Genomic DNA, 230,686 nt, shown 5'->3' on the forward strand with positions numbered 1-230,686 from the left:
AATGGCAACAAGTTCTTTATTGACTGGGAAAGTGGCCAGAAAACAGGCTTCTTTATAGACCAGCGTGAGAACCGCGAATTGCTGGCCCGTTACTCCAAAGGCAAGTCTGTCCTCAACACATTCTGCTATACAGGTGGCTTCTCGGTTTATGCGTTAAATGCCAACGCGCAGCTGGTACATTCGGTGGATGTTTCTAAGAAGGCAATTGAGCTGACTATAAAAAACGGTGATCTGAGCAGCGCTCCTGAACGCCATGAAGCCTATGCCGTTGATACCTTCGATTTTCTGAAAGGCAAGGAAGACTTGTATGAGGTGATCGTGCTGGACCCTCCGGCGTTTGCCAAGAGCCAGAAAGTGCGCCACAATGCCGTGATGGGCTACAAGCGCCTGAACGCTGAGGCCATGAAAAAGATAAAACCAGGCGGCATTCTGTTCACTTTTTCGTGCTCACAGGTAGTAGATAAATACCTGTTCAACAATACGGTAATGGCAGCAGCTATTGAAGCGGGGCGTAACATAAAAGTCATGCACCACCTCTCCCAGCCTGCCGACCACCCCATCTCCATCTTCCACCCGGAAGGCGAGTACCTGAAAGGACTGGTGCTGTTTGTAGAATAAGCAGCCATAGTTAGAAAGTTGGGAAGTTAATAAGTTAGAAAGTTAACTAACTATAAAAAATAAGAAGCCGGTGCAAATTATAGTTGCACCGGCTTTCTCTTTTTTGTCATTTCGAATATGCCTGAGACGAGAGTCGAAAGGGACCAGCGTAGCTGTAGAAATCTATTACGGATTCTGAATAGATTTCTCCTTTTGTCGAGATGACAAACAAATATGTGCTGGATCAAGCTATAGTTTACTCCAACACAGATTTTTCTGGCAACTCATTTGGCAGGTCCATGCGGATGCGCCATTCTTTTGGGTAGTAGTTGTTAATACGGTTGCCTATTTGTTTTGCCCAGCCAAGCGGGTGGCCTTTGTATTGAAGCAGTACCCAATCGGTGCCGTGGGTTCCTAAATTGATGTCTTCTTTGCGCAAATAACGGATCGCCTGTTCAAAGTTCAGTTCAATGGCATTAAATGCATCTTTGTTCAGGTGTTGCGACAAGGCCAGTGGTTGCAGTGGTTTTACTTTTTTGCCAGCTACTTCCGCTACCTGTGTGCCGCCATAGATCACGTATAGTTTCTGGTACAATTCGTCGGCCGCTTCGAACAGGTTTTCGGGTAAAGTAAAGATCGTTTCGTTGTGCTGTATCCAGGCTAAATCATCCGGATGCTGAAGCCAGTCCTGCACCAGTGCTTTTTCTTTCTTCCCAGCTTCCTGTAGTTTGTACTTCTTCTTTTTGCCTGAACTATAGTTTTCTTCTTCTGGCGCGCCATTTTTACGCATCACAGCTAAAAAGAAACCCTCGCCCTGCACGGCATGCGGGTAAAAACGGTAGCCTTCCACTCCGTTCAATTCGGAACGTACAATACCCAGGCAATCCTCAAAATTAAGCTTAATACTTTCTGCGTTTTCCTGTTCGGCCAGCCAGGCCATGTTTTCTTCGTTCTCGGCTTCGTTCCAGGTACAAGTGCTGTAAATCAGGATGCCGCCGGGCTTCAGAGCCTGCCAGGTATCGGCCAAAATGCGTTGCTGCCGACGGGCGCAAAGGATCACGTTTTCTTCCGACCACTCTTCTACTGCCTGCGGGTCTTTCCGGAACATACCTTCTCCGCTGCAGGGTGCATCGATCACCATCACATCAAAAAACTCAGGTAAACGGGCAAAATCGCGCGGGTCATTGTTGGTGACCAGTACATTGCCGGAACCCCATTTGGCTATGTTCTCGGCCAGTATAGTGGCACGGCTTTTTATTACTTCATTGGATACCAATAAACTGTCTTTAGAAATAAGGCTGGCCAGGTGGGTAGATTTTCCGCCGGGTGCACCGCAAAGGTCCAGCACATGCAGCGGTTGGTCGAGGTTTATAGTTTGACGGAGTACCTGCTCCAGGAACATAGAGCTGGCTTCCTGCACATAATAGGCACCTGCGTGTAAAAGTGGGTCTAAGGTAAAAGAAGGGCGTTCGGCTAAATAATAACCGGAGTTGGTCCAGGGGACGTGGGGGAAATGTATATTATTCTGAAACTTATGCCGGTTAACCCGGATGCTTACTGGGGGGGCTTGCTGCAGTGACTGTTGGAAGCTGGAGTAATTTTCACCTAACAATCGCTGCATGCGCGTCTCGAAGGTGAGCGGAAGTTTTATCATGGTGCAAATTTACTGATTCCCTGAAAAGCACTTCTATAGTTGCTTTATTTTCAGGTGCAAATATTCTTCTACAATGGGAACATCTGCAGGACACCAACTATAGTTTAACAACTCCTCTATAGTTGCCCAACTATAGGCCTGGTGCTCGGCCAGCAAAATATTCCCGCTTTGCAAACTGCAGGTATACGGAATCAGTTCAATTGTTTTGGAACTATAGCTATGCACTACAGGTGTCAGGCGTTTAAGAGGAACTATAAGCAGATTCAGTTCTTCCTGTATTTCGCGTACCAGAGCAGCTGTTTCGGTTTCACCAATCTCTACCTTTCCACCCGGAAACTCCCACAACAGCGGTTGCGCCATGTAGTTGCTACGCTGTGTTAGCAGCATTTTGTCATCCTGTTCAATAAGGGCACAAACAACACGAATTGCAGGGGTTTCCGGGTGAGGCATCGTCGTTAGTTCCGGCGTGGTAGCACACCGCTTATAGTTAAGCCAATGGCGTTTGCCGAGTAGGTATAATTCTCCTTGTCCTTATAGTTCATGATGGTATAGGAAAGCCCGAAACCACTATAGGCCACTTCGAAGATAGCGCCGGTGCTTGCATCGTAAGAAGCATTACCGCCAAGGCCATCGGTGTTTAATTTCACCGCCAGATGCTTTACCACTCCTGCTCCCAGCCTTATCTTCTCGGTTGCCATCCAGTTGGCTGTAAAATGAAGCGGTACGCGCGTTAAACGGATATGAGCATTGTCGGCGGCGGTCGTAACATATTTGTACCCTACGGTTGCCCGTAAGCGCAGTTGCTCTACTTTCGGGAACTGCAACTCAGCTCCCACTGCCACCAATACACCCTGCCCTGCCTTAATAGATTGCTTATCGCCGGTCGTAAATGTAACGGTTCCCACTTCGTCGCCGCCAAACTCAAAAGCCCCACCCAGTAACAACCGCACAGGTCTGTATTCTGAAGTATTTTCTACGGCAGGCGGTGCCGTTTGGGTTGTATCTGTGGTTTGTGCATTTGCCTGGTAAAAGCAGCCAAGGCCAAAGAGAGAAAGAAGTAAATGTTTCTTCATAGAAGCATAAAAAGGTTAAGTTGAAATTGCCCGGAAAGTAGATAAAATTTTAATTAGTGGTAACCGCTATGAGAAAAATATAAAGCCGTTATAACATTGATTTGGGAGAAAAAAAGCATCTACGGGATCGTGGATGCTACGAGTTTATTTATAACGGATTGGGCTTTGCGGTGGCGTAGCTACCGTAAAGGTTGTGTTGTGGCTTGTTTTTATATTTCTGTAATTAAGATAGTCTGCAAAATAAGTCCCATAAAAGTAAATATGTAGTCGAGAGGATTTAAACTTCTATTGTCCTTTGGAGAAAACCAAGCTGCCATCATAAATTCTTGTCTCGTAATCAAAAGGCTTAAAATTCGAAAAACTGTAAAAATTACAATCATCGCCAATAGGTTTAAGTCATAGTCAGCATACGTACCAATTACAGAATCAAAATCATGATTACTTTTAAGTTTGTCTACTAAATACCATTGAGCTAATCCAATTACTAACCAAATAATTGAAACTGTCGGAATACGCAATCTTTGATAATACATTAAGAACAAGGAGATTGGGCCCGCAAAAGTCAACCAGAGCAAGACCATATTTATGTTCTCTTGTCTCAAAAGGGAGAATTTATATGAAAACCATATAGAAGCTCCGATAATTAGATATAGAGAAATAACAAAATAGTCTACTCTATCAATTCTCGTTTCTTTCATTTTTCAAATTAACCCCAACTACTGTATAGCAGGATTACCTACTCCCGTTATCTGCACTATGTACGTAGTCCCCTACTTCAGCTTCTCTTTCAAAATCTCAAACTCCACCCCCGGCGAAATGCGCTCGTACAGGATCAGGTACACGGCATTGGTGATCGGCATATCTACTTTCAGGGTTTTGTTGAGCTCGTAAATGCTTTTCACAGCGTAGTAACCTTCGGCTACCATATTCATCTCTACCTGCGCCGATTTAACAGAATACCCGCGGCCGATCATGTTACCGAACGTGCGGTTACGGCTGAACTGCGAATAAGCGGTTACAAGCAGATCTCCTAAATACGCGGAGCCGCTCAGGGCACGGTGCTGCGGCATAATAGCATCCAGGAAACGCTCTATCTCGAACATGGCATTGGATACAAGCACCGCTTGGAAGTTGTCGCCATAGTTCAGCCCGCGGGCAATACCGCAGGCAAGCGCTATGATGTTCTTCATTACGGCGCAGTACTCTACGCCGTCCAGGTCGTCTAATGGGTTGGCTTTTACATAGCGGTTGCGCAGCAGCTCACAGAACCGCTCGGCCTTGCTGATATCATGGGAGCCTATGGTTAAGTACGACTGTTTTTCGAGGGCAACTTCTTCGGCATGGCATGGCCCGGCAATAACCAGGTGGTGCGAGCTTGGCACCCCAAACTGTTGCTCCACGTAGTCCGTTATCAGCACGTTCTGGTCTGGTATCATGCCTTTTATCGCCGATATCACTACTTTACCCTGCAGGGCATCGGTTGGCAGGTCGGCCAGGGCTTCCTGCACAAAGGCGGCCGGAACCGCCAGCACCACCCAATCGGCAGCGGCTACCACTGCCTGCAGCTCGGCACTTGGTTTTACATAGTTCAGGTCGAACTGCACACCACTCAGGTAGCGCGGGTTATGCTTATAGTTTATCAGGTGCTGCACATCGTTTCTGTTGCGCATCCACCAGTGTACCTGCGATCTGTTTTCGGAAAGGATCTTAACTATAGCTGTGGCCCAGCTTCCCCCTCCTATAACGGCTATCTTTTCCAAACTTACTTTATTTCGTTACTCTTCGTCTTCCTCAGTTTCCTGCTCTGTTTTACTTAATGATTTGGCATCTTTTACTGTCACCTTGCTGCCATCTTTCAGTGTTTTAGATACCGCTCTGAACGGACCTGACACTACTTTCTGGCCAGCCTTGATACCGCTTACGATCTCGATGTTGTCGAAATCTGAAATGCCGGTCTTTACTTTCTGCGCTTTTACGGTGTTGGTAGCAGCATCATACAGAAACACGATCTCATCTAACTTTACAGCCGGGCGCTTTTCATCTTCTGCTGCATTGGCGTTTGAGGTTTCAGGTTTCTTAGTCGCTTCGTCTTTCTTCTCCTCGGCGCGGGTAGTTACCGCCGACAACGGAACCGACAGGACATTGCTCTTACGCTCGGTTATAATGTCTACAGAAGCTGTCATGCCCGGGCGGAACGGACGCGGGTTCTTTTCTGCCAGGTGGTTGTAAGAGTCGTTGAGTAAGCGGATGCGTACTTCAAATTCGGTAACGGCTTCCAGGGTGGCTGCATCTTTGGCGGTGTTGGCAATAGCAGTTACAATACCCTTGAACTTTTCATCGCGGGTAGCATACGAGTCTACTTCTACCTGCACCGAGTCGCCAAGCGATACCCGGATAATGTCGTTCTCGTTCACGTTAACGCGCACTTCCATGTTGTTGAGGTTGGCAATACGCATAATTTCGGTACCGGCCATCTGAGAAGTACCCACCACGCGCTCGCCACGTTCCACGTTCAATTTCGATACGGTTCCGCTTACCGGAGCGTAAATAGTGGTCTTGTTCAGGTTTTCGCGGGCGTCTTTCAACGATGCCTGGGCATTCTGCACACCAAACTCGGCTGCACGCACACTCTGCTTCAGCGATTCAATTTCCTGCATGCCGGCATTGTAGCTGGAGCGGCTCTGCTCAAATTCAGCTTCCGAGATCACTTTCTGCTCGAACAGCTTTTTGTTACGCTCATAGGCATTTCGTACCTGCACCTGGTTGGCCTGCGCCTGCGCCAGTCTGGCTTTCGCCTGCGATAGGTTAGCACGCGACGAGTTTACAGATGCTTCCTGCGCATCTACAAACGACTGGTAGTTATCCGGACGAATGCGCAGCAGTAACTGGCCTTTCACCACCGAGTCGCCTTCCTCCACGTTAAGCTCTATGATCTCCCCCGATACATCCGGGCTTATCTTCACTTCGGTTTCCGGCTGAATTTTACCGGAAGCACTTACTTTTTCTACGACCTCTGTCTTTTTAGCTTCAGACAGCACCACTTCTACTCCCTCATCTTTCCCTATCCATCCGGCTTTCTTAGCGATAACTATAAAAATGATCAGTAACAATAAAACCCCAATTACAATGGGAAGGAGTCGTTTCGATTTTTTGGCTGCCATAGTTCTATAAGGTAATTTCTTTGCCCTGGTAAAAATCCAGTACTTTCAGTTTAAAGGTGTATTCGTATTTAGCTTGAATTAAATTAGACTGTGCGGTGCGGTAATTGGTCGTGATCACATAAAAATCCACAGTATTGATGACGCCGCTGTTCAGGCGTAGCTCGGCATTTTTATAGTTCTTCTCCAGTGCCTGCACCTGTACTTTGGCGGCTGCATACTTGCGCTGGGCGGCCAGTGCATCCACATACGCCTGCTCTATTGTCTGGCGAAGCTGGTTGCGTTCGGCATCGGCATTTAATTTGGCATTCAGTTGACCCAGTTTAGCACGTTGCACATTGTTTCGGGCAGCAAGGCCATTAAAAATAGGAATAGAAGCCGAGATATAGGCGTTTTTGTTGATGTTGTCCTGGTACTGCTCGATCAGGTTTCGGTCTTCGTAAATGGTCTGTTCCCTTGAAAAAGGAATGAAGAATGTCTGTGTCTGGGTTCCATTCTCGTCCAGGTAAAAGGTTTGTTGCTGTACGCCGGTTATCGTTTCTCTACCGATGCCCCGCTGGCCACCTTTTAAATACCTTGTGTTCAGTCCGGCTCCCAGGCTAATCCGTGGGTAATATGCGCCACGGGCAAAAGCCAGCGCTTTGTCTGCACTTCTGATGCGCAGGTCAGCTGCCTGAATGCCGGGTTGTGTTTTCAGGGCCACATCATACACGGTATTAGGGTCTACCAAAGCAGGCGCTTCATCCGGTTCCGGCACATCTGGTATTACAATGTTAAAGTTTTGTGCCTGCTCATTTTCCAGGTTCAGGATCTGAATAAGCGAAAGGCGCGCTATGTCCCGCTGGTTCTGGGCTGTGATAATGTCCAGGTCATCGGTAGCTAACTGCGATTCCAGGTCAAGTACGGCTACTTCGGCCACACTACCCGCTTTGAAAAGCAGCCGGGTTCTGTCTAACTGCTGCTGGGTTGTGGTGCGCTGTAGTTCCGCTGTTTTAATAAGCTCTTCTGCAAACAGTACATTCAGGTATGAGGTAATGAGCTGCAGTGTAATATCGTTCTGAATAGCCTGTACATCAAACTCGCTGGCCTGCAGGTCGTATTCGTACTGCTTTATCAGGTTCTTCTGCTGGAAGCCCATGAAAAGCGGCATGACCGTGTTGGCCTGAAAATTCGATGTCTGCGAGTTCTCGGTAATAAGGTCGAATGTAACAGGGTTCTGGTAAGAACCGGTGTTGAAACTATAGCTTCCGTTCGAGTTCAGCGTCGGCAACCTGTCCAGTTTCGCCTGCTTCAGGTCTATGGCATTCAGGTCGCGGTTTACGCGGGTTTGTTTTACCTGCAGGTTGTTTTTCTGCGCGTATTCAATAGCTTCCTGCAAAGTCCAGCCGCCCTGGCCCGGGTTGTCCTGGGCTATAGTTGGCGAGGCCAGTAGTACAGAACCCAGCGCAAGGGTCAGCAATAGGTTGGTAGATTTCTTCATAGTCAGGTATAAAAGGGTCGGTTATAGATCGATGTTAGGGATGTAGACCACGTGCTTCACCCAGCTCAGCTGCTTCAGGTATTCGAGGGTAATCGGTTTTATGCCAGAATCCATTTCGATGAACTGGCGGGCCATTTCGTTCTTGCCTTTGCGGGATACGCTCATGGTGGCAATGTTGCAGTCGTCGTGGGCAATCACTGAAGCGATAAAGGCAATGCTACCTTTCACGTCGTCGGCATCAATAATGAGTGTGTGCAGGTTGGCCGAGAAGCTGGCTGTAAAACCATCTACCTCCACGATCTGGATCACACCACCACCACGGCTCTGCCCTATTACTTCTACCTCACGGCCCTGCGCCTTTAAGTTAAGCTTTATGGTATTGGGGTGCATGGTTGAGGCATTGCCCACTGATTTAAAGGTATATTTCAAACCACGCTCTTTGGCATGGTCAAAGGCTTCTTTTATGCGCTTGTCGTCCGTCTTAAAATCCAGCAGGCCGGCAACTATAGCGCGGTCGCTGCCATGGCCTTCGTAGGTGCGGGCAAACGAGTTATAGAATGTAATAATGGCTTCCTCGGGAGCTGCACCCAGAATACGGATGGCGGCACGGGCAATACGTACCACACCGGCTGTATGCGAGCTCGACGGCCCGATCATAACGGGTCCGATCATATCAAAAACACTGCTTTTCTCGGCCATAAAGAAAAATACTTTGAAAGAAAATATCGTAAAAACCAAATTTATGAATAAACTCCCAGTATTTCAGCAACTATAGTATAAATATGGGTTATTTCTACCAACACGGCCTTTTGCACGATCAACCTGCCTTTTTCAGGTGCTGAGCGCAGTCCCATCGGCATGTCTGGTTCAGGAGGCTCCCGAACCGTAATAGACAGGGGCGCCGTATAATATTTCAGATTTCTGATGTTCCGATACATTGATTTTCTTACTTTGCAGGCTTATCGATCTACCCACACAAAAAACCAACCATGGAGCATACCTTTAAACCGGAAGTGCTGGAACAGCTGAAGCGACTGGAAGAAAAGTACGTACCACTTGGCCAGGACCTGGCAGCTTATCTGGAGGGTCTGTACCACACCGATTTCCTGAATTACTGGGATTACATTCACCTGGACACCCTGCTGAGCCTGCAGAACCCGCGCACAACCATTCCGGATGAGAAGATCTTTATCATGTACCACCAGATAACAGAGCTTTACTTTAAGATGTGTCTGGAAGAGTATCGGCAGATTGGTGAGGATAAGGAGATTACTGCTGCTGTGTTAATGAAACGGTTGAAGCGAATTAACCGGTACTTCGATAACCTGATCAACTCGTTTGATGTGATGGTGGATGGCATGGACCCGAAGCAGTTCCTCCAGTTCCGGATGGCCCTGATGCCTGCCAGCGGTTTCCAGTCGGCACAGTACCGCCTCATCGAGATCGCCTCTACGGACCTGCGCAACCTGGTGGCCAAAGACAAACGCGCTGTACTTGGTTTGCAGAGCACCCACGAAGAAATGATCGGCTGCATTTACTGGAAAGAAGGTGCCACCGAAGTAGCCTCGGGCGCCAAAACCCTTACCCTGATCCGGTTTGAAGAGAAATACACGCAGCAACTGATAAACTTTGCCAAAGAATACGAGCAGAAGAATGTGTGGGCCGTGTACAAGCGCCTGCCGGAAGAGGAACAACAGAACGAAAAACTGAAACAGCAGCTGCGCGACCTGGACAGCAACGTGAACGTGAACTGGCCATTGATGCACTATAAATCGGCGGTACGTTACCTGCAGCGCGACCCAGATGTGATTGCAGCTACCGGTGGTACCAACTGGATGAAATACCTGCCTCCAAAATTCCAGAAGCGTATTTTTTACCCCGAGCTTTTCAGTGAACAGGAAATTGACGAATGGGGAAAAGGCTGGGTAACAAAAGTACTGAACGGGGAGATTTAATTGCTGTTGTCGGTGGCTAAATTGTTGTGTTTCTGAATTGTCATTTCGAGCATGAGTGAGAAATCTATTTAAGCTTATAGTTGAGATAGAGCTCATATTACCGAGATAACAAAAAAATATAGTCGAAGACCTTACAGTGCATTTGTGCTGTAAGGTCTTTTTTTATGGTCTGTTGAATTTGCTTTACCTTTGCAGTGTTATTAGCAAACTATAGCTGAGTCAACAATCAGCCACTAACGATCAACAATTAATAATTTTAGCTGAATAAACCATTTAACAATTCAGCCATTTAACAATTAGAGTAAAAGTTTAAGGCTAACTACCTTACCTGTTATTTATGAGAAAAAAAGAACTGGAGCTTGTCCTGGCTCCCGAAGTGGCCTTTGATGCCGCACAGTTAGAGCACGAACTTTTAAAAAGTGCTAAACTCCGCCCTGAAGATGTTAAATTTCTGCACCGCATCAAGCGCTCCATCGACGCCCGCGGACGCCAGGTGTTGGTTCGTGTGAGAGCCGATCTGTATTTAGACACCCCTCCTGCCGATATTATTTCCCCGGTCTATAGTTACCAGGATGTTTCGAAAGAGAAGCAGGTAATTATAGTTGGGGCCGGCCCGGCAGGCTTGTTTGCCGCCCTACGCTGCATTGAGCTTGGCCTGAAACCGATTGTACTTGAACGCGGCAAAGATGTACAGAGTCGCCGCCGCGACCTGGCAGCCATCAACAAAGAGCATATTGTTAACCCGGATTCTAATTATTGCTTTGGCGAAGGTGGTGCCGGTACGTACTCCGATGGCAAACTATACACCCGTTCCAAAAAACGAGGTGACCTCCTCCGCATCCTGCAGATATTTGTGCAGCATGGTGCTACGCCGGACATTCTGTTCGATGCCCACCCGCACATTGGTACCAACAAACTACCCAAGATCATAGCAGCTATCCGGGAGACGGTGCGCGAAGCGGGCGGCGGAGTGCTGTTTGATAAGCGCGTGACCAGTTTTATAGTGGAGCAGGGCGAAATGAAAGGCGTAGTTACGCAGGACGGACAGGAATATACCGGCGAATCGGTGATTCTGGCTACCGGCCATAGTGCCCGCGATATTTTTGAAACACTGCATACTTCCGGCGTAACAATAGAGGCCAAACCTTTTGCGATGGGTGTGCGCGTAGAGCACCAGCAAAGCCTTATCGACAACATACAGTACAAGTGCGAGGACCGTGGAGCGTATTTGCCTGCTTCGTCGTATGCCCTGGTTCAGCAAACGGTTTATAACAACAGGCAGCGTGGTATATTCTCGTTCTGTATGTGCCCGGGCGGGTTTATAGTTCCATCGGCTACTGCTCCCGGCGAGGTGGTGGTAAATGGCATGTCGCCAAGCCGCCGCGACTCTAAGTTTGCCAATTCCGGTATAGTTGTGGCCATAGAGCTGGAAGATATGGAACTGGACAAGTATGGTCCGCTGGCAGGTTTGCACATGCAGCAGGCCCTTGAACAGAAAGCCTGCCAGATGGCTGGTGGAACGCAGGTCGCACCTGCACAGTTACTGCAGGATTTTACCCGTGGCAAAGTAAGCAGCTCATTGCTGGAAACGTCTTATCAACCTGGCCTGGCATCAGTAGACATGAACGAACTTTTCTCGGATGACATGGCCTACCGCCTGCGCGAAGGATTTAAAGGTTTCGGTAATAAAATGCGCGGCTACTTGACCAACAATGCCCAGATAGTAGGTGTTGAGAGCCGTACGTCATCACCGGTGCGCATTCCGCGCGACCGCGATACCCTGGAGCATGTAACAATAAAAAACCTGTACCCTTGCGGCGAAGGAGCCGGTTATGCCGGCGGCATTGTGTCGGCGGCCATGGATGGGGAACGCTGTGCCGAAATGGTGGCAGCCAACGTAAAGCGTGTGCTATAGTTTGTACCGGGTTTAGATAGAGTTGATTTAAAACTAAACTATAGAAGTAGCTGTAAGTAAATAGTATACTTTGTTTTACTTAAAGTAATCGTTATGAAAAAAACAGTGGTTTTGGGAGCGACCGATAATCCCGCCCGCTATGCTTATAAAGCTATACACCGCCTGAGAGAGCACGGCCACGAAGTGGTGCCTGTCGGGATAAAGAACACAACCGTGGAAGGGCTGAAGATCATTACAGACAAAACAGAGCCGGTGCCTGACGTGGATACGGTAACGCTGTATGTGGGGCCGCAGAACCAACCGGTATGGTACGACTATATCATTAACCTGAAACCGAAGCGCATCATCTTTAACCCGGGCACTGAAAACCCGGAACTGGAGCAGCTGGCTGAGGATAATGGCATAGAGGCACTGCACCATTGCACACTGGTAATGCTGGCGAGCAGTACGTATTAAAAATATTTTACCGAAACTATAACCTGCCTTAAAACAGGCCGTATAAATAAGTGTAGATTAAGCAGATGGCATTTGTTGTCTTATGCTTAACATGGAAAAGGGATCTTGAACAGATCCCTTTTTTGTTTTTAGGTATTACACTTCTCTTCGGAGCACTTCCAGCGGCGGCCGGCTCAGGATTCCGCGGCTATTTACAATTCCTATTACAACAGCTAGCAACGTAATGCCAGCAAATACCGGTAGCAACGGCCATAGTTCGGGTACAAAATTGACTTCAAAACTAAATACCGCCAATGCCCAGCTTGCAAATAAGGCCAGCACCACCCCTGTGCCCGATGCCAATGCCCCCAATAGCAAATACTCAAAAGCAGTTATCGTTAAGATCTGTTTCCGGCTGGCCCCCAACGTACGAAGCAAAACGCTCTCCTGCACCCGCTGAAATTTGCTGATGTTAACAGAACCGATCAATACCAGCAGGCCGGTGCTGATGCTGAACAAAGCCATAAACCGAATTACAAAAGAAATTTTGCCCAGTATATCGTCAAGCGTCTGCAAAATCAGGTCTAAATCTATAGCCGATACGTTCGGAAACCGTTGCACCAGGCTGCGCTGAAACTGTGCCGACTGCTCATCTGTTTGGGTACGCGTCATCAGGATATGGAATTGCGGGGCATCTTCTAAGACACCTTTCGGAAAGACGACCAGAAAATTGCTTTGCACGCGGTTCCATTCTATCTCGCGGAGGTGTGCCACGCGGGTTGGCATCAGGGCACCCTGCACGTTAAAGATCAGGGTGTCGCCAAGTTTTACTTTAAGCCGCTCGGCGTATCTGTCTTCCACTGAAATGGGAATGACTTCCGTATCCGGGCTTACTGTGCCCTGCCACTTACCAGCTGCATCCGATTCCGAATCGATCAGCGAATCGCGGTAGGTAACACGGTATTCGCGCGTATAGGCCCAGTCCGGAATGCCTAAAGTGGTATCTTTGCGCACATCTGAGGCTGTCAGGCCATTAATTTCTTCCAGACGCATGGTAACCACCGGCACCAGTTGTTGTACCGGTAAACCCGCCTCTTGGGTCATTTCTACTATGCCTTCTTTCTGCGCTGTCTGAATATCAAACAAAACGAGGTTAGGCTGGTGCTCGCTACTGGAGATGGCCACTTCCGATATCAGCAGGCGCTGCATAAGTACCAGCGTAGCGATCAGGGCCGTACCTAACCCGATGGATACTGTCAGTAAAAGCGTCTGATTGTTAGGCCGGTACAGATTGGCCAGGCTTTGCCGCCATACATAGCCCCAGTTTACCGGGAAAAAACGTTTTACCAGCCACATCATGCCACGCGCCAGCAGGGCCAGCACAATAAAGCCGACAACCACACCACCTGTAAAAGCAAGCGCACGCAGCCAAGTGCCCAGCTGAAAATAAGCAAAGACCAGCACAAAAAACAGGATCAAACTATAGACAGCCAGTCGCAATGGATCTTTCTGGTTAGTGAGGTGCTCTACGCTGGAGCGCAGCGTAATGATCGGGGAAACATTTCGGATACTAAGCAATGGCAACAAGGCAAATAATACCGACACCAGCAAGCCTATACCTATACCTTCTGCTATAGCCACCCAGGATACCGAAACAGTAACTTCTACCGGCAGGAAAGCTTTAAAGAGTTGCGGCAGATAAAGCTGTATCAGGCTTCCGAGTATGGCGCCTATAATAGCCCCGATCAGCCCCATGGCCATTACCTGGAACAAATAAATAAGGAAGGCCTGTTTGCCGCTAACGCCAATGCAGCGCAGCACACCTATAGTTGCCAGTTTTTCGCGGATGTACACATGCACGGCACTTGCCACCCCCACACAACCCAGCAACAGAGCAACAAACCCTACCAAAGCCAGGAAGCTTGCCAGGTCGCTGTAAGCTTTACCAGTACTTTCCTGGCGGCTTTTTACAGTATCAAAGGCTACACCTTCTTCCTCCAGGCGTGGCTCCAGTTTCTTTACCAGTTTGTCAGCGTCTGTGGTAGCAGGCAGTTTAAAGTAGTAGTAATAACTGATGCGGCTGCCTTTCTGCAACAGGCCGGTCTCTTCCAGGTACTCCCGCGGGATATAAACAGCCGGTGCTATAGTTGCCGTTACCGCCGACTGCCCCGGAATTTTGTGGAGTGCACCGGCTATCTCAAAGGTCAGGTTGCCGACACGGATGGAGTCGCCGGGTTTGGTATTGAACTGCAGCAGCAAGGTGTGATCTACCAGCGCGCGACGGCCCTTCCGGAAACTACGGCTGGCTTCTGCTGGTTGTGTTTCGATGGCGCCATAGTACGGAAAACCTCCTTCCAGAGCCCGTACCTGCACCAGCCGCGTACCCTGCGAGGCCTTAAAATATACCATCGACACAAAACGCACTTCGTCGGAGCGGTCACCGCCAATGGAATCTATCAGGGCTGCTATTTCACCTTCCGGTAATTTGTTACTGGCCATTACCAGGTCGGCACCTATAAGCGATTTGGCTTGGCGGTCAATATCCGTCTTCAGGTTATCGCTGAAAGAGTTGATGGCTACCAGTGCAGCTATCCCTAAAACTATAGAGGAGATAAATAATGCCAGCTTGCCACGGTTCCGGCGGCTGTCGCGCCAGGCCATCAGCAGCAGCCAGCGCAGGTTTAGTTTTGGCTTGTCCGGAAGATGTATATAGTTATCAGACACAGGATTATAATGATTGATTGTTAATGAGTAGTGAATAATATTTAATACAAAATGAATAATCAGTCATTCGTCATTAATAATTCTTCATTAGTGCCGTTGCTTCATCTGATACGATGTGCCCACCTTTGATGCGGATGATACGATTTGTTTTTTCGGCCAGCTCGAGGTCGTGGGTTACCAGCACCAGCGTCGTGCCGGCTTCGCGGTTCAGGTCGAAAAGCAGTTGCTCTACGCGGGTTCCGGTTTCTTCGTCCAGGTTGCCTGTAGGCTCATCAGCAAATAGGATGGTTGGTCTGTTAGAGAAAGCCCTGGCGATGCTTACACGCTGCTGCTCCCCGCCGGAAAGTTGTGTAGGGTAATGGTCGTGGCGCTCGGCAAGCCCTACGCGCCCGAGTAATTCCATGGCCTGGCGTTGTACATTTCGTTCGCCGCGCAGCTCCAAGGGCACCATCACATTCTCCAGGGCTGTAAGTGTCGGTATCAACTGAAAGTTCTGGAACACAAAACCGACGTACTTGTTACGCACCTGCGCCCGCTCGTCTTCGCTCATGTCGTCCAGTTTTACGCCGTTCAGTATAACAGAACCTGAGGAGGCTCTGTCGAGGCCCGCGCAAAGTCCCAGCAAAGTAGTTTTACCGCTGCCCGAGGGACCAACTATAGAACAGGTATCACCGGCCTGCAACGAAAAGTTAACTTCGTGCAGCACCGTCAGGTGCCGGTCGCCGGAGTCGTAGGTTTTGGTAAGGTTTTGTATAGCAAGTATAGTTGACACGTTTGTACGGTTTTAATGGATATCAAAGAAAAAAACGCAGGCAGGCAGCCCTATGTTTGGCTAACATCTGATAACTGCTTAAGTTCGTTTAATGTTTAGCGTAGTATAAACTATAAAAGTAAACTAAATAGATTAAAGCGTGAAGATAAATTGTAATTGGATATGGGCTTTGATGCTGAGCACCACCCTGCTTGGCTGCAGCCAGACCGAAACAGCCGACCAGACAGCAACAAAACAGGAAGCCGGTACAGAAAATGGAGCTACTGAGCAGCCATCGGCTAAAAAAGAAGAGATCAAGACCATCCTTTTCTTTGGGAACAGCCTCACCGCAGGTTATGGTCTGGAGCCATCCCAAGCATTTCCTGCCCTTATTCAGGAGCGCATTGATTCGCTGGGGCTGCCTTACAAAGTGGTAAATGCCGGCGTGAGCGGCGAAACATCGGCGGGCGGTAAAAGCCGCATCGACTGGCTGCTGAAAAAACCAGTTGATGTTTTTGTGCTGGAACTGGGTGCAAACGACGGCCTGCGCGGCATTGACACGGAAAGCACCTACAACAACCTGAAAACGATTATCGAAAAGGTGCGGGAGAAGAACCCGGAGGCGGCCATCATACTGGCAGGAATGCAGTTACCGCCAAGCATGGGCCAGAAATACACCCGCGAATTTGGAGAGGTTTTTACCCGATTGGCAAAAGATGAGAAAGTATACCTGATTCCTTTTCTGCTGGATGGCGTAGGCGGCAACCCGGAACTGAACCAGGCGGATGGCATACACCCGACCGTTGAAGGACAGAAGATACTGGCAGATAATGTCTGGGCCATAATGGAGCAGGTAATACTACCAGAAACAGCAGAATAAGAAACGTCAGAAAAAAATTGCATAAATTTTTCTGATTTCTGTAACCCTATCGTTTTGTTCCCGTTAGTATGTATGGCTAAAAGTTGAAAATTATATTTTCATAAACAGATAAAGGCTCCCCAGCAGGGGGAGCCTTTTCTGATTTTAGGGCCTTCCAATTCTCCCCGACAACTATAGTTCAGCACAATTCTAAAATTGGACCGGTCTGCTCTGCTCAGCTATAACTATATATTCTAAACTATAGGTCATGCTTCCTTAACTATAGCTAAGCAATACCAATTGGCTATAGTTTGTGCTAACAGAGTCATTCCCATAATTTTCGATTATCCTTCAAAGGCAAGTTAAAATAGAATTTTATTACCAACTTTTAATTAACTGTTCTGCTACCCCTCCTTTCGTTTCTATTTTTAAGAATCTATGCATAATTCATTAATTTTTATAGTTGACTGTCAGCTATTTATAGTTAGTGACGCTGCTAATTCTAAAAAAAAAGAAGAAATTTATAATTCCTCAGGCAACCTCCCGCCTGTTCCTTACATCTTAGGTTCAGAAGCGCAGCAAAAATGCTGAGACAACTACCAAAAACGAGAGCAGATTATAAGTTAAACTTTTACCCGGCGTGACAGAATCAGAATTGATAGCAGGTTGCCAGCGAGCAGAAAGTAAAGCGCAGAAGGTGCTTTACGAACGCTTTGCCGCCCAGATGTACGGCGTGTGCCTGCGCTACCTTAAAAATGACATGGATGCCGAAGAAGCCTTACTGAACGGGTTTATGAAAATTTACCAGAACATTGACAGGTTTGAGGCCAAAGGTAGTTTTGAAGGATGGGTACGCCGCATAATGGTAAACGAAGCACTTGGCTTTTTAAGGAAAAAAGAACCGCTGCACCTGGCCATAGAAGATGGCTACACGCAGATTGCCGATGCTGGTGGCGCAGACCACGACCTGAACGAAGGCGAACTGTTAGGGTTACTGCACACACTGCCAGCCGGCTACCGAGCTGTTTTTAACTTATATGCTATTGAAGGTTACTCGCATAAAGAAATTGCAGACATGCTGAACATAACTGAAGGAACATCTAAATCGCAGCTGAGCAAGGCCCGCGCCATGTTACAGAAAAGACTAACCGGACAAGAAGCCATTGCCAGCTAAGAAAGGAGAACATACTATGGAACCCGAAGAAATAGATAAATTATTTAATGAGCGCCTTGGCCGCATGGCTCCCACGCCACCCGCCGACCTCTGGAACCGACTGCAGGACCGCATCGAAACAGAAATGCCGCAGCCGAAGCACGAACAAAAGCATCGGTTTGGTTTCTTTTACTATAGCATTGCGGCCGCTATCACCTTGTTATTAGCTGTTGGCGTAGTGTTGAAGTTTAACCAGCCGCAAACGATAGCTAACCAGACTATAGCTCAAACGGAAGTAACAAAACAGCCGACTGATGGAACAATAGCGCAGGAAACTACAACTATACCTGAGCAAACTATAGCTGCCGTTACCCCGGAAGTAGAAACTACAACCGAACCTGAGCGCCCCGCTATAGTTGCAGAACAAGCTACCCCTGCTCCTGTAAAGCAAAGTGCCCCGGCAAAAGCACGTACCAAATCCGAAGAGCGTTGGGTGAAGGTGGAGCCTGCAGCAAATACATCGGCTTTGCTGGCCCAGCAAACTACAAAGCCTGTAACGCCGGAAGCCGAGCCTGAGCAGACAGTGGCCATGCACACGCCCGTTAGCTTTGCCGCTGCCAACAGCGCCGAACCGGTAGAGATCACCATCAAGCGTACGGTGGTAGCAGACGAAACGGCCCTTGCATCTGCCTCAGACAGAGATGACCAGGAATCAACTTCTTTCGAGCGCAAGCAGAAACTGGCCAAAAACATCTTTAAGCAGGTGAAAAATCTATCGAACGGCGAAAGAATTAACCTGGAAGAAGTAGGCATCAACGCCGACAGAATTGCCCTTGAAACCAAGATCGGAAAACAGAAAATCTCAAAAGTAATCAATCTCTAATCCCCTAAAACCATGAAACGAATAGTACTACTTGTCATGGCCATTTTCATGGCCGCAGCTACCGGTGTGTCTGCCAAAGGCGGCCCTACCGTTGCCAACAGACTCGGAACTCAGGATACAATTGTGATAAAAATGGCTAACGGCGCCAAAATGATCCTGCAGCTGAAGAACATGAAACAGCTGGAAGCCTTCCAGAACTATAGCCTCGACTCGCTGATGCGTGAACTGAATGTGTACGTAAAGCAGGTAGATAAAATGGAAGGTGCCACCGCCGCTGACGGCAACCCGAAGCAGATGACCGTGACCTTCAACACCCAGGAAGGTGATGATAAAAACCCGGAGAAAGTAACCGTAATCATCCAGGAGAAAGATGCCAAAGGCAAAGTAACCCAGGAGCAGCGCGAGATCCGCATCAATAAGAACATTAAAATTGATGTGGAAGTGGAAGAAGACGGCGACGATACCGTCGTGCGAATTGACCAGGAGGAAGAAGATACGACCAAATACAAGCTCGTGAACGAACACAAGGCTACCCGCTTCAATTTTGATATAGACCTGGGCCTGAATGCCTTTGTAGATAAAGAAGATGTAGCCTTTGTACCGGACCTGAAGCCAACCGGCTCTCGCTACATCAGCTTAAACTCACACCTGATCTCACAGGTAGGTGGCAGCAAAAGTCCTTTCTACATCGTGTCAGGTCTCGAATTCGCCTTCAACAACTATATGTTCGATAAGAACTACATTATTCAGGATACTGAGAATGATGTAACTGAATTTGTGAAAGTAACCGATGTGAGCTACGAGAAATCGAAACTGGCTACCTCAAGCGTGAACGTACCGCTTATGCCGATGCTAAAGTTTAAGCGCGCTAATGGTAAAGACGGTTTCCATGTAGGTGCGGGTGGTTTTGCAGGTTATCGCCTGGGCAGCCACAGCAAACTGAAATACGAAAACAACGGTGACACAACCAAAGACAAAGACCATGGCGGCTTTAACCTGAGCGACTTCCAGTACGGTGCTACCGGTGTAATCGGATACAACAACCTGAGCCTGTTCGTGAAATACAATATGAACGACCTGTTCAAAGAGAACCGTGGTCCGCAGGTAAATGTCATCAGCTTTGGCCTGCGCCTGCTGAACTAAGATACAACCAGTGAACGGATTGTGATAAAGGGGAGCGCTTTTTGGCGCTCTCTTTTTATTTATTGCTGGCGCCTGAAATTATCGATGATAATGGCAGTAGCGGTTGCCACATTCAACGACTCAGCCTGCCCAAAAGCAGGAATCTTGACAAGCTGGTTGATGTGCGCGGCTACTTCGGGACGTATGCCATTGGCTTCGTTGCCCATCACCACTATACCCTGTGGCTGTAGTTCCATACGGTGTATGTTTTCGCCATCCAGCGAGGCGCCATAAATTTGGTGCGTGGCTGCATGTTGCTGAAGCCAGTTTTCCAGGTTCAGGTAGTGTACCTGTAGGCGCGTAAACGAGCCCATAGTTGCGGCAATCACCTTCGGGTTATAAAAATCGGCACAGTTCTCTGAGCAGATGATCTTCTGAATGCCATACCAGTCGGCAATGCGGATGATAGTGCCCAGGTTTCCCGGATCGCGGATGTCGTCTAAAGCAATGACCAGTTCAGAACTATAGACCTGCAGTGCAGGAAGGCGGCGCATGTGGGCCACTGCCAAAGCAGCGTTATTAGTGGCATAGGTACCGGCTTTTACGAGGTCTGTTTCCGAAACTACCTCATAAGCTTTATCTTTAAGCAGCTTTTTGTGTTCCTGCTCAAATTGGTCTGTTACAAACAAATGCTGCAGTTCAAAGTCAGATTGTAGTAATTCGATAACACTTTTTGCCCCTTCCACCACAAAGGCTTGGTGTTGGTTGCGGTATTTTTTTACTTGCAACGAGTTTATATACTTTATAACTGCTTTCGATAACATAGGTCTACCGGTTTGAAGCTACGATTTTACATATTCGGCCTGTTAATTACAATTTTGTTTTCAGCGGGCTGTGTTCCTACCAAAGATCTGGGCGAGGACGAAAAGCTGCTGGTAAGCATAAAACCGGTTGGTTTAAAGCACATTGAGAAGGCCTCGATCGAGAATCTGTACCAGCAGGAACCCAACCGTATGTTTTTAGGCTCAACGCCTTATTTGTGGATCTACAATGTTGGCAAAAACTTTTACGACCCGCCTAAAATTGATGCACGCATACAGAAACAGATAAACCGCTGGCGCGAAAAAGTACAGGCAGCCGGCAGCGATACCGTTAAAGTGCGCAAGATCCGGAAGAAGTACAGCGACCGTGTTGCCCGCTTACGCGATAAAAAAGAGAACGGGAACTTCCTGATGCGTGTAGGGGAACCGCCTGCCATTTACGATTCTACGCTGATGCAGCAGACCCTTGATCAGATCGCGATCTTTCTGAATGCCCAGGGTTACTTTAACCATACCCTTTCCCTCGATAAAAAGGTAAAAGATAAACTTGTATATATTACACTGAATATTGCAGAACAGGAACCATACCGGTACTCCTCATTTACATATGCTATACCAGATACGGCAATTCTGTCGCTGGTAAAAACTACCGCCGGAAGGTCTTTGCTGAAGCTGAATGATATTTACAATGAAGATAAACTGACTGAAGAGCGGACGCGCTTGTATGAGTTGCTCCGAAATAACGGTTATTACGATTTTGCCCGCGCCTACATTGAATTTGAAATCGATACGCTGATTGGGAAACCTAACGCTGCCGATGTAACCACCATCATTCGTAACCCTGAAACCGGCGGGCGCCACCAGGTATATGAGGTAAATAAGGTTTATTTTAAAACGGATGTAGACCGCTTCGGGATCCCGCGCGACACGATAAAGTATAACGGCATAAACTATGTAGCCTATAATCAGCAGTACTCACCCAGAATACTTGACAAGAAAGTAGACATTTACCCGGGCCAGAAGTACAGCCAGTTGCAAACTGCTACCACACAGCGTAACCTCGCCGACCTGGATGTGTTCCAGTTCAACAACATTCTTTACAACAAAATTGGCAGCCCGACAGATAGTATTTACAAGCTCAATGCTTTTATCAATGCCATACCATCCAAACGCTTCCAGGAAACTACAGAACTGGGCTTAAACTATACCGAGCGTACACCCGGGCCATTCTCCAGTATCCGGCTGCGCATGCGCAACGTGTTTGGCGGTGCCGAAAACCTTGATCTGGGTGTTCGTGCCGGTTTTGAAGGACAGATCAGTTTAACGGAACAAAGCGAAACGGTAATGATAAAGGAATTTGGGGGCGACCTGGCCCTCACCTTCCCTACCATTATGGTTCCGGGTGGCGGTAACCTGCTGACCAAGTATAGTCCACGCACCCGTATTTATACTGGCTTTACCAACGTAGACCGCCAGGAATATAAGCGCTCCAACTACGAGCTTTCCCTGGATTATATCTGGCAGAAATCACGCACGCCATTACAGCCCCCTGTGTTGCAGTACATCTTTTCGCCGGTTAACTTAAACATTGTACAGGTCGATACTATTTCAGAGGATTTCAAGCGAAACCTGGAACGCTATAGTCAGGGCAGCCGCTCCCTTATCGAGAGTTTTAACAGTGCGTTTATCTCCTCCATGTCTTTTAATCTGATCTACAATACCAACGACTTTACGCAGTCGCGCAACGCCCGCTATTTCAGGGGCCTGGTAGAAGTTGGTGGCCTGTCGCAGGAATTGGGGCTGAATGTATCCATTAACAACCTGAATACCTACCAGTTCGTCCGCTTTAACCCCGACTACAGGCGCTACATACCGCTGGGCAACAAGCAGTTCTTTGTGTATAGGGTAAATACTGGTATTGCTGCTCCTATCTTTCAATCGCAGATCCTGCCTTACGATAAATACTTTTTTGCCGGTGGTGCATCCAGTGTGCGCGCCTGGCAATCGCGCCGCCTGGGGCCCGGTTCTTTTGCACAACTACAGGAAGTGACCGATGAGAACGGAGAAACCATACTGGTGCGTGATTTTGAAGCCGAACAGCCTGGTAGCGTGTTGCTGGAGCTAAGTACAGAATACAGGTTCAATATCTTCAGTTTCCTGAATGGGGCCTTTTTTGTAGATGCCGGTAACGTATGGACACTGGAACAGGATGCAGCCCGACCGGGTGCCTCGTTTGAGATGAATAATTTTTACAAGGAGTTGGCAGTAGGTACCGGCTTTGGCCTTCGCTTTGACCTGACGGTATTGGTACTGCGCTTCGATTTTGCTACCAAGGTGTATGATCCGGGTGGCATCAACGGCAAAAAGTTCGTCCTCGGCGATTTCCGTTTCTCCGAGTTCTTTACCGGCAGTAACCAGAATAACCTGAATATTGGGATCGGCTATCCATTCTAAGACCAGTGATTTCAGAGATTCTTCTGATTTTTATGATTTTCTTTGAATAGCGATTGAAGGCTTTTTTAGATTTCCAGGGCTTGGAGCGTTCTTGGCAGTTCAACTTAACCACAAAGGTCACTAAGGTTGCACAATGTTCGCAGAGGCGTAATCAATCTCAAATTTATAACACTACTCGCATTTCAGGGCATCATAAGAATCAGGGCCACAAATCATTGGTAGATATTGGGCCAAAGAAAAGCCCCGCTATAGTTAGCAGGGCTTTCGGTTTTATAGTTTGCAAACTGTTTTAGTAGTTCAACAGTTCTTTTATAGTTGCAGCTACTTTATCCGGGTTCGGCAACATCATTTTCTCAAGCTCCACATTCAGCGGTATGGCAGGCAGGTTGGCAGCACCTAAGGTATAAACCGGCGCATCCAGCTGTTGGAAACAAACTTTTGAGATACGACCCGCCAATGATTCGGCAAAGGAGTTCATCAGAGGCTCTTCTGTCAGCACCAATGCTTTGCCATGCCGTTTTACCGAAGCCACTACCGCATCAAAATCCAGCGGATTCAGTGTGCGCAGGTCTAAGATCTCTACGCTGCCCGGGAATTGCTTGGAAGCAGTTTTGGCCCAGTAAACGCCCATGCCGTAGGTAATAACGGTCATGCTGTTGCCCATGCTGATCTCTTCGTCCGATGCATGCTGCACCACATTAGCTTTGCCCAGCGGCAGGATATAGTTTTCGTCAGGCTCTATAGTTTTGGCATCTTCGGTACCGGCCACTTTAGACCAGTACAGGCCTTTGTGCTCCAGCATGATCACCGGGTTTGGGTCCAGGAAAGCTGCTTTCATCAAACCTTTCATGTCGGCTGCGTTGCTTGGATATACCACTTTTATGCCGCGTATCGTCAGCAGTGTAGACTCCACACTACCAGAATGGTACGGACCTCCGCCACCATAAGCGCCGATCGGCACGCGTATAACAGACTGTACCGGAAATTTGCCCATCGACAGGTAACAGCTTTTAGACAGTTCTTCCACCAGTTGGTTCATGCCGGGCCAGATATAGTCCGCAAACTGGATCTCAACTATAGCCTTCGCTCCTACTGCCGACATCCCTGCCGTAGAGCCAACAATGTAAGCTTCCTGAATCGGAGTATTGAACACACGGGCATCGCCATACTTTTTAGCCAGCAAAGCCGCTTCGCGGAACACGCCACCCAGTTCACCGCCCACATCCTGGCCATAGAACAAGGCTTCCGGATAGGTTTTCAGGATGTCATCTACCGCATGCAGGGCTGCATCCACCATAATGGCTTTCTCAGCGCCGGCTGGTGCACGTTCGCCTTTTTCTTCGGTTACCGGGGTTGGTGCAAACTCATGCTGATCGAATGTGCTTGGGTCAGGAACGGGGGCGTCTAACGCTTTCTGATAATCTGCAGCAACTATAGCCTGTGCTTCCTGCTCTAAACTATAGATTTCATCTTCCGTCACATCCAGACTTAGCAATGTCTGCTTCAATCTCGGGATCGGGTCGTTTACAGAATGCTCCTGCAGGTTATCACCACGATACCACTCGCGACGAACGCCCGAAGTATGGTGGCCCAGCAACGGCACTTTAGCGTGTACCAGTATCGGCTTACGCACTTCGCGGGCATATTCAAAGGCAATGCGCATGCCCTCAAACGACTCGGCAAAATCAGAACCGTTTACGCGCAGGCGCTCCATGCCTTTAAAACCGGCGGCATATTCATACGCATCCATGGCCCGCATTTCCTTACCCGTAGCCGAAATGCCCCAGTCATTATCCTGCACCAGGTAAACGATTGGTAAACCTTTCAGTACTGCCATCTGGAACGCTTCGGCTACTTCACCTTCCGTAACAGAACCATCGCCCAACGAGCAAAGCACAACCGGCCGTTCCTCGCTGTTCAAGAGCCCTTGCCCTTCCAGGTATGCAATGCCATGTGCCATGCCGGTTGCCGGAATTGCCTGCATACCTGTAGCTGAGCTTTGATGTGGTATAACCGGAAATCCTTCACGCTTTAGAGATGGGTGGCCATAGTAGGTACGACCGCCGGAGAACGGGTCATCCGCTTTCGCCATCAGTTGCAGCATCAGCTCATAAGGCTGCATGCCAATGCCCAGCAACATCGAATCATCGCGGTAATAGAGCGACGCGTAATCGTAAGGCTTTAACTGAAAAGCTGCTGCCAGTTGTATGGCTTCGTGCCCGCGGGAGGTACTATGCACATATTTACTGCAAATGGCTTTGTTCTCTTCGTAAGTATCTGCCATGGTTTTGGCAGTAAGCATTAATCGGTAGGCTTTCTTCAGGATAGCGACATCCACCCTGAAGTCTTCCAAAGTATCTTTAGACATAGTTTTAGCTTAGTTCTTGCCCGAAGATACTAAAATGAAACCTGTTTCTAAAATCTATAGTTTGGCTCGGCAGTACCGGCATATTTAAGTACTTTTGCACAACTTATTGAGACGCTAGATCATAGATTTTAGACAATAGACTTAAAATGATCAATTCATTGTTTAGGCTATACTTGTTTAGTTTCTATAATCTAACTTCTAATATCTAACTTCTATAAAATATGTTCAGAAACGAAGTAGAAGCCTTTATGCGCCAGTTTCAGCTGGATTTGGTACAGGCCCTGGAAGAATGTGATGGTGGTACCCAATTTCAGAAAGATGAATGGCAGCACGCCGAGCATGGCGGCGGTATTACGCGCATTATAGAACATGGTGCTGTGCTGGAAAAAGGCGGCGTAAACTTCTCGGCTGTTGGCGGCCAACTATCGCCTCAGTTTCTGAAAGCCCTGGAGATGCCGGACCCGAACTTTTTTGCAACAGGTGTGTCGGTGGTGATGCATCCTAAAAGCCCGATGGTTCCGATCTCACACATGAACGTGCGCTACTTCGAAGCCGGAGACGGCAAAGCCTGGTTTGGTGGTGGCATCGACCTGACGCCTATTTATTTGGATCTGAAACAGGCAAAGGAGTTTCATGAGCAGATGAAAGCCGTTTGCGACAAGCACCATCCCAGCTATTACCCGGAGTTTAAAAAGTGGGCCGATGACTATTTCTTTAATGTGCATCGCAACGAAACCCGCGGCGTAGGCGGTATTTTCTTCGACAGGTTAATGGCTACCGATGAATTTACGTTGCAGCAGCGTTTTGAATTTGTAAAGGATGTTGCCTATGCTTTTGCCCCTTTCTATACAAGCATCATCAACCAGAACCGCGATTTGCCTTACGGGGAAGAGCAGAAAAAATGGCAACTGATTCGTCGTGGCCGCTACGTGGAGTTTAACCTGGTGTACGACCGTGGTACCAAGTTTGGTTTGATGACAGGCGGCCGTATTGAATCTATTCTGATGAGTTTGCCGGAACTGGCCTCATGGGTATATAACCATAAACCGGAACCGGGCAGCCCTGAAGAGCAGACACTGAACTACCTTAAGAAAGACATCGACTGGCTAAACGTAGTATAAGCAATGCTCGAAAAACTTATTGCGCTGGACAGGGAACTCTTTACTTACCTGAACGACATGCAGTCGCCATTCTGGGACCCTATTATGGTGTTTGCATCGGATAAGTATGTGTGGGTGCCTTTTTACCTGGCCCTGATCGGTTATGTGATCTGGAAATATAAACGCCAGAGTATTCCTATGCTTTTACTGGCTGTCCTGACTATAGCCTTAGCGGATGGCATTACATCCGGCATTTTTAAACCATACTTTGCCCGCCTTCGCCCCTGCCACGATCCCGGATTATCTGAAACTATAAACATAGTAGCCGGCTGCGGTGGTAAGTTCGGATTTATGTCGTCGCATGCTGCCAATGCGTTTGGGTTTGCCGTGTTCTTAAACCTGGTCCTCTCCGATCGATACGCCATCTTCAAGTTTATACTGGTAGCCTGGGCGGTTATCGTTTCCTATAGTCGTATTTACCTGGGCGTGCATTTTCCGGGAGATATAGTTGGAGGCGCTATAGTTGGCAGTTTCGCCGCTTACCTGTGCGCGCTTGGGTATGAGATCATCATCCGGAAGTATAGCTGGTTTAAGACCAGTGATTAATGGGATTTTGCTGATCTATAGGATTTCTGAACAATACATTGATGTGCATTTTATTGATTAACGCTATTTAGAAAAGCGTTTTTACGATTCAATCCCATCAATCCTTAAATCCTGTAAATCCTTGGGGTAGGGGCTCTATTTAAAGATTCAGACAAACAAAAAGAGATGCTGTAATAGGCGTCTCTTTTTGTTTAAACTATAGTTTTGTTACCGCTTCAACAGCCTTGCCACATACTTCCCGATAATATCAAACTCTAAGTTTACTTTGTCGCCGGGCTTTACGCTGTGCAGGTTAGTATGCTCATACGTGAAAGGGATAATAGCCACAGAAAAACGATCTGCCTGCGAATTTACCACTGTCAGGCTGATACCATTTACGCAGATAGAGCCTTTCTCCACGGTTACATTCCCTGAAGCAGCATCATACGAAAAGGTAAAGAGCCAACTGCCGTTCTCGTCGGTCACGCTTTCGCAGGTGCCGGTCTGGTCAACATGGCCTTGTACTACGTGTCCGTCAAAACGGCCGTTAGCTACCATGCAGCGCTCCAGGTTTACCACATCGCCTACCTGCAGGTTGTTCAGGTTCGTTTTCTTCAGGGTTTCATCTATAGCAGTTACAGTATAGGTTTCTCCATCTATAGCTACCACGGTAAGGCACACGCCGTTATGCGCCACACTCTGGTCTATCTGCAGCTCATGGGTGAAGGCCGATGAAAGAATGAAATGCTTATTCGTTCCTTCGGTTCTGATGGCTTTTACGCTGCCTAACGTTTCTATAATTCCGGTAAACATGGTTTTCAGTTTTGGTATGCAAAGATACAGGTTTCTGGGCCTGCATAGAAAGTAAACCGCATTTTATACTTCAAAATAGGCTTTTGTTCGTTATTTTAGCGGAAATGAACCCCGGCGGTCTGCTGGCAGTAAACATAACTATAGCCAAACTATAAACCGAACATGGAAGCTGATCTCTATAAACATAAAGGAATGCGGCGTGCACTTGTACAGCACCTTCGGCAGAAAGGCATACGCGACGAGCGTGTGTTAGCTGCCATTGATGCCGTGCCCCGCCATTTCTTTTTTGAGAAAGCATTTGTAGAGCAGGCTTACCAGGATAAAGCATTCCCGATCGGAGAAGGACAGACCATTTCGCAGCCATACACGGTTGCTTTCCAGACAGAATTGCTTCGTTTGCGGCCCACCGATAAAGTGCTGGAGATTGGAACCGGATCGGGCTACCAGTGTTGTGTGCTGCTGCAGATAACGCCGCATGTTTATACCATCGAATATAATAAACCACTCTACGACAAGGCCCGCCGTTTTTTTGCAAAGTATGGCTTAAAGCCGCATACATTCCATGGTGATGGCTCCGAAGGCCTGCCACAGCATGCTCCTTTTAACAAAATTATAGTTACAGCCGGTGCGCCTATAGTGCCACGCAGTTTGCTGAAACAACTGGCTGTAGGTGGTATTCTGGTAATCCCTGTCGGTGATGAGAACAGCCAGAAAATGCTTCGGATCACGCGTGTGTCCGAAGATGAATTTGAGCGCGAAGAGTTTGACGACTTTAAATTTGTGCCGTTGCTGGGCCGCGAAGGCTGGGGCAGCGAACAATAAGCTGCATATCAATTTTTGGTTAATTGTCCGGTTCGCTTTTTAGTTTGGCGCATCCGGTCCTATCTTTGTACAAAGAATTAAAGAACCACTATGCGTAAACAGAAAAAAGTAAGCGAATCTTATGTGATCATGACCGAACTGGTGCTGCCCAATGACACCAATACCCTGAATAACCTGATGGGTGGTAAAATGATGCATTGGATGGACATTGTATCGGCTATTGCGGCGCAGAAACACTCCAACCGCATCGTGGTAACGGCATCAGTAGACAATGTATCGTTTAAGGAAAGCATAAAACTGGGCAATGTTGTTACCTTAGAAGCCAAAGTAACGCGTGCTTTCAGTTCCTCTATGGAGGTACACATTGTGGTATACGCCGAAGATATCCCAAGCGGAAAGAAATTCATGTCGAACCAGGCGTTCTTCACGTTTGTGGCGGTAGACCAGTCTGGCAAGGCCATTGATGTGCCCGAAGCGGTACCTGAAACTGAGGAAGAAATTAAACTATACGATGGTGCTCTGCGCCGCCGTCAGCTACGTTTGGTATTGGCAGGCCGTATGAAGCCAAGCGAAGCCAACGAGCTAAAATCTATTTTTGATATTAAGGAAAGCAGCGCTGAAGTAAAATAGGTATGACAGGATTACAGGCAGACGAGCTAAGCAACGAGTTTTTAAAGAACTTTTTACCGGAAACGATCTTTCTGGTAGATGGTGACGTGCCTGTAACTATAGCTCCGGAGGCTGCCCCTATAGTTAGCCCACAACCTGAAACTATAGTTGCTCCTGAACCCAGGCCTGCTGCTACACCTGCGTTGCCAAAATTACCTAAAACGGAAGCTCCGGCTGCTCAACCGGCCAAGTTTGAAGTGATTGGTGAGAACCGGAAAGGCGTGGCAGTACTGGTAACTATAGCGGATGCAGAATTCAGAAAACTGCCGCAACTGGAGTTCCTGAACAAGATATTACTGGCTATTGGATTGCAGCCAACGGATGTGGCCTATGTGAATAATGTATCAGGGGCAAATACGCTTTTCGAAGATCTGAAACAGGCGCTGCAGGTAAACTATATTCTGAGCTTTGCCAGCCGTGTAGAATCAAACCTTCCGCACGAGAAATTTACGCTGTACAATCCGGTGCTGCTGGGCAATGTGCCGATCGTTTTCTCGCATGCCCTGTCCGACCTGGAGCATGATCAGGAAAAGAAAAGACTGCTGTGGGCTGCCCTACAGAAAGTATTCAAGTGATTTTTGTAGAGGCCCAAAATTTTGGGTCTCTTTTCATTTTACAGAACTATAGAATTGAAAAGTCTGGAAGATCTGTGAGAATCTGGTTACGACGCACCTATGAAACTCACAGGAGCTGCGCACACTGTGAGGTCCGGGATCATAAATAAAAAAGCTTTTCTTAATTCGGAAAGGCTTTTTTATTGAACTATAGTTTCTGCTTACTTCAGTATTTCAGCCAGTTTATCTTCCAGCTCTTTGCCACGCAGGTTTTTCGCGATAATGCGGCCTTCTTTATCCAGCAGTATAGTTTGCGGGATGGCTGTGATGTTGTATATGCTGGCAGCTGCACTCTCCCATCCTTTCAGGTCTGATACATGTGGCCAGGTCAGTTTATCATCCGCAATTGCTTTCAGCCACTTTTCACGGTTCTGGTCCAGCGATACACCGAATATTTCGAAGCCTTTGTCTTTGTATTCGTTGTACATGCGCACCACATTCGGGTTCTCTTTGCGGCACGGTCCGCACCAGCTTGCCCAGAAATCAATCAGCACATATTTACCCCGCAGGTCAGATAAGGAAGCTGTTCCGCCATCCGGAGTTGGTAATGTAATTTCTGGTGCTACCTGGCCTACAGTTGTGCTGCGCATTCCTTTCAGGCGCTCCTCCAGTTCTTTGGTATACTTCGAGTTTGGAAGGTTCTTGCTCAACATCGTCGACATGCTGTCGGCAAAAGCAAAATCGGTGGCCGGGTCAATAAGGGTAAGTGTTCCGAAAGCAGATACCACAGAGGCCGGATGCTTGGCCAGGAAATCTTTTAAGTTCTGCTGCAACGCGTTATATTCTGCTCTGATTGCTTCGGCTTCTTCTGTCTTACCTTCCTCCGTAGCCTGAACAAAGCGCTGTTCCAGTCCCATTTTCTTCATTTGGGTCTCGTTCACCAGTTTGTTCAGTTCCTGGAACAGTTTGGAGTCTTCCGATCCTTCGATCCTGGAAGTACCGTTCAGGTCTTTTGCATCGGCTTCCAGTTTTATGTTGGCCGCTTTGTCCAGCACCAGGATCACGCCATCGCGCTGGTCAAGTGTTACACGGTACAGAGAGGGTTCTGCTACCTCGCCTTCAAAATTAAAGGTACCGTTGTCGGCTATAGTTGCTGTGTCGCGGGGCACAAACTGCTGCGCTTCCAGCTCAAACAGGTAGATATCACTGCCTGATGTAGCATTGTTCAGTTTACCCTGTATAGTGTAGCCATTCTCGCCGTTTGTAGCAGACTTATTGCCCTGGCAACCCGCCAGTAAAACAACCGCAGACGCTACAACCAGGTAATTCTTATAGTTCTTCATATCTCTTATTTCGACTCTTTGACAAAAGACTATTTGACATAAGCCTTTAAAACTATAGCTCTTTTGTCTCTTTTATCATAAAAATCATTTGTCTAAAAATACTATGCGTTCAACCGCTCTACGAGCAATTTGTTTGCTACTTTAGGGTCGGCTTTGCCTTTGGTTTTCTTCATTACTTCGCCCATAAACATACCCACCAGGCTTTGCTTACCGGCTTTGTATTCGGCCACTTTCTGCGGATTACCAGCTACCACTTCTGCTATAATTGCTTCCAGTGCGCCGGCATCCGAATCCTGCAACAGGTTTTGCTCTTCGGCTACCTGGTGTGCCGGTGTGCCCGGGTTCTCGAGCATGTAAGGGAAGATCTTTTTAGAAGCTACCGAGTGGCTCACTTTGTTCTCATCAACCAGGGCAATCAGTTCGGCAATACTATGCGGCTGCAGCGGAAAATCCTTCATGTGCAGCTGCAGTTCGTTCAGGTACGATTTAACCGGACCCATCACCCAGTTAGAGGCTGCCTTATAGTTGGTGGTATACTTGCAAAGTTCTGCAAAGTATAAAGCCACTTCCTTCGCATCAGTCAGTACGTTGGCATCGTATTCCGGCAGGCCATACTCTTCAGTAAAGCGCTTGTATAGTTCCTGCGGCAGGCTTGGCATGGTTTCCTTAATACGCTCCAGCCACTCCTGCTCAATAACTAATGGCGGGAGATCTGGCTCCGGGAAGTAACGGTAATCGTTCAGGGTTTCCTTTGAACGCATGGCCGTAGTTGTGCCAGTATTCGCGTCGAAGTTTCTGGTTTCACCATCTACGGTACCGCCATTTTCCAGCACCATTATCTGACGTTCGATCTCGTGCTCAATAGCGCGCTGCACGTTACGGAAGGAGTTCATGTTCTTTACCTCCACCTTCGTACCCCACAACGGAGAATCTTTCAGCATTACTGAAATGTTGGCATCGCAACGCAGCGAGCCTTCTTCCATGTTACCATCGCAAATGTCCAGGTACTTCACCAGGCGTTTGATTTCAGTCAGGTAGTTGTAAGCTTCTACAGAATCACGGATATCCGGCTCCGACACGATCTCGATCAGCGGAACACCGGCACGGTTAAAGTCAACCAGCGTTTCGGTCTCACCTGCCAAGTGCATCGACTTACCGGCATCTTCCTCCATGTGAATACGGGTAATACCGATCTGCTTGTCGTTGCCTTCGGCGTCCTTCACGATAACATGACCAGCCGTACAAACAGGCGTTTTATCCTGTGTGATCTGGTAGCCCTTCGGAAGATCGGGATAGAAGTAGTTTTTACGGGCGTAGATGTTGTAGCGCGTAATGTTACAGTTGGTAGCCAGCCCCATCTTCACGGCCATCTCAACCACTGTTTTATTGATGCGCGGCAATGTACCCGGGTGACCAAGCGTGATGGCACTCAGGTTAGTGTTTGGCAGCATACCGTACTCCGTAGAGTCAGAACTATAAGCCTTACTCTCTGTCAGCAACTGCGCGTGCACTTCCAAGCCGATGATCGCCTGGTATTTATTTCTGATTGATTCTTCCATTTTTATAATGATTAATGGATAATGAGTAATGACTAATTATAGTTAAGCCATTACTCATTACTCATTACTAATTATTCATTAAAGATTTTACAAGTTCTACTGCTTTGCCTGGCACAGCCTGTAAGCCTGAGGCATCTTTACCACCGGCAGTTGCATAGAACGGCTGGCCGCCGCCACCGCCTTTGATTTCTTTGGCAAGTTCGCGTACCATCTGACTGGCATTCAGGTTCTTTTCTGTAACTAGGTTATCAGAAAGCATCACCGCGATCTGTGGTTTGCCGTCTATTTCAGCAGCTAGTACCAGTATAAGGTTGTCTACAACCTGGCGCATATCAAATGCCAGCTTTTTTAGGTGGTCGGCGTTACTTACTTCTACTTGTTCGGCTACCAGGCTTACGCCGTTTAGTTGCTGTGCTTTCTGAGCCAAGGTATCTTTCAGGCCGCTTAATTGCTTCAGTTCGAATTGCTCCAGTTGCTTCTGCAGCGCTTTGTTGTCGTCCTGTAGTTTCTGCACCGCACCCGATACATTACTTTGCGTATTCAGCACTTCACGTACGGCATGTAACTCATCTAACTGGGCCTGTACAAAGTCTTCAGCAATTTTAGCTGTTACGGCTTCAATACGACGCACACCGGCTGCTACCGAGCTTTCAGATACGATCTTAAAATAACCGATCTCGCCGGTATTGTACACGTGTGTACCACCGCAAAGCTCTACCGAATGTTCACGGTCGAAAGCGATCACACGTACAAACTCGCCATACTTCTCACCGAACAGGGCGGTTGCTCCCATTTCCTTAGCTTCGGCGATTGGCACGTTACGCTGCTCTTCCAATGGTATACTCTGGCGCACGCGCTCGTTCACGATGTGCTCTATCTCTCTTAACTCAGCATCTTCTACTTTAGAGAAATGCGAGAAGTCGAAACGCAGTACTTTTTCATTTACCAGTGAGCCTTTCTGCTGCACATGCTCACCTAAAACTTTACGTAAAGCGGCATGCAGTAAGTGTGTAGCAGAGTGGTTCTTACGAATATAGTTACGGCGCTCAAAATCGATCTCGCTACGGAAAGCTGCTTCGATGTTTTGCGGCAACTTAGAAGTTATATGAAGTATAAGATCGTTCTCTTTTTTGGTGTCCAGTACTTCAATTTGCTCCGAATCAGAAACCAGATATCCGGTATCGCCCACTTGTCCACCACTCTCCGCATAGAAAGGAGTTCTGTCGAGCACGATGTGATATTCGCTCTTGTTCTTGGTCTTTACCTGGCGGTAACGCACGATGTGTGAGTCCGAAACATTGCAGTCGTAACCCACAAACTCGGTCGTTACGTCCGGCTGAACTATAACCCAGTCGCTTTGCTCCGAAGCTGATGCGTTACGCGAACGGTTCTTCTGCTGCTCCATCTCCACGCCAAAACCAGCTTCGTCCACTGTCAAACCTTTTTCACGGGCAATCAGTGCGGTCAGGTCCAGTGGGAAACCGAAGGTATCGTATAGTTCGAAGGCAGTTTTGCCGTCGATGGTATTATCGTTCTCTTTGAATTTAGACTCCAGCGCATCCAGTCTTTTCAGACCATTCTCTAATGTTCTTAAGAAAGCATTTTCTTCTTCTTCGATCACGCGTTGCACAAAGCTCAGCTGCTGCTTTAGTTCCGGGAAAACAGATTCCAGCTGGTCGGCTAGCACGGCTGCCAGTTTGTACAGGAACGGTTTTTTGAAATCAAGGAAAGTGAAACCATAACGCACTGCACGACGCAGGATACGACGGATTACATAACCAGCCTTGTTGTTAGAAGGAAGCTGTCCGTCGGCTATAGTAAAGGCAATAGCACGGATGTGATCAGAAATTACACGGATGGCAATATCTGTCTTCTCATTTTCGCCATAAACTACACCGGCTTCTTTGGCCACAAACTGGATCAGCGGCTGGAAAACATCGGTATCATAGTTGGAACGCTTGCCCTGGATAGCCATGCACAAACGCTCGAAGCCCATGCCGGTATCTACGTGCTGTGCAGGCAGTTTTACCAGCGAGCCATCGGCCAGGCGGTTAAACTCCATGAATACGTTGTTCCAGATTTCAACTACCTGCGGGTGATCGGCATTCACAAGAGTTTTGCCATCCACCTGCGCACGCTCTTCATCGGTACGTAAGTCCACGTGTATCTCAGAGCAAGGACCGCACGGACCGGTATCGCCCATCTCCCAGAAGTTGTCCTTTTTGTTACCCATCAGGATACGGTCTTCTGCGATCATGGTCTTCCAGATGTCGTAGGCATCCTGGTCCATAGGCAGATTCTCAGATGCATCACCCTGGAAAACGGAAACGTACAGCCTGTCTTTTGGCAATTTGTAAACTTCGGTAAGCAGTTCCCACGACCATTCCAGCGCTTCTTTTTTAAAGTAATCGCCAAACGACCAGTTGCCGAGCATTTCGAACATGGTGTGGTGGTAGGTGTCGTATCCTACCTCTTCCAGGTCGTTGTGTTTACCGCTCACGCGAAGGCATTTCTGGGTGTCGGCGATGCGCTTATAAGGCGCAGGCTTGTTGCCCAAAAAGTAGTCTTTAAAGGGAGCCATGCCCGAGTTAATAAACATCAGGGTTGGGTCATCTTTAACCACGATCGGAGCCGAAGGCACGATCTGGTGCTGCTTGGAAGCGAAGAAATCCAGGAACTTTTGTCTTATCTCAGCTGAGTTCATCTATGATTATTAAGCCTTTAGATACTATCTGCTATACTTGTTGTTTAAGAACAAAAAATATAGAATTTTTGCCTTTCAGAAGCACGAGCAATTTTCGCGTTCCGGTGAGCCAATTACTAGCAAAAGTAGCATATTTTAGCTGTAAACGGTAACATCCGGAGTAAAATTAACTGTGCCCAAACTATAGTTTAGCCGTAGCCTTATGCCTTATAAAGAAAAAGAAATAGAGAAACAGTACTACACCATTGGCGAAGTAGCCGCTATGTTTGATGTTGCCCCTTCGCTGATCCGTTTCTGGGAGACAGAATTTGAGCAGCTTCGCCCTAAAAAGAACAAGAAAGGCAACCGCCAGTTTGCCCAGAAAGACATTGAAACGCTTCGTACCGTTTACCACCTGGTAAAAGAGCGCGGCTATACCATACAAGGTGCTAAAGATGTACTGAAAAACAAGCCCGTGCAGACCAAGGACAAGATGGAAATCATAGACTCGCTGGAGAAAGTTCGTGAGTTTCTGGTAGGCATTAAAAGTCAATTGAACACCAAAGCGTAGTTGCTGCGTAATCTCTCTAACTATGGGAGATAACCAGAACCTCTACGAAGTTGCCATTACCCAGATTCCCGGTATCGGGCCACAGCTGACACGCCAACTGGTAAGTTACTGTGGCTCTCCGCATGGGGTGTTTCATGCACCTCCCGGGAAGCTGCAGAAAATTCCGGGTGTAGGTCCGGTGGCTTATAAAAATCTTACACAAGGTGCAAAACAGGCCTTGCTGCAGGCCGAAGAACTGCTTAAGAAAGCGGAAGAGCACGACGTGCATTTACTGTTCTATACTTCTCCCCAATACCCCGACCGGCTGAAACAAATTGCCGATGCTCCTACCCTTTTATACTTCCGGGGCAATGGCAACCTCAACCAGCGGCGCATTATTTCTATAGTTGGCACGCGGCAGGTCAGCAACTATGGGCAGGCCGTTACAGAGAAGATTGTAGCTGATCTGGCTCCGTATAATGTGCTTGTAGTTAGCGGACTGGCGTATGGGGTTGATATTATTGCACACAGGGCAGCATTGCAGGCAGGTTTGTCAACTATAGGCGTAATGGCCAGCGGCCCCGAAATAGTTTACCCGGCCGTGCACCGTAAATATGCTGAGCGCATGCTGACCCAGGGCGGCTTACTGACAGAGAACATCTTCGGCACCAAACCCGATGCCCCACGTTTCCCTGCACGAAACCGCATTATTGCCGGCATGAGCGACTGTACTATAGTTGTGGAAGCTACTATAAAAAGCGGCACACTCATCACTGCTGACCTGGCACATGGCTACGACAAAGAAGTAATGGCCGTACCCGGTAATGTGACATCCTCGGTCTCAGAGGGGCCAAATCATCTCATCAAAAACCATAAAGCCGCTATTTATACCTCGGTGCAGGATCTGGTGGAACTGTTGAACTGGGATTTAGAAGATGAAGCTGCGGCAAAGAAGCAAAAGTCACTCACTTTCTCCCCTGACGATTATTCACAAGAAGAACTGAAGGTGCTGAACCTGCTGGTACAAACCCAGGACGAACACATGGATAACATCAGCTGGAAAACCCAAATACCGGTGAGTTTGCTGGCATCGGTGCTGTTGACGCTGGAGTTTAAAGGCATGGTGAAAGCTATGCCGGGCAAGCGATTTGGATTGATTCGGTGATTGGTTATTAGTTGTTGGCAGATAAAATTATTGCTGTTTCGGACATCTGTGTCCGAAACCTCTCTGCTGCGGACGTCCGCGTCCGCGTAAACTATAACCGAGAACAAGGCTGCCCCTGGAACAGTGCTTCCGGACCTGGATGTCCGAAAAGCAAATTTGTGAATAGTATCTGAAGTATGAATTAAAGCGGCCAGAGTCCGCAAGTAACTCACACTCGCGGGACGCGAGCGAGGGCAAGGTTAGCAAAGCTTTTAGAAATACTTTCAAAACTCTTAACTTTCAACTCTAAACTTTTAACTAATCTAAATGCTGCTTTTCAACGGCCAGTTTATTCCGGAACAGAAACTACAGCTACCACTTACCAACCGGGCTTTCCAGTTTAATGATGGCTTTTTTGAGACGGCTATAGTTGCAAATGGAAAGTTACGTTTCTGGGATGACCATGTGGCAAGAATGCAGGCGGCCGCTAAAGTTCTAAAGCTGGAGTTACCCCCAACTATAATTTCGGGAGAGTTGGAAGAACAACTATTGCATCTGGCTGGACAGAGTAACGCTACAAACTATGGCCGGATCAAACTTAAACTATGGCGCAGCGGTACAGGGCTTTACACGCCCGAAACAAACCAGACCGACTGGCTGGCAACTATAGTCCAGACTACTGCCAGTCTAACTGCTCCCTTACAAATCGGTATTTGCCAAACTATAACTACCAACTATAGCCCTTTCTCCTTTTTTAAAGGACCGAACGCGCTGCTCTATGTGATGGCAGGTATCGAGAAAAAAGAGAAAGGCTTTGACGATATGCTCCTGCTTAATCGTCAGCAACAAGTTTCAGAGTTAATCTCGTCCAACATTTTCTGGCTTAAGAATGATGTGCTCTTTACACCGGCTATAGATACTGGCTGCGTGCAGGGCATCTTAAGGCAAAATGTAATGAAGTGGACAAATCAGGTAGGTATTAAAACGAAAGAAGTTTATTTTGATGTAGCCAGTTTACTGAAAGCTGATTCTGTTTTTAGCTGTAATGTAACCGGCATCAGAACTATAGCCAGTATCAACGGCACAGCTGTAAACTCAGATAAAGATTTTGTGCAAGGACTACGCCTGGATTTAGTTATTTAGAATTAACCATAAAATCAGAAGGCCCGGAGAATATATGCCGGGCCTTCTGATTTTATAGCTGTTACAACTTATAGTTCTATCTTCAAACCAACCGAAACTGTAGTTGGATAAGGATACTGGCCGTAATCGAAACCGCTTTGTACTTCGGGGTTCTGACCTTTGTATTTCGTAAATAGTAAGGCATTCTGCAAGGTAGCCGTCAGGCTCAGATTGGCCCGGTCTTTCCAGATGGTGCCTAACTGGTAGCCAAGTTGCAGGTATTCCAGTTTAACGAAATCAGCGACCTGCAGGTAGTAGCTCGAACTTGCCTGGCGTGTGCTGAAACCTGTTTCGTTATAGCTGCCCGAAATGTTTTCCAGGTAATCCGGTCCCCAGAGCCAACTCAGGTTACCGTAATTTGAATCTATACCGTTAAATACGTTATGGCCCGACGCAGCACGTACTAAAACAGAAGCCGAAAACTTTTTATACGACACATCAGAATGCAGACCAAGCTGTAACTTAGGACTTTTCTGTCCCATTACTTCAAGCTTTGGGTTACCATTCTTATCTACCTCATAAGAGCCCTCTATAGGCTGCCCCTGTTCGTTATACAATTGCTTATATAAATAAAAAGAATTTAATGGATGCCCGGGGCCCAGCACCATTTTATTATTGCCACCTGCGCTAACGATATACAACTGCTGCTCTCTCATTAACGATGTTACTTCAGAAGTGCCATGCCATACATTAGCTCCCAAGCTCCAAGTAAGGTTGTCGGTAGCCAACAATTTATAGTTCAGATCAGCTTCCAATCCATTAGTTATAAATTCGCCTACATTTACATATCGGGAATTATAGCCATTGCCATTCCACTGCTGGATCAGCAGGAACATATCTGATGTTGTGGTGCTATAGTAGTTTACGTTTCCTGACAAGCGCGAATTAAGCAGGGCAAAGTTTAAACCGGCATTCCATTTCTTTACCGACTCCAGTTTTACACCGGAAGGTTGCAGCAGGTTATTGTATTGCAGGGAACTATGCTCTGGGTTAAGGAAGCGGCTATAGTTGCTGTATAGTTTAAGCGAGTTAATGACCGGACTATTTGCCAAGAAGTTCTCCCGGCCTAACTCCCATGCTACTCCTGCTCCTAAAGATGTAGCTGCATTTTCCAGACCCGGCAAGCTGTATGTTTTCCAGTTGGAGATGCTGGCGTTTAGCGAGTACCTGTCTAAAACTGTAAGACCTAACTGCCCATAAACCGACTTTTTGCTGCTGCTGTTGGATGAGAAACTATAGCCAGTCAGTTGGGTACCCTCTGTGTTAAATGCCGGGTGGTTGTTAATCTCCTGGTCCAGGGTTTGCCAGTTTGCGCCAGCCACCAGCCACAGGGCGCTTTTCAGGCTGTTCAATTCCTGATCGTATGCCAGGTAAGCTTCCTTAAAGCTATAGTTTAACTTGCCGTCATCTTTCTGTTTCCAGCCTTTATACCAGCTTACGCTGGCCATTTCAGCAGGTCGCCACGACGAGTAATTGTTGTCCTGGTTGTGCAGCACGTAACGTGCATTAACCGATAGTTGTGGCAGAAAATGCAGCTTATAGTTTACATGTGCCTGCCCGTAAAGCGTATTTTTCTTGTCCTGGTCGTGGCGCTGCTCCAGTAAACTCAGCGGGTTAGGCGTAGCGTAATTGTGTGCTTCTCCGTTCTCGGTTAGGTAAGTAAAATAATTGCCATAGTTGTTATTCGCATGAACCGGCTGTGTAGGATCAAAAGTTAAAGCCGCCAAAATAGCCCTCTCGTCGGCTACACGGAGTTTCTGGTCTGCTTTGCGCAGGTTTAGCTTTATTTTCAGGTGCTCATCGATCAGGCTCGGCGCAACAGAAAGTGCTACTGAAGTGCGCTGATGCTGCGATGTTTTTAAGATGCCGTTATGGTTCAGGTAATTAGCTGATACGGCATAAGGCACAAAACCACCAACATTTCCCTTTACCTGCAAAGTATGGTCCTGACTGAAGGCTTTGCGGTAAATTTCATCCTGCCAGTCGGTGGTGTGGTTGCCAAGCAGATTCACTTTGTCCGGGTACTCCCGTTGCACTATCTCCCTGAATTGTCCGGCACTCAGTACATCATGTTTTTCAGGTAAGAACGAAACAGCCCCCGTTGTTGAGAAAGTTACTTTTGGCTTTGCGCTTCCTGTTCCTGATAGCGTAGTAATATACAGCACACCATTGGCAGCTGCGGCACCAAATACGGAATTAATCGCGGCATCCTTCAGCAGCACCACTGAAGTCATATCAGACGGATTGATGAAGCTAAGATAACCTGCATGATTAGAAGAAGTCGCATCTAAAAGTGGTACACCATCTATCACTATAAGCGGTGCATTTGACCCGTAGATAGTGGTACCATTCCGAAAAACCATTTGCTGTGCTGCACCGGGCTTACCACTGCCCTGTACAACCTGTAGCCCACTATACTTGCCTGTAAGCAGCTGTTCGGGTGTGGTAATAAAGCCTTTGTTTAAGGCCTTAGTTAATCTGGCATCTGTTATTTCAGATTCGTTTCTGGTACCATAAGGAGTACCTGTAACCTCATCTGTTTTAACGCCTTGTACCTGTTGGGTTGTCAGGCTGTCAGTAGTTTGGGCTATAGCTGTAAAAGTACACCCTAACAGAACCAGCAAGGTGCCCGCTGTGCGTAAAGTTTGTTTCAAGTGGTTGTAAATTAGGTTGAAAGATGAGTTGAAATTACAGAAATTAATACAAAGTACAGATATAAAAAAAGCACAGGCCGCTGACCTGTGCTCTCTTTGTAAACTATAGTTTGGATTTATTTCTTCTCTTGCTGCTGATTTGGATACCAGTTTCTGAGCCTTACATCAATGTTTTTATCTTTTTCGTTAACCATGCGCTTAAATGCTTCCACATCGGCCAGGCCTTCGGTGCCGCGGTAGTGGTAAGGATAAATTACTTTAGGTTTGAACTCAAGAACCGCACTAGCAGCCTGGTCAATGTCCATGGTATATGGCAGGTTCATGCTCACAAAAGCCACGTCAATATTCTTTAAAGCCCGCATCTCTGGTATGTCTTCTGTGTCGCCGGAAATATAGATGCGTTTGCCGCCCATCGTTAAAATGTAGCCATTGCCCCTGCCCTTCGGATGCCGCGAATCTGCTGTTTCTGGTAGGTTATACATCGGGATGGCTTCTATGGAAATGCCAGCCTGGTTGGTAGTTTCGCCGTTGCCGATAACGATAGCCTGCGCTTTGTACTTCTCCGGTAACTGGTCGGCTACGGCTTGTGGCACAACCATTTTCGCGCCTTTTAGGTCCAGGCCGTCCAGCGTTTTGGCATCCAGGTGGTCGCCGTGAATGTCAGTTATTAAAACAACATCGGCTTTGGGTATTGTTTTGTAGCCTTCGGCACCACCATACGGGTCTACGTAAATATTCTTACCGTTCCAGCTTAGCACCAGCGACCCGTGTGTAATGGGTTGTACCTTCAGCTGGCCCTGATCAGTTTTGATCATATCGGGTTTCTGCTGCTGGGCTTGTAGCTGTACGATAGCCAGCGCAAAAACAAAGGTTAACAAAGCTTTTAATTTCATAGTTTGGGTAAGTTAGTTTTGCTTATAAACTGGTATTTGGGAGGAATGTTTTATAAGGATTGAGCTAACGGATTTGGCCATAAGGCGGCGCAGCTGGCTTATGGCTGTGGTTAGGGAATAGTAATTTTACTCTACTTCGATTTCTGTAATGTTCCCGTTCTCCCACATTACTGAGATATAACCTAAAGCCTTATCGTCAAGTTGCTCAAATGTTAACTCAAACCTAGGGTGCCATATATCGGTCGGGTATATGGCTGATAGATATAATTCCTCTTTCCATTCTCCTTGAAGTACATCTTTGTAAGCTGACTTTTCTGGAAGTTTAGTCATTACATCACAAACTAAATTTTCTAAATTGTCAACTATAAAGTAGATCGCATTCAGCTGCTGCTTATGTGGTCCAACTGAATTTCCTTCAATGATGAAACAGGTTTCTTTCTTTTGGCTTGCGACTAACTTTGCACTTGTCCATGTATAGTTGATTGAAGGGTTATCCCGTTTTATCCTTGTCTTTAGTTCACCTATTTTTTTATCCTCAATTTTAATTGATTTACCAAAGAGCAGTTTCAGAAACATATTCATCAATTTTATTTACCCTAACTATGATATAACAGGAGTACTTACTCCTGTTATCTGCACTATAACTATAGCTACCTACACCGCCACAGGTGCTTTAATAGCCGGGTGCGGGTTATAGTTTACCAGTTCAAAGTCTTCAAACTTAAAGTCGAAAATATCTTTCACATCGGGGTTAATGACCATCGTTGGTAACTCACGTGGTTCGCGGGTAAGCTGTAGTTGCGCCTGCTCCAGGTGGTTGGTATATAAGTGCGTGTCGCCGCCTGTCCAGATAAACTCGCCGGGCTCCAGCCCTGTTACCTGCGCCATCATCAATACCAGTAAAGCGTAGGATGCAATGTTGAAGGGCACACCAAGGAACACATCGGCAGAGCGCTGGTATAGCTGGCAGCTCAGTTTGCCTTCAGCAACATAGAACTGGTAAAAGGCGTGGCATGGCGGCAGCTTCATGTTCTCGATCTCGGCTACGTTCCAGGCGCTCACTATAATCCGGCGCGAATCGGGGTTGTTTTTGAGTTGGTTTACTACCTGCGTGATCTGGTCGATGTGGCGGCCGTCGGGCGTTGGCCAGCTGCGCCACTGCGAGCCGTACACCGGGCCCAGGTTGCCGTTCTCGTCGGCCCACTCATCCCAGATGCTTACGCCATTTTCTTTCAGGTACGCAATATTGGTATCGCCTTTCAGGAACCACAGCAGTTCGTGTATAATAGACTTGAGATGCACTTTTTTAGTGGTAACCAGCGGGAAACCATCGGCCAGGCTAAAGCGCATCTGGTAGCCAAAAACGCTTAAGGTGCCGGTTCCGGTTCTGTCTTCTTTCTTCACACCGTTATCTAAGATGTGCTGCATCAGGTCTAAATATTGCTTCATGGTATAGGCTATAGTTGGTAGTTAAGAGTTGAAAGTTAAGAGTTAAAATCTGGGTATCAAACGCAAATTAAAACAAAAAAGCCTGCTGCTTGGGCAGTAGGCTTTTCAGGTTGGCTAAAAGTTGGGGTAAATTATTTTTGAGTCTTTGTTTCTTTGGCGTCTTTAGCTGCGTCTGCCTTGGCGGTGTCTTTTTTCATGCAGCAGGCTGGTTTTTCGGCCGGTTTACCATCGGCAGTTGGCTTAGCCATGTGGCAGCTCTCAGCTGTGGCATCAGCCTTTTTGCCTTTTTTGCTTTTCTTGTCTTTGTCGGAATGCTCCATTTTGCACTTACCGCCTTCGCAGGCAAACGCTGGGGCAGCACCTGCTCCCATAAAACCGGCCAGGGCCAGCACCATCACTAATTTCTTCATATCCTATAGTTTATTTTGTAGCTGATTATCTGTTGCAAATTTAGCCGCATTACGCAATTTGCAAAATGATGTTTATCAACTATAAAAGCACCGCCACAGCCATTTTTGACAAAATATTTCAGGCAACATCCAATATCATTTAGTTAATTGCGTGTATATAGCATAGCAAGTATAAAAAGATGAAGAAAAAGTTAGGAACGCTGTTGGTGCTGCTATGTACCATTTTTACAACTGTGCAGGCGCAGGATACGGCCGAAGCAAAGAAACAGGAGCAGCAGGAAAACAAGATTGCCCACCTGATGAGCGAGCGCGAGCAATTGGTGCTCGAATACCAGTACCTGAACCAGCAGAACAACAGTTTCTGGGGAAACAAGTCTAAAAAAGACCTCCTCAACATCATCGATACCCTGAAAGAGCTGATTAAAAAAGATTCGGAACTGATTGCAGCCGTAAAAGAGGCCAGTATAAAAACGATCGCGAAAAGCACTGTAGAAAACCAGCGGGCTGGCAAACAGATTGTAGTAGATCAGCGCCAGATAAACGAACGTATCAGAGGACTGCAGAGCCAGATAAATACCCTGCAAAGCCAGCTGAAAAAACGTGAGCGAACGATAGCCGACCTGCAACTACAGGTAAAGGAAGCGGACGAAAAACGCTATGGAAAAGACAAGGTAATTACGGTGCTGGCTGTGGCGGCGGCTATTTTATTGCTATACGCCATCATTTTACAGGTGAGCCTCAGCAAAACCAAGGCAAAGCTGAATGCCAAAGCCAAAACAACCCGCCGCAAAGCTGCCAACCAGTTATAACTTCAGCTTATAAAAACGGAATTAATACAGGCATTTTTTTTGTTATAGTTTCCTTGCCAGATGGCAGGAACACGTATACTATAGCTGATACAAGGCAAGGGCTGGCGTGAAGATTCCAGCCCTTATTTTTGATGTAAATGAGAGATATTTTTGAAGAACTGCTGCAGGTACAACACCTGCTGAAAATTGAACAGGAAGAAGACCGCGAACAGTATAAACTTAAGAGCCTGAAAAGCACCATACAGGAGCGCAAGGAAATGGGCTTTTGCTGGTATCCGGTAACTATAGTTAAAGAAGAGATCGGTTTCGGGAACAAGGTAGTTATAGAAGTGGAACGCACCTCGGGCCGCGACGACCTGCACCTGTTTCAGACGGGAAAGGCGGCAGCCCTATTCAGCAATTCCGGCGAACGACAAAATTTAAGTGGTGTTATAGTTGGCCTGAAGCGCAACAAAATACAGCTGGCTACCAACAAAGAGGACCTGCCGGAATGGGTGGATGGTGGTAAGCTGGGCATCGACCTGACCTTTGATGAGATGAGCTACCGCGAGATGGAGATCGCCATGAAGAAGGTGCTCGAAGCGTACAAATCAAGGTTAGCCGAGCTGCGCGATATTTTGCTGGGCATCAAAGAGCCCACCTTTACCGATGTGCAGGTAGACGAGATTCCGGTACTGAACGACTCCCAGAACGAAGCGGTACGCAAGGTAGCACAAGCCAGGGATGTCGCCATCATTCACGGCCCTCCCGGCACTGGTAAAACCACCACATTGGTGCAGGCTATACTACATACTTTAAAAACCCAGAAGCGCCTGCTGGTAACGGCTCCCTCCAACACTGCGGTAGACCTGCTTACCGAAAAGCTGGCCAACGAAGGTGTAAACGTAATCCGTATCGGTAATCCGTCGCGCGTGTCGGATGTATTGCTGGAGCATACCCTGGATGCGCAGATCATGGACCACAAGGCCTACAAAGACCTGAAAACGGTGCGAAAAACGGCAGAAGAATACAAGCGCATGGCCTTCCAGTACAAGCGTAAGTTTGGCCACGAAGAGCGTCTGCAGCGCCAGATGTACAAAGCCGAAAGCAACCGCCTGCTGGACGAAGCTGATAACATAGAACATTACATTACCGAAGACCTGCTGGAAAATGTGCAGGTAATTACGTGTACGCTGGTAGGCGCAGCCAACAAAGCCATCCGCCACCTCACCTACGACACTGTTTTTATAGACGAAGCTGCCCAGGCGCTGGAACCGGCTTGCTGGGTTCCTATTTCCAGAGCAAACAAAGTTGTGCTTGCCGGCGACCATTGTCAGTTGCCACCTACGGTTAAGTCCTTTTTTGCAGAGCAGAAAGGATTAGGTAAAACTTTGTTCGAGAAGTGCATCGAACGCCAGCCCAACGTATCGGTGATGTTGAAAACGCAGTACCGCATGCACCACCACATCATGCAATTCTCGAACGAGCAGTTCTACAACGGTGAATTAATGGCCCACGAAAGCGTACACAGCAGCGACCTGCATGGCTATGACACGTTCTTTAAACCCGGCTTGGCCGTAGAGTTTGTTGATACCGCCGGATGTGGCTATAACGAAGTAGTGAACCCCGAAGCGCAAAGCTCGGCCAACCCCGAAGAGGCGGACCTGTTGCTGAACCACCTGCAGGCGCTGCTAAAAGATTACGAACAGGACGAAGAAGTGGCGCCGCTGCGCATTGGGGTAATAGCGCCTTACCGTGCCCAGATCAATTACCTGCAGGACAAAGTAGAGCACATGCCACTCTTGCACGAACTATACCAGAAACGCGAGCTTTCGATTGGTACGGTGGATAGTTTCCAAGGCCAGGAGCGCGACATAATCTACATCAGTATGGTGCGCAGCAACGAGACCGGCGAAATAGGTTTTTTGAGCGATATACGCCGCATGAACGTGGGCATGACCCGCGCCAAAAAGAAACTGGTTATAGTTGGCGACAGCGCTACACTATCGCATCATCCGTTCTACGAGGCGTTTCTGAAGTATACCGAGCGTATAAACGCTTACCGCAGCGCCTGGGAACTGACCGAACTATAATTTGAACCGAAGTCTGCGATTGCAAGTATAAATACTTACCTTGCCGACCTCAAACACATGAACGATACATTATGAAAATTGAAAAAAACAAAGTGGTAACGCTCACTTATGAGTTAAGAATACAGAACGAAAACGGTGAGCAGAGCCTTGTAGAAGTAGCCAGCGAAGAGCAGCCAATGGCCTTTATCTTCGGCATGAGCGGCCTGCCCGACCAGTTTGAAGATAACCTGAATGGCCTGAGCGAAGGCGATAACTTCGAGTTTAAGCTGGATGCAGAAGAAGGCTACGGCGAGTTCGATGATAACGCTGTTGTAGAACTACCAATGAATGTGTTTGAAGTAGAAGGCGCTGTGCCCGACAACATGCTGGAAGTAGGTAATTTTATACCAATGACAGACAGCGAAGGAAACCAGTTACAGGGTCGTGTTGCCAAAGTAACAGATTTTACCGTAACGATGGATTTCAACCATCCGTTGTCTGGTAAAGAACTGTATTTTAAAGGTAAAGTTGCCCAGGTTCGTGAAGCTACCAAGGAAGAGTTAGAGCACGGTCACGTACACGGTCCAGGCGGTCATCACCATCATTAATAGGTACTTAATATTTCTTTAAAAAGCAGCACGGGTTAATTCTCATGCTGCTTTTTTGTTGCTATGACTTTTCATAAGGGTTGCAAGTTGAGGGTTTTATATGCGCTATAGTTCCGTCTTTGTCATGTCGGGCAAAACCGAGACATCTTATATATCCTATAGTTGTGGATCAAATCTTTACTGTCATTTCGAGTGTAGCGAGAAATCTATCTCAGCCTATAGGTTTAGTAAAGACCTAGCAGCGTGCGCAGCTCCTGCTAGCGTCTGGTGCTATAGTTTGCTTTGCCTACTGCTGGAAACAAGCCTTTTCTTTCATAGCTTCTTTTATTCCTGGGAGCTTTACTAACCCATTGTCTTATAGTTTGGTTGGCTCCCTCCGGGGCCGGAAGGCCCCGTCTTCGGGCATCGCGCTGCTGCCTTCTTGCTATCCTCGTACCTCGGATTGCCTCACGGCACCGCAACAAGTCAAAGGCGCTCAACCCAAAGACTGATAACACATTCGATAGCTGCTGCTTAAACTATAGTCTCTTTATTGTCTTTTCGTTAGAGTAGTTCAGTTTTTCTCCTGGTTGTAATTCCGTGGGGCAGGCTGCGCCTGCCTGCTCTCGGTCTGTAACTCTGGAACTAATAGTTGTCAACTTTAGCAAGGCAGAGATTGTCCCCTTTAGGGGACTACAGGGGTGTTTAAGCAGCAACTATAGAACTAAAGCCTAACTATAGCGACTAGAATAGTCTCCCTCTACTGTTTTTAGGAGAGGGCTGGGGTGAGGTAATCCTGAAAATCCTTATTCAGACAAACTGTTTTTAACAGGAAACTAAGGTAAAGTAACCACTACCGCTTAAACAACTCAGTCTTCACTCCCTCCACATAATTTACCAGTTCCGGAAAAAAGGATTCGAATTCCTGTTGGTACGAACTATAGTTTAAGGCCAGCTCCTCTCCTGCTGTTTCCATGTTAGATTCGAAACTGGTGCGGCGGCTGAGGCCGGTTAGGGCGCGGCTTATTCCTTCAATTTCGGCATAGCCCAGGAGCCAGTTCTGTTGCATCATATACGGGAAGAAATGCTGTACTTTAGCTGGTAGTGTTGGCAAATGGCTGTTGATCAAATGGTAGGTGCGTTGAGTATAACCGGCCAGGGATTCGGCTGCATAGTGCTCAAACTTAACTGCCAAGAAATGGTCATAAAAGAGGTCGGCTACTACCGGGGCGTATTTCTTATACCGCTCCCGCAGTCGGGCTTTGGTTTCTGCAACTATAGGGTGCGTGTCGGTATAGCTGTCGATGAAACGGTGAAGGTAAATACCCCGTGCTATACCGGTACTATAGTTTGCTGCCTGTTTGCCTTTTACAGCATCAGCTATAAAGTTGCCAAGCAGCAGTTCTTCATCGTTTCCGGACAGGTATAAATGGGCGAGATAGTTCAAATCAGTAACGTTAGGTACAGCGTTTTAAACAACTTATACTGTGCTTTGTTACAAAGGTATAAACTATGGCTTATAAACCCTTTGTAAGTAAGGCGCGTAAGCAAAACACACAAATCCAACAACATAAAACTATGAGCAACGACCAGAAAACCGACTTACAGAAACTGATAGATAAGATCAAAGATATAGACACCGCCATGATGACCACTGCCGATGACGACGGCAGTCTGCGAAGTCGCCCGATGCGCAACATGCAGATAAAAGAAGATGGCGTGATATGGTTCTTTACAGGTTATGAATCGGCTAAAACACACGAGCTGCAGAACGATGCGCATGTTAACTTAAGTTACGCCAGACCAGATGATCAGCTATATGTTTCGGTGTCGGGCAGGGCAACTATAAGCAGAGACAAAGCCAAGATTGACGAACTATGGAACCCGGCCATGAAAGCATGGTTTCCGGAAGGAAAGGATGACCCGAACATCGGCCTGATTAAAGTAACAATTGATAAAGCCGAATACTGGGACTCGCCGAGCAGTGCTATGGTACATTTATATGGCGTAGTAAAAGCTGCCATTACCGGTGAGCGTGCCGACCCGGGCGAAAACAAAAAGATCAACCTGTAAGTATAAAAGAGTACCTATAGCTTGAAAGCAACACCTGCCCTACTCCCGTTCGGCAGGTGTTTTTTTGCAGTTCATTTCACAATGATTACCTTACTTTCAATTAACAACCAGCAACCAACTACTCTAATCCATTGCAGCCAACTATAGCAATTGCCCCGCGCCTTACCACGCTCACCCTGTTTGGCATTAAAAAAGGCCACCTGCGTTGGGGACTGGCACAAATGGGAACCTCCGCACCAAAGCTGGCCACCGTTCCGGGCTTATTGTTCTATAAACTACTGGGAAGCGGACATGGCAGAGGCTTCAGCATTAAACCCAACTTTTACAGGTACGGCCTGCTTTGTACCTGGGAAAATGAAGCGGCGGCAGAGAATTTCTTTTGTAGTTCCGGGTTGATGCAGGAGTACCAACAGCACACCTTCGAAAGCTGGACCTGCTACCTGCAGACTTTGCAAAGCCACGGGCAATGGGACAAAAAAGAGCCCTTCACGCCTGCTGAAAGCCTCAACTATAGTTCGGGGCCAATTGCGGTGCTCACACGCGCAAGCATCAATCTGCAGGCTCTGCCTAATTTCTGGCGGTTTGTGCCGCAGTCGAGTAAGGCGCTGGATGATGCGCAAGGCCTGCTTTGTTCGATCGGCTTAGGCGAATTACCGCTTGTACGGCAGGCAACGTTCAGTATCTGGGAAAGTGCAGAGGCTATGAAAAACTATGCTTACCGCAACCCCAGGCACCAGGAAGTGATCAAACGCACCCGCTCCGAAAACTGGTATTCCGAAGAACTCTTTGCGCGGTTCATCCCTCTTAAAACAGTCGGTACCTGGAACGGCACTGACCCGGTCCGGAGCTACGTGGCCGGTTAATGTTTTTTGCTTTTTAAGCCCACCATAATGTCTTCCAGCAGGTCCACCTGAATTTGCTGGATCTCGATGAGGCGCTGGTTCTGGTTGATGATCAGGTGATCAATTTTTTCGTGCAGCAGGCGTATCTCCAGTTCCGCTTTCAGGTTTACCTGGTAATCATATTCTGAGCGCTGGCGGTCTTTTGCCTCTTTGCGGTTCTGGCTCATCATAATAATCGGCGCCTGTATGGCAGCGAGGCACGAAAGGATCAGGTTCAAAAGAATAAAAGGATAAGGATCAAAAGGACGGGTAGCTACAAAGTATACATTCACGGCCATCCAAAGGAAAAGGAATGAAAAGAAGAGCAGAATAAACGTCCAGCTGCCGCCAAATTCAGCAATTTTATCAGACACCCGCTCCCCTAATGTCAGGTTCTCGGACAGTTCTGTTTCTATGTTAGAAGAGAGCACCTCGTGTTCATTTATGCTCTGGATCACTTCTTTTTCCAGCTCCGACAATTCCCCCAGCTCACTTGTCAGCATATTTTCGAGGTACTTGTTGCGGTACTGGTTCAGCACGGCAACAGACACATACCCTTTCTCATCAAAGGTAGGGTAATCGGCCTTTAGCAGTTTCAGGATGTTCTTGCGTATATCAGCCCCGACTACCAATTGCTGCATGGGCAAATGTTTTCCGGTAACCTGGCAAAGGCCTGTGCTGTTTCGATGTGCTCTCATAAGGTATACTGCTTCACCTTATGTAGCCATACGCAGGACAGCTTTAATCGATAAACTATAGTTTACTTAAACTGCTGGTTGATCTGCTCCAATGCGTTCTCTATCAGTTTGCTCATGGCCTCATACGTGCGGTAGCCACGGCTCAGCAGATTTACCTCATGACCATTCAGGATATAGATGCTCGGGAAAGCTACGGCCTGCAGGTGACGCGCGATCACAAAATCCTGCTGCGTTTTGGCAAGCATATCTTCTGAGCTGAACTTCTCCAGAAAAGCATCTTCTTCAATACCAAAAGTACTCGCTATTTCAGCCAGCACCGCAGCGTTGGTTACATCATTGTTACCGGCATAAAAAGCAGTCTGTACTTTCTCGGCCATTTCCAGTTCAGCTTCCGGCTTCAGGTAACGCATTGTGATGACAGCACGGCAGGTGGGTTCGGTATTGTAAATAAAGTCGGTTCTGTCGAAGAAACTATAGTCGAATGGCTGGTTGGTAACCTGCTCTACATCCTGCCAGTGCTGTTTAGTTTTATCTACATTTTCTGCATCCATCGGCTCTGTATTCGCACGAAGTCCGCCCAGCACCAATTTAAAATTTAGTTTGCCTTTCTGCTCCTGTTTTATGCGGTGCAACACCGGCGCAAAACCATAGCACCACGAGCACATCGGGTCCATTACATAAATCAGGTGCGGCACATCCAGCAGATCGTATTTTTCCATTTCTAAAGTTCAATTGTAAAGCTGCAAAGTTACTATTGATTGTTGAATTGCTAAATTGTTTAATTGTTGTTTATAGTTAAGAGCACAAAAAGCAATTTAACCATCTAACAATTTAGCCATTTAGCCTTCCAACAATTAACTTAGCGGTTTAGGAAAGATTAAAGCGAATACACGATAAACTATGTCAGAGTATAATTTCAATCAGATTGAGAAAAAATGGCAGCGTTACTGGGAAGAGAACCAGACGTTTAAAGCCAACGAAAGCAACGATAAACCAAAGTATTACGCCCTGGATATGTTCCCGTATCCGTCTGGTGCCGGCCTGCACGTAGGTCACCCGCTTGGTTACATTGCTTCTGATATAGTGAGCCGTTACAAGCGCCTGAAAGGATTTAACGTGCTGCATCCGATGGGCTTTGACTCATTTGGTCTGCCAGCCGAGCAATATGCCATCCAGACTGGTCAGCACCCGGCCATTACCACAGAGCAGAACATTACCCGCTATGTAGAACAGCTCAAAAACATCGGTTTCTCTTTTGACTGGGAACGCGAAGTGCGCACCTCTGACCCGAACTACTACAAATGGACGCAGTGGATCTTTAAGCAACTGTTCAACAGCTACTATAACTATAGCACTGACAAAGCGGAAACGATAGACAAGCTGATTGCTGAGTTTGCAGCCAATGGTAACGCCAACGTAAACGCCGCCTGCGACGAAGACACGCCTGCCTTCACAGCCGAAGACTGGAAAGCCATGAACAAGCAGCAGCAGGCAGAAATGCTTCTAAAGTACAGACTGACCTATGTGGCTGAAGCGGTTGTAAACTGGTGTCCTGCACTGGGTACGGTACTGGCGAATGACGAAGTAGTGGGTGGAGTTTCGGAGCGTGGCGGTTACCCTGTTGAGCGCAAGAAAATGCGCCAGTGGATGATGCGCATCACGGCTTACGCCGAGCGTTTACTTCAGGGTTTAGAAACTATAGATTGGCCGGAGCCTGTAAAAGAAATGCAACGCAACTGGATCGGTAAATCGGTTGGTGCCGAGCTGGATTTTGCCATTGAAGGTGATGGTCATATTAAGGTATTTACAACGCGTATCGACACCATTTTCGGGGCATCGTTTGTAGTGCTGGCGCCGGAGCATGACCTGGTTGCCCAGATTACCACAGACGAGCAGCGCGCAGCTGTAGAAGCATATGTGCAGGTAGCCAAGAACCGCTCGGAGCGCGAGCGTATGACGGATGTAAAAACTGTGAGCGGTGTGTTTACAGGTGCTTACGCCATTAACCCGATCTCAGAAGAGCGCGTGCCGATCTGGATTGCCGATTATGTTTTGGCTGGTTACGGTACTGGTGCGGTAATGGCTGTACCAGGTCATGATAGCCGTGACTATGCGTTTGCTAAGCACTTTAACTTGCCTATAAAAGAAGTGGTTGCTGGTGGTAACTTAGCAGAAGAAGCTTATGCAGCCAAAGAAGGTAAGATCATCAACTCCGGTTTCCTGGATGGGCTGGATGTGAAAGATGCTATAAAAGCTGGTATTGCCAAGGCCGAAGAACTGGGCGTGGGCAAAGGCCGCGTGCAGTACCGTATGCGCGATGCCGTGTTCAGCCGCCAGCGTTATTGGGGCGAGCCGGTTCCGGTTTACTTTAAAGATGGCATTCCGCACTTGCTGACAGACGATGAATTGCCATTAGAATTGCCAAAGATTGATGCCTACCTGCCAACAGAAACCGGTGAGCCGCCACTTGGCCGCGCCGTGGACTGGAAGTATGAAAACCAGTATGAGTATGAACTGAGTACCATGCCGGGTTGGGCAGGCAGCAGCTGGTACTGGTACCGCTACATGGACCCACAGAACAACACCGAATTTGCAGCAAAAGACAAGATCGACTACTGGCGCAATGTAGACCTGTACATCGGTGGTTCAGAGCACGCAACCGGTCACCTGCTTTACTCCCGCTTCTGGAACAAGTTTATGTTTGACCTGGGCTTAGTGGTAGAAGAAGAGCCATTCAAAAAGCTGATCAACCAGGGCATGATCCAGGGCCGTTCAAATTTTGTGTACCGCATTAACGGCACTAACAAGTATGTTTCTTATGGTCTTAAAGATCAGTACGAAACAACGCAGCTGCACGTCGATGTAAATATAGTTGAGAACGATGTGCTGGACCTTGAAGCTTTCAAGGCATGGAGACCTGAAAATGCTGATGCGGAATTTATACTGGAAGACGGTAAGTATAACGTTGGCGTTGAAATTGAGAAGATGTCGAAGTCGAAGTACAACGTAGTGAACCCGGATGACCTGGTGGACAGAATGGGTGCCGATACGCTGCGTATGTACGAGATGTTCCTGGGTCCGCTGGAGCAATTCAAACCCTGGAATACCAATGGCATGGACGGCGTACACAAGTTCCTGAAAAAGTACTGGAAGCTCTTCCATGACAAGGATGGCAACTTTATAGTTAGCGACGAGACACCGACTGCCGCAGAAATGAAGTTGCTGCACAAAACCATCCAGAAGGTGGAAGAAGATATCGAGCGTTTCTCGTTCAATACATCGGTGCCGGCATTTATGATCTGTGTAAATGAGCTTAGCCAGCTGAAGACGAACAAACGTTCCATACTGGAGCCGTTAACTATACTTCTGTCGTCTTACGCCCCGCACATTACCGAAGAGATCTGGCAGAAACTGGGCCACTCTGAAAGTATTAGCTATGCCAGCTTCCCGGAATTTAACGCAGCGTACCTGGTTGAGAATACGTTTGAGTACCCGGTTTCAGTAAACGGCAAGACCCGTGCGAAGATGACTTTTGCATTGGACACGCCGCGCGAGGCCATGGAGAAAGCTGTACTGGCAGACGAACAGGTAACCAAGTTTTTTGAAGGAAAAGCACCAAAGAAAATCATTATAGTACCTAACAAAATCATCAATGTGGTAGTATAATAAAGCTCCATTTTACCAACTAACTTTCTAAAAGCCGTCAGCAACCCATCCTGGCGGCTTTTTCATTTCCGGGAGCTATAGTTATAGTTTGCAGCATCAAAAAAAGGTGACCTGTTGCCAGTGCCACCTTTATAAGATCTATAGTTCTTTCAGAACGGTTTAGTTCGTTTCTATGGGAGCTGCTGCCCGTATGCGCCGTGATGCAGTTTTAATGGATGCACGTACTTTGTTTAGCAGCTGACTTAACTGTACGGCTTCCTCTTCGCTAAGGCCTTGCATCAGGCTGTCGAGCAGGGTAAGCTCAGGGTCTATTGTTTCCATCAGGGTGTGCCCCTTCTCCGAAAGCACGATGTTCACCAGTCGCTTGTCATGCGGGTTCTGTTTTACTTCCACAAACCCTTTTCCGTTCAGTCTGCTAACCAGGCGCGAGGTATCCGACATCTTATCCAGCATTTTCTCACGAAGACCTGAGGTAGAGATCGGTCGTGGGTAATGGTCCCTTAGAATGCGCAGCGCATTGTACTGCTGTGTGGTAAGGCTGAAGCGTTTAAAAAAGCTCTCATAGCCATTAAAAAGGAATCCGGATGTATAAAGCAGGTTTAAACCCGCCTTCTGCCAGTCGTTCCGGATCTTAACCCCAACTTCATTTTCGAAATGCATAAATTAATCTAAGGTGTGGTGTCAATTATAATTAAAAAAACTGAATTTATAAGATAAGCGAACCAAAATTTAGTGCGAAATGCATGTTTTTCACTACGAACTACATCAGTGCGCTTTCCTTCAGGAACTGAGTAAGCAGTTTTTACGGTCCCGGACAACTTATGTTAAAGTCCGGTGCTGCAATCAGGAACCCAGTTGCATTTTCTGTGCTTTCGTCAGCTTGGCTACCACCAAGTTGTACGAGGCATCAATCATCTGCAACAGCAATTGTTCTGGTAAACCCGCTTCCGGTAAAACCGTGTTCCAGTGCTTTTTGCTCATGTGGTAGCCGGGCTTTACCTGCGGGTACTTTTCCCGCAACTCCACTGCTTCATCCGGGTTGCATTTCAGGGCGATGCCGTTCTCAAACTCTGATATGCTGCAAAGTGCAAACATCTTTCCGCACACTTTAAATACCAGCGTATCTTCGTCAAATGGCAGTTCTTCGGTGGTGCCAGGCTTGGCAAGACAATACTCTCTGAGGGCTTCAATGTGCATGGGTTTGGTGCTTCTTTTTTAAAGCGGGATACAATGTAATAAAAAAAGGAGAACCATAAGATTCTCCTTTCAACTATTTTATTTTTTGGATGTTAAAGATGCGTTATGATAAAGTAAATGATGGCAGCCAGAAACATCAGGATCGAAATCTTATTGATGGTATGCATGGCGCGCAGGTTAAAATTACTCTTACGCTTCGGGTCCTTTTTACGAAAAAAGTAAGTCGCTACTTCCGTGAAGTCAAATAGTCCCTTCATATAGATACAGGTTATAGTTTAAATACGGGTTTACTCTGGTTAAGAACATCAGTATCAGTAAGTAAATTTCCCTAAAGGCAACTTACCAAGCAAATAAGCCATAGCGCTTGCCATACAAAAGCAAAGTACCGCTGCTATGGGTATACCAATCACGGGCACTTCAAAATTCAGGGATATTCCCATTCTGGCTACCAGTATATGGTCTATTACCAGCGGGTGCATCAAAAATACAGCAAAAGTAAATTTACTCAATCTTGTAATGACTTTTATAACAGACGCTGAAAAATAGCGGATAACCCTGAAAGCAATGAACCAGATGCCAATAGATCTGAATATGATCTGCAGCCCGACACTCTCGTAGAACAGCTCGCCTTCGGTGCCGACCGTAACTGCATAACAATAAGCGCCGGCCAGCGTACCTATAAAACCAATTACAATAAACAGCAGGCTTACCGTTCTTTTGCCGAGCCAATCGTGCTCCTTAACTGTTGTGAGCAGATATCCCAGCACCACATACTCTACATAAATGATGTACCGCAGCACTGTTTCAGCGGCAGGTGCCAACAGCTGCACCCCATACCAGCCTATACTGGTCAGGCATATTAGTAATATTGCTCCGCTGGCTGTGAGGCCGCTTTTCTGCAGTATTATTCTGAGAAGGGGCATACAACTATAGATTCCGATGATCAGGTACACATACCAGAAGTAGCCGGTTGCTCCCTTAAGTAATCCTATACTATAGTCTGCGAAGGTGATGTCAGCCAGTTTGTGACGGGCAACTATAAAAACGAGCGTCCAGAATGCGAAAGGAAAGAAAACACGCAGTACCCTATTTTTGATGAAGGTAAGCCCCGTGGCCTTGGGCAATAATAACGCTCCGGAAAGCATCAGAAAAAGCGGTACACCGGACCTGAAAAGTGCTTCGTACACATTGCCCGACCACCATAGCAAAGTATCCGGGGCATTGCTTCTTACTACCGGAGTAGCTACATGTACTACTATAACAGAAAAAGCAGCAAATACACGAATGAGATCAAATGCGGCTACACGCTTAGTTGCAGCCGTATTTGCATCTATAGTTGTACCCAGCACCGGCTGCATAAAGCAGGCTTACGCTTCCAGGTTTACAGGTTCAATCCAGCGGTCGTCTTCGCGTATCAGTTCTATTAGTTCATCAACGGCGCGGTCGGCAGGCACTGATTTTTTGATGACTGTCTGACCGCGGTACAGGGCTATTTTGTCTTTTCCGACACCAACATAGCCATAGTCTGCATCAGCCATCTCGCCGGGCCCGTTTACAATGCAGCCCATAATGCCAATCTTTACGCCTTTCAGGTGGTCTGTGCGCTTACGGATCATGGCAGTGGTTTCCTGCAGGTCGAACAGGGTACGGCCGCAGCTCGGGCAGCTAATGTATTCTGTTTTGCTCATGCGCGTACGGGCCGCCTGCAGTATGCCGAAGCTCAGTTTATTCAGCGTATCTATCGTTTGCAGCTCAGCAGATTTTTCTTGTTCCGGCAGTAATTCTGTACTCAGAAGCACGCCGTCTCCTAAACCGTCGATCAGCAGGCCACCTATATCTGTTGAGGCGTATAGTTGAATCTGGTCTGCTGTGAGCTCGCCATAAGCACGTTTAATGATACACGGTACCTGAATCCCATTGTTCATCAGCCTGAAAAAGCACTTGCGCAGCTCCGGCATGGCGTGTTCGTTGGTAGTATGCAGCATTAGTACAGCAGCACCATCGGTCTTCACCTGTTCTATAAATTCTGCTGTGAGATCGTGAATGGTAGCAAGTATAAAGTTAAGTTTGGCGTCGCGCTCTGAATTAGCCAGGTACTCTGTAGCCGTTAGCAACGGGTGTCGGTGCTCGCTCCTCTCCGACTGCAGCCACGAACTATAGTTTACGATCTCTTTCAGGCCATTTGGCAACATGAACGAGATCGGATTATCGCCGGTATAGATATAGTCTGCACCCTGGTCGTTCATGTTAAACTTATCAAGCAACATGGAATACAGGTGTCCCACACATTTCAGATCGGCGTACTGCACATCGGTCAGACGGCTCAGGTCAGCTATAACACGGGGTACATTCTGCGCACCGATATTTTCAACTTCAATGGTTTCCCGGCGGTGGTACTGGAACGGATCTATCGGAACATTACAGATCGGCTTGATCGGGTCAGCTTTTTCGGCACGGTGCGTATAGCGGTCAATCAGGGCCTGCGCAACAGGGGCTTCGGCTTCCGGCGCTTCTGTCAACGACACACGTACCGTATCGCCCAGCCCGTCTTCCAGCAAGGTACCAATCCCGACTGCGGATTTGATACGTCCATCCTCAGCTTCGCCGGCTTCGGTTACGCCCAGGTGCAGCGGGTAAGGCTGTAGCCCTTCTTCATCGAGCTTCTGTACCAGCAAACGATACGCCTGTACCATTACCTGCGTGTTCGATGCCTTCATCGAGATGACGATGTCATAATATTCTTCGGCCTCGCAGATGCGGATAAACTCCAGTGCACTCTCCACCATACCCAGCGGCGTATCGCCATAACGGCTCAGAATACGGTCTGAAAGTGAACCGTGGTTGGTACCAATACGCATAGCAGTACCGTGTTCTTTGCAGATGCGCACCAGCGGTACAAATCGCTCGCGAATACGGTTCAGTTCAGCCTTGTAGGTTTCGTCGTTATACTCTATAACTTCAAATTTCTTCTTATCAGCATAGTTGCCCGGGTTCACACGTACTTTCTCTACAATACGCGCCGCCACTTCGGCAGCATTCGGGGTAAAATGGATGTCCGCAACAAGAGGTACATTGTAGCCGCGTCTGCGTAATTCCTCTTTGATGTTTTTCAGGTTTTCAGCTTCCTTAATACTTGGCGCCGTAATGCGTATGTACTCGCACCCCGCCTCAATCATCCGGATACACTGTTCTACAGAGCCAACTGTGTCCATGGTATCTACCGTGGTCATCGACTGCACCCTGATCGGGTAATCGCCGCCCATCGGTATGCCACCAATGTTGACTACACGTGTTTTCCGGCGCTTATATTCTGTCAGGCTCGGGCTATAGTTCTTGTTCATCTGATCGATCTGGCAATTCATCTCACTCATAACTAAAGTTATGTCTGCTTTGTTCAAAGGGTACTTCACGTAAAATTAGCTTTTATTCGGGACAAGTAAACGCGCCATAGTTTTAAAAATACGTATACCTGTATATATGGAGTAAAATCATGATACACATGGGCGCTTTTTTACCCGGCAATACCCAGCAGCAACTACGGGGGCTGTTACAATGGGAAAAGGTTCGGCACGACCAGCTCAGCCAGGCTATTCTGGTCACGAAAGATGCTGTGCTGGGTTACCTGAAACGCCAGCTCGAAAAAGGCAATTACAGTGCGGTGCTCGATGTGCTGGAAGGGAAACCCATGACCGTCTCCGGAAAGCTGCTCCTCCACGATCTCCAGGACCGAATCGCTACTAACCTGATTCTGCAACTACACATCCGTAAAGTACTGGCCATCAGCATGGCTATTATTATTCTCCCACTGATACTCGCTAAACTCAGCAACCTGGTGATAGATAAATTCAGGGATAATGGATAAGGTTGGTCGTTTGTTTAGTCACTTAGCTGTAGTTATGGAAAACACGCCCCTTCCCCTCTCAAGAGGGGATTTTCTGCTATAATTATAGTTGAAGCTATAGTTCTATAGTTGGTGGAATCAAACCACCCCTGCCCCTCCTTATCCAAGGAGGGGAACTCTGATACCACTATAGTTTGACTATAGTTTTATAGTTAAAGCCCACGTGCAGGCAGGCGCAGCCTGACACAAGGAATTACAACCACGAGAAAAACCGATCTGCTTCAACCAAGAGACATAAAGCAAACTATAGCTAAGGCATCAACTATCGAATGTGATTTCAGTCTTTGGGTTGAGCGCCTTTGACTTGTTGCGGTGCCGATAGGCAATCCGAGGTACGAGGATAGGAAGAAGGCAGCAGCGCGATGCCCGAAGACGGGGCCTCCCGGCCCGGGAGGGAGCCAAGCAAGCTATAGCACGGTAGGTAAGTAGAGCTCCCAGGAATGAAAGTGGCTATGAAAGAAACGGCTTGTTTCAAGTAGTAGGCAAAGTAAACTATAGAACGATAGACCTTGAGCTTCAACTAGAATCCGAGATAGATTTCTCACTTTGTTCGAAATGAAAAAAGTTGAAATGAACTTTAGGATAAAAGAGATCCCTCGCTACTATGCTGGCTCCTTTCAACTCGCATCTCAAGAATACTCTGAACGACAACAGCCAACTATAAAATAAAAAAAGGACGTTCTTACGAACGCCCCTTTCCAAGATAAAACTCAATATTTTTAGTTACGGAACATCAGTTCACGATATTTCACTAACGGCCAGTCTTCGTCATCCACCATGAGTTCCAGTTTATCAACGCTGGTGCGGATAGCATCAAAATAACTGAAGATCTGCTCGCGGTACATGATGGCTTTCTCACGCACATCATCCAGCTGATTTGCTACCTTACGCGCTTTGATCATATCTACCACATTGCGCTGTATTGTCGAAATATGGCGGGAAATACGCTTGATGCTTTCCAGGGTAGTTTCCATGTACTCGTCTTCCAGGCCAAGGTCTTTCAGGCCACGGATGTTCTGGATAAGCTTATTCTGATAAGCTACAGCCGTCGGGATAACGTGGTTCATGGCCAGGTCACCCATCACACGCGACTCGATCTGTATCTTTTTGATGTAGTCTTCCAGCAGGATCTCGTGGCGGGCTTCCACTTCTTTTTCAGTGAAAATGCCGTGTTTCGAGAACAGCTCTTTTACTTCATCGCGGTGGTAAACATCCAGAGCCAGCGGTGTCGATTTAATGTTAGACAGACCACGGCGTTCGGCTTCCTCTTCCCATTCTTTGGAGTAACCATTTCCTTCGAAACGGATCGCTTTAGAGGCTACCACGTACTCGCGTAGTACCTGAATAATCGCCAGCTCCTTTTTCATACCTTTCTGCTCGATCAGCTCATCCACCACTTTGCGGAACTCTATCAGTTGGTCGGCAACAATTGTATTCAGGACGGTAACTGCTGAAGAACTGTTAGCAGATGAACCAACAGCGCGGAACTCAAATTTATTACCGGTAAAGGCGAACGGAGATGTACGGTTGCGGTCAGTGTTATCGCGGAGTACTTCCGGAATGCGGTCGATGCGCAGTTTCAGGTACATGTTGTCTCCTTTTTCGATCGGCACTTTAGAGGTGCGCTCCAGTTCATCTAACACTGCAGACAGTTGCTGGCCCACAAAAACCGACATAATAGCCGGTGGTGCTTCGTTGGCACCCAGGCGGTGGTCGTTGCTGGCAGAGGCAATGCTGGCGCGCAGCAGATCGGCGTGCTTGTAAACAGCCATTACCGTGTTAATGAAAAAGGTAAGGAACTGCAGGTTTTCTTTTGGTTTCTTGCCCGGGCTCAGCAGGTTTACACCAGTATTGGTGCTCAGGGCCCAGTTGTTGTGTTTGCCGCTGCCGTTTACGCCTTTGTAAGGTTTTTCGTGCAGCAATACTTTAAAATTATGACGCTCTGCCACGCGGCCCATAATGTCCATCAGCAGTTGGTTGTGGTCTACGGCCAGGTTGGCATCTTCGTAGGTAGGGGCACACTCAAACTGGTTTGGCGCTACTTCGTTGTGACGGGTGCGCAGCGGTATACCCAGCTTCCAGGCCGACTTTTCGAAATCAACCATAAACGCATGCACACGGCTTGGGATAGAACCAAAATAATGATCTTCCAGCTGCTGGCCTTTGGCGGGGGCATGACCAAACAAGGTGCGGCCAGTCAGTACTAAGTCCGGGCGGGCTTCGTACAGGGCGCGGTCTACCAGAAAATACTCCTGTTCTATACCAAGTGTGGTGTTCACTTTGGCAACATCCTTATCAAAATACTGGCAAACAGGCAGCGCGGCATCCGCCAGCAGGTTCAGCGACTTCAGCAACGGCGTTTTATAGTCCAGGGCTTCGCCGGTGTATGACACAAATATAGTTGGGATACAAAGCGTTTTGGTGCCGGCATTTTCGATCAGGAAAGCCGGAGAAGACGGATCCCAGGCACTATAGCCACGGGCTTCGAAGGTATTACGGATACCGCCGCTTGGGAACGACGAAGCATCCGGTTCCTGCTGCACCAACGCACTGCCTTTAAAGCTTTCAATGGCTTCTCCATCAGAGGTCAGGTCAAAAAAGGAGTCGTGCTTTTCGGCGGTAGAGCCGGTCAGGGGCTGGAACCAGTGAGTATAGTGGGTAGCTCCCTTGCTCATGGCCCAGGTCTTCATGGCAGCAGCAACAGCATCAGCCAGGTTGCGGTCTACCTGTTCGCCGGCATCTATGGTGCGGAGCAGTCTTTTATAAAACTCCGACGACAACGTGGCGCGCATTGCCTGCAGGCCAAAAACATTCTCACCAAAGTAGTCTGAAATAATGTGCGACGGTAAATTTACTTCACCGGGTTTACGCTGACTCACAAGTTCGAGCGCTTTAAAACGAAGGATAGCCATGGGTGTGGGTTGAGATGTTTTAAATGATGACGCAAATTTATATAGAAAATCAAAATCACAACTATAGGGGTCTTATTTTTTACAGGCATTTTTGGAAAAAATATGTTTCATCCACAAACACCCCTGTAATTTTAAGGGGTAGCAAGAGAACACAACTATAGTTTTATGGAATACCCCTTGTTTTTAAAGGGGTGTTTGTTTTACCGGTGTCTGGAATTAACTTCTGCTTTGAGATGTTTTATCAGGCTGGTAAGTGATTATCTTTGCTCCGTGAAAAAGCCTTTATACTTTCAACCCTTCTATTTCCTGTTCTGGGTACTGTTTTTTATAGTTTCCCGGGCAGCTTTTCTGCTCTACCACCTCGACAATACCGCCCAGCTCAGCAGCAGCGACATTGCAGGCACCTTCTGGCATGGTTCCAAACTCGACCTGTCTTTTGCCTCTTACCTGAGCGCCATTCCGTTTATAGTAGCATTTGTGGGTTTGTTATGGAAGAAACTGCCGGCTGCGGCCATCATTCGCTGGTATACGTTTGTACTGCTGGGCATCCTTTCGGTTATACTGGCCGCCGACCTGGAACTATACACGCACTGGGGATTCCGGATGGATGCTACTCCCCTACAATACCTGAACACACCAGCCGAAATGGCGGCTTCGGCCGGCTCGGCTCCTATCCTGCTGCTGGCTTTTGTGGCGCTGGCTTTAACAGGAGTATTTATAGTTGTATACCGGCTGTATTTTGATCTGAAGACATTCAAACAAACGCGTGTTACCTGGCTTACAGCATTTGTCGCTTTGTTTATGGTTGCCCTACTGATTCTGCCGATGCGCGGCGGTGTACAGCAGATCCCGATAAACCAGAGCATCGCCTATTTTTCGGACAGACCGTTTACCAACCATGCCAGCCTGAATCTGCCCTGGAACATGATGCATTCGATGCTTAAGTATGGCGAGACCAGCGAAAACCCTTACCTCTATTTACCCGCTGATTCCGCCGAACTGAAAGTGAAGCAACTATACGCAGCCGCAGCGCCGGATTCTATGCAGCAACAGGTTGTGAAGCCGGGTAAGCCAAATGTGGTGTTCATTATACTGGAGAGCTACACGGCAAAACTGGTAGAGCATTTAGGAGGCGAAAAAGGCATTACATCAAACCTGGACAGATTGGCAAAAGAAGGCATTACGTTCACAAACTTTTATGCCAGCGGCGACCGCAGCCAGAAAGGCATGGTCTCTATCCTGAGCGGTTACCCGGTGCAGCCGGCCACCTCTATTGTGAAAGTACCTAAAAAATCGGAGAAGTTGCCGCAACTGAGCCGCACGTTTGAACAACAGAACTATAGCACCAGCTTTTATTATGGCGGTGAGCTGGAATTTGCCAACCTGAAATCTTACTTCGTAAATGGCGGTTACGATAAACTGATTGATAAATATGCTTTTCCGGAAGAGAGCTATAACAGCAAATGGGGTGCCCACGACCACGTACTTTTCGACCGCGTGCTGCAGGACCTGAACGCTGAAAAGCAGCCATTCTTTAGTACGGTGTATACCCTGAGCAGCCACGAGCCGTTTGAAATTCCGATCAAGCCGAAATTCACCGGAGATGATGTGCCAAACAAGTTCCGCAACAGTGTATACTATACCGACTGGGCCCTTGGCCGTTTTATAGATGCAGCCAAAAAGCAGCCCTGGTGGCAAAACACGCTGGTAGTTATAGTTGCTGACCACGGCCACCCGCTACCTGCCGAAGACCCGAACCACGTTCCAAGTAAATTTCATATTCCGTTTGTACTGACCGGTGGCGCTGTTTCGCAGCACGGACTAAGGATAGAGGCGCTTGGCTCGCAGACGGATATAGCTGCTACGCTACTGGCACAACTGAATATGCCGCACCAGGAATACAACTGGAGCCGCAACCTGCTGACACCAACAACTCAGCCATTTGCCTTTTATGCTTTTCAGGATGGCTTCGGCTACCTGACACCTAATGGCGAAGTGACCTTTGACAATACATCGAAAAAAGTGATCACAAGAGACAAAGCTGTTACAGACGAGCAGCTGGAAGCAGGAAAAGCGTATCTGCAGTACTCGTTCACTGATTTTCTGGAAAAATAGAATTAATGGCTACATTGTTTAATGGCTAAATTGTTGTTTTTCAGTATTAAACAATCAATAATTTAACAATGTAGCCATTAAACCATTTAGCCTTAATTTTTGTACCTTTGCAACCTATTATGAAAAAGGTAGCTTTTTATACATTGGGTTGTAAACTCAACTATTCCGAGACCAGTACTATTGGCCGTATTTTCCAGGAGCGTGGTTTTGAGAAAGTGGAGTTTACCGATACGCCCGATATTTATGTGATAAATACCTGCTCTGTAACCGATAATGCGGACAAAAAATGCAGGAAAATAGTGAAGGAAGCGCAGAAGTACTCACCAAATGCTTTCATTACTATTCTGGGTTGCTATGCGCAGCTGAAGCCGAAAGAAATTGCGGAAATACCTGGGGTTGATGCTGTTCTGGGGGCCGCCGAGAAGTTTCAGTTAGTAGATATACTGGAAGGCTTTACCAAAAAGGACAAGGCCGAAGTATATGCCAGCCCCATTTCGGAAGCCAATACGTTTCATAACTCCTACTCGTTCGGAGATCGTACCCGTACCTTCCTGAAAGTGCAGGATGGCTGCGATTATTCCTGCTCATTCTGTACTATTCCACTTGCCCGTGGCAACAGCCGTTCCGATACCATTGCAAATGTGGTGCGCGCTGCCAACGAGATAGCCGAATCCGGGGTGAAGGAAATTGTGCTGACAGGCGTGAACACCGGCGATTTTGGATTGCAGGATGGCAAGCGTGTAGAGACCTTTTTTGACCTGGTAAAAGAACTGGATAATGTAGAGGGCATCGAGCGTTTCCGAATATCCTCCATCGAACCAAACTTACTAAAAGACGAGATCATGGAGTTTGTGGCTGGCAGCAAGCGTTTTATGCCACATTTTCATATTCCGCTACAGTCGGGCTCCAATAAAATTCTGAAACTGATGCGCCGCCGCTACAAGCGCGAACTATATGCTGAGCGAGTTGCTAAAATAAAGGAGCTGATGCCGCATTGCTGTATTGGTGTGGATGTGATTGTTGGCTTCCCTGGCGAAACGGAAGAAGACTTTTTAGAGACCTATAACTTCATAAACGGCCTGGATGTAAGCTACCTGCACGTATTCCCTTATTCTGAGCGCGAAAATACACTGGCTCCTGAAATGCCGGGTAAGGTAAGCATTAAAGAGCGTAACCGCCGTGCCGATATGCTGCGCATCCTTTCAGAAAAAAAGAAGCGTTATTTTTATGAGCAGAACATTGGCCGCGAGTTTACCGTGCTGTTCGAGGATGATGTAAAAGATGGTGTAATGGAGGGCTGGACAGAGAACTATGTGCGTGTGGCAGCCAAATACGACCCGGTACTAGTTAATGAGCTGAAGCATGTACGCCTGACAGGTATAAACGCCGCCGGACTTATGGAAGCCGAAGAAACCTATGTTGAAGTTCTAAAACATTAACTATATTTACCCCACTAACAACCTTTTTAACTTTAATTGACCAACCTGTGAAATTAACAAAGCTTGCCCTTGGCGTAACGGTAGCCTCTCTCTCCCTGGCTGCCTGCAAGCAGGAAGCGGCCAAAAACAATGGCGCTGCTGCAACTACCACTACCACCGAAACGACGGATAAAATTGGAGAAGTGGTTTATGTAAATGCCGACACCCTGCTGGCCAACTATAACCTGTTTAAGGATGTAAAAACACGCCTCGAGACAAAAGCAAAGAAAGCTGAAGGCGACTTGAAATCTAAAGCCAGCGCATTCCAGAATGAGGTTGGCCAATACCAGCAGCGTGCAGCCAACATGAGCGAAGAGCAGCGCGCCGTAACAGAGCAGCGCCTGGCCCGCAAGCAGCAGGAACTTGCCAACCTGAACCAGTCTGAAAGCAACCGCTTGATGACAGAAGAGCAGGAAGAGCAGAAAAAGATCTACGACAAAGTGGAAGCTTTCCTGAAAGACTATAGCAAAGAGAAAGGCTATAAAATGGTGCTTTCTTACTCACGCGGCAACAGCGCCATCCTGTACAGCGATGAATCATTGGATATTACGCAGGACGTGTTGAAGGGCCTGAATGAAGCCTACGACAAAGAAGTAGCTGCTGAAAGCAAAACAGAGACTAAAACTGAAGCGAAGAAGAAATAATCTTCCCGGTTAAACTATAGTTAAAAGGCAGGCCACAAACCTGCCTTTTTTGTTTTCGCAAACTATAGAAGTTATTGAGTTTAAGAGTTTGTGTGTTTAGGAGTTAAAGAAATGTACAAATGCAGTACGTGATGACTTTGCTGTGAAACTATAATTCAGCTTAGTTTGACGCTCCTACTATAAAAAAGCAGTTGGTTATAAGAAAGATGAAGATGAAACTATAAGTTAGAACAAGCAGACCAAATCTCAAACTATGGACTTAAGATGATACCCAAACCGAGAAGGCCTTTTCGAAACTCACAAACTATAGTTACTCGTAGCGAAGAGCTTCTATTGGGTCTAATTTTGATGCGCGATAAGCTGGGTAAGAGCCGGAGATAACGCCAACTATAACACAGATCGATAAGCCGACAATTACCCAAAGCCAGGGAACTATAAAACCGCCACCGCCAATGAGCGCTGCAATGCCGTTTCCCATCAGGATGCCCAGGAAAACACCGGCCAGTCCGCCAAGCGCACAGATCACAATCGACTCGATCAAAAACTGCTGACGTATCTGAAAAGCAGTTGCACCCAGCGCTTTTCTCACACCAATCTCTCGGGTACGCTCGTTCACCGATACCATCATAATGTTCATCAGGCCCACCGATGCGCCCAACAGCGTAATAAAACCGATCACAAAGCCACCTATCTTTAAATATCCCGATATTTCATTCAGGCTCTCTAGTAAGGAGTCGCTACGCTCTATTTCAAAGGATTCTTCCTGGCCCAGGGCATCCTGGCGTACGGCACGCATAACACCGGTTGCTTCACCCATCGTATAGGTCAGCTCTTCGGCTCTCGGAATCATGGTTTTTATATCATAGGTCAGGGCCGAATTTCCGGCTCTCGGTATCTGGCGGCCTGTTTCCAGCGGAATAATTATGGTTCTGTCGCCGGCATTGCCTCCCATCGAGCTGCCTTTTTCTTCCAGCATGCCAACGATCTTAAACCTGCGCCCCAGAAAAGAAACGTACTCCCCGAGCGGGTCAGACTTCGGGAAAAGGTTTTTCCTGATCTCGCTGCCGATAATGGCCACATTTACCCCGTATTCCTGCTCAAAATTAGAGAAGTCGCGGCCCTGCGCCAGGTTCAGGTTGTGGCTCTGGATGTAGAACTCATCGCCGGCAACAATATTGATGTTTGGGTTTGTTTTATCGGTCTCGCTTTTAACTACCGTAGCCCCCGACACGTACGCCGATAAACTGACCGTAGCCTGCTCGCTCATCAGTTCTTTATATTGCTGCGCCTGATCGTAGGTAATTTCCGGGTAAACTTTCTGGGCACGACCGCCCCGGTTACCGCGGTTGTTCTGGCCTTTCCGTTCTATGTCAAAAGAGTTGGCGCCAAGGCTTGAGAAGGTCTGGTCCAGCGAATATTTTATACCGTCTACCGCCGTCAGGATTCCAACCAGCGACATGATACCAAACGCGATAATAAGGCCGGTAAGTACCGTACGAAGCAGGTTGCCCTGTATGGCCCGCAGGCCTTCGCGAATATTTTCGATCAGGTTCATAGTTCAGGTTGTGCGCTTTTGTGGTTTTTCTCGTTATAGCTAATAACAGGCTGGCTTCTAAGTTAGCTTCTTTTCTTCAAAAAGATTTGTAATTTATACTTTTGATAAGATTTTAACGGTAAACCCGATGATTTTAAGGACTATCCTGACTATAGTTGGTGCATTTATAGTTTGCAGTGCGGCGTTTGCCAGTACGGTGGTCATCCCGATGGACGAGACACAGAAAGACCACCTGAAATCGTATGGGGCGGCTTACTGGGTGCTTTCCAAAAATGTTTCTGTCGACTGGCTGCTGAATTACCGGGGTGGAAGCTTTGCCTTTACCCATGCTCCGCAACTTGAGAACGAACTTATTGTGCGGGGTATCTCCTACCAGGTTATCTCGGATGCACAATACAATAGCATCCTGAACCAGATCGCCGATCCGGAAGCAAACATGGATATCATGAAGCTGGAGAAAGTACCTAAAGTAGCTGTTTACTCCCCGAAATCGAAAATGCCCTGGGATGATGCCGTTACCCTGGTCCTGACCTATGCCGAAATACCATACGAAGTGGTGTACGACGACGAAATAATGAATGGTGACCTGCCTAAATACGATTGGCTGCACCTGCACCACGAAGACTTTACCGGCCAGTACGGTAAGTTTTATGCCAGCTACCGCCACTACCCCTGGTACCAGGAGCAGCAACGCGAAGCCGATGAAGCAGCAGCCCGCCATGGCTTTAAAAAAGTATCGCAGTTAAAAATGGCAGTCGTGAACAAGATAAAGGATTTTTGTGCCGGCGGTGGTTTCCTGTTTGCCATGTGTTCTGCTACCGACACTTACGACATTGCCCTGGCAGCCGAAGGCATAGATTTTATTGAAAGTATGTACGACGGCGACGGCGCCGACCCGAATGCGCAGCAGAAACTGAACTATAGCAACACCTTTGCCTTCCGTGATTTTACGCTGGTACGCAACCCGTTGGAGTACGAATACTCCAACATAGACATGCAGCCACAGGAACGCCCGGTAACCGAAGCCAACGATTACTTTCAGTTGTTCACCTTCTCTGCCAAATGGGACCCCATCCCGACCATGCTGACGCAGAACCACGCTAAAACTATAAAAGGCTTTATGGGACAGACCACGGCCTTCAGAAAAGGACTTGTAAAACCGGAAGTGGTTGTGATGGGCGAAAACAAAGAACTGGGTGAAATCAGGTACATGCACGGCACTTACGCCAAAGGCACCTGGACTTTTTACGGTGGCCACGACCCCGAAGACTATCAGCACCTGGTAGGCGAAGACCCGACCGACCTGGCCCTGCACCCAAACTCACCAGGGTACCGGCTGATCCTGAACAACATCCTGTTTCCGGCGGCTAAAAAGAAAAAGCAGAAAACGTGATGTGGTGTTATCGCTGATTTACTTCCGCTTGTTGATTCGCTCAAGGGCTGCTTTCAGGCCAGACCGGAAACGTTTAACCTGGCCGGAAATGCCCTCTGTGTTTACAAAAATGGTGTTATGCTCCGGCGCCTGCTCAGCCACCGGCCTTGTCAGGGTATAGTAGTAAGTCGCCAGCGATTTGCGGGTAACACCATCCGGTACGTTCAGTTTTTTAGGATGCCCGTGATACGATATTTCGTTTGTTTCGAAGATCACACAACGGTTAAAGGACGGGGCAATGCTGGTCATTAAACGGTTGTGTCCTTCTGTCAGAGCCCATAGTTCGAGGTAGCCGCCATAGTTCTCCTCCCAGTTTTTGTTCAGGTAAACCAGCACGTTCAGTCTGCGGTAATACTTTGTAGCCGGGTGTACATTATAGTCTACATGCACATTCAGGAAAGCCCCGTTTGTGGATTGGTGCAGCCCGCCGCCAAATAATGATTCATCGGCTATCAGTGGCTCTTCTATGCCCGTCAGTTGTTGCAGCCAATCCAGAAATGTTTCAGAGTTCAGTTCACCAAACACCTGGTCAAAAACATCTCCTTTCTCAAACCTGGTTTTCTGAAATTTATTTTGCTGATCAATATAGGTAGTGTTGTCCCAGACACCGTCGGTAGTTGCAGGATAAGCTTCCAGTAAAGTCGCAGCTGCATCAGGCTTCAGAAATCCATCTATTACCACAAACCGGAAAGGCTGCTGCGCCCTGTACTTCTCTGTCAGTGCACTGAGCTGTTGTTTCAGAAAATCCAGGTTGATGTAATGCATAGTAGATTGCTGAAATGAAGTTGCCTATAGTTTATAGTGTGCTATAGTTTGATTAGCCCGCCTGTACTTAAATTAACTTAAGCGTTGCTATAGTTGGCTTGCTATACCTGAACTATAGTTTGGAACAGAAATGCTACAGGTCTTAACTTTATTTCCTTCTCTTAATGCATTCTGTCCGGGCGGGGCTCCAGACTGCGAATGATGTTGGCCTCTATTTCGAGTAATTCGTTTAGGCGGGCATCTACTTCTGCGGCGGGCATGTACTCTTTGGCCAGTTTCACAAAGCTCACGTAATGCCCTGCCTCCGATACCATCAGCTCGTAATAAAATTTCTGTAGTTCCTCGTCCTGTATGTTTTTCCAGAGCAATTTAAAACGCTCGCAGCTACGGGCTTCGATCAGGGCGTTCACCAGCAGGTGGTCCATGAGTTGGCGCTCGCGTTTGTTTCCTTTCCGGATGTGTTTGGACAGCTCTACCACGTATTCGTCCGGCCGGTTTCTGCCCAGGCCGTAGCCACGCTTTTTCAACTGTTCCAGCACCCGTTCAAAGTGGCTCCACTCCTCGGCCACCAGGTCCGTCATTTCCTCTACCAGCCGTGTTTTGTCCGGGTACTTTACGATAAGCGAGATGGCTGATGTGGCCGCTTTCTGCTCGCAATAGGCATGGTCTACCAGTATATCTTCTATATTTTTCTCGGCAATGTTTACCCAACGCGGATCGGTTGGCAGGTGCAGGCGAAGTATAGTTTTAGTAGGCTGTTGCGTGGTAGACATAGAAATCAGAAAACAACAATTAAAAAAATAACACTTATAGTTTAATCAAAGAACATCCACTTCAGACCGAAGGTAAAGCTGCGGCGAAGTCCCGGATAACCAGGTGTTTCGAAATAACCCGGCTCCCAGATATTGAAATTAACATGGGCTACTTTTAGGAATACGTTCAGTGTTTTTATATCCGCATTGATAAACACATCAAACACCGGGTAATCTATAGTTGTCAGGTCGTTTTGCAGGTAAAACTGCTGCGTAACCGGCATGTAGGCATCCGGCTTGTAAGCCGATGGCATCGTCATTTCGACACCTACCTGCGTGAAAAGTGCCTTTTTGAACAGGAAACCCTGGTAGTATAGTTTGGAATTTACCAGCCACTCCGGAATACGGATAGCAGGTGCTTCATCGGTGTTGGTGTAATGCACAAAATTCTCGAAGTGGAAACTGCCGAACCGCAGATGATGCGCCAGTTCTGCTTCCAGCAATTGCTGATTGCCACTGAACTGCGTAGGCTCTGCATCAAAACCATAGGTTACGTACCGGCTGATGTGTGTATAGGCACCCATCAGGCGCAGGTGCAGCCGGTTGCCGAACTGATGGCGTAAGCTGGCCTGACTCCTGTCGGTTATGGTTGCATCCAGGTCGGTGTTCCAGTTAAAATGGTTGCTGATAATGCGCTGCTGCATGAGCGTAGGCGACTGGCGTACGCGGGCCTGCGAAAACTCAAGTCCTTTTAACCGGGCCGAGGCATACAATCTATAGTTGTCGGCCAGTTGGTACTCGCCTTCACCGTACAAAAGATACTTGTCCTGGTAATGCAGTTGAAATTCGCCGCCTAACAGTACCTGGTTCTCAGCTTCTACGCCCGTTACCAGGCCACGGATGGCAGTTGTGTCGGGGTTAAGTGGCTCTACAGCGCTATAGTTTACTTTGCTGTTACGCAGTTTTGCATACGCTTTAAAATACGAAATGCTGGATCTGCCCGTCAGGCCAAACTCATTCTCAAACTCACGGTATTGGGTCTCGTCGTCTGTAAACCGGTTGCTGTAAATAGTGCGTGGGTAAAAGACAAGCTCGTTGTTCTTGTTAAACGGAATTGCGTTATCCTGGTAATTGGTATTCTGGCTGCGCCAGTCCATGCGGTGGTACGCTTTCAGGTTATCACCTACCACCTTAAACATGTGCAGCAGGTGGTAGTTGTGGCGCATTTCCTGGGTGCTGGCCTGTGTCAGGTAAACCACTGCATTCTCGTACAGGAACAGGCTGTCCTGTCCGAAATTCTCGGTGGGGTTAATGCCGCCGCTTTCGATCTGCTCGTGGTTGAGGTGCGTATAGTTGGCAAACAGGGCATATTTCTGGTTCTTTGACTGAAAGTGTGTAAACACCTTCACCGCCTGGTTATCGATCAAGCCATCGCCAAGCAAACTTGTGGAACCGATCTGCTTGTTGGCCGAAATGATCCGGTAGGCTACCCCGAAGTTCATTTGTTTGGTAATGTTCCGGGCATAGATCCCTTCAAAAACGGTCTCACCGCGGGCACCCTGCACATAATATAAATGCGAGTAAGGCGAGCGGGTATCAAAGTAATTTATAGTTGCCGGGTCGTAGGCATACCTGTCGAAGGCATTTTTACCGAAGCGCACGCCAATACGGGTAGGTAACTGGTACAGGATGGGCTTAGATGCCGTACCTACATTGCCCAGTTGCTGGTAAAATGTAGTGTCCTGAAGCCAGTAGCGCTGGTTGTGCATGTTCTGGAGGGTGGTGTCAATGCGCTGCTCACGGTAGCGGCCTTCCAGTACATCGTTCTCGTATAGTTGCAGGGTTGTTTTAGGGCCGTACAGGTTGCGGGTCGTATCATCCAGTATGGCACCGGGACGGCCAAGCTTTACAGAATCCTGCAGGGTGGCATTATTGGGTTGCTGGCCCTGTTGCTGTTGCTGGGTATTGTTATTCTGTGGGCGCTGCTGTCCGGGCCGGGAGCCTGAACGCGTAGGTTGCCGCTGTCTTACCTGCCCGATGGCGTCGGTAACGAACAGTAACGAAAGCACAAACAGAAGTATGGATAGGCTTTTGAGTCTCACAGGAGCAAAATTAGTGTTTTTATCCAACATACAGCAGGCAAAGCCATACAGGTTTATAGTTTATAGTAACTTCTGACGTGTTGCAGGATCAGCTCGTTAAACGTATCGCCGCCTTCCAGAAAGTATACTTCTATCGGAACCGAAAAGACAGGCAGCGGGCTGACAAGTTCCTGCAGGCCGGCATCGAGCAGTTTTACAGCATCTTTTCGCGTGGTCAGCACCACTGTTTCAGGTGGGTATTCCTGTAGTTGCTGTTTCAGCGCGGCCAGGTCTGCGGGTTTGTAACTATAGTGGTCGGGGTATTGCAGATGCTTGTGTATCTTAAAGTTATGTTTCTGCAGATGAGCTTTGAGCGGAGCCGGGTTGGCAATGCCTGTGAGCAATACCACATGTGTCCCGATATGCGCCGGGCGCCCAACCTGTACAAACTGCCCGTACCGGAAACCTGTAAAGAAAACCGGAGCACTGCGGCGGCTATAGGTATGTATCATACGGGCAATGTGCTGCATTTCGCCTTCATGCAGCGAGGCAGGGCATTTAGTAACAAGAACAGCATCGGCACGCCGGGCTCCTTTCCGCGATTCGCGAAGCAGGCCGGCAGGCAGAATACGGTCTTTATAAAATAAGCGGTTATAGTCTGTCAGCAGCAGGTTTAAGGATGGCTGTATGGCCCGGTGCTGCATGGCATCATCCAGCACAATTACTTCAGGCGGCATCGGCAGTTGTAACAGCTGCTCAACGCCTGCCACTCTCTTCTCGCTTACGGCCACCTGCACATCCGGGAAGTCTTTGTGATACTGATACGGTTCGTCGCCTATAGTAGCAGCAGTGGCTGTTTCATCAGCTAAAATGTAGCCTTTGGTAGTGCGTTTGTACCCGCGGCTCAGGGCGGCCACCTTATAGTTACGAAGCAGGCGCAGCAGGTACTCTACGTGAGGAGTTTTGCCAGTTCCGCCAACGGTTAAATTACCTACGGCAATTATTGGCAGCTCAAACTTACGCGATGCGAACCAGCCTTTGTTGTACGCCGTATTCCGCAGCGCAGTAACCCCGCCATACAGGGCAGCAAAAGGCCAGAGCAACAGTTTCAGTTTATCCATGTAAGTTTGTATCAGAAGCAAATTTAAAATTAATTTTAACCTCCTTACGTAAGGCAGTAAAATTATACCCGATAAACGATGCCACAGATAAAAGATATTGTACAGGTGCTGGAGCAATACGCACCACCCGCTTACCAGGAAAGCTACGACAATGCCGGCCTGCAAACCGGAAACCCGACTGATGAGGTAACCGGCGTGCTGATAGCCCTGGACTGCACCGAAGCTGTATTAGACGAGGCCCTTGAGAAAGGCTGCAACATGGTGGTGGTCCATCACCCGGTCATTTTTAAAGGGGTCAAATCCCTGACGGGCAAAAGCTATGTGGAGCGCACTATTATAAAGGCCATTCAAAACAACATCGCCATTTATGCCTCGCATACCAACCTCGATAGTGTACACAACGGCGTAAATGCCAAAATTGCCGAGAAACTGGAACTGCAGCACGTAAAAATGCTCAGCAGCAAACCACATACGCTTATGCAGCTGGCTTTCTTTGTGCCAGTTGATAATACAACTGCAGTGCTGGATGCCATCCACAAGGCCGGTGCCGGTCAGATAGGCGAATACAGCAACTGCAGCTTCCAGGTAACAGGCACAGGCCGCTTCACTCCTTCCGAAAATGCCGACCCAACTATAGGCGAGCCCTGCAAACCCGAGCAGGTACAGGAAAACCGCGTGGAAGTGATCTTTCCGGCTTTTCTCAAAAATAAAATAATGACGGCGTTGCTGGCTGCACATCCATACGAAGAAGTAGCCCATTATTTAACCCTGCTCGAAAATCAGAACCAGGAAGTAGGCATTGGCATGATCGGCGAACTGAAAGAGGCGCTGTATGAGGACCAGTTTTTAGCGTATCTGAAAGATAAAATGAACCTGCAGGGACTTCGTTACACCTCTATTGGTGGGAAGCAGATAAAAAAAGTGGCGGTTTGTGGCGGAGCCGGTAGTTTTCTGACAAAAGATGCAATGCGCTCAGGGGCTGATGCTTTTGTGACCGGCGACGTAAAATACCACGAGTTTTTTGATGCAGAAGGTCAGCTGATGATTGCCGATATAGGCCACTACGAGAGCGAAGTCTATACAAAGGAGATTTTTTATGATACTATATCAAAAAACTTTCCTAATTTTGCAGTCTATTTATCAAATGTAAACACAAACCCTATCAGATACACTTTTTAATACATGGAAAGTACGGTAGCCAGTAAATTAGAAGCACTGCTAAAGCTTCAGAGCATCGATTCGCAGCTTGATGAAATTAGACGCGTGAGAGGAGACTTACCTGAAGAGGTTCGTGACCTGGAAGATGAGATAGAAGGCTATGAGGTACGTGTTCGTAAGTTTGATGATGAAGTTGCAGCCCTGAACGATTCTATCGCGCAGCGCAAGCAGTCAATCAAAGACTCCGAGTCGCTGATCCGCAAATACGAAGACCAGCAGCAGAACGTACGCAACAACCGCGAGTACGACGCTATCACAAAAGAGATAGAACTGCAGAAACTGGACATCCAGGTTGCAGAGAAAAAGATCAGAGAAGCACACTACCAGATCGAGCAGAAGATCGCTGAGATCGAAGGCACAAAGAACCGCCTGGAAGAGCGCAGAAAAGACCTTGACAACAAAAAGCACGAACTGGATCAGATCGTTTCGGAGAGCGAAGAAGAAGAAAACAAGTTAACGCAGGAAAGAGAAACCGCTTCTCATGACATTGAAGAGCGCCTGCTTTCTGCTTACAACCGTATCCGCAAAAACGTACGTAACGGCCTTGCTGTTGTGCAGGTGAAGCGTGATGCCTGCGGTGGTTGCTTCAACACGGTTCCTCCTCAGCGTCAGGCTGATATTGCAGCTCAGAAAAAAGTTATCGTTTGCGAACATTGCGGCCGTATTCTGGCTGGTGTTGAGCAGCGTGTATTCTAATTCAGAAAGTTGCGCGTAGATCGCTTACATATTATCTTAAAAAGGATGGCTCAACCCCATCCTTTTTTTTTATGGCTGGCCCTCCTCTGCCTGTCCCTGCCCTCTTTTGCCAGCCCGCACCTGAACAAGCAGCTAACTATAGCCTATACCGAAGCGCTTAAACTAAGGCTCAGCAAGGCTAAATCTATAGTTGAAGCCCAAAGCCAGCAGAATGCAGTAACTATCCTGTTAAGCAACTATACTGATTTTCTGACCATCTGCACCGAACAAAACCAGGGGGAGATTCCGGCGTTGCTGAAGCGACAGGAAAAAAGACTGGAGAAGCTGGATGATGTAGCCGAAAAATCAGCTTGGGTGGCTTACGCGAAGGCCGAGATCAGAGCCCAGTTAGCCATGAGTGAGTTACTGTTCGGCAACCGTGTGGCTGCTGCCTGGCATTTCCGGAAAGCCTACCACCAGTTTCAGGACAACACTGAAAAATACCCGGACTTTATCCCAAACTATAAGACGCTGGGTGTATTGCAGGTGCTGTTAGGCTCGGTGCCAGATCAGTATAAATGGTTTCTGAATATCATGGGCATGGGCGGCAACACCGAAACCGGTCTGAAAAATCTGCGGCTGGCAGCTAACTCGCCTAACCTTTTCCAGAACGAAGCCAAAGTCTTGCACGCCCTGCTCCTTCAGCTGCTCGACGAAGACAATGCCCAATCGACTTTAAAAGAAATAACTACGCTTACCAAAGCCCAACCCGATAACCTGCTGTTCAGTTTTGTGGCGGTGTTGCTGCACAAAAAAGCCAAGCAAGGCGACATGGCCCTGCAACTTTACCAGGTCCGGCCGACCGGCCCTACTTATAGTTCGTTTCCCTACCTGCATCACCTGGCCGCCGACCTGTACCTGTTCCGCGGCGACTATGAAGCATCGGTTAAAGAGAACCGCCTTTTCCTGCAGCAGCACAAGGGGATACATTATGTGAAGGCCGCCAATTTTAAACTATACCTCGCTTACCTTTTAGGCGATCATAGCCCACAGGCAAAATGGCATTACCAGCAGGTGCGCCAGGTTGGCAAAGCCCTGACCGAAGAAGATAAATATGCTGAGAGCTTTGTGAGCCGAAACGAGCAACCCAACCGGCAACTGCTGCTCGCACGGCTCCATTCTGATGGGGGCTATTTTGAAAAAGCCCTAAAAGAAGTATCGAAGCTGGAAATTACCCGCGATACGCCAGTGCCGGTACAAGCTGAATATTATTACCGCAAAGCGCGCATTTACCATGGTACCAACCAACCAGAGCAGGCGCTGAAGTACTATGAGTCCACAATAACCGCCAGCGGCGATGCACCTTTATACTTTGCGCCAAATGCCGCACTGCAAAGTGGTTACCTTTACCAGCAGCAAAAGCAATACAATAAAGCCCGTGCCTGTTACCAGCAAGCCCTGAACTATAGCGGATATGTCTACAGCAACAGCATACAAGCCAAAGCAAAATTAGCACTTACCACACTCCCGTAACTTATGCCAACTATAGACATAAACTATAGCGACCTGCCTGTTTCCCCGGAAGCGTTACGCCTGAAAGTTCTGGCCTGGGCTGATACATTTCCATTAGTGGCTTATTATTACGATCATCAGTTACCTTACCCGCACCAGGGTTTCCGGCACATGCTTGCCGTTTCAGCTGGAAAGCCGCTGACTATAGATCATAACAACCCTTTCGAAAGCCTGCGCGCCCAACTACAGCAAAAGCAACTGCTCTGTGGCTACCTGGGCTACGACCTGAAGAACAGCATCGAAAAACTACACAGCTCCCACCCTGATGGACTTGGCTTTCCAGAACTGTTTTTCTTTGTTCCTGATGTTATCCTGCACTTTAATGAGAGTGGTGTAACTATAGAATACACAGATGCTTATAGTGAAAGTGTTCTGCAAACTATAGTTGCTACCCCTGTACCTGAACCTGTTAAGCCGGAAGGCATTATCATACAGCAAAGGGTTGCCCGGCAGGACTATATCCGGAACGTGGAGAAGGTGAAGCAGCACATTCTGGAAGGCGATGTGTATGAGCTGAATTATTGCATGGAGTTCTTTGCAGAACAAGCCGATGTTGCACCGCTTCCCCTGTACCTGGCATTGTCCGAAGCATCTCCCACCCCTTTTTCCGGTTACCTGAAATGCAACGATAAGTACCTGCTGTGCGCCTCACCGGAGCGTTTTCTGAAAAAAGAAGGCACAACTATAGTTTCGCAACCTATAAAAGGAACTATAAAACGCGGCAAAACCGAAGAGGAAGATGAGCAGCTGCGCCACCAATTGCGCCACGACGAAAAGGAACTGGCTGAGAACATGATGATCGTGGACCTGGTGCGCAATGATCTGAGTCGTTCCTGTGCTACCGGCTCTGTTAACGTAGAAGAAATGTTCGGGATCTATGGTTTCAGGCAGGTGTGGCAGATGATCTCTACAATAACCGGAAGCATAAAACCCGCTAACGACCTTGTGGATGTGTTATTGGGTGCCTTCCCGATGGGCAGCATGACCGGCGCACCCAAGATCAGTACAATGCAACTCATCGAAGAACTGGAAGTGACAAAACGTGGCCTCTACTCCGGCGCCTTCGGCTATATCACCCCTGTCCAGGACTGCGATTTTAATGTTGTTATCCGGAGCATACAATATAATGCCAGCAAAAAATACCTGTCCTTCATGGTTGGCAGCGCCATCACCTACGACTCCGTACCTGAAAAAGAGTATGAAGAATGTTTGTTGAAAGCACAGGGAATTTTAAAAGTGTTGCAGATATAGTTTATTGTCTATATATTTTACGATTATTCCAACCTTTTTTAATTTAATATGAAAACCTTTACAAAATTAGGTTTTGGTGTTTTAGCCATAGCCTCCCTGTCGCTGAGTAGCTGCGCCTCTACCTACAAACCGTTAGATCCGCCAACTGCGCCTTACACCTTTTCTGAAAAAACAGACGGCCTGGTATATTCTTACCAATATGATCTTCTGCAGAATAAAAGAAATAAGAAGTACGCCAAGCGGGAGACCAAGCATTTAATGCGGGTAGTTGCTGTTAAAATTACCAACACCACCGATTCTACTATTTCAATAGCCAATGACTATAAGTTTATGCTCGGAAATGCTGATGTGGTACCTGTTCCTCCTGCTATTGCAGCCAATAAGCTAAAGCAAGGGGTGCCTATTTACCTGCTGTATTTATTACTTAACGTAAGGATTACTACTGAAGAAAACGGTAAAGAAACAAGCAGTACTTTTATTCCTACAGGCCCTCCTATTGCAGGTTTGAACATGATAATTGCCGCCAACGCCAACAGAAAGTTTAAAGAGGAACTTATCGCCTTCGACATTTCAAATAAGACTGTGGCACCGGGCGAGACAGTATATGGCCTTTTGACACTGCAAACTATAGCTCCCGCCCCGATACGCATTGCAAGACGTAATCCGGTGGGCAATGCACAGCTTAGCACGCAATAAGCAGATTGATTTACAGCCTCTTCATAGAAAACCCCGGTGCCTGCTGCATCGGGGTTTTTAATTTCCTCTGCCATTCTGTCACTTTATTAAACCGGAATGTAGTATATTTGTAGCTCTTAAGCGTTTTAATACCCATGAAGCCAATACTTGATCTTGATTTTATAGATAACCGCACGCCTGAACAGGCTGCTGCCACGCCATCCTGCGACACCCATATTACCAAAGACTCTAACACGGGCCGCGCCCGCAAACTATACATCGAAAGCTACGGCTGCGCCATGAACTTCTCGGATAGCGAGATCGTGTCTTCGATCATGTTTGAGCAGGGTTTTGATACGACAGCAGACATTGCGCAGGCAGACCTGGTGTTTCTGAACACCTGCTCTATCCGCGAAAAGGCGGAACAGACCGTGCGTAACCGTTTAGGTCAGATCAATTATCATAAAAAGCGCAAGCCGGGCATGGTGATCGGTATTCTTGGCTGCATGGCTGAGCGCCTGAAGAAATCGTTGCTGGAAGAAGAAAAGATCGTTGACCTGGTGGTGGGCCCGGATGCATACCGCGACCTGCCGAACCTGATCAGTGAAGTAGACGGCGGCCAGAAAGCCGTGAACGTGCTGCTCTCCCGCGAAGAAACCTATGCCGACATCAACCCGATCCGTCTGAACAGTAACGGTGTGAGTGCCTTTATCTCGATCATGCGTGGTTGCGATAATATGTGCTCTTTCTGCGTGGTGCCGTTTACCCGCGGCCGTGAGCGCTCCAGAGATGCCCATTCCATAGTTAGGGAAGCAAAGGCTTTGGTGGAGCAGGGCTATAAAGAAGTAACACTGCTTGGCCAGAACGTAGACTCTTACAAGTGGGCCTCCGAAGATGGAACAGAAAGCGTGAATTTTGCACAGTTGCTGGAAATGGTGGCTTTGCTGTCACCGGACCTGCGTGTGCGCTTCTCCACCTCGCATCCGAAAGACATTACAGATGAAGTGCTTTATACCATGAAAAAGTACGACAACATCTGCAAATACATACACCTGCCTGCCCAGAGCGGTAACTCGCGCGTGCTGGAACTGATGAACCGCACCTATGACCGTGAGTGGTACATTAACCGCGTAGATGCCATTCGTGCTATATTGGGCGAAGATTGCGGTATTTCTTCTGATATGATCGCCGGTTTCTGCACCGAAACCGAAGAAGAGCACCAGGATACGCTAAGCCTGATGGATTATGTGCAGTACGACTACTCCTATATGTTCTTTTACTCCGAGCGCCCTGGTACGCTGGCAGCCCGCAAACTGGAAGATGACATCCCGCTGGAAGTGAAGAAACGTCGCCTGGACGAGATCATTAACAAGCAGCGCGAAACATCCCTGGCCCGCAACAAACGCGACATCGGCAAAGTGCACAAAGTACTGGTAGAAGGTCCTTCCAAGAAATCAGAAGAGCAGCTGAGCGGCCGCAACGACCAGAACAAAGTGGTGATCTTCGACAAAAAACACTACAAAAAAGGCGATTACGTGAACGTGCTGGTAACAGACTGCAGCGTAGGCACCCTGTTCGGCGAAGCGGTGGATTAGATTTGGAAATTTGAAGATGAGAAAATTTGAAAATTATCTTTTAAAGCATCTTCAAATCTCCACATTTCCAAATCTTCAAATTTAAAACATGCGCAACATCGATATTCAAAGTATAAAACAGCGGTTTGGCATTATCGGCAACTCGCCGCAGCTAAACTATGCCATACAGGTAGCGGTGCAGGTTGCCCCTACCGACATGACCGTGCTCATAACCGGTGAAAGCGGTAGTGGTAAAGAATCCTTTTCCAAGATCATTCATCAGCTGAGCCCGCGCAAACATGGCCAGTTTATAGCTATTAACTGCGGTGCAATACCCGAAGGAACGATAGATTCTGAGCTATTTGGTCACGAAAAAGGCTCGTTTACCGGCGCCCACGACACCCGAAAAGGTTATTTTGAAGTAACCGATGGCGGTACTATTTTCCTGGATGAGATCGGTGAAATGCCGCTGGGTACGCAAGCCCGCCTGCTGCGCGTGCTTGAGAACGGTGAGTTTATTAAAGTAGGTTCGTCAAAGGTACAGAAAACCGATGTGCGCGTGGTAGCTGCTACCAACGTAAACCTGCTGAATGCGGTAGAGAAAGGCCGCTTTAGAGAAGACTTATACTATAGATTAAATACCGTTCCGATCACGGTTCCGCCTCTGCGTGAGCGTGGCGATGATGTATATTTGCTGTTCCGTAAATTTGCCAGCGATTTTGCCGAAAAATACCGCGTTAAATCTATTACCCTAATGCCGGATGCCATTCCGGTGCTGCTGGATTTCCGCTGGCCGGGCAACATCCGTCAGTTAAAGAATATTGTGGAGCAGATATCTGTGCTGGAATATGAGCGGGAAATAGATGCCGAGACCTTGAAGCGCTACCTGCCACGCGAGCAGGCCAGCCATGTACCGGCGCTCCTTAACGCTGAAAAGTCATCAGATCAAAGCTTCTCGGAACGCGACATCCTGTATAAGGTATTGTTTGATATGCGCCGCGACGTGTCGGATCTGAAGAAGCTGGTTTTTGAGATGCTGACACACCAGCCCGCTGAAACAGACCTGCTGAAAGAACATGGCCATTTGTTTGAGAATATCGGGCACTACGATACGCCACATTTCGGTAACCGTCCGTTTCAGACGCAGGAGCAGCACGATGCGTTTTACCTGCCCATGAAACAGGCTCAGCCACACGAGTACGACGATCAAAAAATAGAAGACATTCAGCACGAAAATGCCGAAGAAAGTCTATCTTTAGAAGATAAGGAAAAAGAACTGATCGTGAAAGCGCTGAAGAAACATAACAACAAGCGCAAATACGCCGCCCAGGACCTCGGAATCTCGGAACGAACGCTGTACAGAAAACTGAAACAGTATGAAATTGAAGAATAAGCCGCTTAAAATCTATAGTTTACCCCTGTTCCTGCTGACGCTGCTCTGCAGTGGCTGTGGCGTTTATTCGTTTACCGGTACCACCATTTCCCCGGATATCAAAACTATTTCGATCCAGAACTTTGAGAACCCGACCGGTGAGGGCCCGGCCAACCTGACACAGCTTGTTACCAATAACTTTAAGAACTACTACCGCCGCAATACCAACCTTACCCTGCAACAGCAGGAAGGCGACCTGCAGATTGAAGGCCAGATCGTGAGCTTTACGGTTACACCGGCTGCCATACAGCGCGATGGCGAAATAGACCGTGCCACCCTGAACAGATTGACCTTAGGCGTGCAGGTGCGTTTTACCAACACCGTGAACCCGGATGAAAGCTTCGACCAGCTATTTTCTATCTCGCAGGATTTTGCAGAAGACCGCGACGTAACGCAATTGACCCCTGCCGAAATAGAAAACATGACAGAGCAACTGGTAACGCAGGTATTTAACAGAACAGTAGCCAACTGGTAACCATACATAACAAAGTACAGCATACCCTAATGAACAGATCAGCTTTTCTTGAACTGATACAGAAGGCTTCGGGCATTACAGACCAGCAGACAGCAGAGTTGGAAAAGGTAGCAAGTGCCTTTCCCTACTGCCAGACCGCGCACCTGCTGCTCGCCAAATCTGCCTATGATAAGGGAAGTATGCTCTCTACGCAGCGCCTGCGCCGTGCGGCCTCCTATGCCACCGATCGGCAGTTACTAAAGCGCATTATTTACACATCGCCGGTTACAGCCCCTGCTTTTGATGAAACAGCTGTAGCCACGCAGCCAACTATAGTTACAGAGACTACAGCACCGCTTACCACACAGCCAACTATAGCTGAACCTGAAACTATAGAAAGTGAAGCGCAACCTATAGTTGCAGACACTGATGAAACTATAGTTGAACAAACACAGGCTATAGTTGGAGATGCAGAAGAAACTATAGTTGAGGAAAGTGTTGAGGAGCAAACTATAGTTGCTCCGGCTGACACTATAGAGGAAACTATAGTTGCGGAAGAAGAGATAGAAACACTGGCAGAGGAAGTATATGCTGGTTTTGAAACAGAACAGTCTTTCTCAGAACCGGAAGCTACCCTGCCATCGACTGACATGGTGGAACTGGCCGACCTGCTGAGCATCAGTAGCCTAAGCACCACTTTTACTGACCTGCTGGCGCAACAGCCCGACCTCGAAGCAGCCGATGAAAACTATAGCATTGAGCACAACCAGCACCTGCAAGACACAGAAGAAGCCCTTTATGAGCTGAATACTGATCCAGAGGAGGAATCTATAGTTGAACAAGAGACCATTACTGCAGAGGTTCCGGTCGCTATAGTTGAAGAAGAACCCGCAACTATAGTTACCGATATGCACCCTGAGGACGCAGAAGTAACTTACAATTTCAGTGAGATAGACCGGATGTATGCGGAAGATGCACTGGGTTACTGGATGGGCTCCAGCCGTATGGGCGAAGTGCTGCAGCTGAAAAATGACTATACACGGCCAAAACCTTTCGCGTTCCACCCGGAAATGATCCTGGAGTATAACAAGACACACGAACTGGAAAAAGCCATTCAGCCTGCAACCAACATCCTGAGTGAGCAGCTGGACATTATAGACCAGTTCCTGAAACTGAACCCGCGCCTGAAAACCATGGCCAACCTGAAGCTGAAAGCGGAACCGCAGGAAGACCTTTCACTTAAAAGCTCCAAGATCAAGAAAGGAATGGCCTCCGAAAATCTGGCAAATATCTTTTTAAAACAGGGCAAAGTTAAAAAGGCCATTAAAATATATGAGCTGCTCATTTTGAAAAATCCGGAAAAAAAGAGTTACTTTGCCGAACAGATAGAAAAATTACAAAACCTAAACTAAGATGTACATCGCCCTTATCAGTATTATCGTTTTCATTTGCGTGTTGCTAATCCTGGTTGTGCTTGCACAAAACCCTAAAGGAGGCGGACTTTCCAGCCAGTTCGGAGGCAGCACCAGCCAGCTAATGGGTGTAAAACGTACTGGTGACCTTCTGGAGAAATTGACCTGGGGTTTTGCCATTGCATTAGTTGTTCTGACGCTTGGTACACACATGATGCTGAACTCAGCCAACAACTCATCAACAGGTACAAGCATTAACGAAGAGCGTGCACGCCAGTCGGCATTGCCGGGTGCTCCTGCCGCCGCGCCAGCTGCTGCTGATACAATTACTGCTATCCCTGATGCTGGTGATATTCCGGCTATGATCGATACAGCTAACAACCAATAAGCAAAACACAAACATACTATAACAAGAAGCCAGCCTGTAACAGGTTGGCTTTTTTGTTTGCTACCTCTGCCATTCCTGTCCTGCTGTTCACCACAAAAGTTCCCTTATCTGGCAGAAAATGACAAAATTGTCAGGCTTGGCAGTGGCCGAGGCTGCAAAATTGGCTTAAACTATCGCTAAAACCGGCTTGGCACAGGAAATGATAAGTACTTGTCGGTTCAAATTTCATTTTTAACCATAAAACCTAATAACAATAACAAACTATGTCAATCAGCATTAAACCATTAGCAGACAGAGTAATTGTAGCTCCTGCTGCAGCAGAAGAAAAAACGAAGTCTGGTATCATCATTCCGGACACTGCTAAAGAAAAACCACAGCGTGGCGAGGTAGTAGCCGTTGGCGAAGGCAAAGTGTCTGAGCAAGGTACCTTAATGCAGCCACAGGTTAAAGTTGGCGACCAGGTGTTGTATGGCAAGTATGCCGGTACTGAGATCTCGATTGATGGCGGTGATTACCTGATCATGCGCGAGTCAGATATTCTGGCAGTTCTTTAATCTTATCCAATCTTTAAACTAAAACAGATCATATAAACTATGGCGAAGAATATCACATTTGATGCCGATGCACGTGGCAAAATCAAGGCCGGTGTAGACAAACTGGCGAATGCTGTAAAAGTTACCTTAGGTCCTAAAGGCCGTAACGTAATCATTGACAAGAAATTTGGTGCCCCTACTATTACAAAAGACGGTGTTTCAGTTGCAAAAGAGATCGAGCTGAAGGATGCTATCGAGAACATGGGTGCTCAGCTGGTTAAAGAAGTTGCTTCTAAAACTGCTGACCAGGCTGGTGATGGTACTACAACTGCAACTGTTCTGGCACAGGCTATTTATACTGCCGGTATCAAGAACGTAGCAGCTGGTGCTAACCCAATGGACCTGAAGCGTGGTATCGACAAAGCCGTTAATGCTGTAGTAGAGAACCTGCGTTCACAGTCTAAAAAGATCGAAAACTCTTCTGAAATTGCTCAGGTAGGTACTATCTCTGCCAACAACGATTCTGAGATCGGTAAAATGATCGCTGATGCGATGGATAAAGTTGGTAAAGATGGCGTTATCACGGTTGAGGAAGCAAAAGGTACTGAAACGGAGGTGAAAACTGTAGAAGGTATGCAGTTTGACCGCGGTTACCTGTCTCCATATTTCGTGACCAACGCAGAGAAAATGGAAGCCGACTTCGACAATCCGTTCATCCTGATCTACGACAAGAAAGTTTCTACTATGAAGGAACTGCTGCCAGTATTAGAGCAGGTTGTTCAGACTGGTAAGGGCTTAGTTATAGTTGCTGAAGATGTAGATGGCGAAGCGCTTGCTACCCTGGTAGTAAACAAACTGCGTGGCTCGCTTAAGATTGCTGCTGTTAAAGCTCCTGGCTTCGGCGACAGAAGAAAAGCAATGCTGGAAGATATCGCTATCCTGACTGGCGGTACTGTGATCTCTGAAGAGCGTGGCTACAAGTTAGAGAACGCTACACTGGAGTATCTTGGTAAAGCTGAGAAAGTGATCATCGACAAAGACAACACAACTATCGTGAATGGTGGTGGTTCTAAAGATGATATCGTAGCGCGCGTTAACCAGATCAAGTCTCAGATGGAGTCTACTACATCTGATTACGACAGAGAAAAACTACAGGAGCGTTTAGCAAAACTTTCTGGTGGTGTGGCCATCCTTTACATCGGTGCTTCTACTGAAGTAGAGATGAAAGAGAAGAAAGACCGCGTAGATGATGCCCTGCATGCAACAAGAGCTGCTGTGGAAGAAGGTATTGTAGCGGGTGGTGGCGTTGCCCTGATCCGTGCGCTGGATGCCCTGAATAACATAGACGTGTATAACGCTGATGAGCAGACTGGTGTAAGCATCATTAAAACTGCACTGGAGGCTCCGCTTAGAACTATAGTTGCCAACGCTGGCGGCGAAGGTTCTGTAGTGGTACAGGCTGTTCGTGAAGGCAAAGCTGACTTCGGTTACAATGCCCGCGACGACAAATATGAGAACATGTTCGCAGCCGGTATCATCGACCCAACTAAAGTGACTCGTCTTGCTTTAGAGAACGCAGCTTCGATTGCTGGTCTTCTGTTAACTACAGAGTGTGTGGTTTCTGAAGAGCCTGCTGAAGAAGGTGCTCCTATGGGCGGCGGCATGCCAGGTGGCATGGGCGGTATGGGCGGCATGATGTAATCCGAACATTCCCATAGTTAAACTATAGAAAAGGCCTTGTAGCAATAGCTGCAAGGCCTTTTTGTTTTAAGTGAGAGTTAAGAAATTTAAGAGTTAGTGAAGTAAGAAGTAAGATTTAGGCATACACTGTAAGGTCATTAAAACTTTCCAACATATAATTTTTTAACTTTCTAACTTCTCACCTCTCTAACTCTTACTTCTCTAACTCGTCCTTCTTAAACTTTCTAACTTTCTAACTTTCTAACTCCCTGATGGCTATAGTTATATCGTGTGGGGCAACTTCATCACCTCCAAAATATGGGTATAGTTGGTAGCCTTCGGCTGGGCCGGTACAATGGCGGGGCAGTTCTATAGTTGCGTTGTTTAACCGGAAAATGTATTTGTTGTCCTGCAACACAATTTCGTAAATATAAGCTTTGTTAAGCTCCACCACTCCTACCAGTTCCGACTGCCTTGTTTTGTTCAGGTAACTATAGGCGTGTATTTCTAGGCGGTTATTATACCAGCGCCAACCGAAGCGGGCACTATTACTGTGGTGCTCGGTGCGGCAATCGGCCAGGCCGTATAGTTTGTTAATGTCGCCTTGGTTGGCTTTGTCTGTAGTCTGGTAAATAGCGCTGGCATCAAATGTGGCTTCAAATTTTAACGAGGAAGCCGTGCGCAAAACAAAAGGCGAAGCTGAACTGTGCTCTCCCTTTTTTATCGTGTAAACTATAGTTTGGGCACCTTTAGGCAAATCTAGTGCAGGAGCAACGGCAACCGTCTGGCAGGCGGCAAATGATAAGAGTGAAAGCACAGCACAAAGCTGCCACTTCCGGGTAAAAGAAAACATGAACTGAAATGTAAAAATGTGGCTATAAGTTGAGTTTTAAATATTACAGATAAACTATGTAATAAACTGATCTATAGTTTGTAACATGCCATAGCGCAGCAATTGCAAAAGTATAAAAATTATGAAATAAAAAAGGTCCTGCTAACTAATAGCAGGACCTTTTTACAAACTTATTTTATTGAATGCTTAGCCGCGGCCGTGCATCATATACATCAGCTTTTTGGTAAGCGCGATCAGGATCAGACCTGCTAAGATAACAAAGGCACCGATTGCAGAGAAAATGGTCAAGGCACCAAGCTCTTCTACATAAGACGCAATGTAACCACCTGCGATCTGAGCCACGAACGGCGCCAGGAACCAAACACCCATCAGCATCGATACCAGCGTAACAGGTGCCAGACGTGTTACCATCGACAGACCGATTGGAGAAAGGCAAAGTTCACCAATGGTGTGGAAGAAGTAAGTTGCCAGCAACCACATAATGCTTGCTTTTACTGTTTCGTCTTCAACGCCGCCGCGCTGCATAACAGCACCCACCATAAAGAAGAAACCAACACCCAACAGGATCATACCCAGACCCATTTTGGTAGGTATGCTCAGGTCTTTACCGCGTTTAGCCAGGTATAACCAAACCTGCGCTGTAAGCGGAGCAAACATAACTATAAACAGTGGGTTAACAGACTGGAACCATGATGTAGGGATCAGATAACCGAATACTTCACGGTCGATGTATTTGTCGGTGTAAACCGTTAACGAGCTACCGGCCTGCTCAAAACCAGCCCAGAAGAAGATAACAAAGATCGAAATGATGAAGATAACCGAAACACGGTCGATCTCCTCTTTTGTAAGCTTGTCTTTTTTAACCGGCTGGCCAGAGGCATCGTTCTCTGCTTTTACAGGTTTTAAGCCCAGGTCGCCAAGCAGTTTAGGCGCTAATGCGTTGAATACAATCTGTCCGATTACCATACCGATACCGGCAGCAAGGAAACCGTACTGGAAACCATAGTTAGTTACCGTCTCCACGCCATTAACTACAGCCTTTGTTGCGAAGTAGTCTTCAGCTAAGAAACCGCACACCAGCGGCGCGAAAAAAGCACCGATGTTGATACCCATGTAAAAGATGGTGAACGCTGAATCGCGGCGCGGGTCGCCCTGCGCATACAGGTTACCAACTATAGACGAAATATTTGGCTTAAAGAAACCGTTACCAATAATAAGAAGCAACAGGCCCAGGTACGTCATCTCTACTTTGCCAACGTAAGGCGTAGAGAACAAGCTGAACTGGCCAAGTGCCATCAGCACACCCCCTATCAGAATGGCTTTGCGGTGCCCCAGGTATTTATCGGCCAACCAACCACCTATGATAGGCGTAAAATATACGAAACCGGTAAAGTACCCGTAAATTAATGCTGCGTCGGCTACACTGTACCCCAAACCGCCTTCCATGGCAGTTTTTGTCAGATATAGCATCAAAAGGCCGCGCATACCGTAGTAGCTGAAGCGTTCCCATAGCTCTGTAAAGAACAACAGGTACAGCCCTTTAGGATGTTTTAGATTCTCTTTATCCACCGCAGCATCGGTGGGTTGAAGGTTAACAGACATAGAGTTAGATTAGTTGATTGTTTAGTTAACAATAGATAAGCTTACTTACAAAGAAGGTAAATATATTAGATTAGCGACAAACAGCAAAATATTTTCGTTTTATAGTGTGTCGGGCGCACCGTGCAGATATAAATATCGTAACAGTTACTTAGATATATTATTTTTAATATTTTTGTACCATTATATAAGAACACCACCTTATTTCAATTAACCCAAAAAATTTCAAATGAAAGAATCTGGACATAAATCTAATGCAGTAGGTTTAGACAGCTTAGGTATTAAAGAGGCGAAAGAAGTGCTTTGGAACCTGAGTCCGGCTGAACTGGTGGAAGAAGCCATTAAGAACGGCGAAGGTTACCTGACCGACACCGGCGCTTTAATGTGCGACACCGGAAAATTTACAGGCCGCTCTCCTAAAGACCGCTTTGTAGTAAAGGATGCCAAAACAGAAAATTCTGTTTGGTGGGGAGACATTAACATTGCTTTTGATCCGGAGAAATTTGACCAGCTACAAGCTAAAATGGTTGATTTCCTGAAAGACAAAAAACTGTATGTACGTGACGCTTACGCAGGTGCTCACCCGGAATACCGTTTGAATCTGCGCATCGTTAACACACAGGCGTGGCAGAACTTATTCTGTAACAACATGTTCCTGCGCCTGACCGAAGAAGAGTTGGCAAATCACAACCCTGAGTTTACGATTATCTGTGCCCCTGAGTTTCAGGCAGATCCGGAAGTGGACGGCACCCGCCAGGCTAACTTCGCCATCATCAACTTCACCAAGAACATGATCCTGATCGGTGGTACAGGCTATGCCGGCGAAATGAAGAAAGGCATTTTTGGTGTGCTGAACTATATCCTGCCACACGAAAAGAACACCCTGTCGATGCACTGCTCTGCCAACGTAGGCAAAGACGGTGACACTGCTATTTTCTTCGGACTGTCCGGTACCGGTAAAACAACCCTTTCTGCTGACCCTAACCGCGGCCTGATTGGTGATGACGAGCACGGCTGGGCTGCTGACTCGGTATTCAACTTCGAAGGTGGCTGCTACGCTAAAGTGATCGACCTGACCCGTGAAAAAGAACCGCAGATCTGGGATGCGATTAAATTCGGAGCTATAGTTGAGAACACCCGTTTTGTAGAAGGAACGCGTACCGTAGACTATACAAACAGCTCTGTAACAGAGAATACACGTACCGCCTACCCTATTTACCACATCGATAACGCCGTTGAGCCATCAAGAGCAGATATCCCTAAAAATATCTTCTTCCTGACAGCTGATGCGTTTGGTGTGCTGCCTCCGATCTCAAGACTGAACGCAAGCCAGGCCATGTACCACTTTATTTCTGGTTATACCGCGAAGGTTGCCGGTACAGAGGTTGGTATCACAGAGCCACAGACTACTTTCTCAGCTTGCTTCGGCGCTGCTTTCCTGCCATTGCACCCAACCAAATATGCCGAAATGCTGGGCAAGAAGATGGAAGAGAACAACGTAAACGTATGGCTGGTTAACACAGGCTGGACAGGTGGTCCTTACGGTATTGGTTCGCGCATGAAGCTACCTTATACGCGTGCCATGATCACGGCTGCCCTTAACGGCGAACTGAACGATGTAAGCTACACCAAGCACCCGATATTTGGTATCGAGATGCCGGATAGCTGCCCTAATGTACCTGCTGAGATCCTGAACCCACGTAACACCTGGGCTAACAAGGAAGAGTACGATACCAAAGCGGCAGACCTGGCTTCTAAATTCGTGAAGAACTTCGGTAAGTATGCGGAGTATGCCAACGATGATATTTTAGCTGGTGCCCCACAGGTAGAAGTAGCTACCAACTAAGCCCAAACTATAGTTAGTAAAAGCCCCGTTGCCAATAGTAGCGGGGCTTTTATATTTTTAAGAGACAGTATCAGCATAAATTTTATAGTTTCGTAACTATAGTTAGATTGATGTGAGCTGACTTATCTGAAATTTATAATTATTAATTCCTAATTCTTAATTTAACAAACGTGCACCTGTTCTATACACCGGATATTACCACAGAATTTTACACGCTGAGCGAAGAAGAATCGAAACACTGCACACGTGTATTACGATTGCATCAGGGCGATACCGTTTACCTGGTAGATGGTGTAGGTGGATTGTATACGGCTATCATACAGGATGCGAACCCTAAAAAGTGCCAGCTGCAGATCATCGATAAACAGATCGAGTATGGCAAATTGCCTTACATTTCGCATATAGCGGTGGCACCTACCAAAAATATAGACCGCATGGAATGGTTTGTAGAGAAGGCCGTAGAGATTGGGGTAAGCGAAATTACGTTCCTGTTGTGCGAGCATTCGGAGCGCCGGCAGCTGCGCCTTGACAGGCTGGAAAAAATAGCCGTGAGCGCCATGAAGCAATCTCAGAAAGGTTATTTGCCCCTGCTGCACGACATGACACCTTTCCATAAGTTCATCACGCAGGCTTTGCCAGAAAGTACTTTTATCGCTCACTTAGAAGAAGATGCCACCAAACCTATAAAGCATTACTTTCAGGTAAACCAGCCGCATTGCATCATGATCGGACCGGAAGGCGACTTCTCTGAAGCAGAGATTCAGGCAGCCTATGCAGCGGGTATACGTCCTGTAACGCTGGGCGAAAGCCGATTACGTACCGAAACCGCAGCCCTTGTTGCCTGCCATACGTTACAGGTACTACACGAGATCTATACCGCGTTAGACTGACAGACCATAACTATAGTTTATGAAACGAACCCTGCTCCTGCTGCTTATAGTTTTACTTACCATGCCAGCCATGGCGCAGCGCTATAGTTTAAAAATAGCCAAACTTAAGTACAACGGTGGCGGCGACTGGTACGCCAACAAAACATCCCTGCCCAACCTGATCAAATTCTGCAACCAGAACCTGAACATGAACATCAAACCCGACGAAGATGTAGTGGAAGTTGGCAGCCCGGAGCTTTTTACTTACCCCTTCGTACACATGACGGGCCATGGCAACGTGGTTTTTTCAGACGCAGAAACACAGAACCTGCGCAACTACCTGATCAGCGGCGGCTTCCTGCACATCGACGACAACTATGGCCTGGATAAGTACATCCGGAAAGAAATGAAGAAAGTATTTCCGGAGTATGAGTTTGTGGAGCTCCCTTTCAACCACCCGATCTATAAACAGAAATACACTTTCAAGAACGGCCTACCAAAGATACACGAGCACGACAACAAGCCACCACAAGGCTTTGGCATCATTCACGAAGGGAGGCTGGTTTGCTTTTATAGTTACGAAACCGATTTAGGCAACGGCTGGGAAGACGCAGAAGTTTACAACGATCCGGAAAACAAACGCCGGGAAGCTCTGCAAATGGGCGCCAACATCCTGACATTCGCTCTTACCCAAGGCAGCGGACTACAATAGGACCAGTGATTAACACGATTATTCGAGATTTAACATGATAGAAAATCTTATATAATCAGTTAAATCCATTAAATCACTGGTCTAATATCTCCTGTTAAAAATTTCTGATAAAATAAACGCGTCGCGGGCTGTTTGCGGGTTGCGGAGTATCGATGGGTCGAAGCGGTTAAGCGTGGTTGTGGGCTTTAAACTATAGGCCTTAAACGCATCGTGGTTGGCTATTTCGGCCCGCTTTCTTATAGTTCTTTCTAAGGATACAGCTTCGGGTTGTGTATGCTCAAACCGGCTCACATTATAAGCAGGTTCATGTACTGGTTGCTTTGGCTCAACTATAGTTTTGGCAGTTGTTCTGGCTTGCTCTACCTTAGGCTGCAGTTCACGCAGAATATCCTCAAACGACGTAACCGGAACCGGTGGCCGTTGCTGCGGGCGCTGTACAGGCGGTGCATTCTCGTCCCTGAATTTCTTTGGCTGGCTGTTATCTTCTTTAAAATTCTTCCGGAAGAAGTTGAAAATAAAATACCCGATTGCCAGCAGTATGTAGAATATGACCTTAAAATCTTCCATTAGCTCGTCGTATTACCAAATATAGTGATTTTGAACTATAAATCCTTGCAGGTTATGGCTTCTCCTTCACAAACTATAGAATAAATAAAAACTATAGTTTAAACCGGGCGCACACTTTCTTAGATACGGGAAATAGTCTTATTTTTGAGATTGGAATACAGAATTTCGGCTTTTAGCGCATGCAAGTATCAAGATTAGAGATCAAAGGCTTCAAGAGTTTCGGCGACCGTGTGGTCATTAACTTCGACGAAGGCATAACAGGGATTGTAGGGCCGAACGGCTGCGGTAAATCTAACGTGGTGGATGCCATCCGTTGGGTGTTGGGCGAGCAGAAAACCCGCAACCTGCGCTCCGACAAAATGGAGAACGTGATTTTTAACGGCTCCAAAACCCGAAAGCCGGTGCAGATGGCCGAAGTATCCATCACCTTCGACAACAACCGGGGAGTTCTGCCAACCGAATATTCGCAGGTGACCGTTACCCGCCGCTACCACCGCTCCGGCGACAGCGAGTATTTACTGAACGGGGTGCCCTGCCGACTAAAAGACATCAACGAACTCTTCCTGGACACTGGTATCGGCTCGGACAGCTATGCGATCATCGAACTGAAGATGGTGGATGAGATCCTGAACGATAAGGAAAACTCGCGCCGCCTGTTGTTTGAAGAAGCTGCCGGTATCTCCAAGTTCAGGGTTCGTAAAAAGCAGACCCTTAAAAAGCTGGAAGAAACAGATGCCGACCTGGAGCGCGTGGAAGACGTGTTGTTCGAGATCGGCAAGAATATGAAAACCCTGGAACGGCAAGCCAAACAGGCTATTAAATATTTCCAATTAAAGGAAGACTATAAGAAGCACAGCCTGGAGTTTGCCCGCCGCAACATAAGCCAGTACCAGCAAACTATGGAGCGCCTGGAGCAGGACGTACAGCGCGAGACGGCTCTGAAAGAAGACTACGTCGGTGCAGTAACCGAAGCAGAAGACGCGATTGCCGACCAGAAAGAAGAACTGAACCGCACCCAGGAACAGCTCAGCGAAATGCAGAAAACCATGCAGGTTCAGACTGCCAAACTGCGCCAGCTGGAGAATGATATAAAACTAAAAGCCGAGCGCAGTACTTACCTGAAAGAACGTATCACGCAACTGCGTCAGCAAATCAGCCAGGATTCGTCGAATGTGGAGCATATACAGGAAAGTATAGGGCAGCTGCGCGATGAACTGGAAGCGGTACAGGAACAATTTGGCACTGCTGAAGAGCAGGTACAGGCGCTAAAAGAGCAATTGCAGGAAGCTAATGAGCAAAAACAGACACTGCAGGATTCCTTCCAGGATCTGAGCCTGCAGCATCGTGACAAGCAGAACGCTGTTTTCCAGCACCACAAACAACTGGAAATAAGCAATGTGCAGATCCAATCTATAGTTGCTGACCTTGACCGCATGGAACAGCAGCAGCTTACAGCTGATGAAGATGCGCAGCTATTGGCTGAACAGCTTCAGGAAGCGCAGGAGTTGCTCGAAAATACCACCTCAGAACTTGTAAGCCTGCAAGCCAAAGAAGAAACCCTGCTGCAGAACATCGAGAAAACAGAGCTGGATATTGAAGCGCTGAAAGTGCAGCTGGTTGACCTGAACCGTACCCGTGACTCCAAACAAAATCAGTATAACCTCACCAAATCGCTGGTCGAGAACATGGAAGGCTTTCCGGAAGCCATTAAGTTTCTGGCGCAGTCCGGCGACTGGCAAAAGCCTGCTCCGCTCCTTTCGGATATCATCGTTTGCGAGCCTGCCTACAAAGGCCTTATAGAAAGCTACCTGGAGCCCTACATGAACTTCTTTGTAGTGGATGACCTGCAGGATGCCCTGGATGCCGTGGAGCTGCTGAAGAGCCAGAATAAGGGCCGTGCGAACTTTATTATACTTTCGGAGATAGAAGAACTGGAACCAACCGGGACTTACTCGGAAGGCGACCTGAAAGCGGCCTACGAAGTGGTGAAAGCTGATAAAAAGTATAGCGAGCTGCTGAAGTATATGCTCAACAATGTCTACATCAGCGATGACGTGGATCTGTATGATACAGACTATAAAACGATACTTCTGAAAGATGGCTCAGCTATTAAAAAGCCGTTGAGTTTATCGGGTGGATCTGTAGGCGTGCTGGATGGAAACCGTCTGGGCCGCAAACAGAACCTGGAAACACTGGCAAAAGAAGTGGAAGAACTGATCAGGCAGACAGATATTTTGCAGAGCCGTGTAAATGCGCAGCAGCAGATCCTGCTGAACTATAAAGGCGAGTCGCAGAAAGAGCGTATTAAGGAACTGGAGCGCGAGACGGCCAAACAGCAACAGGAACTGCTCACAATACGCATTAAACATGAGCAGCACCAGCAAAACCGCCACAACTATACCCAGAAAAAAGAAGAGCTCCTTCAGCGTAAAGATGAACTGAGCAGACTGTTCCTGGAAATGTCGCCGGTTGCGGAAACCGACCAGCAGGAATTGAAGCGCCTCGAAGAAGAACTGGCTGTCTATACATCGCAGCTGAATCGTCAGCAGGAACAGATCGCTGTGATAAACGGCATGTACAACCAGCAGAACATCCAGTTCCACCAACTGAAGAACCGCTTCGCCAGCTTGCAGCAGGAAATAAGCTATAAGCAGAAAACGGTTGAGACGAACCAGGAGCGCATTGAGAACCTGAAGCAGGAAATGGCCAAAGCTGAAGAAGAAATAACTATAGCCAACACCTTTATAGAGGAAAACGAAGCTATAGTAGAGCAGATGATGGAGGCCCGCCGCGAGTTTGGCTACGAGCTGGAAGAAATTGAAAAGAAGTACTTCAGTTTGCGTGGTGAATTGGATGAAAAGGACAAAATGATCCGTGAACTCCAGCGCAAGCGCCAAAACGCTGATGAATTGTTGATGCGTATGCAGCAGGCTCTGAACGACACCAAGATCAAACTGGTTTCGGTGCAGGAACGTCTGGCTGTGGAGTTCAACATCGAGACAACAGACCTGAACCTGCCAGCCGATGAAACGATTGAAATGGCTACCGAGGAATTGGGCAAATACATTGCGGAACTCCGGGCGTCCATTGATAAAATGGGACCGGTAAACGCCATGGCCGCCGAAGCTTACGTTGAAATTGAAGAACGTAATAAATTCATCACAGAGCAGCGCAACGACCTCGTAAATGCCAAGAACACCCTGATTGATACGATCAATGAGATTGATACCGTAGCCAAAGAGAAGTTCATGGAGTCGTTCAACGAGATCAAAGGCAACTTTATACGCGTGTTCCGCAGCCTGTTTACCGATGAAGATAACTGCGACCTGGTGATCACCGACCCGAGCAACCCGCTGGAATCAAAGATCGAGATCATGGCCCAGCCGAAAGGCAAACGACCGCTAACTATAAACCAGCTATCAGGTGGTGAGAAGACATTAACGGCTATTTCGCTGCTTTTCGCGATCTACCTACTGAAGCCGGCGCCTTTCTGTATCTTTGATGAAGTAGACGCGCCACTGGATGATGCCAATATTGACAAGTTCAACAACATCATCCGCACCTTCTCCACCGATTCGCAGTTTATAGTTGTAACGCATAATAAGCGCACCATGGCTTCTACCGACGTTATGTATGGCATTACGATGATTGAAGCAGGTATCTCCAGAGTTATTCCGGTTGATTTAAGGCAGATCGCCTAAACTATAGTTTACCTATAAAGAGAAAGGCCCCTGAACTATAGTTCGGGAGCCTTTCTAATTTCATCAACTATAGATATCAAACCATAGCATCAATCTCTTTCTGTAACTTTTTAGGCAGTTTGGCTTTAACTAAACTATAGCTCTGCTTAACATAAGTATCCCACTCTGCATCTGTAAGAATATTCCACTCCTGCACATTTACCCATTTGTTGCGGGCCATGTACGGCGCCGGAATTATACCGGGCCGGGCTGCCATTTCATCAAATTCGTCGTCGGTAACTTTAAACGAAACCGAATGTGGCGGATCTATACTTGTTACGCAAAACATCTTCGCTCCTACTAAAAAGCACAGGTCTGCACCCCACTTAATATCCTCTGTTACACCAGGCAAACCCAGGCATAGTTCACGTAAAGCTTCAATATTCACTTTATAATTCTTTAGCTACCGTACATTCTAACTTACCGAACTCCATTCTCCGGAAACTTGGCTGTTTTGGTGCGGTAAAAAGCCATGATCTTTTCAAGATCTGCTTCTATATCCCCAGTTGGGTAAATAGTCGGGCCAACACCAGCCTCTTTTTTGGCATAATCAAGGTAACCCAGCACGATGGGTACACCGGCACCTAAGGCCACATAATAAAAGCCCCTGCGCCAGCGCGGTTGGTATTTGCGGGTACCTTCCGGTGTTACCAGTACACACATATCGCCCGGCGTATCGTTAAAAATCCGGACCATGGCATCAACCATTTTAGTATTACGCGACCTGTCGATCGGCAACGCTCCCATGGCCTTGAGCAATGGACCGAACGGGAAAGCCATAAACTCTTTTTTAATGGTAAAGCGTATGGGCGCTTCCATGAGGTAAAAAGCAGCGCGGGCATAAATAAAGTCCCAGTTGCTGGTGTGCGGTGCGGCTACCATTACGCAGCGGCGGTTTTCGGGGGTAAGGTTACCGTTCAGTTTCCAACCGGCAACTTTAAAAATCAGTTTTGCTAATAATTTGCCAAACATGAGGTTGGGTGTAAAAATGAAAAGTCGCTATACGCTATAGCGACCTTCTATAGTTTGCTTTTATGCTGTATAAATACACACAAAATGCCGTATTTACAAACCAATTTTGATCACGTGGGCTCTTTTACGCAATAAATAAGCCTGGAACCCCACCCCAACCATCGGTCCGAAACTGGTATAGGCTTTGTCGTCTTTAGTCTGCCTGAAATACCGGAAGGACAGCATAGGTTCTATCGAGAATTTCTCGTTAAAAAAGAAAGCATACCCAACACCGGCACTGCCCTCCAATAAGTTAGACTGAAAACCATCGGAGAAGTTATGTTTGCCAATACTTACGCCGGCCTCACCAAATACGCCATTCAGGAGATAATAACGCACAAATGGTCCTCCTAATAAATAGGTCTCCCGGAAGGGTTCCTGCTCGGGGTCTGTAGTTATTTTCGTGCTTTCGTGGTACAGGTTAATGTTCAGGCCTATAGCAAGGTCGTTCATAATGAAGTAACCGTTCTTAGCCTGCAGGTTGGCTTGTATTCTTCGCCCTTCTTCTTTTGTGCCGGTTGGGCTGTTCAGGTTGTCCGTTGTTTTATAAGCAAAACCACTCAGGTTTCCCCCCACCAGTATAGAACCGTGCTTTACTTTGGCTCTAAACATAAAACTTTCATTTTCCTGGGCGAACGCAAAAGCGGGTAATAGTAAGAGTGCAAGTATAATTTGCTTCATAGAACCAAGGTGTTAAACAATTTACCTCTTGTACGAAGTCTGAGTAATAATATTTACACTATAACTATAATTTTTTTTATAATAGCTAAATAAGATAATTCCCCTTTACTCAAGTTATAGCCTACAAGCTGCAAAGCTCCTGAATCAGGCAAAACTAAATTGTTTAACTTTCTGAACTATAAAACTATAGCAACTGCCTTTGAAGTAATTGCTTTAAGTGCTTTTCAAGGTGCAACGTATACCTGTATCCAATATCAAACAGCTCGTCTGCTTTGCGGTAACTCATTAACCGGAAATATTTAAGCTCAGGCGGTTCAATCAGGAAATCGCAGAGGTGCAGGCGCATCTTTACATTGTTGTTTATGGCCAGGTGTGCTGTGCGCTCTACCATGCTTCGGAGCGTAGTTATTTTTGCCTGATGATTGATCGGGTTAACATGCACGCCAATCTTGATATCGCAATTCTGATGCAAGGGATCAAGTGGCAGGTTATTAAGCAGGCCGCCATCGTTCAGTAATTTGCCCTGGTACTGGATGGGATGATACAGGATCGGTACTGCAGAAGATGCGATCAATGGCTTTACAACCTCCCCTGACGAAAAGTATACAGTTACGCCTTCGTTCATTTCCGTTGCGCTGATAATTACCGGCAGCTTCAGGTCTTCAAAGGTAAGGTTTGCTCCGAGGTATTTATGGTAGAGCTTCTCAACTTCATCCAGGTGCAGCAAACCGGCTTTGCCGATAGCAGGACGTATGATCTTGAAAATGCTGAGCTCTTTGATAAGTTTCAGGATCTCGACCGGGCTATAACCTGCCGCATACAGCGTACCCGCTATGGCGCCAGAGCTAACCCCGGAAATGATGGAGACCTTTATACCCAGCTCATCAAATGCCTTCAAAACGCCCAGGTGCGCAATACCACGGGCGCCTCCACCCGACAAGGCCAGTCCTACCTTCATAAACTATAGTTCGCTTAAACGGAATGTTTCTTTCAGGCGTACGCCTTTGTCTGTGTGTTGTACCGTACAGCACTCGTTTACGGCATCATGTTCAAAAAAAAGGATATAGTTCTCATCAGCGGCCTTATTCAAAAAAGCAGATTTCTCATCCAGTGTCAGTAGCGGTCGTGTATCATACCCCATCACGTATGGCAGCGGAATATGCCCCACCGATGGCAGCAGATCAGCCATGTACACCAGTTTGTGGCCTTTATAGTTAAGCACGGGCAGCATCATTTTATCGGTATGGCCATTCATATACAGTACATCGGTAAACTGCGGAATAGGTGAGGTTTGCCCCGGTACAAAAAATTTCAGGTGACCACTCTCCTGTATTGGCAGTATGTTCTCTTTCAGAAAAGAAGCTTTCTCCCGTGCATTTGGTTCTGTAGCCCATTTCCAGTGGTCGGTATTGGACCAGTACGTAGCATTCGGGAAGGCCAGTTCCAGCGCTCTGTCTCCATTTTTATATTTTACACCTCCCCCACAATGGTCAAAGTGAAGGTGCGTCAGGAACATATCAGTAACATCCTCTGGTGCAAAGCCGGCCTTTTTCAGTGAACTCTGCAAGGAGGCATCTCCATGTAAATAGTAATGGCTGAAGAACTTTGCATCCTGTTTGTCCCCTATCCCATTATCGATCAGAATAAGGCGGTTACCGTCTTCGATCAGCAAACAGCGCATAGCCCAGGTACACAGGTTATTATCATCAGCCGGGTTGCTACGTTGCCAGATCGTTTTCGGCACCACACCAAACATGGCACCGCCATCCAGTTTAAAAAATCCAGTATCGATAACGTGAAGGGTCATAGTAGTTAAAAAGTTAAAAAGTTTGGGAGTTAGAAAGGTAGAAACGTGGAATAAAACCTATAGTTTGAAATGAAGAAACTAACTTTTTATGATTGATTAAACTTATACAATCAACTGAGGCCAATATATCAAAACAAAAAGAGGTAACAAAACCGGAGCTTCATTACCTCTTTAACTTTCTAACTTCTAAACTTTCTAACGTTCAAGCACCACTCCCATATCCGAGAACTTCTCGATGCGCTGCATCATTCGTTCTTCAGGATCGATGCCCTCCAATTCATCCAGCAGCTTAATAATCTCACGCTTCATGGTCTTCATCATTTTCTCTGGCTCAGTATGGGCACCGCCAAGCGGCTCTTTTATGATGCCATCGATCAGCTTATGTTGCAACATATCATTTGCAGTAAGTTTCAGAGCTTCGGCTGCCTGCTCTTTATAGTTCCAGCTTCGCCATAGTATAGACGAGCAAGACTCCGGAGAAATAACCGAATACCAGGTATTTTCCAGCATCATTACCCGGTCACCGATCGCAATACCAAGTGCACCACCTGAGGCACCTTCACCGATGATGATACAGATAACCGGTACCTTCAGCATGAACATCTCTTTCAGGTTACGGGCAATGGCTTCACCTTGTCCGCGTTCCTCCGCTTCAAGTCCCGGAAATGCTCCTGGTGTATCGATCAGGGTAACTATAGGTTTACCAAACTTCTCGGCCATTTTCATCAGGCGCAGCGCCTTGCGGTAACCTTCCGGGTTAGCCATACCAAAATTACGTAACTGGCGCTGCTTGGTATTACGTCCCTTCTGCTGGCCAATAAACATGATGCTACGTCCATCTACCTCTCCAAAGCCACCAACCATAGCTTTATCGTCGCCAACAGTACGGTCACCGTGCAGTTCTACAAACTTGTCGGTGATGCCATTTATGTAGTCCAGGGTATAAGGCCTGTCAGGATGACGTGAAAGCTGTACTCGCTGCCAGCGGGTAAGATTGGCGTATGTTTCCTTTTTAAGATTTTTAATCTTCTCTTCCAGCGCCTTTACCGCCTCCGAAACGTCTACCTGGCTCTCGCTGGCCAGTTTTTTCATTTCCTGCAATTTGCCTTCCAGGGCAGCAATAGGCTGTTCGAAATCTAAAAGCATAAGTATCTTCTCTGATTATTCAGCTACAAATTTAAGAGATTATAGATACACAGGCATGGAAGATTAAAAAATATACTGCCGATAAAAAATAAATCCGGTGGTTCACAATAAATTAGCTTCTCAAATTCAAAATATAGCAGGAAAAATATGCTGGAGTGTTGCACAATCCGAAATTACGCTATACATTTGCATCACTTTAACGAACAGCGTTAGGGAAAACAAAGTTGGTCCGGTAGTTCAGTTGGTTAGAATGCCGCCCTGTCACGGCGGAGGTCGCGGGTTCGAGTCCCGTCCGGACCGCAGATTATCTGCGGTCAACGCAAAAGAGCAAAAGGCTCTTACTTATCAAATTTATTGGTTCGGTAGTTCAGTTGGTTAGAATGCCGCCCTGTCACGGCGGAGGTCGCGGGTTCGAGTCCCGTCCGGACCGCTTACTTAAGGGAAGCCCTTGAATTAATTTTCAGGGGCTTTTTTGTTTGTACTAATTTGAATAATAAAAGTCTTTTGCTACAAAAACCATGTTACACCTTCTTAGATAAGGCCTCCAAACCGGAATGTATTCATGTTTTTGATCATATATCCCAAATAAGTAATATCCTTTATCTTCTAGAAATGTTTTTAGGTTTTGCATCGGAACATGATAATTATTTTGAGGGTTCATACCAGCTTCTACCTGAACAAAATCTATTTTACTTGAATCAAGCATCCTATTTGCACCCTTCAGAACATCCAAATCATATCCTTCAGTATCTATCTTTAGATAATTTATATGCTCAATGAAGTTTTCTTTACAAAAATTATCAAGTGTTTTGGATTGAATGTTTTCCTGAACAAATTCTTCTGAGCTATCCTCAGAATCTGAAACTATACTATTCATACAAGAAGAGTCACTTAATTTCATTTTGACTACACCTTCGAAAGAACCTAATGCAAGCATATGGGTTTTAACATTATTATGATGTCTAAATTTAGAGGATAGACTTTCAAATGTACTCTTAATTGGTTCAAAACAGTAAATGCTCGCCTTTTTATCGAATATAAGAAAATCACGAACAGACTGTCCCTCATTTGATCCAACATCAAATAATATATTAGTTCTATAACCTTTCCATATCATTTTGATATCTTCAAATGGATCTATCCCAAATGGAACTTGGTTATAATAGAATCTAAAATTGGTTCTTTTCTCAATAAAGTCTTTTACTTTTCCTTTCAGGCCCATACTTTAATTATTAATGATTCTCCTAATTTATATAAATTGAATTAGTTTACAGAGTGGCTTAAAAAATCTAGTGAAGAAAAGTGGCTTTAAGCCATTGATAACCCACGCTTGGTGGTCTTCCTGATTTGCTAAAATGCGATTCATTAATGTTACGTTACTCTTTCCGCCAACACGCATCTTAACCAGTTTTACTGGGATATAGGAAGTTGAAATATTATGCTTATATAGGAAACGTAACATCAACTCATAGTCGGCAGAACTTTTGAAGTAAGTATTATACAGCCCTAACTCTTGATAAACCTCCCGCTTTACATAAAATGTCGGATGAGGTGGCATCCAGCCTAATAAAAAATTTTTCCGCTCATAATTCCCTGAGACCCAATTACGTACTATTTTATTAGTATTGTCCTTTTGTACATATAACAAGTCTCCGTAAACGCTATCAGTGCCATTGGCTTTAAAAGCCTCAGCAATAAAGGTTACACTTTCTTGTGAGTGGAAGATATCATCAGAATGTAGAAAACCAATCACATCTCCCGTAGCGAGCTCTATCCCTTTGTTGATAGCATCATAAAGACCACCATCTTTTTCGGACACAAGTTTAGTTATCCTATTCTCGTATCCTTTTAGAATCTCTACTGTACCATCTGTAGATAAACCATCAATAACTATATATTCAATATTGTGGTAGCTTTGCCCTAATACTGACTCAACTGTATCAGCTATAGTTTCACGGTTATTGTATACAATTGTGATGATAGAGATTTTCACGAACAGAAATGAGATTTAATTTGATATGTGACGCTCACGTTTTAGAGTAGCAGGGTTTCCTTGGTAAATAGTGTAGGGTTCCAGATCAGTAGTTGCAACAGAGCCTGAAGCTAATACACTATGAGGTCCGCACGTAACGCCAGGACAAACTATAGCCTTCGCTCCTATCCAGGTACCTTCTTCCAGAACTATGTTTCCAACTATAAGGTCAAAGGTTGATTTTTTGTAGTCATGGCTACCGGTTAATAGCATGGCGCCCTGCGATAGTGTTACATTATCTCCTATAGTTACCTGAACCAGGTTATCAATCCAAACGTTCTCCCCAATCCAGCTATAGTTGCCAATCTGGAGCAGCCAGGGGTATTTGATGTTGACAGCAGGTTTTATCACCGCTCCCTTCCCTACCTTGGCCCCAAACATACGCAGCAGCCATATCTTTAAAGAATTAATGGGGTTAAGCGGATTAATAAAGAACAGCACATTTATAAAATACCAGCTTAATCGCTTGATACCACCTGCACCCGGATTATACCAGTCGTTACTATACCTGGATAATTCTGTCGTATATTTTGCTGTAGAATTCACATTTACATTACCTGAATAACAACCTGTTTTGCTCAAGTGCCTTCTTATCCTGACTTACCTGTTGTGCATAAATATACGCTGCATTTGTAAACTTATCATACTCTTCCTGTGGCTGATCAAGCATATATTGTATAATTTCAGCAAAAGCAGCTGGTTTGTTGAGTGGAACATCATATCCGATGCGTTGTTCTTCCAGAGAACGCCAGGGAGTTTGATCACTAATAATAACCGGCCGCCCTGCAGCAAAGCTTTCCATTATCACATGTCCAAAGTTCTCGCCTTGAGTAGGTAGAAAAAGTGCATGATACTGTTGCAGTGTTTCACTAACTTTTAAGTTTTCTATACTGCCTCGATACGTTACACGAATACTGTCGGGTAACAATTTGACCACCTCTAAGCACTCAGCCCAGTAAGATTCATTGTACAAAGGACCAAAAATATCAAATACAATCTCTCCCGAAAATTTATGCTCCAGCAATACCTGAAGGGCATACTTGATATTCTTCTCAGGTGATACCCGGGCTATACTGACCAAACGCAGCATGCCGTCTTGTTTATGCAGTTTTGAAACCGTAAGAAATGAATTTTTGGAAAGATTGGGAGCTACTTTTATTTGTTGCTTCAAGCCAAACAGCTTCCTGATATGTAGCTCTTCCGTATCGTTTGTAGCATGAAAACAAATCCGGTTATATAATCCGAATGTTTTTGCTACCTGAAGAAAGATTTTCTTCTTGCCTTCTTTTACGTTAATAGCACTTGGTGCCAGCATCCCCCTGGCTGATACAATCACTTTAGCATCTTTATACTGCCTGGAAATAAGTAAAGGAAGTACTGAGAAGTATAAAGAATAAATACCATTGATGAAGATGACATCCGGTTGTGCTTCACGCACAGCTTTTACTATAGTAGTATAAGAAAGCTTCTTGTCAGATGAGTAGTATATCTGAAATTGCCCGTTTAATTTCGTCCAGGTATCTGGTAAAATTCCTTCATAGGGCTCCGCATCACAATAATCTGTATTACGCGTAATTACCAGAAAATCAAATTCATCCTGCAGCTGCTCCATCATGTTTGCACACGACTGTACAGGTCCACCGGCCTTATAACCAGGCAGAAACCAATCTATGAAAATAAGTACACGGAGTTTCTTCATCCAAGTTTTTGATACAGGTCGAGGTACTGCTTAGCAACCACTTCCTTGCAATAGCGCTTACTATTTTCTAGGCCTCTGGCAACCAGCTCTTCTCTTAATTGGGCATCATTCAGAACCTTCAGTACTGCTTCACGGATCTCATCTACATTATTAGGGTCTACAAAAAGCCCCCCCCCTTCACCTGCTACTTCAGGCATCGAACTGCAATTGCTGGTTATAACTGGCCGGCCTGTTGCCTGAGCCTCTAGAATTGGCATACCAAAACCTTCAAAGAGTGACACAAAAGTAACAACATCTGCTTTAATGTATAACACCCTCAGTTCTTCCTCTGTGATATCAACCATGTTTTGATAATCTATCTGGTGCCTATTTAACAGGTTTTTATGATCATCAGAAAGTGATCCAACAATAATAAACAGGCAATCTATACCTGCTATGGCTTCAATGGTTCGTTCTATATTTTTGTTATACTTGGTTCCTACCTGTAAGATAACCGGCTTAGATAGTATAGCTGCTTTAGGTATAAACTGAAATTTATCAGAAATGATATTTGGGATTACAACTACTTTTTCGGCACTTGAAGGTAGTAAATTAACCAAGCTGGCTTTGGTCGCTTCCGATATTACAGTTACATACTTTACCCTGGCTATAGGCCATTTTAGCCAGAAGAAGTTAAGTATAAAATTGCTTATACCATTCTCTCTGACTAATGATTCTACATCATGTATGGTAAGGATCGTATTTGAAGCAGGCAGTAGCAGTGTAATAAAGTTTACATCCCCTGTTACATGATTGATTTTCCCACGCTTATTAAATGCTTCAAGGACTAGCTTTAATCTGTTTACAAAGCCTTTGCTATCATAAGACAGAAAATGATTTACGTATGTGGTGCTATTTCCAAGACCTTGCTGCACATTATGAAACAGGCTTTCTATACTATAAGCCCCTCTCCTTGGTTTGCGGAAGAAAAAGGCAATATCAATCCTACTCTTCCCCATCTATAACTCGACTTTTAATACCTTCCTGAAGGTCCAGAAAACTATAAACATCGCGATGGATGCTTTTACCACATAGTTAAGTGTGGTAATAACATCCGTTTCCGCCTTTATAACCTGCAAAAACAAAAACGGTATCCAGAGAATTAGTGTCGGGTTATCCAGGCTTTTGATGAGTATAAAGCGGAGAATGAGACTGAATATTAGTCCTATAAAAAACATAAACACCATACCGCCACTACGCCCATAGTTAGCATAGGCTTCCCCTATAATACTTATATTCATACTCGTGCCATACTGGAGCTCTATTCCTGTGAAACGAAGCATGTTCTCCCGCCCTCCGGCCGTTGCTTTTGACTCAGCTATAAAACGGGGAAGTAAAGAAGCAGTAAAGGCATTCTTTATAGTTTCGCCCTCAGCAAATGGTTCCCTGTAAGGCACATAATTCATTACCCGCGCTATGATCCACCCCTGGTTTAGACGGGTGATAGTATTCTCGTTTTTCTGTTGCTCAAACATACTTTCAGGTGAAAGCAATGTATTAAATATCATATTCGTAAAAAGCTCTGTACGGGCAAACGAACTTAAAGAGGCATTAGCCCATGCTATATTGCGATATTGATATTTAACAGATTGTAAGACCAATAAAAGAAAAAAGCCCAAAGCTACATAGGCTAGTTTCTTTGGCATGCTTATATGGTTTTTAATTGTATATATAAACATAAAAAAAAGCCCCCAAAGCAAAAGGTCATGAAAAATAGCAGAGGATAGAACTTCTAACAGTAGAAAAGCAAAGACTACATATAGAGCTATTTTATTCCCAGCTCTGCTCAAGTACAAATAAAACGCGCCAATATACTTTAGATGGGATATCAGGTATAAAAAGAAGTAAAGAGATGGTGGTACGAAAGCTGCTAAAAAACTTGCTGCAAACCCAATACCTAACAAATAGTAAGCACTCATCACCTTATTGGTTGTAGCCTCTTCAAGCTGTCCGATTTGAGCAACTGATATATTATGCACCCTTAGTACAGGTAGAGATAATCCAACATAATAAAGTATGGCCCCCGGAATAATGTAACTAAAGTATACATCTTCCGGGACATGCATTTTATAGAATGGATGATTAATACCTGTATAGTAGCTTAAAATAGGCCCAATGACCCACTGTAGGGTTGCGATAAAGATAACAACCAGATTAACAGGTATTCCTTCACCAAAGCCAAATAAGAGATTAACAAATATATAAGTAAAGAACAACGCTCCTGTTATTGCCCAGAAAGACAAACTTGTAAAGATAAGCAGCAAAGTTGCAACACAAATCAGAATCCCGATTTGGTAACCAACCTTATTATTTTGCACACTGCTACTCATTTAGAGGTAAAGGATTATTTACTTATAAGATTTATAAGTGCGGAACATGTCTCATGATAATTCCAACTACTAATTTTTAATTTTGAGACCATACCCATTTGTTTCACTTGAATACTGGCCATATTTGCAACTTCGCTCATGGCAATGATCAATTGTTCAAGATTTTCTGATTCAAATATATAACCATTTTCACCTTCATCAATTAGGTCAACAGCCCCACCAACTTTACTGCTGGCAATAACAGCAAGCCCGCATGCCATTGCTTCATTCATACTTAGCCCCCATGTCTCTGTAACAGAAGGCAATACCAGTACATCGCCGAGTCTGTAAACAACCGGCATCATGGATTGATTCTGAAAGGGAAGAAACTTTATATTAGAGTTCTCCTGCGCTAACCATTTAAGTTCATCTTCCAGAGCACCATTACCAACCATTAATAGAATGGTGTCAGGGTGGTTAAGTTTTTTAAATGCGTTTATCAATAATTGAGGGTTCTTTTTCCACTCAAATTTACCTGTGAATAAAAATACTTTCTTGTTAGTACCAATACCTAACTCATGTTTTAGCTTTTCAGCTTTGATGTCATGCTCATTAATGCTGAATCTTTCATTATCAATTGCATGCGGAGCATATAAGAGTTTATTAACCGGAACTCCATGCTTTTGAAAATACTGTTTGTTATTTTGCCCGACGTATAAGGCTACATCTATATGCTTATAAACCCATGTTAGGAAAATCCGACGCATTAATGTTTTTAAATCAGGTTTTTCATCCAATAATGTAGAATCACCTCTAAAAATAATCTTAGCTTTCTTAGCTTTCTTACAAAAATGTCGAATAACCTTTAAATGACTGTAAAAGCTCCATCCATACACTAATATATGCGTTGCTCCAAAGGCTTCAATATCTTCATTTAATGTTGGATTAATAATTCCCCTGAATGATGAAGTGGAAGCGATAGGTGCTGTATTTTTTACAAAAACATAATCATAACCTTGCAATAATGGAATGTCCCACTGTATGGCTCTATTAAATCCTGGATCTATGAATGCAGAAGACTCTTTCCCTAGCGTGTAGAACACTTTTATCTTAGAGCTACTCTCTTTTGCAAGAAGTCTGAACAGAGGTGCATTGTACTGAATTGGGTGAGATGTTATGATCGCGAGTCTATTCATGTAAAGCATAAAGTCCAAACTCATTTCTTATAGAGGAAGTAAGGAGCTTAAATCTTAAAATTAATTTTAGAAAATTTTTGATTGAATTTAATTGTACAAGTGCATTAATATTTGATTGATTATAGCCGCTTGCAACATAGACATTTGCATAAAATGGGAGTTGTTTTAGTTCTAATTTAAAATTTTGTTTTATTCTATCCTTTAAATACCCATGTGCGTTAAAAAAGTAGTAATCGGTAATCTCCTTACTTGTAAAATCAGGAATATTAACCAACTCGGCCTTTATAATGTGGGTTGAACCATTAATAAAGTTCATTTTGTCAGGTTGCTTTATAAGGATTTCATCCTTCTCTATATAGATATACCCTTTACTAATATACCATCCTGGCTCACCCTGATTCCGTAATACATGTGAAACTATTTTATTCGAAATCAGATCATCAGAATCTACCTGCATAATATAGGTGCAGCCTTCTGCAATAGCATATTTACATCCCCACAATATCTTCTTACCTTTATCTGTATTGCGTTCCAACCAAGTCGCAGCATGCTTTTGATCATGAATATTCAATACCATTTCGTTATATGACATATACTCAAATGGAAACTTAATATATTCAATAAGATCTAAATCTGCAGTTATATCTAATTCCGGATAGTCTGTATATACCAAAAAGATCTTAAAACGCCTGTCAATTTGGTTTAGAATAGAATTTATAGTTCTTTGTAGCAGAAGCTGATCATAATGCCAGTTTTTAGAATTAGCTTTTCCACGAAATGGAACAACAAAACCAACCATAAATTACCTTCTATAAAGTTTCTTATATACCAAATCTAAATGTTCAGCTAATATTCTGGTAATATTGTAAGCGGAATATTGCTCAAATGATGTCCGTTCTACTTGGTCAGGGCTAAATGAAACATGAAAGCCACGATAGGTATTAAGCTTTTCCCCAAATGTATCATAAATAGTTTCAAGTTCTGTTTCCCCATTAAACTTTAAAACGATACCTGCCTTCGATTCTTCAATAACATTTCCAGCTGTACTGGCGCTATGCAGTATGGCAAAAATTGGCTTTTGCGAGAGAATTCCTTGGTATACCTTTGAAGGAGTATAGTGTGGTTCAGTACTTCCTAATACAAAAACCCCATCCGCTGCATCCAGGTGAGTAAGAACTTCCAGGTAAGGGATTCGCTTTGGGTATTCAAATATAGTTTTTTGCCAAAGACCATACTTTTCAGCTAATGGTTTAATTGTAAAGCTGTGTTCGTCATTAGCCCAGCTACCGGTACCTATAAAGTGAAATTCCAAATCAGAAGCTGATTCATTTTCCTGAAGCCATTTAAAGATCATCTCCAACGGTTTATAGGCTTTAGGTAACATAGCACCGGCGTAAACCAGCTGCAGTTTACCAGGCTTTTTAACAAACAGGTAGGGTTTAAGGCTAAGAGCCTTCAATGCAGCATGGTCATCTGCTTCTCCTCCATAAGGCATAGCTACCTGTACAGCTTGCTGATACAGGTGCGGATTTCTGTCCAGTACAGGTTTATAATAGCCTTCCGCAACACCCGTTATTAAGGATGCTTCTTTAACTGCTATTGGTTCTAATATCCCTGAAAGCTTCGTACTAAACCAGTGGCGCGAAAAAATTTGTTCGCTCCCGGCAAAAACATGTACCCAGGGATCTATATAATCTATCCCGTATGGTATACCTGTTTTAGCATGCACTGCTCTTCCCAACAAAGAGACGTAAAACGATGGGATGGGGATATAAAGGAAGTCTGGCTTTTCTGTTTTAATAAGCTGAATCAGCTTTTTGTACAAATGGTACCCGCCACGCAGGCCAATATCTCCTATTATACGAATAGGACCAGTTGGGAATGCATCAGCCGTTTCAACCTGTAATTCCGGGTTTACCAGCTTTTGGAGGTTCCAGTCTAATTTTTCTTCGTAATGTTTATGGTGTACAGTAAGCACGATTGGCTTCCAGCCAAAGGCAGGCAGGTACTTAGCAAATAAACGCGTCCGATGGACTGCAGCTAGGTTAGAAGGCGGGAAATGAGGAGATACGATAATTACTTTTTTCATGCTTACTTTCGAGTAGCCTGTTGCCACAAAGCTATTAACTTTTGAGCTTCTGCTTCAAAAGCAATTTCTTTTGCTTGTTCAAACCTTTTGCGTTTCTCTGCTCTTATAACTGTTATATTCTCTAAGATGTAAGCAATCCCATTTTTAAGTGATACAGAAGTTTGCTCACATAAATAACCATCTCCTTTAAAATGATTCATAAAAGCAACTTGGGCTTTTGTATCAGTGGCTAGGACAAAAAGGCCTGCTTGTTTATAAGCGAATATTTTATTTGAAAGCGCAATCTCTTTATTATGATCTATGTTAGATAATTCTAGAGCTAACCCCACATCATGCCTAGAAAGTTCTTTATGTAATAAATCCTGTTTTAAAGGGGAAACTACTCTAATATAATCTCTATGCTGTAACCATTTATTAGCAAAGATATAATTCAAATTTCCAATAAGTGTTAGGGTGACTGCATCGCAAAATGAATCTAATGCAGGCAATAAAAGCTCAAGCCCACGCCCATGATTAATGTTCTGAGAGAACCAAACTAACTTTAACTTCTCATCAGGATTATCATATACCGGCAGCTCAAACTCATTGCTATTAAATGAATTATTAATTGTTACAACTGGCACTTTACAAAGCTTTTTAACCGCCCTAGCAATAAGCGGTGATGCGGCCGTGACATAGGCAGCCTTGGGTAATAATTGTTGCATTAGAAACAGTCGCCGTCTTATCTCATTTTTAGTATCTATTTGAATGATTTCACCGGGGTGATAATCTTCTACATCAAATGCGAAAGGTACGTTTAATTTTTGTGCGATTTGGTAAGCTGGATAAAGTGCGCCAAGGTTATGTGCAATGATGAGGTCAAAGTTAAAGCATAAATTCTTTAGCTTTTTTACAAGTGAAAAACTCCTTTTACTAGAAGCTACGGCCGCTAGTTTAAGAGATAAAGGAAAATACCTATAAAACCTCTGTGCTGCAAAATGATTAATATTTAACTGGAGCCAACTGATCAAATTTTGTCGGGTAGCAGGCAAATAAATAAGCTGTACATACTTAAACTCTTTCTGATACAATTTTTCTAACTCAGTTGTCCATTGTTTTAAGTCAAACAGAACTACAGTTACTTTATAATTATAAGTTATAGCAAATCTTATTTCTTTCACCAGTCTTGGATTTGCTGATAAATTTGCAGTTGTAAGGAAGAGTATATGCATTATGCAGTTACTAAGTCTGAATACAGTTGAAGGTATGCATTACCTACTTTTTCAAAAGTATCAGGTTGAATTATATTAGCCTTAAGCTTACTTAGTAATTCAGGCTCATCTAGTAAATTTTTTAATTGCATTCTCAACGAATCTGAATTATTAAATTCAAATAAAAGACCATTGATATTATGCTTAATTTGTTCAGTATTACCATATACATTAGAAGCAATTATAGGTATTCCTGCAGAGAATGCTTCTTGGATCACTAATGGCGACATCTCTGAGAAGGTTGAAGGTAAGCATAAAGCATCATAACTACTCATAACTTCGACTGCATTACCTGGCTCAATTCCACCACACCATTTAATATTTTTGTAGAACCTACTTGCTTTTCTTAAATTGTTTTCATAATCATCTCCAGAGCTAAAGCCATAGATATCTAATGAAATAAGATTGGTGTCGAAAGACTTTATAGCCTCAATTAGAATATGTAACCCTTTAAAGGGACTTATTCTACCTACGAAAACTAATTTAATCTCATCAGAAAATATATTCTTTTCTTTTGTAGGTTTTACTGAGAAGGAAGGCAAAGCCTGAGGTATGAAAGCAATTTTATCAGGATTGACTCCATTTTGTTTTAAAACTCGCTCGTACCATTTAGTAAGAGTTATAACTTTATCACATACGTCAGTTAATCTTATTAAACTTTCATGCTTTCTTTTGACAACAAAAGGATAGCCAATAGCTGTACCTATAGTACTGTTTAATACAGAAGGATCAAAGCCTAAACTATAAAATGATTTGGATAAAAAATATAATGCTTTCCGTTGTACAGTTGGTATTTCTTTAGAAGCATATACACAATTCGTGCATGTTAAAGGATTAATTCTACCACTGCAAACACTAATCCCGTTCAACATAAGATTGCCGGTCATGCAGCTGTACCCTGCTAAATGAAATGTCATTAACGTTTTATACCCTTTTGCTTTTGCTAATTCTACATGGTGTACTGTAATGCCATTGCTTCCTGCTAATTCCTGAAAATGAACAATGTCTGGATTTAAACTGGAGATTAAATTAGAGAAACTTTCTAAGCCATCGGGCTTTCTTTTACCCGTTATCAAAGATCTGTCTACCAGAGACGGCTCTGCATAACAATGTACATCAACACCATTATATGTGTAAATTTTATTAATTATCTGACCATAATTAGGGATAATTATATATACTTTTATCCCCTGTTGAGAGATATAGTCTGCCAAAAGGGAGGTATAAACTTCTGTACCTGCTACCTGATCTGGTAAGTAGTGATTTAAAACTAAAGCAATTGTCACAGGTAAGAATTTCTAAGGGATTAATCTCTTGATTTTTACATTCTTAATAAAGAATACTTTTAATTTAGAAATTAAAGCGTATTTTATACCGACACTACACAAAAAATACATTGCCAATACTTTTAATGACAGTTGAAGCCTCAAACTCTTTCTCAGCCAAAATTTGGATGATTTATAATCAAAAGAGTATAAAGCTATTGCATCATATTTTATTCTTTCTTTTAACTGTTCTTTGGCTACCATGCCTAGCTCATTGTAATATTGCAGGCGCATATGAAGTGCTTCATCTATGGTTCGCGCCCAAGTGTGCTTCGAATTAGTTATAGAGTTTGAATGTCTTCGATAAGAAGCTAGTACTTCAGGTAAATAACCTACTTTGTATTTACGCGCAAGCCTTAGCCATAGGTCATAATCCTCAAGCCAAAACTTAGTATTAAAACCTCCAACAGCACGAGCTGCTGATGTACGTATAAGCGGAGTACAAGATTGTATAAAATTAAAACGCATTAATTCGATAAATATATCTCCGCTTGGCATCAAATCTCTGGTGTAATTAATCTTTTCGAGATACGATTCGCCAATTACTTTACCTGTTTCATCAATAAGGTTAGTATCAGAATAAACAAAAGCGTAATCATCACCAAGAGTATTCAAAAAGTTCAGCTGTTTAGTAATCTTATCTGCCTTCAATATATCATCGCTGCCTACATATTGAAAAAATACCCCATTGCAGTATCTAAAGAAAGTATCACATGCTTGGCAAGGCCCTTTATTGACGTTGTTTTGAATTATACGAAAGTTTTCTACTTTATTCTTAACAATCCATTCTTCCACTAATTGAACTGAATTGTCTGTTGATGCATCATCAACTATAATGACTTCTAAATTTGAGTACTCCTGAGCTTTAATGCTCTCTAGTGTTTCAGTAATAAAACTTGCGCCATTATAGTTAGGTACGCCAATAGATATTAAAGGAAGATTATTATCAGTGCTGCCTGTCATTGCACAACCATTTTATAAATTCTATTTGGAATAAGAGATAATAGCACATCAAAGGTATTTATCCTAAACTGTCTTAAGAGATGAATTGATATTTTCAATTTATTATTTTTCTTAGAAACTTTAAGAATATTTTTAACAAGATTATTTGTTAAAATTCTATAGGTTATTGCCTTTTCAATATGTGTTAGTGGACAGTTAGGCTGATTTAATGCGATAAGATTTATTTGCCTTCTTTGCTCAATCATGGCTAAAAGGTCTTCTTGACCAACAGTTACTTGTTCATCATGTCTCCTCCAATGAAATAAGCCACGAGGTAAACCAACAAAAGGCACAATTGAAGAAGCCTTTAGCATAAATAAAGTATCAGCAAGAATACCGATTGAAGTATCAAACCCTCCTACTTCGTTAAATACTTCCTTCTTAATAATAGTACCCGAGGGACCTGTAAAAAGTAAGTTGCTGCCATTAAAAAAATGGTTCAGATAACAACTTCTTGGTGTGAAGAAAATAGGTTCAACTAAATCCCTATTGTTAAAATAACATTGACTAGCTACGCCAGCGTGAGGAAATCTTTCTAAAGCTTGAACCATTATAGAAAGTGAATTAGGGTATATCAAATCATCTGAGTCAAGGTATTTTAGATATTTCCCGGAAGCTAAACTTGCCGCTTTATTTCTATTCGCAAATTGCCCTACATTCTTATCGTTAATAAATAACTTTATTCTAGTATCTTTCAACACATAATCTTTAACAATTTGCACAGTATTATCAGTTGAACAATCATCAACTACCAGCACTTCGTAATCCTGAAAGGCGGAGTTTAATATACTTTCAATACAAGCACTTATAAATTTTTCACGATTAAAAGAAGTAACTAATACACTGACAAGTGGAGTATTCATTTGGCTTTTTGTTTTCCTTGAGGTATCTGTTTACAGAAAAATTGATAAGCGCGATCCAAGACCATATTACTATCTAATGCACAAATTAAAATAAAGAGAGTATGCGAAAGTGTATGTGCTGTGATAGAAGATAAGTTATGAGAGCACCAATACAAAAGCTCGTTAACTGTTAAACTATTTCTTTTCTTAAAGACCCGATACCAAGAACGTAGCAATTGAGAAAATGCATTAGGCATAGCCGGTTTAACATTAAAATACCTGAAGAAATAATAATTGACTATAAAGTCAGCCTTAAAGGTATATTTAAAACTTCTGTGGTGGTAATGATAGGTTACACAAGAGGCATCTCTAATCAATTTGTACCCATTTTTTAACGCGTCATTTGCCCAAAGCCAATCCTCCGAAAAATTTGTTTTCTTAAACGGCACTAATTTTAATGAAGTTTTTCGGTACATGGCGTTTACATTATCCCATGCGGAGTTTATAAATTGATCTTTAAGATTTAGTTTATAGAAACTTCCTTCAGGAAAATATTTTACTTCCATTTTGGGTTCTGAGAAACGCTTGAACCAGGTAGCTGGGTTCTTATCTTTCTCACTTGGCACTGCCTGCATACCGACTACTCCTGCTACAGTAGTATCTTCAAAATAACGCACCATGCGCGCTAACATATCCGACTCTGCTATCCGAGCATCCTGTACGGTATAATAAATCATATCGCCTTTAGCCAACGATGCACCAAAGTTCCTTGTAAGGCCATGATTAAATTCTTTAGGCTGTATATGGTGAATCTGAACAGGAAACTGTTTACAAATTGCTAAAGTATCGTCAGTTGAAGCAGAATCAAGTATAATAACTTCAAGTTGGTCAGCTATTGTTTGATTGTAAATACTATTCAAACAATCATGAATAGTAGCTTCCCCGTTTCTGACTGGAATAACAACACTAATCAAGTTTAACCTCATGATAACATACGATAGGTTAATCCCCGAAGCTTTAATACTTTCACGAGGTTATTAGTAGACCTCCATGTTAAAACGGTTAAGTAAATCAAGCTTAGCTTATATAAAGGGAAAATATTATACTTGGAAATAAGCTGTATAAAAGCTTTATAATAATCCGGATACAAATTTATCCTGTATATCATAAAGCTTCTGAATAGTTTCATTAATCCATTTTGGATATCTTTTTTATACTTAATGAATAAATTTTTTTGTAATAAAAGATGACATACCTTCTCAAAGAATAGAATACGATACCTAATGGAGTTTTCGTAGAAATCAGCCTTGGAATCATCGTGGTAATTTATACGATAGTAACAATCGGCAGGTAAATGATAAAAAGTCTCAATGCAAGTTGAATCTTTTAAAAGAGCCCTAACATGTAGCTCAGGGTCTTCCATATAAAAGAGTTCTTCATCAAACCCTCCTATGGCATTAAAAAAATCTTTCTCCCATAATGGGGCCATTGTTTGCCAAGGATTCTTGTTTTGTAAAAAAGAATTCACAAAGTAGTTAGGAAGAATATCGGTTAAATTATAGTATCCTTTAGCATCACTTGGTTCTACTTCAAATTCCTGCATCAGGAAAATTCCCAACTTTATTGCTGGATTAGCTTCCATTTCTCTTATGCGCTGCTCTAAACAGAAAGGTGCTAATAAATCATCAGAGTCTAGAAATAAAAGGTATTTACCATTGGCCTCACTAGCTCCGATATTTCTACAAATGGAAGGCCCTTTTAGATCAGTTGAGTTTTGAATAACTCTTATCCGCTTATCATTAGTAACACTTAGAAGCTTTTGATACTCATTAAATTCAGATTTATCATCTACAATAATAACCTCCCAATTAGTATGGGTTTGATCAAGAACTGATTTCAATGTTCTACCAAGAATTTCGGTTCTGTTGTAATGAGGTATAATAATTGAGACTTGTATCAACTGAAAAGCATTTAGAACAATGATTATGTAATATTCACTACGTGATAGTTGAATTATATCATCTAATTATATTTATCAACTTATGCCCATTAATTTATTTTCTTAATCCATAAACTTCCTATTTCATTTTCTATAGGGTATGGTACTTTAGTGAAAAACGGATGATTACAATCTTTCAGTTTTTCTTTCAAATAATGATTGAAAAAGGTTATCTCAAAATTCTGGTTGTACATTAAGAAAGCTCTAAGTATATATATTTCGTTCCATGATCTTTTCTCAATATGTGACCATTTAACTGGATATTCGAAAGGATAAAAAATATCATGAAAATGAATTAGAACACCTTTTTTTAATCTGGGAAGTATTTTAAATATTATATGATTTACATCGCTATTAGTTTTAGATACATGAGAAGTATCTATAATTAAAAAATCATTTTCATTTAGTTCACTAAATAATTCTAGATTTATATTTTGAATCTTATCTTGATAAACATTTTGCCTATCAGTCTCACTGATCAATGAAAATAATCTTTCCGGATAAGGTTCTATATAAGAAATCTTAGTATTTAATTTATCTTCATCAACAACATCTAACAACAAAGCAGTTGAAAAACCAGAACCAACTTCAATTATTCTTTTAGGTTTAAACTTTTTTAGAAAACAGTAAAGTGTTAAACTATCATATCCAGTATAGAAGTTATTATTAGAATAGTATCTGTAATCAGAGGTTTTATTAAATGGGAAATTATAGCAACCTATAATCTTTTCAAACTCCATTAATAACTTTAACTGTTCTTCTGAATTTAAATCAATTGCTTCACATTGTAATGTATTGACAACAGCACAATTCTCTACTTTACCATCAAAAATCGGACTATAATAATGCCCTGGGGGAAAAGCTAATAACTTATGATATAGTTCTAACTGTGACTTTAAGTCTTTTACATAAGGTAAGTTAGAAACGGCTTTTTTATAAAACTTTTTAATCATAAATATAAGCTTGATTTTTTCTTGAAATATTTCTGGCTTTCTTAACTATACCTAATTCTTTAATTAAAGAGAACATTATTGAAGATAAGTAAAATGCCTTTTTAAATTTTCTTGTGAGTAAAAAAGTAATAATACAATCAAATGTGTTTTTAAAATATACTAATAATGCACTTTTATATGAAGTATTAATATTAGCTAATGTAATATATGCGAATATTTTTTGTCTGTTTCTGTTCCAATAGATCTGATCCCATGTTTTGATTGTTATATCATGCCATGCAATAGCTTTTGGTACTACACCAACTTCTAAACCAAAAAAATGAGCTCTGTTAACGTAATCCTCATCTTCACCATAATGTAAAAACAAAGTATTGAAACCGCCAACTGCTTTGATACAATTTAATGGTAATAGCCAACAAGCTGCATTTACGAACTTAGTAGTATATACTTCGTCTAAATCTTTAAAAAAAGCATCAGATATAAAATTGTTGCAGTAGGCTGGAGAAACATAAGTTGAAAAATGATACTCTAATTTTTGGGTTTTTGGATCTAGATGTACGGGACTAAGTATACCGTAATTAGGAAATTTAATTGAAGAGTTAAGTAAAAATTCAAGACACCTTTCTTCAACCCAAGCATCTTGATTTAATAAAAAAGCATAATCATACTCTTCTTCTAAAGCTATCTTTAATCCTATGTTATTTGCTCTTCCAAAATACAAGTTAGTTGCACTTTTTATAAGCCTTACAGAAGGAAAGTTAGATTCTATATATTGACTGGTGCCATCAGTAGACCCATTATCAACTACTAAAACATCTACAGGAAGTGTGCTGGATAAAACGCTTCCTATACATTTTTCAATCCATTTTATTCCGTTGTAAGCTACTACAACAGCAAGTACTTTGCTATGCATAAAGAGATAACTCTATAGTATTTAACTGGTATCAACTAAATAACGTAATAAAACAATTCTTTAATTTATTATACTTAGAATTTTCAAATAGTCTTAGCCTTCTTTTTAACTCAGTTGATGCTGTACATGGATCATCAAATCCTAAAAGATTTAAGTAAGCATCCATATTTCTGATAAAGACCTGCTTCTTCATTTTGATAGCTTTTTTTTTGTCCTGATGTACATCCTGATTTCTTGAGGTTTCTTTATATCTATAGAAAAAATGTACTTTATCAAGTTTATAGACCTTCCCTCCATTAGCTAACAATGCAATCCAAAAGTCCCAGTCTTCAAAACCAAAAATCATTTTTTCATTGTAACCTCCAACTTTCAGAAAATCATCTTTTCTAAATAATCCGCTTACAAAAATTATATTTCTATTAAGCAATTTTTCATAATGAAAATCTTCCAAATACATTTCCTCGTCCTTATCACCAAAGTAATTTGCTCTTGAGTAAACTACTTTAATATCCGGATTATTAGAAATTACAGAATAAGCATCATATAAATAATCGCTAGATATCAAATCATCTGCATCTAAGGGTAATATAAACTGGCCAGTTGCATTGTTGATTGCGAAATTTCTAGCCGCACTTACACCACCGTTTGGAATTTTAAAGTATTTAAATCTTGTATCTTCGCCACAAACCATTTGATAGACTTCTTCTGTTCGGTCATTAGAGCCATCATTAATTACTATACACTCCCATTCATTGAATTTTTGATTTAATACTGATTGCAGTGCATCAGCCAAAAATTCACCTTGATTGTAACATGGTATTATAACCGATACTTTTGGCTTAATATCAGAATACATTTTTTAAAGACTTTAAAGCTAAATAAAAAGGAGCAGGAAAACTTCGCTGATAAAAGTTTAGGATTTTCTGAGCTTTACTCCATTTTTCAGGTCTTATATACTTTGAATCTAAGGCATCAAATAAATGTAAAGCATTAGAGTGATCTTGTTTATTTAAATATAAATCAAAAAATTCATTACAAATAAAGTCTTGAACAACAGCTTTGATAGTTTCTAAAGGCAACTCGCTAGGGAACAAAGCATTATTATTACTAACCTTAAACACTTTATCTAAAGTTCTATACTCTTTAACAAGTGCATATTTTCTGGCTATTGCAGAAAATATGTTTTTATGATCAATACTGAACTGGGAACTGTAACCTTGACTTACAGATTTGGACTTTTCATGATGCCTAAAATTGGCAAAAATATTATCTACTTCTAAAGTGCTTCTATCATTATGATGAATCAATAGATACCTAACCCACCACTCAAAATCAAAAGCGAAGTGCAAATTCTCATTTAATGTACCTACCTTATTAAAACACATTTTTTTTAAAAACATTGCAGGCTGAGCCATTTCCAAACAAGTTATAGCTTCAGGTAATGTATAGCTATTAAATCTATTTGTTATGAATAATTCGCCGTTTTCGTCAAAGTACCTAATTCTACCAATTACAGCATTAATATTATTATTCTCTCTAAAATAGTTACCTATACTGTGCAATGCACCGGGCTCTAAGTAATCATCACTATTAATCCAATTAAAAACTTCACCTGTTGCTATAGCAAGACCTTTATTGATGGCGTGAGCTTGACCATTATCAGGTTCACTCACCCAGTATGTTATAAAGTCATCATATTTTTGGAGTACTTCTATAGTAGAATCTTGGCTTCCACCATCTATAACAATCAACTCTAAAGCAGGATATTGCTGATCTACAATGGATTTTATAGTCTGCTCAATATATTGACCTTGATTGTAACTAGGTATAACTATAGAAATTTTGGGGAGTTGCATGATTGAATAAATATTGAGCTCTTCTTAACAAAGATGTTCTATTTGATGTTAGGTATGAATTCACTCCAAAATACTGGATCATACTTTAATGCATGACAACCAAAGGGTAGTTTACTCTGGTTAAATGAGAATAAATAACGTGGTTTGACTTCAAAACTATATATATTAATCTTCTATACTTCCTATTTTGAAGTTATTGAACAGTTTAGGAACTTGTCAACTTCAAAAAAATCTTCTTCAACTTTCTTTAATTTATTATAATCCCAATCCCACCACTTTGTTTCTAACAGTCTTTTAATGGTAGAATCAGAAAACCTATATTTTACGACTTTTATTGGGTTACCATATGCTACTGCATATGGTGGAATATCTTTAGAAACTACAGAACCAGCTCCTATTACAGCACCGTCACCGATTGTTACACCATCCAATATGGTTACGTTCATACCTATAAAAACATCATTGCCTATGATTATAGGTTTCGTTTCTTCTATTTTATTCTCACCCGTTAATGAATACCCATTTTGTTTTGCTGTAGAATAAAACATCGGTGATGTTGAAATACTGTTCAAAGGATGTACTCCCCAACCACAAATTAAATTTGGGCCTATAGAACAGAATTTCCCAATCGTAGCATTATTAATAATAGAATTTATACTTACATAAGTATAAGAGCCTATAAAAGAATTTATTATTCTATAGTTTGGATATAGTACAGCTTTATCATCAATATACGAATTATGTCTTGTGCTAGAGTTTAGAGCCTTTAATTTTGAAAACTCATAGAGTTCAGGAATAATACTATATGCTAATCTGTATAGGACCTTTTTGATCAGATTAAAAATTCTTCTGAATAATTTATTTAATACACCTATCTTAGGTTTATCAGATACCTTATAATTATAAACATCTCTATAGTATGAGATTAAAGACTGTCTGGCTTCATAATTTTCAATTATTGGCTCATTAATAAAATCTTCATTCAAGCTTACATATGCTTGTGTAGATGTATTAAACAGTATATTTGGCTCGCAATTCTCTCCACTGCCATCATGGCCAATATTACGAACTAGCGACTTCTTTGGAAATAAACATAAACCTTGTCTAAGAAAAATTGTTGCGTACCATTTTACTGCCCAAGTGTTCAATTCTCCCCAGTAATTTAATTTCAATTGAAGAAGATAATTTGCCTGATCATCTAAATTAAAACCACTTTTAATCTTATCAGTTTTAGTTACTTGCTGTAAAAGGTAAGTTGAATCGGTTGTATAAAGCTGCCAAGCTCTGCTCCAGGTTGCCCAGCCCCAACATGCAAGTGTTCTGAGAAAATAAATTTCACTTTTAGGTTCATATTCTATAGGATAACAGTACCCACTAATCTGCATTATCTCCGGCGTGTCCTTATAAATACTAAGACTGTAGTTCATGAATTTTAAAAAGCCTGGTTCAGTGACAATATCATCTTCTAGCACTATTACCTTACCATGCTTTCTTATTATTTCAGTTAAGCCAGAAACAATAGAGTCAGCTAAACCCTTATTTATATCAGATTCATAAATTATTACTTCCTTACACCAGTTCTTAGACTTTACAACTGCCCTTGTCTCTTTGATTGCTAATATTGTTTCTTCACTTGCATCTTCTTTTGGTCCATCAGCAAAAACATATAATACAGACTCTTTAGCCAAATCATTTTTGCAAAGAGCTTCTAAAGTTCTTGAAGTGTGGGAAGGCCGGTTATATACAAAAAGAACGACTGGTGCTAAATCCACAATAATTATAAAAAAAGATTCTTAATTACTTAATAGCGTTAAATCTAATTTAGAACTAAATAACGCTTCATTTTCCTTAATTTTATCTATATGCCATTCCCACCATTTTAGATTTAAAAGTTCATCTATGATTTCAGGCTCAAACCTATAAGAAATAACTTTTGCTGGGCTTCCACCAACTATAGCATATGGAGGAACATCTTTATTTACAAGAGAATTAGCTCCTATTATGGCTCCATCCCCTATTGTTACACCTGTAAGAATTACTGCGTGTGTACCTATCCAGACATCATTCCCAATAATTACACTTCCCTCAGAATGATAGTCTTTAATGTTATTCTTAAATAATTTAGAATTGATAAATGAGGTACTCAATCTATTTGTATAATGGCTGGCTTCCTGTATTGTTACATGTCGTGCAATAGAACAAAACCTACCGACTTGTATATCATTAACTAAAGTAAAGAAATCAATTCCAGGCCCTGTTAATGATGTATATGCCCCAATTTTGATTTTACCGTTTAATACAGTAGAATAACTTATTGAAACGTTCTCATCTAAATTAACATCTCCCACTGCCTGTAATTCTGAAATCTTACAGTTTTTCCCAATTTTAAATTTCCCATCTAATTTTGATAGGCTAATTTCACAGTCACTTTCAACATTAATTTGTCCCTTCATTAAAGTTTCAGAAATATTACTACCGTTTGCAATACAAACTGTACCTTCCAAAACTGAACTCCTTAATTTCACATCTGGATCTAATTTAGAGTTAGCTGACAAAGAAATGGTATTGAAGTTTCTACCTATTCTGAATAATTCATAGATTTTCTTTTTAATAAAACTTTTCATTTCAAATAACTTCAGGCTTTATATAGAATTTAGATCCTCTATGTAAGTTAAGATATCCACTGTTATAAAAATCTCCAGGAAGCACTCTAAATGATGCGATAAAATTCTCAGGCCAGTCAATTAACTCTTGTTGCGCTTCAATCCTGCCTCTGATATTATATACACCTTCAGTTAATGGTAATTTTGGAATTTTAAATTTGGTTGTGAAGTACCCTTCATGTTTATATTCAAAATATTGATTATTATAAGAAGTGAAGTATACAGAAATACAATCACTATATTCATCATGTATTGCAAAACCAATATCAACTTTAGATATAGGTTTTGCTTTAGTTTTCAGGGTTATGCACACATAAATATCTTCACCACAAAGAACTTCTTCTACATGCTCCTGTTTATTATTCTCTAAATAACACGCTGTTATAAGTGCCTTACCATTACCGCTTCTAGCAGTTTCAAGCTCCAAATCTTGCTCTACTCTATTATTTATGGTCCCCTGGTATTTACTTATAGCATCAGTAATAAGTCCATTATAAACAGTAGAGCCATTTTGTAACACAATACCACGGGTACAAAGATTAGCTAAAGCTGCAATATTATGGCTAACAAATAAGATTGTACGGCCTTCTTCTTTGCTTACGTTCTGTAATTTTCCTATACACTTCTTCTGAAATTCAATATCTCCAACAGCCAGTACTTCATCAACTATTAAAATGTCAGGTTCAAGATGAGCTGCCACAGCAAATGCTAACCTAACATACATTCCCGAACTATAGCGCTTGACAGGTGTATCAATATATCTTTCCACACCTGAAAAATCAATTATTTCATCAATCTTAGCACTAACCTCAGTTTTAGTCATGCCAAGGATTGCGCCATTTAAGAAAATGTTTTCCCTACCACTTAATTCAGGATGAAAACCTGTACCTACCTCCAAAAGACTGGCTACTTTTCCTTTTGCTTTAACCGTACCAGTAGTTGGAGAAGTTGTTCTACTTAAAATTTTGAGTAAAGTAGATTTTCCAGCTCCGTTCTTACCTATTATACCTAATACATCTCCACGCTTAACTTCAAAATTAATATTCTGCAAGGCCCACACATAATCACTTTCACCTTTAATAGTCCGGTCATTAGCCTCTCCTATCTTCAAATAAGGATCTTCTTTCCCTCTGATTAGATGCCACCAGCGGTTCAGGTCATGAGACAGCGTACCCGTGCCTACTGTACCCAGCCGGTACTGTTTTGATAAATTATCAACCTTTATTACGATATCACTCATGCTATACTTCTATAAATTTAGCTTCCCCTTAAACAGTATCCATAAAAGTACGCTGTACCTTATTAAACAGGAGTGCCCCAATCAGTAGTACTAGCGCTGTTAAGCCTAAACTATAGAATAAGCTTGATGTGGTAAAGGTGCCGTTTCCGAAAAGGGAATATCTGAAAGCTTCAACTATTGGCGTTAATGGGTTCCATACAATCAGCCATTGATAGCTTTGCGACTTTAGAAATGATAATGGATAAGCAATAGGAGTTGCATACATCATAAGCTGCACAGCAAAACCTACCAACACCGTAAAGTCACGGTATTTTGTAGTAAGGGAAGAAATAATAATTCCAAGCCCTAATCCAATAAGTGCCATCCAAATAACTAACAGTGGTATTATAAGCCATGATAAGCCGAAATGTATTGCTTCTCCGTTAACAGCAAAGTATATAATTACAGCAACAAGTAAGGCAAACTGTATCAGGAACTTCACCATGTTAGATATAACAATAGATAATGGCATTACAAGTCTGGGGAAATATACTTTTCCAAAAATTCCTGCATTGGCAACAAATGTATTAGAAGTTGCAGTTAAACAGGATGCAAAGTAATTCCATATAGTGATACCGCTCATGTAGAACAGTACAGGCTGTATACCATCAGTTGGAATATTGGCAATCTTTCCAAAAACCATCAGGAAAATAATGGTTGTAAATATTGGTTGTATAAAATGCCAAAGCGGTCCAAGGATCGTCTGCTTATAAGCTGCAATAAAATCCCGCTTCACAAACAAAAATAACAGATCTCGGTAGTGCCAGACTTCCTTCAGCTGTAAATCAAAAAGACCGGAACTTGGTTTAATGACCAGTGTCCAGTCTTCTTCTCTTTCTTTCATGGAAGAATTGTAAGTAGGGTGATTCATAAAAAATACCTCAAAAGGCACTATAAATTTAGTGATTCCTTTTGAGGTATAAACAATTTAAAATAGGTTTTATTCCAAATTGGCTAAAAAGCGCTATTATTCGTGATAGTTCAACACACGGTGGCCACCTTCTAACAGGTAAGTATCACGTTTAAACAACTCCAGATCGGCTTCCATCATGTCTTTCACCAGCGCTGGTAAGTCGTATTTTGGCTCCCAGCCTAATTTTGTTTTAGATTTGGTTGCATCGCCAATCAGCAGTTCCACTTCCGTCGGACGGAAATAGTTAGGGTCCACACAAACTACTTCTTTGCCAATCTCCAATTGGTAATCCGGGTTGCTGCAGGCGGCTACATAGCCTTTTTCTTCTACGCCTTCACCTTTAAAAGCAATATCAATACCCACTTCAGCAAATGACATCTTTACAAAGTCGCGTACAGTGGTTGTAACACCAGTGGCAATTACAAAATCTTCCGGAGTGTCCTGCTGCAGGATGCGCCACATGGCTTCTACGTAATCTTTGGCATGCCCCCAGTCGCGCTTAGCGTCCAGGTTACCTAAGTATAGTTTGTCCTGTAAGCCTAACGCTATACGAGCTGCAGCTCTTGTTATTTTACGGGTAACAAAGGTTTCGCCACGTAGCGGAGACTCGTGGTTGAACAGTATACCGTTGCAAGCAAACATGTTGTAAGCCTCTCTATAGTTTACCGTGATCCAGTACGCATATAGTTTGGCAACGGCATAAGGAGAACGTGGATAGAAAGGAGTAGTTTCTGATTGAGGAACGGCTTGAACTAAACCGTAAAGTTCAGATGTAGAAGCCTGGTAAATTCTTGTCTTCTCTGTAAGGCCAAGGATACGGATAGCTTCCAGAATGCGTAATGTACCTAATCCATCAGCATTAGCTGTATATTCCGGCGTATCAAAGCTCACCTTCACGTGGCTCATAGCAGCCAGGTTATAGATCTCATCCGGCTGGGTTTCCTGGATAATACGGATCAGGTTGGTAGAGTCGGTCAGGTCGCCGTAATGCAGTTTAAAATTAATGTTCTTTTCGTGCGGATCCTGGTACAGGTGGTCAATGCGGTCGGTATTAAACAGGGAGCTTCTGCGTTTGATACCGTGTACTTTATATCCTTTACTTAATAATAGCTCTGCTAAATAGGCACCGTCCTGGCCTGTAACACCGGTTATAAGGGCTGTCTTCATTATAAATTAAATGAGTGGTCTTGTAAAATGAGATAAGTATATTTCAGATGCTCTATACTTATACCTAAAAGATTTGTTTCAATTAAACTGTACTTTCTGAAATTAAGAAAGTACAGGCGTAGCATGTTTCTGTTTAAAATCGGCATAGGCTAACCCAATGCCTTCACGAAGTTCAATTTTATGCTTAAACCCCGTGCTATGCAACTTACTTACATCCATTAATTTACGTGGCGTACCGTCAGGTTTGGTAGTATCAAAAACAAGCTTCCCTTCAAAGCCTGTTACATCTTTTACCAGCAGCGCCAGATCCTTTATAGAAATGTCTTCACCGGTACCAATATTTACGAGCTCCCGCTCATTATAGTGCTCCATTAAGTAAAGGCATGCTTCGGCTAGATCATCGGCAAATAAGAATTCACGCATTGGGCTGCCAGTCCCCCACACTACCACTTCGGAAATACCATTTTCTTTAGCTTCGTGAAACTTACGAATGAGAGCCGGTAGCACATGGGAGTTATTCAGATCATAGTTATCGTTATAGCCATAAAGGTTTGTAGGCATCACACTAATGAAGTTACAGCCATATTGATCGCGGTAAGCTTCGCATAACTTGATACCTGCAATTTTTGCAATGGCATAAGGCTCGTTTGTCTGCTCTAACGGCCCTGTCAGCAGATATTCTTCTTTTAGCGGCTGCGGAGCCATTTTCGGGTAGATACAAGAAGAGCCCAGGAACATCAGTTTAGTTACCTTGTGCAGGTAAGCGGCATGTATGATGTTGGCTTCAATCATCAGGTTATCGTACAGAAAATCGGCACGATAGGTATTATTGGCTTGTATACCTCCTACTTTGGCAGCGGCCAGAAAAACATAATCCGGTTTCTCTGCTTCAAAAAAGTCTAAAACTGCCTGCTGGTTCCGTAGGTCCAGTTCAGACGAAGTACGTGTAATAAGGTTATTGAAACCGTTTCCCTGTAGCTTACGGCAGATGGCAGAGCCAACCATTCCACGGTGCCCGGCCACATATATCTTTGAGTCTTTATTCATAGTAAAGGGTGAAGTGATGATTTGTTAAATAAAATATGATTGAACAAGAATCAACATCCCTTACGCATATATTAGATTTAGGGTACAGGTAAATGAGGCCTAAAATTTAAAGCGCTTGTACCATGGCTGCTGCTCGAGGTCATCAGAATAGTAACCATAGCCATAGCCGTACCCATAGCCGTACCCATAGTTTAATTTGCGGTAATCTACATCATTAAACAGGATGGCCGTATTCCTGATCTTCCCGCTCTCATACTGCTGCTGTATACTAGCCAGGAAAGACTTCATGGTATAATCCTGGCGCACCATGAAAATATTGGCGTCCGCTAACTGCATCAACTCCAGGCCATCTGATAAGATACCTACAGGAGGCGTGTCTATAATAATGTAGTCAAACTCCTGGCGAAGCCTTTGCAGCAGTTCTTCCATACGCTTATTTAAAAGCAACTCCGAAGGGTTTGGTGGGATATCTCCGGATGGTAGTATGGACAAATGCTCCTGAATTGTCTGGTGAATGACTTCTTCTAATTTTGCATACCCGGCAAGATAATTACTCAACCCGATTCTGCTCGTTACACCATAGTCCGTGTTATTGTTGGGTTTGCGCATATCTGCATTAATAAGCACGGTGCGCTCACCGGAAATGGAAAAAATATAAGCCAAGTTCTTGGCTGAAAAAGTCTTTCCTTCGCCACTTATCGAAGAAGTAATAACATATATCTTCCCTTCATTACTCTCCACATTTGTCATGAAACGAAGGTTAGACCGTACCGTACGGAATGCTTCAGCTAAAGCAGATTTAGGACTTAGATCAATAAGGCTTGATGAACTCTTTTTATTATGCCCAACCATACCCAGTATTGGTAAGGCCGTATACCTGCTAATATCTTCTGTACTGCTTACTTTGTTATTGAAGTAGTCCTTGGCAAAGATCAGTGACACAGGTAGTGCAAGTCCTAAAAGTAGGGCTGCAATGTAGTTCTTTCTTGTTTCAGGAGCCGTTTGCGCTGAAATATAGGCATCACTTAAGATAGTTACGTCTGATGTATTGGATGCCTTGGCTATACCAGCTTCAGCACGTTTCTCCATTAGGAACACGTAAAGGTTTTCGCTTAAATTATATAAGCGCTGGATATTGATTAACTTCCTTTCGGCGGTTGGCAACTGCTGGAGTTGCGCCGATGCTGCATTAATCCGGTTGTTTAACTCACGTAAGGCTATATTATTTGCAGCCTCTATATTTTTAAGGTTCTCCAGTATGCTCCTGCTCATTTCGGAGATCTGCTGCCGCTTGATTTTAAGTTCGTTGGCCACCAATGGATTTGAACGAATATCGTTTTGGCTAATGATCTCCACTTCTCCCTGCAACTGTACCAAACTGGCTATCAATTCATTTAAAACAGGATCATTTATTCCCAAGTTAGAAGGTATTACAAGCTGATCAAGGTTTTTTCCCTGCTGCAAGTAAGTTCTTAAATAACTATAATACTTATCATTTACAAGCAGTGTAGCCTTCTGTGTCTCCAGATCTTGAATTTGCTGCGCAAAACGATTGCCTTCACTGCTCACACCTAAACGAGAATTATCTTTCTTGAAACTCTCAAGCCGGTTCTCTATAAAGTAGAGAGAGTCACTGATCTGCTGCAACTGATCGTCAATGAAGCTGAGCGTATTTATTGCGTTAGAATTTTTAATAAAAAGGTTATTCTCGCGGTATGTCTGCATGTGGGCGTTCAGAAACTCCTTTTCTTTTTCTGGGGTAGTACCGGCTAATTTTAGTACTAGTGCTGAGGCGCCTCCCGGCATGGAGCTTACATCCAGCGACGATGCATATCTGCCAGCCAGGTTCTCAGGATCATTTATACTAAATAGGAGCTCATTAGGAACTTCCGTAACATCGTTATTTTTGACAGTGATGCAGAATACAAAATCATTTATGGCATAGGATTTACCACTCTGGAATCTTTTACCCTGTAACAGTTTGTTCCAGCTTATATTTTCTGTGCTTAATGTGTAAGTATCTTCATCTAATGGAGTTACCTTAAAAAGTACTCCATAGGGAATGTTTGCAGAAGCAGAATCATAAGTGACAACAAAGGGAGATAAAGCCTTGTAAACTTCAGTTAGCTTTACATTACCTTGCTGAAAATAGCTAACATTAAAGTCGAGTTTCTGAAGAGTCTGTTTAACCAGTTGTTTTGTCTTTATTAAAACTGATTCGTTGGTTAAACCTCGTGATCCTTCAAAAAACTCATCCCCGTAAAGCAAGGCAGCTGCAGACGCCCCCTGTTCAGCAGGTTTAACGATCATTACCGAAGAACTTACCTCATACTGCGGAATGGTATATCTGTTTATCAGGAAAGCCCCTATAAGTGCTATAATAACAGAAGCAGCAACCCAGTACCACAAACGGAATACCTTTAGAGCAAGGTTCTGCAGGTCGAAACCATTATCCTGTTTAGTTATTTTATTATTCAATGAGGTGACTTAGTTAAAACTATAAGAATCTGGATAATAAAACACTGATCGTTGTTATAACTGACAATGTTAAACTCACATTCGCAATAAGGTTTTCCCTGATATTCCTGGCCGGCAGTGGATCAACAACAATCATATCATTCGGCTGCAGGTAGAAATTTGCCTGGGCAATGGTGTTATCATCCAGTAAACTGAACGTATACAGCTTGGCCTTCCCAGCTTCGTAGCGCACTAACTTTATTTGCCCACGATTAGCGTAGGGGGAAAAACCTCCGGCAGTTGCAATGGCTTCCATCACGTTAATATCATCCTGGTAAGTAGTAAACTGTCCTTGGCCGCCAACTTCACCTAACACGGTATAACGAAAAGTGAGTAAGCGTAAATTTACAGTTGGGTCGGAAAGAAATGGCTTTAAAGCTTCGGTCACTTTTGCTCGTGCTTCCGGCATAGTTAGACCTGATAAATTCACCTTGCCAACCGCCGGAATCAGGATATTTCCCTCCGCATCCAACGTATACCCTTGCAGCACAGGATCTGTAGTGGTAGTAGCCGTAGTAGACTCTCCCAAAAAGTTATACTCCGCAGGTGTAGTGGTTTGCACCTTTAAAGAAAGCACATCGCCGGGCTTTAAGGTATATACAGGGCGCTGCAGATCAAAAGACTTAAGCAATGCATCTGCATTAGCCTGATCTTTCGGGTCGGGCTTGTCTTGTAGTAGCAGTAATTTTTTTTGTGGCACACAGGATGCAAACAGTAGCATACCCAGCAGCACACAAACTATAGAAAGGGTGTTTCGCATTTTAAAGTGCTTCTACACTGTAGGTTTATAGTTCAGCAAGCACCTGAAAAGATGCTTATAGTATTTTCAACTAATAAAATTACTAAGAAAATCTCTCTAAGATACTCTAAAACTCACAAATTATAACATAGACCTTAAAAATTAACCTGTACTCCGTTGGTTATAGCATACACAAAACGTGTAACGGGCACTATCGGTCTGTCTTCGTAGGTGCAATTAAATCCTGTTTTAAAAGAGAGAAGTGTATTTAGTTTGAATAGCAGGTTCAAATCGCCGCTTACTCTGTTCCGGAAAGCATCTATTTCTGTATCATAGCCTGTCTGGTAATACACAATCCCTTCTAAATTTACATGGCTGTTCAGAGCTGCTTTTGTGCTGACATAGTTGGTTATCTTTAGTAAATCAGACTTCAGGATCACTTCTCCTTCTTCCGGAGACTGCCACGTTTCGTGTTCCTGCATAAGACCGGTACCAGCATATAAGTTAACCTTTTCTTGCCTTAAAACTGCAAGCCTCACTCCTGCCCCTGCTAATGCGCGCAGATCTAAGCCACGCGCTTTGTCTGCCTGAAACTGGGTAAAAAGTTCATAAGAAAGGCGGCGTTGACGTAACAAATTGACCCGAAAGTGGGCATAACCGTTGCTGGCTACCGTATTGCGCAATTCCTGATTGTCATAGTTAATAAGCAGATAATTATAATAGGTCAGGAGCAGGTAACTATGCTTGGGCGAAATATAGGCAACATCGCCGTTAAACGTAAGCTGCAGGTAGTTGTTAGGGTTGTCTTTGCCGGCGTTGCGATTGAACATCGAGAAATTTATACCGGTTTTACCTGTAATATAATTAGCAGAGTCCTGTTCTACTCTGGCACGTTCGATGTTCAGAATCTGGGCTGATGTGGTGGTACCTGATGCAACTATAAAAGGAAGCACAAAGGCAATTGTTAATAAATAACTGCTTTTATAACAGCCTATAGTTTTGAAACCGGAAAGAGTAGTGTATGATAAAGGCAATAAGTTAAACATAGTTCAAGTCTACTGCATATCTCCCGGATTGCCAAAAGCAACCGGATTTTTATGGCTTCAGGATAAACTATGGTTTGCTACTCTGGCTGTAAATCTGCAGTTTTGATTTCCTAAAACCAACTTATGCTGACACAACAGGAAATTATCAATCAAACAGCAGAACATGTAAAGCACCTTTTAACCGGCGAGGGCTCAGGACACGACTGGTGGCATATTCTGCGTGTATGGAACAATGCTAAAACGATAGCGGCAAACGAAAAAGCGGACCAGTATATAGTTGAGTTAGCCGCACTGCTGCACGACATCGGTGATCATAAATTCCATAACGGTGATGAGACAGTTGGTCCGCGTATGGCTGCAGAATGGCTAAGCGGTTTGCAGGTACAACAGGAAGTGATCACGCATATCACAACTATAATAAAGGAGCTATCCTTCAAAGGTGCCGGTACAACTTCAGAGATGAGCAGCCTGGAGGGTTGTATTGTGCAGGACGCTGACCGTCTGGATGCCATTGGTGCTATCGGCATAGCGCGCACCTTTGCGTATGGCGGACACAAGAACCGCGAGATGTATAACCCGGAGATCGCCCCGGTACTACATGATTCGTTTGAAGCTTACAAGAACAGCACCGCTCCTACCATCAACCACTTTTACGAAAAGCTTTTACTCCTGAAAGACCGGATGCACACAAACACAGCTAAAACTATGGCCACGCAAAGGCATCAGTTTATGGAAACGTACCTGCAGCAGTTCTTTGCAGAATGGGAAGTCGCTACTTGTTGATACAGTTAAACCAGCACTTTACAAATACGACTATAGTTTACTATAGTTTAGAGCATTATATTACCGTGAACGGACAGGCGCCAAAAGTTTTTCTACCTCGCTGAGCACCGTTTTATAGTTTACCTTAAAATTACTGAATGCGCCTTCCGTCCAGCCGCGCCACACCAGCTCTTTAGTTTTCGGGTCGATCATGTCCACGATCAGGGTGCCACTTTTGTAAAGGTCCACAGCTCTGTAGCCGGGCAAATCGCTGTGCTTATAGTTGTAGCGATAACCCGCCATGTAGGCATAACTATAGCCAAAGCCATCCAGGTAAGCCTGCGCTATGTCCTTTTCCAACGGTACCGATACGCTCACATCATATGCGATCAACACATCCGCATTGCCGGAAGCTGCTTTAGTAAAACCTTTCTTCTGAAGTTCTGTTTCGATGGCAGTGCGTATGTGCTTGTCCAGCGCGGCACTATAGCCTTCGTCGTAAGCGGCAGGGGCAGCAGGTTGCTCCTGGAACCAGGCAAACGACTGCAGGTTTTCAGTTAACGCTCCGGTAGCGAGCACAGCATTTGGTTTAGAGGAAACCGAACTGGCAACACAGCCGCTCAGCAGGAGCAGCACAGGCAGATAAAAAAACAGAACTATAGTACGCTTTTTCATAGAATACATTTTATGCTCATACGCGGGTTAGCAGGCTTATAGTTTTAAAGCTGCGCATTACCAGCCCAAAGTTAGCATTCTGTTTCTATTGGTGATGATTATCATTTTAAAAATCGCCGAACGGCTATAGTTTGCAGCATAATTGATAACAACTACAGGCTTATAAAGGTATAGTCTGAAAAAAAACTGAACTATGGCAACTCAAACCCCGGTATATACTACCGCTGAAGAAGCGCTTTCTGTCATTAATTCCGGCGACAGAGTTTTTTTACATGGCAGCGCCGCAACTCCCCAATACATGATACGAAAACTGGCCGAACGTGCCGATAAGCTTCGGGATGTAGAACTTGTAAGCATCAGTACTTTTGGAGAAATGGAATGCGCCGAAGAACGTTATGCAGAGTCGTTTTATATAAACTCACTGTTCGTGTCGGCAAACGTGCGCGATGCTGTAAACAGTGGCCGTGGCGACTATGTTCCGATCTTTCTGAGCGAGATTCCGCAGCTTTTCCGCTTAGGCATCATGCCGCTGGATGTAGCTATAGTTCACGTATCGCCGCCTGACAGGCACGGCTACTGCTCGCTGGGTGTATCTGTAGACATTGCCCGCCAGGCCGTGAAAAGCGCGAAATACGTAATAGCCCAGGTAAACCCGCAAATGCCACGCACCCACGGCGACGCCCTGATACATGTTCGCCGCTTTAATGCACTGGTTGAGGTAAACGAGCCCCTTCCAGAAGTTGACTATAGTTCCCGCATCACTGAAACCGAGGAAAGAATAGGTAGAAATGTGGCTGAACTGGTAGAAGACAGAGCTACCCTGCAAATGGGCATAGGCGCTATACCGGATGCGGTACTACGAAGCCTGACAAACCACAAGGGGCTTGGCATCCATACCGAAATGTTCTCTAACGGACTTCTGCCGCTGATCGAAAAAGGCGTGATCACGAACGAATTTAAAAAGGTTCTGCCTGGCCGTATTGCCACTGCATTTATTGCCGGTAACCGCGATTTATATGATTACGTGGATGACAACCCGCTGATCACGATGCACAGCACTGATTTTGTGAACGATGTGGCTGTTATTAAAACAAACCCTAAAGCTACGGCCATCAACAGTGCGATTGAGATAGACCTTACCGGCCAGGTAGTTTCTGACTCGATCGGTACGTACCAGTTCTCAGGTGTAGGCGGACAGATGGACTTTATCCGCGGCGCTGCGCTATCAAAAGGTGGCAAGCCTATTATCGCACTGCCTTCGGTTACGCATAAAGGTGTGTCGCGCATTACGCCGTTCCTGAACCCGGGCGGTGGTGTGGTTACAACAAGGGCGCACGTACACTATGTGGTAACAGAATATGGTGTGGCTTATTTGTACGGCAAAAACCTGCGCCAGCGCGCAAAAGCACTTATCGATATTGCGCACCCTGACCACCGCGAGCGACTGAGCGAAGAAGCATTCAAACGATTTAAAACTTTATAGGCTGCGACATAACTAAAACATATATTCACTCGTGTATATGGCTGAAAACAACTATATACACGAGTGAATATAACGCATCACATCCCTTCCCCCCCGCCCCGTTGGGTAAAAAACATGGCCAGATTTGGCCTGACAGCAAAAGGCGTAGTTTATTGCCTTGTAGGTATACTTGCCTTTATGGCAGCCTTTGAACTGGGCGGTAAATCAACTGAAAATTCAGATAAAACAGGGGTTTTTCAGTTCGTAATGGAGCAATCCTTCGGGAAAGTACTGCTGGCCCTCATAGCAGTTGGCCTGCTTTGCTATACCTTATGGCGCCTGATACAGGCCATAAAGGACCCAAGCCAATCGGCTAAAGGTATAGGCAAACGGTTGCGCTACGCTTTTAGTGGGATAGTTTATGGCGGTCTGGCTTTTTATGCCGCCAAGCTGGTGCTGGGCAGCGGCAGTGGCGGCAATAGCGATACCCGAGAAACTGTAGCCAGAGAATTGCTGCAGCAGCCTTTCGGGCAGTGGCTGGTAGGGATAGTGGCAGCAGGCACTGTAATTGCCGGCATCTACCAGATTTACCTCGGAGTATCAGACAAATATAAAAAGAATGTGCAGGAAGCCGGCCTGAAGCACGAAGTAGAAAGCACCATGATCCGGGCCGGTAAGATAGGGTATGTGGCACGTGGTATCGTCTGGATCATTATCGGGTATTTGTTCCTGCGTGCAGCTTTGCAGTCAGATCCGGAAGAAGCAGGCGGTAGCGGAAGTGCCTTCACGTTTTTGGAGAATTCGTCCTATGGTTCATTCCTGCTGGGTGCTGTCGCGCTGGGGCTTATCTGCTACGGAGTCTTTATGTTCATGCGTGCCCGTCACGAGGCCCTTGCGGTTCGCTAACTAATTACTGCTATAGTTGTGTGGTGGCTGTACAGGCAGGCTCGCAACTATAGCATCTTATAACTATAGCCATCCGGTTGTTTCTGTAACTGTCAGTAACTATAGCCTTTAATCAAAACTATAAAAGTATACACAACGGCATTCAACAGCCCTGCTTTCTTTCTGCAGAAAATTTTTAGTAGTATCTTTGAAGCTATTGTATACTTGTTGGAAAGCAATACATGAAGAACAGCCCTTTTAAGATCTTCATTCTGGATGATGATGTTTGGTATAGTGAGTTGCTGGAGTATCATCTGTCCCTGAACCCTGATTACGAACTTAAGAAATTCCATTCGGCCAAAGACCTTTTTGCAAACCTGCACGAAGCCCCGGATGTAGTTACGGTAGACTATTCGTTGCCGGATCAGAACGGTGGCGAAGTGCTGAAAAAACTGAAAGCGCGGACTCCCGAAACACAGGTCGTTATCATTTCTGGTCAGGAAGATATAGCCACCGCCGTTAACCTGCTCAAGCAGGGTGCATACGACTATCTTGTAAAGGATGAGGATACGCCGGAGCGTCTCTGGAACACCATCCAGAAGATTCGGGAGACGGCATCGCTGCGCGAAGAAATAAACCACCTGCGCGAAGAGATCGGCCAGCGCTACGACTTCAGCAACGTGATCATCGGCAACAGCCCTGCCATTAAAAAGGTATTTACCCTGATGGATAAAGGCACCCGCACCAACATAACGGTATCTATAAACGGAGAAACCGGTACTGGTAAAGAACTCGTAGCCAAAGCCATACACTATAACAGCCTTCGCAAAAAGCATCCTTATGTAGCCGTAAACGTCGCCGCTATTCCCAAAGAACTGATCGAGAGTGAATTGTTCGGTCATGAGAAAGGAGCATTTACCGGTGCCACCGCACGACGCATCGGTAAGTTTGAGGAAGCCAACAGAGGCACCATTTTCCTGGATGAAATAGGCGAACTGGACATAAGCCTGCAAGCCAAGCTGTTACGTGTGCTGCAGGAGCGGGAAATTACCAGAGTGGGCGGTAACTCAGTGGTGCCGGTAGATGCCCGGATTATAGTTGCAACACATAAAAACCTGGCCGAAGAAGTACAGAAAGGCACCTTCCGCGAGGACCTGTACTATAGATTGCTGGGCTTGCCCATACACCTGCCTCCCCTGCGCGAGCGCGGCAGCGACATACTGGTACTTGCCCGTCATTTCATGGACGGCTTTGCAAAGGAAAACAAAATGCCACGCAAAAGTCTTTCCACGGCGGCGCAGGAAAAACTGCTCTCCTACCCTTTTCCGGGTAACGTGCGCGAACTACGTGCGCTGGTTGAGCTTGCCATGGTGCTTGCCGATGATGATGTAGTGCAGGCAGAGGACATTAACTTCTCGGTAACGAATAACAGCAAAGACCTGCTGTCGAAAGAAGAAACGCTAAAAACCTATACAACCCGTATCATCCAGTATTTCCTGGATAAATACGACCATAACGTGCTGCTGGTGGCGGATAAACTTGATATTGGTAAGTCGACCATTTACCGGATGATCCAGAACAACGAGCTCCATATTAAATAAGACCCGCCCGTGTTGCTGTTTTACATTCCAGCAATCGTCCATTCTTCCGCGCATCATCAGTTTAAAGTACTGCTTTGTGAGCGACTTGCTCACTTTTCCCGCCCATCAATCTATAGTTATAGCTATAGTTTGATGGGCAGAATTGCTATAGTTACAAATTGTTAAGGCTATAGTTACATAATTTAAAACAGCTTGCTTTTTCAGTCAGTTTCTCTGAACAAATTTGATGTATAGCTGCTTAAATACGCCTATAATACAGTAACTTGCAGGCAAATTAAGTACCTACTTTAATGGTAGAAAATATAGCTGCACTGCAGGAAGAACTGAGGAGAGAGCGCCAGGCCCGTATGGCCGCAGAACAGCTTGCCGAGGCAACGGCAGCAGAGTTAGCCGGCCTTAAACAGGCAATGGCTCAAAACCAGCTTTCAGCCCGAACAGATTCTTTCACAAGCCAATCAGAAATTCAGCAGGAATACCCTTACCCAATCATACAAGTTGATTTTGAGGGGAACATCCTCTTTTTAAATAAAGCAGGCGAACAGATCCTTGACCAGATACCGGAGGAGCGCCACCCGCTGTTTAGACGTTTGCTTCAGAACAAGGCCGGGCGCGCACGCCTTTCGACCGCTCCTGTAACGTTGAGCGCATCTTTTCTGGGCAGAAACTTCCTGTTACTGGTGGTCCCGTTTGCTGAGAAAGGCTATGCTAATATTTACCTGAACGATGTGACGGAACGCCGGGCAGCCGAGTTTGCCCTGAAAGAAAGCCAGAACTTTGTACGGAATATAGCCCGCACCGTACCCAGCATTATCTATATCTACGACCTGGAACTGGACAAAAGCATTTACTTTAATGAGCATTTGCAGACAGTATTGGGTTACACCGAGCAGGATATTGCCGCTATGGACGGGCATGTACTGATGTCGCTGGTGCTGCCGGAAGAGTTGCCTAAAATGTACCACCATACGCATCATATTCTGGAAGCGCTTGATGGCGAGGTGCGCGAAGTAGAATACCTGGTTAAAGATAAGGCCGGCGCTACCAAAAACCTGCTTTGCCGCGAGACCGTGTTCAAGCGCCGGGACAACGGGCAGGTGGTGCAGGTGATCGGCTCTGCCGAGGATGTGACCCAACTCCGTAACAAAACCCGGGAACTGCGGGCGCAGAAGGATTTCTACGAATCCATCTTTAACCACATACCATCCGATATTGCTGTTTACGACCCTGACCTGCGGTACGTATATGTAAACCCGACTGCCGTATCAGACCCGGCGCTGCGAGCATGGATTGTGGGCAAGACAAACGAAGAATACTGCAACTATAGAAATGTGCCCTTAGAACGCATCAGGAATCGGAGTATGAACCTGGAACTTGCCAGAGTTGGTAAACGCCCAGTTGAGTTCGAAGAAACTATAGTTAACAAGGATGGGGTAACCTCACATCATTTGCGCAAACTCAACCCGGTACTTGATGCTGACGGAAATCTGAAGATGATCATCGGGCATGGGCTGAACATTACCGAACTGAAAAAGGCACAGGAAGACATGGTGCTAAGCGAAGCCAAAAACAGGGCAATACTCGCCGCCATCCCCGACCTGATGTTTATTATAGATGAGAACGGGGTTTACCTGGACATGAAAAATGTGGACCAGGAGCACCTGCTGGTGCAGAAGGACATGGTAATCGGAAGGCATATCAGTGAGCTGTTACCGGAAAAAGTATACAAATCCATTCTCAGGCTGATAAAAAGTGTAATAGCTACAGGTAACCCGGAGCGGACCGAATATACCCTGCCACTGGAACTGGGAAACAGACATTACGAAGGCCGAATTATAAAGTATAGCACCCGCGAAGTGCTGGCCATTATCCGCGATACGACCGAGGAACGCAAGGCCGCTCTTGCTGCAAAAGAAAATAATGACTTCATTAAACTGGTAATGGAATCCAGCCCGAGCCTGATCTATGTAAAAGACAGGGAAGGGGTATTTAAACTGGTAAACCATGAATTAGCCAGGCTATTTGGTAAAACAATAGAGCAGGTTATCGGGCAGAATGAGCGCAACCTGATCCCGAACAGAGAAGACCAAAACGTCTACTCCTCCGATGACAGAATGGTGATAGAGCAGGGCCGCGAGATAGAGAATGAAGAAAAGTATACACTCGAGGATGGCAGCACAGTCTGGTTTAAAACAATAAAACGCCCGCTGGTAACAGCCGATGGAGAGGTGCACGTACTGGGCATCTCAACAAACATAACCGCACAGCGCCATGCCAACAAACTACTGCAGGAAAGCGAAGAACTGCATCGTCTCCTTTCCGAGAACTCCAAAGACCTGATCAGCCTGCATGACCTGGAGGGACGCTACGAGTATATTTCAAAAGCGGTGGAAGAAATGCTGGGGTACCAGCAACAGGAGGTCATTGGCAAGTATTCTCAGAACATTATCTATCCTGATGACCTGGAACGTGTGCGCAGAGGGTACATAGCTGTAGTTCAGAAAAAAGTGAATACAACGCTGGAACACCGCCTGGTACGTAAGGATGGCAGTTATTTCTGGGCAGAGACCAACCTGAAACCGATACTCGATGCGGACGGAAATGTGCTGAAAATACAGTCTTCGGTACGCGACATAAGCATACGCCGCCGTAATGCCGAAGCCCTGAAGAGCAGCGAGAAAAAATACAGAGACCTGATCAACTATAGCCAGGCATACATCTGTACCCACGACATGAACGGCATGGTGCTGTCGGTGAACCCGTATCTGCAAAATATGCTGGGGTACTCTGAAGAAGAGATGGTCGGCAAAGAGATCAAATCCTTCTTCCCTGTGGCGCACCAGGACAACTTTAAGCATTATGTAGCCCGTTTCGAGGAATCGAATGTGGTGGATGGTGTATTGTGTATCCTCAACAAAGAGAAACAAGAGCGCTACCTGTACTACCAGAACTATAAAGTAGAAGAACCTGGCCTTTCTCCTTATATAATAGGTATAGCACAGGATATTACGGACCGCCTGCAAACAGAACAGGAACTGAAACTGGCTAAAGAAGCCGCTGAAGAATCGGCACGGGTTAAGGAAAATTTCCTGGCCAACATGAGCCACGAGATACGCACTCCGATGAACGGTATATTGGGTATGGTTGGCCTGTTGCAGAAAACCGAGCTAACAGATGCCCAGCATAACTACCTGAAGATCATTAGACAATCTGCTGAAAACCTGCTGGTTGTAATCAACGACATCCTGGATGTGGCAAAGATCGAGGCTGGTAAAATGGAGCTGGAAGAAATTCCGTTTAACCTGGAAGAAGTGATCAGAGGCGCTTATCAGACGCTGACCTACAAAGCAGAAGAAAAAGAGATAGCCTATGTACTGGAGCCACTGCAATTGCCGCACCCGTTATTGGTCGGGGACCCCTACCGCCTGAACCAGGTACTGCTCAACCTTCTGAACAATGCCATCAAGTTTACTGACGAGGGCGGCGTGACATTGAAATGCGCCGTAACCCACGAAACTGCAGACAACCTGACCATTGAAGTAGCTGTTACCGATACCGGTATTGGTATTCCGGCTGGCAAACAAGCGCTTGTTTTTGAAGGCTTTACACAGGCTTATTCCAGCATTACGCGCAAGTACGGCGGCAGCGGGCTTGGCCTGAGCATCTGTAAAAACCTGATCGAGATGCAGCAGGGCCATATCTGGCTGGAGAGCGAAGAAGGCAAAGGCAGTACCTTCAAATTCTCGATCACCTATGCAAAATCGAAGGCAATGCCTGAAACCGACACGGCCAATGCAACTATAGATTTTAATGCGCTGGAACCATTGCGCGTACTCATTGCCGAAGACAATGAGATAAACATTTTCCTGGCGCAGGCCATACTGACCGGTTGGGATTTTGAAGTAGATGTGGCACACAACGGACTGGAAGCCATTGGGCTGATTGAGCAACACCCCTACGACATTATTCTGATGGATATACAGATGCCGGAAATGAGTGGTATCGAAGCCACACGTCTGATCAGGACAAATACAAATCCGGAAATAGCTGCTATCCCGATCATTGCCCTGACCGCCAATGCGTTGAAAGGTGATGCTGAAAAATACCTGCAGGCCGGTATGAACGATTACATCTCGAAGCCTTTTGAAGAAGAACATCTGTATCAGAAACTGGTAGCGTTGTTGCCGCACAAGCTTAAAGCCATAACAGGTCCACAGCCACCAAAACCTGCTGATACGAAAATTACAGATCCGCTTTATAACCTGGATATGCTGTATAAGATTTCTCGCGGTAACCAGGCGTTCATAAACCGGACTATAGAGCTCTTTATAAAAACGGCACCACAAACACTGGCCGAACTGCAGCAAAGTACGCAGCAACAAGACTGGCAACGTGTAAGCGAAACTGCGCACAAGCTGAAGTCAACTATAGATACACTCCGGATCGATCAGTTAAAGCAGGTGATCCGCCAGATTGAAGCGGATGCCAAAAACCAGGCTAACACTGCTAACCTGCAGGGCCTTGTCGATTTTGCGGATAGCCATCTGCAGTTGGTTATAAAACACATTGCCCGGGAAATAAAGGATGTAGCGTAAATTCAGAAATGGAAGTGCCCTACCCTATTCCCGGAACACCCATGGCTAAAGTTATTTGCCTGTCGCAAATTCTGCCAACTATAGCTATAGTTCGAAGTCAAAGCTATAGTTTGACCCGTGTAACCTGAAGAGTAAAGCCAACCGGTACCCATAAAATACAGAGGCCACCTGTCAGGTGGCCCTTGTTGTTTCAAAAAATCATGAAAATCTATTCGTACGCGTCAATGTTTTGGGTGGTGTACCGGCTTAGTTGCTGCATAAAGTAAAACCTGAGCGCCGTGTGCAACTGCAGGGCGTGCAGCATTTCCTCTTTCGGGATAAAAATAGCTTTGGCCGGCTCTTCAAAATAAACTTTAAAGTGGTATTGCTCATGCATCAGGTCGGGTAAACCCAGCAGCTTGCCGGGCATTATTTTTTCTTCAGTTCCTCCTGCCTGCGAAAACAAGGCAGTACCTTCTGTCAGGAAGTAAAATCCTTTGTTAGGCTTTCCGGGTTCAAACAGGCACGTTCCGGGCGAAATTTCCAGTGGTTCGCCCTGTATCTGGCCATTCTTTATCATATTCTGGAGTAACATGCCAACTATAGTTTAAACTATAACAACTGATTAAGCACTTTACAGCTAATGTAAAACCTACGTTTTTCACAGAAGCCGCCGAAGCACATAGTAAAAGTACACCGCATTTGGCAGGCATCCAGTGAGCGCTGTCACCGGCTGCAGTGACTTATGTCAGTTTAGAAAAGGCACCAAACATAAACAGGTACCCGACTGAGTACCTGCTTTTGTTTTCAAAAAAATAGTACATAATGTGCCTCTATGAACCCTTTAAAAGGCTTAGTGGCAACTCATTTCAGTATGGTGAGCAGTGGTTTCTGCTATCTTTGGGCTAAGATACGGTATACCCAACCCTAAACCACGCACAATAAATAGTACGGCCAGCACCATGCCCACATAAGGCACCGCCCTGTTAAACATGCTGCGCATTTTCAAGCTAATCAGTTTGCCGGATAAAGACACCAGGAACATAAGCGGAAAAGTACCCAACCCAAAAAGTGCCATGTACAGCATGGCTCCGCCAACACCCGGCGCACTTATAGCACCCGCCAGGGCAATATAAACAAAACCGCAGGGCAGCAAGCCATTCAGCAGGCCCACCATAAAAAGGGAGCTGAGGGAGTTCTGCTGAAAATAGTAACCCAGTCTGCGGCGTACCCAGTTCATGAGTCTATCTGTGCCCAGTATAGTTGCTGATCTGCCTTTAAGCGTTACCGGCAATACCAGCAGCAGCAATATCAGAATGCCAGAAATAATAGAGACAGTTTGTTGTAAGCCAGCCATCTGCAGCGATTCGCCAAAGGCACCGGCCAGTGCCCCAAGCAAGGCATACGTTACGATTCTGCCGCTATTGTACAGGAGCCGGCCGGCATAATACCGCCAGCCGGTGCTCCCGACAAAGGGTAGAGACATTGCTATAGGGCCGCACATCCCGACGCAATGAAAACTACCAACTAATCCGAAAATAAAACCTGCCCAGATCATGGCTATTTTATTTGTATCGTTTTCTCTGAATAATAGGTCTCTTTACCATCTGTAAAGTTCACCCGCACTTTCCATAGCCCGTTCTCCAGGTCGTTCACTTCTAACAGCTGGCTCTGGTCGCGGCCCAACTGCAAGGGTACCTGCTTATCCATGCTGTCGTCCGACGGACGGAACATCGTGATCGTGCCGCTCAGGTTCATGCCCTGGTAGGTTGCAGGCATCTGCAGCAGTATGGTTTTATCGGTGCTTCTATAGTCCAGCATTACATCGCCCAGGGCCTGGGTGCGGCGTACTTTATCTATCTGGTCCTGGTACTGTATTTCCTGCTGGTAATAATCTTTGCTTACAAGGTCCACATCCTGGTTCATGGCTTTGTACACAAACATGGCGATGTAGGCCATAAAACAAACCATAGCAACAACTATAGCATAAGGCCATAAGGTGAAGCTTTTATTTTTATCTGTTGATTTCATCTTGATTGCTGGTTTTAGATTGCCGCTTTTTACAGCACTCCAATTCATTGTTTCTACTACTTCTGAACGAAGCCGTTATTTAGTTTGCCGGCCCCAGGAACTTGGTCTCGGTGGTCGTGATCAGCTCATCTCCGTGATATACCCCGATCTCCACTTCCGAATTCATCCCGGTCAGTTGGTCCTTGGCCATTTCTGCAAAGAACACACCTTCCACAATGCCCTGTGCTGGCAGCATCAGTTCGCTACCTACCACTTTTATAGTTCCCTCTTTGCCTATCAGCTTTAAGGTAAGCGGCATTTCGTGGTTGGTTTTATTGATAACAGAAATATTGTACAGGTTTTTGATGTTCCCCTGCTCAGTTTTCTGGTATAGTTGGCCCGGCGTGCGCAGTATAGTTGCTTCGGCCTCATCGCGGGTTAGCAGCAGTGTGGTTAGTGCTGTTATAAGCACAAGTAACACAGCCGTATACCCCATTACCCTTGAAGTAAAGAACGTCCATTTCTTACCCGTCTCAATCGCCTCTTCCGACTCGTAACGGATCAGACCTTCCGGCTTGTCGATCATGCGCATGATGTCGTTGCAGGCATCGATGCAGGCCGTACAGTTTATGCATTCCAGTTGCTGGGCACCGTTCCGGATATCGATACCGGTTGGGCAGACCTGCACGCACTGGTTACAATCAATACAGTCGCCCTCGGTTCGCTCCTGCCCTTTTCTTAGTTTGCCACGAGGCTCGCCGCGGCTATAGTCATAGGCTACCACCAGCGTTTTCTTGTCTTGCATTACGCCCTGCAGTCGGCCGTAAGGGCAAACTATCGTACAAACCTGTTCCCGGAAAGAGGCAAACACCCAGTAAAATACGCCCATAAAAACGAGCAAAGTACCGAAGCCTACCAAATGATTCAGCGGCCCTTCCACTATAATTTTCTGCAGCTCCTCAATGCCAATCACATAGGCAAGGAACAGATTGGAAATAAGAAAGGAGATAGCTAAGAATACAGCAGTTTTAGCGCCTTTCTTCAGAATCTTCTCCCTGTTCCAGGGCATTTTGTCAAGTGCCCGCTGTTTGGTGTAGTCTCCTTCAATGGCATACTCTATTCTCCTGAAAACCATCTCCAGGAAAATAGTTTGCGGACAGATCCATCCACAGAAAATACGCCCGTACACTACCGTAAAAAGAATTATGAATACTACCACTGCCAGGAAAGCCAGTACCAGTATAAAGAAATCCTGCGGCCAGAACAGTACGCCAAAGATCACGAACTTGCGCTCCACCACGTTAAGCATGAGCAGCGGCAGCCCGTTCACCTTTATAAAAGGTCCGGCAAAAAGCAGTGTTAACAGTAAATAGCTAACATACTTACGATAACTATAGAGTTTGCCTTTCGGCTTTTTAGGGTATACCCAAATGCGCTTACCCTGTTCATCCACAGTCGAAATGTGGTCCCGAAATTCATCGGTTGGTTTAATTTTAGTTGCCATGGCAGTTTAATTTGTGCGGATATTAATCCTGCCCCGTTTAAAATTTTGAATAACTGAATGAGTGAATATTGCGGTGTGTTTCCTTCTCAATTCTTCACACTATCCTAAAATTTACTTTTACAAAAGTCAGAAAACACCATCTGGTAAAAGATGACGCTGGTCATATTAGCAGGTGATTCTGGTCAGTATACCTCCTGGTCTGCCTGAAAAGAAAATAGCAGGCCCTTTACATCAGGAACCTGCTATTTCTTTATCAATCATTGCAGAAAATTCGGATTACATTTTTTCACCTTGTGGCTCTTTGGCGTTGGCCGGGTTTGTGCCCTGCAGGCTCAGAATGTAGCTGGATACTTCCAGCATCTGGTCTTTGGTCAGTTTGCCTTGCCATGGAACCATGCCTTTGGCTGGTACGCCATACTTCACTGTTTTAAAGATGGCATTCACATCACCGCCGTGCAGCCAGTACTCGTCTGTCAGGTTAGGACCTACAGTACCTTGCCCTTCCTGGCCGTGGCAGGCGGCGCAGTTCGTACTGAAGATGGACTTACCAGACTCCAGTGCTGCTGCATCCGTAAGAACTTCAAAGTTGGTCGGGGCATTCGGATCATCCACGTTTTTAGCAGCGATCAGAGCAGCCTCCTGCATTTCCATCTCATATTCTTCGGTCTGTAGCGCACCGGTTTTAAACACGTGGAAGTGCAGCATATAGCCAACCGCGAAAACTATAGTTACATAGAACATGGTCTTCCACCAAGGTGGCAGGTCGTTGTCGTATTCCTGTATGCCATCAAAATCGTGGTGGCTGTGGATCTCGTCTTTCGCCTTGCCTGTAACCAGTGTGGCGTCGCCGCGCATCAGGAAGTAAACACGTCCGGCAAAAGAGCTACGGAAGTCTTCATCGTATATGGTGTCCCCCATCATCGGAATGAACAGGCGGAACATGATCACCACTACCAGCACCATCAGCAGAATGATTACTGCAGCAAGAATAAATGTAAAGTGCAGCATAGGTGGCAGGTCCATAAAGGCTACATCCTTCACCTCTGCGGTAGCTGCTGTTGAATCTGCTGCCTGCGCAACCGGGGCTTCAGCAACTGCAGCCGGCTTCTCGCTTTCCTCGGTAATAAAAGCGATTACGTTCTTGATATCGTCATCAGAAAGCGACGTACCGAAGGCTGGCATCGGCACTTTGTTGAACTTCTCAAACAGGGCTACCGCATCTTTATCGCCGGCCTGCACCAGTTCCTGGGAGTTTTTGATGAACTTTATGAGCCACTCTTCGCCGCGTCGCTTGTGTGCATCTTTCAGCGCAGGCCCCACTACATCGGCATCTATGCTATGGCATGCCGCGCAGTTGCCTTCAAATATCGCTTTACCTGCTACCGCATCCTGTGCCTGAACAGCCGGTGAGCCAGCCAGCAGCAGACCAGCCACTAAGACCAGGCTGCTTTTCGTAATTATTTTCTTTAGCGAAATCATTGTTTTGGGACTTCAAGAGTGGTGTCTTCAGTTTCGTCTCCGCACGCGATGCTGCTCATTACCTGCACATGCTTTTTATCCATCAGGGCAACATATAACAGTAGCCCCAGGAAAAACACAAAGAAGATGGTAAATGAGATAAGCGGATATATTTCGATGCCGTCTATGGCTTGCAAAACATTCTTATACATAATTTTAGATTTTAGCTATTAGTAGTTAGATGCTAGATTTTATACAGTAAGGCTTTAAGGTCTATTGTCTAAAATCTAGCGTCTAAAATCTATTCTTCAACAACTTCTTCCTTCACTTTAATATCTGTTCCCAGGCGCTGCAGGTAAGCGATCAGAGCCACGATCTCCTTCTCAGGTTTTACTTCGATGCCTTCTTTCGCCAGGTCAGCAGTTACTTTGTTTGCCTGCTTCATCAGCTCCTCATTGGCATTAGCGATGTATTCATCTTCATAAGGAACACCCAGTTGCTTCAGCACGCGCAGTTTGTCTTCTGTTGTGCTCTGGTCAATCTCCTGCTCAAACAACCATGGGTAAGCCGGCATAATAGAGCCCGGAGACATAGAAGTTGGGTCCATCATGTGGTGGTAGTGCCATGAGTTCGGATACTTACCTCCCACTCTGTGCAGATCCGGACCGGTACGCTTGGAGCCCCACAGGAAGTTATGATCGTACACGAACTCGCCTGCTTTGGAGTACTCTCCATATCGTTCGGTTTCGGAACGGAACGGACGAACCATCTGGGTGTGGCAGTTAACGCAACCTTCTTTAATGTACAGGTCGCGGCCCTGCAGTTCCAGGGAAGTATAAGGCTTCACGCTGGCTATAGTTGGCACGTTCGATTTGATCACGAAAGCCGGGATAAATTCTACCAGACCACCAATCAGGATAGCAACAGTTGCCCAGATGGCCATTTGTGTCGGACGTTTCTCGATCCAGGAGTGCCAGTGACCTGCGTTCTTGGATACTGTAGGCACTATAACAGGTGCTTCTGTTCTCTCGTTCGCAACCAGGCTGCCAGACTTAACTGTTTTCACCAGGTTGTACACCATCAGGAACACACCGCTCAGGTATAACACACCACCAATACCACGCAGGTAATACATCGGCACGATCTGCAGCACTGTTTCCAGGAAGTTAGAATACTGTAGTGTACCTTCAGCAGTGAACTGTTTCCACATCAGGCCTTGTGTAAAGCCTGCCCAGTACATAGGAATAGCATAGAACAGGATACCCAGTGTACCTAACCAGAAGTGCGCGTTGGCCAGCTTCTTAGAGTATAGTTGTGTTTTGTAAAGACGCGGGAATAACCAGTACAGCATGGCAAAGGTCAGGAAGCCGTTCCAGCCAAGGGCACCTACGTGTACGTGTGCTACGATCCAGTCAGTAAAGTGGGCAATAGCGTTCACGTTCTTCAGCGACAGCATCGGGCCTTCGAAGGTAGCCATACCGTAAGCAGTGATCGCCACTACCATAAATTTCAGGATCGGCTCTTCTCTTACTTTATCCCAGGCGCCACGCAGTGTAAGCAAACCGTTGATCATACCACCCCAGCTCGGAGCGATCAGCATTACGGAGAATACCACACCCAGCGACTGTGCCCAGTCAGGCAATGATGTATAAAGCAAGTGGTGCGGACCAGCCCAGATATAGATGAAGATCAGCGACCAGAAGTGGATAATAGATAATCTGTAGGAATAAACCGGACGATTAGCGGCCTTAGGCAGGAAGTAGTACATCAGGCCCAGGAACGGAGTAGTTAAGAAGAACGCAACCGCGTTGTGGCCATACCACCACTGTACCAGCGCATCCTGCACGCCTGCATAACCAGAGTAGCTCTTGAACAGGTTAACCGGCATCTCATACGAGTTCACGATGTGCAGCACGGCTACTGTTAAGAATGTAGCAATATAGAACCAGATGGCAACATACATGTGTCGCTCGCGGCGCTTGGCCAGCGTACCAAACATGTTCCAGCCAAATACAACCCAGATCAGGGTTATGGCAATATCGATCGGCCACTCCAGCTCAGCATACTCTTTTGAAGTAGTCATACCCAGCGGAAGCGTGATAACCGCAGCAACAATGATCAGCTGCCAACCCCAGAAGTTGATCTTACTGAGCAGGTCTGAATACATACGGGTTTTGCAAAGACGCTGCAGCGAGTAATAAACCCCCATAAAAATGGCGTTACCCACGAAGGCAAAAATTACAGCGTTGGTGTGCAGCGGTCTTACACGACCAAAAGTAGTGTACTGCGTTCCCATGTTCATATCAGGGTTTGCCAGCTGGAACGCGATGATCACGCCTATAAGCATACCGGCAATGCCCCAGAACACGGTGGCTATACCAAAATCCCGAACGATCTTATTGTCATAAAAGAACGTGTCGGTCATGCCCTTGTCCGTGCCCTTCGGCACAACCCGGTCGGGCGCATTTTCTAAGACTTCGGCTACATTAGTTGACATGTGCGGTGTCCTCCATTTTGTTTAAGTGTTGCTATTGTTTGTGTTTTTTCTGAATTATGGATACAAATTTCTGCATGTACAGCCCGGGAAAAGATGACGTAGGTCATTCGGGCAGGTGATACATATCAGCTATGTTCCGCTATTTTGCTTCCTTATCGGCTGCAGGCTTAGATTTTGGTGGTGTGGTCTCGTTATCGAAAAGCATGCGCACAGCCGGCGTATAGTCGTCGTCGTACTGGCCGGAGCGAACAGCCCACAGGAAAGCTCCCAGAAAAGCAGCTGCCACGGTTACACTCACCGCGATCATTAAAAAGATGATATACATTTTATTTAATTATTAATTAATAATTATGAATTAGTAATTAGATCAGAGGCCTGCTTTTCTGGCGGCGTATTTCACGGATAGTGTCGCGAAGGTCATCACGCTCAGTGTGCTGATCGGCATCAGGATGGCAGAAACGATTGGTGTAAACAGCCCCATCACAGCCATAGTTAACCCAATCACATTGTACACCAGCGATACCGCAAAAGTCAGGAGTATCAGGGTCATAGTTGTTTTGGAGAACTTCAGGAAGGTGCTCAACCTGTCGAAAGCGCTTGCATCCAGAATGGCATCGCAGGATGGTGAGAAGTTGGTAACGCTGTTGCTCAGGGCAATACCGGCATCGCTTTGCTTCAGGGCTCCCGCGTCGTTCAGGCCATCGCCTACCATCAGTACCTGTCGGTTTTCCTGCGTTTTCAGCTGTTGTATGTACTCCAGCTTCTGTACCGGCGACTGGTTGAAGTTGAGCTCGGCTTCCTTGCCAAGCAGTTCTCTCAGGCGTGCCTCTTCGTGGTCATTATCTCCGGACAGAACAGCTATCTTCTTATCGCTCAGGCCCTGCAATACCTGCTGCAGCCCCTGGCGGTACACGTTATAGAAAGTATAGTAACCCAGCACCACACCATCTATGGATACATACACAGTTGTTTTAAGGGTATCTTTCTGTTTTTCGGCGGGCACGCCCAGGTAAGCTGCAGAACCCACACGTACCAGCATACCGTTTACTTCGCCTACCAGTCCTTTGCCGGTAATCTCTTTAAAATCTGCCACTTCCAAAGCGGTACCACTTATACCCTGACTGATGCGTTGGCTGAGTGGGTGTGTGGAGTGGCGCAGCACGGATAGTACGGCTTGATTTTGGGATTCTGTTAATTCTTTGCCGGTATAACTAAGCTCAGCTTCACTTGGCTCGGTCAGGGTGCCGGTTTTGTCGAATACCACTGTATCGATTTTAGCCAGGCGCTCAACTACAGCCGTATTTTTGAGATAGAACTTGTTGCGGCCGAACACGCGCATGGTGTGCCCGTGCACAAACGGCGTAGCCAGCGACAGCGCACAAGGGCAGGCAATGATCAACACGGATGTGAAGGCTTTCATGGCCATGTCCATATCGCGGGGTACCCAGTAAATAAGCGCGCCGGCTGCTACCAACATGGTAACTATAATAAACCACTTGCCAGCTATGTTAGAATAAGTGTGCAGGTTGTGCTCTTCGTTCTTGTTAAAGACTGTATCGTTCCATAGTTGTGTCAGGTAGCCTTGCGAAACTTCCTTCACCACTTCCATTTCGATGCTCTCTCCTACCTGTCGGCCACCGGCATAGATCACTTCCCCTACTACCTTCTCAACAGGCTCCGACTCCCCACTCACGAAACTATAGTCTATCATGGCGCGGCCGTGCAGCAGTATGGCATCAGCAGGGATAAGCTCCTGGTTACGAATACGGATACGGTCTCCTACTTTAAGGTTTCGTACAGCTGTAGACGACTCTTCGCCATCCTCTTTCAGCACCGTAATAGATACCGGGAAATAAGATGTATAGTCACGGTCGAAAGACAGACTATCGAAAGTGCGCTGCTGAAAGTATTTACCGATCAGCATGAAAAACACCAAGCCTGTAAACGAGTCGAGGTAACCGGGACCACGCCCTGTGACGATGTCGAAGATGGATGTAAAGAACAGTGCCAGCAAGCCGGTTGAAATAGGCAGGTCGATGTTGACCATGCGCTGTTTGATACCTTCCCAGGCTGACGTGAAAAAGCCACGCGCACTATAGAAAAATACAGGTATGGAAAGCAGAATGCTCAGGTAGCCAAAGAAGGAGCCAAACGTGCGCTGCAGACCTTGTGTAAAGTCCACATAGTCTGGGAAGGCCAGCAGCATAACATTACCAAAAGCAAAACCAGCTATCCCTAATTTATAGATGATCGTCCGGCTGGGCTTGCTGGTTTTCTTGCCATCGGTGTTAGCCAGCGTAATTTCAGGCTCATAGCCAATGCGTGCCAGCAGGGTTACAACATCGCGCAGCGTGGTTTTCTGGTGAAAATAGGTCAGGGAGACTTCCTTGCGCAGGAAGTTTACAGTAGTTTCCGAAATACCCGGGTTCAGCTTAAACAGGTTTTCCAGCAGCCAGATACAGGAGCTGCAGTGCATCTGCGGAATGTAAAAGGTGATCTTGCAGATATTGTCGCTTTTGAAGCTGATCAGCTGTGCTTCTACACCGGCATCGTCGAGATAGGCAAAGCGTGCTTCGGAAACAGGCTTTTTACCGGTTATGCCCGGGGTCTCTTCTAAGTTATAGTAATTACAGAGGTTATTTTCTTCCAGGAGTTCGTAAACAGTTTTGCACCCGGTGCAGCAAAAAGCCTTGTCGTGTGCAACTATAAGCTCATCCTCGCAGGAATCCCCGCAATGGTAGCATGCCTGAACATTGGTTTGGAGTGCGGCTTCCATCTCAATTTTCTTTTTTATGGTTTGATGCAAAGGTAGATTGCCGCCAGACCGCAAAGGATGACAAGTGTCAGTTTTGGAGCTGATACTTGTCAGTGCTTATAGTTGCTGAAATAGCCGACATTTGTATCGTTACAACAGCCGGAAGAGAGCTAAAACTTAGCTAAGGAAAGAAAGAGGCCGACGTAACAACCGCCGATCCTATAGTTGGATGGCCCCGGAAAAGAAGGTGTTTTAGTTTTTAGTTTAGTATAAGTGTTAGGTAGTATGGTTCGCCATACTATAACAGAAAAGGCAGGCTTTTATGAGCCTGCCTTTTGTTTTTGCTATAGTTTATGCCAGCCTAATCGTACAGGTGACAGATCTTGAACAGTTTATCTGGGTCAAGGATAGTGATGCTGCTGCCTTTTGTAGTGATGATCTGCTCATCTTTGAATTCTGAAAGCAGGCGTATAGTTGTTTCTTTGGCTGTACCAACTATAGATGCCAGGTCCTCGCGCGAAATAGAGATTGTGAACTTGTCCTCACCGTCCTGTAAATGATAGGTTTTCTGTAAAAGTAACAGTGCTTCAGCCAGGCGCTCACGTACCGGTTTGTAGGCCATCTGCACCACCCGTTCTTCTGCCTCACCCAGCGCTCTCGAAAACAGCTTCATCAATCCGTTCGAGAAATCATTGTTTGTGGCGATCAGTTCCAGGAACTGGGTTTTCGGAATAAAGCATACTACAGCATCATCCAACGCCACAGCCGAAGCAGAGTAATTGGTGTCGGCCAGCAGTGCTCTATAGCCCACCACATCGCCAGGTTTAGCCAGACGCACGATCTGTTCCTTACCGTCGCTGCCCATTTTGGCAACCTTTACTTTGCCGGTACTAATGCAGTGCAGCCCCGACGGACGGGTTCCTTCATGAAAGATAACCTGGCCTTTTTTAAACGTGAAGCAGGATTTGGTAGCACTTACGTCTTCGAGCTCATGCCCTTTGCACGTACCAAGCAGGGAAAACTTCCGGGTAGGACAGTTTTGACAATCTGGCGCTGAAAATTTCATCATACTAATCTGAATCGTGCTGTAAATGTAAACATTCGCACTATAATTCAATGACAGCAACACGCTTTATTTCAGAAACATTCCGAAACGCTGTGATTTGTATGCTTTATGTTTCAGGTATTTACGGCTAAAAAGTATGTAACAGGCTGAACAACTAAGCCTATTGCTCCGGGCTGAGGGCTGTAAAAGTATTATCTGTATAGATCAGGATCACCTGCTTTATCTTCTTACCTACGTACGGTGGAGGTAATGGCATTTCAGGAAACGGATCATTTTGTACTTTAGCGGTACTCTCTGAAATATCAGGTTTTGCTACTGGTTCTCTCGGATGGGCCACATCTGCTGCTTTGGATGCTGATTCTGGAACTGAATTTTCTGCTACTTTCATTAGCATCTCGCCTTTGCCGTGCAGCAACCAGTTCGGGTTTACCTCTTCGTTCTTTGCCAACAGCTTGATTATCACGTCCAGGCTTGGCTTGTTCCGCCCACTCATGATATGGCTTAATACGGCACGGGGCACTTCCATCGAATCAGCGAACTGAGAACTGCTCTGCCCTAAATGCTCCATTAATTGCCTGATCCTCTCTATCATAAAGTGTATGCATTTGCCAGTTACAAATGTAACAAACCAATCTATTAACGCAAGCCTACTATAAATTATAATCAAGTCTTTAAGTAAACTATAGCTTTACCTATTAAGTATAACAAGTTTATTTACAACGCCATATAATAATAAATAGATCAGTTTACAACTATAGTTTACATTTGTATATACATTTGTAAACTATAGTTCACATCGCTCAAATTCATCTTCCCCGCTGGCATCTAACCTATAGCTATAGTTCTATCAAGGATAACTACATGATTTCCAGAAAATAAGCTCAAACACCTTTGAGTGCCACAATGTCATGCTTTTAAAAGCGCTATGTGGATAAACCGAGTTATCCACAAAAGGCTAAAATGCTTGTTTTAAACACCTTATAAGGTTCTATCGCAACTATAGTTTACTGACACTATAACCTATAGTTATGGCACGACCGCTATAGTTTGGACTGGCTTGAATGACCATAGCCAGCTGCAAACTATAGTTTTGTACTTTAGCTATAGTTATACCTATAGCAAAAAGAAAAACACCGCTCCCCTTTTGCGTGGGTGCGGCGTTTCTTGTTTGAGGACTTCTGTGAGATTTACTCTTTTACAATAAGGGTACCATGCATGGTATGCCAGTGGTCGGGGTATGTGCATACGTAACTATAGACACCAACGGGGAGCGCCTTAAATTCATAGTTTACGGTCTGGCCCGGAAGTGCGAGCGGCGTGGCAACCAGCACATCTTTGCTTTTAGGTACGTAGTTCCCCGGCGATGCTACGGCGGCACCGGCCAGTGCTACTTCCTTGTATTTGTCTTTCGTTGTTACTACAAAGTTATGGACCATGTTCAGGTCAGTGCCTTCGTTTATCAGTTTCAGCTCAATCAGGGCATCAGCAGGGATCAGTAGCGTATCCTGGTCAAAGCGCACTTCCGGCAAAGTATCACCAAGCGCCTTCAGGGTAATAGCCACGACGGGCTGCAGGGTTGAGTCCGGAATTTCTTCTATAGTAGCGGTTGCGCTATCGGTCTGGTTTTCGTCCAGTGTAATCACCGTTTCAGGTGCACCGGAGTTACAGGCGGCAGTCAGTAAGGCCAGCAGAAAAGGTATGTAGGCTGCTCTTTTCATCTGTTTTGCATAAGGCTTAGCCAAAAAACTCCTTGGCTAACTTTTTATCATGGCCGTAAATGTCATCCCGGAAGTGTACATTGCCTTCTTCATCCACCCAGCTCGTAAAATATACCAGGTACACCTGAATCTGTTTCGGTAATGTGATCCAGGTCTCTTCGCCGGCAGCTATCGTTTCCTGAATGCGCTGGTCTGTCCATTCCGGCATATCCTGCAGTACATATTTTGCCAGGTCCATTGGTTTCTCCAGTCTTACGCAACCATGGCTGAAACCGCGCTCTGTCTGGTTAAACAGGGCATCGGCCGGCGTGTCGTGCAGGTACACACTATACTGGTTCGGGAACAGGAATTTCACATCGCCCAACGAATTTTTGCCACCCGGGCGCTGGCGCACCATGTACGGAAAGTTCTTTTCCGTAACGCTGGCCCAGTCAATATCATAAGGCGAAACCGGCTTCGGATTCTTCTCTTTTGTCACGATCTCCATATTGTTGCGCTCCAGGTAATTGGATCCGCTCAGCATCTGTGGCTTCACTTCCTTTTCTACGATGCTGTTGGGCACGTTCCAGTAAGGTGCCAGTACCACGTATTCCATTTTATCGCTGAAGATCGGGGTTGAGTTCAGCTCCTTCCCTACTACTACGCGCATCTCATACACTTTTTTATAAGCACGCTCGGCTTCGGGGTCGTTGTTAGGGTCTTCGTAAATGTATAGTTTATACTCCGGTATGTTCACCCAGATGTATTTCTGATCCAGGCTCTTCGGTACCAGGCGTTTTGGGATCCAGCGCCAGCGCTCCATGTTCATCATGATCTGCTGAATGCGGTCTTCGATGGGTACATTCATCATCCGCAAGGTATTGCCGCCAACTTTCCCGTCCTGGTCCAGTCCGTGCAGCGCCTGAAACTTCTTTACCTGCGCTACAAGCCCTTCATCAAAAAGGCGCATTTTCGGGTCATTCACGTTTATGGGCTGCCCCGGGTTGAGGCGTTTACGCAATTGCAGTACCGCAGTAGCCGTGTCGCCTTTCTGCAGCATTTTGCGTTTGCCAAGCTCTACTTTCTGCCAGCCGCCTTTCTCCTGCAGGGCACGGTATTTCTGCAACACATCGCGCAGGTCGGTGTAGCCTTTGTGCAGGGCCTCAAACTCGTAATACGGGTAAGTGCTTTCTCTTTCTTTAAGAATAGTTTGCAGGGCCTTGTGCAGCTTTATCTTGTTACGCTTCACATTCCAGTCAATAGAGCCTACTTCGGCAGGGTTTACCCGACCACGGTAAAAGTCTGAGGCATAGTCGAAATAGGTGGCTGTTAGGGCAACATCCAGCTGTTCCTGCAGGTCCAGCCGGGTAGAGTCCTGCCCATCCATTTCATCGTAGCGCTTCAGCATGCCCTCCAGGTCGGCCACGTTATACTTTTTTGGGTCCAGGCCTTCTCTGGTGGCATTCTTCATGGTCGTTAAAAACTTGTCTACTTCCGGCACCAGTTTGTTATCCCGGAACCAGGCCAGTTGGTAGTCGCGGTCGCCGTAGAACAGGTACATCAGGTCGGCGTATGGTTTAAATTCAGGCTTTTCACTGATAAAACCTTTAATATAGAGGCTGTCGGTGGTGGTCTGCGGCAGGTCTTTTATGCCCAGTACATCGCCTAAACTGGTATCACCTCCTTCTTTGCCGGTTTTGTTGCAGGCAGCTAAACCAGATAGCAGTACCAGCGCGGTGAGGTATAAAAAGGTGCGTTTAAAAATATAAGGGTTCATGTGCTTCGGATTTTAAGCCAGGTAGTGCCTCAGGTATCTATAGTTTAACAACTATCTTATTTTAATACAATTACAAACACTACTATAGTTTAATTTTAGATGATTCAACTTTATGTACTCCTACTTTAATTAAAAAGTTATGACCAATGCCGCCACTATAACTATAGTTGTGTTGGCAAACCTGCCTGTGGCCCTGTAGTTCGGGGTCTGGTTTTTGTGGTTGCCCGGAAATCCTTAACTTACCCTTTAAAGCAAATTGCAACGTATGAACCCTTATCAGAAATATTTACTTGGGCTAGGACTGGCCGGAAGCCTTTGCCTGCCCGCTTGTACCACCCAAACCAACACAACCACCGAAACTATGACAACTGAACAACAGGCGCAGAACCAGGTATCAGAAGATGTGCACAGCTATGCAGAGCCCACCAAAGCCGTAGCCCGCCACTTGGACCTGGACATTGCCGTGAACTTTGATACCAAAACGATAGCCGGTACTGCCAGCTACGACATTGAGAACCTGGCCAAAGGCAACGAGATCATTTTTGACACCCGCGGACTGGAGATCGAGAAAGTGTACATCGGCGATAACAAAGAAGAGACCACCTTCCGGTTAGGCGAAACAGATAAATACCTTGGCCAGCCGCTCTATGTAACTATAAAACCGGAGACAAAGCGTGTAACTATAGTTTATAAAACATCTCCGGATGCGGCCGCTTTGCAGTGGCTTAACCCGCAGCAGACAGCCGGCAAAAAATATCCGTTCCTCTTCACGCAATCGCAGGCCATCCTTGCCCGCACCTGGATCCCGATACAGGACAGCCCGGGCATACGCATTACCTATAACGCCACCGTGCAGGTGCCTAAGGAACTGATGGCCGTAATGAGTGCCGAGAACCCGCAGCAGAAAAATAATACCGGCAGCTATAGTTTCCGGATGCAGCAGCCGATCCCTTCGTACCTGATGGCGCTTTCGGTTGGCGATATGGCTTTCAGGGAAGTAGGTCCGAACACAGGTATTTATGCCGAGCCGGCAACTATAGATGCAGCCGCCTACGAGTTTGCTGAAATGGACAAAATGCTGGTAGCCGCCGAAAAGATTTATGGAAAATACCGCTGGGACCGCTACGACCTGCTGGTGCTGCCACCGTCGTTCCCGTTCGGGGGCATGGAAAACCCGCGCCTGACCTTTGTAACGCCAACCGTACTGGCCAAAGACAGATCACTGACAAGCCTTATTGCGCATGAGCTGGCCCATAGCTGGAGCGGTAACCTGGTAACCAACGCCACCTGGAACGATTTCTGGCTGAACGAAGGCTTTACCGTTTATTTTGAACGCCGCATTATGGAAGAGCTCTACGGAAAACCTTATGCCGATATGCTGAATGTGCTGGGCTACCAGGACCTGCAGAATACCATTGAAGAACTGGGTGCTGAGAGCGAAGATACCCGCCTGAAACTGGACCTGGAAGGCCGTGACCCGGACGATGGCTTAACAGATATTGCCTACGAAAAAGGAAACCTGTTCCTGGACCACATCGAGATGGCTGTTGGCCGCGAAAAATTTGATGCGTTTGTGAACAAGTACTTCAACACCTTCGCCTTCCAGACCACTACCACCGACAAGTTCCTGGATTTTCTGCGCAAAGAGCTGATAAAAGGCGATGAAGAACTGGCCGAGAAAATAAACATTGAAGGGTGGGTATTCTCCCCTGGCCTGCCTGAGAACCATGTAAAACCAACTTCGGAACGCTTTGCACAGGTAGAAGCCAGTTACCAGGCCTGGAAAAACGGAAAGCCGGCCGCACAGCTCAACACCAAAGACTGGTCGAGCCACGAGTGGCTGCATTTTATACGCCTTCTGCCAAAACAGATGAGCCAGCAGCAGCTACAGGAGCTGGACAAAGCCTTTAATTTCACCAATTCGGGGAACTCCGAGGTGCTGGCAGGCTGGTTCATCCATGCCATCAACAACAACTATACGACCGCCGACAAAGCCCTCGAAACGTTCCTGACCAATGTGGGACGCCGTAAGTTTTTAGTGCCGATCTATAAAGCGCTGATCGCTACGCCGGAAGGTAAAAAGAAAGCCCTGGCCATTTACGCCAAAGCCAGACCAAATTACCACGCTGTTTCTACGGTTACCCTGGATGAAATGCTGAAGTAGCAACCTCCAGAACTATAGCAAAAGAAGAAGCCCGGCCAATAAAGACCGGGCTTCTTTTATAAGGACTCTGTGGCTTTCTGACCTGCTTGGGGAGCTCGGCGAAACAACAGAGTTTATGTCTTTGCAGTTATCAGCGTTCTGCTCGTAAGTTCACAGCCTGCTCTGCAATCATGGTCAGTTTCTGGTCGGTTGTCTTCTCTTCATCCAGTGTTATGCCCAGTTGCTTTTCTACATCTGTAAGGCCAAGTTGCTTGGCGTAGGTGCAAACAGTGCCATAGGCTGCTATCTCGTAATGCTCCACGCGCTGGGCGCAGGCAATCAGGGCGGCATCCATCACACTTTTATCTGCCCGCTCGCTCATCATGGATTCGCATTCTTTAATAATGCCTTCCATGGCCTTGCAGTGCTCAGAGCTGGCCTTTTTGCCCATCATTTTAAATACATCGTCGAGGCGTTTGATCTGTTGTTCTGTCACTTTCAGGTGCTCTTCAAAAGCGGCTCTCAGTTTTTCTGATGAAGCAGCCTTGATCATTTTAGGCAGCGCCTTCGTGATCTGATGTTCTGCACTGTAAATGTCTTTCAGTTCGTGGATCAGCAGATCCTCTAAGTTGTTTAGTTTCATAGCTTGGAAAGGTTTAGCGTCATACAAATCTCTTGCGAGCTTGTGGACTTACTATACGTGCCACCCCGGCAAGGGTTAAAAAATTTTATAATTTAATTTAGCTAAAACATACTTATACTTAATCTACAACATATTATATATAACGTTTTTCATATACCGGATTTAGCTAACTTCAACTGGCTATAGTTTTATTGCACAGCCTCTGCTATACTTTTACGGGCTGTTTTGCAACGAAAATGTGCCAGAACGGTAAAGTTGGATAGTTGTTTGCCTGAAAATGGCGGCACCTATAGTTTAAAATAGCATCAACAATAGAACGAAACTGTGGAGAAACCTAAAGGAAAGCTGATAGCAGTAGGCGGAAACGAAGACAAAGGAACCTACCCTAATCCGAAGTCGAAGAAGAAGTATTACCTTGATTTTTTTGAGCTTGGCATTTTAAAGCGGTTCCTGCAGGAAATGCCTGCGGCCAACCCGCACGTTGAGGTTATTACCACGGCCTCGCTGATTCCGGAAGAAGTTGGCGAGCGCTATATGAGCGCCTTCGGTATTCTGGGCGCGGACAATGCCCGGCTCATGCATATTAAAACAGAAGAAGATGCCCTGAAACCAGAGTACCTGGAACGGTTGCGCAATGCGGATGGCATTATGATGAGCGGAGGTAACCAATCGCGCCTGACCCAGATATTTGGCGGCACCGAGTTCCTGGACATTATGAAGCAGCGCTACCAGCAGGAAGAATTTGTGATTGCAGGAACCAGCGCCGGCGCCATGGCCATGTCCCGGATCATGATAAAAGGGGGCAGCCCTACCGAATCGTTACTGCGCGGCGCCGTAAAAGTATCGCATGGTCTGGGCCTGGTCGACGGGGTGATCATCGATTCTCATTTTGTAGTACGCAGCCGTTTCGGGCGCCTGATGGAAGCTGTTGCCAGCCACCCCAAAACTATAGGCATTGGCCTTGGCGAAGATACCGGTGTACTGATAACTGAAGGGGAACTGATAGAAACGATCGGCTCTAACCTGGTTGTGATAATGGATGGGCACAATATAGGCTATACCAATGTGCACGATGTAGAACCCGGCAGACCTGTATCTATAGAAAACCTGCAGATGCATGTACTGGCCAAAGGCAACATCTATAACATAGAGACGCGCGAGTTCTTTAAAGACGAAGAAGCCCTGAAACACGGCAACCTGCAGCCTTCACAGCGGTTGTAACTATAGTTTCTGGCTCACTTCGGGCACTTTATCCTTGTATATGGCAATGCGGGCATCAGAGCGGTTGGTTACACAGGCGCGATACATTCCCTCCGAGTTAAATGGCATCGCCACGTTTCCGGCACGGTCCACGGCAATAAGTCCTCCTTCACCACCGAGGCGTACCAGTTTATCCATCACCACGGTCTGGCAGGCTTCCTGCAAACTATAGCCTTTGTACTCCATTAAACAGGACACATCGTAGGCCACCACCGCCCGCAGGAAATACTCGCCATGGCCGGTACACGAAACAGCACAGGTATGATTATTGGCATACGTGCCGGCTCCTATTACAGGAGTATCACCGATGCGGTTATAGTTTTTGTTGGTCATGCCGCCGGTAGAGGTAGCGGCAGCCAGGTTGCCGTGCTGGTCCATGGCCACTGCGCCTACAGTCCCGAACTTTTCGTCGCCGGCCGTGTGGTCCAGCATAAATATATCGGAGTCGCGCACCTCGCTCCATTGCTTGTAGCGCAGCATGTCAAAAAAGTATTCTTCCGGGGCAAATTCAAGGTTCTGTTTGCGGGCAAATTCCTCGGCGCCATGGCCGCTCATAAACACATGGTCGGAGTACTGCATAATGGCCGCGGCCAGGCGTATGGGGTTACGTATGCTCTGCACGCCGGCTACTGCCCCGGCCTGCAGGGTTTTACCGCACATAATAGCAGCATCCATTTCGTGCTGGCCATGTTTGGTGAAGACCGAACCTTTGCCGGCATTAAACAGCGGGGTATCTTCCAGCACCACCACAGCCTGCTCCACAGCATCTAAGGCAGTGCCACCTTTACTCAGAATACCCGCCCCTTTTTCAAGGGCATTCCGGAGAGCGGCTTTGTACTTCTGTTCCAGGTCGGGTGTCATCGATGCCGGGGTAATTGTACCGGCACCGCCATGTATCGCAATCGAAAAATCACTCATGTATGCTACGTTTTGATATATTAGTTTACTTTACGGCGCAGTACGGGCACAGTTTGGCAGCGGCTATAGTTTGCAAAAAAAGTGCTGGTTTTGCATCAGAAAATACACCGTGTAAACCTTATTTTTAGTATCTTTGTTTTTAATTAATTAGCTAAAAATACAGAAATTATGTCGTTTGATATCCAAGGAAAACTGCACGAGATCTTCGCGGAAAACCAGGTAAGTGATAAATTCAGAAAGCGCGAGTTCGTGCTTGAGATTCCGGATGGTTCTTATACCCAATACGCCAAGTTCCAGCTAACCCAGGACAAATGCAACCTGCTGGACCAGTTCCAGAAAGGCCAGGAAGTAAAAGTAACATTTAACCTAAGCGGCAAGCCATTCGTGAAGAACGGTGAAACCCTGTACTTTACAAACCTGCAGGCCTGGCGACTGGAAGCTGCCAATGCGGGCGGTAACTTTGGCGGTGCTCCTGCTTCTGCACCTGCACAGGCCCCTACTTTCTATTCTTCTGATGCTGATAACGATCTGCCTTTCTAAGGTAGCGCTATAAAATAACGGAAAGCGGGCCCCACGAGCCCGCTTTTTTTATGGCTGTACGCAGAGCCTTTCCGTAGAAACAGAAATACCACACCTGCCTGCACCCCGGCAGCGACAGATTTTAAAGAGAACTATGGATGAACTCCAGCGCCTGATCTGGGAGGGCGAAAACGACCAGGTAGACTTTAAGCAACGGGTAACCCAGCCCGAAAAAATAGCCCGCACCCTTGTATCGTTTGCCAACACACGCGGCGGCGTGATCCTGATAGGTATAAAAGACAACGGCACCATTTGCGGCATAGACCCCGAGGAAGAAAAACACACCCTGCAGCTGGCAGCCAGTTTTTACTGCGACCCACCCGTTGCCCTTACCTACGAAGAACTGGAAGCCGAGCACCATACCATCCTGAAAGTAACGATAGCTGAAAGCCGCCACAAGCCACACTTTGCCAAAGTAAAAGACGACGACTGGCGCGGCTATGTGCGGGTAAAAGATACAAGCGTGCAAACCAGTAAAATGGTGAACAAAGTGCTGGAGCATGAGGGCCCTCAGTTTGAGCGCCTGCCCCTGGACCGCCACGAGAATGCAGCCCTGGAACTCCTGCAGAAGCAGCCCCGCCTTACCCTAAAACAGTACATGAAAGCAGCCAACCTGTCAGAAAGGCGCGCACACCGCATACTGGTAAAACTGGTAATACATGGCTACCTGCGCCTGCACGACAAGGAAAAGGAAGATTACTATACACTAAGCTAATGCTTATAGTTTAGCAGGTTGCCTTTAATGTAAGTTTCGGTGTGGCTATAGTTGCCCTGTTCGTCGTACACCTGCCACTCTCCTTCCCAGTAATAATGCGCTATAGTGGCAGTATTATAGTATTTAGCGGGTCCTGCCTTGGCCAGCTTGCCGTTCTCGTAGTAGCGCCATACTTTAATTACCGGTGAGTTGCGCATATACTTCTCTTTCATAAACAGTTTGCCGTTGGGGTAATAGTAACGCCAGGTGCCTACTTCGTGCCCATGCCTGAACCGCCCGTTTCTTACCAACCCTTTCCCGTCGACCGTGTATAATTTCCAGCGGCCATGGTACTCCTGCTGCCGGTCAAAGGCATTTACCTGAAAAGGCAGGTACCAGCGTTTAAGCTTAAATTTTTCGGCTTGTTCCGTTTTGTCTTTTTGCTGTGCCTGGGCTAAAACAGGTAATATTAAAAGCAGCAGGCAGAATATTCTTTTCATAGTCAGCTATAGTTATAGGTTCAGGTGGGTTCTTACATCTAAGGTAATAATTATTTTACTCAATAACTAAACTTTTAGTTATGCATAATCACCTCATTCTTAACACCCTGCAAACTGAACGTTTCACGTTATAAAAATTCTGCCCGCTGACTATAGCAAAAAGTCTATAATTGACTTCACCCTCGCCTTCGCATCAACGTACAATACTATAGTAGCTCGCCTAACTATACCAGAGCTTACCCCATACTTGCTGCCACTCCGGTAGGCAGATTTGGTTTTCACCCCTAACCAAACACTTATGCCAAAAGCAACTGCAAAACCCGCAAAAGAGAAAACAGCCGAACCCGAAGCAACTACCAAAACAGCCAGCCGCGTACGAACTGCCAAAGCCAACGGTAAAACTATAAAACCAACCGACCGCAAAGTGTTTGTGCTCGATACCTCGGTTATCCTCTACGACCATAGCGCTATCCAGAATTTTGAGGAACACGACGTGGCCATACCGATAACAGTGCTGGAAGAACTCGACAACTTTAAGAAAGGCAACGACATCAAGAACTTTGAAGCCCGGGAATTCATCCGGTTCATAGATAAGCTGTCGGCAGAGCACAAACTACAGGAATGGATACCACTAAATGGCAAGACCAAAGGCAGCTTCCGGGTTGTGATGAACGAAAGCGTAAACCTGGATGCTGTGAAAGTATTCGGCGACAAGAACGATCATCATATACTGAACTCGGCGCTGCTGATACAGCAGGAACAGCCCGACCGCAAAGTAGTACTGGTAACCAAAGACATAAACCTGCGCCTGAAGGCCCGCGCCCTTAACCTGAACTCTGAAGACTATGAGACCGGCAAGATACAGGATGTAGCCGGCCTGTACACTGGCAACGATACCGTAGAGAACGTACCTGCCAACCTGATAAACGACCTGTATGAGAAAGGCGTTTGTGAAGTTGATAAGATCCTGCCAACTCCCCCTTTGGACAACCACTACTTCATTCTGAAAAGCTTTAAGAACTCAGTGCTGTCTTATTACAACGCGTCGGAGAAACTACTGGAGCGGGTTGATAAGAACAATGCCTTCGGGATAAAGCCCCGCAATGCAGAACAGGCCTTTGCCCTGCACGCACTCCTGAACCCCGACATCAAGTTAGTTTCTATTCAAGGCGTGGCTGGTACAGGTAAAACCCTGCTGGCACTGGCAAGCGCACTGGAGCAGCGCCGCGACTATAAGCAGATCTACCTGGCAAGGCCGGTGGTACCGCTCAGCAACAAAGATATAGGTTACCTGCCAGGCGACATAAAATCGAAGCTCAACCCGTACATGGAGCCGCTCTGGGATAACCTGAAATACATACAGAACCAGTACGTCGAAAACAGCAAGGAATATCAGAAGATACGAGACATGGTTGATCTTGAGAAACTGGTGATCACGCCACTGGCTTATATCCGCGGCCGTAGCTTATCCAACATCATATTTATAGTGGATGAAGCCCAGAACCTGACCCCGCATGAGGTAAAAACCATTATCTCACGGGCCGGCGAGAACACCAAGATCATCTTTACAGGCGACATTTACCAGATCGACACCCCGTACCTCGACTCTCAAAGCAATGGTTTATCTTACCTGATCGATCGTGCTAAGAATCACCCGCTTTATGCGCATATCACCCTTCTGAAAGGAGAGCGCTCTGAGCTGGCCAACCTGGCAAATGAACTGCTATAGTTAGAAAGTTTGGAAGTTAAAAAGGTGAAGGCCGCACTAAATATAGCTGCGGCCTTCACCTTTTATAGTTTGGTAGAACTATAGTTTCAGGTAGCGGTCTTTCAGGATGTTGAGGTGGTGCCGTTCGTGGGCGGCCGTTACATGAATTAAGCCGCGCACTGTAACAGGCTTTCCGTTGGCAGTGCCGGTTGTATCCAGGGCCTCGGGAGTAAAGCTGCGAAACAGATACAGGTTCGATTTACGGACGTTATCGTATTCTTCCAGCAGGTTTTGAAGCGTCCGGGCGTTGGCATGAGAGTTAGCGGCATAGGTGTTCTCGTCAAAACCAGGCAGCGAAGCCTGTTCGCCGCGCGCAAAGCACAGAGCCCGGTAAGCAAATACCCGCTCAGAGTCCAGCATGTGCTGCAGCAGCTCTTTAATGGTCCATTTTCCTTCGGCGTAAGCTTCTTCAGCGCGTTTTTCATCCATCCCATCCATCAAGCTATGTAGCTCTGTTGCCTGTTGTTCCAGCAAGGTGAGTACATCTCCTTCTTCAGGTAACTGGCTTATGTAGGTCTGATAAACCTGCGGATATTCGGTTGGCTGCGGCCGGTCTATAGTTTGAAGCATAGTTTTATTTTTTGGCTGTGTTATGTTTTGTATCGCTGATAAGCGTTTTCAGGTTCTCTAGGCCCTGCTGCACTTCCTGCTCGGTTCTGTGCTGCTTCCAGAGTCCTTCGTATAAGGCCAGCATGTTGTCTTCCAGGGGCATGGACTGGTGCCAGGTAACCAGCGTGCTGTCTCCGGTTTGCTGCAGGGTTATTACACCTTTGGCAACTATAGTTGTGCCGGTCTCTTTCAGGTCGTAGGTCAGGCTATCAGGGGCGGTGGCGTTAGTGAATACCATTTGCCAGTTGCCCGTTTTGTCTCCGCTCCAGCCCTGTCTGGCCCCTTTCCCGGAAAGCGGTCCGCCATACATATAGATCAGGCTCGGATCGTAGGTTTTGTTCCAGGCACTCCAGCGTTTCCAGTCCGCCGGGTTGTTGAGGTACGGAAATACTTTTTCCGGCTTGGCATCGATGGAAACACTTTTAGTTACCATTATCTGCCGCGGCAGGATAAACGAAAACCCAACTACACCAATGACCAGCACCACAACAAGCGCTAAACAGATCTTAAGCAAAAGCTTCATACGTTCTCACAAATTTAATGCATTCAACCTTGTACTATTGTCTGATTTTATTCACCAATTTAAAGTAAGTATCCGATGCAAAACAATAGCCTGTGCATATATATTTTTGGGTGGTGGAAAGCGTCCTGCAGACAGCTTTAAAGCCTTTATCTTCGTACAGCATAACAATTATCAGAAAATGAGAAAACTATGTTACAGGATTTAATACAAAAAGGGCTGCGCCTCTCGCAGCACGCTATATTCCGTAAATTTGTGTCGCGCGCCGGCGGCTTTCTGGCCAAGCCGGCCAAACTGGCCATGCTCCTCACCACTGCCTACGACAAACTGATCGACACCAGCAGTTCGCAGAGCGGCTTTGCACAGGTAAAGGATGTCATGCAAACCTTTATCCGGCTGGTAAAAGCCTACATTAACGGCGATTACCGGCAGGTATCGAACAGATCGCTGCTGGTAGGCGTTGGCGTGCTGCTGTACCTGGTTACCCCACTGGACGTTATCCCCGACTTCATACCCGTACTTGGCCTGCTTGACGATATCAGCCTGATGGCCTGGTTTGTTGACGCCTTCCACAAAGAGATCACCAATTTCAGAACCTGGGAAAGTATGCGAGTTAAAGAGTTAGAGAGTTTAGGAGTTAGAAAAGTATAAGTTAGAAAGTTTGTAAGAGAAGTCGCAGCTACCTATAGTTGCGGCTTCGTTTTTTTATAGCTATAGTTTGTTCAGCTACCAGCTATAGTTTCCTGTCTATAGTTTTAGGTGCACAGATGTTTAGCCTGTCCTACAACTATAGTTTCCAAGATTTACTCCTTTGTCACTTAAGCTTCCTTTAACCACTTCCCCAACTCATAAACTCATACTTCTTCCTTCTCTAACTCCTAAACCCCCAAACTGTTTTTGTGTTCTTTGGCTTTTTAAAGTAATTTCAGGCAATCAATTTTCATCAACTATACTTTCTCCCATGATCAGCAAACGTATATTTGCTTTTATAGCGGCTGCCTGGTTAAGTATAGGTATAAGCGCCGCCCGCCCCGACGAGGGCATGTGGTTACCTATGCTACTAAAGCAGCTTAACGAGTCTGAGATGCAGAAAAAGGGCATGAAGCTCTCTGCCGAAGACATCTACAGTGTTAATCAATCGAGCCTGAAAGATGCCATCGTATCGTTTGGTGGTTTCTGTACCGGCGAAATGATCTCCCCGGAAGGTCTGTTGCTAACCAACCACCACTGCGGTTACGGCCAGATACAGCAGCACAGCTCTGTTGAGAACGACTACCTGACCAAAGGTTTCTGGGCAATGGATAAGAGCCAGGAACTGCCTAACCCGGGCCTTACTGCCACTTTCATCGTGCGCATGGAAGACGTGACCAAGCAGATATTAGCGGGTACGGATGCGGCCAAAACAGAAGCCGAGCGCGAAGCCATCATCCAGAAAAACATGGCTACAGTAGGTAAGGCTGCTACAGCCGGCACCCACTATGGCGCTGTTATCCGCCCGTTCTTTTACGGCAACGAGTACTACATGTATGTAACTGAAACGTTCAAGGACATCCGCCTGGTTGGTGCTCCGCCGTCATCTATCGGTAAGTTTGGTGGCGATACAGATAACTGGATGTGGCCACGCCATACCGGTGACTTCTCACTTTTCCGTATTTATGCCGGCCCTAACAACGAGCCAGCCGAGTACTCGCCGAACAACAAGCCATACAAACCAAAGCACCACCTGCCAATTTCGCTGAGCGGTATTAAGCAGAACGACTTTACCATGGTGTTCGGTTTCCCGGGCCGTACCAACGAGTACCTTACTTCGGATGCCATCGAGGAGATCTACAACGTATCTAACCCGGCCAAGATCAAGATCCGTACTACCCGCCTGAACGTGCTGGATAAGGACATGAAAGCGTCGGATGCGGTGCGTATACAGTATGCCGCCAAGCACGCCAGCATTGCCAACGCGTGGAAAAAATGGCAGGGCGAGAACCGTGGCCTGCGCAAAGCCAATACTATTGAAAAGAAGAAGGAGCTGGAGCGCCAGTTTGCCAACTGGATAAATGCCGATGCCGCCCGCAAGCAGCAGTATGGTAACCTGATGGCAGAGTTTGAAAAGAACTACAAAGCGCTGGACGGCATCACAATTTCCCGCGACTACATTATGGAAGCCGCTAATGGTGTGGAATTGATCCGTTATGCATCGGGCTTTGCCAAACTACAGCAACTGATCGAAAGCAAAGCGCCACAGGCCGAAATTAACGCAGAAGCTGACAAGTTAGAGCGTGCCGCCGCCGGCTACTTTAAGGACTACAATGCCCCTACCGACCAGAAAGTGTTTGTTGCCCTGATGGGACTTTACTACAACGACCTGGACAAGAAACTGCTGCCAGCAGCCGTAAGAACAGCCGGCGAAAAGAACAAAGGCGACTTCAGCAAACTGGCATCAGACATCTATAGCAAAACCAGCCTGACCTCAGAAGCAGGAGTTAAAAAACTGTTAGCCGATGTTAAAGCCGGTAAAACCAATGTGTTAGCCAAAGACCCTGCCTTTGAACTGGCAAACAACATTAACGAGCATTACCGCACCCAGGTGCTGCCAACTTATACGGCAGTTAACGACAACCTGAACCTGTTGTACCGCACGTACATGACCGGCCTGCGCGCCATGCAGCAGGACAAGAAGTTTTACCCGGATGCCAACTCCACACTGCGTGTAGCCTATGGTAAAGTAGAGCCTTATGAGCCGCTGGATGGTGTTACCTACAACTACTACACTACCCTGGAAGGTATTATGGAAAAAGCTGCCATGCCAGGTGTGGAAGACTATGTGATACCTGAAAAACTGCGCGAACTGTACGAGAAAAAGGACTACGGTCCGTATGGCATGAACGGCGAAATGCCTGTAGCCTTTATTTCTTCCAACCATACAACAGGTGGTAACTCCGGCTCTCCGGTTATTAACGCCAATGGCCAGCTGATCGGTACCAACTTCGACCGGAACTGGGAAGGCACCATGAGCGACATCGCTTATAACCCGGACCAGGTGCGTAACATTTCGGTAGATGCCCGCTACATGCTGTTTATAGTTGATAAGTTTGCCGGAGCCGGCCACCTTGTAAAAGAGATGACCCTGGTGACGGATGATACTTCTGGTTTGCCACAGGTAGACAGCCGTAAAAAAGCTGAGCCAGCCAAAGAGCTTTCTGAAAAAGAGAAACGCAAAGCAGAAAAAGCAGCTAAAAAAGCCAAAAAGAAAGCGAAAGAAGCTGCTGAAGTAAACTAATCCAAACTATAGTTTATAGTTTACCAAAAGCCCCGCCTATCGTTTAGGCGGGGCTTTTTTTATATCTCTTGTAGATGAATTCATGAGCCGGCTGGATTATCTACAGAAACTCTCTATATTAGCTAAACTATATACACTTGCATTTTATACATTTGCCAATTCTATGAACGGGTGTAGCTTACTAAAGAACAGTGTTAATTGCTGAGCAATTAGCCTTACAACTATAGCTGCACCCGGGGAGAGATATGACAAGTTACGACCGTACAGGCTTTGCCTATTGACTTTACCATCTGAAACAAACGACAATGAAGAAAACAGAAATAATTCTCGGAGCAATGGCCGCAGTAGCGCTGATTACGAATCTGCTATTTGCGCCAACAGGCAACATCCTGATTGTCTTATCACTCTCAGTACTTTCGATACTTTACATGTACCTGAGCTTTGCTCTATTTAATGGCATCCGCTTCCGGCACATACTCAAAAAAGAATCCTATAAAGGCATCAGCACAATGCGGATTATTGGTGCCATCTTTACGGGGCTTGCGCTCTCCATTACACTAATCGGGATACTGTTTAAATACCAGTTATGGCCCGGTGCAACTATAAATTTACGCGTCGGGCTTTCGGGGCTTGTGTTAATGGTACTGATCGGGGCGGTAGGATATGCCAGGTCAAAGGCAGCTTATTATGCAAACATAGCCAAGCGCATAGCAATTTACGGTGCACTCGGGATCATCATGTTACTATTGCCAACAGACGAATTGATAGAGATCAGGTACCGAAATCATCCGGAATATGCTGAAGCATTGAAAAAAGCAATAGCAGCACCAGGCAATGAAGACCTATGGCAAAAGGCAGAAGCAGAAAGGCAAAGAATGAATACGGAAAACTAATTCCTCACTGGTATAAATAGCACCCTGATCCGAGTATTTCAACCTGTTTGGTATACACATCGGCATTACCTATACTTTTGCCACTTTGGCAACTATAAAACCTACAAACTATGAAATATTGCTACAGCATCCTGTTCCTTTTTTTACTCCTGGCCTGCACAAAACCGCAAAGCCAAAGCATAGCACCAGCTACCAACCAGGAACTGCAGGATGGCGAGCGCTACATTACACTAAACGGTATCAGGCACTGGGTTAAAATTGCCGGCAGCGAGCACAACACTACCCCGCTTGTAATTGTGCATGGCGGGCCGGGCGGCAACAACTATACCTTTGAGCGCACAGCTGGTCCGGGGCTCGAAAAAGCTGCAACGATAGTTTATTACGAGCAGCGTGGCTGCGGCCGCAGCGAAGCCCCTGCGGACCCGAACGACTACACACTTCCTGTGCTCATCAGTGACCTGGATGCGTTAAGAGACTCGCTTGGCGTACCGAAAATATCTTTGCTGGGTTATTCCTTTGGAGCAGAACTATCGCTGCGGTATGCGCTGGCTCACCCCGATCGTGTCGAGAAACTTATCCTGTCCTCTCCTGCCGAACTTTCGCCGGCCAATATGCTGGTTCAGATACAGGGATTCTATGCTATCGGGGACAGTACGCTTAAAACCGGTATAGAACAAATACTGCAGGACACCACACCGCTGGAAACAAAATATGGAAAGGTCTGGGGGCTGGCATCGTCTGCTATAGTTGATAAATTCCTTTTCCTGAACCAGGATAAAGCACAGCTGAACAGGCAACTATGGCAGGAAAGCAAACTCAAAAACACAGGTCTGATGGCAAAAGTCTACCTGCAAAACAACAAAGCCGACCTGATACCAAGCGCAACTGGCTTACAAACGCCAACCCTTATCATCAGTGGTGTTTACGACAAAAACGGCGGGCTGCATACAGGGCTATCGCTGAAGCAAGTGTTGCCAAACAGTACCCTGAAACTCTACGAAAACAGCGCCCATTTCCCGGATATAGAAGAGACGAGCCGCTTTGCTACCGATGTAAAAGCGTTCATCAGCAGCAGGTAAACTATAGTTTGGCACGTTATGCACCGTGCAGATCAAGGTCGTCGGTCTGAACTATAGTTACCTGTTTTCCCATTTTTTTCTGGATGATCTTGAAATGATGCGCATCTTCGGGGGTGATCAGCGAGATGGCTTTGCCGGATGCCTCTGCCCTGCCGGTGCGGCCAATGCGGTGCACGTAATCCTTGGGAGAACGCGGTAGTTCATAGTTTATCACGTAAGGCAGAAATTTGATATCAATGCCGCGCGAAGCCAGGTCGGTGGCGACCAGCACCCGTATTTTGCCGGCTTTAAACTGTTTCAGCACTTCGGTGCGGGCGCCCTGGCTTTTGTCGCCGTGCAAGGCAGCGGCCTCAATTCCATTCTTTTTCAGCTTACCTACAATGTTATCTGCCGTCCGGATTGAGGATGCAAAAACAAGCACCTGCTCCATGTTTTCCCGCCTGATGAGGTAGCGCAACAGCGGGCCTTTCTTTTCAGCAGAAACCTGGTAGGCTACCTGGTCAATCAGTTCCGGCACACTGGCCTCTGCCTCTACTTCTATGGTTACCGGGTTATGCAGCTGCGTTGCAACTATAGTTTGTATGTCGCCACCCAGGGTAGCTGAGAAGAGCAGGTTCTGGCGCCTGGCTGGCAGCAGCGAAAAGACACGGTCCATCTCCTCCTTAAAGCCCAGGTTCAGCATCTTGTCGGCTTCGTCCAGTACCAGCACCTCTACTTCCGAAAGCTTTACCGCATTATGGTCTACCAGGTCCAGAAGGCGGCCGGGCGTGGCTACCAGCACAGCTGTTCCGCTTAGTTTCATCATCTGCGGATTGATAGAGACGCCACCATACACGGCCATCGTCTTTATCTTATGCGGAAGATGAATGCTCAGGTTGTAAAATGTCTCCTCGACCTGCATTGCCAGTTCGCGCGTGGGTACCAGTACCAGCACTTTTACAGATCGGTTAGTGGCAACTGGTTGCTTCAGAAGCTTCTCGAGAATGGGTAAGGCAAAGGCAGCCGTTTTACCAGAGCCGGTCTGTGCAATTCCCAGCACATCGCGCCCCTTCAGTATTGCCGGTATGGCCTGTTGTTGTACCGGATACGGCGAACTATAGCCCAGTGCCTGTATACCTTTAAGAAGAGACGAAGAAAGACCAAACGAAGAAAACGACATGCCGAAAACTATAGATGAAAGAATACCTGCAAAGATACAGCGTTAAACTTACAGTTTCCCAAAACTATAGTTCTACTAAACGGTAGCGGCTACTTAAACTCCCAAACTCTTAAACTATAGTTAACTATAGCTTGAAGTGTACCGAAGCCTTGATGCCGAATTTATCAGTGTCAGCGTCGCTCAGGTGGGTTAGGCGATGCACAAAATGGATGCGCAAAAACTTAAAGATGTTATCTACGCCATAGCCCAGTTCTACATACGGTGTGTTTCCTAAGGTTTTAAAAGACTCCTGCGGGGTACCGTTCAGGCCGGTTGGCGGAATCAGGGCCAGGTTTTTATGGCTTACAGAACCGTATAGTACGTCGCCGGCAGCAAACAGGCGCCACTTTAACCTGCGCACCAATGGCAGGCTGTTCAGGAACAAGCCCTCAAAATGCTGCTCATACGAAAGAGAGGCATAGGTATCGCTTGCAAACTCAAACGACTTCATTAAACTATAGGTGCTCTTGGAGTAAAAGAGTGTCTCGTTGCCCAGGTGCACTTCCAGCAAAGGATATGGCACTTCAGAAAGAATACGACCCGCCTGCAGCTCGTAAATGGCTGTGCCCAACGCGCCGGTACGCACTTTCTGGCGTATGCCGGCATCAAACCGCTGGTACCCTACCGAAGAGTTGAGCACATTATCCAGCCCCAGTGTGTAGCGCAACGAGATAACAGGCCACTTGCCTTTGCCAAGGCTTACACGGTCGTTGCCGTTCTCCACAAACACTTCTTTCCGGGCTATCTGCAGGGCATAACTTACCGCCGAGGTCGTAAAGGAGCCCGCTACTTCCCCGGTTTTAGGGTCGAGGTAAGCAAAATCGAACTGCGGGTTATAGATGCGGTTACTGAACGTGATGCGCTGCGTCACTCCCCTGAACAATTCTGACTGGTAATAAGCGCTGGCTTCCTTCAGCATCACCGGTTTTTCCAGCTTACCGAACCGCGACGAGGCCATGAACAATTTGGTAGCGACTAGTTTGTCAGCGATCAGGCCGATCTGCTGCAGATCTTCTTCGTAGGACACTCCTACCTCGCTCCAGCGCTCCCGGTTCAGGATATAACGTAACTGGGTGTTGTACTTCAGTTTTTCGTCTTTGGTGCCATAAGCTGCAAAGCCACTCAGTTCCCACCTGTTACTGAAGTTGATGTTGGTTTTAGCGCCCAGTTGCAGGCGGTGGCCTTCAATGTTATTATAAGCATAGGCATAAGGCAGCGGCCCGATGCTGATCTTGCCCAGTTTTTTGTAGCCGCCTACCAGTATGGTCATCAGTTCGGTATAGCGCTTTATCTGCGGGGTATTGTTAAGCGAGTCGATGCGGGCGTACACCAGTTGGTCAGATGTGCTCAGGCTGTCGTGGCGGTGGTTCTGCCAGAAATCAAGCTCTTTGCTCTGGGCTTTGCTGGCGTACTCGGTTGGTTTATCAAAAAAAGCAGCCTGGTACGGCTCCGTAACCCGGACATCCTTATTAGAGACCACAATACGCGCCAGGATATTGGGCAGTGCCTTGCTGAGCTTGGCTACATGCATGGTCATTTCGGTGCGAACAGGCAGCCAGGGGCCTGCTATAGTTGGCGCCAGCTCCTGCGTCAGGCTGATGCCTTCCACATAGTTAATGTTGGCACCGCGGCCTACTTCCACATCAATTTTACGCAAAGCGTAGGTATCAGCCGAGATCCAGATATAGCCTTTAAACGCCAGGTCCTGGGGCCGTTTGGGGGCTACTTTCAGTTTATAACACCAGCTCTCGCCTACAAACAGGCTGTCTTCCAGGTCATACTCATAGTATAGTTTCCAGCTATCAGCAATAGGACTTACAAAGCTCTTGTTCAGTATAGTTAGCCAGTTCTGGTAAAAGTTATAGTTGCGGTATGATACGCCCAGCAGTTCCGAAAAAATATCGCTGTCCTGCAGCCCCACGCCCGCTACCTTGCTTGCCTTTACAACTTCTTTGGTGCGCTCCGGATCACGGTTATAGTAAAAATCGGACAGCGACTCCGACATAAAGAACGGGTATACTTTTTTGCCTTTCCGGTTGGTGGCTGTGCTGTCGGTAAGCACCTGTACTTCGGTTGCTTTCTTTTTACCAGGCAGGTTCTCTACGCTCAGCTGCATAATGCTGTAGGCTTCGTACTGGTATGCGGCCAGGAGGCGTTTATCATTCTGCTCTTTGCGGGCCATTACCCGGCGCATAATTTTAAACGCAGGGTTCTCACCCGGCCTCACAACAACTTCCTGCAAACTATAGGCATTCGGCTCCAGGTTAAAATCTATCGATTGACGGGCTACGCCGGCCTTTATAGCTTTGCTCTGCATTTTGTAACCCATAAACGAAACCGTAACAGAATCGGCAGGTTTGGTGAGTTTCAGGCTATAGTGGCCGTGGTCGTTGGTGGGAGTTCCGGTGCCGGTATTTTTAATAAAAACGCTTACAAAAGGCAGGGCTTCGCCGGTAACTGCATCCTTTACTTTGCCTGTAATAAGTTGCTGGGCCTGCAACGGCAGGCAACATAATAGAAATAAAAAGAGGGTTATAAGTTTGCTCACAGTCTCGGAATGAAACTACAAAATAGTATAATTATATAACTATAACACAATATAAAGCTTAAAAAATTTAGAAATGCACTCCTCTGCCGTTACATGCTGAAAGAATGGAACAACTCAGCTAATGCCTGCAGGTGAAGGATATTAATATGACTGCGGTTAAACTATAGTTCTGTGCATATTACAGCAGTTAGCTATAGTTGACTAAGCGCATACGTGCAGATGGGAAGATAAAAGCTATAGTTGCCGGGAGATAACACGTACTGCTAAAGTCAGGTGAAACTATAGTTTACAGTCTAAGGCTATAGAATGTATTACAGCTATAGTTTAGCTGTACGCTGCAACTTTAAAAGTCCTCTAAAACAACGATGCAGGTAACTCCAAAGCGCTTAGCTCCGGAACTACCTGCATCATCAAAATTTAAAATGGAATGCTTACTGTCCTTTGCCGCGCATCTGTTTTTCCATGGCATCCCACATTTCCTGCGGAATCATATCAAAGGCATTAAACTCGCCGGCACCGTACAGCCATTCTCCCCCATCAATCGTTACTACTTCGCCATTCACAAACGAGGCATAATCCGACACCAGGTATGCCGCCAGGTTTGCCAGTTCCTGGTGCTCGCCAAAGCGGCCAACCGGAATTCGTTTTACCGGGTCCAGCTTATCAGCCAGTTGTTTCGGGAACAGGCGTGTCCAAGCTCCTTCTGTCGGGAACGGGCCGGGTGCAATGGCGTTGGAACGGATGCCATACTTGGCCCACTCCGATGCCAGTGAGCGCGTCATGGCCAGTACGCCGGCTTTGGCACAGGCCGATGGCACCACGTAGCCGGAACCGGTCCAGGCATACGTCGTGACAATATTCAGGATCGTGGCTGGTTGTTTCTGCTTTATCCAGTGCTTACCCAGCGCCAGCGTACAGTTATAGCTCCCCTTCAGCACAATGTCGGTAATCACATCAAAAGCTTTGTGGCTGAGGCGCTCGGTAGGGCTTACAAAGTTGCCGGCGGCATTGTTTACCAGCACATCTACCCTGCCAAACTTATCCAGTGTGGCCTGCAGCATGGCTTCAATCTCGTTGTACTTGCGCACGTCGCAGGCAACAGGCAGCACCTGCCCGCCGGTTTCCTGCATCAGCTCCTGCGCCGTTTTCTCCAGCACATCCAGTTTGCGGCTGCAGATCACGATGTTCGCGCCCAGCTCCAGAAAATATTTTACCATCGAGCGGCCCAGCCCTGTACCGCCACCCGTAACTATAATTGTTTTGCCTTGCAGGGCACCCTCTTTCAGCATTGGTTCTGCCTTCATACTTTTTTCTGTTTAAAGTGAGATCAGCTTCGTATAATAGCTGCAACGGAGCCATTTGCTAAATATAAGCAAGCGTTTCGGTAAATACCCAAAAACTATGATCTATAAAATAAGATGACCTGCCCATGAACCAGGAACAGTTAGAACAGGAATTGAAACCATTTTACGACGGACTGATGATGCGGAGCGAAACCGACAGCCCGTTTGAGTTCTATTACTTCGAAAACACACAGGGACTGCCCCTGAACGCCGACACCGTAGCCAAACTGACCGGGAAATCATCCGGAAGCGAAATAAAAACGGAACCGCTCGATTATTTTTTCCGGAACATGGTGCGCCTGTACCCCGAAGACAACGAGATGCGCAAACAGGAAGCGGAACGGTACAAACAGTTACAGGAGCGGCTGCAGGCATTATTGCGGCATGTGCAGGTGTATAAAGCCGACGAGATAAGCATAACGGCCTACCTGCTGGGCCAGCTCCCCAACGGCGACATTGCCGGCCTGCGTACGGTAGTAGTAGAAACCTGAAATGAAAACAGCCCGGTTATGCCGGGCTGTTTTACTTGTAACTGTATCGGGTTATAGTTATTGGGTTGGGCCGCTGTCAACACGCGCTTCAATTACGCTTTGTACCGAGCTTGATACATTGGAAAGCAGGTTGTAACCTGTTTTCGCTTCGATGGCATCAACGGTAGTGCGGTAAGTGCCCCAACTGCTGCTGATTGAGGTTGAGTTAGGTGTATCGATGGCGATAACTCGCGTGCTGGTAGTAACTCTTGACACATCGCCGGTACCAACCGGCAATACCACGATCACTTTCCAGATGCGGTTTGGTACTGTTACTTTACCACCTGCCAGGGTCTCCTTATAGCCGGCGCTGCCGGTACCACCTTTGCCGTACTGCCCCATGATAATGTACAGTTCATTACCCTGGTTTACCAGTGTGCGGCAATAGTTCTCCAGGTTCGCCCAGGTCTGCTGGTTGTTGGTAGGAGCCTGCGGAATCATGTTACTCATCAGGAAGGTAGCCGAGTTATCGGTAACGGTGAGCGTACGATCTGCAGATGGTGTGTTGTGACCACGATCGAAACCGCTGCCGGTGTAGTCAGAAGGTGTTACGCGGTAAAAGGCCGTTGGCAACGAGTTGTCGGCCCGGAAATCGTCCTGGCGCGGCGTGCTGCCCAGCCAGGCGGCGCTCAGGTGCCAGCTTACCCAGTTTGGCGTGCCCCGGTAACTGTTGTACGACATAGAGTACTGCGCCTTGTTAATAAGGTAATTAGAGTAACTGGTGCCGGCCCCGCTTGGGTTACCCATGGCCAGGTTACCGTCTTTGGTAGCTGTGGCGTTAGCTACCTTTGCAGCACCATCCAGCTCTCTAAGGCCGGTATCAGGTTGCACATTGTCCTTCGAACAGGACACCAGCATCAGGCCTGCGAATGCCAGATACAATACGCGGTGTAAAGATTTTTTCATGTAGTTTACTGTAGGGTTGATTAATACTATAAAGATGGTAGGAATTGTAGAAAAGAAAGCTATCCCCAATATTAATTTTCTGTTATATAGTGGAAATATCTTGCTTTAATACCAGGTCCTGACCTTTAAACACCATATAGTATACCACACTGTAAATCAGGCCACAATCACTGTTGCAACATCAACATAAACATTACACATCAGTGTTACAACAGAGAGTCGACTCTCCTTTACTCCGATACAAAAGTAGTACACAAACTATAACTATAGAGAGATTACCGGGTTGCCAGCAACATCAGAAATGGTCGTGCCATAGTTTATCAGCAGCAATGATACCGCTCAGGCAAACGCCTACAATTCCCTGGCCCGGGTACACTGTATCGCCGCACAGGTAAGCGCCTTTGTGGTCCAGGCGGGCGTCTTTCATTTGCCAGGGTTTAATATGCTTGTACTGTGGGTAGCCACCTACTGCCCCGTAAGCTCTTTTGGTCCAGAACTGCCAGGCCCCCGGCGTTGCCGATTGGTGACTGACGATATCCTGCGGCAACACGAGTTCCGCTTTTGCCAGGGCAGCAACTATGGCCTGCTCTATTTCTTCTTTTTGATGAATGTAGGTATGCGCAGGGTCGGGTATGTGGGTGCTGATACTGGCAACCTGCTCTCCTTCGGGTGCCCTGCTGTAGTCTGCATCATGACTGAAGCTGATGAAAATGCTTTTGCTGTTTATGACCGGCAAGGCTTCGGGCAGGTGCAGTTGATGGTGCAGTACGGGGTGCGGTTGTTTCTTCAGCACCAGGCTCATGGTAAAGGCCCCGTTAAGCTGCGCTGATGGCAGGATGTATTTCTGAAGTCGGCTGCACACTTTATCATCGTTGTAAAGCGCTATGGTATTGTTTAAGGGGATGCCGCTAACTATAAACCTCGAACTATAGCTGCCTTTACTGGTAGTAACGTTATAGCCACTGGAAGTTGGTGTAATGCCTGTCACTTCCTGCCCATAGTGTATTGTGGCGCCATTGGTTTTGCAATAATCAACCACCGGCTGCACCAGGTTTAGCAGGCTGCCATCTACATAATAGTTGCTGTATAAGGTGTAGCACAGCGCGGTAGCTCCAAACAGTACGTTTACTTCGGGCATGTAACTTTGCGCTGTTATCAGCAACTGCTCATTCACAAAATCCACAAACAACTTATTTTCCAGCAGGTTATAGTTCCGCAACAGATCTTCCATGGTTTGAAAAGCAGTTGGGATTAAAGATAACTGCCCCGGCCGGATTGCCCTGGCTGCCTGCCACAGGTCGCTGGCTGTAGAGAACGGAAAACTGCGCTGCTGCAGCGATACGCGCCACACCTTCTGACTGATTCGGTAGCAATACTCCCAGAACTCCCGCTGCCTATAGTTGCCAAATACCCGTTCTGCTTCTGCAATCCACTGCTCCAGGTTCTGGTAGCGGGTAACTATAGTTCCGGTGGGTAAATGCACCTGCATGGGCACTTCCAGTTTGCGCAAACCGGGCAGTTGTATGCCGGTCTCATTCAGCAGATAACGAAGCGGCATGTGCTCGTCTAACCCAACCAGTGTGGTGGCACCTGTCTCGAACCGGTAGCCTTTACGCTTATAAGATGTGGCACTGCCGCCCGGGTATTTGGCCTGCTCCAGTATGCCCACCTTTAATCCGCGCTTGCTTAACAGAGCGGCAGCCGTAAGCGAACCGAAACCGGAACCAATAAGAAGAACATCGTAGTGCATTTGCGTGTAACTTTGCCTGCCGGTTAGAGTAACAGAAGGCCGGTTATTTTGTTATGGCTGTAAATGATCACACATGCACGAAAAAGCAGATATCAGTATTATAGGTTGTGGCTGGCTGGGCCTACCCCTGGCAGAAACGCTGGTGAATTTCGGGAAGCGCGTAAAAGGCTCTACCACCTCTCCTGCCAAGCTCGACCTCCTGGCACAAAAAGGAATTACCCCTTACCTCATCAACCTGCAGGAGGAAACAACAGACGAAGCTGCCTTGGCCGACTTGCTGGAAACCGATGTACTAGTGATAAATATTCCGCCACGGTTGCGGGCGGATGGCGGCGAATCCTATCTGAACCAACTGCAGCGACTCCGCAAGGCCATGCTGGACTCGCCGGTCAAAAAAGTGCTGTTTGCCTCGTCTACCTCGGTGTACAACGACCTGAACCAGATCGTGACAGAACAGGACAGCCAGTTTACCAAACCAACCGACCCCGGCTATAGTTTGCTGCAGGCTGAACAGCTGTTTCAGGAGCGCGAAGAGTGGCTGACAACCATTGTACGCTTTGCCGGACTGGCCGACGATGACCGCAGTCCGGGCCGTTTTCTGGCTGGCAAAACAGACGTACCTAATGGCGATGGTCCGGTCAACCTCATCCACCGCACCGACTGCATCATGATCCTGAAGCGCATTATTGAACAGGAAAAATGGGGCGAAGTGTACAACGCCTGCTCGGATATGCACCCCATGCGCCGGGACTTTTACCCTGCCGCAGCACTGGCCTTAGGCCTGCAACCGCCTGTTTTCAAAGAGATGGAGGAAACACGTTTCAAGATCATCAGCAATCAGAAACTGAAAGATGACCTGCCTTACGTTTTCCAGTACCCCGACCCTATGGGCTTCTTTTAGTATCTTTGTGTTTGATTGCCGGTTGTTAATTGCTGATTGCCAAGATCTCTTCACAACCAAAAACAATCAACAATAAACAACCAACAATGACTTATAAAATAGTGGTAATAGGCGGCGGGGCGGCTGGTTTTTTTGGAGCAACTACCTGTGCAGAGGCAAATCCGGACGCAGAAGTGGTGCTACTGGAGAAAACGAATAAACTGCTGGCAAAAGTGCTGGTTTCGGGCGGCGGACGCTGCAATGTAACACACCACTGTTTTTTGCCCGGGCCACTTTCGCAGCACTACCCGCGCGGTGCAAAACCATTAAAAGAAGCCTTTAAAACCTTCGGGGCCCGGGAAACGGTAACCTGGTTTGAGGAACGTGGCGTAAAACTGAAGACCGAAGCCGATGGCCGCATCTTTCCGGTTACTGATAGCTCCCAAACGATAGCCGACTGCCTGTTGCAGCAGGCCCGAAAAGCCGGCGTAACTATAAAAACCGGTACAGGAGTTACCCGCATTCAGCCACCGGATCATACTACAGACAAATTTATAGTTTACCTGAACAATGGCTCCGAACTGAAAGCCGATAAAGTATTGGTTAGCACCGGTGGCAACCCCAAAAGTACGGGCTACGACTGGTTGCGCGAACTGGGCCACCCTATTCAGGAGCCTGTTCCCTCGCTGTTCACGTTCAATGTGCCCGGTAACCCGCTGAAAGAGCTGATGGGTGTTTCGGTGCCGCATGCCAAAGTGCGCATTGCCGGCCAGAAACTGGAATACGAAGGTCCGCTGCTGATCACGCACTGGGGGTATAGTGGTCCGGCCGTACTTAAATTATCTGCCTGGGGAGCCCGCATTTTCCATGACCAGAACTATAGTTTCACGGCCCTCATTAACTGGATACCAACCTATACCGAAGAAAGCTTACGGGCAGAACTGCAGCACTACAGACAGGCACATCCTAAAAAATTGGTAGCTACCAACCCGCTTTTCGGTTTGCCGCAGCGCCTCTGGAAAGCGCTGGCAACTATAGCTGAGATTACTCTGGAAACAAAATGGGCCGAACTGCCGGGCAAAAATACTAATAAGTTACTGGAGGCGCTGCTGCGTATGGAGGTGCGGGTAAATGGCAAAACCACATTTAAAGAAGAATTTGTAACCTGCGGCGGTATTGACCTGCAACAGGTAAACATGAAAACATTGGAGAGCCGCCTGCACCCGGGGCTGCACTTTGCCGGCGAAGTGCTGGATATAGATGGCATTACCGGTGGCTTCAATTTCCAGGCCGCCTGGACAACGGGCTACCTGGCCGGCAAGGCCATGGCCGCTGAAACTATTTTGTACCATAGCAACATTTAGTTACCAATATGAGTAATACCGCATATAGTAACTAAACCTTTAAAACTATGGAAATTAACAAGGAAGTATTATCTACTGTACACCACCTGATCGAAAGATGCAAAGATGGTGCTAAAGGATATAAAACTGCAGCACAGGATGTAGAAGATCGCGACCTGAAAGACCTGTTCATGAAATACGCCGTACAGCGCGACAGCATGATCACTGAGTTACAGGGCGAACTGCACAAAATGGGCCACACCGACGACGAATCGAGCTCCCTGGAAGGCACTGTGCACCGCATCTGGATCGACATTAAATCGGCTATAAGCTCTAAAGACAGAAAACGTATACTGGAAGAATGCGAACGCGGCGAAGATTACGCTGTAAAAGCATTTGAAGAGGCCCGCGCCGCCAACCTGCCCGGCAACCTGAAGCAGATCGTGGAGCAGCAATACATGGACGTAAAAAATGCCCACGACCATATCCGTGCCTTACGCGATAAAGCCAGAAGCGAAGCCTAAGCCGGTAACTATAGTTTAAACTATAAAAGGAGCTGCAAGGCTCCTTTTTTTGTGGTAACGTCTTGTACAGAATGTGGGGAGGCGTAGCCGAACCTGAATTATGCACCTTGTTAGGTTTAGGGCGTTTTTGTCCGTCCCTTTCGTTTTATTTCTTTCAATTCTTCTCTGATTGGCACAAACTCATGTTCATAACATGGCTGTTTTGTTGTAAAGAGCCCTTTTTCAAATGCTGCCAAGTGCAGTTCAGACAGCTTTTTAAATCGCTTCTTTCGAAGTCTGTCAATTCTTCTTGCGGACATAAAGTCATAACTACCATGATACATTAAAATTATGTCAAGCTGGTTACATTGTTCGGGCATTTGAATAGTTTTCCACTCCATACCAAGCCAGCTAATCAATAGTTTATCTATTGTATGAGGAATTTCTATTTCGAATTTTCCTTCTTTATTTGTTGTTCCAAGTACTACAGTATCTAAGCTCTGAATCCTAACTTCTGGAAGAGCTTCCAAGTTTTCGCTTATCACTCTCCCAGTGATAGTTCTTGTCTGTCCGTAAACCTTCACGCACACAACAAGTGAGAGCATTAAGAAGCATATTGTTAATTTCATCACTTATGTGAGGGTGCAAGTTTTATACTTTGGCTTTAACCTAACGGTTAGTATAAACAGCGTGCTATGCCGTCGGCCGTGGCATGGTGTTTATGCAGTGTTGTAGGGCGTTTTTTATTTTACTTCTGGTATTCTTAATTGAAGAAAATTCTCTTTTATAATTTCAGTTTGAGAAATTTTAATTGTCTGTTCTTCTCTTCCATCAGCTTTCCAGTTTGTCATTGTACTAACAGTAAACTCTTTGCAATTATCCATTCCTGGTGGGACAAACGCTTTTTTAAAGTCAGTCCATATTGTTACATCCAGTTTTTCCAGTTTAGCCAAGTCGCAATCATGTTTTTCAAAGTGGTCAGGTAGCCAATCAATATAGTCATTCATTAGTTGTACGCTTTCCTTTGAAATCGCTTCTTGCGGCTCAATAGTCTTATTTAAAAAGTCAAAGGTTGCTTTTGTCTCTTTTCCTGCTTTATGTAAGTCGATAAGTACATTGACAGCAAGTCTTCCGCTTTTCATAAAGTCGATGCTCATGAAAGAGTGGGCAAAATTGTGAATAGCGGATTTATAATTTCTGAACTTCATATTTTAAATGCCCTACAACTATGGTATAACAGGAGTACCTACTCCTGTTATCTGCACTATGAATGGTGTTGTGAATGCTAAACCTACTATAGCGCAATACGAATATAAGAAATTGGGAGAGAAAAGAAATTGGAAAGGCAAACTATAGAAAGGCATAAAAACAATAAGGGAAACATCCGTCTGATGTTTTCCCTTATCATATCTAACTGCGTAAACAGTTAGTTAATCTTCCAACCTTTTTATGATACTCCTTTTACGCCGGTGCTGGCAGCAAGGTTATAGTTTGCCACAAAAAATCTGAAAAAATTTTACAACCAGCTATAAAACAAATAAGCCGACGTTTCAAGTCGGCTTATTCTAACAGTTAATGAAGTTTTTTAAGCTTCTAAAGCTGTATGGTTATTTATACGCCTCTTAAAGGCGAAGGTTGCTATAGTTTAGAATCTTTTTCTGCGGAAGCCACGGTTCTCGCCACCACGGTCTCTGTCGCGGTCGCCACCAAAACGGCTACCTCCGCGGTCTCCGCCTCTGTCGCGGTCACCACCGAATCTGCTACCGCCACGATCACCTCGGTCACGGTCTCTGTCGCCACCACGCGGGCCACCGAAACGGCTGCCACCACGGTCGCCTCTGTCGCGGTCGCCGCCACCAAAGCGACTTCTGCCACCACGTTCTTCTCCTTCTTTAGAGCCTTTTTTATCAGACTTCTCAACCACAACCATGCGGCCATCCACTTCAATGCGGCCTACTTTCTCCAGAATATTGGCTGTGTACTCCGTAGGCACTTCCACAAAGCTGAACTTGTCGTACAGGTCGATGTCCCCAACTTTTGAGGCCGGTATATCGGCATTGGATGCCAGCAGGTCGATCAGGTCTTTCGGGTGAACGCGGTCTTTCTTACCAATGGTAATGAACAGGCGGTCATATCCTTCTTTTGATAAACCGAGGCCTTTTTCAGCTTCTTTGCCGGCTTCTTTTACCTTCGCCTCTTTCAGGCTCATTTTTAGTAACGCAGCAGCAACTTCCAGCGAAGTATAGTCTTCGTTTATCAGTTTTTCGATAGTGGTGATGTGCTTGGTCAGGTTGCCTTTCTCCAGCACTTCGCGCACTTTTTCCAGGAACATGTTGGTGCGCAGCTCATTCACGTCTTCGTAGGTAGGTACCTGCTGCAGCACAATATTCGCTTTGGTATAGCGCATAATGTCTTTCAGCTTGTACATATCCGAGCGGCCCGATACAAACGAGAACGCCTTACCTGATTTACCGGCACGACCAGTACGGCCAATGCGGTGCACGTAAGCTTCTTCGTCCTGCGGAAGGTCGTAGTTAAACACTGCTTCCACGTTCTCCACGTCGATACCGCGGGCGGCTACGTCGGTTGCTACCAGTACTTCCAGCTGCCCGTTACGGAACTTGCCCATCACATTGGAGCGCTGGTTCTGGTTCAGGTCACCGTGCAGGCCATCGGCAAAATAACCACGGCTTTGCAGGTTGGTTACCAGTTCATCCACCATACGCTTGGTATTGCAGAAGATCACCACCGACTTCATGTTATACATATCCAGCACGCGCGAAAGTACTTCCTGCTTCATGCTGTTTCGTACCTCAAAGTACACCTGGTCTATGTTGGTAACGGTAAGCTCTTTGTGCACCACCTTCACAATCACCGGATCGTTCTGGTAACGCTTGGTCAGCTCCATGATCGGCTTCGACATAGTGGCCGAGAAGAAAATGGTCTGGCGCTCTTCCGGCATGTGGCTCAGCACAAACTCGATGTCTTCGCGGAAGCCCATGTCCAGCATTTCGTCTGCTTCGTCCAGAATGATCTTTTTGATCTTATCCAGCTTAAGCGTACCGCGCTCGATGTGGTCCATCACACGGCCCGGCGTACCGATCACGATCTGAACACCCTGCTTAAGGGCGCGCAGCTGGCGGTCGTAGGACTGGCCACCGTAAATGGGCACGATGCTGATGTTTGGCTTATACTTGATCAGTTTCTGGATCTCGCCGGCTACCTGGATAGCCAGTTCGCGGGTTGGGCAAAGTATAAGTGCCTGAACGCTTTTATCGCGCTCGTCTATGCTTTCTATAGTTGGAATACCGAAGGCAGCTGTTTTACCGGTTCCGGTCTGTGCCTGGCCAATGATGTCGCGGCCTTCTAAAACTACGGGAATTGCTTCGGTCTGAATGGGAGAGGCTTCTTCGAAGCCCATGTCGGCAATAGCTTTTTGAACCTCCGGCGAAAGCGGAAGCTCATCAAATCTGATTTTGTTCATCTTTTAGTTTACTGTTTATATCCTTACTCTGGATGCAGCCTGGATTTTACTAATCCCTATACGCGTCGAAAACTAAAATAAACCAGGTGAGCCTATCAAAATATAGAAGCCGTGCCAGTTAAACAGTAAATCAGACTGATTCCAAAAACGGCTGCAAAGGTACGATTTTTAATCGGGAAAAACTAACACCCGCTCCTTTTGGGCCCGCCAACACAAACCCTTAAATATACAAACATTAATATTATGCTATATTTAAAGGTATAACATTATAAAAACAACTATAGTATATATTGTAACTATTTATTTATTTTTTATTACTATTTACACAACCTTATAACAACCTTTTACTTCTTTACCCGTTAATAGCAGCAATTCACCAGTTTTTGATGTTTATCCACCCATAATTTAACTATAAGACTAAAATTTTTACTTATTCAGCCGTAGTATACAAAAATCTTACAACCCAAAACCAATTACCCTTATGCCCTAACCATTACTGCCGCACACACAAACTTAGTACCACGCCACCAAACCTACCTCCTTATTGAACAGAAGCTAATGAGTTAGTTGCCGCTTTTACAGAGGCAAAATAATCTCAGAGAAACAATTAACTAAACCTTAAACCCTTTAGTCCCTCACTTTATGTTACATTTTACAAAAGTTTCAACTCAAGGTAAAGATTTCAACCTTATCGCTTCTGGTGCGCTGGCATTTAAGATCCACAACAAGATCCTGAAAGACGAAGCCTTTACAACCAACACATCTATGAGCCGCAACATGCTGGTAGGCAGCGTTCCGGCCCGTAAAGCAACCTCACACAACAAAAGCGTATTCTTTGTTATCATCTCAGACCTGGACAAAATCGATACCGAATCGTTGAGCAAGATGATCCGGGAGGAGCGTGCCAAGGGCAGCTATGCCGTGTGCCAGGTAATTCCGATGTATTACAACGAATTGTCTTTTAAAGCCCTTAAAATGCTTCGCCAGAACTTTGATGAAGTACTGGAATTAAGCAAAATGAACCTCGGTGGCGGTAAATTACTGATGAATATGGAGCAGCAGCACTGCCTGATGACCGACTATGTAGTGTCAATGGCCCGCATTATGTTCCATGTTTGTGCCAACAGCTCGATACCAGCTAAAACTGTTGAAGAACGTATTGAAGAACCTGTATTTGCTTAGGCAAGTACCTAAACTATAGAAAACAGGCTGCCTCCCCCTACAGGCAGCCTGTTTTGTTTTTTCATCTTTTATTGTCAGGACGATAGCAAATTAAGTTAGTTACAAGCTTGCAAACACTGGCAAAGCGGCCGGCAAAAGTGTATCTTTAACCCTGGCTATACTTCAGACTTCCATGGCATCTGTCTTTAAAATATACTCTTCTTCTGCCGGCTCGGGCAAAACCTATGCGCTTACCAAAGAATACCTGAAACTGGCGCTGCACTCCCCTAACCCGGACTACTATAGAACTATACTGGCCATTACCTTTACCAACGATGCCGCTGCCGAAATGAAGGAGCGTATTTTAGGTGCCTTGCGTGGTTTTAACGACGATACGATAGCTGAGAAAGCGAAGCAGAAAAGCGAAAACCTGCTGGAAGAGGTCACTAAAGAGCTGCAGCAGGATTACCCGGACCCGACGCTGGACAAAGAAGAAGTTAGAAGAAGGGCTGCTTTGGTTTTCCGGCAGGTACTGTACAACTATGCAGATTTCAGTGTAAGCACGATCGATAGCTTTGTAAACAAGATTGTGCAGGCCTTTGCACGCGAACTGAACATACCCCACAACTTTGAAGTAGACCTGGACTCGAATACGCTGCTTAACACGGCGGTATCGTTGTTGCTGGATAAGGTAAAGAACGAAAAAGGTGACCTGCTGACCGAAACGCTGGAGCAGTTTATATTGGAGAAGGCTGATGAAGGAAAAAGCTGGAGCAAACTGAACGAAGAACTGGCCGATTTTGCCCGCAACCTGCTAAACGAACAGGTTTATGAAGCCATAACCGACCTGCAGCAATTAACGCTGGAAGATTTCAGGGATGTGCAGCGCGAACTCCGCGAAACCAAAAAGCAGATAGAAGAAGCTATAGTTGAGCCTGCGAGTCAGGCTGTGGCTCTGATAGAACAGTCCAGTATTGATGCGGCAGACCTCTCTTATGGCAAGAATGGCATATATGGTTACTTCTACCGCTGGCTTAAAACTATAGATTTAAACTATAGCAACAGCAACGCCCGCAAAACGGTAGAAAACGACAGTTGGTACAGCGCCTCTGCCAAAAAGAACAGCTTTACAGTAAACCAGATCGACAGCATCAAAAATCAGCTTTCGGAATATTACCTGGAACTGGAAGACCGAAAAGAGAAATACGCCGGCATCTATACTTTACTAAATGCTATAGTTCCGCACTTATACAAACTATCGGTACTGAACGAACTGGAGAAATGCCTTCAGGAAATTAAGCTGGATAAGAACACGGTTCACATTTCGGAGTTTAACAAGCGCATCATTGATATTGTACTGAAAGAGCCGGTGCCGTTTATTTATGAGCGCCTGGGCGAAAAGTATAACCACCTCCTGATAGATGAATTCCAGGATACCTCAGTGCTGCAATGGAACAACCTGCTGCCCTTGGTAGAGAATGCGCTGGCTTCCGGGCATTTCAGCATGGTAGTAGGCGATGCCAAGCAGGCGATTTACAGATGGCGTGGCGGCGAAATGGAGCAGATCCTGCACCTGTATAAAAAAGACACAGCTAAACTATACCAGAACCGCAGAAACGGCCAGCTTATAAAGGAGCGCTACGAAACACTGAACGGAGAAGTGCTGCAGCCTGCCAACCTAAAAAAGAACTATAGAAGCCGCGCCGAGATCATTAACTTCAACAACGACATCTTTACGTTTGCTAGCAAAGCGCACAGCGGCTTCGGCATGTTCACGTCTATTTACGACGAAGATTTTACGCAGGAGATTCCGGACCCGAACAATACCGGTGGGCATATACAGGTGCTGTTCACGTATGAAGGCGATAGTAACACAAAGTACGATCTGGATACCTGCAACCGCACCAACGAACTATACCCGAAGTACACGCACGAGCAGGAAATAAGCTACGACGAAAGTATGCTTAACCTGGTGCAGCACCTGGTAGAAAATGCGTTGAAAGATGGCTACCAACTCCGCGACATGGCTATACTTTGCCGTACCAACCAGAACAGCAAGCGCATCGCTAACTTCCTGAAAGAGCTCCGTTACGACATCATCTCCCAGGACTCGCTCTCGCTGCAGTTTGCCGAAGTGGTAAACCTGGTGATTGCGCTGTTCCGGGTATTTAACCGACCAAACGATGCGCTGGCCAAATCAGAAGCTCTGTACCTGATACACCTGGTAACGCTGGAGAAGGTGCCGGATGTGAAAGTAACGCAGCAGATTGCTGAGATAGCGAACAATGCAGACGCAGCTGCATTCTATAGTTATATCCGGGAGCTTGGCTTTGATCTGGACGAGAAGACCACTGGTAACTTATCTATCTATGAGCTGACCGAGCGGCTGATCCGCAACTTTAATTTACTTGGCCACAACAACGAGTGTGAGTATATTTTCCGTTTCCTGGACCTGGTGCTGGAGTATAGTTTAAAATACAGCAACAACCTGAACAACTTCCTGGCTTACTGGGATGTGCAGAAGGAAAAGCTGAGCATCAACACGCCTAAAAACCGCAACGCCATTACTATTACCAGTATCCACAAGTCCAAAGGTCTGGCCTATCCGATCGTGATCATTCCGTACGCCGACTGGAGTACCGAACCCAAACGCGGATCGTTGCTGTGGAGCCAGTTACCCGATGACGTAACCTATACAGGAAAGCTGAGAAGCGTAGCTGTAAATGTGGGCTCTAAACTGGAGAATACGGTACTGGGCGAGCAATACAAAACAGAGATAGAGAAAACCTTTATCGAAAACCTGAACATGCTGTACGTGGCGCTCACCCGCCCGATAGACAGGCTATATCTGATTGGCAACGCAAAAGACCTGCTGATAGAAGACAAAATGCCGAAGCTGGATGGTCAGGTAAAAAACGTAAGCCATTTGATGTACCAGTACCTGAAAGAGAAGGAACTATGGGAACCGGGCAAATTCTGCTACCAACTATACAAAGGCAGGCCGGCACAAACTATAAACTATAGTTCAGAAGAAGATACTTTTGAGTTGAAGCACTTGGTAACTACGGATTGGGAACAGCGCCTGAAAATAAAGCAGCACGCTAACAACGTGTTCGATTTTGCTACGCAGCAGCGCCAGCGCCAGGTAAACCGCAAGCTGCATTATGCGTTGTCGCGCATAACCTTTGCACCGGAAGTAAACCAGGTTTTAAGGCAAATGGGCTACGAAGGCATCATCAGCGAGCGCGACAAACCCGAACTACAACGCCTGCTTACCGAAGTAGTTCAGCATCCTAAAATAGCGCCTTACTTTTCTGACAAGGTAGCGATTGAACAGGAAAAAGAAGTGCTGGATGCACGTGCTTACCTGTACAAACCAGACCGTATTGTATTTGATGGCGAAGCGGTAACTATAATAGAGTTTAAAACGCCTCCACCCGAGCCCGAACACCGCAACCGCCTGGACCACTACGCCGTGCGTTTCCGGCAGCTTGGTTACAAAAAAGTAAGGTGCGTGCTTTATTATTTCGAGACGCAGGAAGTACAGGAATGGCAATACGGTGATAAACCTGCCGCGCAATTAGGGTTGGCTTTTTGACCTCTCCCCGGCCCTTTCCTAAAAACAGGAGGGGAGAAGAATATAAAGTATATGGCGCGAGCGCCTTCTCTCGTGTCGAACTATAGTTGGGCCTCCGGCCCGGTTGATTAAAGACTTAGATGATTGAAAGGGGCCAGAGGCCCCGCTATACCAAGTCACGAGCGAAGACGCTCGCGTCATTATTAAATACTATAAATAAACTATAATCCGGTTCCCCTTCCTGTTTTAAGGAAGGGGTTAGGGGAAGGTAAAACCATGGAACAACGCATAACACTCATAACTCTAGGCGTAAAAAACCTGCAACGCTCACGAGATTTCTACATCAATACCTTTGGCTGGAAGCCACTGGAAACCAGCACTGAAAGCATTGTTTTCTTTCAACTGAATGGCATACAACTGGCACTTTTCCCGCAAGAGTCTTTGGCAGATGATGCAGGCGTTCCGGCAGATGGCAGTGGCTTCCGGGGCTTTTCGCTGGCGCACAATGTCCGCTCCGAAAAAGAAGTAGATGAATTGGTAGCCTTGCTGGAAGCCAAAGGTGTGCGTGTACTGAAGCATCCCGAAAAAGTATTCTGGGGTGGCTATAGCAGCTACATCGCTGACCCGGACGACAACCTTTGGGAAATCGCCTACAACCCATTCATGCCGCTGGATGCCAGCGGGAATACTGAAAGCATACATTAATCGCTTACACATTCACTCAATCACTCATTCAAAATTCACCATTACCACCCGTGCAGACTTTCCTGGAGCTAACCGCGAAATACATTTACGAAAAGTATAAAGAGAACATCAGCGAACTGTGCATTGTGCTGCCATCGCGCAGGGCAAGCTTTTTCTTTAAAAATGCGCTGGCCCAGGCCGCTACTGAGCCAATCTGGTCGCCAGAAGTTTCGTCGATGGAAGACTTTATCTGCAAAATGGCAAAGGTGGATGTGATAGAGCCGATAAACCTGCAGCTCGAACTATACGACCTGATGCGTGAGCAGGACCCGAAGCTGGATTTTGACCAGTTTGTTACCTGGGCAGGCACTTTGCTGGACGATTTCAGCCGGATAGACCAGAACCTGGTAGACACCGGGAAGCTGTTTGAGTACCTGAGTGAAGCCAAGGCACTCGAAAGATGGGAGCCACGCAACCTTGGCTGGACGATGTCGCCGGCTATGCGCAAGTACTTTAGCTTGTGGGAGAACATTGAGAAGACGTACCATAACCTGAAAAAACACCTGCAGAACAACAAGCAGGCGTATACGGGCATGGCTTTCCGGAAAGTAGCGAATGAGATCGGTGCTATAGTTAAAGAATCGACCTGCCACCAATACATTTTCATCGGGCTGAACGCGCTGACTAAATCCGAAGAGAAAATTATTAAAGCATTGCTGCGCCATAACAAAGCGGAAGTACTATTCGATAGCGATGATTTTTACATGGAAGAAGGCACAGCCAACCGGGCAGGCAGCTTTCTGCGCAAGTATAAAAACGGTTGGAAACTACCCGAGTGGCGCTGGCAGCAGAACATGCTCCTGACCGACGATAAAACTATAAATGTGATTGGTGTAGCCAATGCCAGCATGCAGGGCAAACTGGCCGGACAGCTGTTGCAGGAAATTCGTGAGCAGGACAAACACGCCCAGGTAGCCATCGTTATGCCTGACGAAACGCTGCTTTTGCCGGTGCTGCATTCTATACCCGATGATGTGCCAAACTATAACGTAACCATGGGTCTGAGCTTTAAGGGCACTCCCCTTTTTAATCTCGTGGATCTGCTTTTTGATGTGCATCTGACAGGCGTTAACCAACTACAGGACACCGGCTATAAAGTATACCAGTACCACCATTTGGCAGTAAGCAAGCTGCTCACGCACCCGTTCATCCGCCGTTACGAACTATACCTGAACGAGCAACCTGACCAGGCGGAATTTCATGGGCTGATACAGCAGGTGCTGGACACGATAGTTTCGGAAAACAAGGTGCTGATTACGGCACAGGAACTTCTGGAAATGGGCAAGCACCACCCGCTTTTCGAGACGCTGTTCCGTACCTGGCGGGATTGTGATGATATTATCGTGGCCATGTATGATCTGATCGAGCTTCTCCGCCAGGTGTACACGCACGGCCATAACACCATCGAGACAGAATACCTGTACATTTTCTATACTATAGTTAAGCGTCTGGACACGATCTTCGATTGCCGTGAACAGAAAATTTCAGTACGCAGCTTCCGTAAGTTTCTGTATGAGCTGATCACGCAGACAAGGCTGCCGTTCAGCGGCGAACCGATTTCGGATGTACAGATCATGGGTATGCTGGAGACGCGTGCGCTGGATTTTGAGAACCTGATCATCCTATCGGTAAACGAGAATACGTTGCCAGCTCCTAAAAAGCATAATTCGCTGATGCCGTATGATGTGCTAAAGGAATTTGGTCTGCCAACCTATGCCGAAAATGAAGGCTCGATGGCGTACAATTTTTACCGCCTGCTTCAGCGCGCCAAGCGTGTAAATCTGCTGTATGTGCTGCCTTCAGATACCTATGGTTCGGGCGAGAAAAGCCGGTTCATCCTACAACTGCAAAACGATTTGGCCCTGCGCAACCGCAACATCACGTTCCACAACCTGACAGCCGTAGTAGAGCAAAAAGACACAAAGGAATACGACGAAGACATTGTTATAGAGAAAGACAGCGCTACGCTGGAACAAATAAAACGCGATTTGCAGCGGGGCCTTTACCCTTCCAGCCTCAACACCTACATAAATTGTTCGCTTAAATACTATTTCAGCCGGATAGCTAAAATGCAGGAAGTGGATGAAGTGGAAGAACAGGTCGACTCGGCGCAGTTTGGTACCGTGGTGCACCAGGTACTGGAAGATTTCTTTAAACCCTACGAGCAGAGCGGCCAGCCTATAGTTGCCGAAAGCATAGACCAGATGCTGCTGGAACTGCCCAAGCAGGTGAAAATGGCATTTGACCAAACTACGCGTGGCGCTACCACCGAACGCGGACTGAATTACCTTTTACTAAAAGTGGCCATTGAAGTGCTGCAGAAATACCTGAACACGCTTAAAAACTCAGATGAACTGCCGCTCTGCATCCTGCGCCTCGAAGACTCGCTGACTGCCAAACTACCGTTACAAATTGACGATGAACTACTGGAAGTAACAATAGCAGGTAAAGCCGACCGCATCGACATGACCGGCCACGAAGTGCGCGTGATAGACTATAAAACCGGTAAGGTAGAACAAAACAAACTGCGCGTAAAAACTGACGATCTGCGTGCGCCATCATCCAAAACAAAAGATTTTGACAAGCCCCGCCAACTATGGCTGTACCAGTACATTCTGCAGCGCCAACTCCGCGAAGCACCGCAAACTATAGTTGGCAACCATCAACTTGACTCGGCAACTATAGCTGCCAAATCAGGCATTATTTCGTTCAGGAATATCGACGAAAACGTACTGTCGTCGGAGTTTAACTTTGTGGGGGAAGATGGGCAGCCAAAGGATTTTATAGTTGCTTCGGAAGAACTGCTGACCGGCATTATTAAAGACATGCTGAACCCAGCCGAGCCGATCCGGAAAACAAAAGACCTGGAAGTTTGCCAGTGGTGTCCTTATAAAGGCATTTGTGCCAGGTAAAGAAATACTAACTTTGCACTACTGTTAAGTATCCCTATTCCATGTCCGTTAACCTTTCTTCCCTGGTAATTCCAGCGCTCTTTGTAAGTTTAGGTGCAGTTGCTCAGAGTGTTCGGCCTGCCATATCAGCAATGCCGGATGTTCGGAAGCCCCACGTAGAGATCATTTATTTACAGGAAAATAAGCCAGATGATGCAGAAAAGATTGGGCACATTGAGCTGGCACCTGCTGGTATGAACTGCAGCATCAAGAGCGTGTTACAGGATGCACAGTACCAGGCAGCCTTAAAAGGTGGTAACGCAATTTATGTAACCGGGATCAGCGCTCTAAACCAGCTGGGTTGTTATCAAATACAAGCTGAAATCTATAACTTAAAGGAGCCATACATTTCGAGCCCTAACCTGGGGTACCCCTTCGAAAATGTTAGTTCTACAAAGACTGGTACCAGTACATTGGTTGAGATTCCGCCTCAATTTCCCGGAGGGAATGCGAGTATGGTGTCTTTCATCAAAAACACTTTCCGTTACCCGCCTTCACTTCTTTTGGAGGATATCAGCGGAAAGGTAATTGTTGCTTATGTGATCGACCCAACAGGTAAACCTACCGAACTCACTGTCATACAAAGTGTCAGACCTGAGTTGGATGCGGAAGTGCTTCGTGTTGTTTCTGAAATGCCGGACTGGTCTCCCGGGTACCAGAATGGAAAAGCCGTGCCTGTAAGAATGACCTACCCTGTAAACTTTGCTGTTGAGGAAAATAAAGCGTTCAGGAAAAAGAAAAATAAGAAGTAAAAAAGGATAAACTATAACCCTAAGCTGCATTAATGGTTATAAGCTGATAGACAGACAGCAATAGCAAAAACACTTAATTCTCTTGCATAAAACCATCGAACAACTCTCCCGTTTCGGGTTGACTTTACAGATCATTAAAACGGCACTGGCCGCGGCTGTATCGTGGTTTGTTGCTACAAACCTGCTGCGTGCAGAGTACCCTTATTTTGCAGCCATCGCCGCTATCCTTACCGTACAGGTTACCGTTGCCGACTCCGTGGACAAAGCCACCCAGCGCATTATCGGTATCATTGGCGGAGTACTGCTCAGTATGCTGATCGGGCTGTGGCTGGAAGTAAATGTGTATTCTATCTTTTTCGTGATCCTGGCAGGCATGGCCGTTTCCAAAGCGCTGCGCATGAACCCTCAGATCATCTCGCAGGTAGCTATCAGTTCGCTGCTGGTACTGGCTTTCGGGCACATTAACCAGGGCTATGCCTTCGAGCGTATCATCGAAACCGTTATCGGCTCTGCTATAGCCGTGATCATAAACGCAGTGATCGTGCCTCAGAATGCCATTCCGGATGTAGAAAACAGCATTGTCAGCCTGGCCGGATCGGCTTCACAAACCTTATCAAGTTTAAGAGCACTGTTAGATTACAAAGCTCCGAAACGAAAAACCGGCCGCACCGAAGTAAATGCCCTGAAACGCGAATACAGGAAGACACTGGACACATTGGGGCTGGCCGAGCAAAGCCTGCGCTACAACCTCTTTCTCACAAACAAACGCACCCGGCTTACCAGGCTGGCTGTCAGTATCCGTAAATTAGACCACATTATTGTTCAGATCAGGGGCATCCGCCGCGGCCTCGACGATCTGCAACAAAACCGGCCATCCCAGCTAAGTCCGGAATTTGCACAGCAGCTCGCACAGGCCATGGAAGTAACCGCCAACTGCATCCCCTTATTCGGGAAAGCCAGCGTACAACCCGCCACAGATGTTCTGGCCAACCTACGGGAAGCCAACCAACACGCACGCACCCTGCAGGCACATTGCCTGGGCGAATTACGCAGTATTCCTTCGCCGGAAGTGCTCCGCGATGTGGGCAGCATTCTCACCGACCTGAGCCGCATTTTAGCTGAAACAGAGAAACAAAGCTCTAAAGGCAAATAGTGCATCATAAACCCGTCAGGCTATACCTGCTACCTGCCCTGTAACTTAGGGTACACGCTCAAAATACCGGAAACTTACCAACTATAGTTTAGTGCCAGCGTTAGATTATAATGGTTTCTGCTGTTGGCAGAACGATGTACCATTTAAGTTTTTTTACTATGAAAGCACTATGTACGCTTCTTTTTCTGTTTACCTTTTTTGTTGCTTCGGCCCAGGATGAACAGATAACACGGCCGCAAACCACTGCCGCTGTTGCCGGCGATGCTGTAGCAGAAGGTAACTGGCTGGTAGGCGCCAGCATTGCTAACATTGGCCACAACTTTAAATCCGAAACCTTTACGTTCGATATCAACCCCAGAGCCGGTTATTTTATTTCTGACAATGCGGCCATAGGTGCGCAGGTGCAGCTGGGTTTTATAGCTTACGATGGCGGCGAAGATTTCCGTTACGGCCTTACTCCTTTTGTGCGCTACTACTTTCCGGAAGGCGCTGCCCCGACGCACCGCTGGTTTGGCGAAGCGGTAGTAGGTTTTGCCGGTAGCTCTTTTGAGGATGCCGAAGGCGATGCCATTTTCTCGGCAGTGTACGGTGTAAGTGCCGGTTATGCGCATTTTGTAGCATCCAATATTGCCCTCGAAGGCATGCTTAACCTGATCCGCAGCAACGCCAATATTGATGTAGGAAACGATTCATCTACCGGTTTATCCGTAAGCCTTGGTTTGCAGATCTACCTGCCAGGCAGCGGACGTAGCTTCTAACCCATAGCCGCAGCAAAACAGTCAACTATAGGTTGGCTCTAACTCCGGATTTTTTCAGCTCTGTAATTATTTAGGTAAACTATAGAAGTGGTCATCTGCTGTTGCTGCAACGGCAGGTGGCCTTTTTTTAAAGCCTCAATTCTTCCTGCAACCTATAGTTATTCAGCCTGTTTTATCTTAAATTAAGCTTCTGAAGGCAGGCAAGTGTGGCGAAAGTGGGGATCGGGGCCTTCAGCAACTATAACCTCAAACAGCACGCGTATGCTACCAGAACCAGAACCCATTCAGCTTACTTTTCTGGGAGGTGCCGGCACAGTTACCGGCTCCAAGATCCTGCTCAAAACAAAGCGCCACCAGGTCCTCATTGATTGCGGCATGTTCCAGGGATTGAAACAGCTGCGCCTGCTCAACTGGCAAAAGCTTCCGCTCAATCCCGATGAGCTCGATGCCATCATACTCACCCATGGCCACCTGGACCACTGCGGTTACCTGCCTGTATTTGCAAAGAACGGTTACAACGGGCCCATCCACAGCACACACCCCACCCGCGACATTACCCGCATCATCCTCAACGACAGTGCCCGCATACAGATGGAAGATGCCGAGGAAGCCAACCGGGGAGGCTATTCTATCCATAAACCAGCCAAACCACTCTATAATTTAGATGATGTGGCCCGAACCATGCCCCTGTTCGAAACGCATAACTATGGCGAGTGGGTAATCCTGAATGAGGACGTTAAATTCTGTTTCCGGAACAGCGGACACATTTTAGGATCAGCTATAGTGGAGGTAAAATGCCAGGGCAGGCACTTTGTTTTTTCCGGTGATATTGGCCAGCGCCTGCCCCTGCTCATGGACCCGCCATTTTGCCCGCGCGAAGCCGATTATGTAATTATGGAGTCGACCTACGGAGACCGGTTGCATGGCGAAACATCGCCGTACCACGAGCTTCAGGAAATTGTAGAGCATACCTATGAGAAAGGCGGCACCCTGGTAATACCCAGTTTTGCCGTAGAGCGCGCCCAGGAACTGCTCCTAATCCTGAACACGCTGCGCGAAGAGAAAAGCATCCCAGCCCTGCCCGTTTATCTCGATTCGCCCATGGGCATTGATGTAACGGACCTGTACCTGACCTACCATGAATGGCATAACCTGACACGCGCCGAATGCGAGACTATGATGCGCAACGTGCACATGATCCGTAATTATGAACATACACAGCACGTACTCGATACACACGGACCTAAAATAGTAATTGCCGGTAGCGGCATGGTTACTGGAGGCCGGGTGCTTTACTACCTGGAGCGGCTTTTAGGCGATGCCCGGAATACGGTGCTGCTGGTGGGTTTTCAGGCACCGGGCACACGCGGCAACCTGCTGCGAAGCGGTGCCGACGAGATCAAGATACACGGGGAATACTACAAGGTGCGCGCAGAAGTAAGGCAGATCAGTACCATGTCGGCACACGGCGACCAGGCGGACCTGTTATGGTGGCTGCAGCAATTTAAGCAGAAGCCCCAGCATGTATTTCTGAACCACGGCGAAGCCCAGGCCAGCGAAGCACTCCGTATGAAGATAAAAGACAGCCTGAAGTTACCGGTAACTATAGCCGAGATGGGTACAACATATTATCTGTAACTATAAACTATAGTTTGGGCACCCATGCAACTATAGTTTATAGTTGCAGCAGGTTTTACTTAACAAACAGGCGCTTGTCGAAGGCAAAAGGAAAGATATCAACTATAGTTATTTTCTGGAATTGCGGGTGGCGCGGATTGATAAGATAATTGTAAGTGCCCTGTACGGCAGCCGAAGGTACTTTTAACGCAAGGGCCTGCTGTTCCTGCACAAAATTATCGCCTATCACCTGGGTAGCGTTGCTATGCGGAAGCGATTTCCAGCCCTCGGGCAGGTCTTTCTCCGGCAGTTCAACTATAGTGGCATCGTCGGGCAGTTCGATCTGTATCAGCTGATAACCAAGCGGCACAATACCAAGCGGCATGTGCACTGCTACCTCTACGGTACACAGGGCTATCGAATCCGAAGTGTACAAAATGGCAGTGCCTTTGCTGTTCCAGCGCCCGCCTGCCAGCTCTGCTCCCCTCCCCGACAGATCTTTTGCGAACCTGCTGCGGCTCAGACGGTACACGATCATGCCAGTACGCCGTGTTCTATGCGGGTCAGTTCGTCGCGCAGCATCCCGATGCCAAAGGTACTGTCCAGGAGTTCTTTTGGTTTGATGCCGCCTAACGCTACATTCTTAGCTTCGAGCCAGGCATCAAAATTGGCCTTATCACCAAAAACCTCCACTCCTTTATTATATACAAGCGTTATCTCCAGTATCTTTTCAGAGTGCAGCGGGTCGAAGGTGCGTTTCTCTTTCTTGTACCGCTGAAAAGTGCGTTCCGACAAGTGCAGGTAATTAGACCACTCGCTCAGGCTGAACGGGCTTTTATCGGCAATGGACTGAAACGACGCATATTTGATGCCCTCGCGCACAGTGCTGATGAGCATGAAAATATCCCGGTCATCTATCAGACTATAGTTTAAAGTGCTTAGTGCGTGTGCCATGGTTGAATCGTTTTATCAAATATACGCAAATTGTCTGAATATAACCGACACTTGTCGCAAATAATTTGGTAGCTATAGTTGCAACCTGCAAGGCATTTGTGAAATAAAGCAGAAAGCACTATTTTTAGACCACGAGCTACCAACTGCTCCCAAAAATTACCACCTTTTATGAAGAAACTTGTAACAACCATGCTGGCCTGTTTGGCGGCAGTTACCTTTACGCTGGCACAGGAGCAGGCCACACAACCTGACCCGAAAGTACTTCCGATGTTTGGAAAAGTAGCTAAAACAGAAGCCCAGCAGAAAAAAGACGAACAGTTCCTGAAAAGCTCCGATGCCAGTTTTACCACCCGCACCGAGGCCAGCAAATTTTTTATGGAACGTGGCTGGGAATACCTGAACGAGGGACAGATAGACACGGCCATGTACCGCTTTAACCTGGCTTGGCTCCTGAATCCGGACAGCAGCGATCCATACTGGGCATTTGGCCTGGTAACTGTAGCAAAAGGAAACCCCACTGAGGCTATAACTTACTACGAGAAGGCGCTGAGCCTGCAACCTAAAAACTCCCTCCTTCTGTCGGATGTTGCCAACTGCTACCTGGCGCAGTACGAGCAGAAGCCAAAGAAAAAGATGCTGAAGCAGGCAACAGAGTTTATAGAAAAATCCATTGCAGCAGATGCTCAGAATGCCTATGCCTGCATGGCGATGTCGCGGGTGCAATACCACAACCAGAAATATGCCGACGCCTGGACCTGGCTGCATAAAGGCCGCGCACTGAACATGACCGCCCTGGACTATAACTACCTGCTCACCCTGATCGACAAAATGCCGGACCCGCAGGGCTTCTTCGGCGAGCAGACCGAACCCGATCAATCAGAATAATTAAACTCTACCTTCCAATATGAAAAGGCGCCCGAACAAGGTGCCTTTTTTATTTGCCTGGCGCAGGTAAAAGTGCAGTTTTGCATTCCGCACTATCTATAATTTACTATATTTGTTCAGCAACCCTTTTGTAATTTATAGTTCTGATTATATGAAAAAGAATTTTGTACGTGCCTCCATTTTTGTGCTGGCAGCCAGTATGTCCCTCTCTTCGTGCGTGGTCTCTAAAAAGAAATACGATGACCTGATGGCCCGCAAAAATGCCCTGGAAGTGGATAAGGCTTCCCTGGAAAAAGACAAGCAGACCCTGGAAGAGCAAAAAGCTTCTTTAGAAGAACAAAAGGCGCAACTGGAGCAGGAACGTGCCGAACTGGAGAAACAGAAAGCCGAATACCAGGCAAGCCTGCAGCAGGCCCTGAAAGAAGGCAAAACACTGGGCGAAAACCTGAACATGAGCAAATCGCAGATCGACAAGCTGAACGCCGACCTGAAAGCCCGCGAGCAGAAACTGGCCGAGCTGCAGCGCATTCTGGATGAGAAGGAAAAAGCCGTGAAGAACCTGCGAACCCGCGTAAGCAACGCCCTCCTCGGTTTCAACGACAAGGACCTGACCGTACAGGTGCGTAACGGCAAAGTATATGTATCGCTGGCCGAGCAGTTACTGTTTAACTCCGGCTCTACTAAAGTAGACCCGAAAGGGGTTGATGCCCTGAAAAAACTGGCACAGGTACTGAAAGAACAGCAGGATGTGAACGTGGTGGTAGAAGGCCACACCGATGATGTTCCGATTGCCCGTGGTACTGTAGGCATGCAGGACAACTGGGACCTGAGCGTGCTGCGCGCCACCGAAATTACCCGCATCCTGACAGATTCTGGTGTTTCACCGGAACGCGTAACACCATCCGGTCGCTCGCTTTATGTACCGCTTGATACTGCTAAAACCAAAGAGGCCCGTCAGAAAAACCGCCGCACCGAGATCATCCTTACTCCTAAGTTGGATGAGTTGTTCCAGATTCTGGAGAGTGCTTAAGTTTTTGAAATAACGATTATGCAGCAGCCGGTTTCTTTCTGAGACCGGCTGTTTTTTTATAAAATTATCATCTCGAGCGTTTGATGAGAAATTTTGCAAATTCTATAGCTATATTAACTGTCATTTCGAGTGTAACGAGAAATCTATTTTAGACTATAGTTGATGCTCACAAGCTATAGTTCTATAGTTTACTTTGCTTACTGCTGGAAACAAGTCATTGTTCTATAGCTTCTTTTATTCCTGGGAGCTCTAAGAGCCTACAGTTTTATAGTTACTTTGGCTCCCACCCGGGCCGGGAGGCCCCGTCTTCGGGCATCGCGCGGTGCCAGCTTCCTGCGCTCCTAACGTCGCGCTGCCTATCGGCACCGGAATCTGCCAAGGCGCTCAACCCAAAGACTGATAACAAGTTCGATAGCTGCTGCTCTAACTATAGTTTCCTCGATGTCTCTTAGCTAAGGCAGATCGGTTTTTCTCGTGGTTATATTTCCAAAGGGACAGGTAAACCTGTCCTTTCTACTGCTGTAACTATAGAACTATAGTTTAAACTATAGCAGTATCAGAGCTCCCCTCCTTAGATAAGGAGGGGCGGGGGTGGTTGGACCAACCGTAACTATAAAACTATAGCGGTGGCCGAAATCCTGAGAATTTATAAAATCGCTATTAACTCCAGTTCAGTCAAAACCTGTACCTGTCGGGCCAGTTGAGTTACAAACTCAACGCCATGGTTAGACACGAGTTGCAAACTCGCGCCAGCAAAATGGTTACAGCAACTATAGTACTTATTCCTTCCAACTATAGAACTACATCCAAATCTTGAAAATCCTCTAATCCTGTAAATCCTGATTCAGACATACACCTATAGCCAATCACCCTTCAGCGGAAACGCCGGCGCTTACAACCACCGGGGCAGGCAATACTTTCTTTAGAATGGGAAGGGTTATAAAATACAGGACCACACCGCTTGGAACCGCCAGCAGCGCCCAGGCTGAGATGCCGGCAAGGTTTGCCAGCCATAGTTGGTTCAGGGCATCCAGCCAGTCGTTTTTAAACATGGCTGTCATTTCGCTGAAGGTCAGTTGTAGTTCTTCCAGGCCAAACCAGTAAATGCCGAGTTTGATGAATGGGAGTGCCAGCAATATCTGCAGAGGTTGCATCAGGTAACTTACCAGTACGGTGGCCGCAATATTTAACCGGAAACGGGCCGCAATGGCCGTGCCTAAAATGGTGGTAACTCCAAATGCCGGAATAACGCCTACTACCGTGCCAACAGCCACAGTTGCCGCCAGTTTCTGCGGCGACATTCCCTGCTTCAATAAGTTCAGGATAGGCTGTATGATCCTGCGTCTGAAAAATTCTTTCACGGTAAAGGCAGCGGGCTGCAGTTATAAGGTTTGATGCGAAAAAAAGGCTTTGGTTGTTGCCCGGGCAGGTAAAACGCCGCGCAGTAAAACGTAATGCGAAACTACGACAGTTTATACTTTCAGGCACTAAAAGTAACCTGATATATGCATTAATTTACCGTTAAATTTTACGGTTTTAGCCATGCGGCGGCGCGTGTAGCTGCAAATCGGGTGTTGCCACATTTATTTTTTGACCGCCGCTAAACCATTTCACTTCTGCCCTGTCTAAATCGCACTATAACTACACATACCAACTCATCTGAATGAAAAAGGTTTTACTAACGCTGGTCCTTCTTTTTACCATCGTTGGAGCGTTTGCTCAAAGTGCTACAATTACAGGCTCTATCCAGAGCGGCCAGGACAAATCGGCATTGCCTGGCGCCAGCGTGTTACTGGTTAACAATGCCTCATCAGCTACCACCGTATCTATTACCGATACCGAAGGCAGGTTCCGGTTCGAGCGTGTAGCCACCGGCGATTATACCCTGCGAATCAACTACCTGGGCTTTAAGCCTTTTAGCCGACTGGTAAAAATGGAAGGTAAGGCCATTAACCTGGGTGCGCTTACGCTGGAGGAAGCCTCTACGGCCATTGGCGAGGTACAGATTGTGGGTCGTGTGCTGTTGGGTGAGCAGAAAGGCGATACCGCCCAGTTCAATGCCAAAGCATTTAAAACCGCCCCTGATGCCAGCGCCGAAGAACTGGTAACCAAAATGCCGGGCGTAACCATACAGGACGGTAAGATCCAGGCACAGGGCGAAGAAGTAAAACAGATCATGATCGATGGCAAGCGTTATACCGGCGAAGACATGAGCTCGGCCGTGCGTAACATATCAGCAGATATGATCGAAAGCGTGCAGGTTTTTGATGGCCAGAGTGATCGTGCTGCTTTCAGTGGCTTTGATGATGGCAACCGCGTTAAAACCCTGAACTTCACTACTAAAAAGGATCGTCGCCAGGGCTATATGGGCAAAATTTCGGCCGGTTATGGTACTGATGAGCGCTACATGGTTGGTGCTGCTGTAAACTATTACAATGGCAACCGCCGCATCACGGTTACAGGTCTTACAAACAACATCAACATGTCTGATTTCTCGGTAGGTGAAACACCGGGAGGCGGCATGCGTGGCCGTAGAGGTCCTTTTGGCGGCACCCCAAGCGGTATCAGCAACACCAATGCGTTCAGCATCAACTTTAACGATATGCTGGGCAAGAAAGTGGAAGTAAGTGGTAACTATAGTTACTCCAACCGCGACAACCAGAACAACCAATACCGTTTCCGCGATTTCATAAACACGGATACGACTTACATAGAGAACAGCAACGACAACGAAATTGATGACAGCCACCGCTTTAACCTGCGTTTGCAATACAACATCAACGAGAACAACCGCCTGTTGGTAACGCCAAGCATTTCGGTACAGAACACCGATGCCCTGACCAACATCAGCGCTTTTACCATGGACGATACGGAAACACTGACCAACTCGCTTACCAGAAACCAGAATGATAACCAGAACTTCAATTTCCGTAATAACATCCTGTACTCGCACCGTTTCGGGAATTCAGGCCGCATCCTGACCACCAACTTCAGCACCAACTATAGCAGTACCAACGGCGATACCTACCAGCTGGAGAACTCGGAGAACATGGCTGACCCAACGGAGAACATCAACCGTAACCAGTTCATTAAATTAGACAGAGAAAACCTGTCATGGGAAGGTAACGTGGACTACTCGCAGCGTTTAGGTGAAAATTCGCGCCTGCAGCTGGAGTACAACATCGGCAACCAGGCCAACGATTCGGACAGAAGAACTTATGACTTTATAGAAGCAGACGGCAACTATAGTAATGACGCCAATGCCCCACTGAGCAACACGTTCAAGAGCGATTACCTGTCGCATACGTTTGGCCCGAGCTACCAGTACCGCAACGATAAAACTCGTTTCCAGGCAAACCTGCGTTACCAGATCGCCAGCCTGGAGAGCGAAGTGACGTACCCGAAAGCTTATCCGCTGAAGCGCGATTTCAACTCTATTCTACCATCAGCAGAGTTGGAGTACAAGATCTCTGAGTCTCAGAACCTGAACATCAATTTCCGTTCTAACACCAACGTGCCATCGGTAGCAGACCTGCAGGGCGTGCTGGATATTTCGAGACCATTGCAACTGCGCGTAGGCAACCCGGCCCTGGACCAGGATTACCAGAACCGCATCAACATCCGTTACCGCAACTTCAACGCCGAAACAAACCGCGTGTTCTTTGTGGGCATGTTCGGTACTGTAACGCAGAACTATGTAGCCAACAGCGTATATACCCGCGACATTCCATCTGAACTGACTGAAGGGTACGATCCGCAGCCAGGTGCCCGTTTATCGATGCCTGTTAACATGGATGGTTACTGGAACGTGCGCTCGTTCATCAACTATGGCCAGCCGATCAACTTCATCAGCTCTAACTTTAACGCGTTTGGTATGGTAGGTTACTCCCGTATACCGGGCATGCTGGATGAGCAGATAAACTACGCCAACACAACTAACCTGGGCATGGGCCTTAACCTGAGCAGCAACATCAGCGAGAAAGTGGATTTCAATATATCAGCCCACTCGAACTATAACATTGTAAACAATACGCTGCTGGCACAGTCCAACAACAACTACTTTACACAGAACCTGAACCTGCGTTATAACTGGACCATCTGGAAAGGCCTGGTTTACCGCACCGAGTTGAGCCATACCTACAACTCGGGCCTGTCGCAGGGAGTAGACCCAAGCTTTACCTTATGGAACATGAGCCTGGGCAAAAAGCTGTTCAAGAATCAGCAGGGTGAGATCAGTTTCAGCGTGAACGACCTGCTGGGCCAGAACGTGAGCGTGCAGCGTAACATTGCTACCGACTATATCGAGGATGTGCAGTCTACGGTGCTGCAGCGCTTCTTTATGGTAACCTTTACCTATAACCTGAAGAAATTCGCCAGCGGATCGGCACCGGAAGAAGAACGCCGCGGATGGGGTCCGGGCATGCGCCGCAACTAAGCGATCAGCACTACCCGTTAAACTATAAAAAAGCCTGCAGAAGTTGTTTCTGCAGGCTTTTGTTTTATAACCGTTTTATAGTTGTGTTATGGCAGGTCGTTATAGTTTACCAGTTTCACGTTGGGCATTTTAGTAAAGATCTCTTCCATGCCTTTGCGGTGCGAGGAGCCTACCCCAACTATAACTTTGGTGGCACCTCTCTCCTTTGCCTGCCGGATAATGTTTTCGCAGATGCCCTGGTTTCGTTTTTCCCACCAGTACAGCATTTGTTTTACTTCAACGGTAATATAGCCCGGCTCATTAAAAAATCTCGGCCCTCCCAGAAAGTTCACATACTCATCCAGTTCCGCATAAAGCGCCGAATTCAGGAATGCGTAACTCGTATAGTCAATGCCTTTCATGCGCTCACCAGCTTCAGCCGAATACAGGTTAAGTGCTTTTACGGCTGCGGCTTCTTCAGAGGTAGAGTCTGCTTTGGCTGTGGCTTTCATAGCTTTGTTACCGGCTAGCGCTTTCTGCATGGCTTTGTTCCAGTCAGCATCATACACCTGGCAATCGGCAGGGTAAATTTTTGCATGGCCTAACTCATACACCAGCGGGAAAAAGATCCGGTGATACTCGCTGCTTTTCCGGATAAAGCCAGCTTTGCGAAGCGAGTCTGCGCTACCAAACAGTTTTTCGAAATAGGCCTGCTCACTTTTTCCGAACTTGTCCTGCATCTGCTTCTCCAGCACCCAGAACTGGTACTCCGCATTGCCGCGGTCATAGTTCAGGTACAGGTCGCGGGCAAGGTTCATGCGGGTTTTGTGATGGTAAGCAAACTTATCAAGCGCCTCATAAGCTTTGTTCAGATTTGCTTTTTTGCCGGCAGCTTTCGGGTTACGCGATTTCAGGTAATCCATTTTTTTCAGGATGTTTGCCGAGGACGAGTGATTCGCTTCCAGGGCTTTCTGCATATCACTTTCGGACAAGTACTCCCCGAATACCATATCCGGTTTATAGTTCTTCAGTTTGTCGATGACCGGACGGTAAAACTCGTCGGTGCCACTGTTGCCGTGTGCAGAACCAACTATAACGATCTCAATCTTCTCCTGGGCGTGAAGGGAATTTGAGGCGCAGAAAAAAAGAGCGGTAAGAAAAATCAGCTTTGCTACAAAGCCGGGAGGAGAAGCGGCAGTTTTCATAAGTTGCGTATAGATTTAACATAAGAGTGAAATCAAATATGCAATCTTTATAATACTCCTGAAAGAATATTATTGAAAACCTGTAAAATAATATTAGCCGGAGAAACTTACCGCTGGCGGCCGAAGCACTGCTATTGAATTACAACTATAGCTCAGTCGCACACAACACTCTTTTTCGCGCCGGTATACTATACAGGATCAGTCCACCCATGATCAGGAGCATGCCAATGTTCCCATACAGGTTTGGCCAGGCTATGCCAAGCAGCAGCACCTCTCCCACTACCGTCGACAGAATCTCGATAGATTGGGTTGCTTCCACGGCAGCCAGCGCAGCACTATCGGAGCGCACCATATCGGTTGCCCTGAAGAACAATACGCAGCCAATTACACCCGAACAAAGCGCAATAACAAGTGTAGCCAGCAGTTGCGGTTCGGCGGGCAGGCCGGCTTCGGTATAACCATAGCCCATTAACAGAAGCATTGCCGGAAGGCTACCGATAGCTGTACCCGCCACCCGCTGCATGGCGGTTATCTGGTGATCGTGTTCTTCAATAAACAGCATAAGTTTCCGGTTAGCCAGCGGCCAAACAATAGCAGCCAGTAAAACCAGTATAATACAGCTGATCAACTGGGTATCGGAGAAAGAGCCGTTTCGCTGGCTCCACTGCATCAGCGCTATGCCTACCAGAATCAGGATAGATAACAGGAGTGCCCGTACCGGAATCTTTGCCCGACTATCTTTATAAAGAAAAGGAGAAAGCAAAATACCGGCAACTATAGTAAACTGGAACACACCGGCAATCAGCCAGCCCGGCCCCAGCGAGGCAGCCGCCGTGAGCAACACGTATACTACCCCAAACCAGATGCTCCCCCAGAACAACCACACACCGGGCTGTTTTTTAAGGATATGCAGCAAAGGCAAAAGCTGCTTTTTTACCTGTAAGATAACCAGCAGAATGAGCAGCATAAAGATGGTCCGGAGCGAAACCGTCCAGGCCCAGTGGCCATTGCCAGCCGAGATAAAGCTATTCATGACGTAAGTGGAGCAAAAGAAAACAGACGCCAACACTCCGATCCCAATCGCTTTTATTTTCTGATTTGCCTGCATAACGATTACATTTTATCTTTTGCAAATGTACCGTTAAAGCAAACCAATGTCACGGCACATTAAACTTCCGGTATGGTACTTTCGGAACCACTTGCCCTGAACTGAAGTGGCGTAGTACCTGTCAGGCGCCTGAAGAACCGCACAAAATAGGAATCATCTTCAAAACCGAGCTGGTACGCGATCTCTTTCACCGACAGGCTGCTGAAGTACAAAAGGCGCTTGCTTTCCAGTAACAAACGGGCATGCTGCATGTCGGCCACGGTGGTATGCAGGTACTGGCGGCACAGGCTGTTCAGGTGTTTGGGCGTAATATCAAGGGCTTCGGCGTAAAAAGAAACAGGCTTGTGATGCAGGAAATTGTCCTCGATCAGGATGCTGAGTTTAAACAGGCGCTCGCTGTGGCGGGCCGGGGTAAGTTTCGAAATCTCGACGTGGCATTCGCGCAGCAGGTAGTTCAACAGAATAAACAGGTAACGAGAGAGAATAGCCGAACTTGGAACAGGCTGGCGAAGCTCAATTCTAATCAGCTCCGAGAGTTGTAAAAACAGCTGCTGCAGCTCTTCATTCAGGTCGAGGTAGGGATGTTGGTACACTGCGCCAAATAATACCAGTGCATCGTGCGCTGTGATACCGGTTGTCTGTAAAAAAGCTTCTGAAAAAAACACGAGCATCCCCTGCTCCTGTAGCGAACACCGTTGGTGCGCCTGCCCCGGACCAATCAAGAAAAGTCTGCCCGCCACCATGTCGTATCTTTTAAAATCGATCAGGTTGTTGCCCCCTTTGGTTTCCTGCACAAAGAGCAACTGGTAGGCATCATGCCTGTGAGGAACCTCTGAAAGCTCGCTGACAAAATGCTCCAGCGGCATAACAGCTATGTCGCGTTCAAAAAGAAGGTCCTGGGTTGGTAATGAACTTTGTGTCTGCTTTTTCATGGAAGCCTCATCGGGAATGCAAAATAAACAGAAGCTATAGTTCTCTCATCATACGCACCATTCATAAAACTATAGTTGCCGGTGCATTTCATCATATAATTCTGACCATCAGGCTGTAACAAAAACGATTATCATCAACTATACTCAAAAGGACTACGGCTATAGTTCAGATTTATTTTTGTTTCGAGGCGAAAATATCTAATTCCATGGAAACAACTTATCTCCCGTTTGCTCAGGCTGGTTTTATTTCTTTAACAGTCATTTGTGTGGTGTTTTTGCTTTTGGGCACTTACATCACCTATAACCGGATGGGCTACCCAGCCAACGTGGCCACCAGAAAAACAGCTATAGCTGGGGCAATACTCATCGGCTGGCTACTAATTGTAAGTGTGCTTTCGCTGGCAGGTATAACACGCGATTTTTCCGGGATGCCACCTAAATTCTTTATCGTCATCCTTATTCCGCTAATTGCTATTCTTATCCTTACTTTTCACCCCAGGTTCAGGGAATTTATCAAGCACGTACCCTATTCTTGGCTACTATACATACAGACTTTCAGGGTACTGGTAGAGTTGTTTTTGTGGTGGCAGTTCCTGGATGGACTAACGCCGGTACAGATGACTTTTGAAGGGCGGAACCTGGATATTTTAACAGGCATAACAGCGCCCGTTTTTGCCTGGATCTGCTATGGGCAGGGCCGTAAACTGCATAAACTGGCCTTAGCCTGGAACATTGCCGGACTAATACTTTTACTCAACATCGTGATCACTGCTATCCTGTCTGCACCCGTTCCCTTCCGCGTATTCATGAACGAGCCAGCCAACACCCTGATTGCTGAATTTCCGATCGTTTTTCTGCCCGCATTTTTGGTACCTTTAGCCTATTCCATGCACTTTTTCTTCTTCCGTAAGCTCTACCTGCAGCAACTATCCTCTTCACAGAATAAAGCTATACCGGCAGCAAGTTTATAGTTATAGCTAACATTAAAACTCTGAATAGTTAAAGCAACTATAGGTTCGTACCTTTGCAGCTTATTCGCAAACTATGGCTACCACTTTCCAGAACCTCAAACTGAACCCTGTCATTCTGCAGAACCTGCAGGACCTTAACTATACAACGCCTACTCCTATCCAGCTCAGCGCAATTCCGTTGCTATTAAGCGGGCAGGATGTGGCCGCACAGGCAGAAACCGGAAGTGGAAAAACGGCCGCTTTTGGTTTGCCTATTATTCAGCAGGTAAACCCGGAGCAGCAGCAGATTCAGGCTTTAATTCTGGTACCGACGCGCGAGCTTGCCCTGCAGGTGCGCCAGGAATTAAAACAATACGCCAGAAATATCCCGAATTTAAAGATCAGTGCCTTTTACGGGGGACATTCCTTTTCGCAGGAACGCGCTTCGCTGGCACATCCGCCCCAGATTGCGGTGGCAACCCCAGGCCGCTTGACCGACCATTTGTTCCGGAAAACGCTTGACTTAGGCACGGTGAAACAACTGGTACTGGATGAAGCGGATAAATTACTGGAGATGGGTTTTGAAGAAGAGATCGATCAGATTATGGAAGCAATTCCAGCCAAACGCCAGGTCATTCTCTTTTCGGCCACCATGCCACAGGATGTGCAGGACCTGATCAAAGAATCGCTTAAAAATCCACAATTTATAAAAGCTTCTGCCAATGCCATTCCGGAACAGCTAACACTTATCGGGGTGAAAGTAGAGCAGCCACAGAAGCAGGATGTAGTGGTGAGCCTTCTGAGAAGTATAAATGCCGGTGGTACCGTAGTGTTCTGTAATACCCGCGCTGCAGCCGACGAACTGGCGCATGCCTTAAAAGCAGATGGCATAGCAGCCCGCCCACTGCATGGTGGCATGGAACAGCCGGATCGTGATAAAATGATGACCCTTTTCCGGAATGGAACCACACAGGTTTTGGTTGCGACAGACCTTGCCGCCCGCGGATTGGACATTGCCCTGCTGGAAACTATAGTTCATTATGAGCTTCCGGATGACCTGGCCGCCTACCAGCACCGCAGCGGCAGAACCGGCCGTGCCGGCAAAAAAGGAACCGTATACACGCTGGCTACTCCGCGCGATGAGCGCAAGCTCCGGGACTGGGATATGGTGCGCATGGACAACTGGCTTAAAGCAGAAGACCTTCTAAAAAAGGCTCCTGCCCAGCAAACAGCACAGGCAGCGGCATTTACAACTATAACTATAAACGCCGGCCGAAGAGAGAAGATCAGTCCGCGTGATATAGTTGGTGCTTTGATCGCTGAAACCGGAATGGCTTCTGATAAGATCGGGAAAATTGAAGTGCAGGACCGCAGCAGCTTTGTAGCCGTACCAAGCGCAGATGCCCAGACTATAGTTGAAAAACTGAACAACGGCAAAATCAAGGGCCGCAGGTTCCGGGTGCATGTCGTTAAGTAAACTATAGCTAACTATACGTGAATTAGCTAGCCTGTTTTAGCTAATTTCCTTAGCAAAACTATAGCGCCGAATACTAAAAAAGTTTACCTTTACCTGATATGGAGATATTAGTAGGTATAGCCGCATTTTTAGGAGGACTTATAGTTGCTTACCTGGCCCTGAAAGGCAAGGTTAACGCTTTGCAGCAAACTATAAATCAGTCGGCGGTGGCGCAGGGCGTGTTAGAGGGGCAAGCAAAGATAAAGGCTGAAGAAGCGGAACAACTGAAAGTCCAGCTCCGCGAAACGCAGACCGAGATACTGGACCTGACCAACGCCCTAACCAAAGCCGAAACCGACTACGATTACCTGAACAAGCGCCTGCAGGAACAGAACCAGGAACTGGAGCAACTCCGCGAGAAATTTCTGCAGCAATTCCAGAGCATTTCCAATCAGGTGCTGATGAACAATGCCGAGCACTTCAAAAAAGCCTCTGCAGAGAACCTCGAACAAATCCTCTCTCCATTGAAGGAACGTATCAAAGAGTTTGAAGCCAAGGTTGATTCTACCTATGAGAAGTCGCTGAAAGAAAGTGTATCGTTAAAAGAGCAGATCACGCAGCTGGCATCGCTTAACCAGCAAATGAGCCAGGATGCCCTGAACCTGACCAAAGCCCTGAAAGGTGAAAGCAAAACGCAGGGCAACTGGGGCGAGTACCTGCTCGAAAGCTTGCTGGAGAAATCCGGCCTGCGAAAAGGTGTGCATTACGAGCGCGAAGAAGTACGCCAGAACGACGAAAGCAAAGTATACCGCCCGGACGTCATTATCCGCCTGCCCGACAACAAGCACCTGGTCATCGACTCCAAACTATCGCTGGTGGCTTATGAAGCTTACTGTAGTTGCGAAGACGACACGCAGCTGGAAGCGTACCTGCGCAGCCACATCAATTCCATCCGTACGCACTTCCGTGATCTGAGCGGCAAAAATTATCACAGGCTGAGCGGTATCAATTCCCCGGATTTCGTGATGATGTATATTCCGATAGAACCGGCCTTTAACCTGGCACTGCAGCACGACCACGACCTGTTTACCGATGCCTTTGACAAGAACATTGTGCTGGTAACCACCTCTACCCTGCTGGCGACGCTGCGTACCGTAGCCGGTGTGTGGCGCCAGGAAGACCAGAAGCGCAACGTGATCCGGATTGCAGAAGAGAGCGGCCGCCTGTATGATAAATTTGTAGGTTTTGTGGAAGATTTGCGCCTGATCGGCAAGCACATGGAAAGCAGCCAGAGCGCTTACAACGCCGCCATGAACAAACTAACCGAAGGCAAGGGCAACCTGATACGCAAGGTGGAACAGTTGAAGGAATTAGGAGCCAAAACAAGCAAAACGATAGACGAAAGTTTATTACTGGAAGCGCAGGTAACGGAAGAGAAGTTGGAAAGAGAACTATAGTTTACTTTATACAGCAACTATAAACCAACCATAAAACCACTATGAAAAAACTTTTACCCGCGCTGCTTCTGCTGTTAGGCACAACTATAGCCTGCGAGCAACAGCCTACTGCTACCACCGGAATTGCAACGCCTGTAGCTTCAGAACCAGACACTACTGCAGCCCAAACTCAGGAGGCTGAAACTGTCAGGGTAATGCAGGCCATGTTCGATGCTTTTAACCGCCACGACCTGGTAGCCATGCAGGCCCTATACGCCGACAGCGCCATATTTATATCGCCGGAGATGCAGGAACCTGTAATTGGTGCACATCATGTAAAAACCATTTACGGACCACTGTTCGAGATGGCGCCAAATGTGAAGGACGTGGTGTTACATTACATCCACAACGGCGATGAAGTGGCAGTAGAGTTTGTATCAACGGGAACCGTAGAAAATATCGGGCCTAACGATCCAGCTGAAATGAAAGGCAAAAACTTCGAACTCAAAATATTTGCCCGCCTGAAAGTGAAAGATGGCAAAATAGTGGAAGACATCTCCTACTTCGACCAACTTGCTTTTCTGCAACAACTCGGCATGATGAACTAACTATAGAAACTGTAGCAGTTTAAGGCTATTGTTTTGTTTTATAGTTGCGCATCTATAGTTATTGTTTCTGCGCTGCTAACGTAGTACCTTAGTAAGATAACCACGAACTAAACTGATGAAAAGAATTATTCTCACCGGCTTAACAGCAGCTATACTATTCTCCTGCTCCAGCCAGAAATCTGAAACAGCAGAGAATACAGCCACCACCGAGGCAACTGCTGTTCAGCAACAAGCACAGGCTTTCCTGGATGATTACACGAAAACCTTTCAGGCGCTGTATACCAAGTCTGCAGAAGCGGAATGGGCATCTAACACTAAGATTGTGGAAGGCGACTCTACCAACGCGGTGGCTACCCGCCGCGCAAACGAGGCCTTTGCCGCTTTTACCGGTAGCGTAGAAAACATAGAGCAGGCCCGCAAGTACCTGGAGCAGAAAGACCAGCTTACCCCGATACAGGTAAAGCAGTTTGAAGCCATACTTTATGCCGGCGCCAACAACCCGCAAACCGTACCGGATGTGGTAAAGGCACGCATCAAAGCAGAGACCGAGCAGACTGAGAAACTATACGGGTTCGATTACCGCCTTTCAGGTAAGTCTGTCACTACCAACGACATCGACAACATCCTGAAAACAGAGAACGATGTAAAGAAGCGCTTAGCTGCCTGGAACGCGAGCAAGGAAGTAGGCCCCGGACTTAAACCCGGATTGCTGAAGTTACGCGACCTGCGCAACAAAACGGTACAAAGCCTGGGCTACGATGATTACTTTACCTACCAGGCTTCGGACTATGGTATGACGCGTGAGGAAATGATGGACATGATGGCGCAGATCAACAAAGACCTGTTGCCACTGTACCGCGAACTACATACCTACGCCCGCTACGAACTGGCTAAAAAATACGGTGTAAAACAAGTACCTGATTACCTGCCGGCGCACTGGCTGCCAAACCGCTGGGGCCAGGACTGGAGCCCGATGGTAGAAGTAAAAGGTATTGATCTGGATGGTGCCCTGAAAGCCAAAGGCGACAAGTGGCTGGTTGAGCAGGCTGAGCGATTTTACGTAAGCCTTGGATTTGACAAACTGCCTGAATCTTTCTACACCAAATCAAGCCTGTACCCGTTGCCTCCAAATGCCGGTTACAAAAAGAACAACCACGCATCGGCCTGGCACATGGACCTGGACAAAGATGTACGCTGCCTGATGAGCGTAGAGCCAAATGCGGAGTGGTATGAAACAACGCATCATGAACTGGGCCACATTTATTACTACATCAGCTACACCAACCCTGATGTGCCGGTATTGCTGCGCGGTGGCGCCAACCGTGCTTACCACGAAGCAATTGGCAGCTTAATGGGACTGGCCGCGATGCAGAAACCGTTCCTGGCAGAGTTACAGCTGATAGATAAAAACACACAGACCGACGAGGTACAAACCCTGCTGAAGGAGGCGCTGAGCTATGTAACCTTTATTCCGTTTGCAGCTGGTGTCATGAGCGAGTGGGAACACGATTTTTATGCCAAGAACCTGCCTGCCGACCAACTGAACAAGCGCTGGTGGGAACTGGCTAAAAAGTACCAGGGCATGGTGCCTCCTGCTGAACGTGGCGAAAATTACCTCGACCCTGCAACCAAAACCCACATCAACGACGATGCAGCGCAGTACTATGACTATGCCTTGTCCTATGTGATCCTTTTCCAGTTGCACGACCACATTGCCAAGAATATCCTGAAGCAGGACCCGCACGCTACCAATTACTATGGCAACAAGGAAGTAGGCAAGTTCCTGTACGATATCATGTATCCGGGCGCCTCCGTTGACTGGAGAAAGATGCTGAAAGAAAAAACCGGCGAAGAGTTAAGTGCAAAGGCGATGGTAGCCTATTTCCAGCCGCTGATAGAATACCTGAAGCAGCAGAACAAAGGCCGCAAGTACACTATCTAATCATGAATGCTGAATTATGAATTTATAGTTCGGCAACTATAGCAAAAAGGCCCGACAGCAAATTCTGTCGGGCCTTTTTATTGATTTTAAATACTGAAGCAAACTATAGCTTAACTATAGTGCCATTTCCAGTGGTCTTTGCTGCTTACTTCCCTGCTGATAAGTGCTCAGGAACAGGGCCAATTTGTCCATTGTCTGGCTTAGCTCTTCTACACCTGGCAGGTAAACAACCCTAAAGTGATCCGGTTTCTGCCAGTTAAAGCCGCTACCATGTACCAGCAACACCTGCTGTGCCTCCAGGAAATCAAGCACAAACTGCATGTCGCTCTGGATGTTGAATTTCTTTACATCGATCTTCGGGAAAAGATAGAATGCACCTTTTGGCTTCACGCAGGAAATACCCGGTATAGCAGATAATTTCTCGTAGCAGATAGCACGCTGCTGACCTAACCTGCCGGTTGGCAATACCATGCTGTCCACTGTGGTTGGGCCTTCCAGCGCTACTTGTAGCGCAAACTGAGCGGGTACGTTGCTGCACACACGCAGGCTCGCCAACAGGTTCAGCCCCTCAAGGTAGCTGGTAGCTTTGTGTTTAGCACCGCTTACCATAATCCAGCCTGCTCTGTAGCCTGCTGCCAGGTAGTTTTTAGATAGCCCGCTAAGCGTTACAAACAAGACCTTATCAGACAGCGTTGCCGTAGAAGTAAACTCTGTTCCATCATACAGGATCTTATCGTAAATCTCGTCAGAGAAAATAACCAGGTTATGCTCTTCGGCTAACTGTACGATTTCCTGCAGCAACTCTTTAGAATAAACGGCACCGGTCGGGTTGTTCGGGTTGATGATCAGGATGGCCTTTGTGCGGCTGTTGATCTTGCTTCTGATATCGGATACATCCGGGAACCACTCCGATTCTTCGTCGCAGAGATAATGTACGGCCTTGCCACCAGCAAAACGCACCGACGCTGTCCAGAGCGGATAGTCCGGGGAAGGCACCAGCACCTCGTCACCATCGTTCAGGAGCGTCTGCACCGACTGCATGATAAGCTCGCTCAGTCCGTTGCCCAGGAAAATATCGTCCACATGAATGTTGGCAATGCCCTTCTTTTCGTAGTAGCGCTTCACTGCTTCGCGCGAGCTCAATAATCCCTTATGATCGGAATAGCCCTGCGCCTGGTGCATGTTGTCTATAATATACTGAACCATGGCCGGAGGGGCATCAAACCCGAAGGGCGCCGGGTTTCCGATATTCAGTTTTGTAATGTAGTGCCCCTGTTGTTCCAGTTCTTTCGCTTTTTCGTATACCGGCCCACGTAAGTCGTAAGACACATTGTTCAAACGATCGCTTTTAAGTATCATTATGCTTTAATTTTTAAGCCAAGATACCAAACCCTTTCATGCTTTGCTAAAATAAAAGTGGCTGTACAAGTTAATTGTACAGCCACTCCGTTTAATTATTTCAGAAGTGATAATTATAGTTGATTTTGTTAATAATTAGCCTCTACGGCCGGAACATCCACTAAAATAAACGACACTTTGGAAGTAGCATGGAAAGAGATCATGTCCTGGTCTTCGAGGCGAAGCTGGTCGTTATCGCCAAGCTCCACACCGTTAACGATGATGTTGCCTTCCAGCACATAAACCAGGCTCTTGCGCAGCTTGTAGGTCTGGTAATCAAAATCCTTGCCCTGGCTGAAGTTGCCATAATAAATAGTGGAGTTGGAATTGATGAACGCTACATCTTCCAGCACTTTCTGGCCGGTTACAAGTGGTACGAGCTCATCTTTTTTATCCAGGAAATCGATCTTCATCTGTTCATACGACGGCATCAGGCCACGCTTGTTTGGCAGAAACCATAGTTGCAGCAAATGTACATCTGCTTTCGAGCGGTTTGCTTCCGAATGTGTGATGCCCGTTCCGGAGGTCATGCGCTGTACTTCCCCGGCTCCTACTACCAGGTCGTTGCCCAGGCTATCGGTATGCGTTATCTCGCCATCCAATACTATAGTTACAATCTCCATCTCGGTGTGCGGGTGCATCGGGAAACCCGAGTCCGGGCTCACCACGTCATCATTAAAAACGCGAAGCGGCCCAAACTGCACATTTGCCGGATCATAATAATCTGCGAATGAGAAAAGGTAATTGGAACGGAGCCACTCTCCTGTTCGTGCTTCATGGCGCTCGGAAGCTGCTATCTGTCTGATCATTCTGCTGCTATCTGTATAGTTATTGCATACTGCACACTCATCAATACTGTTAGCCTTTACGCATAATCAGCTATAGTTGTTAAGATAGGGGTTGAGCCAAGCCTGCACCCATAAAAAAACCTGCACCGGGGCGGGTGCAGGTTTAAACTATAGTTATAACCTGAAGCGGTTAATCTACTTTCTTCAGTTTCTGCATTTCTTTCTGCAAATCAAGCACGATCGATGAAAGCTTGTCGAGCGACAGGTCGGCGATCGGGAAGGTGGAGCTGATATAAGACTTTGCTTCCCAGATTTCCAGGATGTCTTCTACATGCAGTTCATAAGGCGAGTACACCGGGTTGTCGGAGTGCAGGCGCAGCACGGCGCCATCCTGTAGTTTGTGGTAAATACGTTTGAACACCACACCTTCTTTCTGGCTGACGATGATGCAGGGTGTACCGTCTTTTATAGTTTTCCAGTCTTCTACGTAGCGGCCAACTATAACCGTACCTGAGGTGATCGGCAGCATGGAGTCGCCACTGATCTCGAAGGCGCGGAACGTACCGCTGTTACCCAGCATTGGTAAACGGAAACGGGGAAGCTCTTCAATAAACTCCGGATCGGCATAGCCGTTCAGGTAACCAGCGCTTGCCTTTAGCGGCACAAGCTCTATGTTTTCGTTATCATCGCCATCTACAGTAATAGCCAGCACACGCATTTTACCTGTAGTTGGTGTAACTGCTTTTGCAGATGTTTGCTCCGTGGCCAGGTCTGTAGTTATAAGTTCATCCAGCGTAATATGGAACAGGTTGGCAATATTTACAAGTGTACTGAGCTTAGGCTCTGCCCTACCCTCTTCATAAGCACCTACCAACGAGCGCTTTATATCCAGTTTTTCAGCGAGTTGCGCCTGTGTGTAACCCGCTTTTTTGCGAAGATGCCTTAAATTAGATGTAACCATAGCCTTAATGCCAATTGAGTTAGCTTAAAATCGTTGTTTTAGTTACCTGGCAGCAACTAAAGTGTAAATATACGTGATAGCCGGCTAATTTACTAATTAATTTAGCATTTATTATCAATTATACTTTCCTTAGCGATACCCGAACTATAACACACCTCTCAATTCTTACTTTAGTTACACTTTGCACTACTCCAGCTATTTAGAAAAAGGTAACTATAGCTAGCATAGTAAAACACCATAAATATCGGTAAAATATAACTTAAACATAGTATTTATTGCATATTAAGCGTTGTAAATTTATTTTAATTCAATTTTGCAACTTTAAAATATGTTACTACATTAGCAATCAGAAAGATTAACAGGCCTTACCGGAATAACTAAATCTTGCTTTAATACAATAAATAAGAACAACTTAAATTGTAGTTCTACTTTTGAACTATAAAGAGAGAACGCCGGTTAGGTCTCAAAATCAGAAAAAGTTTCAGAATTTAATTTTCAACTTTTAGCCAAAGTTTTTTATGATTTCAAGCGCATTCAAGAAGGCCGTTTACGCGGCTGTTCTGGGTTCTGCTGTTACACTTAGCAGCTGCCAGAAAGAAGACCTGATGGAAAATCAGTTCGACGCTACCCAACCCTCTTTTGCAGCAGTGCATGGTCAGCCCATCGAAGGCCAGTACATTGTAGTAATGAAGAAAGGAAACAACCTGGATGCCAGCCGCAGCAGCAACATGACCGTTGCCGACCGCGAAACGGTAAAAACAGCCAGACAGCGCCTGATCCAGAACTTAAAACTGGAAGCTGCTGATGTAAAAGAAACCTACGAAGGCGCAGTAAATGGTTTTGCAGCTAAGCTTACCGCAGAGCAGTTAGCCGACCTGAAGAACAATCCTGAAGTAGCTTACATTGAGCAGGACCGCGTAATATCGCTTGGCAAACCATCTTTTGCTTACGCCAAAAAAATTAAAGACACTGCCCCGAATAAAGGTGGCAAGAACAAAGGCACCGAACCAGCTCCGACTGAGCCAACTCCAACTCCAACTCCAACTCCAACTCCTACTGAACCAGCTCCGGAGCCAACCCCTACCGAGCCTGTGCCAACCGAACCGGCTCCTACCGAGCCTGCTCCAACGGAACCAGCTCCAGTAGTAACAGAGCCAGCTCCATCAACAGGCACATACAAGACCATTACGCCGGTTGCCGGCGAGCTTGTGCCCTGGAACATTGCCCGCGTTGGTTACGGTGATGGTACCGGTAAAACGGCCTGGGTTATCGACTCTGGTATCGACACTGACAACCCGGACCTGAACATTGACCTGAAAAGAAGTGCGTCGTTTATCTACGGTGTTACATCAGTTGAAGACGGTTATGGCCACGGTACTATAGTTGCCGGTATCATCGGTGCTAAAAACAACGGATCAGGTATGATCGGGGTAGCATCGGGTGCCACTATAGTTGCCCTGCGTGTATTTGATGACGCTGGTCAGGGAACAATGTCGCGCGCTATTTCGGCAGTGAACTACGTAATTAATGTTGGCGCAGCCGGCGATGTGGTAAACATGAGCCTTGGTGGCGGCATTTCTTCTACGCTGGATAACGCTGTGAAAACGGCAGCTGCCAAAGGAATTATGTTCGCCATTGCATCAGGTAACAGCAGCACAGATTGTATCAACAACTCGCCTGCCCGTGTAGATGCAACAAATGTGTACACGGTATCGGCTATGGACAGATATGACCGTTTCGGTTCTTTCTCTAACTATGGCACGCCTGTAGACTTCTCTGCTCCTGGTGTAGCTGTGACCAGCACTACCAACACCGGCAACCTGACCAATAACGCACACGGTACTTCGTTTGCTGCGCCACACGTAGCAGGTATACTGTTGCTGCAGGGCAAAGTAATTGCAAACGGCACCGTAACCGGCGACGTAGACGCTAATCCGGATGCAATTGCCGTGCTAAAATAAGCTGAATCAGATTAAGGTTAAATAAAGAAGCCGGTCCCAGTTGGGCCGGCTTTCTTGTTTTATAGTCTATAGTTGCTTACCTGCTCTGTGCTACCTTATATAATGCGATCGAAAGCCTGATCTTGTGGTATTCGTACTGCTCTTTCAAGGCATCATACAGGTCTTTCAGCTTTGCGTCGGGCCCCAGACTATAGATGGCCTTCTCAATGGCCTGATACTCTTTTGGGCTTACAAATTTATGCAGGTCAACCTCATAGCCCTGTTCGTATAGCGTTGCCAGGTGCGAGTAGATCGTTACCGGGTTTAAGTTACGCTCCCGGGCTATCTGCTCCGGGTTACTGCCACGCTGGTATAGTTCGTAGGTTACCAGATGGGTAGCGCCTTTCAGTTTATTGCCTTTTTCCTGCTCTTCGGTCACAAAGCTGATGATCTCGTTCACAAAATCATAGCCGTACCGCTCATACTTCACAGACCCTACTCCGGAGATAGAAAGCATCGCAATGCGGTTGGCCGGCTTTTCAGCAGCCATTTCCTGCAGGGTATTATCCGAAAAGATCACGTAAGGCGGTACACCATGTTCATCGGCCAGACGTTTGCGCAGTGCCCTTAACCGCTCAAATAACGCATCCTGTATTACCTCTTTCTTCGGTCTGGCTTTGGTGCGGACTTCCTCTACTGGCTGTTTTACTTCGTCAAATTTCACGAGTTGTACCGGACGCCCTTCAAACAGTACCTGCCGGCTTTGCTCGGTTAACTTCAGGGTATAGTTCTGGTCGTAAGCTAATTCCACAAGTCCGGCGTTCAGCATCTGGTGCAGGTAGCGTTGCCAGTCCATGGTACTCACATCGCGGCCGGCACCGTAGGTTTTTATCTGGTGATAGCCACCCTCCAGCACCTGCGCATTCCGGGAGCCTCGCAGTACATCTATCAGCAGGCCCATGTTTACCTGCTCCTGTGTGCGGGCAATGGCAGAAAGCGCCTTCTGGGCCAGCAGGGTTCCATCAAAAGAAGTAGGCGGATTACGGCAGATATCGCAGTTGCCACAGTCTTTGCGCATGGTTTCACCGAAGTACTGCAGCAAAATACGGCGACGACAGATAGTGGCCTCGGCGTATTGCTGCATGCGTTCCAGCTTTACAAGTTGCAGTTCTACCTGTTGTTCCTTGCCTTCCATCAGCATACTGCGCATGCTCATTACATCGGCGTAACTATAGAACAGCAGCGCATCCGACTTGGCACCATCACGACCGGCGCGGCCTATTTCCTGGTAGTAGCCTTCTATATTTTTGGGCAGGTTATAGTGTATCACCCACCGCACATTCGATTTATCAATTCCCATCCCGAAAGCCACAGTTGCACACACGATCTGCACATCATCTTTCAGAAAATCTTCCTGGGCTTTGGCACGTTGGCTGGCATTCATGCCGGCATGGTAACTGGTAGCCCGGTAACCTTGTCGTTTCAGTTTGTCGGCAATAGCTTCGGTGCCTTTGCGGCTCAGGCAATATATAATGCCCGGCTGGCCACGATGGCGGTCCAGAAACTCAGTGATCTTATTGAACCTGTCGCGGCCGGGTTTTACCATCAAATTAATGTTGGGCCTGTCGAACGAGGAAATGAAAACCTGCGGATCATGTAGAGCAAGCTGCTCCTGAATGTCTTTCTGCGTCAGTTTGTCGGCAGTGGCGGTCAGGGCAACCATAGGTGTTTGCGGGAACTGCTGCTTCAGTATTCTGAGCTGCGTATACTCCGGACGGAAATCGTGGCCCCAGGCAGAGATACAGTGCGCTTCATCTACAGCAAACAGCGATACCTGCAAGCGTTTCAGGAAAGAAAGAAAGCCGGCGGAAAGCAGTTTTTCAGGAGAAACATAGAGCAGCTTCAGGTCACCGGCCAGGCAGGCATTCTCTATGCGGTATTGCTCATCTGCGCCCAACGAACTGTTCAGGTAAGCGGCTTTAATACCGTTCTCCAGCAGAGCCTCTACCTGGTCTTTCATCAGGGCAATAAGCGGGGATACAACTATAGTTATACCGGGCATTACCACGGCAGGCACCTGGTAACAAACAGACTTTCCGCCACCGGTCGGCATCAGCACCACTACATCCTGCCGCTGCAGTATACAGGAAATAATCTGCTCCTGCATCGGCCTGAAACTATCGTAACCAAAGTATAACTTTAACGCCTCGCGCGCTTCCCTGATCTCCATCATTTTTAACTGTACTGCTCGTTTCTCTTTACCCAAAGATACGGCTTATTTGCCTAACCCTGTAGTGTTACTTACCCACAGGTTTATAACTAACTACACCTGAGCGCGTAGTTTAATTCATCAGAACTATAAAATAAAACTATGAAATCAGAGAGAACAAACAACCTGGAGCATGTGCTCATTAAATGTATTACTGCCTGCGAAACCTGCGCTACCATGTGCCTGCAGGAAGAAGATGTGAAGATGATGGCGCGCTGCATTATGCTGGACCGCGACTGTGCCGATATGTGTACCTTAACAGCCCGCTTTGTAGCACGAAACTCGGAACATGCCAAGCATGTAATGAAGGAATGTATCGAGATCTGCCGCGCCTGTGCCGACGAATGTGGCAAACACCAGCACGACCATTGCCAGAAATGTGCCGAAGCCTGCCGCGAATGCGCCGATGCCTGTGAGCAGTGGATGAACGGACGGTGAGAATTAAAAATTAAGAATTACGAATTAGGAATGATAATTTGATGGGCACTAAACTATAACCGGTGCCTGAACTATAGGTAAATACAGGTTGAACCTGTGATATAAAAAAGCGGCGCCGGAGGAAATTCCGGCGCCGCTTTAACTATAGTTTATAGTTTACTTAAAATATAAAATCGAGGATGGCTGAAATGATGGCCATGACGATACTGAACAGTAACGCCGAAATAAAACCACTCACTTCAAACCCGGCAATCAGGTAATCGGCTAACAGGATGATGAGCGCGTTGATGACCAAAAGGAACAGCCCTAATGTGAGCACTGTAACCGGTATGGTCAATATTACCAGTATGGGGCGTACTACTGCATTCAGCAGCGCCAGCACCAGTGCCAGTATGATAGCCGTCAGAAAAGTATCGATGTGGACGCCAGGCAGAATATAGGAAGCCGCCAGGGCTGCAACACCGGTAATCAGAAGTTTAATAATGAATCCCATAGTTATAACCTTAAATGTATATAGTAAAGGTATATTATTAACCTGAGTACGGCTCTCTGACTATAAAGATTAAAAATCAGCTTTCAGCCTGCCCTGCGATACCGCCATCCAGTTACAGATCTTGTACAGCATACGCGCTCCTACGTTTCCGTTCCACTCGGTCTCTCCCGGGCCAACTTCGTTCAGGTCGCAGCCAATGATCTCACGGCCCGATTTTACCAGTTGCTTGATCAGGTATACGGCTTCCTCAAACTCAAGCCCGCCAGGCACTGGTGTTCCTGTTCCCGGGCAAAGTTTCGGGTCAAGGGCATCAATATCGAAGCTCAGGTATACTTTCTGTGGAAGCTGCGCAATGATCTTTTTGCACTCTTTCTTCCAGCTCTCGCCAGCGTACAGGTTCTCTTTGATCACGGCATCATAGAACATGGTAATACGCCCGTTCGACTGCTCTGCCATCTCTGCCTCTGACTGGGCCAGATCGCGGATACCAACCTGCACCAGTTTTTTAACCTGCGGCAGTTGCAGGGCATTGTACATGATAGAGGCATGCGAGTACTTGAAGCCTTCGTAAGCAACGCGCAGATCTGCGTGGGCATCCAGCTGCAGTATACCGAATTCCTCGTGCCTTTCGGCCATGGCGTGTATCAGGCCAAGCGGGGTACTATGGTCGCCGCCCAATAAACACACTGCTTTGCCCTGGTCCATGTAGTTCAGGGCTTTTTCTTTTAGCCACTGCAGCAGCTCCTCTCCTTTTGCATTTACTTCGGCGGGCACATCCTGTAGTTCGGCGGCATTTTCTTCGGCCTGTCCTTCTTCCAGCCAGGTAATGTATTTTTCTGCTTTCCCGCGCAGCTCATCGCTCACGGCGTGCCACTCCTCCGAGATCTCTTCCATGGCAATGCCTACTTTCCAGGCATCTTTTATGGCAGGCTCAAACAGATCTATCTGCGGCGAGGCGTTAAATACGGCTTCAGGTCCGTTGGCTGTTCCGGCGCTATACGATACGGTTACTTCCCACGGCACAGGTATCACCACTACTTCGGCTTCGTCTACGGTAAACGGCAACCCGAAAAGGCCGGCGTTCACGTCTCCTACACCACTTGGGTCGAAGTTGGCAATTTTTTCTGCTTTGCTGTTAGGCTGTTGGTTCTGCGGAGTACTCATCGGTTACCTGACCTGGTTTAGTGTTTAACAGTTCTTTTACAAAATTAGGCAGCGCAAAAGCAGCCTTGTGTATGTCTTCGTTATAGTATTTCAGTCCCTGTGCTTTTGAGAAAGCGGATGCTGCATTTACATCAAACGTAAGCGGATGCGCATCGCCTTTAGAAGAATACGAGAAGCTCCAGGTGCCGGTCGGATAGGTAGGAATGGCTGCCAGGTAGCAATGTACTTTCTCTTTGCCGAAGATCTGCTTATAGGTATCATAGATCTCTACAAACACGGCACTGTTAAAGCGTGGCGATTCACTCTGTGTGATCATGATGCCATCTTTGGTTAAGCAACGGTATACTTCCTGATAGAATTCGGCGGTAAACAAGCCTTCGCCGGGACCAACCGGATCCGCTGAATCAACGATGATCAGGTCGTAACGGCCGTCTTCGCATTCTTTTATGTACTTAATGCCATCTTCTACCAGCAGGTTCAGACGCGGGTTATCAAACGCTACGGCTGTTTCCGGTAAGTGCAGTTTGCAGGCTTCTATCACCAGCTCGTCAATTTCTACCAGCGTTACTTCTTCCAGTTGCTCGTGGCGGAGCAATTCGCGCACCGTGCCGCCATCGCCGCCGCCAATAACCAATGCTCTTTTCGCCTTCGGGTTGCTGAACATCGGCACGTGCGTGATCATTTCGTGGTACACATATTCGTCTTTCTGGGTGCACATCACCATGCCATCCAGGGTAAGAAGGTTACCATAAGCAAAGGTTTCGAATACCTCTACGCGCTGGTAAGGAGAATCTTTTTTGTATAACTGGTTGCCGGTATGTTTTAGCGAAAGGGCAATGTTCTCGTCACGCTCGGTAAACCACACATCGCGGGTTATAGTACCAATTTTCTCCTCAGGGCGCGGCGACACATCACGCAGCGACTCCAGGTTAAATTCTGTTCGTTTCAGAAGGTCCAGCTGGCCGCGGCGGCACTCCATGGCCGACCCGTGGCTGGCTTCGAACGCATCTTTCAGGTAGTTATAACTAACCCACGGATCAACCGAATCGCCGCAGGTAAACAGGTCAACGGCGGCATAGCCGTACTCCGGCCAGGTATGAATGGCAAGGTGACTTTCCTGAATCACGACCACACCGGACACTCCGTATGGCGAGAAATGGTGAAATGTACTGTTAATGACGGTGGCCCCGGCCGTTTCGGCAGCTGCAACCATGCTGTTCTCGATGTGAACCACGTCGTTCATCAGCTCCGGAGAACAGTTGTAAAATTCTACCAGGATGTGTCTTCCTAATGCGTTCATTAAATGCGTGTAAGTTGTAAGAATTGAATTTAGCTGGCAAAAAAACGAAAACTATACCTATAATCAAAAGTATAGCTACCAGCCAAACATATACCCGCTTGGTTTGCAATTAGTTATAATTAAAGAAACCGGATTGCAACCCGAATAGAAGCGCATTTACAGAAAAGAGCCAGCCAGAAGACATCGGCGGCAAGAATGGGAATAGATCAGAAACTATAGCAGCAACCTTACAGACTTTGGTTTTAAAGTAATAACCAGCGATTAGCTGAAACTATAAACTATAAACTATAAACTATAAACTATAAACTATAAACTATAAACTATAAACTATAAACTATAAACTATAAACTATAAACTATAAACTATAAACTATAAACTATAAACTATAAACTATAAACTTCAGATAGGTTTATTCTTGTCCATTTCAAAAGCTCGGATAATTTCCAGAATCTTCAGGAAAGTGCCTGTGTCAAAAAAGAGCAGCAGCGGTAACTCTACACTCTTATAGTTGTGCGTAAACTTGGTGATGACTGTGAACACCAGTGGCTGAAACAACGGGTGCTGCACCAGTATATCTTTCAACGAATCGGCAATGTGGCTTTTAGGTGCTTTGGGCGGTGAACCGTAGATGTTGGCTTTCAGGATATTGGCCAGCTGTGTAACAAGCGCACCGGTAATGATATTGCTGATTTCGAGCAGCAGCGACTCCTGCATGGCCGAAACCTCGCCTTTCTGCACTTCTACCATGTTCAGGCAAACCTCTGACAGGCGCTTTACATGGTCATTAGAGAAGAGCATGAGTGTAGCGCCGTTAAACTCCCCTTTTATATCCGACTGGATAATAAAATGAGTGCTCTCATATTTTGCTACCAGTTTCAGGAGCTCCTTTACCTCTATAAGCTGTATGTCCGGCACTTTCAGGAGCACCTTATCTTTGGCAATAGCTGCAAAAGAATCAGCGGCACGGGCAAGCCCTATATTAAGTATCTCCTTAATAATGTCGCGTTCAAGATCAGTTACGTGAGGTTCCGTTATATTCGTCATGCTACTAAAAATTTTACTCGGCCGCTATCGTTTGTCTTTTGCTGATAAAATACCGCGTTATAGCAGGTACATCCAGCACAAGGCACACACTTCCTGATCCGAGTAAGGTTACACCTCCATACAGGTCGATCGTGTCGAGCGGCTTGTTAAGCGGCTTTACAACAATATCCTGCTGCCTGTATAGTTTGTCAACAATCAACCCCAGTTTTCTGTTGTTGTAAGATACTATAATTATATTCTGTACCAGGCCTTTCAGCTTGGTTTTATCTCCAAAGTTTATTTCCTGCTCTTTCACGTTCAGCAGCTCGTGCAGGTACACTACCGTTATGGTCTCTCCCAGCACATCGGCTACCAGTACTCCGCCCACTTCGTGCAGCTCACTTACTTCCATGGCCACCACCTGCTCGGTATGTATCAGCGGAATGGCATAGAAGATCTCATCTACCTCAAACAACAGGGCACCTTTTACGGCGATAGAAGTTGGCAGTTGCAGGGTAAAGGTAGTTCCCACCCCTTTTTTTGAATCTACCCGGATACGGCCGCCAATAGAGTCTACCGCATTCTTTACCACATCCAGTCCAACGCCCCTGCCCGAAAACTCTGTTACCTCTTTTGCCAGCGAAAAGCCAGGCTCGAACAGGTACGACAATGCCTCGGTATCAGGTAAATGCTCTACCGCCGCGTTTGATAGCAAATTCCGGTCAACTATAGCTTTGCGCACCTGGCTCAGGTCAATGCCCCGGCCGTCATCGGTCAGCTGTATCTGTACGTTTTCGCGGTCGTTGCGCGCTACCAGCGACAGCTTTCCTGTGGCGGGTTTTCCTTTTTTAATGCGCTGCTCCGGTTTCTCGATGCCATGGGTAATGGCGTTACGCACCAGGTGCAGCAACGAGTCGGTAATGATCTGCAGGATGTTCCTGTCTATCTGTATGTCGTGGCCGGCCAGCGTAAGATCCACTTCCTTTTTCTCGGCTGTGGCAATATCGCGCACAATACGCGGGAACTTGTTAAAGAGCGAACCAATGCTAACCAGGCGTGCATCCATAATGCTGTACTGCAGGTCTTCGGTAATACGGTTCAGGTGCGAGCTTACTACTTTCAGCTCATCGTTCTCCAGTTCCCGGCTTATCGACACAATGCGGTCTCGGTCAATTACCAGCTCGCCAACCAGGTTAAGCAGGTGGTCCAGTTTTTTGATTTGGATGTACACCAGCTCCGACAGCGATAGGTTTTTGGACGTGTTGTACCGCCGTACTTTGGCCAGCTCAATCGTGCTATCCGACAGGTTATCAACTATAATATCGAGGTTACGGAGCAGTACCGGGTCCGGCTCGCCATAGTTTTCGTTGTCGATGTTATGGATCAGCTCGCCTAACAGGTCCACACCTTCGAACAGCACCGTTACTACTTCGTCGCTGAACTGTAGTTCCCGGTTGCGAATCAGGCTGAAGGCGGTTTCGAGCTTATGCGATACATCGGAGATGCGCAGATACCCGATGGCCTTGGCATTAGCCTTCAGGTTATGCAGCAAACGGAAAATCTCGGCCAGCAGCTGGTCATCCTGCGGTCGTTTTTCCAGGTCGCTGATATGCCGGTTAAGAGCATCAAAATACTCCAGCGCCTCTGCTATAAATATCTCTTTGTATTCCTGTTCTCTCGATTTCATAAAGTATCGCCGGTTGCGCCGGCGGTAATGCTGTTTGCCACAAAACTGTTCAGGAATTGTGGTATCTCCGACAGAGGCAGCACATGGTGCGATACGCCGCTGTCAATCACAGAGCGGGCCATCCCGAAAATAGTGGAAGAAGCCTTGTCCTGTGCCACAATGGTGCCGCCGCGCCTGTAAATGGCTGCAGCTCCTTTGGTCCCGTCTTTCCCCATTCCGGTCAGGATAACCCCGATCACCTGTTTTATAGTGCTGTTCGCTACCGATTGCATCAGCAGGTCAACAGAAGGTTGTTCGTCACTCTGTATTTCATCTCCTGCAAACCCAACCTTATAGTTTGCATTGTTGCCTAAAACCGGATGTACTACCATGTTGCGCCCGCCCGGTGCCACGATCACATTATTTGG

196 protein-coding genes and 2 tRNA genes (2 of these 198 running past the window's edge) are annotated in these 230,686 nt (G+C 46.3%); 82 read left to right on the top strand and 116 right to left on the bottom strand.

What is annotated here, in order from left to right; all coding sequences use genetic code 11:
* Nucleotides 1–618, top strand: partial view of a class I SAM-dependent rRNA methyltransferase gene (locus H7F15_RS04205; protein WP_185195704.1) — the 3' portion only. It extends 567 nt beyond the left edge of the window; 618 of the gene's 1,185 nt are visible here — the last part of the coding sequence; the start codon falls outside the window, past its left edge; the stop codon is at nt 616–618.
* Nucleotides 619–853: 235 nt separating this feature from the next.
* Here H7F15_RS04205 and H7F15_RS04210 read toward each other — a convergent pair whose 3' ends face one another.
* The 9 genes from H7F15_RS04210 to H7F15_RS04250 all read right to left on the bottom strand — a co-directional run bounded on the left by H7F15_RS04210 (nt 854) and on the right by H7F15_RS04250 (nt 8,900).
* Nucleotides 854–2,251 carry an rRNA methyltransferase gene (locus tag H7F15_RS04210; RefSeq protein ID WP_221626986.1) on the bottom strand — a complete coding sequence of 466 codons (1,398 nt, stop codon included), beginning with the start codon at nt 2,249–2,251 and terminating at the stop codon, nt 854–856.
* Between the two features lie 33 nt (nt 2,252–2,284).
* A complete protein-coding gene (locus tag H7F15_RS04215; RefSeq protein WP_185195705.1) occupies nt 2,285–2,701 on the bottom strand; it encodes a (deoxy)nucleoside triphosphate pyrophosphohydrolase in 417 nt (138 codons plus the stop codon).
* 5 nt (nt 2,702–2,706) lie between these two features.
* Nucleotides 2,707–3,324 (bottom strand): hypothetical protein, encoded by a 618-nt coding sequence (locus H7F15_RS04220; RefSeq protein WP_255481076.1) that lies wholly within the window; start codon nt 3,322–3,324, stop codon nt 2,707–2,709.
* A gap of 209 nt (nt 3,325–3,533) precedes the next feature.
* A complete protein-coding gene (locus H7F15_RS04225) occupies nt 3,534–4,022 on the bottom strand; it encodes a hypothetical protein (protein ID WP_185195706.1) in 489 nt (162 codons plus the stop codon).
* A gap of 72 nt (nt 4,023–4,094) precedes the next feature.
* The gene (locus H7F15_RS04230; protein WP_185195707.1) at nt 4,095–5,084 is read right to left on the bottom strand and encodes an NAD(P)H-dependent glycerol-3-phosphate dehydrogenase; all 990 of its coding nucleotides are present in this window, start codon (nt 5,082–5,084) and stop codon (nt 4,095–4,097) included.
* Between the two features lie 15 nt (nt 5,085–5,099).
* Nucleotides 5,100–6,485 (bottom strand): efflux RND transporter periplasmic adaptor subunit, encoded by a 1,386-nt coding sequence (locus H7F15_RS04235; RefSeq protein ID WP_185195708.1) that lies wholly within the window; start codon nt 6,483–6,485, stop codon nt 5,100–5,102.
* 4 nt (nt 6,486–6,489) lie between these two features.
* Complete coding sequence (locus H7F15_RS04240; RefSeq protein ID WP_185195709.1) at nt 6,490–7,962, bottom strand: TolC family protein; 1,473 nt, start codon at nt 7,960–7,962, stop codon at nt 6,490–6,492.
* A 21-nt stretch (nt 7,963–7,983) separates the two neighbouring features.
* Nucleotides 7,984–8,661: an L-serine ammonia-lyase, iron-sulfur-dependent subunit beta gene (gene sdaAB / locus H7F15_RS04245; protein ID WP_185195710.1), complete on the bottom strand. Its 678-nt coding sequence runs from the start codon at nt 8,659–8,661 to the stop codon at nt 7,984–7,986.
* A 41-nt stretch (nt 8,662–8,702) separates the two neighbouring features.
* Nucleotides 8,703–8,900, bottom strand: a complete 198-nt coding sequence (locus H7F15_RS04250) for a hypothetical protein (protein ID WP_185195711.1) — start codon at nt 8,898–8,900, stop codon at nt 8,703–8,705.
* 51 nt (nt 8,901–8,951) lie between these two features.
* Here H7F15_RS04250 and H7F15_RS04255 point away from each other — a divergent pair, with 51 nt between their 5' ends.
* The 3 genes from H7F15_RS04255 to H7F15_RS04265 all read left to right on the top strand — a co-directional run bounded on the left by H7F15_RS04255 (nt 8,952) and on the right by H7F15_RS04265 (nt 12,288).
* Nucleotides 8,952–9,917, top strand: coding sequence for a tryptophan 2,3-dioxygenase family protein (locus H7F15_RS04255; RefSeq protein WP_185195712.1), 966 nt, complete (start codon nt 8,952–8,954; stop codon nt 9,915–9,917).
* A gap of 337 nt (nt 9,918–10,254) precedes the next feature.
* Nucleotides 10,255–11,832, top strand: a complete 1,578-nt coding sequence (locus tag H7F15_RS04260; RefSeq protein ID WP_185195713.1) for an NAD(P)/FAD-dependent oxidoreductase — start codon at nt 10,255–10,257, stop codon at nt 11,830–11,832.
* A gap of 93 nt (nt 11,833–11,925) precedes the next feature.
* The gene (locus tag H7F15_RS04265) at nt 11,926–12,288 is read left to right on the top strand and encodes a CoA-binding protein (RefSeq protein WP_185195714.1); all 363 of its coding nucleotides are present in this window, start codon (nt 11,926–11,928) and stop codon (nt 12,286–12,288) included.
* A 135-nt stretch (nt 12,289–12,423) separates the two neighbouring features.
* On the opposite strand, the gene H7F15_RS04270 is transcribed toward H7F15_RS04265, so the two are convergent.
* Nucleotides 12,424–14,991, bottom strand: a complete 2,568-nt coding sequence (locus tag H7F15_RS04270; RefSeq protein WP_370523399.1) for an ABC transporter permease — start codon at nt 14,989–14,991, stop codon at nt 12,424–12,426.
* A 73-nt stretch (nt 14,992–15,064) separates the two neighbouring features.
* The gene (locus tag H7F15_RS04275; RefSeq protein WP_185195715.1) at nt 15,065–15,763 is read right to left on the bottom strand and encodes an ABC transporter ATP-binding protein; all 699 of its coding nucleotides are present in this window, start codon (nt 15,761–15,763) and stop codon (nt 15,065–15,067) included.
* A 139-nt stretch (nt 15,764–15,902) separates the two neighbouring features.
* Here H7F15_RS04275 and H7F15_RS04280 point away from each other — a divergent pair, with 139 nt between their 5' ends.
* The 4 genes from H7F15_RS04280 (at nt 15,903) to H7F15_RS04295 (ending at nt 19,780) form a co-directional block, all read left to right on the top strand.
* Nucleotides 15,903–16,622, top strand: a complete 720-nt coding sequence (locus H7F15_RS04280; RefSeq protein WP_370523401.1) for an arylesterase — start codon at nt 15,903–15,905, stop codon at nt 16,620–16,622.
* 619 nt (nt 16,623–17,241) lie between these two features.
* Nucleotides 17,242–17,775, top strand: a complete 534-nt coding sequence (locus tag H7F15_RS04285) for a sigma-70 family RNA polymerase sigma factor (RefSeq protein WP_185195716.1) — start codon at nt 17,242–17,244, stop codon at nt 17,773–17,775.
* Nucleotides 17,776–17,791: 16 nt separating this feature from the next.
* The gene (locus H7F15_RS04290) at nt 17,792–18,637 is read left to right on the top strand and encodes a hypothetical protein (RefSeq protein ID WP_185195717.1); all 846 of its coding nucleotides are present in this window, start codon (nt 17,792–17,794) and stop codon (nt 18,635–18,637) included.
* A 12-nt stretch (nt 18,638–18,649) separates the two neighbouring features.
* On the top strand, nt 18,650–19,780 hold the full coding sequence (locus H7F15_RS04295; protein ID WP_185195718.1) for an outer membrane beta-barrel protein: 1,131 nt from the start codon (nt 18,650–18,652) through the stop codon (nt 19,778–19,780).
* 59 nt (nt 19,781–19,839) lie between these two features.
* Here H7F15_RS04295 and H7F15_RS04300 read toward each other — a convergent pair whose 3' ends face one another.
* A complete protein-coding gene (locus H7F15_RS04300; protein ID WP_185195719.1) occupies nt 19,840–20,583 on the bottom strand; it encodes an RNA methyltransferase in 744 nt (247 codons plus the stop codon).
* 54 nt (nt 20,584–20,637) lie between these two features.
* Here H7F15_RS04300 and H7F15_RS04305 point away from each other — a divergent pair, with 54 nt between their 5' ends.
* On the top strand, nt 20,638–23,034 hold the full coding sequence (locus H7F15_RS04305) for a BamA/TamA family outer membrane protein (RefSeq protein ID WP_255481077.1): 2,397 nt from the start codon (nt 20,638–20,640) through the stop codon (nt 23,032–23,034).
* A 289-nt stretch (nt 23,035–23,323) separates the two neighbouring features.
* On the opposite strand, the gene H7F15_RS04310 is transcribed toward H7F15_RS04305, so the two are convergent.
* Entirely contained in the window at nt 23,324–25,402 is a 2,079-nt protein-coding gene (locus tag H7F15_RS04310; RefSeq protein ID WP_185195721.1) for a thiamine pyrophosphate-dependent enzyme, read from the bottom strand.
* A 221-nt stretch (nt 25,403–25,623) separates the two neighbouring features.
* Between H7F15_RS04310 and hemF the strand changes: the two genes are divergently transcribed.
* A complete protein-coding gene (hemF, locus tag H7F15_RS04315; protein WP_185195722.1) occupies nt 25,624–26,523 on the top strand; it encodes an oxygen-dependent coproporphyrinogen oxidase in 900 nt (299 codons plus the stop codon).
* Nucleotides 26,524–26,526: 3 nt separating this feature from the next.
* Entirely contained in the window at nt 26,527–27,108 is a 582-nt protein-coding gene (locus H7F15_RS04320) for a phosphatase PAP2 family protein (RefSeq protein WP_185195723.1), read from the top strand.
* A 207-nt stretch (nt 27,109–27,315) separates the two neighbouring features.
* Here the strand turns inward: H7F15_RS04320 and H7F15_RS04325 are convergent, their stop codons facing one another.
* Nucleotides 27,316–27,900 carry a riboflavin synthase gene (locus H7F15_RS04325; RefSeq protein ID WP_185195724.1) on the bottom strand — a complete coding sequence of 195 codons (585 nt, stop codon included), beginning with the start codon at nt 27,898–27,900 and terminating at the stop codon, nt 27,316–27,318.
* A 162-nt stretch (nt 27,901–28,062) separates the two neighbouring features.
* Here H7F15_RS04325 and H7F15_RS04330 point away from each other — a divergent pair, with 162 nt between their 5' ends.
* The 3 genes from H7F15_RS04330 to H7F15_RS04340 all read left to right on the top strand — a co-directional run bounded on the left by H7F15_RS04330 (nt 28,063) and on the right by H7F15_RS04340 (nt 29,966).
* Complete coding sequence (locus H7F15_RS04330; protein WP_185195725.1) at nt 28,063–28,722, top strand: protein-L-isoaspartate(D-aspartate) O-methyltransferase; 660 nt, start codon at nt 28,063–28,065, stop codon at nt 28,720–28,722.
* A gap of 90 nt (nt 28,723–28,812) precedes the next feature.
* Nucleotides 28,813–29,352: an acyl-CoA thioesterase gene (locus H7F15_RS04335; RefSeq protein WP_185195726.1), complete on the top strand. Its 540-nt coding sequence runs from the start codon at nt 28,813–28,815 to the stop codon at nt 29,350–29,352.
* Nucleotides 29,353–29,354: 2 nt separating this feature from the next.
* Complete coding sequence (locus H7F15_RS04340; protein ID WP_185195727.1) at nt 29,355–29,966, top strand: hypothetical protein; 612 nt, start codon at nt 29,355–29,357, stop codon at nt 29,964–29,966.
* A 200-nt stretch (nt 29,967–30,166) separates the two neighbouring features.
* Here H7F15_RS04340 and H7F15_RS04345 read toward each other — a convergent pair whose 3' ends face one another.
* The 3 genes from H7F15_RS04345 to alaS all read right to left on the bottom strand — a co-directional run bounded on the left by H7F15_RS04345 (nt 30,167) and on the right by alaS (nt 35,551).
* A complete protein-coding gene (locus H7F15_RS04345) occupies nt 30,167–31,288 on the bottom strand; it encodes a TlpA disulfide reductase family protein (RefSeq protein ID WP_185195728.1) in 1,122 nt (373 codons plus the stop codon).
* A 101-nt stretch (nt 31,289–31,389) separates the two neighbouring features.
* The gene (gatB, locus tag H7F15_RS04350; RefSeq protein WP_185195729.1) at nt 31,390–32,847 is read right to left on the bottom strand and encodes an Asp-tRNA(Asn)/Glu-tRNA(Gln) amidotransferase subunit GatB; all 1,458 of its coding nucleotides are present in this window, start codon (nt 32,845–32,847) and stop codon (nt 31,390–31,392) included.
* Between the two features lie 67 nt (nt 32,848–32,914).
* Nucleotides 32,915–35,551 (bottom strand): alanine--tRNA ligase, encoded by a 2,637-nt coding sequence (gene alaS / locus H7F15_RS04355; RefSeq protein ID WP_185195730.1) that lies wholly within the window; start codon nt 35,549–35,551, stop codon nt 32,915–32,917.
* Nucleotides 35,552–35,753: 202 nt separating this feature from the next.
* Here alaS and H7F15_RS04360 point away from each other — a divergent pair, with 202 nt between their 5' ends.
* The 3 genes from H7F15_RS04360 (at nt 35,754) to H7F15_RS04370 (ending at nt 38,367) form a co-directional block, all read left to right on the top strand.
* Entirely contained in the window at nt 35,754–36,101 is a 348-nt protein-coding gene (locus tag H7F15_RS04360) for a MerR family transcriptional regulator (protein ID WP_185195731.1), read from the top strand.
* Between the two features lie 22 nt (nt 36,102–36,123).
* Nucleotides 36,124–37,245, top strand: a complete 1,122-nt coding sequence (dprA, locus tag H7F15_RS04365) for a DNA-processing protein DprA (RefSeq protein WP_185195732.1) — start codon at nt 36,124–36,126, stop codon at nt 37,243–37,245.
* A 306-nt stretch (nt 37,246–37,551) separates the two neighbouring features.
* The gene (locus H7F15_RS04370; protein WP_185195733.1) at nt 37,552–38,367 is read left to right on the top strand and encodes an aminotransferase class IV; all 816 of its coding nucleotides are present in this window, start codon (nt 37,552–37,554) and stop codon (nt 38,365–38,367) included.
* Nucleotides 38,368–38,435: 68 nt separating this feature from the next.
* Here H7F15_RS04370 and H7F15_RS04375 read toward each other — a convergent pair whose 3' ends face one another.
* From H7F15_RS04375 to H7F15_RS04395, 5 genes are all read right to left on the bottom strand, one after another.
* Nucleotides 38,436–41,060, bottom strand: coding sequence for a TonB-dependent receptor plug domain-containing protein (locus H7F15_RS04375; protein WP_185195734.1), 2,625 nt, complete (start codon nt 41,058–41,060; stop codon nt 38,436–38,438).
* A gap of 116 nt (nt 41,061–41,176) precedes the next feature.
* Entirely contained in the window at nt 41,177–41,953 is a 777-nt protein-coding gene (locus tag H7F15_RS04380; RefSeq protein WP_185195735.1) for an MBL fold metallo-hydrolase, read from the bottom strand.
* A gap of 126 nt (nt 41,954–42,079) precedes the next feature.
* Nucleotides 42,080–42,529 carry a hypothetical protein gene (locus H7F15_RS04385; RefSeq protein ID WP_185195736.1) on the bottom strand — a complete coding sequence of 150 codons (450 nt, stop codon included), beginning with the start codon at nt 42,527–42,529 and terminating at the stop codon, nt 42,080–42,082.
* A gap of 78 nt (nt 42,530–42,607) precedes the next feature.
* A complete protein-coding gene (locus H7F15_RS04390) occupies nt 42,608–43,402 on the bottom strand; it encodes a thymidylate synthase (protein WP_185195737.1) in 795 nt (264 codons plus the stop codon).
* Between the two features lie 131 nt (nt 43,403–43,533).
* Nucleotides 43,534–43,812, bottom strand: a complete 279-nt coding sequence (locus tag H7F15_RS04395; protein WP_185195738.1) for a hypothetical protein — start codon at nt 43,810–43,812, stop codon at nt 43,534–43,536.
* Between the two features lie 179 nt (nt 43,813–43,991).
* Between H7F15_RS04395 and H7F15_RS04400 the strand changes: the two genes are divergently transcribed.
* The 3 genes from H7F15_RS04400 to H7F15_RS04410 all read left to right on the top strand — a co-directional run bounded on the left by H7F15_RS04400 (nt 43,992) and on the right by H7F15_RS04410 (nt 47,280).
* The gene (locus H7F15_RS04400) at nt 43,992–44,621 is read left to right on the top strand and encodes a hypothetical protein (protein ID WP_185195739.1); all 630 of its coding nucleotides are present in this window, start codon (nt 43,992–43,994) and stop codon (nt 44,619–44,621) included.
* 137 nt (nt 44,622–44,758) lie between these two features.
* Nucleotides 44,759–46,693 carry an AAA domain-containing protein gene (locus tag H7F15_RS04405; RefSeq protein ID WP_185195740.1) on the top strand — a complete coding sequence of 645 codons (1,935 nt, stop codon included), beginning with the start codon at nt 44,759–44,761 and terminating at the stop codon, nt 46,691–46,693.
* Nucleotides 46,694–46,764: 71 nt separating this feature from the next.
* Entirely contained in the window at nt 46,765–47,280 is a 516-nt protein-coding gene (locus H7F15_RS04410; protein ID WP_185195741.1) for a peptidylprolyl isomerase, read from the top strand.
* Nucleotides 47,281–48,112: 832 nt separating this feature from the next.
* Here the strand turns inward: H7F15_RS04410 and H7F15_RS04415 are convergent.
* Nucleotides 48,113–48,706: an ACP phosphodiesterase gene (locus H7F15_RS04415; protein ID WP_185195742.1), complete on the bottom strand. Its 594-nt coding sequence runs from the start codon at nt 48,704–48,706 to the stop codon at nt 48,113–48,115.
* Between the two features lie 131 nt (nt 48,707–48,837).
* Between H7F15_RS04415 and H7F15_RS04420 the strand changes: the two genes are divergently transcribed.
* Nucleotides 48,838–49,332, top strand: coding sequence for a pyridoxamine 5'-phosphate oxidase family protein (locus H7F15_RS04420; RefSeq protein WP_185195743.1), 495 nt, complete (start codon nt 48,838–48,840; stop codon nt 49,330–49,332).
* A gap of 131 nt (nt 49,333–49,463) precedes the next feature.
* Complete coding sequence (locus H7F15_RS04425) at nt 49,464–50,195, top strand: spheroidene monooxygenase (RefSeq protein ID WP_185195744.1); 732 nt, start codon at nt 49,464–49,466, stop codon at nt 50,193–50,195.
* On the opposite strand, the gene H7F15_RS04430 is transcribed toward H7F15_RS04425, so the two are convergent.
* Nucleotides 50,192–50,911 (bottom strand): DUF1003 domain-containing protein, encoded by a 720-nt coding sequence (locus H7F15_RS04430; RefSeq protein ID WP_185195745.1) that lies wholly within the window; start codon nt 50,909–50,911, stop codon nt 50,192–50,194. The genes H7F15_RS04425 and H7F15_RS04430 overlap by 4 nt on opposite strands.
* 62 nt (nt 50,912–50,973) lie before the next feature.
* Nucleotides 50,974–51,630, bottom strand: coding sequence for a DsbA family protein (locus H7F15_RS04435; protein ID WP_185195746.1), 657 nt, complete (start codon nt 51,628–51,630; stop codon nt 50,974–50,976).
* 181 nt (nt 51,631–51,811) lie between these two features.
* On the opposite strand from H7F15_RS04435, the gene leuS reads away from it, so the two are divergent.
* Complete coding sequence (gene leuS, locus H7F15_RS04440) at nt 51,812–54,577, top strand: leucine--tRNA ligase (RefSeq protein WP_185195747.1); 2,766 nt, start codon at nt 51,812–51,814, stop codon at nt 54,575–54,577.
* A 159-nt stretch (nt 54,578–54,736) separates the two neighbouring features.
* On the opposite strand, the gene H7F15_RS04445 is transcribed toward leuS, so the two are convergent.
* From H7F15_RS04445 to ispG, 5 genes are all read right to left on the bottom strand, one after another.
* Nucleotides 54,737–55,237 carry a MarR family winged helix-turn-helix transcriptional regulator gene (locus H7F15_RS04445; RefSeq protein ID WP_185195748.1) on the bottom strand — a complete coding sequence of 167 codons (501 nt, stop codon included), beginning with the start codon at nt 55,235–55,237 and terminating at the stop codon, nt 54,737–54,739.
* A 183-nt stretch (nt 55,238–55,420) separates the two neighbouring features.
* The gene (locus tag H7F15_RS04450; RefSeq protein WP_185195749.1) at nt 55,421–55,774 is read right to left on the bottom strand and encodes an MmcQ/YjbR family DNA-binding protein; all 354 of its coding nucleotides are present in this window, start codon (nt 55,772–55,774) and stop codon (nt 55,421–55,423) included.
* 92 nt (nt 55,775–55,866) lie between these two features.
* Nucleotides 55,867–56,031, bottom strand: coding sequence for a DUF6728 family protein (locus H7F15_RS04455; RefSeq protein WP_185195750.1), 165 nt, complete (start codon nt 56,029–56,031; stop codon nt 55,867–55,869).
* Nucleotides 56,032–56,085: 54 nt separating this feature from the next.
* Nucleotides 56,086–57,132: an acyltransferase gene (locus tag H7F15_RS04460; protein ID WP_185195751.1), complete on the bottom strand. Its 1,047-nt coding sequence runs from the start codon at nt 57,130–57,132 to the stop codon at nt 56,086–56,088.
* A 9-nt stretch (nt 57,133–57,141) separates the two neighbouring features.
* Complete coding sequence (ispG, locus tag H7F15_RS04465) at nt 57,142–59,115, bottom strand: (E)-4-hydroxy-3-methylbut-2-enyl-diphosphate synthase (RefSeq protein ID WP_185195946.1); 1,974 nt, start codon at nt 59,113–59,115, stop codon at nt 57,142–57,144.
* Nucleotides 59,116–59,264: 149 nt separating this feature from the next.
* Here ispG and H7F15_RS04470 point away from each other — a divergent pair, with 149 nt between their 5' ends.
* Nucleotides 59,265–59,636 (top strand): hypothetical protein, encoded by a 372-nt coding sequence (locus H7F15_RS04470; RefSeq protein ID WP_185195752.1) that lies wholly within the window; start codon nt 59,265–59,267, stop codon nt 59,634–59,636.
* A gap of 758 nt (nt 59,637–60,394) precedes the next feature.
* On the opposite strand, the gene H7F15_RS04475 is transcribed toward H7F15_RS04470, so the two are convergent.
* Nucleotides 60,395–62,587 carry a glutamine synthetase III gene (locus tag H7F15_RS04475; protein WP_185195753.1) on the bottom strand — a complete coding sequence of 731 codons (2,193 nt, stop codon included), beginning with the start codon at nt 62,585–62,587 and terminating at the stop codon, nt 60,395–60,397.
* Nucleotides 62,588–62,857: 270 nt separating this feature from the next.
* Here H7F15_RS04475 and H7F15_RS19620 point away from each other — a divergent pair, with 270 nt between their 5' ends.
* The 3 genes from H7F15_RS19620 (at nt 62,858) to H7F15_RS04490 (ending at nt 66,824) form a co-directional block, all read left to right on the top strand.
* Complete coding sequence (locus tag H7F15_RS19620; protein ID WP_185195754.1) at nt 62,858–64,702, top strand: alkaline phosphatase family protein; 1,845 nt, start codon at nt 62,858–62,860, stop codon at nt 64,700–64,702.
* A 119-nt stretch (nt 64,703–64,821) separates the two neighbouring features.
* On the top strand, nt 64,822–66,141 hold the full coding sequence (mtaB, locus tag H7F15_RS04485; RefSeq protein WP_185195755.1) for a tRNA (N(6)-L-threonylcarbamoyladenosine(37)-C(2))-methylthiotransferase MtaB: 1,320 nt from the start codon (nt 64,822–64,824) through the stop codon (nt 66,139–66,141).
* Nucleotides 66,142–66,188: 47 nt separating this feature from the next.
* Complete coding sequence (locus H7F15_RS04490) at nt 66,189–66,824, top strand: OmpH family outer membrane protein (protein ID WP_221626987.1); 636 nt, start codon at nt 66,189–66,191, stop codon at nt 66,822–66,824.
* A 310-nt stretch (nt 66,825–67,134) separates the two neighbouring features.
* On the opposite strand, the gene H7F15_RS04495 is transcribed toward H7F15_RS04490, so the two are convergent.
* Nucleotides 67,135–68,379 carry an ABC transporter permease gene (locus H7F15_RS04495; protein ID WP_185195756.1) on the bottom strand — a complete coding sequence of 415 codons (1,245 nt, stop codon included), beginning with the start codon at nt 68,377–68,379 and terminating at the stop codon, nt 67,135–67,137.
* 127 nt (nt 68,380–68,506) lie between these two features.
* Between H7F15_RS04495 and H7F15_RS04500 the strand changes: the two genes are divergently transcribed.
* Entirely contained in the window at nt 68,507–69,772 is a 1,266-nt protein-coding gene (locus H7F15_RS04500; RefSeq protein ID WP_185195757.1) for an asparagine synthetase B, read from the top strand.
* A gap of 18 nt (nt 69,773–69,790) precedes the next feature.
* On the opposite strand, the gene H7F15_RS04505 is transcribed toward H7F15_RS04500, so the two are convergent.
* The 4 genes from H7F15_RS04505 to lpxK form a co-directional block, all read right to left on the bottom strand.
* Nucleotides 69,791–70,576 carry a 2OG-Fe(II) oxygenase gene (locus H7F15_RS04505; protein ID WP_185195758.1) on the bottom strand — a complete coding sequence of 262 codons (786 nt, stop codon included), beginning with the start codon at nt 70,574–70,576 and terminating at the stop codon, nt 69,791–69,793.
* Nucleotides 70,577–70,737: 161 nt separating this feature from the next.
* On the bottom strand, nt 70,738–71,349 hold the full coding sequence (locus H7F15_RS04510; protein ID WP_185195759.1) for a tRNA-(ms[2]io[6]A)-hydroxylase: 612 nt from the start codon (nt 71,347–71,349) through the stop codon (nt 70,738–70,740).
* 41 nt (nt 71,350–71,390) lie between these two features.
* Nucleotides 71,391–73,430, bottom strand: coding sequence for a putative porin (locus tag H7F15_RS04515; protein ID WP_185195760.1), 2,040 nt, complete (start codon nt 73,428–73,430; stop codon nt 71,391–71,393).
* Between the two features lie 53 nt (nt 73,431–73,483).
* Nucleotides 73,484–74,530 (bottom strand): tetraacyldisaccharide 4'-kinase, encoded by a 1,047-nt coding sequence (gene lpxK / locus H7F15_RS04520; RefSeq protein ID WP_185195761.1) that lies wholly within the window; start codon nt 74,528–74,530, stop codon nt 73,484–73,486.
* Between the two features lie 78 nt (nt 74,531–74,608).
* Between lpxK and H7F15_RS04525 the strand changes: the two genes are divergently transcribed.
* The 12 genes from H7F15_RS04525 (at nt 74,609) to groL (ending at nt 87,415) form a co-directional block, all read left to right on the top strand.
* A complete protein-coding gene (locus H7F15_RS04525; protein WP_185195762.1) occupies nt 74,609–75,709 on the top strand; it encodes a Nif3-like dinuclear metal center hexameric protein in 1,101 nt (366 codons plus the stop codon).
* A gap of 3 nt (nt 75,710–75,712) precedes the next feature.
* Nucleotides 75,713–76,444 carry a zinc ribbon domain-containing protein gene (locus H7F15_RS04530; protein WP_185195763.1) on the top strand — a complete coding sequence of 244 codons (732 nt, stop codon included), beginning with the start codon at nt 75,713–75,715 and terminating at the stop codon, nt 76,442–76,444.
* 45 nt (nt 76,445–76,489) lie between these two features.
* The gene (locus tag H7F15_RS04535; RefSeq protein ID WP_185195764.1) at nt 76,490–77,956 is read left to right on the top strand and encodes a lipopolysaccharide assembly protein LapB; all 1,467 of its coding nucleotides are present in this window, start codon (nt 76,490–76,492) and stop codon (nt 77,954–77,956) included.
* Nucleotides 77,957–77,959: 3 nt separating this feature from the next.
* Nucleotides 77,960–79,246 carry an anthranilate synthase component I family protein gene (locus tag H7F15_RS04540; RefSeq protein ID WP_185195765.1) on the top strand — a complete coding sequence of 429 codons (1,287 nt, stop codon included), beginning with the start codon at nt 77,960–77,962 and terminating at the stop codon, nt 79,244–79,246.
* A 48-nt stretch (nt 79,247–79,294) separates the two neighbouring features.
* Entirely contained in the window at nt 79,295–79,942 is a 648-nt protein-coding gene (locus H7F15_RS04545; protein ID WP_185195766.1) for a hypothetical protein, read from the top strand.
* A gap of 134 nt (nt 79,943–80,076) precedes the next feature.
* A complete protein-coding gene (miaB, locus tag H7F15_RS04550; protein WP_185195767.1) occupies nt 80,077–81,516 on the top strand; it encodes a tRNA (N6-isopentenyl adenosine(37)-C2)-methylthiotransferase MiaB in 1,440 nt (479 codons plus the stop codon).
* An 88-nt stretch (nt 81,517–81,604) separates the two neighbouring features.
* Complete coding sequence (locus H7F15_RS04555) at nt 81,605–82,888, top strand: sigma-54-dependent Fis family transcriptional regulator (protein WP_185195768.1); 1,284 nt, start codon at nt 81,605–81,607, stop codon at nt 82,886–82,888.
* A complete protein-coding gene (locus H7F15_RS04560; protein ID WP_185195769.1) occupies nt 82,872–83,402 on the top strand; it encodes an LptE family protein in 531 nt (176 codons plus the stop codon). The genes H7F15_RS04555 and H7F15_RS04560 overlap by 17 nt, the downstream gene beginning before the upstream one ends.
* 29 nt (nt 83,403–83,431) lie before the next feature.
* A complete protein-coding gene (locus H7F15_RS04565; protein ID WP_185195770.1) occupies nt 83,432–84,793 on the top strand; it encodes a hypothetical protein in 1,362 nt (453 codons plus the stop codon).
* A gap of 1 nt (nt 84,794) precedes the next feature.
* On the top strand, nt 84,795–85,181 hold the full coding sequence (gene secG, locus H7F15_RS04570; RefSeq protein ID WP_185195771.1) for a preprotein translocase subunit SecG: 387 nt from the start codon (nt 84,795–84,797) through the stop codon (nt 85,179–85,181).
* A 263-nt stretch (nt 85,182–85,444) separates the two neighbouring features.
* Nucleotides 85,445–85,735 carry a co-chaperone GroES gene (groES, locus tag H7F15_RS04575; RefSeq protein WP_199111582.1) on the top strand — a complete coding sequence of 97 codons (291 nt, stop codon included), beginning with the start codon at nt 85,445–85,447 and terminating at the stop codon, nt 85,733–85,735.
* Between the two features lie 39 nt (nt 85,736–85,774).
* Nucleotides 85,775–87,415, top strand: a complete 1,641-nt coding sequence (groL, locus tag H7F15_RS04580) for a chaperonin GroEL (protein WP_185195772.1) — start codon at nt 85,775–85,777, stop codon at nt 87,413–87,415.
* Nucleotides 87,416–87,647: 232 nt separating this feature from the next.
* Here the strand turns inward: groL and H7F15_RS04585 are convergent, their stop codons facing one another.
* Together H7F15_RS04585 and H7F15_RS04590 are read right to left on the bottom strand one after the other, a co-directional pair.
* On the bottom strand, nt 87,648–88,247 hold the full coding sequence (locus H7F15_RS04585; RefSeq protein ID WP_185195773.1) for a hypothetical protein: 600 nt from the start codon (nt 88,245–88,247) through the stop codon (nt 87,648–87,650).
* Between the two features lie 186 nt (nt 88,248–88,433).
* A complete protein-coding gene (locus H7F15_RS04590) occupies nt 88,434–89,849 on the bottom strand; it encodes a peptide MFS transporter (RefSeq protein WP_185195774.1) in 1,416 nt (471 codons plus the stop codon).
* A gap of 226 nt (nt 89,850–90,075) precedes the next feature.
* Between H7F15_RS04590 and pckA the strand changes: the two genes are divergently transcribed.
* From pckA to H7F15_RS04605, 3 genes are all read left to right on the top strand, one after another.
* The gene (gene pckA, locus H7F15_RS04595) at nt 90,076–91,692 is read left to right on the top strand and encodes a phosphoenolpyruvate carboxykinase (ATP) (protein WP_185195775.1); all 1,617 of its coding nucleotides are present in this window, start codon (nt 90,076–90,078) and stop codon (nt 91,690–91,692) included.
* A gap of 170 nt (nt 91,693–91,862) precedes the next feature.
* Nucleotides 91,863–92,582: a 16S rRNA (uracil(1498)-N(3))-methyltransferase gene (locus H7F15_RS04600; protein WP_185195776.1), complete on the top strand. Its 720-nt coding sequence runs from the start codon at nt 91,863–91,865 to the stop codon at nt 92,580–92,582.
* 19 nt (nt 92,583–92,601) lie between these two features.
* On the top strand, nt 92,602–93,273 hold the full coding sequence (locus H7F15_RS04605) for a DUF4159 domain-containing protein (RefSeq protein WP_185195777.1): 672 nt from the start codon (nt 92,602–92,604) through the stop codon (nt 93,271–93,273).
* A gap of 81 nt (nt 93,274–93,354) precedes the next feature.
* Here the strand turns inward: H7F15_RS04605 and H7F15_RS04610 are convergent, their stop codons facing one another.
* Entirely contained in the window at nt 93,355–93,840 is a 486-nt protein-coding gene (locus tag H7F15_RS04610) for a hypothetical protein (protein ID WP_185195778.1), read from the bottom strand.
* 179 nt (nt 93,841–94,019) lie between these two features.
* Here H7F15_RS04610 and smc point away from each other — a divergent pair, with 179 nt between their 5' ends.
* On the top strand, nt 94,020–97,541 hold the full coding sequence (gene smc, locus H7F15_RS04615; protein ID WP_185195779.1) for a chromosome segregation protein SMC: 3,522 nt from the start codon (nt 94,020–94,022) through the stop codon (nt 97,539–97,541).
* Nucleotides 97,542–97,617: 76 nt separating this feature from the next.
* On the opposite strand, the gene H7F15_RS04620 is transcribed toward smc, so the two are convergent.
* The 6 genes from H7F15_RS04620 to H7F15_RS04645 all read right to left on the bottom strand — a co-directional run bounded on the left by H7F15_RS04620 (nt 97,618) and on the right by H7F15_RS04645 (nt 102,225).
* The gene (locus H7F15_RS04620; RefSeq protein WP_185195780.1) at nt 97,618–97,968 is read right to left on the bottom strand and encodes an MmcQ/YjbR family DNA-binding protein; all 351 of its coding nucleotides are present in this window, start codon (nt 97,966–97,968) and stop codon (nt 97,618–97,620) included.
* Nucleotides 97,969–98,000: 32 nt separating this feature from the next.
* Nucleotides 98,001–98,552, bottom strand: a complete 552-nt coding sequence (locus H7F15_RS04625; protein ID WP_185195781.1) for a 1-acyl-sn-glycerol-3-phosphate acyltransferase — start codon at nt 98,550–98,552, stop codon at nt 98,001–98,003.
* A gap of 93 nt (nt 98,553–98,645) precedes the next feature.
* Entirely contained in the window at nt 98,646–99,272 is a 627-nt protein-coding gene (locus H7F15_RS04630; protein ID WP_185195782.1) for a hypothetical protein, read from the bottom strand.
* A gap of 184 nt (nt 99,273–99,456) precedes the next feature.
* Nucleotides 99,457–100,230: a patatin-like phospholipase family protein gene (locus H7F15_RS04635; RefSeq protein ID WP_185195783.1), complete on the bottom strand. Its 774-nt coding sequence runs from the start codon at nt 100,228–100,230 to the stop codon at nt 99,457–99,459.
* A gap of 3 nt (nt 100,231–100,233) precedes the next feature.
* Complete coding sequence (locus H7F15_RS04640) at nt 100,234–101,079, bottom strand: MBL fold metallo-hydrolase (RefSeq protein WP_185195784.1); 846 nt, start codon at nt 101,077–101,079, stop codon at nt 100,234–100,236.
* Nucleotides 101,080–101,274: 195 nt separating this feature from the next.
* The gene (locus H7F15_RS04645) at nt 101,275–102,225 is read right to left on the bottom strand and encodes an acetyl-CoA carboxylase carboxyltransferase subunit alpha (RefSeq protein ID WP_185195785.1); all 951 of its coding nucleotides are present in this window, start codon (nt 102,223–102,225) and stop codon (nt 101,275–101,277) included.
* A gap of 226 nt (nt 102,226–102,451) precedes the next feature.
* Between H7F15_RS04645 and H7F15_RS04650 the strand changes: the two genes are divergently transcribed.
* Both H7F15_RS04650 and H7F15_RS04655 read left to right on the top strand, forming a co-directional pair.
* Nucleotides 102,452–102,525 (top strand) — tRNA-Asp (locus tag H7F15_RS04650).
* A 56-nt stretch (nt 102,526–102,581) separates the two neighbouring features.
* A tRNA-Asp gene (locus H7F15_RS04655) sits at nt 102,582–102,655 on the top strand.
* A gap of 51 nt (nt 102,656–102,706) precedes the next feature.
* Here H7F15_RS04655 and H7F15_RS04660 read toward each other — a convergent pair.
* The 28 genes from H7F15_RS04660 to H7F15_RS04795 all read right to left on the bottom strand — a co-directional run bounded on the left by H7F15_RS04660 (nt 102,707) and on the right by H7F15_RS04795 (nt 133,100).
* Nucleotides 102,707–103,447, bottom strand: a complete 741-nt coding sequence (locus tag H7F15_RS04660; protein ID WP_185195786.1) for an FkbM family methyltransferase — start codon at nt 103,445–103,447, stop codon at nt 102,707–102,709.
* A 27-nt stretch (nt 103,448–103,474) separates the two neighbouring features.
* Complete coding sequence (locus tag H7F15_RS04665; protein ID WP_185195787.1) at nt 103,475–104,218, bottom strand: glycosyltransferase family 2 protein; 744 nt, start codon at nt 104,216–104,218, stop codon at nt 103,475–103,477.
* Between the two features lie 15 nt (nt 104,219–104,233).
* Complete coding sequence (locus H7F15_RS04670) at nt 104,234–104,803, bottom strand: putative colanic acid biosynthesis acetyltransferase (RefSeq protein WP_185195788.1); 570 nt, start codon at nt 104,801–104,803, stop codon at nt 104,234–104,236.
* Between the two features lie 7 nt (nt 104,804–104,810).
* Nucleotides 104,811–105,956, bottom strand: coding sequence for a glycosyltransferase family 4 protein (locus tag H7F15_RS04675; RefSeq protein ID WP_185195789.1), 1,146 nt, complete (start codon nt 105,954–105,956; stop codon nt 104,811–104,813).
* Nucleotides 105,953–106,954: a glycosyltransferase family 1 protein gene (locus H7F15_RS04680; protein WP_185195790.1), complete on the bottom strand. Its 1,002-nt coding sequence runs from the start codon at nt 106,952–106,954 to the stop codon at nt 105,953–105,955. The genes H7F15_RS04675 and H7F15_RS04680 overlap by 4 nt, the downstream gene beginning before the upstream one ends.
* Nucleotides 106,955–108,325, bottom strand: coding sequence for a hypothetical protein (locus H7F15_RS04685; RefSeq protein WP_185195791.1), 1,371 nt, complete (start codon nt 108,323–108,325; stop codon nt 106,955–106,957).
* A 14-nt stretch (nt 108,326–108,339) separates the two neighbouring features.
* The gene (locus H7F15_RS04690; RefSeq protein ID WP_185195792.1) at nt 108,340–109,500 is read right to left on the bottom strand and encodes a glycosyltransferase family 4 protein; all 1,161 of its coding nucleotides are present in this window, start codon (nt 109,498–109,500) and stop codon (nt 108,340–108,342) included.
* A complete protein-coding gene (locus H7F15_RS04695; protein WP_185195793.1) occupies nt 109,493–110,299 on the bottom strand; it encodes a hypothetical protein in 807 nt (268 codons plus the stop codon). The genes H7F15_RS04690 and H7F15_RS04695 overlap by 8 nt, the downstream gene beginning before the upstream one ends.
* 3 nt (nt 110,300–110,302) lie before the next feature.
* Nucleotides 110,303–111,589 (bottom strand): hypothetical protein, encoded by a 1,287-nt coding sequence (locus H7F15_RS04700; RefSeq protein WP_185195794.1) that lies wholly within the window; start codon nt 111,587–111,589, stop codon nt 110,303–110,305.
* Between the two features lie 2 nt (nt 111,590–111,591).
* Nucleotides 111,592–112,800: a hypothetical protein gene (locus H7F15_RS04705; protein WP_185195795.1), complete on the bottom strand. Its 1,209-nt coding sequence runs from the start codon at nt 112,798–112,800 to the stop codon at nt 111,592–111,594.
* Nucleotides 112,800–114,125: a glycosyltransferase gene (locus H7F15_RS04710; protein WP_185195796.1), complete on the bottom strand. Its 1,326-nt coding sequence runs from the start codon at nt 114,123–114,125 to the stop codon at nt 112,800–112,802. The genes H7F15_RS04705 and H7F15_RS04710 overlap by 1 nt, the downstream gene beginning before the upstream one ends.
* A gap of 12 nt (nt 114,126–114,137) precedes the next feature.
* On the bottom strand, nt 114,138–115,127 hold the full coding sequence (locus tag H7F15_RS04715; protein WP_185195797.1) for a glycosyltransferase: 990 nt from the start codon (nt 115,125–115,127) through the stop codon (nt 114,138–114,140).
* Nucleotides 115,124–116,029: a glycosyltransferase family 2 protein gene (locus H7F15_RS04720; protein ID WP_185195798.1), complete on the bottom strand. Its 906-nt coding sequence runs from the start codon at nt 116,027–116,029 to the stop codon at nt 115,124–115,126. Before H7F15_RS04720 ends, H7F15_RS04715 begins: the two co-directional genes overlap by 4 nt.
* Complete coding sequence (locus H7F15_RS04725) at nt 116,026–116,994, bottom strand: glycosyltransferase family 2 protein (protein ID WP_185195799.1); 969 nt, start codon at nt 116,992–116,994, stop codon at nt 116,026–116,028. The genes H7F15_RS04720 and H7F15_RS04725 overlap by 4 nt, the downstream gene beginning before the upstream one ends.
* Complete coding sequence (locus tag H7F15_RS04730) at nt 116,991–117,968, bottom strand: glycosyltransferase family 2 protein (RefSeq protein WP_185195800.1); 978 nt, start codon at nt 117,966–117,968, stop codon at nt 116,991–116,993. The genes H7F15_RS04725 and H7F15_RS04730 overlap by 4 nt, the downstream gene beginning before the upstream one ends.
* 89 nt (nt 117,969–118,057) lie before the next feature.
* The gene (locus tag H7F15_RS04735; protein ID WP_185195801.1) at nt 118,058–118,960 is read right to left on the bottom strand and encodes a class I SAM-dependent methyltransferase; all 903 of its coding nucleotides are present in this window, start codon (nt 118,958–118,960) and stop codon (nt 118,058–118,060) included.
* Nucleotides 118,953–119,873: a glycosyltransferase family 2 protein gene (locus H7F15_RS04740; RefSeq protein ID WP_185195802.1), complete on the bottom strand. Its 921-nt coding sequence runs from the start codon at nt 119,871–119,873 to the stop codon at nt 118,953–118,955. Before H7F15_RS04740 ends, H7F15_RS04735 begins: the two co-directional genes overlap by 8 nt.
* Nucleotides 119,874–119,904: 31 nt before the next feature.
* Nucleotides 119,905–120,729 carry a glycosyltransferase family A protein gene (locus H7F15_RS04745; RefSeq protein ID WP_185195803.1) on the bottom strand — a complete coding sequence of 275 codons (825 nt, stop codon included), beginning with the start codon at nt 120,727–120,729 and terminating at the stop codon, nt 119,905–119,907.
* Complete coding sequence (locus tag H7F15_RS04750) at nt 120,719–121,729, bottom strand: glycosyltransferase family 2 protein (protein ID WP_185195804.1); 1,011 nt, start codon at nt 121,727–121,729, stop codon at nt 120,719–120,721. Before H7F15_RS04750 ends, H7F15_RS04745 begins: the two co-directional genes overlap by 11 nt.
* Nucleotides 121,730–121,911: 182 nt before the next feature.
* Nucleotides 121,912–123,501, bottom strand: a complete 1,590-nt coding sequence (locus H7F15_RS19625; RefSeq protein WP_370523428.1) for a DapH/DapD/GlmU-related protein — start codon at nt 123,499–123,501, stop codon at nt 121,912–121,914.
* Nucleotides 123,502–123,522: 21 nt separating this feature from the next.
* Nucleotides 123,523–124,353, bottom strand: a complete 831-nt coding sequence (locus H7F15_RS19630) for a CatB-related O-acetyltransferase (protein WP_370523430.1) — start codon at nt 124,351–124,353, stop codon at nt 123,523–123,525.
* Between the two features lies 1 nt (nt 124,354).
* Complete coding sequence (locus H7F15_RS04765; RefSeq protein WP_185195805.1) at nt 124,355–125,632, bottom strand: ABC transporter ATP-binding protein; 1,278 nt, start codon at nt 125,630–125,632, stop codon at nt 124,355–124,357.
* A gap of 28 nt (nt 125,633–125,660) precedes the next feature.
* A complete protein-coding gene (locus H7F15_RS04770; RefSeq protein ID WP_185195806.1) occupies nt 125,661–126,515 on the bottom strand; it encodes an ABC transporter permease in 855 nt (284 codons plus the stop codon).
* A 123-nt stretch (nt 126,516–126,638) separates the two neighbouring features.
* Nucleotides 126,639–127,751, bottom strand: a complete 1,113-nt coding sequence (gene gmd, locus H7F15_RS04775) for a GDP-mannose 4,6-dehydratase (RefSeq protein ID WP_185195807.1) — start codon at nt 127,749–127,751, stop codon at nt 126,639–126,641.
* 102 nt (nt 127,752–127,853) lie between these two features.
* The gene (locus tag H7F15_RS04780) at nt 127,854–128,798 is read right to left on the bottom strand and encodes a GDP-L-fucose synthase (protein ID WP_185195808.1); all 945 of its coding nucleotides are present in this window, start codon (nt 128,796–128,798) and stop codon (nt 127,854–127,856) included.
* A gap of 99 nt (nt 128,799–128,897) precedes the next feature.
* Nucleotides 128,898–131,276 (bottom strand): exopolysaccharide transport family protein, encoded by a 2,379-nt coding sequence (locus H7F15_RS04785; RefSeq protein WP_185195809.1) that lies wholly within the window; start codon nt 131,274–131,276, stop codon nt 128,898–128,900.
* 19 nt (nt 131,277–131,295) lie between these two features.
* The gene (locus tag H7F15_RS04790; protein ID WP_185195810.1) at nt 131,296–132,075 is read right to left on the bottom strand and encodes a polysaccharide biosynthesis/export family protein; all 780 of its coding nucleotides are present in this window, start codon (nt 132,073–132,075) and stop codon (nt 131,296–131,298) included.
* 134 nt (nt 132,076–132,209) lie between these two features.
* Nucleotides 132,210–133,100, bottom strand: coding sequence for a DUF481 domain-containing protein (locus H7F15_RS04795; protein WP_185195811.1), 891 nt, complete (start codon nt 133,098–133,100; stop codon nt 132,210–132,212).
* Between the two features lie 123 nt (nt 133,101–133,223).
* Between H7F15_RS04795 and H7F15_RS04800 the strand changes: the two genes are divergently transcribed.
* A complete protein-coding gene (locus tag H7F15_RS04800) occupies nt 133,224–133,883 on the top strand; it encodes an HD domain-containing protein (protein WP_221626989.1) in 660 nt (219 codons plus the stop codon).
* A gap of 60 nt (nt 133,884–133,943) precedes the next feature.
* Here H7F15_RS04800 and H7F15_RS04805 read toward each other — a convergent pair whose 3' ends face one another.
* Nucleotides 133,944–134,537 carry a DUF4136 domain-containing protein gene (locus tag H7F15_RS04805; RefSeq protein ID WP_185195812.1) on the bottom strand — a complete coding sequence of 198 codons (594 nt, stop codon included), beginning with the start codon at nt 134,535–134,537 and terminating at the stop codon, nt 133,944–133,946.
* A 193-nt stretch (nt 134,538–134,730) separates the two neighbouring features.
* Here H7F15_RS04805 and H7F15_RS04810 point away from each other — a divergent pair, with 193 nt between their 5' ends.
* The 4 genes from H7F15_RS04810 (at nt 134,731) to H7F15_RS04825 (ending at nt 143,077) form a co-directional block, all read left to right on the top strand.
* Nucleotides 134,731–136,020, top strand: a complete 1,290-nt coding sequence (locus H7F15_RS04810; protein ID WP_185195813.1) for an acetyl-CoA hydrolase/transferase family protein — start codon at nt 134,731–134,733, stop codon at nt 136,018–136,020.
* 114 nt (nt 136,021–136,134) lie between these two features.
* Entirely contained in the window at nt 136,135–136,905 is a 771-nt protein-coding gene (locus tag H7F15_RS04815) for a DUF1206 domain-containing protein (RefSeq protein ID WP_185195814.1), read from the top strand.
* Between the two features lie 221 nt (nt 136,906–137,126).
* The gene (locus tag H7F15_RS04820) at nt 137,127–138,485 is read left to right on the top strand and encodes a sigma-54 dependent transcriptional regulator (protein ID WP_185195815.1); all 1,359 of its coding nucleotides are present in this window, start codon (nt 137,127–137,129) and stop codon (nt 138,483–138,485) included.
* A 290-nt stretch (nt 138,486–138,775) separates the two neighbouring features.
* The gene (locus H7F15_RS04825) at nt 138,776–143,077 is read left to right on the top strand and encodes a PAS domain S-box protein (RefSeq protein WP_185195816.1); all 4,302 of its coding nucleotides are present in this window, start codon (nt 138,776–138,778) and stop codon (nt 143,075–143,077) included.
* A 208-nt stretch (nt 143,078–143,285) separates the two neighbouring features.
* Here the strand turns inward: H7F15_RS04825 and H7F15_RS04830 are convergent, their stop codons facing one another.
* The 13 genes from H7F15_RS04830 to H7F15_RS04890 form a co-directional block, all read right to left on the bottom strand.
* Nucleotides 143,286–143,651: a cyclic nucleotide-binding domain-containing protein gene (locus H7F15_RS04830; protein ID WP_185195817.1), complete on the bottom strand. Its 366-nt coding sequence runs from the start codon at nt 143,649–143,651 to the stop codon at nt 143,286–143,288.
* Between the two features lie 258 nt (nt 143,652–143,909).
* Nucleotides 143,910–144,614 (bottom strand): sulfite exporter TauE/SafE family protein, encoded by a 705-nt coding sequence (locus H7F15_RS04835; protein ID WP_185195818.1) that lies wholly within the window; start codon nt 144,612–144,614, stop codon nt 143,910–143,912.
* 2 nt (nt 144,615–144,616) lie between these two features.
* Nucleotides 144,617–145,087 carry a FixH family protein gene (locus H7F15_RS04840; RefSeq protein WP_185195819.1) on the bottom strand — a complete coding sequence of 157 codons (471 nt, stop codon included), beginning with the start codon at nt 145,085–145,087 and terminating at the stop codon, nt 144,617–144,619.
* A gap of 79 nt (nt 145,088–145,166) precedes the next feature.
* Nucleotides 145,167–146,570 carry a cytochrome c oxidase accessory protein CcoG gene (gene ccoG / locus H7F15_RS04845; protein WP_185195820.1) on the bottom strand — a complete coding sequence of 468 codons (1,404 nt, stop codon included), beginning with the start codon at nt 146,568–146,570 and terminating at the stop codon, nt 145,167–145,169.
* Nucleotides 146,571–146,846: 276 nt separating this feature from the next.
* A complete protein-coding gene (locus tag H7F15_RS04850; protein ID WP_185195821.1) occupies nt 146,847–148,049 on the bottom strand; it encodes a c-type cytochrome in 1,203 nt (400 codons plus the stop codon).
* Entirely contained in the window at nt 148,046–148,240 is a 195-nt protein-coding gene (locus tag H7F15_RS04855; RefSeq protein WP_185195822.1) for a hypothetical protein, read from the bottom strand. Before H7F15_RS04855 ends, H7F15_RS04850 begins: the two co-directional genes overlap by 4 nt.
* 89 nt (nt 148,241–148,329) lie before the next feature.
* Nucleotides 148,330–150,453: a cytochrome-c oxidase, cbb3-type subunit I gene (gene ccoN / locus H7F15_RS04860; protein ID WP_185195951.1), complete on the bottom strand. Its 2,124-nt coding sequence runs from the start codon at nt 150,451–150,453 to the stop codon at nt 148,330–148,332.
* 211 nt (nt 150,454–150,664) lie between these two features.
* A complete protein-coding gene (gene ccoS / locus H7F15_RS04865; protein ID WP_185195823.1) occupies nt 150,665–150,850 on the bottom strand; it encodes a cbb3-type cytochrome oxidase assembly protein CcoS in 186 nt (61 codons plus the stop codon).
* Nucleotides 150,851–150,892: 42 nt separating this feature from the next.
* On the bottom strand, nt 150,893–153,331 hold the full coding sequence (locus H7F15_RS04870) for a heavy metal translocating P-type ATPase metal-binding domain-containing protein (protein ID WP_255481089.1): 2,439 nt from the start codon (nt 153,329–153,331) through the stop codon (nt 150,893–150,895).
* 310 nt (nt 153,332–153,641) lie between these two features.
* Nucleotides 153,642–154,349, bottom strand: coding sequence for a Crp/Fnr family transcriptional regulator (locus H7F15_RS04875; protein WP_185195824.1), 708 nt, complete (start codon nt 154,347–154,349; stop codon nt 153,642–153,644).
* A gap of 157 nt (nt 154,350–154,506) precedes the next feature.
* The gene (locus H7F15_RS04880; protein ID WP_185195825.1) at nt 154,507–154,938 is read right to left on the bottom strand and encodes a helix-turn-helix transcriptional regulator; all 432 of its coding nucleotides are present in this window, start codon (nt 154,936–154,938) and stop codon (nt 154,507–154,509) included.
* A 595-nt stretch (nt 154,939–155,533) separates the two neighbouring features.
* Nucleotides 155,534–156,064, bottom strand: a complete 531-nt coding sequence (locus tag H7F15_RS04885) for a plastocyanin/azurin family copper-binding protein (RefSeq protein ID WP_185195826.1) — start codon at nt 156,062–156,064, stop codon at nt 155,534–155,536.
* A gap of 16 nt (nt 156,065–156,080) precedes the next feature.
* Nucleotides 156,081–157,820, bottom strand: coding sequence for a murein L,D-transpeptidase (locus tag H7F15_RS04890; protein ID WP_185195827.1), 1,740 nt, complete (start codon nt 157,818–157,820; stop codon nt 156,081–156,083).
* Between the two features lie 265 nt (nt 157,821–158,085).
* Between H7F15_RS04890 and H7F15_RS04895 the strand changes: the two genes are divergently transcribed.
* Nucleotides 158,086–159,984: a M1 family metallopeptidase gene (locus H7F15_RS04895; RefSeq protein WP_255481090.1), complete on the top strand. Its 1,899-nt coding sequence runs from the start codon at nt 158,086–158,088 to the stop codon at nt 159,982–159,984.
* A 130-nt stretch (nt 159,985–160,114) separates the two neighbouring features.
* Here the strand turns inward: H7F15_RS04895 and H7F15_RS04900 are convergent, their stop codons facing one another.
* Nucleotides 160,115–160,606 (bottom strand): ferritin-like domain-containing protein, encoded by a 492-nt coding sequence (locus H7F15_RS04900; RefSeq protein WP_185195828.1) that lies wholly within the window; start codon nt 160,604–160,606, stop codon nt 160,115–160,117.
* Nucleotides 160,607–160,930: 324 nt separating this feature from the next.
* Here H7F15_RS04900 and H7F15_RS04905 point away from each other — a divergent pair, with 324 nt between their 5' ends.
* Nucleotides 160,931–161,827 (top strand): cyanophycinase, encoded by an 897-nt coding sequence (locus H7F15_RS04905; protein WP_185195829.1) that lies wholly within the window; start codon nt 160,931–160,933, stop codon nt 161,825–161,827.
* Here the strand turns inward: H7F15_RS04905 and H7F15_RS04910 are convergent, their stop codons facing one another.
* On the bottom strand, nt 161,828–162,784 hold the full coding sequence (locus H7F15_RS04910; RefSeq protein WP_185195830.1) for an isoaspartyl peptidase/L-asparaginase family protein: 957 nt from the start codon (nt 162,782–162,784) through the stop codon (nt 161,828–161,830).
* A gap of 168 nt (nt 162,785–162,952) precedes the next feature.
* Here H7F15_RS04910 and H7F15_RS04915 point away from each other — a divergent pair, with 168 nt between their 5' ends.
* Both H7F15_RS04915 and H7F15_RS04920 read left to right on the top strand, forming a co-directional pair.
* Entirely contained in the window at nt 162,953–163,324 is a 372-nt protein-coding gene (locus H7F15_RS04915; RefSeq protein WP_185195831.1) for a DUF3127 domain-containing protein, read from the top strand.
* 133 nt (nt 163,325–163,457) lie between these two features.
* A complete protein-coding gene (locus H7F15_RS04920; RefSeq protein ID WP_185195832.1) occupies nt 163,458–164,078 on the top strand; it encodes a helix-turn-helix domain-containing protein in 621 nt (206 codons plus the stop codon).
* On the opposite strand, the gene H7F15_RS04925 is transcribed toward H7F15_RS04920, so the two are convergent.
* On the bottom strand, nt 164,075–164,557 hold the full coding sequence (locus tag H7F15_RS04925) for a hypothetical protein (protein ID WP_185195833.1): 483 nt from the start codon (nt 164,555–164,557) through the stop codon (nt 164,075–164,077). The genes H7F15_RS04920 and H7F15_RS04925 overlap by 4 nt on opposite strands.
* A gap of 298 nt (nt 164,558–164,855) precedes the next feature.
* Here H7F15_RS04925 and H7F15_RS04930 point away from each other — a divergent pair, with 298 nt between their 5' ends.
* On the top strand, nt 164,856–166,286 hold the full coding sequence (locus H7F15_RS04930; RefSeq protein ID WP_185195834.1) for a PhoH family protein: 1,431 nt from the start codon (nt 164,856–164,858) through the stop codon (nt 166,284–166,286).
* A gap of 78 nt (nt 166,287–166,364) precedes the next feature.
* Here H7F15_RS04930 and H7F15_RS04935 read toward each other — a convergent pair whose 3' ends face one another.
* Together H7F15_RS04935 and H7F15_RS04940 are read right to left on the bottom strand one after the other, a co-directional pair.
* On the bottom strand, nt 166,365–166,895 hold the full coding sequence (locus H7F15_RS04935) for a DinB family protein (RefSeq protein ID WP_185195835.1): 531 nt from the start codon (nt 166,893–166,895) through the stop codon (nt 166,365–166,367).
* A 4-nt stretch (nt 166,896–166,899) separates the two neighbouring features.
* The gene (locus H7F15_RS04940) at nt 166,900–167,457 is read right to left on the bottom strand and encodes an SRPBCC family protein (RefSeq protein ID WP_185195836.1); all 558 of its coding nucleotides are present in this window, start codon (nt 167,455–167,457) and stop codon (nt 166,900–166,902) included.
* A 189-nt stretch (nt 167,458–167,646) separates the two neighbouring features.
* Between H7F15_RS04940 and H7F15_RS04945 the strand changes: the two genes are divergently transcribed.
* The 4 genes from H7F15_RS04945 to H7F15_RS04960 all read left to right on the top strand — a co-directional run bounded on the left by H7F15_RS04945 (nt 167,647) and on the right by H7F15_RS04960 (nt 172,700).
* A complete protein-coding gene (locus H7F15_RS04945) occupies nt 167,647–168,105 on the top strand; it encodes a YkvA family protein (protein ID WP_185195837.1) in 459 nt (152 codons plus the stop codon).
* Nucleotides 168,106–168,415: 310 nt separating this feature from the next.
* Entirely contained in the window at nt 168,416–170,728 is a 2,313-nt protein-coding gene (locus H7F15_RS04950) for a S46 family peptidase (protein WP_185195838.1), read from the top strand.
* Between the two features lie 305 nt (nt 170,729–171,033).
* Nucleotides 171,034–171,621, top strand: coding sequence for a hypothetical protein (locus H7F15_RS04955; RefSeq protein ID WP_185195839.1), 588 nt, complete (start codon nt 171,034–171,036; stop codon nt 171,619–171,621).
* 110 nt (nt 171,622–171,731) lie between these two features.
* A complete protein-coding gene (locus H7F15_RS04960; protein ID WP_185195840.1) occupies nt 171,732–172,700 on the top strand; it encodes an alpha/beta fold hydrolase in 969 nt (322 codons plus the stop codon).
* A 16-nt stretch (nt 172,701–172,716) separates the two neighbouring features.
* On the opposite strand, the gene H7F15_RS04965 is transcribed toward H7F15_RS04960, so the two are convergent.
* From H7F15_RS04965 to H7F15_RS04975, 3 genes are all read right to left on the bottom strand, one after another.
* On the bottom strand, nt 172,717–173,859 hold the full coding sequence (locus H7F15_RS04965) for a DEAD/DEAH box helicase (RefSeq protein ID WP_185195841.1): 1,143 nt from the start codon (nt 173,857–173,859) through the stop codon (nt 172,717–172,719).
* A gap of 124 nt (nt 173,860–173,983) precedes the next feature.
* Complete coding sequence (locus H7F15_RS04970; RefSeq protein ID WP_185195842.1) at nt 173,984–176,446, bottom strand: DUF5686 and carboxypeptidase-like regulatory domain-containing protein; 2,463 nt, start codon at nt 176,444–176,446, stop codon at nt 173,984–173,986.
* 431 nt (nt 176,447–176,877) lie between these two features.
* Entirely contained in the window at nt 176,878–177,750 is an 873-nt protein-coding gene (locus H7F15_RS04975; RefSeq protein ID WP_185195843.1) for an SDR family oxidoreductase, read from the bottom strand.
* Between the two features lie 125 nt (nt 177,751–177,875).
* On the opposite strand from H7F15_RS04975, the gene H7F15_RS04980 reads away from it, so the two are divergent.
* Nucleotides 177,876–178,280, top strand: coding sequence for a nuclease A inhibitor family protein (locus H7F15_RS04980; protein WP_185195844.1), 405 nt, complete (start codon nt 177,876–177,878; stop codon nt 178,278–178,280).
* Between the two features lie 57 nt (nt 178,281–178,337).
* On the opposite strand, the gene H7F15_RS04985 is transcribed toward H7F15_RS04980, so the two are convergent.
* On the bottom strand, nt 178,338–179,225 hold the full coding sequence (locus tag H7F15_RS04985) for a DNA/RNA non-specific endonuclease (RefSeq protein WP_185195845.1): 888 nt from the start codon (nt 179,223–179,225) through the stop codon (nt 178,338–178,340).
* Nucleotides 179,226–179,520: 295 nt separating this feature from the next.
* Nucleotides 179,521–180,975 (bottom strand): NAD(P)/FAD-dependent oxidoreductase, encoded by a 1,455-nt coding sequence (locus H7F15_RS04990; protein WP_185195846.1) that lies wholly within the window; start codon nt 180,973–180,975, stop codon nt 179,521–179,523.
* 73 nt (nt 180,976–181,048) lie between these two features.
* Between H7F15_RS04990 and H7F15_RS04995 the strand changes: the two genes are divergently transcribed.
* The 3 genes from H7F15_RS04995 (at nt 181,049) to H7F15_RS05005 (ending at nt 183,722) form a co-directional block, all read left to right on the top strand.
* Entirely contained in the window at nt 181,049–181,876 is an 828-nt protein-coding gene (locus tag H7F15_RS04995) for an SDR family oxidoreductase (protein WP_185195847.1), read from the top strand.
* 86 nt (nt 181,877–181,962) lie between these two features.
* A complete protein-coding gene (locus H7F15_RS05000) occupies nt 181,963–183,219 on the top strand; it encodes an NAD(P)/FAD-dependent oxidoreductase (RefSeq protein ID WP_185195848.1) in 1,257 nt (418 codons plus the stop codon).
* Between the two features lie 47 nt (nt 183,220–183,266).
* On the top strand, nt 183,267–183,722 hold the full coding sequence (locus tag H7F15_RS05005; protein WP_185195849.1) for a PA2169 family four-helix-bundle protein: 456 nt from the start codon (nt 183,267–183,269) through the stop codon (nt 183,720–183,722).
* A gap of 116 nt (nt 183,723–183,838) precedes the next feature.
* Here H7F15_RS05005 and H7F15_RS05010 read toward each other — a convergent pair whose 3' ends face one another.
* From H7F15_RS05010 to H7F15_RS05020, 3 genes are all read right to left on the bottom strand, one after another.
* Nucleotides 183,839–184,330 (bottom strand): hypothetical protein, encoded by a 492-nt coding sequence (locus H7F15_RS05010; protein WP_185195850.1) that lies wholly within the window; start codon nt 184,328–184,330, stop codon nt 183,839–183,841.
* 114 nt (nt 184,331–184,444) lie between these two features.
* Nucleotides 184,445–184,858, bottom strand: a complete 414-nt coding sequence (locus tag H7F15_RS05015) for a hypothetical protein (protein ID WP_185195851.1) — start codon at nt 184,856–184,858, stop codon at nt 184,445–184,447.
* A gap of 488 nt (nt 184,859–185,346) precedes the next feature.
* On the bottom strand, nt 185,347–187,185 hold the full coding sequence (locus H7F15_RS05020) for a DEAD/DEAH box helicase (RefSeq protein ID WP_185195852.1): 1,839 nt from the start codon (nt 187,183–187,185) through the stop codon (nt 185,347–185,349).
* 642 nt (nt 187,186–187,827) lie between these two features.
* Between H7F15_RS05020 and H7F15_RS05025 the strand changes: the two genes are divergently transcribed.
* From H7F15_RS05025 to H7F15_RS05060, 8 genes are all read left to right on the top strand, one after another.
* Nucleotides 187,828–188,367 carry a hypothetical protein gene (locus tag H7F15_RS05025; protein ID WP_185195853.1) on the top strand — a complete coding sequence of 180 codons (540 nt, stop codon included), beginning with the start codon at nt 187,828–187,830 and terminating at the stop codon, nt 188,365–188,367.
* Nucleotides 188,368–188,539: 172 nt separating this feature from the next.
* Nucleotides 188,540–191,944 (top strand): exodeoxyribonuclease V subunit beta, encoded by a 3,405-nt coding sequence (locus tag H7F15_RS05030; RefSeq protein WP_185195854.1) that lies wholly within the window; start codon nt 188,540–188,542, stop codon nt 191,942–191,944.
* A gap of 255 nt (nt 191,945–192,199) precedes the next feature.
* Nucleotides 192,200–192,628, top strand: coding sequence for a VOC family protein (locus H7F15_RS05035; RefSeq protein WP_185195855.1), 429 nt, complete (start codon nt 192,200–192,202; stop codon nt 192,626–192,628).
* Between the two features lie 50 nt (nt 192,629–192,678).
* On the top strand, nt 192,679–195,579 hold the full coding sequence (locus H7F15_RS05040) for a PD-(D/E)XK nuclease family protein (protein WP_185195856.1): 2,901 nt from the start codon (nt 192,679–192,681) through the stop codon (nt 195,577–195,579).
* A 41-nt stretch (nt 195,580–195,620) separates the two neighbouring features.
* Entirely contained in the window at nt 195,621–196,370 is a 750-nt protein-coding gene (locus tag H7F15_RS05045; protein ID WP_185195857.1) for an energy transducer TonB, read from the top strand.
* An 82-nt stretch (nt 196,371–196,452) separates the two neighbouring features.
* Nucleotides 196,453–197,523, top strand: coding sequence for an aromatic acid exporter family protein (locus H7F15_RS05050; protein ID WP_185195858.1), 1,071 nt, complete (start codon nt 196,453–196,455; stop codon nt 197,521–197,523).
* Between the two features lie 158 nt (nt 197,524–197,681).
* Nucleotides 197,682–198,281 (top strand): hypothetical protein, encoded by a 600-nt coding sequence (locus tag H7F15_RS05055; RefSeq protein ID WP_185195859.1) that lies wholly within the window; start codon nt 197,682–197,684, stop codon nt 198,279–198,281.
* A 261-nt stretch (nt 198,282–198,542) separates the two neighbouring features.
* Nucleotides 198,543–199,919, top strand: a complete 1,377-nt coding sequence (locus H7F15_RS05060; RefSeq protein ID WP_185195860.1) for an MBL fold metallo-hydrolase RNA specificity domain-containing protein — start codon at nt 198,543–198,545, stop codon at nt 199,917–199,919.
* 55 nt (nt 199,920–199,974) lie between these two features.
* On the opposite strand, the gene H7F15_RS05065 is transcribed toward H7F15_RS05060, so the two are convergent.
* Both H7F15_RS05065 and H7F15_RS05070 read right to left on the bottom strand, forming a co-directional pair.
* Nucleotides 199,975–200,436 (bottom strand): RES family NAD+ phosphorylase, encoded by a 462-nt coding sequence (locus tag H7F15_RS05065; RefSeq protein ID WP_185195861.1) that lies wholly within the window; start codon nt 200,434–200,436, stop codon nt 199,975–199,977.
* Entirely contained in the window at nt 200,433–200,852 is a 420-nt protein-coding gene (locus tag H7F15_RS05070; RefSeq protein WP_185195862.1) for an antitoxin Xre/MbcA/ParS toxin-binding domain-containing protein, read from the bottom strand. The genes H7F15_RS05065 and H7F15_RS05070 overlap by 4 nt, the downstream gene beginning before the upstream one ends.
* Before the next feature lie 168 nt (nt 200,853–201,020).
* Between H7F15_RS05070 and H7F15_RS05075 the strand changes: the two genes are divergently transcribed.
* Together H7F15_RS05075 and H7F15_RS05080 are read left to right on the top strand one after the other, a co-directional pair.
* A complete protein-coding gene (locus tag H7F15_RS05075; protein WP_185195863.1) occupies nt 201,021–201,737 on the top strand; it encodes a tetratricopeptide repeat protein in 717 nt (238 codons plus the stop codon).
* Between the two features lie 151 nt (nt 201,738–201,888).
* On the top strand, nt 201,889–202,767 hold the full coding sequence (locus H7F15_RS05080) for an OmpA family protein (RefSeq protein WP_185195864.1): 879 nt from the start codon (nt 201,889–201,891) through the stop codon (nt 202,765–202,767).
* A gap of 866 nt (nt 202,768–203,633) precedes the next feature.
* Here the strand turns inward: H7F15_RS05080 and H7F15_RS05085 are convergent.
* Nucleotides 203,634–204,128 (bottom strand): DUF2062 domain-containing protein, encoded by a 495-nt coding sequence (locus tag H7F15_RS05085; protein WP_370523451.1) that lies wholly within the window; start codon nt 204,126–204,128, stop codon nt 203,634–203,636.
* A gap of 302 nt (nt 204,129–204,430) precedes the next feature.
* Here H7F15_RS05085 and H7F15_RS05090 point away from each other — a divergent pair, with 302 nt between their 5' ends.
* Nucleotides 204,431–207,202 carry an outer membrane beta-barrel protein gene (locus H7F15_RS05090; protein ID WP_185195865.1) on the top strand — a complete coding sequence of 924 codons (2,772 nt, stop codon included), beginning with the start codon at nt 204,431–204,433 and terminating at the stop codon, nt 207,200–207,202.
* 86 nt (nt 207,203–207,288) lie between these two features.
* Here H7F15_RS05090 and H7F15_RS05095 read toward each other — a convergent pair whose 3' ends face one another.
* The 3 genes from H7F15_RS05095 to H7F15_RS05105 all read right to left on the bottom strand — a co-directional run bounded on the left by H7F15_RS05095 (nt 207,289) and on the right by H7F15_RS05105 (nt 210,426).
* Nucleotides 207,289–208,386, bottom strand: a complete 1,098-nt coding sequence (locus H7F15_RS05095) for a DUF5694 domain-containing protein (RefSeq protein ID WP_185195866.1) — start codon at nt 208,384–208,386, stop codon at nt 207,289–207,291.
* 145 nt (nt 208,387–208,531) lie between these two features.
* Nucleotides 208,532–209,419, bottom strand: coding sequence for a multidrug resistance efflux transporter family protein (locus tag H7F15_RS05100; protein ID WP_185195867.1), 888 nt, complete (start codon nt 209,417–209,419; stop codon nt 208,532–208,534).
* Nucleotides 209,420–209,553: 134 nt separating this feature from the next.
* Nucleotides 209,554–210,426, bottom strand: coding sequence for an AraC family transcriptional regulator (locus H7F15_RS05105; protein ID WP_185195868.1), 873 nt, complete (start codon nt 210,424–210,426; stop codon nt 209,554–209,556).
* A 206-nt stretch (nt 210,427–210,632) separates the two neighbouring features.
* Here H7F15_RS05105 and H7F15_RS05110 point away from each other — a divergent pair, with 206 nt between their 5' ends.
* The 5 genes from H7F15_RS05110 (at nt 210,633) to H7F15_RS05130 (ending at nt 216,818) form a co-directional block, all read left to right on the top strand.
* Complete coding sequence (locus H7F15_RS05110) at nt 210,633–211,397, top strand: hypothetical protein (RefSeq protein ID WP_185195869.1); 765 nt, start codon at nt 210,633–210,635, stop codon at nt 211,395–211,397.
* A gap of 73 nt (nt 211,398–211,470) precedes the next feature.
* Complete coding sequence (locus H7F15_RS05115; RefSeq protein WP_185195870.1) at nt 211,471–212,853, top strand: DEAD/DEAH box helicase; 1,383 nt, start codon at nt 211,471–211,473, stop codon at nt 212,851–212,853.
* 98 nt (nt 212,854–212,951) lie between these two features.
* The gene (gene rmuC / locus H7F15_RS05120; RefSeq protein ID WP_185195871.1) at nt 212,952–214,289 is read left to right on the top strand and encodes a DNA recombination protein RmuC; all 1,338 of its coding nucleotides are present in this window, start codon (nt 212,952–212,954) and stop codon (nt 214,287–214,289) included.
* Between the two features lie 41 nt (nt 214,290–214,330).
* Nucleotides 214,331–214,876 carry a nuclear transport factor 2 family protein gene (locus H7F15_RS05125; protein ID WP_185195872.1) on the top strand — a complete coding sequence of 182 codons (546 nt, stop codon included), beginning with the start codon at nt 214,331–214,333 and terminating at the stop codon, nt 214,874–214,876.
* A gap of 115 nt (nt 214,877–214,991) precedes the next feature.
* Nucleotides 214,992–216,818: a M2 family metallopeptidase gene (locus H7F15_RS05130; RefSeq protein ID WP_185195873.1), complete on the top strand. Its 1,827-nt coding sequence runs from the start codon at nt 214,992–214,994 to the stop codon at nt 216,816–216,818.
* 114 nt (nt 216,819–216,932) lie between these two features.
* Here the strand turns inward: H7F15_RS05130 and H7F15_RS05135 are convergent, their stop codons facing one another.
* The 3 genes from H7F15_RS05135 to H7F15_RS05145 form a co-directional block, all read right to left on the bottom strand.
* Nucleotides 216,933–218,177: a pyridoxal phosphate-dependent aminotransferase gene (locus tag H7F15_RS05135; RefSeq protein WP_185195874.1), complete on the bottom strand. Its 1,245-nt coding sequence runs from the start codon at nt 218,175–218,177 to the stop codon at nt 216,933–216,935.
* A gap of 128 nt (nt 218,178–218,305) precedes the next feature.
* Nucleotides 218,306–219,025, bottom strand: a complete 720-nt coding sequence (locus H7F15_RS05140; protein ID WP_185195875.1) for a pirin-like bicupin family protein — start codon at nt 219,023–219,025, stop codon at nt 218,306–218,308.
* Between the two features lie 169 nt (nt 219,026–219,194).
* Nucleotides 219,195–219,965 (bottom strand): LexA family transcriptional regulator, encoded by a 771-nt coding sequence (locus tag H7F15_RS05145; RefSeq protein ID WP_185195876.1) that lies wholly within the window; start codon nt 219,963–219,965, stop codon nt 219,195–219,197.
* A gap of 518 nt (nt 219,966–220,483) precedes the next feature.
* On the opposite strand from H7F15_RS05145, the gene H7F15_RS05150 reads away from it, so the two are divergent.
* Nucleotides 220,484–221,926, top strand: a complete 1,443-nt coding sequence (locus H7F15_RS05150) for a S8 family serine peptidase (protein WP_185195877.1) — start codon at nt 220,484–220,486, stop codon at nt 221,924–221,926.
* A 76-nt stretch (nt 221,927–222,002) separates the two neighbouring features.
* On the opposite strand, the gene recQ is transcribed toward H7F15_RS05150, so the two are convergent.
* Complete coding sequence (recQ, locus tag H7F15_RS05155; protein ID WP_370523456.1) at nt 222,003–224,138, bottom strand: DNA helicase RecQ; 2,136 nt, start codon at nt 224,136–224,138, stop codon at nt 222,003–222,005.
* 138 nt (nt 224,139–224,276) lie between these two features.
* On the opposite strand from recQ, the gene H7F15_RS05160 reads away from it, so the two are divergent.
* Entirely contained in the window at nt 224,277–224,612 is a 336-nt protein-coding gene (locus H7F15_RS05160) for a four-helix bundle copper-binding protein (RefSeq protein ID WP_185195878.1), read from the top strand.
* 160 nt (nt 224,613–224,772) lie between these two features.
* Here H7F15_RS05160 and H7F15_RS05165 read toward each other — a convergent pair whose 3' ends face one another.
* The 6 genes from H7F15_RS05165 to H7F15_RS05190 form a co-directional block, all read right to left on the bottom strand.
* Entirely contained in the window at nt 224,773–225,105 is a 333-nt protein-coding gene (locus H7F15_RS05165; RefSeq protein WP_185195879.1) for a phage holin family protein, read from the bottom strand.
* A 69-nt stretch (nt 225,106–225,174) separates the two neighbouring features.
* Nucleotides 225,175–226,269 (bottom strand): agmatinase family protein, encoded by a 1,095-nt coding sequence (locus H7F15_RS05170; protein ID WP_185195880.1) that lies wholly within the window; start codon nt 226,267–226,269, stop codon nt 225,175–225,177.
* Entirely contained in the window at nt 226,241–227,569 is a 1,329-nt protein-coding gene (gene speE, locus H7F15_RS05175; RefSeq protein WP_185195881.1) for a polyamine aminopropyltransferase, read from the bottom strand. Before speE ends, H7F15_RS05170 begins: the two co-directional genes overlap by 29 nt.
* A gap of 399 nt (nt 227,570–227,968) precedes the next feature.
* Nucleotides 227,969–228,613, bottom strand: coding sequence for a chemotaxis protein CheC (locus H7F15_RS05180; protein WP_221626990.1), 645 nt, complete (start codon nt 228,611–228,613; stop codon nt 227,969–227,971).
* 13 nt (nt 228,614–228,626) lie between these two features.
* Nucleotides 228,627–230,279 (bottom strand): chemotaxis protein CheA, encoded by a 1,653-nt coding sequence (locus H7F15_RS05185; RefSeq protein ID WP_185195882.1) that lies wholly within the window; start codon nt 230,277–230,279, stop codon nt 228,627–228,629.
* A protein-coding gene (locus H7F15_RS05190) for a chemotaxis protein CheB (RefSeq protein WP_185195883.1) crosses the window boundary here: on the bottom strand, nt 230,276–230,686 show its final stretch. 702 nt of this gene lie beyond the right edge of the window; only the last 411 of its 1,113 coding nucleotides appear in the window; the start codon falls outside the window, past its right edge — the gene reads right to left on this strand; the stop codon is at nt 230,276–230,278. The genes H7F15_RS05185 and H7F15_RS05190 overlap by 4 nt, the downstream gene beginning before the upstream one ends.

Source organism: Pontibacter sp. Tf4, from assembly GCF_014212495.1.
Taxonomy (GTDB): domain Bacteria; phylum Bacteroidota; class Bacteroidia; order Cytophagales; family Hymenobacteraceae; genus Pontibacter.

Excerpts from the sequence above, each read along its gene's own strand:
- H7F15_RS04455 (WP_185195750.1), bottom strand. The coding sequence starts at position 56,031 with ATGAAGGGACTATTTGACTTCACGGAAGTAGCGACTTACTTTTTTCGT.
- H7F15_RS04405 (WP_185195740.1), top strand. The coding sequence starts at position 44,759 with ATGAGAGATATTTTTGAAGAACTGCTGCAGGTACAACACCTGCTGAAA.
- H7F15_RS05115 (WP_185195870.1), top strand. The coding sequence starts at position 211,471 with ATGGCTACCACTTTCCAGAACCTCAAACTGAACCCTGTCATTCTGCAG.
- H7F15_RS04910 (WP_185195830.1), bottom strand. The coding sequence starts at position 162,784 with ATGAGTGATTTTTCGATTGCGATACATGGCGGTGCCGGTACAATTACC.
- H7F15_RS04880 (WP_185195825.1), bottom strand. The coding sequence starts at position 154,938 with ATGATAGAGAGGATCAGGCAATTAATGGAGCATTTAGGGCAGAGCAGT.
- H7F15_RS04990 (WP_185195846.1), bottom strand. The coding sequence starts at position 180,975 with ATGCACTACGATGTTCTTCTTATTGGTTCCGGTTTCGGTTCGCTTACG.
- speE (WP_185195881.1), bottom strand. The coding sequence starts at position 227,569 with ATGAACGCATTAGGAAGACACATCCTGGTAGAATTTTACAACTGTTCT.
- H7F15_RS04260 (WP_185195713.1), top strand. The coding sequence starts at position 10,255 with ATGAGAAAAAAAGAACTGGAGCTTGTCCTGGCTCCCGAAGTGGCCTTT.
- H7F15_RS04310 (WP_185195721.1), bottom strand. The coding sequence starts at position 25,402 with ATGTCTAAAGATACTTTGGAAGACTTCAGGGTGGATGTCGCTATCCTG.
- leuS (WP_185195747.1), top strand. The coding sequence starts at position 51,812 with ATGTCAGAGTATAATTTCAATCAGATTGAGAAAAAATGGCAGCGTTAC.
- H7F15_RS04645 (WP_185195785.1), bottom strand. The coding sequence starts at position 102,225 with ATGCTTTTAGATTTCGAACAGCCTATTGCTGCCCTGGAAGGCAAATTG.
- H7F15_RS04210 (WP_221626986.1), bottom strand. The coding sequence starts at position 2,251 with ATGATAAAACTTCCGCTCACCTTCGAGACGCGCATGCAGCGATTGTTA.
- H7F15_RS04325 (WP_185195724.1), bottom strand. The coding sequence starts at position 27,900 with ATGTTTACCGGAATTATAGAAACGTTAGGCAGCGTAAAAGCCATCAGA.
- H7F15_RS05025 (WP_185195853.1), top strand. The coding sequence starts at position 187,828 with ATGTTACATTTTACAAAAGTTTCAACTCAAGGTAAAGATTTCAACCTT.
- H7F15_RS04450 (WP_185195749.1), bottom strand. The coding sequence starts at position 55,774 with ATGCACATTGAAGCCCTCAGAGAGTATTGTCTTGCCAAGCCTGGCACC.
- H7F15_RS04690 (WP_185195792.1), bottom strand. The coding sequence starts at position 109,500 with ATGAATAGACTCGCGATCATAACATCTCACCCAATTCAGTACAATGCA.
- H7F15_RS04705 (WP_185195795.1), bottom strand. The coding sequence starts at position 112,800 with ATGCATATACTCTTCCTTACAACTGCAAATTTATCAGCAAATCCAAGA.
- H7F15_RS04605 (WP_185195777.1), top strand. The coding sequence starts at position 92,602 with ATGAAACGAACCCTGCTCCTGCTGCTTATAGTTTTACTTACCATGCCA.
- H7F15_RS05060 (WP_185195860.1), top strand. The coding sequence starts at position 198,543 with ATGCTACCAGAACCAGAACCCATTCAGCTTACTTTTCTGGGAGGTGCC.
- H7F15_RS04780 (WP_185195808.1), bottom strand. The coding sequence starts at position 128,798 with ATGAATAAAGACTCAAAGATATATGTGGCCGGGCACCGTGGAATGGTT.
- H7F15_RS04435 (WP_185195746.1), bottom strand. The coding sequence starts at position 51,630 with ATGGAAAAATACGATCTGCTGGATGTGCCGCACCTGATTTATGTAATG.
- smc (WP_185195779.1), top strand. The coding sequence starts at position 94,020 with ATGCAAGTATCAAGATTAGAGATCAAAGGCTTCAAGAGTTTCGGCGAC.
- H7F15_RS04815 (WP_185195814.1), top strand. The coding sequence starts at position 136,135 with ATGGCCAGATTTGGCCTGACAGCAAAAGGCGTAGTTTATTGCCTTGTA.
- alaS (WP_185195730.1), bottom strand. The coding sequence starts at position 35,551 with ATGAACTCAGCTGAGATAAGACAAAAGTTCCTGGATTTCTTCGCTTCC.
- H7F15_RS04565 (WP_185195770.1), top strand. The coding sequence starts at position 83,432 with ATGAACAGATCAGCTTTTCTTGAACTGATACAGAAGGCTTCGGGCATT.
- H7F15_RS04795 (WP_185195811.1), bottom strand. The coding sequence starts at position 133,100 with ATGTTTAACTTATTGCCTTTATCATACACTACTCTTTCCGGTTTCAAA.
- H7F15_RS04430 (WP_185195745.1), bottom strand. The coding sequence starts at position 50,911 with ATGAGAGCACATCGAAACAGCACAGGCCTTTGCCAGGTTACCGGAAAA.
- H7F15_RS04875 (WP_185195824.1), bottom strand. The coding sequence starts at position 154,349 with ATGATGAAATTTTCAGCGCCAGATTGTCAAAACTGTCCTACCCGGAAG.
- H7F15_RS04360 (WP_185195731.1), top strand. The coding sequence starts at position 35,754 with ATGCCTTATAAAGAAAAAGAAATAGAGAAACAGTACTACACCATTGGC.
- ccoG (WP_185195820.1), bottom strand. The coding sequence starts at position 146,570 with ATGGCAACTAAAATTAAACCAACCGATGAATTTCGGGACCACATTTCG.
- H7F15_RS04635 (WP_185195783.1), bottom strand. The coding sequence starts at position 100,230 with ATGAAGGTAGGACTGGCCTTGTCGGGTGGAGGCGCCCGTGGTATTGCG.
- H7F15_RS04295 (WP_185195718.1), top strand. The coding sequence starts at position 18,650 with ATGAAACGAATAGTACTACTTGTCATGGCCATTTTCATGGCCGCAGCT.
- H7F15_RS04805 (WP_185195812.1), bottom strand. The coding sequence starts at position 134,537 with ATGAAAAAGCGTACTATAGTTCTGTTTTTTTATCTGCCTGTGCTGCTC.
- H7F15_RS05105 (WP_185195868.1), bottom strand. The coding sequence starts at position 210,426 with ATGAAAAAGCAGACACAAAGTTCATTACCAACCCAGGACCTTCTTTTT.
- H7F15_RS04890 (WP_185195827.1), bottom strand. The coding sequence starts at position 157,820 with ATGAACCCTTATATTTTTAAACGCACCTTTTTATACCTCACCGCGCTG.
- H7F15_RS04335 (WP_185195726.1), top strand. The coding sequence starts at position 28,813 with ATGCGTAAACAGAAAAAAGTAAGCGAATCTTATGTGATCATGACCGAA.
- H7F15_RS04660 (WP_185195786.1), bottom strand. The coding sequence starts at position 103,447 with ATGGGCCTGAAAGGAAAAGTAAAAGACTTTATTGAGAAAAGAACCAAT.
- H7F15_RS04445 (WP_185195748.1), bottom strand. The coding sequence starts at position 55,237 with ATGCATTTCGAAAATGAAGTTGGGGTTAAGATCCGGAACGACTGGCAG.
- H7F15_RS05110 (WP_185195869.1), top strand. The coding sequence starts at position 210,633 with ATGGAAACAACTTATCTCCCGTTTGCTCAGGCTGGTTTTATTTCTTTA.
- H7F15_RS04985 (WP_185195845.1), bottom strand. The coding sequence starts at position 179,225 with ATGAAAAAATCTTTACACCGCGTATTGTATCTGGCATTCGCAGGCCTG.
- H7F15_RS04900 (WP_185195828.1), bottom strand. The coding sequence starts at position 160,606 with ATGAAACTAAACAACTTAGAGGATCTGCTGATCCACGAACTGAAAGAC.
- secG (WP_185195771.1), top strand. The coding sequence starts at position 84,795 with ATGTACATCGCCCTTATCAGTATTATCGTTTTCATTTGCGTGTTGCTA.
- H7F15_RS04215 (WP_185195705.1), bottom strand. The coding sequence starts at position 2,701 with ATGCCTCACCCGGAAACCCCTGCAATTCGTGTTGTTTGTGCCCTTATT.
- H7F15_RS04800 (WP_221626989.1), top strand. The coding sequence starts at position 133,224 with ATGCTGACACAACAGGAAATTATCAATCAAACAGCAGAACATGTAAAG.
- H7F15_RS04340 (WP_185195727.1), top strand. The coding sequence starts at position 29,355 with ATGACAGGATTACAGGCAGACGAGCTAAGCAACGAGTTTTTAAAGAAC.
- H7F15_RS04720 (WP_185195798.1), bottom strand. The coding sequence starts at position 116,029 with ATGAATACTCCACTTGTCAGTGTATTAGTTACTTCTTTTAATCGTGAA.
- H7F15_RS04935 (WP_185195835.1), bottom strand. The coding sequence starts at position 166,895 with ATGCTTCAAACTATAGACCGGCCGCAGCCAACCGAATATCCGCAGGTT.
- H7F15_RS05165 (WP_185195879.1), bottom strand. The coding sequence starts at position 225,105 with ATGGGATTCATTATTAAACTTCTGATTACCGGTGTTGCAGCCCTGGCG.
- H7F15_RS05130 (WP_185195873.1), top strand. The coding sequence starts at position 214,992 with ATGAAAAGAATTATTCTCACCGGCTTAACAGCAGCTATACTATTCTCC.
- mtaB (WP_185195755.1), top strand. The coding sequence starts at position 64,822 with ATGAAAAAGGTAGCTTTTTATACATTGGGTTGTAAACTCAACTATTCC.
- H7F15_RS04700 (WP_185195794.1), bottom strand. The coding sequence starts at position 111,589 with ATGAAAAAAGTAATTATCGTATCTCCTCATTTCCCGCCTTCTAACCTA.
- H7F15_RS04610 (WP_185195778.1), bottom strand. The coding sequence starts at position 93,840 with ATGGAAGATTTTAAGGTCATATTCTACATACTGCTGGCAATCGGGTAT.
- H7F15_RS05140 (WP_185195875.1), bottom strand. The coding sequence starts at position 219,025 with ATGATCAGACAGATAGCAGCTTCCGAGCGCCATGAAGCACGAACAGGA.
- H7F15_RS04825 (WP_185195816.1), top strand. The coding sequence starts at position 138,776 with ATGGTAGAAAATATAGCTGCACTGCAGGAAGAACTGAGGAGAGAGCGC.
- H7F15_RS04940 (WP_185195836.1), bottom strand. The coding sequence starts at position 167,457 with ATGAAGCTTTTGCTTAAGATCTGTTTAGCGCTTGTTGTGGTGCTGGTC.
- H7F15_RS04630 (WP_185195782.1), bottom strand. The coding sequence starts at position 99,272 with ATGAAGCAAATTATACTTGCACTCTTACTATTACCCGCTTTTGCGTTC.
- H7F15_RS04410 (WP_185195741.1), top strand. The coding sequence starts at position 46,765 with ATGAAAATTGAAAAAAACAAAGTGGTAACGCTCACTTATGAGTTAAGA.
- H7F15_RS04955 (WP_185195839.1), top strand. The coding sequence starts at position 171,034 with ATGAAGAAAACAGAAATAATTCTCGGAGCAATGGCCGCAGTAGCGCTG.
- H7F15_RS05080 (WP_185195864.1), top strand. The coding sequence starts at position 201,889 with ATGAAAAAGAATTTTGTACGTGCCTCCATTTTTGTGCTGGCAGCCAGT.
- H7F15_RS04395 (WP_185195738.1), bottom strand. The coding sequence starts at position 43,812 with ATGAAGAAATTAGTGATGGTGCTGGCCCTGGCCGGTTTTATGGGAGCA.
- H7F15_RS05075 (WP_185195863.1), top strand. The coding sequence starts at position 201,021 with ATGAAGAAACTTGTAACAACCATGCTGGCCTGTTTGGCGGCAGTTACC.
- H7F15_RS04850 (WP_185195821.1), bottom strand. The coding sequence starts at position 148,049 with ATGATTTCGCTAAAGAAAATAATTACGAAAAGCAGCCTGGTCTTAGTG.
- H7F15_RS04255 (WP_185195712.1), top strand. The coding sequence starts at position 8,952 with ATGGAGCATACCTTTAAACCGGAAGTGCTGGAACAGCTGAAGCGACTG.
- H7F15_RS04855 (WP_185195822.1), bottom strand. The coding sequence starts at position 148,240 with ATGTATAAGAATGTTTTGCAAGCCATAGACGGCATCGAAATATATCCG.
- H7F15_RS04505 (WP_185195758.1), bottom strand. The coding sequence starts at position 70,576 with ATGCATTACATCAACCTGGATTTTCTGAAACAACAGCTCAGTGCACTG.
- H7F15_RS05160 (WP_185195878.1), top strand. The coding sequence starts at position 224,277 with ATGAAATCAGAGAGAACAAACAACCTGGAGCATGTGCTCATTAAATGT.
- H7F15_RS04470 (WP_185195752.1), top strand. The coding sequence starts at position 59,265 with ATGATACACATGGGCGCTTTTTTACCCGGCAATACCCAGCAGCAACTA.
- H7F15_RS05030 (WP_185195854.1), top strand. The coding sequence starts at position 188,540 with ATGGCATCTGTCTTTAAAATATACTCTTCTTCTGCCGGCTCGGGCAAA.
- sdaAB (WP_185195710.1), bottom strand. The coding sequence starts at position 8,661 with ATGGCCGAGAAAAGCAGTGTTTTTGATATGATCGGACCCGTTATGATC.
- H7F15_RS05185 (WP_185195882.1), bottom strand. The coding sequence starts at position 230,279 with ATGAAATCGAGAGAACAGGAATACAAAGAGATATTTATAGCAGAGGCG.
- H7F15_RS04535 (WP_185195764.1), top strand. The coding sequence starts at position 76,490 with ATGGCTCAACCCCATCCTTTTTTTTTATGGCTGGCCCTCCTCTGCCTG.
- ccoS (WP_185195823.1), bottom strand. The coding sequence starts at position 150,850 with ATGTATATCATCTTTTTAATGATCGCGGTGAGTGTAACCGTGGCAGCT.
- groES (WP_199111582.1), top strand. The coding sequence starts at position 85,445 with ATGTCAATCAGCATTAAACCATTAGCAGACAGAGTAATTGTAGCTCCT.
- ispG (WP_185195946.1), bottom strand. The coding sequence starts at position 59,115 with ATGAACAAGAACTATAGCCCGAGCCTGACAGAATATAAGCGCCGGAAA.
- H7F15_RS04345 (WP_185195728.1), bottom strand. The coding sequence starts at position 31,288 with ATGAAGAACTATAAGAATTACCTGGTTGTAGCGTCTGCGGTTGTTTTA.
- groL (WP_185195772.1), top strand. The coding sequence starts at position 85,775 with ATGGCGAAGAATATCACATTTGATGCCGATGCACGTGGCAAAATCAAG.
- H7F15_RS04765 (WP_185195805.1), bottom strand. The coding sequence starts at position 125,632 with ATGAGTGATATCGTAATAAAGGTTGATAATTTATCAAAACAGTACCGG.
- H7F15_RS04390 (WP_185195737.1), bottom strand. The coding sequence starts at position 43,402 with ATGAAGCAATATTTAGACCTGATGCAGCACATCTTAGATAACGGTGTG.
- H7F15_RS04995 (WP_185195847.1), top strand. The coding sequence starts at position 181,049 with ATGCACGAAAAAGCAGATATCAGTATTATAGGTTGTGGCTGGCTGGGC.
- H7F15_RS04695 (WP_185195793.1), bottom strand. The coding sequence starts at position 110,299 with ATGGTTGGTTTTGTTGTTCCATTTCGTGGAAAAGCTAATTCTAAAAAC.
- H7F15_RS05070 (WP_185195862.1), bottom strand. The coding sequence starts at position 200,852 with ATGGCACACGCACTAAGCACTTTAAACTATAGTCTGATAGATGACCGG.
- rmuC (WP_185195871.1), top strand. The coding sequence starts at position 212,952 with ATGGAGATATTAGTAGGTATAGCCGCATTTTTAGGAGGACTTATAGTT.
- H7F15_RS05045 (WP_185195857.1), top strand. The coding sequence starts at position 195,621 with ATGTCCGTTAACCTTTCTTCCCTGGTAATTCCAGCGCTCTTTGTAAGT.
- miaB (WP_185195767.1), top strand. The coding sequence starts at position 80,077 with ATGAAGCCAATACTTGATCTTGATTTTATAGATAACCGCACGCCTGAA.
- pckA (WP_185195775.1), top strand. The coding sequence starts at position 90,076 with ATGAAAGAATCTGGACATAAATCTAATGCAGTAGGTTTAGACAGCTTA.
- H7F15_RS04530 (WP_185195763.1), top strand. The coding sequence starts at position 75,713 with ATGGAAAGTACGGTAGCCAGTAAATTAGAAGCACTGCTAAAGCTTCAG.
- H7F15_RS04540 (WP_185195765.1), top strand. The coding sequence starts at position 77,960 with ATGCCAACTATAGACATAAACTATAGCGACCTGCCTGTTTCCCCGGAA.
- H7F15_RS05005 (WP_185195849.1), top strand. The coding sequence starts at position 183,267 with ATGGAAATTAACAAGGAAGTATTATCTACTGTACACCACCTGATCGAA.
- H7F15_RS04265 (WP_185195714.1), top strand. The coding sequence starts at position 11,926 with ATGAAAAAAACAGTGGTTTTGGGAGCGACCGATAATCCCGCCCGCTAT.
- H7F15_RS04240 (WP_185195709.1), bottom strand. The coding sequence starts at position 7,962 with ATGAAGAAATCTACCAACCTATTGCTGACCCTTGCGCTGGGTTCTGTA.
- H7F15_RS04420 (WP_185195743.1), top strand. The coding sequence starts at position 48,838 with ATGAGCAACGACCAGAAAACCGACTTACAGAAACTGATAGATAAGATC.
- H7F15_RS04750 (WP_185195804.1), bottom strand. The coding sequence starts at position 121,729 with ATGCAACTCCCCAAAATTTCTATAGTTATACCTAGTTACAATCAAGGT.
- H7F15_RS04555 (WP_185195768.1), top strand. The coding sequence starts at position 81,605 with ATGCGCAACATCGATATTCAAAGTATAAAACAGCGGTTTGGCATTATC.
- H7F15_RS04930 (WP_185195834.1), top strand. The coding sequence starts at position 164,856 with ATGCCAAAAGCAACTGCAAAACCCGCAAAAGAGAAAACAGCCGAACCC.
- H7F15_RS04830 (WP_185195817.1), bottom strand. The coding sequence starts at position 143,651 with ATGTTACTCCAGAATATGATAAAGAATGGCCAGATACAGGGCGAACCA.
- H7F15_RS05135 (WP_185195874.1), bottom strand. The coding sequence starts at position 218,177 with ATGATACTTAAAAGCGATCGTTTGAACAATGTGTCTTACGACTTACGT.
- lpxK (WP_185195761.1), bottom strand. The coding sequence starts at position 74,530 with ATGGATAAACTGAAACTGTTGCTCTGGCCTTTTGCTGCCCTGTATGGC.
- H7F15_RS05095 (WP_185195866.1), bottom strand. The coding sequence starts at position 208,386 with ATGAAAACTGCCGCTTCTCCTCCCGGCTTTGTAGCAAAGCTGATTTTT.
- H7F15_RS05015 (WP_185195851.1), bottom strand. The coding sequence starts at position 184,858 with ATGAGCATCGACTTTATGAAAAGCGGAAGACTTGCTGTCAATGTACTT.
- H7F15_RS05150 (WP_185195877.1), top strand. The coding sequence starts at position 220,484 with ATGATTTCAAGCGCATTCAAGAAGGCCGTTTACGCGGCTGTTCTGGGT.
- H7F15_RS04885 (WP_185195826.1), bottom strand. The coding sequence starts at position 156,064 with ATGAAAAGAGCAGCCTACATACCTTTTCTGCTGGCCTTACTGACTGCC.
- H7F15_RS04370 (WP_185195733.1), top strand. The coding sequence starts at position 37,552 with ATGCTGCTTTTCAACGGCCAGTTTATTCCGGAACAGAAACTACAGCTA.
- H7F15_RS04975 (WP_185195843.1), bottom strand. The coding sequence starts at position 177,750 with ATGAAGGCAGAACCAATGCTGAAAGAGGGTGCCCTGCAAGGCAAAACA.
- H7F15_RS04290 (WP_185195717.1), top strand. The coding sequence starts at position 17,792 with ATGGAACCCGAAGAAATAGATAAATTATTTAATGAGCGCCTTGGCCGC.
- gmd (WP_185195807.1), bottom strand. The coding sequence starts at position 127,751 with ATGAAGACAGCCCTTATAACCGGTGTTACAGGCCAGGACGGTGCCTAT.
- hemF (WP_185195722.1), top strand. The coding sequence starts at position 25,624 with ATGTTCAGAAACGAAGTAGAAGCCTTTATGCGCCAGTTTCAGCTGGAT.
- H7F15_RS05020 (WP_185195852.1), bottom strand. The coding sequence starts at position 187,185 with ATGAACAAAATCAGATTTGATGAGCTTCCGCTTTCGCCGGAGGTTCAA.
- H7F15_RS04980 (WP_185195844.1), top strand. The coding sequence starts at position 177,876 with ATGAACCAGGAACAGTTAGAACAGGAATTGAAACCATTTTACGACGGA.
- H7F15_RS04745 (WP_185195803.1), bottom strand. The coding sequence starts at position 120,729 with ATGTATTCTGATATTAAGCCAAAAGTATCGGTTATAATACCATGTTAC.
- H7F15_RS05065 (WP_185195861.1), bottom strand. The coding sequence starts at position 200,436 with ATGATCGTGTACCGTCTGAGCCGCAGCAGGTTCGCAAAAGATCTGTCG.
- H7F15_RS04510 (WP_185195759.1), bottom strand. The coding sequence starts at position 71,349 with ATGTCTACCACGCAACAGCCTACTAAAACTATACTTCGCCTGCACCTG.
- H7F15_RS04725 (WP_185195799.1), bottom strand. The coding sequence starts at position 116,994 with ATGAGGTTAAACTTGATTAGTGTTGTTATTCCAGTCAGAAACGGGGAA.
- H7F15_RS05180 (WP_221626990.1), bottom strand. The coding sequence starts at position 228,613 with ATGACGAATATAACGGAACCTCACGTAACTGATCTTGAACGCGACATT.
- H7F15_RS04330 (WP_185195725.1), top strand. The coding sequence starts at position 28,063 with ATGGAAGCTGATCTCTATAAACATAAAGGAATGCGGCGTGCACTTGTA.
- H7F15_RS04920 (WP_185195832.1), top strand. The coding sequence starts at position 163,458 with ATGGATGAACTCCAGCGCCTGATCTGGGAGGGCGAAAACGACCAGGTA.
- H7F15_RS04560 (WP_185195769.1), top strand. The coding sequence starts at position 82,872 with ATGAAATTGAAGAATAAGCCGCTTAAAATCTATAGTTTACCCCTGTTC.
- H7F15_RS05145 (WP_185195876.1), bottom strand. The coding sequence starts at position 219,965 with ATGGTTACATCTAATTTAAGGCATCTTCGCAAAAAAGCGGGTTACACA.
- H7F15_RS04915 (WP_185195831.1), top strand. The coding sequence starts at position 162,953 with ATGTCGTTTGATATCCAAGGAAAACTGCACGAGATCTTCGCGGAAAAC.
- H7F15_RS05125 (WP_185195872.1), top strand. The coding sequence starts at position 214,331 with ATGAAAAAACTTTTACCCGCGCTGCTTCTGCTGTTAGGCACAACTATA.
- H7F15_RS05090 (WP_185195865.1), top strand. The coding sequence starts at position 204,431 with ATGAAAAAGGTTTTACTAACGCTGGTCCTTCTTTTTACCATCGTTGGA.
- gatB (WP_185195729.1), bottom strand. The coding sequence starts at position 32,847 with ATGGAAGAATCAATCAGAAATAAATACCAGGCGATCATCGGCTTGGAA.
- H7F15_RS04965 (WP_185195841.1), bottom strand. The coding sequence starts at position 173,859 with ATGTCGTTTTCTTCGTTTGGTCTTTCTTCGTCTCTTCTTAAAGGTATA.
- H7F15_RS04945 (WP_185195837.1), top strand. The coding sequence starts at position 167,647 with ATGTTACAGGATTTAATACAAAAAGGGCTGCGCCTCTCGCAGCACGCT.
- H7F15_RS04960 (WP_185195840.1), top strand. The coding sequence starts at position 171,732 with ATGAAATATTGCTACAGCATCCTGTTCCTTTTTTTACTCCTGGCCTGC.
- H7F15_RS19630 (WP_370523430.1), bottom strand. The coding sequence starts at position 124,353 with ATGAAAAGTTTTATTAAAAAGAAAATCTATGAATTATTCAGAATAGGT.
- ccoN (WP_185195951.1), bottom strand. The coding sequence starts at position 150,453 with ATGACCGACACGTTCTTTTATGACAATAAGATCGTTCGGGATTTTGGT.
- H7F15_RS04400 (WP_185195739.1), top strand. The coding sequence starts at position 43,992 with ATGAAGAAAAAGTTAGGAACGCTGTTGGTGCTGCTATGTACCATTTTT.
- H7F15_RS04735 (WP_185195801.1), bottom strand. The coding sequence starts at position 118,960 with ATGATTAAAAAGTTTTATAAAAAAGCCGTTTCTAACTTACCTTATGTA.
- H7F15_RS05055 (WP_185195859.1), top strand. The coding sequence starts at position 197,682 with ATGAAAGCACTATGTACGCTTCTTTTTCTGTTTACCTTTTTTGTTGCT.
- H7F15_RS04685 (WP_185195791.1), bottom strand. The coding sequence starts at position 108,325 with ATGAGTAGCAGTGTGCAAAATAATAAGGTTGGTTACCAAATCGGGATT.
- H7F15_RS04250 (WP_185195711.1), bottom strand. The coding sequence starts at position 8,900 with ATGTATCGGAACATCAGAAATCTGAAATATTATACGGCGCCCCTGTCT.
- dprA (WP_185195732.1), top strand. The coding sequence starts at position 36,124 with ATGGGAGATAACCAGAACCTCTACGAAGTTGCCATTACCCAGATTCCC.
- H7F15_RS04950 (WP_185195838.1), top strand. The coding sequence starts at position 168,416 with ATGATCAGCAAACGTATATTTGCTTTTATAGCGGCTGCCTGGTTAAGT.
- H7F15_RS04385 (WP_185195736.1), bottom strand. The coding sequence starts at position 42,529 with ATGTTTCTGAAACTGCTCTTTGGTAAATCAATTAAAATTGAGGATAAA.
- H7F15_RS04380 (WP_185195735.1), bottom strand. The coding sequence starts at position 41,953 with ATGAAATTAAAAGCTTTGTTAACCTTTGTTTTTGCGCTGGCTATCGTA.
- H7F15_RS05170 (WP_185195880.1), bottom strand. The coding sequence starts at position 226,269 with ATGAGTACTCCGCAGAACCAACAGCCTAACAGCAAAGCAGAAAAAATT.
- H7F15_RS04545 (WP_185195766.1), top strand. The coding sequence starts at position 79,295 with ATGAAAACCTTTACAAAATTAGGTTTTGGTGTTTTAGCCATAGCCTCC.
- H7F15_RS04460 (WP_185195751.1), bottom strand. The coding sequence starts at position 57,132 with ATGCAGCCGGTGCTGGGTACAACTATAGATGCAAATACGGCTGCAACT.
- H7F15_RS04715 (WP_185195797.1), bottom strand. The coding sequence starts at position 115,127 with ATGACAGGCAGCACTGATAATAATCTTCCTTTAATATCTATTGGCGTA.
- H7F15_RS05000 (WP_185195848.1), top strand. The coding sequence starts at position 181,963 with ATGACTTATAAAATAGTGGTAATAGGCGGCGGGGCGGCTGGTTTTTTT.
- H7F15_RS04675 (WP_185195789.1), bottom strand. The coding sequence starts at position 105,956 with ATGAAGAAACTCCGTGTACTTATTTTCATAGATTGGTTTCTGCCTGGT.
- recQ (WP_370523456.1), bottom strand. The coding sequence starts at position 224,138 with ATGATGGAGATCAGGGAAGCGCGCGAGGCGTTAAAGTTATACTTTGGT.
- H7F15_RS04320 (WP_185195723.1), top strand. The coding sequence starts at position 26,527 with ATGCTCGAAAAACTTATTGCGCTGGACAGGGAACTCTTTACTTACCTG.
- H7F15_RS04495 (WP_185195756.1), bottom strand. The coding sequence starts at position 68,379 with ATGAACCTGATCGAAAATATTCGCGAAGGCCTGCGGGCCATACAGGGC.
- H7F15_RS04680 (WP_185195790.1), bottom strand. The coding sequence starts at position 106,954 with ATGGGGAAGAGTAGGATTGATATTGCCTTTTTCTTCCGCAAACCAAGG.
- H7F15_RS04810 (WP_185195813.1), top strand. The coding sequence starts at position 134,731 with ATGGCAACTCAAACCCCGGTATATACTACCGCTGAAGAAGCGCTTTCT.
- H7F15_RS04790 (WP_185195810.1), bottom strand. The coding sequence starts at position 132,075 with ATGCGAAACACCCTTTCTATAGTTTGTGTGCTGCTGGGTATGCTACTG.
- H7F15_RS04225 (WP_185195706.1), bottom strand. The coding sequence starts at position 4,022 with ATGAAAGAAACGAGAATTGATAGAGTAGACTATTTTGTTATTTCTCTA.
- H7F15_RS04235 (WP_185195708.1), bottom strand. The coding sequence starts at position 6,485 with ATGGCAGCCAAAAAATCGAAACGACTCCTTCCCATTGTAATTGGGGTT.
- H7F15_RS04590 (WP_185195774.1), bottom strand. The coding sequence starts at position 89,849 with ATGTCTGTTAACCTTCAACCCACCGATGCTGCGGTGGATAAAGAGAAT.
- H7F15_RS05035 (WP_185195855.1), top strand. The coding sequence starts at position 192,200 with ATGGAACAACGCATAACACTCATAACTCTAGGCGTAAAAAACCTGCAA.
- H7F15_RS04740 (WP_185195802.1), bottom strand. The coding sequence starts at position 119,873 with ATGCATAGCAAAGTACTTGCTGTTGTAGTAGCTTACAACGGAATAAAA.
- H7F15_RS04475 (WP_185195753.1), bottom strand. The coding sequence starts at position 62,587 with ATGGCTATCCTTCGTTTTAAAGCGCTCGAACTTGTGAGTCAGCGTAAA.
- H7F15_RS05010 (WP_185195850.1), bottom strand. The coding sequence starts at position 184,330 with ATGAAATTAACAATATGCTTCTTAATGCTCTCACTTGTTGTGTGCGTG.
- H7F15_RS04925 (WP_185195833.1), bottom strand. The coding sequence starts at position 164,557 with ATGAAAAGAATATTCTGCCTGCTGCTTTTAATATTACCTGTTTTAGCC.
- H7F15_RS04835 (WP_185195818.1), bottom strand. The coding sequence starts at position 144,614 with ATGATCTGGGCAGGTTTTATTTTCGGATTAGTTGGTAGTTTTCATTGC.
- H7F15_RS04840 (WP_185195819.1), bottom strand. The coding sequence starts at position 145,087 with ATGAAATCAACAGATAAAAATAAAAGCTTCACCTTATGGCCTTATGCT.
- H7F15_RS04820 (WP_185195815.1), top strand. The coding sequence starts at position 137,127 with ATGAAGAACAGCCCTTTTAAGATCTTCATTCTGGATGATGATGTTTGG.
- H7F15_RS04640 (WP_185195784.1), bottom strand. The coding sequence starts at position 101,079 with ATGACCCTTCACGTTATCGATACTGGATTTTTTAAACTGGATGGCGGT.
- H7F15_RS04585 (WP_185195773.1), bottom strand. The coding sequence starts at position 88,247 with ATGTTTTCTTTTACCCGGAAGTGGCAGCTTTGTGCTGTGCTTTCACTC.
- H7F15_RS04300 (WP_185195719.1), bottom strand. The coding sequence starts at position 20,583 with ATGTTATCGAAAGCAGTTATAAAGTATATAAACTCGTTGCAAGTAAAA.
- H7F15_RS04220 (WP_255481076.1), bottom strand. The coding sequence starts at position 3,324 with ATGAAGAAACATTTACTTCTTTCTCTCTTTGGCCTTGGCTGCTTTTAC.
- H7F15_RS04770 (WP_185195806.1), bottom strand. The coding sequence starts at position 126,515 with ATGAAAGAAAGAGAAGAAGACTGGACACTGGTCATTAAACCAAGTTCC.
- H7F15_RS04895 (WP_255481090.1), top strand. The coding sequence starts at position 158,086 with ATGAACCCTTATCAGAAATATTTACTTGGGCTAGGACTGGCCGGAAGC.
- H7F15_RS04625 (WP_185195781.1), bottom strand. The coding sequence starts at position 98,552 with ATGTTTGGCAAATTATTAGCAAAACTGATTTTTAAAGTTGCCGGTTGG.
- H7F15_RS04525 (WP_185195762.1), top strand. The coding sequence starts at position 74,609 with ATGCCACAGATAAAAGATATTGTACAGGTGCTGGAGCAATACGCACCA.
- H7F15_RS05100 (WP_185195867.1), bottom strand. The coding sequence starts at position 209,419 with ATGAATAGCTTTATCTCGGCTGGCAATGGCCACTGGGCCTGGACGGTT.
- H7F15_RS04500 (WP_185195757.1), top strand. The coding sequence starts at position 68,507 with ATGATTTTAAGGACTATCCTGACTATAGTTGGTGCATTTATAGTTTGC.